Source organism: Marinobacter sp. SS5-14b (assembly GCF_030541005.1).
In the GTDB taxonomy this organism is placed as follows: Bacteria; Pseudomonadota; Gammaproteobacteria; order Pseudomonadales; family Oleiphilaceae; genus Marinobacter.
Genome location: NZ_JASSVM010000005.1, coordinates 1 through 230,686, shown reverse-complemented (window position 1 = coordinate 230,686; position 230,686 = coordinate 1). Strand labels below are relative to the sequence as shown.

General features: G+C 57.0%; 209 protein-coding genes, 3 tRNA genes and 1 pseudogene (1 of these 213 cut by a window edge). 124 read left to right on the top strand and 89 right to left on the bottom strand.

Annotated features, from left to right (window positions below):
• Window positions 1–88 carry the 3' end of an ABC1 kinase family protein gene (locus tag QPL95_RS13245; RefSeq protein ID WP_368389753.1) on the top strand. 1,319 nt of this gene lie to the left of the window's left edge, so only the last 88 of its 1,407 coding nucleotides appear in the window; its start codon lies off the left edge, out of view; the stop codon is at window positions 86–88.
• Here QPL95_RS13245 and QPL95_RS13240 read toward each other — a convergent pair.
• Complete coding sequence (locus QPL95_RS13240; RefSeq protein ID WP_303291459.1) at window positions 85–510, bottom strand: YqaA family protein; 426 nt, start codon at window positions 508–510, stop codon at window positions 85–87. The two genes, QPL95_RS13245 and QPL95_RS13240, sit on opposite strands and share 4 nt — an antisense overlap.
• A 58-nt stretch (window positions 511–568) precedes the next feature.
• Between QPL95_RS13240 and QPL95_RS13235 the strand changes: the two genes are divergently transcribed.
• The 3 genes from QPL95_RS13235 (at window position 569) to QPL95_RS13225 (ending at window position 3,097) form a co-directional block, all read left to right on the top strand.
• Window positions 569–1,120: a hypothetical protein gene (locus tag QPL95_RS13235; RefSeq protein WP_303291458.1), complete on the top strand. Its 552-nt coding sequence runs from the start codon at window positions 569–571 to the stop codon at window positions 1,118–1,120.
• Window positions 1,121–1,141: 21 nt separating this feature from the next.
• Window positions 1,142–2,695 carry a methyl-accepting chemotaxis protein gene (locus tag QPL95_RS13230; RefSeq protein WP_303291457.1) on the top strand — a complete coding sequence of 518 codons (1,554 nt, stop codon included), beginning with the start codon at window positions 1,142–1,144 and terminating at the stop codon, window positions 2,693–2,695.
• Window positions 2,696–2,842: 147 nt separating this feature from the next.
• Complete coding sequence (locus tag QPL95_RS13225; protein WP_303291456.1) at window positions 2,843–3,097, top strand: GrxA family glutaredoxin; 255 nt, start codon at window positions 2,843–2,845, stop codon at window positions 3,095–3,097.
• 72 nt (window positions 3,098–3,169) lie between these two features.
• Here the strand turns inward: QPL95_RS13225 and QPL95_RS13220 are convergent, their stop codons facing one another.
• The gene (locus QPL95_RS13220) at window positions 3,170–4,432 is read right to left on the bottom strand and encodes a 6-phosphofructokinase (protein ID WP_303291455.1); all 1,263 of its coding nucleotides are present in this window, start codon (window positions 4,430–4,432) and stop codon (window positions 3,170–3,172) included.
• A 144-nt stretch (window positions 4,433–4,576) separates the two neighbouring features.
• Between QPL95_RS13220 and mpl the strand changes: the two genes are divergently transcribed.
• The 8 genes and pseudogenes from mpl to QPL95_RS13185 all read left to right on the top strand — a co-directional run bounded on the left by mpl (window position 4,577) and on the right by QPL95_RS13185 (window position 12,942).
• Window positions 4,577–5,971 carry a UDP-N-acetylmuramate:L-alanyl-gamma-D-glutamyl-meso-diaminopimelate ligase gene (gene mpl / locus QPL95_RS13215; RefSeq protein WP_303291454.1) on the top strand — a complete coding sequence of 465 codons (1,395 nt, stop codon included), beginning with the start codon at window positions 4,577–4,579 and terminating at the stop codon, window positions 5,969–5,971.
• Window positions 5,964–6,587, top strand: coding sequence for a flavin prenyltransferase UbiX (locus QPL95_RS13210; RefSeq protein WP_303291453.1), 624 nt, complete (start codon window positions 5,964–5,966; stop codon window positions 6,585–6,587). The genes mpl and QPL95_RS13210 overlap by 8 nt, the downstream gene beginning before the upstream one ends.
• 123 nt (window positions 6,588–6,710) lie before the next feature.
• Window positions 6,711–7,850 (top strand): acyl-CoA dehydrogenase family protein, encoded by a 1,140-nt coding sequence (locus QPL95_RS13205; protein ID WP_303291452.1) that lies wholly within the window; start codon window positions 6,711–6,713, stop codon window positions 7,848–7,850.
• 145 nt (window positions 7,851–7,995) lie between these two features.
• On the top strand, window positions 7,996–9,906 hold the full coding sequence (locus QPL95_RS13200; RefSeq protein WP_303291451.1) for a hypothetical protein: 1,911 nt from the start codon (window positions 7,996–7,998) through the stop codon (window positions 9,904–9,906).
• A gap of 393 nt (window positions 9,907–10,299) precedes the next feature.
• A pseudogene (locus QPL95_RS18550) lies at window positions 10,300–10,452 on the top strand (DUF6538 domain-containing protein); the annotation flags it as partial.
• Window positions 10,453–10,461: 9 nt separating this feature from the next.
• Window positions 10,462–12,093: a site-specific integrase gene (locus tag QPL95_RS13195; protein WP_303291450.1), complete on the top strand. Its 1,632-nt coding sequence runs from the start codon at window positions 10,462–10,464 to the stop codon at window positions 12,091–12,093.
• 98 nt (window positions 12,094–12,191) lie between these two features.
• Window positions 12,192–12,680 carry a hypothetical protein gene (locus QPL95_RS13190; RefSeq protein WP_303291449.1) on the top strand — a complete coding sequence of 163 codons (489 nt, stop codon included), beginning with the start codon at window positions 12,192–12,194 and terminating at the stop codon, window positions 12,678–12,680.
• Between the two features lie 34 nt (window positions 12,681–12,714).
• Entirely contained in the window at window positions 12,715–12,942 is a 228-nt protein-coding gene (locus QPL95_RS13185; protein WP_303291448.1) for a hypothetical protein, read from the top strand.
• 507 nt (window positions 12,943–13,449) lie between these two features.
• Here QPL95_RS13185 and QPL95_RS13180 read toward each other — a convergent pair.
• Entirely contained in the window at window positions 13,450–13,737 is a 288-nt protein-coding gene (locus QPL95_RS13180; protein WP_303291447.1) for a hypothetical protein, read from the bottom strand.
• Window positions 13,738–13,913: 176 nt separating this feature from the next.
• Here QPL95_RS13180 and QPL95_RS13175 point away from each other — a divergent pair, with 176 nt between their 5' ends.
• From QPL95_RS13175 to QPL95_RS13165, 3 genes are all read left to right on the top strand, one after another.
• A complete protein-coding gene (locus tag QPL95_RS13175; RefSeq protein ID WP_303291446.1) occupies window positions 13,914–14,459 on the top strand; it encodes a recombinase family protein in 546 nt (181 codons plus the stop codon).
• A 252-nt stretch (window positions 14,460–14,711) separates the two neighbouring features.
• The gene (locus QPL95_RS13170) at window positions 14,712–15,389 is read left to right on the top strand and encodes an AAA family ATPase (RefSeq protein ID WP_303291445.1); all 678 of its coding nucleotides are present in this window, start codon (window positions 14,712–14,714) and stop codon (window positions 15,387–15,389) included.
• 11 nt (window positions 15,390–15,400) lie between these two features.
• Entirely contained in the window at window positions 15,401–15,625 is a 225-nt protein-coding gene (locus QPL95_RS13165; protein WP_303291444.1) for a hypothetical protein, read from the top strand.
• A 55-nt stretch (window positions 15,626–15,680) separates the two neighbouring features.
• Here QPL95_RS13165 and QPL95_RS13160 read toward each other — a convergent pair whose 3' ends face one another.
• The 6 genes from QPL95_RS13160 to QPL95_RS13135 all read right to left on the bottom strand — a co-directional run bounded on the left by QPL95_RS13160 (window position 15,681) and on the right by QPL95_RS13135 (window position 23,484).
• Window positions 15,681–16,394 (bottom strand): M48 family metallopeptidase, encoded by a 714-nt coding sequence (locus tag QPL95_RS13160; RefSeq protein WP_303291443.1) that lies wholly within the window; start codon window positions 16,392–16,394, stop codon window positions 15,681–15,683.
• A complete protein-coding gene (locus tag QPL95_RS13155; RefSeq protein ID WP_303291442.1) occupies window positions 16,391–16,921 on the bottom strand; it encodes a hypothetical protein in 531 nt (176 codons plus the stop codon). The genes QPL95_RS13160 and QPL95_RS13155 overlap by 4 nt, the downstream gene beginning before the upstream one ends.
• Window positions 16,921–20,055 carry a type I restriction endonuclease subunit R gene (locus QPL95_RS13150; protein WP_303291441.1) on the bottom strand — a complete coding sequence of 1,045 codons (3,135 nt, stop codon included), beginning with the start codon at window positions 20,053–20,055 and terminating at the stop codon, window positions 16,921–16,923. Before QPL95_RS13150 ends, QPL95_RS13155 begins: the two co-directional genes overlap by 1 nt.
• A gap of 18 nt (window positions 20,056–20,073) precedes the next feature.
• A complete protein-coding gene (locus tag QPL95_RS13145) occupies window positions 20,074–21,333 on the bottom strand; it encodes a restriction endonuclease subunit S (protein WP_144777977.1) in 1,260 nt (419 codons plus the stop codon).
• Window positions 21,326–23,068 carry a type I restriction-modification system subunit M gene (locus QPL95_RS13140; protein WP_303291440.1) on the bottom strand — a complete coding sequence of 581 codons (1,743 nt, stop codon included), beginning with the start codon at window positions 23,066–23,068 and terminating at the stop codon, window positions 21,326–21,328. Before QPL95_RS13140 ends, QPL95_RS13145 begins: the two co-directional genes overlap by 8 nt.
• Before the next feature lie 329 nt (window positions 23,069–23,397).
• Window positions 23,398–23,484: transfer RNA gene (locus tag QPL95_RS13135), tRNA-Leu, on the bottom strand.
• A 253-nt stretch (window positions 23,485–23,737) separates the two neighbouring features.
• Here QPL95_RS13135 and rnr point away from each other — a divergent pair.
• The 8 genes from rnr to alr all read left to right on the top strand — a co-directional run bounded on the left by rnr (window position 23,738) and on the right by alr (window position 31,845).
• On the top strand, window positions 23,738–26,179 hold the full coding sequence (gene rnr, locus QPL95_RS13130) for a ribonuclease R (protein ID WP_303291439.1): 2,442 nt from the start codon (window positions 23,738–23,740) through the stop codon (window positions 26,177–26,179).
• 26 nt (window positions 26,180–26,205) lie between these two features.
• Window positions 26,206–26,943, top strand: coding sequence for a 23S rRNA (guanosine(2251)-2'-O)-methyltransferase RlmB (gene rlmB / locus QPL95_RS13125; RefSeq protein ID WP_303291438.1), 738 nt, complete (start codon window positions 26,206–26,208; stop codon window positions 26,941–26,943).
• A 242-nt stretch (window positions 26,944–27,185) separates the two neighbouring features.
• Complete coding sequence (gene rpsF, locus QPL95_RS13120; RefSeq protein WP_303291437.1) at window positions 27,186–27,602, top strand: 30S ribosomal protein S6; 417 nt, start codon at window positions 27,186–27,188, stop codon at window positions 27,600–27,602.
• A gap of 24 nt (window positions 27,603–27,626) precedes the next feature.
• Window positions 27,627–27,857, top strand: coding sequence for a 30S ribosomal protein S18 (gene rpsR / locus QPL95_RS13115; RefSeq protein ID WP_008937282.1), 231 nt, complete (start codon window positions 27,627–27,629; stop codon window positions 27,855–27,857).
• Between the two features lie 25 nt (window positions 27,858–27,882).
• Entirely contained in the window at window positions 27,883–28,749 is an 867-nt protein-coding gene (locus tag QPL95_RS13110; RefSeq protein ID WP_303291436.1) for a hypothetical protein, read from the top strand.
• Window positions 28,750–28,769: 20 nt separating this feature from the next.
• Window positions 28,770–29,216, top strand: coding sequence for a 50S ribosomal protein L9 (gene rplI, locus QPL95_RS13105; RefSeq protein ID WP_303291435.1), 447 nt, complete (start codon window positions 28,770–28,772; stop codon window positions 29,214–29,216).
• 149 nt (window positions 29,217–29,365) lie between these two features.
• Window positions 29,366–30,772, top strand: coding sequence for a replicative DNA helicase (dnaB, locus tag QPL95_RS13100; protein ID WP_303291434.1), 1,407 nt, complete (start codon window positions 29,366–29,368; stop codon window positions 30,770–30,772).
• Window positions 30,772–31,845: an alanine racemase gene (gene alr, locus QPL95_RS13095; protein ID WP_303291433.1), complete on the top strand. Its 1,074-nt coding sequence runs from the start codon at window positions 30,772–30,774 to the stop codon at window positions 31,843–31,845. The genes dnaB and alr overlap by 1 nt, the downstream gene beginning before the upstream one ends.
• Here alr and QPL95_RS13090 read toward each other — a convergent pair.
• A complete protein-coding gene (locus tag QPL95_RS13090; protein ID WP_303291432.1) occupies window positions 31,814–32,176 on the bottom strand; it encodes a hypothetical protein in 363 nt (120 codons plus the stop codon). The genes alr and QPL95_RS13090 overlap by 32 nt on opposite strands.
• A gap of 190 nt (window positions 32,177–32,366) precedes the next feature.
• Here QPL95_RS13090 and QPL95_RS13085 point away from each other — a divergent pair, with 190 nt between their 5' ends.
• Window positions 32,367–33,248, top strand: a complete 882-nt coding sequence (locus tag QPL95_RS13085) for a sugar nucleotide-binding protein (RefSeq protein ID WP_303291431.1) — start codon at window positions 32,367–32,369, stop codon at window positions 33,246–33,248.
• 24 nt (window positions 33,249–33,272) lie between these two features.
• On the opposite strand, the gene fnr is transcribed toward QPL95_RS13085, so the two are convergent.
• Window positions 33,273–34,022 carry a fumarate/nitrate reduction transcriptional regulator Fnr gene (gene fnr / locus QPL95_RS13080; protein WP_303291430.1) on the bottom strand — a complete coding sequence of 250 codons (750 nt, stop codon included), beginning with the start codon at window positions 34,020–34,022 and terminating at the stop codon, window positions 33,273–33,275.
• A gap of 191 nt (window positions 34,023–34,213) precedes the next feature.
• Window positions 34,214–35,149 (bottom strand): ribosome biogenesis GTPase YlqF, encoded by a 936-nt coding sequence (ylqF, locus tag QPL95_RS13075; RefSeq protein WP_303291429.1) that lies wholly within the window; start codon window positions 35,147–35,149, stop codon window positions 34,214–34,216.
• 238 nt (window positions 35,150–35,387) lie between these two features.
• Here ylqF and QPL95_RS13070 point away from each other — a divergent pair, with 238 nt between their 5' ends.
• Both QPL95_RS13070 and QPL95_RS13065 read left to right on the top strand, forming a co-directional pair.
• A complete protein-coding gene (locus tag QPL95_RS13070) occupies window positions 35,388–35,822 on the top strand; it encodes a Spy/CpxP family protein refolding chaperone (protein WP_303291428.1) in 435 nt (144 codons plus the stop codon).
• A gap of 257 nt (window positions 35,823–36,079) precedes the next feature.
• Window positions 36,080–38,131: a BCCT family transporter gene (locus QPL95_RS13065; protein WP_303291427.1), complete on the top strand. Its 2,052-nt coding sequence runs from the start codon at window positions 36,080–36,082 to the stop codon at window positions 38,129–38,131.
• A gap of 50 nt (window positions 38,132–38,181) precedes the next feature.
• On the opposite strand, the gene QPL95_RS13060 is transcribed toward QPL95_RS13065, so the two are convergent.
• The 15 genes from QPL95_RS13060 to QPL95_RS12990 form a co-directional block, all read right to left on the bottom strand.
• Window positions 38,182–40,659: an RND family transporter gene (locus tag QPL95_RS13060; protein ID WP_303291426.1), complete on the bottom strand. Its 2,478-nt coding sequence runs from the start codon at window positions 40,657–40,659 to the stop codon at window positions 38,182–38,184.
• Between the two features lie 88 nt (window positions 40,660–40,747).
• Window positions 40,748–41,791: a lipoyl synthase gene (gene lipA / locus QPL95_RS13055; RefSeq protein ID WP_303291425.1), complete on the bottom strand. Its 1,044-nt coding sequence runs from the start codon at window positions 41,789–41,791 to the stop codon at window positions 40,748–40,750.
• 131 nt (window positions 41,792–41,922) lie between these two features.
• On the bottom strand, window positions 41,923–43,200 hold the full coding sequence (locus tag QPL95_RS13050; RefSeq protein ID WP_303291424.1) for an O-acetylhomoserine aminocarboxypropyltransferase/cysteine synthase family protein: 1,278 nt from the start codon (window positions 43,198–43,200) through the stop codon (window positions 41,923–41,925).
• Between the two features lie 117 nt (window positions 43,201–43,317).
• On the bottom strand, window positions 43,318–44,529 hold the full coding sequence (locus QPL95_RS13045) for a serine hydrolase (protein ID WP_303291423.1): 1,212 nt from the start codon (window positions 44,527–44,529) through the stop codon (window positions 43,318–43,320).
• A 25-nt stretch (window positions 44,530–44,554) separates the two neighbouring features.
• Window positions 44,555–44,998, bottom strand: coding sequence for a PACE efflux transporter (locus tag QPL95_RS13040; RefSeq protein WP_022987823.1), 444 nt, complete (start codon window positions 44,996–44,998; stop codon window positions 44,555–44,557).
• A 110-nt stretch (window positions 44,999–45,108) separates the two neighbouring features.
• Window positions 45,109–45,185: transfer RNA gene (locus QPL95_RS13035), tRNA-Met, on the bottom strand.
• Between the two features lie 88 nt (window positions 45,186–45,273).
• Window positions 45,274–46,635, bottom strand: coding sequence for a hypothetical protein (locus QPL95_RS13030; RefSeq protein ID WP_303291422.1), 1,362 nt, complete (start codon window positions 46,633–46,635; stop codon window positions 45,274–45,276).
• 77 nt (window positions 46,636–46,712) lie between these two features.
• On the bottom strand, window positions 46,713–47,804 hold the full coding sequence (ychF, locus tag QPL95_RS13025) for a redox-regulated ATPase YchF (RefSeq protein ID WP_303291421.1): 1,092 nt from the start codon (window positions 47,802–47,804) through the stop codon (window positions 46,713–46,715).
• 82 nt (window positions 47,805–47,886) lie between these two features.
• Window positions 47,887–48,477, bottom strand: a complete 591-nt coding sequence (gene pth, locus QPL95_RS13020) for an aminoacyl-tRNA hydrolase (protein ID WP_303291420.1) — start codon at window positions 48,475–48,477, stop codon at window positions 47,887–47,889.
• Between the two features lie 33 nt (window positions 48,478–48,510).
• Window positions 48,511–49,149 (bottom strand): 50S ribosomal protein L25/general stress protein Ctc, encoded by a 639-nt coding sequence (locus tag QPL95_RS13015; RefSeq protein WP_303291419.1) that lies wholly within the window; start codon window positions 49,147–49,149, stop codon window positions 48,511–48,513.
• Between the two features lie 190 nt (window positions 49,150–49,339).
• The gene (locus tag QPL95_RS13010; RefSeq protein WP_303291418.1) at window positions 49,340–50,290 is read right to left on the bottom strand and encodes a ribose-phosphate diphosphokinase; all 951 of its coding nucleotides are present in this window, start codon (window positions 50,288–50,290) and stop codon (window positions 49,340–49,342) included.
• A 52-nt stretch (window positions 50,291–50,342) separates the two neighbouring features.
• Window positions 50,343–50,417: transfer RNA gene (locus tag QPL95_RS13005), tRNA-Gln, on the bottom strand.
• A 19-nt stretch (window positions 50,418–50,436) separates the two neighbouring features.
• Window positions 50,437–51,300, bottom strand: coding sequence for a 4-(cytidine 5'-diphospho)-2-C-methyl-D-erythritol kinase (gene ispE, locus QPL95_RS13000; RefSeq protein WP_303291417.1), 864 nt, complete (start codon window positions 51,298–51,300; stop codon window positions 50,437–50,439).
• A gap of 4 nt (window positions 51,301–51,304) precedes the next feature.
• Complete coding sequence (lolB, locus tag QPL95_RS12995) at window positions 51,305–51,931, bottom strand: lipoprotein insertase outer membrane protein LolB (protein WP_303291416.1); 627 nt, start codon at window positions 51,929–51,931, stop codon at window positions 51,305–51,307.
• Entirely contained in the window at window positions 51,928–53,682 is a 1,755-nt protein-coding gene (locus QPL95_RS12990; protein WP_303291415.1) for a tetratricopeptide repeat protein, read from the bottom strand. The genes lolB and QPL95_RS12990 overlap by 4 nt, the downstream gene beginning before the upstream one ends.
• 233 nt (window positions 53,683–53,915) lie before the next feature.
• On the opposite strand from QPL95_RS12990, the gene hemA reads away from it, so the two are divergent.
• The 4 genes from hemA to QPL95_RS12970 are packed head-to-tail and all read left to right on the top strand — an operon-like array spanning window position 53,916 to window position 57,892.
• On the top strand, window positions 53,916–55,205 hold the full coding sequence (hemA, locus tag QPL95_RS12985; protein ID WP_303291414.1) for a glutamyl-tRNA reductase: 1,290 nt from the start codon (window positions 53,916–53,918) through the stop codon (window positions 55,203–55,205).
• Window positions 55,202–56,290, top strand: coding sequence for a peptide chain release factor 1 (gene prfA / locus QPL95_RS12980; protein WP_303291413.1), 1,089 nt, complete (start codon window positions 55,202–55,204; stop codon window positions 56,288–56,290). The genes hemA and prfA overlap by 4 nt, the downstream gene beginning before the upstream one ends.
• Window positions 56,280–57,134, top strand: coding sequence for a peptide chain release factor N(5)-glutamine methyltransferase (gene prmC, locus QPL95_RS12975; protein ID WP_303291412.1), 855 nt, complete (start codon window positions 56,280–56,282; stop codon window positions 57,132–57,134). The genes prfA and prmC overlap by 11 nt, the downstream gene beginning before the upstream one ends.
• 11 nt (window positions 57,135–57,145) lie before the next feature.
• Window positions 57,146–57,892 carry a molybdopterin-synthase adenylyltransferase MoeB gene (locus QPL95_RS12970; protein WP_303291411.1) on the top strand — a complete coding sequence of 249 codons (747 nt, stop codon included), beginning with the start codon at window positions 57,146–57,148 and terminating at the stop codon, window positions 57,890–57,892.
• A gap of 142 nt (window positions 57,893–58,034) precedes the next feature.
• Here QPL95_RS12970 and phrB read toward each other — a convergent pair whose 3' ends face one another.
• A complete protein-coding gene (phrB, locus tag QPL95_RS12965) occupies window positions 58,035–59,426 on the bottom strand; it encodes a deoxyribodipyrimidine photo-lyase (protein WP_303291410.1) in 1,392 nt (463 codons plus the stop codon).
• Window positions 59,427–59,564: 138 nt separating this feature from the next.
• Here phrB and QPL95_RS12960 point away from each other — a divergent pair, with 138 nt between their 5' ends.
• The 10 genes from QPL95_RS12960 to QPL95_RS12915 all read left to right on the top strand — a co-directional run bounded on the left by QPL95_RS12960 (window position 59,565) and on the right by QPL95_RS12915 (window position 70,918).
• Window positions 59,565–60,377, top strand: coding sequence for a hypothetical protein (locus QPL95_RS12960; protein WP_303291409.1), 813 nt, complete (start codon window positions 59,565–59,567; stop codon window positions 60,375–60,377).
• 23 nt (window positions 60,378–60,400) lie between these two features.
• Window positions 60,401–61,288 (top strand): mechanosensitive ion channel family protein, encoded by an 888-nt coding sequence (locus QPL95_RS12955; RefSeq protein ID WP_303291408.1) that lies wholly within the window; start codon window positions 60,401–60,403, stop codon window positions 61,286–61,288.
• On the top strand, window positions 61,269–61,760 hold the full coding sequence (locus QPL95_RS12950; protein WP_303291407.1) for an ATP-dependent zinc protease: 492 nt from the start codon (window positions 61,269–61,271) through the stop codon (window positions 61,758–61,760). The genes QPL95_RS12955 and QPL95_RS12950 overlap by 20 nt, the downstream gene beginning before the upstream one ends.
• A gap of 2 nt (window positions 61,761–61,762) precedes the next feature.
• Window positions 61,763–62,668 carry a 30S ribosomal protein S6--L-glutamate ligase gene (rimK, locus tag QPL95_RS12945; protein ID WP_303291406.1) on the top strand — a complete coding sequence of 302 codons (906 nt, stop codon included), beginning with the start codon at window positions 61,763–61,765 and terminating at the stop codon, window positions 62,666–62,668.
• Window positions 62,669–62,673: 5 nt separating this feature from the next.
• Window positions 62,674–63,741 (top strand): succinylglutamate desuccinylase/aspartoacylase family protein, encoded by a 1,068-nt coding sequence (locus tag QPL95_RS12940; protein WP_303291405.1) that lies wholly within the window; start codon window positions 62,674–62,676, stop codon window positions 63,739–63,741.
• A gap of 14 nt (window positions 63,742–63,755) precedes the next feature.
• Entirely contained in the window at window positions 63,756–64,181 is a 426-nt protein-coding gene (locus tag QPL95_RS12935) for a secondary thiamine-phosphate synthase enzyme YjbQ (RefSeq protein WP_303291404.1), read from the top strand.
• 226 nt (window positions 64,182–64,407) lie between these two features.
• A complete protein-coding gene (locus QPL95_RS12930) occupies window positions 64,408–65,382 on the top strand; it encodes a TAXI family TRAP transporter solute-binding subunit (protein WP_303291403.1) in 975 nt (324 codons plus the stop codon).
• 82 nt (window positions 65,383–65,464) lie between these two features.
• Window positions 65,465–67,660: a TRAP transporter fused permease subunit gene (locus QPL95_RS12925; protein WP_303291402.1), complete on the top strand. Its 2,196-nt coding sequence runs from the start codon at window positions 65,465–65,467 to the stop codon at window positions 67,658–67,660.
• Window positions 67,661–67,754: 94 nt separating this feature from the next.
• Window positions 67,755–69,569: an ATP-binding protein gene (locus tag QPL95_RS12920; RefSeq protein ID WP_303291401.1), complete on the top strand. Its 1,815-nt coding sequence runs from the start codon at window positions 67,755–67,757 to the stop codon at window positions 69,567–69,569.
• On the top strand, window positions 69,566–70,918 hold the full coding sequence (locus QPL95_RS12915; protein ID WP_303291400.1) for a sigma-54 dependent transcriptional regulator: 1,353 nt from the start codon (window positions 69,566–69,568) through the stop codon (window positions 70,916–70,918). The genes QPL95_RS12920 and QPL95_RS12915 overlap by 4 nt, the downstream gene beginning before the upstream one ends.
• Here QPL95_RS12915 and QPL95_RS12910 read toward each other — a convergent pair.
• The 5 genes from QPL95_RS12910 to QPL95_RS12890 form a co-directional block, all read right to left on the bottom strand.
• The gene (locus tag QPL95_RS12910) at window positions 70,908–71,855 is read right to left on the bottom strand and encodes a biotin-dependent carboxyltransferase family protein (RefSeq protein ID WP_303291399.1); all 948 of its coding nucleotides are present in this window, start codon (window positions 71,853–71,855) and stop codon (window positions 70,908–70,910) included. The genes QPL95_RS12915 and QPL95_RS12910 overlap by 11 nt on opposite strands.
• Entirely contained in the window at window positions 71,852–72,559 is a 708-nt protein-coding gene (pxpB, locus tag QPL95_RS12905) for a 5-oxoprolinase subunit PxpB (RefSeq protein WP_303291398.1), read from the bottom strand. The genes QPL95_RS12910 and pxpB overlap by 4 nt, the downstream gene beginning before the upstream one ends.
• Window positions 72,559–73,296 (bottom strand): 5-oxoprolinase subunit PxpA, encoded by a 738-nt coding sequence (locus QPL95_RS12900; RefSeq protein ID WP_303291397.1) that lies wholly within the window; start codon window positions 73,294–73,296, stop codon window positions 72,559–72,561. Before QPL95_RS12900 ends, pxpB begins: the two co-directional genes overlap by 1 nt.
• 64 nt (window positions 73,297–73,360) lie before the next feature.
• Complete coding sequence (locus QPL95_RS12895) at window positions 73,361–75,019, bottom strand: acetolactate synthase large subunit (RefSeq protein WP_303291396.1); 1,659 nt, start codon at window positions 75,017–75,019, stop codon at window positions 73,361–73,363.
• 51 nt (window positions 75,020–75,070) lie between these two features.
• Window positions 75,071–76,684 carry an FAD-dependent oxidoreductase gene (locus QPL95_RS12890; protein ID WP_303291395.1) on the bottom strand — a complete coding sequence of 538 codons (1,614 nt, stop codon included), beginning with the start codon at window positions 76,682–76,684 and terminating at the stop codon, window positions 75,071–75,073.
• Window positions 76,685–76,774: 90 nt separating this feature from the next.
• On the opposite strand from QPL95_RS12890, the gene QPL95_RS12885 reads away from it, so the two are divergent.
• Window positions 76,775–77,782, top strand: coding sequence for an AraC family transcriptional regulator (locus QPL95_RS12885; RefSeq protein WP_303291394.1), 1,008 nt, complete (start codon window positions 76,775–76,777; stop codon window positions 77,780–77,782).
• 35 nt (window positions 77,783–77,817) lie between these two features.
• On the opposite strand, the gene QPL95_RS12880 is transcribed toward QPL95_RS12885, so the two are convergent.
• The 3 genes from QPL95_RS12880 to QPL95_RS12870 form a co-directional block, all read right to left on the bottom strand.
• Window positions 77,818–79,203 carry a PhoH family protein gene (locus QPL95_RS12880; protein WP_303291393.1) on the bottom strand — a complete coding sequence of 462 codons (1,386 nt, stop codon included), beginning with the start codon at window positions 79,201–79,203 and terminating at the stop codon, window positions 77,818–77,820.
• Window positions 79,204–79,227: 24 nt separating this feature from the next.
• Complete coding sequence (locus QPL95_RS12875) at window positions 79,228–79,719, bottom strand: HPP family protein (RefSeq protein WP_303291392.1); 492 nt, start codon at window positions 79,717–79,719, stop codon at window positions 79,228–79,230.
• 82 nt (window positions 79,720–79,801) lie between these two features.
• Window positions 79,802–80,539: an START domain-containing protein gene (locus tag QPL95_RS12870; protein WP_303291391.1), complete on the bottom strand. Its 738-nt coding sequence runs from the start codon at window positions 80,537–80,539 to the stop codon at window positions 79,802–79,804.
• A 137-nt stretch (window positions 80,540–80,676) separates the two neighbouring features.
• Here QPL95_RS12870 and QPL95_RS12865 point away from each other — a divergent pair, with 137 nt between their 5' ends.
• Complete coding sequence (locus tag QPL95_RS12865) at window positions 80,677–81,684, top strand: DUF2804 domain-containing protein (protein WP_303291390.1); 1,008 nt, start codon at window positions 80,677–80,679, stop codon at window positions 81,682–81,684.
• A 14-nt stretch (window positions 81,685–81,698) separates the two neighbouring features.
• Here the strand turns inward: QPL95_RS12865 and minE are convergent, their stop codons facing one another.
• The 5 genes from minE to QPL95_RS12840 form a co-directional block, all read right to left on the bottom strand.
• Window positions 81,699–81,953 carry a cell division topological specificity factor MinE gene (gene minE, locus QPL95_RS12860; protein WP_303291389.1) on the bottom strand — a complete coding sequence of 85 codons (255 nt, stop codon included), beginning with the start codon at window positions 81,951–81,953 and terminating at the stop codon, window positions 81,699–81,701.
• A gap of 3 nt (window positions 81,954–81,956) precedes the next feature.
• Window positions 81,957–82,769 carry a septum site-determining protein MinD gene (gene minD / locus QPL95_RS12855; protein WP_303291388.1) on the bottom strand — a complete coding sequence of 271 codons (813 nt, stop codon included), beginning with the start codon at window positions 82,767–82,769 and terminating at the stop codon, window positions 81,957–81,959.
• Window positions 82,770–82,833: 64 nt separating this feature from the next.
• Window positions 82,834–83,607, bottom strand: a complete 774-nt coding sequence (gene minC / locus QPL95_RS12850; RefSeq protein WP_303291387.1) for a septum site-determining protein MinC — start codon at window positions 83,605–83,607, stop codon at window positions 82,834–82,836.
• Window positions 83,608–83,630: 23 nt separating this feature from the next.
• The gene (locus QPL95_RS12845; protein ID WP_303291386.1) at window positions 83,631–83,993 is read right to left on the bottom strand and encodes a HopJ type III effector protein; all 363 of its coding nucleotides are present in this window, start codon (window positions 83,991–83,993) and stop codon (window positions 83,631–83,633) included.
• The gene (locus QPL95_RS12840) at window positions 83,990–84,271 is read right to left on the bottom strand and encodes a DUF1244 domain-containing protein (protein ID WP_303291385.1); all 282 of its coding nucleotides are present in this window, start codon (window positions 84,269–84,271) and stop codon (window positions 83,990–83,992) included. Before QPL95_RS12840 ends, QPL95_RS12845 begins: the two co-directional genes overlap by 4 nt.
• 115 nt (window positions 84,272–84,386) lie before the next feature.
• Here QPL95_RS12840 and dinB point away from each other — a divergent pair, with 115 nt between their 5' ends.
• The gene (dinB, locus tag QPL95_RS12835; protein ID WP_303291384.1) at window positions 84,387–85,451 is read left to right on the top strand and encodes a DNA polymerase IV; all 1,065 of its coding nucleotides are present in this window, start codon (window positions 84,387–84,389) and stop codon (window positions 85,449–85,451) included.
• Here the strand turns inward: dinB and QPL95_RS12830 are convergent, their stop codons facing one another.
• On the bottom strand, window positions 85,452–86,009 hold the full coding sequence (locus QPL95_RS12830) for a phosphatase PAP2 family protein (protein ID WP_303291383.1): 558 nt from the start codon (window positions 86,007–86,009) through the stop codon (window positions 85,452–85,454). It lies immediately after the preceding gene.
• Window positions 85,975–87,222: a glycosyltransferase family 1 protein gene (locus tag QPL95_RS12825; RefSeq protein WP_303291382.1), complete on the bottom strand. Its 1,248-nt coding sequence runs from the start codon at window positions 87,220–87,222 to the stop codon at window positions 85,975–85,977. Before QPL95_RS12825 ends, QPL95_RS12830 begins: the two co-directional genes overlap by 35 nt.
• Window positions 87,223–87,321: 99 nt before the next feature.
• On the opposite strand from QPL95_RS12825, the gene QPL95_RS12820 reads away from it, so the two are divergent.
• The 4 genes from QPL95_RS12820 to QPL95_RS12805 all read left to right on the top strand — a co-directional run bounded on the left by QPL95_RS12820 (window position 87,322) and on the right by QPL95_RS12805 (window position 91,750).
• Window positions 87,322–88,359 (top strand): NADP(H)-dependent aldo-keto reductase, encoded by a 1,038-nt coding sequence (locus QPL95_RS12820; protein ID WP_303291381.1) that lies wholly within the window; start codon window positions 87,322–87,324, stop codon window positions 88,357–88,359.
• A gap of 216 nt (window positions 88,360–88,575) precedes the next feature.
• Complete coding sequence (locus tag QPL95_RS12815) at window positions 88,576–88,929, top strand: hypothetical protein (protein WP_303291380.1); 354 nt, start codon at window positions 88,576–88,578, stop codon at window positions 88,927–88,929.
• 131 nt (window positions 88,930–89,060) lie between these two features.
• Window positions 89,061–91,274, top strand: a complete 2,214-nt coding sequence (locus QPL95_RS12810) for an acetyl-CoA hydrolase/transferase C-terminal domain-containing protein (protein ID WP_303291379.1) — start codon at window positions 89,061–89,063, stop codon at window positions 91,272–91,274.
• The gene (locus QPL95_RS12805) at window positions 91,274–91,750 is read left to right on the top strand and encodes a peptidylprolyl isomerase (RefSeq protein WP_303291378.1); all 477 of its coding nucleotides are present in this window, start codon (window positions 91,274–91,276) and stop codon (window positions 91,748–91,750) included. The genes QPL95_RS12810 and QPL95_RS12805 overlap by 1 nt, the downstream gene beginning before the upstream one ends.
• On the opposite strand, the gene QPL95_RS12800 is transcribed toward QPL95_RS12805, so the two are convergent.
• Both QPL95_RS12800 and QPL95_RS12795 read right to left on the bottom strand, forming a co-directional pair.
• Window positions 91,710–92,528, bottom strand: coding sequence for a 1-acyl-sn-glycerol-3-phosphate acyltransferase (locus tag QPL95_RS12800; RefSeq protein ID WP_303291377.1), 819 nt, complete (start codon window positions 92,526–92,528; stop codon window positions 91,710–91,712). The genes QPL95_RS12805 and QPL95_RS12800 overlap by 41 nt on opposite strands.
• 14 nt (window positions 92,529–92,542) lie before the next feature.
• Window positions 92,543–93,304 (bottom strand): GNAT family N-acetyltransferase, encoded by a 762-nt coding sequence (locus tag QPL95_RS12795; RefSeq protein WP_303291376.1) that lies wholly within the window; start codon window positions 93,302–93,304, stop codon window positions 92,543–92,545.
• A 243-nt stretch (window positions 93,305–93,547) separates the two neighbouring features.
• Between QPL95_RS12795 and QPL95_RS12790 the strand changes: the two genes are divergently transcribed.
• The 3 genes from QPL95_RS12790 to glpK all read left to right on the top strand — a co-directional run bounded on the left by QPL95_RS12790 (window position 93,548) and on the right by glpK (window position 97,652).
• The gene (locus QPL95_RS12790) at window positions 93,548–94,282 is read left to right on the top strand and encodes a response regulator (RefSeq protein ID WP_303291375.1); all 735 of its coding nucleotides are present in this window, start codon (window positions 93,548–93,550) and stop codon (window positions 94,280–94,282) included.
• A 57-nt stretch (window positions 94,283–94,339) separates the two neighbouring features.
• Entirely contained in the window at window positions 94,340–95,911 is a 1,572-nt protein-coding gene (locus QPL95_RS12785) for an ATP-binding protein (RefSeq protein ID WP_303291374.1), read from the top strand.
• Window positions 95,912–96,170: 259 nt separating this feature from the next.
• Window positions 96,171–97,652 (top strand): glycerol kinase GlpK, encoded by a 1,482-nt coding sequence (gene glpK, locus QPL95_RS12780; protein ID WP_303291373.1) that lies wholly within the window; start codon window positions 96,171–96,173, stop codon window positions 97,650–97,652.
• A gap of 13 nt (window positions 97,653–97,665) precedes the next feature.
• Here the strand turns inward: glpK and QPL95_RS12775 are convergent, their stop codons facing one another.
• Together QPL95_RS12775 and argF are read right to left on the bottom strand one after the other, a co-directional pair.
• Window positions 97,666–98,739, bottom strand: a complete 1,074-nt coding sequence (locus tag QPL95_RS12775) for an ABC transporter ATP-binding protein (protein ID WP_303291372.1) — start codon at window positions 98,737–98,739, stop codon at window positions 97,666–97,668.
• A 3-nt stretch (window positions 98,740–98,742) separates the two neighbouring features.
• Window positions 98,743–99,657, bottom strand: a complete 915-nt coding sequence (gene argF, locus QPL95_RS12770) for an ornithine carbamoyltransferase (protein WP_303291371.1) — start codon at window positions 99,655–99,657, stop codon at window positions 98,743–98,745.
• A 223-nt stretch (window positions 99,658–99,880) separates the two neighbouring features.
• On the opposite strand from argF, the gene grxD reads away from it, so the two are divergent.
• Entirely contained in the window at window positions 99,881–100,207 is a 327-nt protein-coding gene (gene grxD / locus QPL95_RS12765) for a Grx4 family monothiol glutaredoxin (RefSeq protein WP_303291370.1), read from the top strand.
• A gap of 8 nt (window positions 100,208–100,215) precedes the next feature.
• On the opposite strand, the gene QPL95_RS12760 is transcribed toward grxD, so the two are convergent.
• The 4 genes from QPL95_RS12760 to ccsA form a co-directional block, all read right to left on the bottom strand.
• On the bottom strand, window positions 100,216–100,986 hold the full coding sequence (locus QPL95_RS12760; RefSeq protein ID WP_303291369.1) for a TonB family protein: 771 nt from the start codon (window positions 100,984–100,986) through the stop codon (window positions 100,216–100,218).
• Window positions 100,987–100,991: 5 nt separating this feature from the next.
• Window positions 100,992–103,208 (bottom strand): DUF1631 domain-containing protein, encoded by a 2,217-nt coding sequence (locus tag QPL95_RS12755; protein WP_303291368.1) that lies wholly within the window; start codon window positions 103,206–103,208, stop codon window positions 100,992–100,994.
• Between the two features lie 160 nt (window positions 103,209–103,368).
• Window positions 103,369–104,667, bottom strand: a complete 1,299-nt coding sequence (locus tag QPL95_RS12750; protein WP_303291367.1) for an HlyC/CorC family transporter — start codon at window positions 104,665–104,667, stop codon at window positions 103,369–103,371.
• 80 nt (window positions 104,668–104,747) lie between these two features.
• Complete coding sequence (ccsA, locus tag QPL95_RS12745) at window positions 104,748–105,554, bottom strand: inner membrane protein YpjD (protein WP_303291366.1); 807 nt, start codon at window positions 105,552–105,554, stop codon at window positions 104,748–104,750.
• Window positions 105,555–105,714: 160 nt separating this feature from the next.
• Here ccsA and ffh point away from each other — a divergent pair, with 160 nt between their 5' ends.
• From ffh to ung, 13 genes are all read left to right on the top strand, one after another.
• The gene (gene ffh / locus QPL95_RS12740; RefSeq protein ID WP_303291365.1) at window positions 105,715–107,106 is read left to right on the top strand and encodes a signal recognition particle protein; all 1,392 of its coding nucleotides are present in this window, start codon (window positions 105,715–105,717) and stop codon (window positions 107,104–107,106) included.
• A gap of 164 nt (window positions 107,107–107,270) precedes the next feature.
• Window positions 107,271–107,510: a 30S ribosomal protein S16 gene (gene rpsP / locus QPL95_RS12735; protein WP_303291364.1), complete on the top strand. Its 240-nt coding sequence runs from the start codon at window positions 107,271–107,273 to the stop codon at window positions 107,508–107,510.
• Between the two features lie 29 nt (window positions 107,511–107,539).
• The gene (gene rimM / locus QPL95_RS12730; protein ID WP_303291363.1) at window positions 107,540–108,070 is read left to right on the top strand and encodes a ribosome maturation factor RimM; all 531 of its coding nucleotides are present in this window, start codon (window positions 107,540–107,542) and stop codon (window positions 108,068–108,070) included.
• 3 nt (window positions 108,071–108,073) lie between these two features.
• Complete coding sequence (gene trmD, locus QPL95_RS12725; protein WP_303291362.1) at window positions 108,074–108,832, top strand: tRNA (guanosine(37)-N1)-methyltransferase TrmD; 759 nt, start codon at window positions 108,074–108,076, stop codon at window positions 108,830–108,832.
• Window positions 108,833–108,857: 25 nt separating this feature from the next.
• Window positions 108,858–109,214, top strand: a complete 357-nt coding sequence (gene rplS, locus QPL95_RS12720) for a 50S ribosomal protein L19 (RefSeq protein ID WP_303291361.1) — start codon at window positions 108,858–108,860, stop codon at window positions 109,212–109,214.
• Window positions 109,215–109,312: 98 nt separating this feature from the next.
• Window positions 109,313–110,218, top strand: a complete 906-nt coding sequence (gene xerD, locus QPL95_RS12715; protein ID WP_303291360.1) for a site-specific tyrosine recombinase XerD — start codon at window positions 109,313–109,315, stop codon at window positions 110,216–110,218.
• A 135-nt stretch (window positions 110,219–110,353) separates the two neighbouring features.
• Window positions 110,354–111,088 carry a DsbC family protein gene (locus QPL95_RS12710; protein WP_303291359.1) on the top strand — a complete coding sequence of 245 codons (735 nt, stop codon included), beginning with the start codon at window positions 110,354–110,356 and terminating at the stop codon, window positions 111,086–111,088.
• A gap of 143 nt (window positions 111,089–111,231) precedes the next feature.
• Complete coding sequence (locus QPL95_RS12705; RefSeq protein WP_303291358.1) at window positions 111,232–112,533, top strand: homoserine dehydrogenase; 1,302 nt, start codon at window positions 111,232–111,234, stop codon at window positions 112,531–112,533.
• Window positions 112,534–112,544: 11 nt separating this feature from the next.
• Entirely contained in the window at window positions 112,545–113,945 is a 1,401-nt protein-coding gene (gene thrC, locus QPL95_RS12700) for a threonine synthase (RefSeq protein WP_303291357.1), read from the top strand.
• Between the two features lie 6 nt (window positions 113,946–113,951).
• Entirely contained in the window at window positions 113,952–115,685 is a 1,734-nt protein-coding gene (gene recJ / locus QPL95_RS12695; protein WP_303291356.1) for a single-stranded-DNA-specific exonuclease RecJ, read from the top strand.
• Window positions 115,686–115,771: 86 nt separating this feature from the next.
• A protein-coding gene (gene prfB / locus QPL95_RS12690; RefSeq protein WP_303291355.1) for a peptide chain release factor 2 occupies window positions 115,772–116,867 on the top strand; the annotation gives its coding sequence in 2 pieces (ribosomal slippage) (window positions 115,772–115,843 and window positions 115,845–116,867; 1,095 coding nt in all).
• A gap of 50 nt (window positions 116,868–116,917) precedes the next feature.
• Entirely contained in the window at window positions 116,918–118,453 is a 1,536-nt protein-coding gene (gene lysS / locus QPL95_RS12685) for a lysine--tRNA ligase (protein WP_303291354.1), read from the top strand.
• Window positions 118,454–118,457: 4 nt separating this feature from the next.
• On the top strand, window positions 118,458–119,198 hold the full coding sequence (ung, locus tag QPL95_RS12680; protein ID WP_303291353.1) for a uracil-DNA glycosylase: 741 nt from the start codon (window positions 118,458–118,460) through the stop codon (window positions 119,196–119,198).
• 255 nt (window positions 119,199–119,453) lie between these two features.
• On the opposite strand, the gene QPL95_RS12675 is transcribed toward ung, so the two are convergent.
• The 4 genes from QPL95_RS12675 to nadB form a co-directional block, all read right to left on the bottom strand.
• Window positions 119,454–120,287 carry an HDOD domain-containing protein gene (locus QPL95_RS12675; protein ID WP_303291352.1) on the bottom strand — a complete coding sequence of 278 codons (834 nt, stop codon included), beginning with the start codon at window positions 120,285–120,287 and terminating at the stop codon, window positions 119,454–119,456.
• A 101-nt stretch (window positions 120,288–120,388) separates the two neighbouring features.
• Complete coding sequence (locus QPL95_RS12670; protein ID WP_303291351.1) at window positions 120,389–121,372, bottom strand: folate-binding protein YgfZ; 984 nt, start codon at window positions 121,370–121,372, stop codon at window positions 120,389–120,391.
• 473 nt (window positions 121,373–121,845) lie between these two features.
• Window positions 121,846–122,118: a succinate dehydrogenase assembly factor 2 gene (locus tag QPL95_RS12665; protein WP_303291350.1), complete on the bottom strand. Its 273-nt coding sequence runs from the start codon at window positions 122,116–122,118 to the stop codon at window positions 121,846–121,848.
• 39 nt (window positions 122,119–122,157) lie between these two features.
• Window positions 122,158–123,765 (bottom strand): L-aspartate oxidase, encoded by a 1,608-nt coding sequence (nadB, locus tag QPL95_RS12660; RefSeq protein WP_303291349.1) that lies wholly within the window; start codon window positions 123,763–123,765, stop codon window positions 122,158–122,160.
• A gap of 138 nt (window positions 123,766–123,903) precedes the next feature.
• On the opposite strand from nadB, the gene rpoE reads away from it, so the two are divergent.
• The 13 genes from rpoE (at window position 123,904) to pdxJ (ending at window position 137,297) form a co-directional block, all read left to right on the top strand.
• Entirely contained in the window at window positions 123,904–124,590 is a 687-nt protein-coding gene (gene rpoE, locus QPL95_RS12655; protein WP_303291348.1) for an RNA polymerase sigma factor RpoE, read from the top strand.
• Between the two features lie 15 nt (window positions 124,591–124,605).
• Entirely contained in the window at window positions 124,606–125,169 is a 564-nt protein-coding gene (locus tag QPL95_RS12650; RefSeq protein WP_303291347.1) for a sigma-E factor negative regulatory protein, read from the top strand.
• 17 nt (window positions 125,170–125,186) lie between these two features.
• Window positions 125,187–126,239, top strand: a complete 1,053-nt coding sequence (locus tag QPL95_RS12645; RefSeq protein WP_303291346.1) for a MucB/RseB C-terminal domain-containing protein — start codon at window positions 125,187–125,189, stop codon at window positions 126,237–126,239.
• Window positions 126,229–126,678, top strand: coding sequence for a SoxR reducing system RseC family protein (locus QPL95_RS12640; RefSeq protein ID WP_303291345.1), 450 nt, complete (start codon window positions 126,229–126,231; stop codon window positions 126,676–126,678). The genes QPL95_RS12645 and QPL95_RS12640 overlap by 11 nt, the downstream gene beginning before the upstream one ends.
• A gap of 141 nt (window positions 126,679–126,819) precedes the next feature.
• Window positions 126,820–128,238 (top strand): DegQ family serine endoprotease, encoded by a 1,419-nt coding sequence (locus QPL95_RS12635; protein ID WP_303291530.1) that lies wholly within the window; start codon window positions 126,820–126,822, stop codon window positions 128,236–128,238.
• Between the two features lie 118 nt (window positions 128,239–128,356).
• The gene (locus QPL95_RS12630; protein WP_303291344.1) at window positions 128,357–131,083 is read left to right on the top strand and encodes an EAL domain-containing protein; all 2,727 of its coding nucleotides are present in this window, start codon (window positions 128,357–128,359) and stop codon (window positions 131,081–131,083) included.
• Between the two features lie 103 nt (window positions 131,084–131,186).
• Window positions 131,187–132,989, top strand: coding sequence for a translation elongation factor 4 (gene lepA / locus QPL95_RS12625; RefSeq protein WP_303291343.1), 1,803 nt, complete (start codon window positions 131,187–131,189; stop codon window positions 132,987–132,989).
• 15 nt (window positions 132,990–133,004) lie between these two features.
• The gene (lepB, locus tag QPL95_RS12620) at window positions 133,005–133,802 is read left to right on the top strand and encodes a signal peptidase I (RefSeq protein ID WP_303291342.1); all 798 of its coding nucleotides are present in this window, start codon (window positions 133,005–133,007) and stop codon (window positions 133,800–133,802) included.
• 26 nt (window positions 133,803–133,828) lie between these two features.
• Window positions 133,829–134,215, top strand: a complete 387-nt coding sequence (locus QPL95_RS12615) for a DUF4845 domain-containing protein (protein WP_303291341.1) — start codon at window positions 133,829–133,831, stop codon at window positions 134,213–134,215.
• The gene (gene rnc, locus QPL95_RS12610) at window positions 134,212–134,901 is read left to right on the top strand and encodes a ribonuclease III (RefSeq protein WP_303291340.1); all 690 of its coding nucleotides are present in this window, start codon (window positions 134,212–134,214) and stop codon (window positions 134,899–134,901) included. The genes QPL95_RS12615 and rnc overlap by 4 nt, the downstream gene beginning before the upstream one ends.
• On the top strand, window positions 134,901–135,818 hold the full coding sequence (gene era / locus QPL95_RS12605; protein WP_303291339.1) for a GTPase Era: 918 nt from the start codon (window positions 134,901–134,903) through the stop codon (window positions 135,816–135,818). The genes rnc and era overlap by 1 nt, the downstream gene beginning before the upstream one ends.
• 7 nt (window positions 135,819–135,825) lie before the next feature.
• On the top strand, window positions 135,826–136,566 hold the full coding sequence (gene recO / locus QPL95_RS12600; RefSeq protein WP_303291338.1) for a DNA repair protein RecO: 741 nt from the start codon (window positions 135,826–135,828) through the stop codon (window positions 136,564–136,566).
• Window positions 136,563–137,297, top strand: a complete 735-nt coding sequence (pdxJ, locus tag QPL95_RS12595) for a pyridoxine 5'-phosphate synthase (RefSeq protein ID WP_303291337.1) — start codon at window positions 136,563–136,565, stop codon at window positions 137,295–137,297. Before recO ends, pdxJ begins: the two co-directional genes overlap by 4 nt.
• A 6-nt stretch (window positions 137,298–137,303) precedes the next feature.
• On the opposite strand, the gene QPL95_RS12590 is transcribed toward pdxJ, so the two are convergent.
• Window positions 137,304–140,174 (bottom strand): ATP-binding protein, encoded by a 2,871-nt coding sequence (locus QPL95_RS12590; RefSeq protein ID WP_303291336.1) that lies wholly within the window; start codon window positions 140,172–140,174, stop codon window positions 137,304–137,306.
• A gap of 219 nt (window positions 140,175–140,393) precedes the next feature.
• On the opposite strand from QPL95_RS12590, the gene cysM reads away from it, so the two are divergent.
• The 10 genes from cysM (at window position 140,394) to QPL95_RS12540 (ending at window position 152,918) form a co-directional block, all read left to right on the top strand.
• Window positions 140,394–141,287: a cysteine synthase CysM gene (gene cysM / locus QPL95_RS12585; protein ID WP_303291335.1), complete on the top strand. Its 894-nt coding sequence runs from the start codon at window positions 140,394–140,396 to the stop codon at window positions 141,285–141,287.
• A 27-nt stretch (window positions 141,288–141,314) separates the two neighbouring features.
• Entirely contained in the window at window positions 141,315–142,664 is a 1,350-nt protein-coding gene (gene rlmD, locus QPL95_RS12580) for a 23S rRNA (uracil(1939)-C(5))-methyltransferase RlmD (protein ID WP_303291334.1), read from the top strand.
• A 77-nt stretch (window positions 142,665–142,741) separates the two neighbouring features.
• Window positions 142,742–144,979, top strand: a complete 2,238-nt coding sequence (gene relA / locus QPL95_RS12575) for a GTP diphosphokinase (protein ID WP_303291333.1) — start codon at window positions 142,742–142,744, stop codon at window positions 144,977–144,979.
• On the top strand, window positions 144,976–145,815 hold the full coding sequence (mazG, locus tag QPL95_RS12570; protein ID WP_303291332.1) for a nucleoside triphosphate pyrophosphohydrolase: 840 nt from the start codon (window positions 144,976–144,978) through the stop codon (window positions 145,813–145,815). The genes relA and mazG overlap by 4 nt, the downstream gene beginning before the upstream one ends.
• A 118-nt stretch (window positions 145,816–145,933) precedes the next feature.
• Window positions 145,934–148,579 carry a phosphoenolpyruvate carboxylase gene (gene ppc, locus QPL95_RS12565; RefSeq protein WP_303291331.1) on the top strand — a complete coding sequence of 882 codons (2,646 nt, stop codon included), beginning with the start codon at window positions 145,934–145,936 and terminating at the stop codon, window positions 148,577–148,579.
• A 73-nt stretch (window positions 148,580–148,652) separates the two neighbouring features.
• Window positions 148,653–150,023 (top strand): HDOD domain-containing protein, encoded by a 1,371-nt coding sequence (locus tag QPL95_RS12560; RefSeq protein WP_303291330.1) that lies wholly within the window; start codon window positions 148,653–148,655, stop codon window positions 150,021–150,023.
• A gap of 220 nt (window positions 150,024–150,243) precedes the next feature.
• Window positions 150,244–150,897, top strand: a complete 654-nt coding sequence (adk, locus tag QPL95_RS12555) for an adenylate kinase (protein WP_303291329.1) — start codon at window positions 150,244–150,246, stop codon at window positions 150,895–150,897.
• A 34-nt stretch (window positions 150,898–150,931) separates the two neighbouring features.
• The gene (gene tsaB / locus QPL95_RS12550; RefSeq protein WP_303291328.1) at window positions 150,932–151,639 is read left to right on the top strand and encodes a tRNA (adenosine(37)-N6)-threonylcarbamoyltransferase complex dimerization subunit type 1 TsaB; all 708 of its coding nucleotides are present in this window, start codon (window positions 150,932–150,934) and stop codon (window positions 151,637–151,639) included.
• Between the two features lie 83 nt (window positions 151,640–151,722).
• Window positions 151,723–152,094, top strand: coding sequence for a UDP pyrophosphate phosphatase (locus QPL95_RS12545; protein ID WP_303291327.1), 372 nt, complete (start codon window positions 151,723–151,725; stop codon window positions 152,092–152,094).
• The gene (locus QPL95_RS12540; RefSeq protein ID WP_303291326.1) at window positions 152,094–152,918 is read left to right on the top strand and encodes a class I SAM-dependent methyltransferase; all 825 of its coding nucleotides are present in this window, start codon (window positions 152,094–152,096) and stop codon (window positions 152,916–152,918) included. Before QPL95_RS12545 ends, QPL95_RS12540 begins: the two co-directional genes overlap by 1 nt.
• 26 nt (window positions 152,919–152,944) lie before the next feature.
• On the opposite strand, the gene plsB is transcribed toward QPL95_RS12540, so the two are convergent.
• Complete coding sequence (plsB, locus tag QPL95_RS12535; protein WP_303291325.1) at window positions 152,945–155,416, bottom strand: glycerol-3-phosphate 1-O-acyltransferase PlsB; 2,472 nt, start codon at window positions 155,414–155,416, stop codon at window positions 152,945–152,947.
• A gap of 141 nt (window positions 155,417–155,557) precedes the next feature.
• Between plsB and nudC the strand changes: the two genes are divergently transcribed.
• Together nudC and murI are read left to right on the top strand one after the other, a co-directional pair.
• Window positions 155,558–156,385, top strand: coding sequence for an NAD(+) diphosphatase (gene nudC / locus QPL95_RS12530; protein WP_303291324.1), 828 nt, complete (start codon window positions 155,558–155,560; stop codon window positions 156,383–156,385).
• Between the two features lie 2 nt (window positions 156,386–156,387).
• Complete coding sequence (murI, locus tag QPL95_RS12525; protein ID WP_303291323.1) at window positions 156,388–157,218, top strand: glutamate racemase; 831 nt, start codon at window positions 156,388–156,390, stop codon at window positions 157,216–157,218.
• Here murI and QPL95_RS12520 read toward each other — a convergent pair.
• The 4 genes from QPL95_RS12520 to QPL95_RS12505 form a co-directional block, all read right to left on the bottom strand.
• Window positions 157,210–158,217, bottom strand: coding sequence for a DUF2156 domain-containing protein (locus QPL95_RS12520; RefSeq protein ID WP_303291322.1), 1,008 nt, complete (start codon window positions 158,215–158,217; stop codon window positions 157,210–157,212). The genes murI and QPL95_RS12520 overlap by 9 nt on opposite strands.
• A 46-nt stretch (window positions 158,218–158,263) precedes the next feature.
• Window positions 158,264–158,917, bottom strand: coding sequence for a class I SAM-dependent methyltransferase (locus tag QPL95_RS12515; RefSeq protein ID WP_303291321.1), 654 nt, complete (start codon window positions 158,915–158,917; stop codon window positions 158,264–158,266).
• Between the two features lie 227 nt (window positions 158,918–159,144).
• Window positions 159,145–161,322, bottom strand: a complete 2,178-nt coding sequence (locus QPL95_RS12510) for a bifunctional diguanylate cyclase/phosphodiesterase (RefSeq protein WP_303291320.1) — start codon at window positions 161,320–161,322, stop codon at window positions 159,145–159,147.
• Between the two features lie 27 nt (window positions 161,323–161,349).
• Entirely contained in the window at window positions 161,350–163,320 is a 1,971-nt protein-coding gene (locus QPL95_RS12505) for an HDOD domain-containing protein (RefSeq protein WP_303291319.1), read from the bottom strand.
• Between the two features lie 248 nt (window positions 163,321–163,568).
• Between QPL95_RS12505 and QPL95_RS12500 the strand changes: the two genes are divergently transcribed.
• The 5 genes from QPL95_RS12500 to QPL95_RS12480 all read left to right on the top strand — a co-directional run bounded on the left by QPL95_RS12500 (window position 163,569) and on the right by QPL95_RS12480 (window position 171,148).
• Entirely contained in the window at window positions 163,569–164,897 is a 1,329-nt protein-coding gene (locus QPL95_RS12500) for an AAA family ATPase (protein WP_303291318.1), read from the top strand.
• A 275-nt stretch (window positions 164,898–165,172) separates the two neighbouring features.
• Window positions 165,173–166,714: a fatty acyl-CoA reductase gene (locus QPL95_RS12495; protein ID WP_303291317.1), complete on the top strand. Its 1,542-nt coding sequence runs from the start codon at window positions 165,173–165,175 to the stop codon at window positions 166,712–166,714.
• 333 nt (window positions 166,715–167,047) lie between these two features.
• Window positions 167,048–168,997 (top strand): acetate--CoA ligase, encoded by a 1,950-nt coding sequence (acs, locus tag QPL95_RS12490; RefSeq protein WP_303291316.1) that lies wholly within the window; start codon window positions 167,048–167,050, stop codon window positions 168,995–168,997.
• A 42-nt stretch (window positions 168,998–169,039) separates the two neighbouring features.
• Window positions 169,040–169,705: a response regulator transcription factor gene (locus QPL95_RS12485; RefSeq protein ID WP_303291315.1), complete on the top strand. Its 666-nt coding sequence runs from the start codon at window positions 169,040–169,042 to the stop codon at window positions 169,703–169,705.
• 357 nt (window positions 169,706–170,062) lie between these two features.
• Window positions 170,063–171,148, top strand: a complete 1,086-nt coding sequence (locus QPL95_RS12480) for an acyl-CoA desaturase (protein ID WP_303291314.1) — start codon at window positions 170,063–170,065, stop codon at window positions 171,146–171,148.
• Window positions 171,149–171,341: 193 nt separating this feature from the next.
• On the opposite strand, the gene QPL95_RS12475 is transcribed toward QPL95_RS12480, so the two are convergent.
• Entirely contained in the window at window positions 171,342–172,319 is a 978-nt protein-coding gene (locus tag QPL95_RS12475) for a D-2-hydroxyacid dehydrogenase (protein WP_303291313.1), read from the bottom strand.
• 154 nt (window positions 172,320–172,473) lie between these two features.
• On the opposite strand from QPL95_RS12475, the gene QPL95_RS12470 reads away from it, so the two are divergent.
• The gene (locus tag QPL95_RS12470) at window positions 172,474–173,700 is read left to right on the top strand and encodes a pyridoxal phosphate-dependent aminotransferase (protein ID WP_303291312.1); all 1,227 of its coding nucleotides are present in this window, start codon (window positions 172,474–172,476) and stop codon (window positions 173,698–173,700) included.
• A gap of 78 nt (window positions 173,701–173,778) precedes the next feature.
• Window positions 173,779–174,339: a DUF1439 domain-containing protein gene (locus QPL95_RS12465; protein ID WP_303291529.1), complete on the top strand. Its 561-nt coding sequence runs from the start codon at window positions 173,779–173,781 to the stop codon at window positions 174,337–174,339.
• 3 nt (window positions 174,340–174,342) lie between these two features.
• Here QPL95_RS12465 and QPL95_RS12460 read toward each other — a convergent pair whose 3' ends face one another.
• Both QPL95_RS12460 and QPL95_RS12455 read right to left on the bottom strand, forming a co-directional pair.
• The gene (locus QPL95_RS12460) at window positions 174,343–175,602 is read right to left on the bottom strand and encodes an aspartate aminotransferase family protein (RefSeq protein WP_303291311.1); all 1,260 of its coding nucleotides are present in this window, start codon (window positions 175,600–175,602) and stop codon (window positions 174,343–174,345) included.
• A gap of 44 nt (window positions 175,603–175,646) precedes the next feature.
• Entirely contained in the window at window positions 175,647–176,801 is a 1,155-nt protein-coding gene (locus tag QPL95_RS12455; protein ID WP_303291310.1) for an isocitrate/isopropylmalate dehydrogenase family protein, read from the bottom strand.
• Between the two features lie 195 nt (window positions 176,802–176,996).
• On the opposite strand from QPL95_RS12455, the gene QPL95_RS12450 reads away from it, so the two are divergent.
• Window positions 176,997–177,761: an EAL domain-containing protein gene (locus QPL95_RS12450; protein WP_303291309.1), complete on the top strand. Its 765-nt coding sequence runs from the start codon at window positions 176,997–176,999 to the stop codon at window positions 177,759–177,761.
• Window positions 177,762–177,784: 23 nt separating this feature from the next.
• Window positions 177,785–178,141 carry a hypothetical protein gene (locus QPL95_RS12445; RefSeq protein ID WP_303291308.1) on the top strand — a complete coding sequence of 119 codons (357 nt, stop codon included), beginning with the start codon at window positions 177,785–177,787 and terminating at the stop codon, window positions 178,139–178,141.
• Here the strand turns inward: QPL95_RS12445 and QPL95_RS12440 are convergent.
• Window positions 178,107–179,036 carry a LysR family transcriptional regulator gene (locus QPL95_RS12440; protein WP_303291307.1) on the bottom strand — a complete coding sequence of 310 codons (930 nt, stop codon included), beginning with the start codon at window positions 179,034–179,036 and terminating at the stop codon, window positions 178,107–178,109. The two genes, QPL95_RS12445 and QPL95_RS12440, sit on opposite strands and share 35 nt — an antisense overlap.
• Window positions 179,037–179,182: 146 nt before the next feature.
• Between QPL95_RS12440 and QPL95_RS12435 the strand changes: the two genes are divergently transcribed.
• The 5 genes from QPL95_RS12435 (at window position 179,183) to QPL95_RS12415 (ending at window position 184,172) form a co-directional block, all read left to right on the top strand.
• The gene (locus QPL95_RS12435) at window positions 179,183–180,394 is read left to right on the top strand and encodes an acyl-CoA dehydrogenase family protein (protein WP_303291306.1); all 1,212 of its coding nucleotides are present in this window, start codon (window positions 179,183–179,185) and stop codon (window positions 180,392–180,394) included.
• Between the two features lie 386 nt (window positions 180,395–180,780).
• Complete coding sequence (locus QPL95_RS12430; protein ID WP_303291305.1) at window positions 180,781–181,596, top strand: SDR family oxidoreductase; 816 nt, start codon at window positions 180,781–180,783, stop codon at window positions 181,594–181,596.
• 37 nt (window positions 181,597–181,633) lie between these two features.
• The gene (locus tag QPL95_RS12425; RefSeq protein WP_303291304.1) at window positions 181,634–182,698 is read left to right on the top strand and encodes a phosphotransferase family protein; all 1,065 of its coding nucleotides are present in this window, start codon (window positions 181,634–181,636) and stop codon (window positions 182,696–182,698) included.
• Complete coding sequence (locus tag QPL95_RS12420) at window positions 182,698–183,387, top strand: histidine phosphatase family protein (RefSeq protein ID WP_303291303.1); 690 nt, start codon at window positions 182,698–182,700, stop codon at window positions 183,385–183,387. The genes QPL95_RS12425 and QPL95_RS12420 overlap by 1 nt, the downstream gene beginning before the upstream one ends.
• 14 nt (window positions 183,388–183,401) lie before the next feature.
• Window positions 183,402–184,172, top strand: a complete 771-nt coding sequence (locus tag QPL95_RS12415) for an SDR family oxidoreductase (RefSeq protein ID WP_303291302.1) — start codon at window positions 183,402–183,404, stop codon at window positions 184,170–184,172.
• A 78-nt stretch (window positions 184,173–184,250) separates the two neighbouring features.
• Here the strand turns inward: QPL95_RS12415 and QPL95_RS12410 are convergent, their stop codons facing one another.
• Window positions 184,251–185,111 carry a DUF6279 family lipoprotein gene (locus QPL95_RS12410; RefSeq protein WP_303291301.1) on the bottom strand — a complete coding sequence of 287 codons (861 nt, stop codon included), beginning with the start codon at window positions 185,109–185,111 and terminating at the stop codon, window positions 184,251–184,253.
• A 60-nt stretch (window positions 185,112–185,171) separates the two neighbouring features.
• Here QPL95_RS12410 and QPL95_RS12405 point away from each other — a divergent pair, with 60 nt between their 5' ends.
• Both QPL95_RS12405 and QPL95_RS12400 read left to right on the top strand, forming a co-directional pair.
• Window positions 185,172–185,540 (top strand): DUF2798 domain-containing protein, encoded by a 369-nt coding sequence (locus tag QPL95_RS12405; protein WP_303291300.1) that lies wholly within the window; start codon window positions 185,172–185,174, stop codon window positions 185,538–185,540.
• A 176-nt stretch (window positions 185,541–185,716) separates the two neighbouring features.
• A complete protein-coding gene (locus QPL95_RS12400) occupies window positions 185,717–187,033 on the top strand; it encodes a DUF4397 domain-containing protein (protein WP_303291299.1) in 1,317 nt (438 codons plus the stop codon).
• A 52-nt stretch (window positions 187,034–187,085) separates the two neighbouring features.
• Here the strand turns inward: QPL95_RS12400 and dacB are convergent, their stop codons facing one another.
• Window positions 187,086–188,630, bottom strand: a complete 1,545-nt coding sequence (dacB, locus tag QPL95_RS12395; RefSeq protein ID WP_303291528.1) for a D-alanyl-D-alanine carboxypeptidase/D-alanyl-D-alanine-endopeptidase — start codon at window positions 188,628–188,630, stop codon at window positions 187,086–187,088.
• A gap of 276 nt (window positions 188,631–188,906) precedes the next feature.
• Between dacB and QPL95_RS12390 the strand changes: the two genes are divergently transcribed.
• Both QPL95_RS12390 and QPL95_RS12385 read left to right on the top strand, forming a co-directional pair.
• Window positions 188,907–189,677, top strand: coding sequence for a glutathione S-transferase N-terminal domain-containing protein (locus QPL95_RS12390; RefSeq protein ID WP_303291298.1), 771 nt, complete (start codon window positions 188,907–188,909; stop codon window positions 189,675–189,677).
• A gap of 92 nt (window positions 189,678–189,769) precedes the next feature.
• Window positions 189,770–190,183 (top strand): GFA family protein, encoded by a 414-nt coding sequence (locus QPL95_RS12385; RefSeq protein WP_303291297.1) that lies wholly within the window; start codon window positions 189,770–189,772, stop codon window positions 190,181–190,183.
• A gap of 4 nt (window positions 190,184–190,187) precedes the next feature.
• Here QPL95_RS12385 and QPL95_RS12380 read toward each other — a convergent pair whose 3' ends face one another.
• Entirely contained in the window at window positions 190,188–191,309 is a 1,122-nt protein-coding gene (locus QPL95_RS12380; RefSeq protein ID WP_303291296.1) for a PQQ-dependent sugar dehydrogenase, read from the bottom strand.
• Window positions 191,310–191,506: 197 nt separating this feature from the next.
• Between QPL95_RS12380 and QPL95_RS12375 the strand changes: the two genes are divergently transcribed.
• A complete protein-coding gene (locus QPL95_RS12375) occupies window positions 191,507–193,687 on the top strand; it encodes a TonB-dependent siderophore receptor (RefSeq protein ID WP_303291295.1) in 2,181 nt (726 codons plus the stop codon).
• 42 nt (window positions 193,688–193,729) lie between these two features.
• Here QPL95_RS12375 and QPL95_RS12370 read toward each other — a convergent pair whose 3' ends face one another.
• The 6 genes from QPL95_RS12370 to QPL95_RS12345 form a co-directional block, all read right to left on the bottom strand.
• A complete protein-coding gene (locus tag QPL95_RS12370) occupies window positions 193,730–194,491 on the bottom strand; it encodes a (2Fe-2S)-binding protein (protein ID WP_303291294.1) in 762 nt (253 codons plus the stop codon).
• A complete protein-coding gene (gene fhuB / locus QPL95_RS12365) occupies window positions 194,478–196,508 on the bottom strand; it encodes a Fe(3+)-hydroxamate ABC transporter permease FhuB (RefSeq protein WP_303291293.1) in 2,031 nt (676 codons plus the stop codon). The genes QPL95_RS12370 and fhuB overlap by 14 nt, the downstream gene beginning before the upstream one ends.
• Window positions 196,498–197,424: an iron-siderophore ABC transporter substrate-binding protein gene (locus QPL95_RS12360; RefSeq protein ID WP_303291292.1), complete on the bottom strand. Its 927-nt coding sequence runs from the start codon at window positions 197,422–197,424 to the stop codon at window positions 196,498–196,500. The genes fhuB and QPL95_RS12360 overlap by 11 nt, the downstream gene beginning before the upstream one ends.
• The gene (locus QPL95_RS12355) at window positions 197,414–198,187 is read right to left on the bottom strand and encodes an ABC transporter ATP-binding protein (protein ID WP_303291291.1); all 774 of its coding nucleotides are present in this window, start codon (window positions 198,185–198,187) and stop codon (window positions 197,414–197,416) included. The genes QPL95_RS12360 and QPL95_RS12355 overlap by 11 nt, the downstream gene beginning before the upstream one ends.
• An 83-nt stretch (window positions 198,188–198,270) precedes the next feature.
• Window positions 198,271–200,058, bottom strand: coding sequence for an ABC transporter ATP-binding protein (locus tag QPL95_RS12350; RefSeq protein WP_303291290.1), 1,788 nt, complete (start codon window positions 200,056–200,058; stop codon window positions 198,271–198,273).
• 84 nt (window positions 200,059–200,142) lie between these two features.
• The gene (locus QPL95_RS12345) at window positions 200,143–200,595 is read right to left on the bottom strand and encodes a YaiI/YqxD family protein (protein ID WP_303291289.1); all 453 of its coding nucleotides are present in this window, start codon (window positions 200,593–200,595) and stop codon (window positions 200,143–200,145) included.
• Window positions 200,596–200,873: 278 nt separating this feature from the next.
• Here QPL95_RS12345 and QPL95_RS12340 point away from each other — a divergent pair, with 278 nt between their 5' ends.
• Window positions 200,874–201,440 carry a histidine phosphatase family protein gene (locus QPL95_RS12340; RefSeq protein ID WP_303291288.1) on the top strand — a complete coding sequence of 189 codons (567 nt, stop codon included), beginning with the start codon at window positions 200,874–200,876 and terminating at the stop codon, window positions 201,438–201,440.
• A gap of 40 nt (window positions 201,441–201,480) precedes the next feature.
• Window positions 201,481–201,819, top strand: a complete 339-nt coding sequence (locus QPL95_RS12335) for a zinc ribbon domain-containing protein YjdM (protein WP_303291287.1) — start codon at window positions 201,481–201,483, stop codon at window positions 201,817–201,819.
• A 98-nt stretch (window positions 201,820–201,917) separates the two neighbouring features.
• Here QPL95_RS12335 and QPL95_RS12330 read toward each other — a convergent pair whose 3' ends face one another.
• The gene (locus tag QPL95_RS12330; RefSeq protein ID WP_303291285.1) at window positions 201,918–202,637 is read right to left on the bottom strand and encodes a tellurite resistance TerB family protein; all 720 of its coding nucleotides are present in this window, start codon (window positions 202,635–202,637) and stop codon (window positions 201,918–201,920) included.
• A gap of 301 nt (window positions 202,638–202,938) precedes the next feature.
• On the opposite strand from QPL95_RS12330, the gene pdhA reads away from it, so the two are divergent.
• The 4 genes from pdhA to QPL95_RS12310 all read left to right on the top strand — a co-directional run bounded on the left by pdhA (window position 202,939) and on the right by QPL95_RS12310 (window position 206,781).
• On the top strand, window positions 202,939–204,018 hold the full coding sequence (pdhA, locus tag QPL95_RS12325; protein WP_303291284.1) for a pyruvate dehydrogenase (acetyl-transferring) E1 component subunit alpha: 1,080 nt from the start codon (window positions 202,939–202,941) through the stop codon (window positions 204,016–204,018).
• Window positions 204,015–205,019, top strand: a complete 1,005-nt coding sequence (locus tag QPL95_RS12320) for an alpha-ketoacid dehydrogenase subunit beta (protein WP_303291283.1) — start codon at window positions 204,015–204,017, stop codon at window positions 205,017–205,019. Before pdhA ends, QPL95_RS12320 begins: the two co-directional genes overlap by 4 nt.
• A gap of 10 nt (window positions 205,020–205,029) precedes the next feature.
• Window positions 205,030–206,154, top strand: a complete 1,125-nt coding sequence (locus QPL95_RS12315) for a dihydrolipoamide acetyltransferase family protein (RefSeq protein WP_303291281.1) — start codon at window positions 205,030–205,032, stop codon at window positions 206,152–206,154.
• An 81-nt stretch (window positions 206,155–206,235) separates the two neighbouring features.
• On the top strand, window positions 206,236–206,781 hold the full coding sequence (locus QPL95_RS12310) for a copper chaperone PCu(A)C (RefSeq protein WP_303291280.1): 546 nt from the start codon (window positions 206,236–206,238) through the stop codon (window positions 206,779–206,781).
• A 28-nt stretch (window positions 206,782–206,809) separates the two neighbouring features.
• Here QPL95_RS12310 and QPL95_RS12305 read toward each other — a convergent pair whose 3' ends face one another.
• The gene (locus QPL95_RS12305) at window positions 206,810–207,553 is read right to left on the bottom strand and encodes a class I SAM-dependent methyltransferase (protein ID WP_303291279.1); all 744 of its coding nucleotides are present in this window, start codon (window positions 207,551–207,553) and stop codon (window positions 206,810–206,812) included.
• Between the two features lie 213 nt (window positions 207,554–207,766).
• Between QPL95_RS12305 and QPL95_RS12300 the strand changes: the two genes are divergently transcribed.
• Entirely contained in the window at window positions 207,767–208,345 is a 579-nt protein-coding gene (locus tag QPL95_RS12300) for an NAD(P)H-dependent oxidoreductase (RefSeq protein WP_303291277.1), read from the top strand.
• A 40-nt stretch (window positions 208,346–208,385) separates the two neighbouring features.
• Here the strand turns inward: QPL95_RS12300 and QPL95_RS12295 are convergent, their stop codons facing one another.
• On the bottom strand, window positions 208,386–208,664 hold the full coding sequence (locus QPL95_RS12295; RefSeq protein ID WP_303291276.1) for a SelT/SelW/SelH family protein: 279 nt from the start codon (window positions 208,662–208,664) through the stop codon (window positions 208,386–208,388).
• Between the two features lie 83 nt (window positions 208,665–208,747).
• On the opposite strand from QPL95_RS12295, the gene QPL95_RS12290 reads away from it, so the two are divergent.
• Window positions 208,748–209,632 (top strand): diacylglycerol kinase family protein, encoded by an 885-nt coding sequence (locus tag QPL95_RS12290; protein ID WP_303291275.1) that lies wholly within the window; start codon window positions 208,748–208,750, stop codon window positions 209,630–209,632.
• Between the two features lie 8 nt (window positions 209,633–209,640).
• Here the strand turns inward: QPL95_RS12290 and QPL95_RS12285 are convergent, their stop codons facing one another.
• The gene (locus QPL95_RS12285; protein ID WP_303291274.1) at window positions 209,641–210,654 is read right to left on the bottom strand and encodes a sensor domain-containing diguanylate cyclase; all 1,014 of its coding nucleotides are present in this window, start codon (window positions 210,652–210,654) and stop codon (window positions 209,641–209,643) included.
• Window positions 210,655–210,711: 57 nt separating this feature from the next.
• Window positions 210,712–212,898, bottom strand: coding sequence for an OsmC domain/YcaO domain-containing protein (locus QPL95_RS12280; RefSeq protein WP_303291273.1), 2,187 nt, complete (start codon window positions 212,896–212,898; stop codon window positions 210,712–210,714).
• A gap of 24 nt (window positions 212,899–212,922) precedes the next feature.
• Here QPL95_RS12280 and QPL95_RS12275 point away from each other — a divergent pair, with 24 nt between their 5' ends.
• A complete protein-coding gene (locus QPL95_RS12275) occupies window positions 212,923–213,150 on the top strand; it encodes a hypothetical protein (RefSeq protein ID WP_303291271.1) in 228 nt (75 codons plus the stop codon).
• Here the strand turns inward: QPL95_RS12275 and QPL95_RS12270 are convergent.
• Entirely contained in the window at window positions 213,147–213,980 is an 834-nt protein-coding gene (locus tag QPL95_RS12270) for a zinc-dependent peptidase (protein WP_303291269.1), read from the bottom strand. The genes QPL95_RS12275 and QPL95_RS12270 overlap by 4 nt on opposite strands.
• Window positions 213,981–214,099: 119 nt before the next feature.
• Window positions 214,100–215,071: a ribonuclease Z gene (locus tag QPL95_RS12265; RefSeq protein WP_303291268.1), complete on the bottom strand. Its 972-nt coding sequence runs from the start codon at window positions 215,069–215,071 to the stop codon at window positions 214,100–214,102.
• A gap of 71 nt (window positions 215,072–215,142) precedes the next feature.
• On the opposite strand from QPL95_RS12265, the gene QPL95_RS12260 reads away from it, so the two are divergent.
• From QPL95_RS12260 to QPL95_RS12240, 5 genes are all read left to right on the top strand, one after another.
• Window positions 215,143–215,514: a YidH family protein gene (locus QPL95_RS12260; RefSeq protein ID WP_213464399.1), complete on the top strand. Its 372-nt coding sequence runs from the start codon at window positions 215,143–215,145 to the stop codon at window positions 215,512–215,514.
• A gap of 40 nt (window positions 215,515–215,554) precedes the next feature.
• Window positions 215,555–216,409 (top strand): crotonase/enoyl-CoA hydratase family protein, encoded by an 855-nt coding sequence (locus QPL95_RS12255; protein WP_303291267.1) that lies wholly within the window; start codon window positions 215,555–215,557, stop codon window positions 216,407–216,409.
• 3 nt (window positions 216,410–216,412) lie between these two features.
• Window positions 216,413–216,997, top strand: a complete 585-nt coding sequence (locus QPL95_RS12250; RefSeq protein WP_303291266.1) for a CPBP family intramembrane glutamic endopeptidase — start codon at window positions 216,413–216,415, stop codon at window positions 216,995–216,997.
• A 41-nt stretch (window positions 216,998–217,038) separates the two neighbouring features.
• Entirely contained in the window at window positions 217,039–217,644 is a 606-nt protein-coding gene (locus tag QPL95_RS12245) for a LysE/ArgO family amino acid transporter (RefSeq protein WP_303291265.1), read from the top strand.
• A 250-nt stretch (window positions 217,645–217,894) separates the two neighbouring features.
• Complete coding sequence (locus QPL95_RS12240) at window positions 217,895–220,168, top strand: bifunctional diguanylate cyclase/phosphodiesterase (RefSeq protein WP_303291264.1); 2,274 nt, start codon at window positions 217,895–217,897, stop codon at window positions 220,166–220,168.
• On the opposite strand, the gene QPL95_RS12235 is transcribed toward QPL95_RS12240, so the two are convergent.
• The 4 genes from QPL95_RS12235 to QPL95_RS12220 all read right to left on the bottom strand — a co-directional run bounded on the left by QPL95_RS12235 (window position 220,102) and on the right by QPL95_RS12220 (window position 225,495).
• Entirely contained in the window at window positions 220,102–221,184 is a 1,083-nt protein-coding gene (locus QPL95_RS12235) for an alpha/beta hydrolase (protein ID WP_303291263.1), read from the bottom strand. The genes QPL95_RS12240 and QPL95_RS12235 overlap by 67 nt on opposite strands.
• A 283-nt stretch (window positions 221,185–221,467) precedes the next feature.
• A complete protein-coding gene (locus QPL95_RS12230) occupies window positions 221,468–222,310 on the bottom strand; it encodes a DUF6160 family protein (RefSeq protein ID WP_303291262.1) in 843 nt (280 codons plus the stop codon).
• A gap of 94 nt (window positions 222,311–222,404) precedes the next feature.
• The gene (locus QPL95_RS12225; protein ID WP_303291261.1) at window positions 222,405–224,225 is read right to left on the bottom strand and encodes a choice-of-anchor D domain-containing protein; all 1,821 of its coding nucleotides are present in this window, start codon (window positions 224,223–224,225) and stop codon (window positions 222,405–222,407) included.
• Between the two features lie 247 nt (window positions 224,226–224,472).
• A complete protein-coding gene (locus QPL95_RS12220) occupies window positions 224,473–225,495 on the bottom strand; it encodes an AraC family transcriptional regulator (RefSeq protein WP_303291260.1) in 1,023 nt (340 codons plus the stop codon).
• A gap of 190 nt (window positions 225,496–225,685) precedes the next feature.
• Between QPL95_RS12220 and QPL95_RS12215 the strand changes: the two genes are divergently transcribed.
• Window positions 225,686–226,414, top strand: coding sequence for a class I SAM-dependent methyltransferase (locus tag QPL95_RS12215; protein WP_303291259.1), 729 nt, complete (start codon window positions 225,686–225,688; stop codon window positions 226,412–226,414).
• Between the two features lie 21 nt (window positions 226,415–226,435).
• Here the strand turns inward: QPL95_RS12215 and QPL95_RS12210 are convergent, their stop codons facing one another.
• From QPL95_RS12210 to QPL95_RS12195, 4 genes are all read right to left on the bottom strand, one after another.
• Window positions 226,436–227,881: a phospholipase D family protein gene (locus QPL95_RS12210; protein WP_303291258.1), complete on the bottom strand. Its 1,446-nt coding sequence runs from the start codon at window positions 227,879–227,881 to the stop codon at window positions 226,436–226,438.
• 40 nt (window positions 227,882–227,921) lie between these two features.
• The gene (locus tag QPL95_RS12205) at window positions 227,922–228,668 is read right to left on the bottom strand and encodes a glutamine amidotransferase (protein WP_303291257.1); all 747 of its coding nucleotides are present in this window, start codon (window positions 228,666–228,668) and stop codon (window positions 227,922–227,924) included.
• A 36-nt stretch (window positions 228,669–228,704) separates the two neighbouring features.
• Window positions 228,705–229,430 carry a YebC/PmpR family DNA-binding transcriptional regulator gene (locus QPL95_RS12200; protein ID WP_303291256.1) on the bottom strand — a complete coding sequence of 242 codons (726 nt, stop codon included), beginning with the start codon at window positions 229,428–229,430 and terminating at the stop codon, window positions 228,705–228,707.
• A 68-nt stretch (window positions 229,431–229,498) separates the two neighbouring features.
• Window positions 229,499–229,927: an SRPBCC family protein gene (locus tag QPL95_RS12195; RefSeq protein ID WP_303291255.1), complete on the bottom strand. Its 429-nt coding sequence runs from the start codon at window positions 229,925–229,927 to the stop codon at window positions 229,499–229,501.
• A 170-nt stretch (window positions 229,928–230,097) separates the two neighbouring features.
• Between QPL95_RS12195 and vgrG the strand changes: the two genes are divergently transcribed.
• Window positions 230,098–230,686, top strand: a 589-nt coding sequence (gene vgrG / locus QPL95_RS12190; RefSeq protein ID WP_303291254.1) for a type VI secretion system tip protein VgrG, incomplete at its 3' end; no start/stop codon positions are given.

Here is a 230,686-nt window from a genome sequence, read left to right as displayed (position 1 = left end):
GGTTTATACGCTTATTGCGGTTTTACAGGCTGAATTTAATGGTGAAGATCTGCTCAAGCGCTATCTCTATGGTCGTGAGGGACACTAGCCCGCGGCCTGCTGCACTACCCAGATAACGAAAGCGTAGCGAAGGCCCTTGCCGATCCCGACCAGAATGATGAAGTTGAGCCAGGGCACCCGCATGATGCCGCCGACCAGGGTGAGAGCATCACCGCCCAGAGGCAGCCAGCCGAGCAACAGCGACCACTGGCCATACCGATTGAACCGGTTGCGTGCCTTGTGCAGTTGCAGTTCGCTGATCGGAAACCAGCGCTTGTGCTTAAAGCGATCCACCTGCCGGCCGATAACCCCATTAACAACTGACCCCAACGTGTTGCCCAGCGTCGCCCAGAACCACAGCCAGTAGGGTGGCAGTCCCTGGCCGACCAGGGTGCCCAGCAGTATTTCTGAATAGGCGGGCAGCAATGTGGCAGCCGCGAATGCGGTCAGAAACAGGGTCAGATACGCCAAGGGCGCCTCCATGCTCTACTATGTCTGTTAGGGCTCATTCAAAAATGTTTCGCTGTTTATGAAACACCTTTCACTTCGCTTCAAACTCTACGGGCTGGTTATCACACTTCTGTTATTCATGGGCGTCAGCATCGTGATGACGGCTCAATTATCCCTGGGTTCCATGGAACAGCGGCTGTCCAATGAAACCCGTGCCACGGTGCAGGGTATAGTGATGGACCAGCTAACTGCAACCGCCGGGCAATACGGCGAATTGGTGACAGGGCAGTTTGAAACCGCCTATCAAACGCCCGAAGTGGTTCGCAGCCTGATCACACGCAATATTGAAGCGGACAGTTCCGGGCGCATCAGCCGGCGCGATCTCCAGGAAACCATCGGTACTATTTTGGCCGAACAGGAGCATCTCAGCTCCATCTATGCGCAGTTTGAGCCGGATGGCTACGACGGGCAAGACATCTATTTCACGGGCGGTGTCGAAGAGCACAGCAGTAATGATGGCACGCTTGAAATCTATTACTTCCGTGGCCCGGAAGGTGACGTTCAGTTTAGCCGCACTGAAGACCCTTCAACCAAATACCTGCAAAATCGCAATGAGTTCGGTATCCGGTAAGCTGAGTGGTATCTGTGTTCGATGGACACCCTCAAGCCCTGCCTGATGGAGCCTTATGAGTACGAAATTCAGGAAGGTTATTCCGAGCTGATGACCAGCCTCGTTGTCCCGGTTCTGAATAGCGGTGAGTTTGTGGGTGTCGTCGGGGTCGATATCAACCTGTCGACGCTTCAGGCGACCATCGCGGAGGTGAGCCAGGCCCTGTTCAACGGTGAATCCAGAGTGTCGTTGCTCAGTGAAGGCGGCCTGCTCGCGGCGTCCAGCCATTATCAGCAACATCTTGGCCGGCCGCTTCGGGAGGCGTTGCCAGAGCTGGCCTCTGAGTTTGCGACCTTGCACCAGCAAGGTGGCAGCTACGATGACGGTAAAACCCTCGCCGTCGCCTATCCGGTCAAAGTGGCGTTGCCCGGCAGTGAATGGTCATTGCTGATTGAGTTGCCCCGCGAGGTAGCGCTGGCCAGCGTAGGCGAGATTACCGGCTTGTTGTCATCAGAGGTGGCTGGGACCGCCGCTAGGCAAACCATGGTTGGTGTGGTGGTGGTGCTGATTGCGATTGCCATATTGGTCCTGCTGGTGCGTTCGGTAACCCGGCCGCTGGATGAGATTCGGGTGCGGATGCGTAACCTGGCCAGCGCTGAGGGCGACCTTACGCGTGAACTGGATATTGATACCCATGCTGAATTGATTGATCTGGCGGGTGGTTTCAATGCCTTCCTGGCCCGATTGCGGGAAATGATCAACGATCTGAAAGAGGTGAATGGCCAGGTTCGTGGGCAGGCGGCGGACGTGGGCGCTATCGCCAGAGATACCGACGACCGGACCAGCCGGCAACATCAGGATATCGACAGCGTGGTCACCGCGATGAACGAAATGTCTGCCGCCGCCGGTGAGGTGGCAGGGTTTGCCGGTGAGGCCGCCGAGAACGCCCGCGCTGCAAGGGATGGCATTCGGTTTACCAAAGACACACTGGGTGTGGCGCTGCAGGGGGTGGACGCTCTGGCCGGAGACATGGACCAGGCCAGTTCTGCAATCGGCCATGTGGCGCAGCGCAGTGAGGAAATAAACCGGATTATTGAGGTCATCAGAGGCATTGCCGAGCAGACCAACCTGCTTGCTCTGAACGCTGCGATTGAAGCGGCGCGAGCCGGTGAGCAAGGCCGCGGTTTTGCCGTGGTGGCGGATGAGGTCAGAACACTGGCGTCTAAAACCCGCGAGTCTACCGATGAAATCAGTGACATGATTGAGCGACTGAAAGGCGATGTTTCTGGAGCGGTCACAGTCATCCAGAGTGGTGTGGATCGTGCCACTACGGCGGTGGACGGCACCCGCGAGGCTGATCACTCCCTGGCAACCGTTGTCGACCGGATCGGTACCATCGTTGAGCACGTGACTCAGGTAGCGACCGCAGCTGAGGAGCAGAGCTCCGTGAGCGAGGAGATTAACCGCAACCTGACCCAGATTGGCGATGCCGCTACGGATCTGCGGGAACTGGGTCAGCGGGTTCGCCATAGCGGTGAGGCCCTTGATGGGCAGGTGCAGGTTCTGGATCGGGAGCTGGGCCGGCTGAAAACCTGATGTCCATGCTCGGGCCCGTATCGGCACTTACTATGACCGTTATGGTAAGCCTCAATTTTCAATTGCTGGCGAGCGTGTCATGATTCGTTTCGGTTTATGATTTTCACATTCACAGCAGGGCTGTGCCCGAAGCGTCAGGAGGTTGTTATGGAACAGGTCACGATTTATGGCCGTACAAGCTGTGGTTTTTGTATGGCTGCGAGAGACCTGTGTGAGTCCAGAAACATCCCGTACACCTGGATTGACATGATTGAACAGGGGCTTGGCAAGCAGGATGTTGCTGACCGTATTGGCCGCCCGGTGCATACGGTTCCCCAGATTCTGGTGGGTTCCGAGTACGTCGGTGGGTACGACGATTTCTCTGCCTATGTGCGCCGGAGTGAGGCGGCACTGGCTCGCTGAGCGAGTGACGTTCAGATCCAAACAAAAAAGCCCGGCTGTGTGAGCAGCCGGGCTTTTTAATGGCGGAACCGATTACAGCGTAAACTCTGCTTTCAGTTTTTTCTCAACCAGCTGGTTTTTCAACTTGGCGACCCGGGGCAGGCCGTTGTCAAAGGGCGGGAAGTTTTCGCCTTCGATCAGTGGCTGCAGGTAGTCCCGGCAGTCCTGGGTAATGCCAAAGCCGTCATCCGTAATGTAGTGGATCGGCATTTTCTTTTCCTGGTTGGCCACTTCGCTCAGGTTGGCTTCCCCAATGGACCAGCGGTAGGGTTTGGCCTGCTCCCTCACGATGGTGGGCATCAGCGCCTGCTTGCCAGCCAGTGCCATCTCTACCGCCGCTTTACCGACGGTGTAGGCCTGCTCAACGTCTGTGGCAGATGCGATATGACGGGCTGAGCGCTGAAGATAGTCGGCAACAGCCCAGTGGTATTTGTGGCCCAGAGCCTGCTTCACCATGTTGGCCAGCGCGGGTGCTACCCCACCAAGTTGGGTGTGGCCGAAGGCGTCTTTAGCCCCGGCATCGGCGACAAAGCGGCCGTCTTCATACTGGGCGCCCTCGGAAGCCACTACCACGCAGTAACCGTAGTCTCTGACGCACTGATCGGTGCGCTCAAGGAATTTTTCGCGGTTGAACGGTACTTCCGGGAACAGAATAATGTGCGGCGGCTCGCCGGCAGCCTGGCTCGCTAACCCGCCGGAAGCCGCAATCCAGCCCGCGTGACGACCCATCACCTCGAGAATGAATACCTTGGTGGACGTTTCGCACATGGATTTGATGTCCAGGCCGGCTTCCAGCGTCGAGGTGGCAATGTACTTGGCCACAGAGCCAAAGCCCGGACAGCAGTCGGTGAACGGCAGGTCGTTGTCGACCGTTTTTGGTACGCCGATGCACGTGATCGGGTAACCCATCTTGTCGGCCAACTGGGAAACCTTGTAGGCAGTATCCTGGGAGTCGCCGCCGCCGTTATAGAAGAAGTAACCGATGTCGTGGGCCCGGAAGACTTCGATCAGCCGTTCGTATTCGCGCTGGTTCTCGGAAAAGTTCTTCAGCTTGTAGCGGCAGGAACCGAAAGCGCCGCCGGGCGTGTGGATTAACGCCTGAATGGCGTCATCAGACTCCAGGCTGGTGTCGATCAGCTCCTCTTTCAAAGCGCCGATGATGCCGTTGCGACCGGCATAGACTTTGCCGATCTGGTCCGGGTGCTTGCGTGCGGTCTGAATAACGCCGCAGGCGCTGGCATTGATCACGGCGGTTACCCCGCCAGACTGGGCATAAAATGCGTTCTTGATAGCCATCTCGGGCTAAGGCCTCCTGCTGGTTCAATGTTGGCGCAGATGATACGCCAATCACGGCGGTTTTTCATGAGCATATATAGGCTCTTGACCCCGCTGAAAGTATGGTAGAGGCTTGGCAGGTTTCAAACCGGAGGCAATACCTTAATGCACATACATATTCTGGGAATTTGTGGCACCTTCATGGGCAGCCTGGCGGTGATTGCCCGGGAGCTCGGCCACACCGTGACCGGCTCTGACCAGGGTGTTTATCCGCCCATGAGCACACAGCTTGAAGCCCAGGGTATAGCGCTGATGGAAGGCTACCGTCCGGAAAATCTGGAGCCGAAACCCGATCTGGTGCTGATTGGCAATGCCATGTCCCGAGGGAATGTCGAGGTCGAAACGGTTCTCAATCGGGGAATTGATTATATGTCTGGCCCTGAGTGGCTGGCCCGGGAAGTGTTACGCCACCGTTGGGTCATGGCGGTGGCCGGCACCCACGGTAAAACCACCACTACGGCGATGTTGCTTTGGATATTGGACCAGGCTGGTTTTAATGCCGGCTATCTGGTGGGCGGCGTGCCGCAGGACTTCCCGGTATCGGCTCGGCTCGGCAGCAGCGACTTTTTTGTGATCGAAGCCGACGAGTACGACAGCGCCTTCTTCGATAAACGCTCAAAGTTTATCCATTACCGCCCGAACACGCTGATTCTTAACAACCTGGAATACGACCACGCCGATATTTTCGAGAATGTCGAAGCCATCGAACGTCAATTTCACCATCTGGTGCGTACCGTCCCGTCCCAGGGGCTGATTATCCGGCCCGCGCTCGACCGTCATCTCGATAACGCGCTTGAAATGGGTTGCTGGAGCCCGGTCCAGGACACCGCCATTGGCAGTGAGATTGCCCGCACAGTGGACTGGCGGGCAGAGCTGATGTCCGAAGACGGCAGCCGGTTTATGGTGATTCACCATGAACAGCCCGTGGCCATGCTCAAGTGGAATCTCACTGGCATGCACAATGTTCGCAACGCGTTGTCGGCTATTGCCGCCGCCCGCCATGTGGGCGTGACGCCGGACCACGCCGTGGCAGCGCTCTGCCGGTTCTCAGGCGTTAAACGGCGCATGGAGCTGGTCGGCCAGGTGGGAGGCGTTACCGTTTACGACGATTTTGCCCACCACCCAACCGCCATTGCCTCGACTCTGGAAGGCCTGCGCAACCGGGTAGGGGAGGAGCCGATACTGGCCATTATCGAGCCACGCTCCAACACCATGAAACAGGGAGTGCATCAACAGACCCTGATTCCCAGCGCAGCTGCGGCAGACCGGGTGCTGTGGGGCAATCTCAGTGCGATGGACTGGCTGCCGGACCTGGTCAATAGCTGGCGGGCAGAGCACGGGGAACTGGACCATCACGCTGTGGAGGATTCTGTGGACGCCCTGATTGCGCGGGCCGTGGCGCAGCTGCCGGAAACCTGCCACATTGTGATTATGAGTAACGGCGGTTTTGGGGGTATACACCGCAAGCTGGTGGCTGAACTGGAGAAAATGCGTGGCTGAATCATCACCGGTTATCAATCTTGCGATCACTGGGGCGTCTGGAGCCCAGTATGCGTTGCGCCTGTTGCAGTGCCTGGTTGCCAATAATTGCCGGGTCAACGTAATGGTCAGCCGGGCAGCACAGGTGGTGATTGCCACCGAAACCGAGTTCCGGCTGCCGGGGTCGCCGCCGGCCATGGCCGAAGCCTTCTCCGGGTATGCTGGTGCGAAGGCCGGTCAGGTTCAGGTATTTGGCCGGGAAGACTGGTTTTCACCGCCGGCGTCCGGCTCAGGCGAAAAAGCGCCGTTGGTGATCTGCCCGTGCAGCACTGGCACCCTGTCGGCGCTGGCCACCGGAGCCAGCAACAACCTGATTGAACGGGCGGGCGATGTGGCGCTGAAAGAGCGACGCAAGTTGATTCTGGTGTTGCGTGAAACCCCCTATTCGGAAGTGCATCTGGAGAACATGCTCAAGCTGACCCGCATGGGCGCGGTGATCATGCCGGCAAGTCCCGGGTTTTATCACAAGCCAGACTCAGTAGACGATCTGGTGGACTTCATGGTGGCCAGGATTCTGGACCATCTGGGCCTGCCGCAAACTCTGGTACCCCGCTGGGGAGAGAAAGCAGAGGGCTGAGCCTGCCCATGGGGCGATGGTTTTGGCCAAAGCGATTGATGGTTTTCACCATTGAGCGAAAACAAGCCCCGCCACAGACTTGCTGAACACAACGACAAACCAATCCGTTTACCGAGGTTCAGCATGATTCCACGTACCCTTTTCGACGCCGATCTTGAAGGCTTTCGCGATTCCGTTCGCAAGTTTCTGGAGCAGGAAGCCGCGCCTTATCACGAGCAATGGGAAAAAGATGGTCAGGTCAGCCGCGAACTCTGGCAAAAGGCGGGCGAGCTGGGCTTCCTCTGCCCGATGCTGCCTGAAGAGTACGGTGGTGTCGGTGCCGATTTCCGTTACTCTGCAGTGATTATGGAAGAAATTTCCCGGGCCGGTCTGTCCGGCATTGGCTGGGGGCTGCACTCTGATATTGTGGCGCCGTACATCCTGAATTACGGCTCGGAAGAACAAAAGCAGAAGTACCTGCCGAAAATGGCCTCCGGTGAAATGATCACCGCCATCGCCATGACCGAGCCGGGTGCCGGTTCTGACCTGCAGGGCGTGAAAACCACCGCCATTCGCCAGGGTGACCATTACATTCTGAATGGCTCCAAAACCTTTATCACCAACGGCCAACTGGCGGACCTGGTGATCGTTGTCGCCAAGACCGATCCCAAAGAAGGCGCCAAGGGCACCAGTCTGCTGCTGGTAGAAACTGCCTGGGATGGCTTCGAGAAGGGTCAGAACCTGAACAAGGTGGGCATGAAGGCCCAGGATACTTCTGAGCTTTTCTTCCAGGATGTCAAAGTTCCGGCAGACAACCTGTTGGGCAGCATGGAAGGGCAGGGCTTCTTCCAGTTGATGCAGGAGTTGCCGGCGGAGCGACTGCAGGTGGCTCTCACCGCTGTCGCGGCGGCGGAAGCGGCTTGGCAGTGGACTCTGGACTACGTGAAAGAGCGCAAAGCCTTCGGTAAACCGGTCATCGCGTTCCAGAACACGCGTTTCAAAATGGCAGAAATGAAAGCTGAAATTACCGCGGCCCGGGTGTTCACAGACCGTTGCCTGGAGTTGCATCTGGACAAAAAGCTGGATATCCCCACCGCCGCCATGCTGAAGCAGCACACCACGGATTTACAGTGCAAAGTCATGGATGAGTGTGTACAGCTGCACGGCGGCTACGGCTATATGTGGGAGTACCCCATTGCCCGCGCCTGGGCAGACTCCCGCGTGCAGCGCATTTACGCCGGCACTAACGAAATCATGAAGGAAATCGTGGCCCGATCGTTCTGATCAGGCGATAAACAGCCGGCTCCCGTGCATTTTGGGGTCGGTTGTTTACCAAACTTTACAATTTGCCAAGCCGGTCAAGGTCTCCGGCTCCGGTATTCCCTACAGTAGCGGCACAACCTTCTAACAAGGATAAATGGTTGCCGCGATGAAACGCCTGATCCCTCTTTCCGTACCCCTGTTAACGCTTGCGATCGCCGGTTGTGGCGAAGAATCGGACCAGTTGCCGATTGATGGCCGTGATTTTGACGGCGTCAGTTACAGCGAGCCAGCCCCCTATCAGGGACGTGTTATTGATGGCTACCTGCGCAACGCCCGGGTATGGCTGGATCTCGATGACGACGGCAAGTACACCCCCGGCCCGCTGGACCTGACGCTTGCCAATGGCAACACTCACCGGCTGGAAAATGGCGAACCGACAACGCTGACTCAGGCGGGTGGCAAGTTCGCGCTGGATATCTCCGAATTGCAAGTGGCCGAAGAGGTGGGCGCCGATCTGGACCCCAGGGCCTATCCGCTCTATGCGCTTGCAATGCCCGGTAAAACGCTGGAAGAAACCCGCAGCGGCGAGGTGCCAGTGGCGAGGGCCTACCTGATGTCGGCTAGCCCGGGGACAACGAACGTGACGCCGCTGACCACCCTGGCAAGATTCCGTTCTGAAGTTGCGAGGCTGAACAGTCTTGATCCTGACCAGGTGGTCCCGGAAGACTACGCCGATCTGAATGGTCTCAACCTGTTGCAGGACTACGTGCTGGCCGGCAACGACAAGGCCCACGCCTACGCTCGTGCGATGGCACGCTTTATGGCGAGCCAGATTCCTGAAGACTACAACGCCCAGCTATCCGCGCCCGGCAGTGACGGTACCGAACGCTTCCTGTCCAGAGATGCTGTGCAGCTGCTTGGCTACTCTCTGGTTCAGAACGCCCCGACGGTTACCGGGTTGGTTGATGCGAAAGCTTCGGGTGGGGATTACCGCAACGTTGATACCGATTCGCTGGAGCTGCCGGTGGTGTCGGTTGAGCTGGATAATCCGGTTCTGCTGACGCGTCAGCAAGTGTTGGCGCACTCTGACCGCTATGACAGCTTGCCCGCAAACAACCTGGAAGTGTCAGCAGAGCTCACCTTTGATTACACAGAAGACGGACAGTTGCTGTCTGTGTCGAGCCAGGGCTGTATGGAGCCTTCCTTAAAAGAAGTGGCACGCCTTGTCCAGGTAAGCGGCTATATGGCGGAGCTGAAAACCCAGTGGCTTCCCGGGGCGTCTCTGTCCGGACTGAGCAAGATCCGATACGAAGAAGGCGGTACTCACGAAAGGATCGTATTCGACTGGAAAAACAAAACGGCCTATTTTGATACCGTGACCCTTTGCCATCAGGCCACCCGCGGTGTTGCACCGGAAAGCTCAGAACTGGATGGTACGGCGGAAATTACCTGGCAGTGGACGGATAAGAATGCCGTTGTTGAGCGGGTTTCAGGCCTCGCTGACAGGACCATCACCCTGTTACCGGAAAACGCCCCGGCTGCGGTGCTGGCCGGAAGCGCGGTGAACGGCTATCGCATTGAAACCAATGGTATGGCTGATGTTGAACTGACTTTCGGGGCATCAGGGGCGGAGTGTGAGCCGGTTGGAACGGACCGTGACCCGCTGGATCTTCCCGGTCAGTATGTCACCCGTCTGTTCGATCTCACGCTTGTGGGTGTGGCTAGTGTGCCCGGCGCCTATGAGTACGATGTTCGGGAATACGAGGGGCTGGCGGTCGAGCGGCTGCTGAAATATCCCTTTCTGGATCCGGCCACCGCAAGCCTTGAACGGGTAGATTCCCCGGCCGGGGAATTCCAGTGGCAGCTGTATTACCCGCGCCTGGACACTGGCGGATTGACCTCCGCCACCGTCAACCATGTTCAGCAGGCGTACCTCCAGGACCGAAACAGCCCGGCAGCATGTGGCGGTTCATTCCAGGAAGCTCCGCGCAATTCATTTGCGCAAGTGAACTATGACTACAAGACGCTCTCGCAGTATCTGGTTGAAGGTTTGTCCTCAGCAGTACCGGCGGACTGACCATAGGGCGGCAAGCCAGTGTGTTTGTCGCCGGCTTTTCTAATAGCCACGGAAAATAACCAGACGATGTTCTGGTAGCTAATTCAGTCGATCAATAGAGAATTTTGATGTTTCGTGCCATTTCCTGGGGAAGGAAATGGTGCCGAGGAGAGGACTTGAACCTCCACGGGGTTGCCCCCACTAGCACCTGAAGCTAGCGTGTACTGAAATTTGGTCACCTTGGTTATAGATTGATTGAATCGTTGTAATAAGCTGATAGAAAACGATTTTTTAGCCCGCTCCCAATCGATCTCTAATCAAAAAAAAGACCATTTACGGTGCTCAGAAGGTCCATAATCAATACGTATGAGTGACTCACAGGTAACACAGGTGTGTTAAAAAAGTGAGTTAAACATGCCGTCCGCGCCATCTTTTATAACCAAACGAAATGACGTTTACTACTTCCAACTGAAGGTCCCAAGTGCAGTAGAATCTTCCCCCAGATTGATTAGGCGAAGCCTGCGCACCAAATGCCGCAGGCAAGCATTGGCTTTGGCAAGGAAGTGGTGGCTTCAGTTGTTTGAGAATGATTTCCAGTGGGAAGACGAAGCAAAGGAACAGGACCGGCGCTTGTCTCGCGGTAAGGCGCTGTATGAGCGTTTGCAGGACCATGAACGTCAAACCCAGTACCACAACGGGGAAACCGATCCTTTAGCCATTGAAGACTTCATGGCGAGTCTCAACGCCAAAGAAGCGGAAGACCTTCAAGCCTATTCAAATTACATCAATGGGCAGAGTCAGAATTCATCTGATTCCGCCAGTGATTCGGATGCTCCTGGTCGTGAGGTTCCGAAACAAAGGAACGATGCGGTAACAGAGACCCTTCTGACAGCCATTCAGGAAACCCGCCAGCAAAGCGCGCTTGCCGCCCGTGGCATTGAAGAACACGGCAAGCCTTTGAGTGAGCTGGTAGATACCTACATCCGGGACAAAGCCAGAAAGTCCAATCCAGTCAAAACCGCCATGGACAAAGGGTTGTTTGATATGGAGACGGAGCTTCAGCGTTTGATTATGTTCGTTGGTGATCTGCCCAACCAGGAACTGACCAAAAGAGTCCTGAAGGAACGTTACATCGACCGGCGCTCAGGTCTGCCAAACATGCTGCACCGCAACGTCAAATACATGGATGGAAAGCAGCCCAAGATTGATCGTCTAACCGGGCAGGTGGCGCTGGATCAGAACGGTAAGCCGAAAGAAGCGCCCATCTACAAACCGATGGATGAAATCCTTGAGATCGCCAGCAGTTCAGCCGGAACCAAGTTACAGACCGCACGCACCATCAACAACGAATTCACCACTATTGCCACTTTCTTGCGGGCAATGGAACGGAATGGGCTGATAGCAAACGGGCTGGCGGATTACCTGATCAGCTGCAAGTTGGAAGTGGATGGTGATACCACCGTCGTTCCATTCAGCAAAGAAGACCTGAAGCTTCTGTTCAACAATGAAACCTACCGCAAAGGTTCGTTGTTTGATAAGCCCCACAGGCACTGGTTGCCGCTGATTTCCCTTTACCATGGCAATCGCTTAGGGGAAATGGCAATGCTGTTTGTGGATGATCTGAAGCCCATTTCCGTGGACGTAGAAGGGGAGTCGCGGACCATCTGGGTGTTTGTCATCCAGCGGAATGATGATCGTAAGCAGGGCAGGAAAAACAGGCAGTCTGCGCGGATTGTGCCTGTGCATGAGTCGCTAATCGATCTGGGTTTGCTTGAATACCGGCAACAGCTGATCGATTCAGGGGAACAGCAGTTATTCCCGGCAGAGAAACCCAGCAGTGGAAACAACTGGGGCAATAATACGTCTGCCTGGTTCAATAACAGCTTTGATGGAAATACCAACCACGGGCAAGGGTATGTCGAGTGGTGTGGTGTCCGAAAGCACGTCACGATTGATGGTGTGACGAAGCGAAAGATCTTCCACAGTCTCCGCAAAACTTGGAGCACTCAGGCGAAGCGACAGAATATGGACCCGGATATGCGCCGTGAAATCACCGGGCACGGGGAAGGGCGCAGTCTGGATGTTCATGCAAAGACCTATGAAGATTCCTACGAACTGTGGGACCAAAAGCAGGCGCTGGATCAGATTCACTTCGACCTGGACCTGTCCTTGATTCGGGTATGGGGCAAAAACGACCCGGACAGCTGAGAAAGTATCGCTTCTTTTTACTATACTGTTCTGCTGTCCATTAATGGGCGTCGTCAGCCACGGATGTGGTTGGGCATTGCGACAAAAGGAACCCCACCATGCAGTTAGACTACGAGAAGATTCTCAAAGACAACGGTTTCGATGCTGTCCCTGAAGCCGAAGAAACCACCCTCGCGTTCTTCCACGAAATCAACAACACCCTGTTTGATCCGGATTCCCCGTTTGATCAGGAACAGTCGTCCATTGATGATTTTCCGGACATGCTGGATCACATGCTTTACTGCTCACTCCCGCTGAAGCCCGGTAAGTCAGTTGCAGAAGGTGTCAGTTACCTGATCAGCAAATGGTATAGCGACCTCGCCTATACAAACCCGAAATATGAAAGCATTCAGCGCACCAGTAACACGCTCGGAACGGAAGTCCACATCTTTACGATTTCCGAAGCCACCGCATGTTCGTTCCTGTTCTCGATCAGTGACGAAGCCGCAGAGAAAGCAACCCAGGACTACATGGATGCTTATAGCGCCGTTGATGACATTGATGAATTGAGACGGAAGGTCGCTGCCCGTAAAGCACAGAAGGGGTAACACCCACGCTTGAACACGAAAAGAAGTTGCTGATATGACCTATTTTCTTGGTTTCTGTTTTGTTGTCATCTGGTTGAATCTGGGGATTTTGTCGTACAAGGCAACCCATGGTTCGGTATTGCCCTTGGAGACATTGCCACTGCCTTTCAGGCTGGTGGCTCTCCTGTTCGCCCCCATCGGGTTACTGGTCTATGAACGCCATCTGTTCTTTGACAAGGCGAAGCCCGATACCCTTTCCTCAAGTGAGGATTCGTTGCCGTAGGCAACCCCGGCTTTGCCGGTTTCTTATTGTTATATTGTTCCCCCTTCGGGGAGTGGGCTTCGCCCACATCTTCTTTATAATACTAATATTGTTACTGTTATGCGGTTACGTTTCCTGAAGACACACTTATCCCGTCAGGGCATAAATGTGTCTTTGGGGCGTTATGCGTCTAACGTACCTTCCACACAGTCAACAAGATAACCTATACAGGGAGGCGGGGTTGGTCTGTCGCCTTTACATCTGCTCATCTTTCCACTCAGTTACCAACTACGGCATTCATGGAAAACCAGCGGGAGCAATTGAGAGCCTGTTGACCGACTAACCTCAATCGCCTGTGGGTGCTTTTTCTCAGAGCCACGATCCGAGTGATGCTTTTGTTTTTATTGGTCTATCACCTTCGACCAATTTCATACTGTAAGGTGGTGTCCGTCCGGGCGGTCCGCATGGTATTTGCGTATCCTTCGGGACACATCAACCACGCCACAATGTAGGTGGCGATAACATTATTTATACGTGCAAAATTCCCTGATCGATATTTTCACCGATTTTTTCAAATTTTTTTGCTTGCTCGACATACGGTCGGTTTTTTCCTGCCTGCTTGTTTCCGATCTCTGAAATGGCATCAATTGTGTAACGTGCTCCAAAAGCCTGGACAGCTGCTTCGATGATCGCGGTTTCCGTGCTCTGGTAGTAGGCGCTGAGGGTGTTCAGCCAATGCTGGGTGTAGTTGGATATCCGAACCTCTTTGCGTGTGCGCTTGTACTTAGCCAGTCGTCGTTTCTTCATGGTGTTCATCTTGTTCTCCTGATTGTCCGGCGGATTGCCGGTACAGATATGTAGACACCCTGAATTCGCACCCCGCCGCCACGGCTCCCCGTGTCTTGAAAAGTAAACATTTTGAGACTCTCGCTTTCTGTGTCTCAAAATATGTCTTATAATAAAGTTATCGGATTGTCTAAGGAGATTTAAGAATGTCGATGGTTGGATACGCCCGTGTTTCGTCCACAGGACAGTCTCTGGAAGTGCAGCGCGCCAAGCTCAGTCACTGCGACAAGGTGTTTGAAGAAAAGCGGTCCGGGACAACTGCCAACCGTCCGGAGCTGCAAGCCTGCCTGAACTATCTGCGTGACGGGGATACCCTGGTCATCACCAAGCTGGACCGTCTTGCCCGTTCAACGTTCCACCTGACTCAGATTGCAGAAAACCTGAAGGAGCAGGGGATTGAATTGGTGGTTCTGGATCAGAACATCGATACCAGCACCCCCACCGGTAAACTGCTGTTCAATATGCTTGGAGCGATTGCCGAATTCGAAAATGAGATTCGGAAGGAACGCCAGCTGGATGGGATCGCCAAAGCGCAGGAACGCGGAGTCAAATTTGGTGCGAAGCCCAAGCTGTCCTCAAGCCAGATCGTTGAAATGCGAGAGAAGCGCGCCAGCGGGGTTCTGATCAAGGACTTGATGTGGGAGTACTGTCTCAGCAAAGCCAGTGTATACCGGTTGCTGAAGGACGAATAACTGCGGGTTTTCGACAGCTGAGCAAAAATTATTTTTCAGGTTCTGTCCTTTTATGCAGGACCTGAAATGGTATTGGATTCAAAAGTTTGCAGGGCTTCAGAAAGTTGAATCTTGTCAACTTTCTTTTTAATAACAGTTAGTTGCGAATATTTTTGTTGACCGGTGCGCCGGTGCTGGGTAATCTTCCTTCCCGTAGACACGCTGGTGTCTGCGCAAAACTAAAACAATAAAAATAATAAAAGGTATAGAGCAATGGCTAAACGCAATTCTCAGCGCAAGTCCGTACTTTGGGTGGAAAAGTATCGCCCGCTAACCCTTTCTGAATGTCTTCTCCCCACCACATACCGGGAAACCTTTGAAGGCTTCATCACCCGTGGTGAAATGCCAAACCTGCTGCTATCCGGACCAACGGGTATCGGCAAAACGTCAATCGTTCAGGCACTGGCAAATGATATGCAGCGCGATACGATCACCATCAACTCAACCACTGAAAGCAACCTCGATACGATCCGGGACCGGGTGATCAAGTTCGCATCGACCCGTGGTTTTGGTGGTGAAAAGGCGGTGATCTTCGATGAAGCGGATTTCCTCAACAAAGTTCACTCACAGCCTGCCTTGTCGCGCTGCATCGAGCAGTTCATCAATTGCCGGTATTTGCTGACCTGCAATGAGCCGAACAAGATTATCCCCCGGCTGAAATCCCGGTTGATGGAGTTTGACCTCAACTTCACCAACGATGAAAACCTTGAACTGGTAGAAACCTATAAGGATCGTGCTTGCGATATTCTGGACCGTGAGCAGATCACCCATCAGCGGGGTGACGTTGAAGAAATCGTGGAGTATTACTTCCCTGATTTCCGCAAAACGCTCAACGAGCTTCACCGGTCCAGCGTTACCGGCATTCTGCTGCCACTGCGCAAAGCGGCATAAGGGGGCTGGTCATGACTAACGAATTGAAGCGTTTCCAGATCAAGGCATCGCCCAAAGTGCTTGGCGTGTTTGATGCGCTATGCGAAGCAGCCCACGTTGACCGTGATTCCGGCTTCGCCTGTTTGCTGCTGGATTTCCTTGAAGGGTGTCCTGGTATTCAGGGGGAGTTGGAGCAAGATGACTACCGGGAATGGGTCGTCAAAAGTCGGCAATTTGTGATGGACCACTGTTTCTAGGCTAGCGACTACGTTGGGTGACCTGCTGACATTGCGGGTCACCCGCTGTTACTGATCAGCTAAAAATCAGTTTCCCCGCATTCTCCCGCAACCACTCCCGACACCGCTGATACTCCGGCATCACCCGCGCCATTTCACCCCAGAACTCCGGGGAATGATCATGCCGGATCAGGTGACAAAGCTCATGCAAAACCACGTAATCAACCATGCGATTCGGTGCCATCATAATCTGCCAGTTGAATTCCAGCTTACCCTTGGCAGTGCAGCTGCCCCAGCGGGATTTGAAGGTGCGGATGCCAACTCCGGCAGGCTCAACGCCAACCATAGGCGCGAAGCGGCTTACCTTCTCTGTTAGCTTCTGTTCAGCCTGTCGTTTGTACCAGCGTACAAGGGCATTGCGAACCATGTGGGGCTGCTCGGTGCCGTTGGGTACGGTAACCACCAAACGCCCGCTCAACAGCTTCACAGGCGCGAAGTTGCCTGTTTCTACCTTCAGCCGGTAGTTGCGCCCCAGATAGCTGAAGGCTTCGCCAGACACATACCGTTTGCCGCTGGCAGGTGTCATTTCCCGGTGCAGGGTGATCTTTTCTTTAATCCATCGGCGTTTGGCTGCCAGTAGCTGGTCGATCTTTTCGGCAGGGGTGTTCACGGGCACCACGACAGACACCGCGCCATCCTCCACGCGAATATCCGCAGACTTCCGCCGATTGGTGCGGATGACTTCTGCTATAAAGCCTTGCTGGTCGCGATACTCCGTCGGTGGCTTCACCTATACTCCCGTTGTATTAAAGGTCGCAAGGTCTTTAAAGATTCCGTGGCAATACTGCCGATTTCCTCTATGGTCTCGTTTGAGTGCGCCTCTACTTCAAGAGGATTATCTTGATCTATGTAATCCCAGGACTCTTTCGCCGCATCGAGGGCTTCCTGGGTCAGACAAAGGAACTGTTCTAGTGCGCTGCTTTGTTCAATGGTCAGGCTAAGTGATAGCCCAGCTCCGCGCTTGTGAAGTGACCGCATTCGGTCAAATATGATCTGTTCCGTTTCGGCACCTGCCAATCCTGCCATGGAGAAACTCTCGCCGAATTCGCTGTTCAGGTGGTTTTGTGAAACGAAAGCAATTTCAGAAAGGGTGTCGAATATAAATTCTTGCGCCTCAATTCGTTTGTTCCATCTCCACTCGGCATGCTTTGCCTTTAGCGGAAAAATTCGAATCGATAGCCACGCACCAAAACCGGCAGCGAGTAGTGTGCTTCCTACTCGAACCGCTTCCACTCCCCAGCGGATTTCATCTGCCATCAGTCGAATTTCCTTTTCGCCAGTTCCATGAACCGATCCTGCACTACGTTAACCAGGGCTTTTTCGCCAAACGAACAATCCAGAACCGCCCGTTTGATTTCTTTCTTCATCCGCTTTACTTCGTCCGGCTTGCTGAAGAAGTCCACGATCTGGGTGGCTTCATCGAACATGCCAACAAGGTCCTGGCTGGTTGCTTTGATTTCGTCGTGTACGGCTTCGCTGATGGCATCTTCACCGGCATGGCTGGTCACTTCTGCCATCAGGATGTTGTAGAACGCGAACTCGGTTTCACTCAGCCCCAGATCATCCGCAGCCTGTTTGTGTTCAGACTCCATGCTATCGACCATCTGAAGCAGCAGTTCCAGCTGCTGGTCCCACTTGCCCGCCGTCTTTTCGATAATGTCGCGCAGGCGAAGGCTCAGGGATTTGTAGTATTCCGGGTCTTCATCCAGATTCACCGTAATGTGGTGTTTGATGGCGCTTTCGATTTCGGACGCGCGGGATTCGGGGGATTTGATCTGCTCCACCGTTTCCTTGAAGTTCGCTGCCATCAGGTCCACGGGCGGAATCTTCGGGTCTACCCCGGTGCTGATGATGTGTTCATCCACCAGTTGGCGGACCTTCGCCCCTGCATCGCTGATGTTCAGTCCGGGGTCACGGTAGCGATTACGGGCAGCATTCTGCACCTTGCCCCACAGCTTAAGGTCCGGGATGAATGGCTTGGCGGCAGTATCCGGCAGAATCACATCCATCTGCTTGGCGAACTTCTTGAAAGCCAGTTCGAACTGCTGACGGGTGTCTTCATCCTTCAGGTGAAGCACATAGTCATCTACATCCGTGCCTTTAACACCGGCAAAGATGGCAGCCACACGGGTGTGAGCCGCTTTCAGGCGCGGTATTTCGTCCTTCAGCGTGTGGTAGGTGCCTTCCACGTCTTCACTGCTGAACTGGCTCAGAGCGTCGGTCAGGTAATCCGACAGCCCATAGTAATCCACCACGTAACCGCAGGCTTTCCCTTTGTAGGTCCGGTTTACCCGCGCGATTGCCTGCATCAAGGTATGATCCTTCAGACTCCGGTCGATATACATCACCTGTGCAATGGGTGCATCGAAGCCAGTCAGCAGCATATCCTTCACGATCAGGAAGCTGGTGGGATCTTCCTTTTCTTTATCCGTACCCAGTGGCTTGGTGAAGTTCTTGATCACCTGCTTCTGGTGGGCGCTGTCGGTGTATTGGCTCAGGTATGCCGGGTCGTTGTGAGTGCCGGAAATGATCACTTCGGAAGGGGGCGCTTCCAGGTCGTCCAGGGTCTTTTTGAATACCGTGGCAGCATGGCGGCTACCCACCACAATCATAGCTTTGAAGCCGTTGGGCTGTATCTTTTCCCGGTAATGCTTCAGCAGGTCGATACACACCCAGCGAATACGGGCAGGGGCTTCCCGTACCGCGCGTTCCACACCGTATTTCTTTTTGATTTCCCGCTTTTCTTCGTCGCTTTTGTCTTTGAAATATTCTTCAAACAGCGCGTCCAGGGAATCACCCACTACATCGCTCTGAACCTGGCGACCTTCGTAGATAATACGCACCGTGGCACCGTCTTCCACCGCTTCGTTGATCTTGTACTTGTCGATGTAGCCGCCGAAGGCGTTGTCCATTTTCTGGGATTTCAGCAGGGGAGTGCCGGTAAAACCGATCTTCGGGGCGTTGGGCAGGGCGGTGTTGATGGTCATAGCCAACCCGCCAAACTGGGTCCGGTGGGCTTCGTCCGCCAGCACGATAATCTTGTCGCTGGGGTTTAGGTCCGTGAAATCGCCTTCCTGTTCCGCTTCCTGAAACTTCTGCACCATCGCAGTCACAATATCGGAAGAATCTTTGGACAGCAGTTCCTTCAGGTCCGCTACGGAGCCAGCGTTGTAGATGGTCTCATTCTGGGCATCCCGGAAGGTTTTCGAGAGTTGCCCGTCCAGTTGGGTTCGGTCAGTCACGAACACCAGCTTGTACTGCTTCAGCTCCGGATCACGGCGCATCTTCACCGCCAGCATGACCATGGTCAGGGACTTTCCGGACCCTTGGGTATGCCAGACTACCCCGGACTTTTCCTTGCGTGTAGTGCCGTTCTTAAGGCGTTCTATGACCTTGTTCACTGCCCGGTACTGCTGATACCGCGCTACCTTTTTAATCAGGCGACCATCCACCGGTTCAAACAGGGTGAAGTTCTGCATCAGGTCCAGGAAGCTGGCGGGGTTGAACATACCGGCAAGTAATCGCTGTTGCGGGGTGACTTCGCCTGAACTGGTTCCAGCGCCTGAAGCGATCTGTTTCGCGGCAACCAGATACTCCGGTGAGGGAACGTCACCAGTCTTGTGACTGGATGCTTTCGAGCCGGTGGAGATGAAGGCAGGCTGTTGCACCATCGCCCGAATATCGGCATCGGTGAACGGGTACGCGTCCTTCCAATCCCCGTAATGCTGGGCGCTGGAACTGATGGTGCCTACCTTCGCCTGATCCCGGCAGGTGGACACCATCAGTTGGTTGTACCAGAACAGCTTCTGGGCACCTTCATCGTCTTCCGGGGTGCGCAGGTTGGCGTACCGGCGCAACTGGTTAATGCCTTCGGCTACCGCGTCGGCAACATACGGCGATTTGCACTCAATCACCGCCAGCGGCAAGCCGTTCACGAAGCAGACAATATCCGGGATGATGTTCTGATTGATGCCTTCAACCTTGAACTGGTTGGTGCACAGGAATTCGTTGTTCTCAGGATTGTCGAAGTCGATGACCTTGACGGTCTGCCCCTTGCGACCGGCACCCAGGTCCTGTTCAACGGACAGGTAGTTCACCAGCAGGTCGTAAATGGACTGGTTGTATTCCATCAAACCCGCATGATTGGGGTGGGTGAATTCGCGAATGACTTTGCGCAGATTCTCGTCACTGATCCACGGGTTCAGCCGGACCACGGCAGCTTCCAGGCGCTTGGACAGCACCACGTCTCGGTAGTAGCCCCTTTCACCAACCGGTGCGCCATCAACAGGCAATACCGGCGCAAGGTCTGCACCGGGCACGTAGGTCCAGCCAAGGCGGGTTAGTTGATCAATGGCGGGCAGTTCGACTTTTTCGACTTCATCCTGAAACATAACGGGGCGGGTGCCGTATCAGGCAACCGCTGACTCCTTTTGATCGACTTTGACTCGGACCTTGCCGGTTAACAGGTCTTGCATGAGGGCTTTTTTGAGCTGCCTTAAGTCAGCTAATTTTCTTGTAGTTATATCAATTTTGGCGGAAATAGCCCCAATAGCCGCAACAATTTGGTCTTGCTCGACTTTTGGTGGGACTGAGATCAGCAGGCTAGCCATATCTTTCCAGTAGATAGCGGCAACACTTGTTGTTCCGGACACCAACTGCGCTAACGATTGAAGACTCGTTGGCAGATTCAGAAAGTAGCCTACGAAAAACGAATTCATCGAATTGTAAAAACGAAGTCGAAGTAAGTTATTGTCATAGGTAACTGAATTTGACATTCCGACATAGTTCGCACTTTTTCCAACCAACTCGGGGGTGTTCCGTGTATTGAACAATAAGTCACCATGTTGAAGTAGCAATGGTTCGATTTCTGAAGAATATGAAACCCACTCTTGCTTTGAGTAGACGACCTCGCCATTTAAAAGGTTGCCCATTTTCAGAAGTAAAACGTTCTGGTCCCCTTGCCCCCTCAGGGTGGTCCCAAGTACTTTTGATTGCACGATTTCGCTGAGTGGCACCACAGCCCAGCTTTCGGGTATCCGCCCCACCGGCGAATCCTTAAACTCCGTATGCCCGATCCCTTTGGTCAACAACTCCTGCATCATGCCGGTTTTCAAGTCTTTCAGCTTGTCGATCTGCGCGCGTGTTTTTTCGATCACGTCATCGACGGATGAAAGGATGGTTGCGATTTTTTGTTGTTCGGGGAGTGGGGGAATTAAAGTTGGTATATCCTCCATCTGTGCTTGGTTTACAGATGGTACGGCACCCCCTTGAACGATTTCTCTGAGATCAACTTCCTGAAGCACGTAATATAGGAAATTATTGTCGTCGCTGTTGGGTATTGCAGCCATCATGTTGTTATCAATAGCTGTTTCGCGAGTAAGTATGCGACGTCGATTTAATAAAAGTGCAGCGCCTACTTTTGCGAATACGACCGAAGATGCGGGGAATAACTTTATCTTAGCCTCAATCTTCGTTGCCTGATCAATCCAATGATTTGCGTTGGTGATGAAACGATGATTGCCATCAATATTCATATCACTGACTTTGATAAAGGGATACTCGCCTCTTCGTCTTCCTTGGTATTTTTCTTTGAATGCACTTCCGCCAGAAAATTTGCAGAGTTCTCGAAGGCTCGCTGCTTCCCAGTCGTTTGGAACTGTATTACTCATATCCCAGCTCCTTCAGATACGCCTTCATCGCATGCTCAGCTTCCGCCACCTGTGCATCCAGTTCGCTCAATGACACGCTGTACTTGTCCCACCAACGTTCCAGCTGGGTGATTACCTTGGCGTCGGTATCGCCCACGACTTTACGAATGGCGTCTTTGGTATCGATCTCCGGTTTGAAGTCGTAGTACTCTCCATGCGCTGAAGGCTCTCCATCCCGCTTTACGAACACCGTGGACACGTCGAAGTCTTCCAGAATTTCTTCCCGGATGTACTCGCTTTCCACTTCCCGCACTGGGATGCCACCGTGCAGGATGGCGCGCACGTCGAAGATTTCCGGGGGTGGGCTGGTGTCGGCGTAGCGGCGGATGTTCAGGTTGTAATCGTTTTCGGCGATTTCAGCCAGCGTGACGACTTTTGAATAGCGTTTGATTTCGGCATAGTCGTCGAAGGTCCGGACGATCTTTTCAATGTCCTGCTGGCGGAGCTTGTTCTGGTTCTTGCCTTCTTCGTATTCCAGTTCGCTGTTGATGAACAGCACCTTGCCTCTACGCTCTGCCGGTTTGTTCTTGTTGATGATCAACAGGCAGGCGGGAATGCCGGTGCCGTAGAACAGGGCTGCGGGCAAGCCAACCACGGCTTCCAGCAGGTCATCGTTCAGAATGCCCTGGCGAATGGCTTTTTCGCTGGCACCACGGAACAGAACGCCGTGGGGCATGACCACGCCCATCATGCCTTCAGAATTAAGACTGGCGACCATGTGCTGAACGAATGCCAGGTCCCCGGCATCCTTGGGTGGTGTGCCATAGGGGAAGCGACCATAAGAATCGCTGTCGGCTTCTTCCTTGCCCCACTTCTTCAGGCTAAAGGGCGGGTTGGCGATTACCCGATCAAAGGTCATCAGTTCGCCGCCTTGGGTATGCTGCGGATCGCCGAGAGTGTCACCCTTGCGAATGTCCGCGCTGTAGACCCCATGGAGGAACATGTTCATCTTGCAGATTGCCCAGGTGTTCAGGTTCATCTCCTGACCGAACAGGGACAGGTTGGACGGGTTTTCACCGTGGGTCGCCAGATAGTTGCGGGTCTGCACCAACATGCCGCCAGAACCGGCAGTGGGGTCGTATATACGCATTCCGGCATGGGGTTTAAGCAGGGCAACCAACAGCTGTACCACTTCAGACGGGGTGTAGAACTCACCGCCTTTCTTGCCGGCGCTGTCCGCGAACATCTTGATCAGGTACTCGTAGGCGGTGCCCAGCAGGTCCGGGCGCTCGAAGTCTTCGTTGCGTAGACGGTAGCGGCTGAAGTGGCTGAGCAGGTCGCGCAGCTTTTTGTCGGACAGCTTGTTCTTGATGTTGAAGTCGATGGAAACCAGCACCCCTTCCAGAACGGGGTTGTATTCTTCGATGGCTTCTGTGGCAGTGTTCAGTTCAGAGCCAATGTCGTGCTTCAGGTCTTTGATTGCACCCCAGCGGGCAACGGGCGGTATATAGAAAGTCTTGTCGTATTCGTCTTCATCGTCCGCCAGTTCGCGGGCTTGTTCTTCGGTCTTGCCCTTGTCCATGTAGTACCGGACAACGCCTTCCTGTGCTTCTTCAAAGGCATCCGACAGGCGCTTCAGGAACATCATCCCGAAGATGTAGTCCTTGTATTCGGATGCATCCATATTGCCGCGCAGGATGTCGGCGGCTTCCCACAGGAAGGATTCAAGTTGCTGAAGGGTGATGTTGTGGCTCATTCAATGGGTTCCATCTACTGCAATGAGCATGGGGCGTGTGGTGCCCATGCGGGTCAAAATGCCTTTGAGTGTAGCGGCGGGGGCGTACACGGGCAATGCTGCAAGAGAGTAGGGTATTGAATGAAGGCGACAAACAGCGTCGTTAGGTCAATAAAGGAAGAAATAGAAAGTGCGTAAACGGCAGCCCAAGGTGGCTGAACAATCAGGGCAGTGTAGGGGAAATAGCAATGGTTTAATCAGGTGTGTTAAAGTCGGGCTTTTCGAACCCAAACACCTGTATATCTGAAGTCTGTAAGGTATTGATTCTTGCCATTTCCTGGGGGAGGAAATGGTGCCGAGGAGAGGACTTGAACCTCCACGGGGTTGCCCCCACTAGCACCTGAAGCTAGCGTGTCTACCAATTTCACCACCTCGGCAGGTGATTTGCAGTCGCGCTGTTAGTTTATTGAAAAACTAGCGTTTCTGCCAGTGGTCGGGGTTGCCCCTCAACCGATGGCGCGTACTTTAATGATTCGGTTCGGGCCTGTCAAACGTTTTTTTTGAAAAAGTTTTCGCTGTATTTGTGCCTATAAATTGCTCCCTAATTATGCAGGTTTATGGTTGCAACGTTATACTCTGCCATTAACGAATTGTGCCGCGCTGACTGCGGCTTGAATAACAAGGATCCGAATGGTTTCCAGAAAGAAAGAAGGACGGGACCCTCACGCCGATCGTGAAGCCCAGAAGTACGACAACCCCATCCAGAGCCGGGAATTTATTCTTCAGCACCTGAAAGACCGCGGTGCGCCGGCTACTCACGAGACGCTGTGCCAGGAAATGGGGCAGGACACGCCCGAAGGCATTGAGGCCTTGCGTCGTCGTCTGATCGCTATGTGCCGCGACGGCCAGTTGATCTGCAATCGTCGCGATGCGTTCCTGCCCATCGAAGAGGCGGCCCTGGTAACGGGCAAGGTGGTGGGGCATCGGGATGGCTTTGGTTTTCTGATTCCCGATGATGGCGGCACAGATCTGTTTCTCAGTGCCCGCCAGATGCGTCAGGTATTCCACGGTGACCGGGTAGCTGCCCGGGTGGATCAGGTGGATGACCGGGGGCGCCGGGAAGGTAAGATTGTGGAAGTGCTCGAGCACCGTACCGAGCAGATCGTGGGGCGTTTCTTCAAAGAGAGTGGCATTGCGTTTGTGGTGCCGGAGAATGCTCGTATTAATCACGAGATTCTGGTGCCGGACGAGCACGCCGGGAAAGCAGTTCACGGGCAGTACGTGGTCACCGAGATTTTGCGCCAACCGACCGTGCGCACCCAGCCAACCGGTCGGGTGATTGAAATACTTGGTGAGCACATGGCTCCCGGCATGGAGATCGATGTCGCTATTCGTGCCTATGATATTCCGCACAGCTGGTCGACAGCGGTAGGCGAGCAAACTGCAGCCATTGCGGCAGAGGTGGAAGAGAAGGACAAGGCGAATCGGGTGGATATCCGCAATATGCGGTTGGTCACCATTGATGACGAGACAGCCCGGGATTTCGACGACGCGATCTACTGCGAGCCACGTCCGCGTGGTGGGTATCGGCTGGTGGTTGCCATTGCCGACGTATCTCATTATGTGCGCCCCGGCTCGCCGCTGGACGAAGAGGCTATTCAGCGTGGGAACTCGGTGTACTTCCCGGACCATGTTGTGCCGATGCTGCCGGAGAAGCTTTCCAACGGATTGTGCTCCCTGAACCCGGGTGTCGACCGGTTGTGCATGGTGGCGGACATGACCATCAGTGCCGCCGGTAACATCAGTGGTTACACCTTTTACCAGGCGGTCATGCGCAGTCATGCACGGCTGACCTATAACAAGGTCAGTGCCATGCTGGAGCACCCGGACAGTGAGCAGGGCTACAAGCTGAGCGCTCACTATGCCGATTTGCTGCCGCACCTGCACAATCTCTATGAGCTGTACAAGTTGTTGCGCCGTGCCCGCACTGAGCGTGGAGCCATTGACTTCGAGACGACCGAGACCAAAGTGGTCTTCGATGCGAATCGAAAGATTGAAGAAATCGTGCCGGTACATCGCAACGATGCCCACAAGATTGTGGAAGAGTGCATGTTGTGCGCCAACGTGGCTACGGCGCGCTTCCTCAAAAAACACAAGGTGCCTGCGCTTTACCGGGTGCACAACGGCCCCTCTGAAGAGCGTCTGGGTAATCTCAGACTGTTCCTGAGTGAGCTGGGGCTGCAGCTGGGTGGTGGGGATGCACCGACCTCTGGTGATTACCAGCAGTTGCTGTCGGAAGTCGCCGACAGACCAGATGCCAATGTTATCCAGATGGTGATGCTGCGGTCACTGAGCCAGGCGGTGTACAGCCCGGAAGAAAGCGGTCACTTTGGTCTTGGCTTTGCCAGCTATGCCCACTTTACCTCTCCTATCCGTCGCTATCCGGACCTGATTGTGCATCGGGCGATCAAATCCCGCATTCACAACCCGGAAGTGCAAAAGGATGTGGTGTCGCCCAAGGTGGCGGATTCCGAGCTGGCGGTTTACCCCTACGATTACGCCAAAATGGAGCAGCTCGGCGAGCATTGTTCGATGACGGAGCGGCGCGCCGATGATGCGACCCGTGACGTCATGGCCTGGCTCAAGTGTGAATTTCTGGGTGATCACGTTGGCGAAGAGTACGACGGTGTGATTGCTGCCGTGGTGCCTTTCGGTTTCTTCGTGGAGCTTCAGGATATTTACATTGAGGGGCTGGTGCATGTGTCGACCCTCAGTGGCGACTACTTCCACCACGACTCTGCCAAGCATCGCATGATTGGAGAGCGCACCGCGGTGAGTTTCCGGTTAGGGGATGAGGTGCGGGTTCGCGTGGTGCGGGTGGGTCTGGAGGATCGCAAGATTGATCTGGAGCTGATCAGTACCCCGAAAAAACGCACAGCGGACCGGGATGCGCTGGATTTATCCAAGCGGGAGTCCCGCAATAAGGGCGATCGCGCGGGTAAAGGCGGTAAGCGTGGCAAGCCCGGCAGCGCCAAGGAAAAGCTGGCGGCGGAAGCGGCTCGAGAGGCGTCCAGAAAAGGTGGTAAGGGCAAGCCGGAAGCGGCAGGTAAAAAGCGCAAAAGCCGAAAGTGAATCAGCTGCACAGGAAATAATCGTTCGTGTCTCAGGAATATGTATTTGGCTGGCATGCCGTGGATGCCGTATTGAAGCGGGAGCCGGAGCGGCTACAGCAGGTATGGATTCAGACCGGCCGCCAGGATAAGCGAGTAAAGTCAGTTACCGATGCGCTGGATGGTTTGGGTGTGCGCTGGAAGGTGGTACACCGCCGGGAGTTGGACGAGCGCGTTGGTGGGGTTCACCAGGGTGTTGTCGCCGAAGTGTCCGAGAGTCGGGAGTGGTCCGAAGCGGATCTGCTGGCACAGCTGGCCGCAAGCGGCAAACCACCGTTCCTGCTGGTGCTCGACGGCGTAACCGATCCCCATAACCTGGGTGCCTGTATGCGCACGGCCGATGCGGTTGGTGTGCAGGCGGTGATTGTGCCCAAAGACAAATCCGCAACATTGACGCCGGTAGCACGCAAGGTGGCTTGTGGAGCGGCGGAAACGGTGCCGTTTGTTCGGGTGACTAATCTGGCTCGTTTTCTGCGCGAGCTGAAGGGTCTGGGTGTCTGGCTGATCGGCACGGCCGGCGAGTCCGATGCCAGTCTTTATCAGGCGGACTTCAAAGGTCCGGTTGCGCTGGTGATGGGGGCCGAGGGTAAGGGTATGCGCCGGCTCACCCGTGAACATTGCGATCAGCTGATCAATATCCCTATGCTCGGCCATGTCGACAGCCTGAATGTCTCGGTGGCGACGGGCGTTTGCCTGTACGAAGCGCTGCGTCAGCGAATCGGTTAAGCCTTGCACAACAACACCCTTGCGCATAGAATACGTCACCCCTTTTAGAAGGGGTGGTTTTTTATTGCCTGCGTTCAGGGCAATGAAGCCTCGCTCTAGAACAGGTGTTTTCCAATAACGTCTTGTTGATAAAGCGAAAAGAAGCCGGCAGCCTGGCTGTCACCTCCTTGCTTTCATGCTTGGGAGCGCGCCCGAAAGGGGCAGGCCCAAGACGAAAGCTGTTTAACCCGTAGGGAGAACTCATGCGTCACTACGAAATCGTATTTATGGTACATCCGGATCAGAGCGAGCAGGTGCCCGCGATGATCGAGCGTTATACCAGCGTCATCACTGAAGATGGCGGCAAGGTACATCGCCTGGAAGATTGGGGCCGTCGTCATCTGGCATACCCGATCAACAAGATTCACAAGGCTCACTACGTGCTGATGAACGCTGAATGTTCACAGGCTGCGATGGACGAGCTGACTCATAACTTCCGGTTCAACGATGCCATCATCCGCGAACTGATTCTGCGTCGCGACGAGGCTGTTACTGAACTGTCTCCGATGAAAGCGGCTGAGTCCCGTGAGGACCGTCGTTCCGGCGGAGATGATCGTCCACGCCGTTCAGCTGAATCTGACGAAGGTCAGGGCGCTGATTCCCAGGACGAAGAAGAGTAATTTACCGGAGTTAGGAGTTAAGTTATGGCTCGTTTTTTCAGACGTCGCAAGTTCTGCCGCTTCACGGCAGAAGGTGTTAAAGAGATCGATTACAAGGATCTGGACACCCTGAAAGGCTACATCACTGAAACCGGCAAAATCGTGCCCAGCCGTATTACCGGCACCAAAGCACGTTATCAGCGTCAGCTGGCTACCGCTATCAAGCGCGCCCGCTACCTGGCACTGCTGCCGTATACGGACAGTCACGACCACTAAGCACAGATAGACAGGACCCGGGACCATGCGTGCACTGGCACAGTATGTAATGCGCGGTCCCATGCAGGCCGGCGGGGTTGCAGTCATAACAACTGCGGTTCCCTTGTTGTTCTGGATTGGCGCAGCAGTTATTGCCCTGGTCATTATGCGACTGGGGATTCGGCAGGGGCTGACTATTGGCCTCTGGGCAGTTTTGCCAGCGTTGGGTTGGGCCACTTACGGCCAGAACCCGACCGCCCTGATTGTGCTGTTGCAAACGATGCTGATGGCATCGGTCGTCAGAGCATCGCTGTCCTGGGAAAACGCGCTGTTGTCCGGCGCCTTTCTGACGATACTGAGTGGGCTGATGTTGCCCGTGATGTATCCGGCACTCTTGAATGAACTTGTTCAGATAGGTGTCGAGTTTTACGAACAATACAACGCCGAAGTGGTTCAGTCTCTGGGCGGCGACCTTGAGCGGATCATCCGGAGCGCCATGAGCGCGAGTATGGCGGGTACCTCTTTCGCTACGGCGATTGGTATGGCCATGCTGGCCAGGGGCTGGCAAGCGGGGTTGGATAACCCGGGTGGGTTCCGCACGGAATTCCATGCTATCCGGTTGTCTCCCGCCATCGCGGTTATATGCGCGGTGACCATGGTGTCAGGCCCGATGTTGGGGCTTAACCCGGTGCTGCTGGCCTGGGCTGCAGCAACGCCACTTTTCGTGGCGGCTCTGGCTCTGGTTCATGGTGTTGTGGCTCGTAAACAGTGGGGCAGGCAGTCGCTGATCGCGTTTTACGTTGTACTGGGTCTGTTTGGTCTGAATCTGATGATGCTGTTGTTGGTTCTGGCTTTTGTGGATAGCTGGCTGGATATCCGGGGGCGTATTGCGCCCGATGGGCCGGCCGAATAAAGCACGAAGAGGTTAACGAGATGGAAGTTATTCTGCTCGAGAAAGTAGCAAACCTTGGCTCTCTGGGCGACAAGGTAAAGGTTAAGGCCGGTTACGGTCGTAATTTCCTGCTGCCATATGGCAAGGCTGTTCCTGCCACGGCTGCAAACGTACAGGCGTTTGAAGAGCGTCGCGCTGAACTGGAAAAGGCTGCTGCTGACAAGCTGGCCGCTGCCCAGTCCCGTGCCGAGGCTCTGGAAGGTGCTTCCTTCACCATCACCTCCAAGGCTGGTGAAGAAGGCAAGCTGTTCGGCTCTATTGGTGTGCGCGATATTGCAGACGTTGTTTCTGCTGGCGGCACCGAAGTCGAGAAAAGCGAAGTTCGTCTGCCGGAAGGCCCGCTGCGGGTTACCGGTGAGTACGACATCGAGCTGCAGCTGCACACCGACGTTGAAGTTACCATCAAACTGGCGGTTGTGGCCGAGTAATCGGTTGCCAGTAACAGGTAAGTTCATCGGGTACTGAGACCCCAGGTTTCAGCACTCTGAGACGGGCCCGAGCCGGAAACGGTTTCGGGCCCGTTGCTTTCTGGTATTCTTGTCTCTCTGTTTCCTCATTTAATACTTGTCTGGTGTTTATGGCTAATCCCACTCTGAAACCCGCCTCCATTGATCCGGAAACCAGCCGCATTAAGATTCCGCCCCACTCTGTGGAAGCGGAGCAGGCGGTATTGGGCGGGTTGATGCTGGATAACCGGCGCTTTGATGATGTTGCCGAGATTATCTCGGCGGCGGATTTCTATCGTCAGGACCACAAGCTTATTTTTGGCGCCGTCGAGCGCCTGGCGAGTGAGAGTGAACCCCTGGACGTTGTGACCCTGGCTGAGTTTCTTGAGCGGGCGGGCGACATTGAAGATGCCGGTGGCTTGTCTTACCTGGCGGAGCTGGCTGAGAAAACCCCCGGTGCCTCGAACATCAAGGCGTATGCGGAAATCGTCAAAGAGCGATCCATTCTACGCCAGCTGTTGATTGTTTCAGGTGAGATTTCAGACTCGGCGTTTAACCCCCAGGGCCGGAAAAGCGCTGAAATACTGGACGAAGCAGAGCGCAGCGTTTTCCAGATCGCCGAATCCCGCAATAAAGAGGGCTCAGGCCCGAAGGCCATCAACCCGATTCTTGCCACCGCGCTGAGCCGTATCGAAGAGTTGTTTGAATCCGGCGAACAGACCACCGGCCTGACCACCGGGTTCCGGGATCTGGACGACCAGACCTCGGGTATGCAACCGGCGGATCTGATCATCGTGGCCGGGCGGCCCTCCATGGGTAAAACCACCTTCGCCATGAACATCGTTGAGAACGCCCTGATCAGCACCAGCACCCCGATCCTGGTGTTCAGTATGGAAATGCCCGCCGATGCGCTGGCCATGCGTATGCTGTCTTCGCTGGGCCGCATCGATCAAACCAAGGTGCGCAGCGGTAAACTCGACGAGGACGACTGGCCCCGCCTGACGTCTGCGGTCAGCCTGCTTAAAGATAAGCCGTTGTACATTGATGACACCCCGGGCCTGAGTCCCACCGAAATGCGTTCGCGGGCCCGCCGGATTGCGCGGGAAAACGACGGCAAAATTGGCCTGATCATGGTCGACTACCTTCAGCTGATGCGGGTGCCTGGCAACACTGAAGGCCGGACGGCGGAGATTTCAGAAATCTCGCGCTCGCTCAAGGGTATTGCCAAAGAGTTGAGCTGCCCGGTTGTTGCACTCTCGCAGCTTAACCGAAGCCTGGAGCAGCGGCCGAACAAACGCCCGATCAACTCGGATCTCCGGGAATCCGGCGCGATCGAGCAGGATGCCGACGTCATCATGTTCGTTTACCGGGATGAGGTCTATAACGAAGACACTCAGGATAAAGGCATCGCCGAAATCATTATTGGTAAGCAGCGGAATGGCCCTATCGGAACCATTCGCTTGGCGTTTATTGGTAAGTACACCAAATTTGAAGACCTGGCGCACGGGGATTACAGCGATTACGGTGGTGATTATTAATGCCACGTTCCACGGTTGCCAGAATTGATCTTGACGCACTGAAACACAATTTCCGGCTTGCCCAGGCCAAAGCGGGTGACGCCCGGGCGATGGCGGTTGTGAAAGCCGATGGATACGGCCACGGTATCGCAGCCGTAGCGAAAGCATTGGCTGATGACGCCGGCAAGTTTGCAGTGGCTTGTCTGGAAGAGGCTCTTGCACTTCGCGCCGCGGGCATTCGCCAACCGGTGGCTATGTTGCAGGGTGTGCACAGCCAGCGTGACCTCGCTGTATGCAGGCAAAGAGGCTTTGAGCCCGTATTGCATAACGGAGTGCAGCTTGAGTGGCTGGCCGGTGACAGCGCACCTTCATTCTGGTTGAAAGTGAACACCGGCATGAATCGGCTGGGCTTTCGGCCTGACGATCTGCCGGCTGTGATGGCGAAGCTGGAGGCCTCAGGTTGTGGGCATCATGTGCTGGGCTTTGTGACGCATTTTGCTTGTGCGGACGATCCCGCCAGTGCGATGACTCATGATCAAACCGCTGTTTTTGAGCGTGCTACTGCGCCCTGGCCTGATCTGATGCGCAGTGTCGGTAACTCCGCCGCTCACTTTCTACCCGACCAGCCACTTTACGACTGGAGCAGACCCGGCATTATGCTTTATGGTGCCTCGCCAATGATTGCTGCCACCGGGCCAGAACTGGGACTGAAGCCCGTCATGACACTGGAGGCACCGCTGATCGCGACGCGTGTGGTGGGGCCGGGGGAATCCATTGGTTATGGGGCAACCTGGGTGGCCGACACCGAGACCCGAATGGGCATGGTGGCGATCGGCTATGGCGATGGTTATCCGCGTCACGCCGGAACGGGCACACCCGCTGCGGTCAGGGGTACTCGCATCAGTCTGCTTGGCCGGGTTTCCATGGACATGCTGGCGGTTAACCTTACCGGCGCTCCTGAGGCTCAGGAAGGCGATATGGTAGAGCTGTGGGGCGGCACAGTGAGCGTGGATGAGGTTGCTGCCTGTGCCGGGACGATTGGCTATGAGCTGCTGACGGGCGTTACTGCCCGGGTGCCTCGGGCTCATGAATGATTTCCTCAATGAAGTCTAGGATAGCCGCCAGGCTGCGGTCATCCAGCTTCTTCAGTACCTTGTGAACAACCATTTTACTGCCTTTAAGCATGCTGCTGATGCCTACCTTGGCCATGCCCATCATCATGTTGCCGGCGTTGAGGCGGCGCAGGGGCTCCAGGAAGAAGAAATCCAGGCCCTGTTCGGTGAGTTCCACGATAAGTTCGTAGAGCTTGTCGATGGCCTCTTTGTCGGCTTTACCGCGCCCTTTGAGTTCCGTTACGGTGTACAACGCTCGTGTGCGAAGCTCGTCAGGGATGGGGGCAACGATATGGCTCTGTTGTTTCAGCATGAAAGGTCCTGTTGTTGTATGCTCAGCGTAAACGCGTGATGGTGTTCAAGCTTCGCCAGTGGCGTATCGCTCATCATCGAGTTGCGAAATCAAGTTGCGAGATAGTGCAGCATAACGCTACTCGGGGCCATTGGCCTGAGTGTTTGCTGACATCCGTCATATCAGTGAAATCCGGAGGCCTCGAACCCCTGTGCATGTACTAGTTGTTCACGATTACGGCCCGCTGGGCAGAGTGCTCCTGGATCGGTTGCGGGCCACTCACCTCAGGGTCAGTCCGTTGCTGGTGAGCGATCCTGCCAACGCCGACCTCCATGCGCTGGCAAGCTGGATACCCGATGACACAGACCTCATCGTTAATGCGCTATGGCTGGCCGATCCTGAAAAAGCTGAGGACAATCGCGAAGCGACCCACGAGGCGGCTTTTTCTCTGCCTCTGGCGCTGGCCGGGCACGCCCTCGAGCGCAATATGGCGCTGCTGCAGCTATCGTCGTGCTACGTTTTTGATGGCAGAAAACAGGGTGCGTACATAGCCTCTAATCCTGGGCAGCCCCTCAACGAGCTGGGTCGTTGGCAATGGGAGTGTGAGCAGGCGCTTCGTAGCCAGTTACCGCGCCACATAATTCTGCGTACCGGCTGGAGCCTGGCAAGGTTTGCCAAAAAGGTGTACGAAAACAGCTCCAGTTCTGACGCATTGCCACTTCCTGGGCGGTGTCATGGCCAGCCGGTAGCCGTAAAAGATCTTGCGAGAGTCATGTCGGCGATCATACTGCAGCTCGACTGCGGCGCGGAGGCCTGGGGTACCTATCAATACGCTGGTGCGGAAGAGATTACACTGTATGAGCTTGGGCTTTCCATCGCCGGCATGCCGGGCATTCCGGAAGGAATCAAGGTGGTCGATGAGGTGCCCGAGTGGGGGCATCTTGAGCCCGTGAACAATACGATGGTGTGCACCAAGATTCGCAATACGTTTGGAATAAAGCAGTTGCCTTGGCGGGCCTGGCTGACGGAAGAAGTCGCTATGATAAAGGACGCCGGAATGGCGGGGGTTGAGGGCGAGCCGGCTGAAACCTAGACCGGCCCACCTCTGCAGAGAAGGTTACTGGCGGCCTTGTTTGGCGAAATCCCGGGTGACCATTTGCAGGGCTTCAACGTCCAGTAGCTCTACTTCGCGGCCTCTGGCGCGAATGATGCCCTGGTTCTGAAAACGGGTAAACACACGGCTGACGGTTTCAACGGCCAGGCCAAGAAAATTGGCAATGTCGTTGCGAGGCATCGGCAGGCTGAAGTTAGTGGCCGACATCCTGCGCCGGCGGAAGCGGCTGGACAGTGACAGTAACAGTGCCGCAATGCGTTCTTCCGCTGTGTTTTTGCTCAACAGCATAGCCAGCTGATGGCTGTTCTGAATCTCCTGGCTCATCAGGTGGTACATATGATGCTGAAGCTCAGGCAGTTTGCCGGTAAGCTCTTCCAGCTTGTCCACCGGGAACTCACAAAGGCTGGTTCTTTCCAGCGCTTTGGCGGTGCAGGCGTAGGTTTCACCGCTCATGCTGTCGAGGCCCACCAGTTCGCCGGGCATAAAGAACCCGGTGACCTGCTCATCACCACCCTCAGTGATAATCGATGTTTTGATTGAGCCGCTTTTTACTGCAAAGCAGGACTTGAACGGCGTACTTTGATCGAAAATGTGCTCACCCCGATTATAGATCTTGCCCTGCTGAACGATATCTTCAAGGCGTTCGAGATCGTTCTCCTCAACTGCCAGAGGCAGGCAGAGATTGCTCAGACTGCACTGATGACAGGAGGCTTTGAGTGGCGACATTTGGTGGAGAGGTATTGCCTGAGCCATAACTGATGAACCGTCCGGATTGAGCTGTGGCGAACCGCACCGTATTGCGGGCGGAGCGAGCGTGTTCTGCTGAAACCTCATAGTCATAGACAGCTCTGTCGGAGCGAAAGCTGTCTTACTCGTTGATCGCGGTCAAGTATATCAAAAAAATATAGTCGTATACCCTAAGTTCAGGCTACAGGTATTTGTGCCTAACTTCTCGATTTGCGGTGCTGCTGTTTGCGCTGTTGATCCTTGAGCGCTTTTGCCGCGGCTTCGGCCTCTTCCCGTACCCTGGTTTCTTCCAGTTCTTTTTCAATCATGGCAGGGGTTTCAAGTGAAATTCTGCCTATCGTACCGGCTCTGAATTCGTTGATCAGCACCTCCGACACCTTGTGCAGGTCAGGCACGCCGCCGCGGCCAAGAAACCGTCGTTTTTCGGCAATGGCGTCCATCAGTGCCAGACCGTCCCGGGGCCTCTCGGTAAGCCCATATCGGGCCATGGCCAGTGCTGGATAGGTCTCTACAAGGTAGTCAGCCTCAAACATGGCTACTTCTTCAAAATCCAGTACGGCGCTGCGGATTGCGCCGCTGATGGCCAGGCGGTAGCCGCACTGTTCCGGTGACAGCTTGGGCCACAGAAAACCAGGGGTGTCGTAAAGCAGGATATTATCGGGCAGTTTGATCGCCTGCTGGGCCCGGGTAACCGCAGGTTCGTTTCCGGTTTTTGCCGCTGGCCTGCCAGCCAGGGTGTTAATGAGCGTGGATTTTCCGACATTGGGTATGCCCAGAATCATCACGCGCAGGGCACTTTTCTGGCGGTCGTGGCCCGGTGTCATCTCCGCGGCGAGCGTCAGGATATCGAGTGCCTCCTGGCGCTGATTGTGGGTGAGGGTGATGGCCCGCACCCCGCGTTCCTTTTCAATCCAGGCCAGCCACTGTTCGGTGATCGCCGGGTCTGCCAGGTCGCGTTTGTTCAAAACCTTGATCAGCGGCGTGTTGCCGCGCAGTGAGGGCACCAGCGGGTTCTCGCTGCTGAACGGGATTCTGGCGTCTACCACCTCGATGATCAGATCCATCTGCGGCATGACCTTTTTGATCTCCTTTCGGGCCTTGTGCATGTGCCCGGGAAACCAGTTTATAGCCATGATGTCTGCTCCGTATGGTGTGTAGAGCCGCCATTATGCAGTGGAATGACTAAATTTTCACATTGGTCTGAGGCGCTTGTCCCGCGGCGTCGAGCGGGATTGCGAAAAAGCATGTACAAAAAGAAGGGATATCGGGATGAAATTCAGGGGGCGAATGATTTAGGGTGTCAGTCCCTGAATTGCAAATCAATGAGAGCCGGTGGTGAGTGATGGCCGCCGAAGATGAGGAGAATACTGTATGAAGCTCAAAAAAGTTATTGGCACTGCACTGGTTGCCCTGAGTCTTTCCGTTCCCGCCATGGCCCAGCAAGGTCAGCCTGACCAGGTTTCCCGGCTTGCCGAAATGGTTGGCCTCTCTGACAGCCAGCAAAAAGAAATTCGAGGCATTATTGGCGACATGGAAGGTGAGATTGGCGAGCTTCGCCAGAGCGCCCAAACACTCCAGGCAGACCTGCAGGGTGAGATCAAAGCAGACTACAACGAGGATGCAATCCGCGCCAGTGCCGAGAAGCTTGGCGATGTAACCGGTGAAATCGCGGCATTGTCTGCGCTGATGCAAGCCAAGGTTGATGCGGTATTTACTGAAGAGCAGCGCGCCGAGCTGGATCGCCAGATGCAGGAAATGCAGCGTCAGATGCAGCAACAGCGTCAGATGATGCAGCAAGGCCAGTAAAGCCGCCTTGTTGGTTCCCGCCCGCGCCTGCCGATGCCGCAGGTGCGGGTTACGTCCTCTCCGGTTACTTCCTTTGCTATTCCGCTCTTTCCCTGCAATACCTTCTGCACAAAGGCTTTGAAAGGTCTATAAGTTTATTTCACGGTTAGAAGTATTCTGTGTCATCCAAATAATTCATTTGATCCTATACTTTTCGTAATGCTCGAAAGGGCTCGCAAGAAGCTCTGTAAAACTCACTCATAACATGGATGGACTCTATGGCTTCAGACAAGAAAGCTATCCGTTCCACTATCCTCGTACCGGTCTTTATTCCGGCCGTTGTTGTTGCGCTGTTGCTGGTGATCGGAACCATCAGCAATCCTGAGCTGGCAGGGGAAGCGTTCAGCGCGACCCTGGCCTGGATTACCGATACCTTCGGCTGGTTCTACATGCTGTCGGTTGCCATCTTCCTGGTCTTTATTGTCTCTGTGGGTGCATCCAAGTGGGGCAATATCAAACTGGGGCCGGACCACGCGGAAGCCCAGTACTCCTTCCCGGAATGGTTTGCCATGCTGTTCTCGGCCGGCTACGGTATCGCGCTGCTGTTCTTTGGCGTGGCCGAACCCGTGCTGCATTACGCCACGCCGCCTGCCGGCGCTGCTGAAACCGTCGATGCGGCCAAGCAGGCCATGCAGATTGCTTTCTTCCACTGGGGCTTTCATATCTGGGCCATCTACGGCCTGGTAGGCCTGGTGCTGGCGTACTTTGCCTTCCGCCATGGTCTGCCGTTGTCTATCCGCTCCGCGCTCTACCCGTTGATTGGCGAGAAGATCTACGGCCCCATCGGCCACGCAGTGGATATCTTCGCCATTCTGGGCACCATGTTTGGTATTGCCACTACGCTGGGGCTGTCGGTTACCCAGATCAACGCAGGCATCAACTATCTCTGGCCGGAAGTTCCCATCAGTACCACGGTGCAGATTATTGCCATTGCGGTGATTACCGCCGCGGCGACCGTGTCGGTGGTGGCAGGTATGGATAAGGGTGTAAAGCGTCTGTCCATTCTTAATATGGTGCTGGCGGTTTCCCTTATGCTGTTTGTGTTTGTGGTCGGGCCCACCATCCACATCCTGGAAACTTTCCTGCAGAACACCGGCAGCTACCTGAGCGGTATTGTCGAGCGCACCTTCAACCTGCAGGCCTACACCCGCAGTGACTGGATCGGTAACTGGACGCTGTTCATCTTCGGCTGGACCATTGCCTGGGCGCCGTTTGTGGGCATGTTTATCGCCAAGATCAGCCGCGGCCGTACCATCCGCCAGTTTGTGTTCGGTGTGATGCTGGTACCATCGGTGTTCACCTTCCTGTGGTTCTCGATATTCGGCGACACCGCCCTGAACCTGATCATGAATGAAGGCCTGAATACCCTGATCACGGACGTGCAGGATGACCACGCGGTTGCCCTGTTCAAACTGTTCGACGTGCTGCCCTGGTCGTTCTTTATTTCTTTGCTGACGGTGCTGCTGATCATCACCTTCTTTGTCACCTCGTCTGACTCCGGCTCTCTGGTGATTGACTCCCTGGCTTCCGGTGGCGTGATCAACACCCCGGCATGGCAACGGGTGTTCTGGGCCGTGCTGGAAGGTGCGGTTGCAGCGGTGCTGTTGTTGGCAGGCGGGCTGAGCGCCTTGCAGACCATGACCATTGCCAGCGCCCTGCCGTTTGCCATCATCATGCTGATTGCCGCCGTTGGTATGTGGCGGGCGCTGGTGATCGAAGGGCATCGTGAAACCAGCCTGCAGGCGCATATGATGAGCAACCGGCACATGACCGGCTCCCAATGGAAGCATCGCCTGGCGGCGATTGTGGAATTCCCGGGCAAGCACGAAGTGGAAATGTTCATCAAGAACACTGCCATGAATGCCATGCGGGAAGTGGAGCAGGAACTGAAGGCCAAAGGCTGGGATGCAACCGCCGAGTTCGATGTCGAGAACCTGCGTTCGCACCTGCAGGTGCACCGTGAGCACCATGTCGACTTCATCTACGATGTGCGGCTGACCGAGCACCCGATGCCGGGCTTTGTCTACGGCGAGCTCAAGCGTGACCCGGATGAGCCGGAAGCCTATTACCGGGCGGAGGTCTATCTGCGCCGGGGCGGTCGTTCCTACGATGTGTTCGGCTACGATGAGCATGACATCATCAAGGACATTCTCGACCAGTTCGAGAACTACCTGCACTTCCTCAATATCTCGCCGGGCAAGCTGCCATGGGATATGAATGAGCATGATGACATGATCAACACCGACGACCCGGAGCCAGGCAAGGCCTGATCCGGTAACTGCAAAAACCCCGCCCGAGCCATGCTCCGGCGGGGTTTTTATTATGGGGCAGGGAAAGGCTTGAACAGGACAATCAGCCGGGGCAGCAGGGTCAGGGCGCCGAGCAGGGCCATGAACATGGCGAAGCCGGTGAACAGGCCGAAGTAGATCGTGGGAATAAAGTTCGACAGCACCAGGATCGAGAACCCGGAGATGATGGTCAGCGAGGTAAAGAACATGGCCTGGCCGATGCTGCGATGGCAGCGGTGCATGGTGGCCAGGTAGTCACCGTCTTTGGCGAACTCGGTTTTGAACCGGTGGATGTAATGAATGGTGTCATCCACGGCGATGCCAACGGTAATGGCGGCCACGGTAATGGTCATCATATCCAGCGGAATGCCGAGCCAACCCATCAGGCCCAGAACCGAGCCGGCGGCAATCAGGTTGGGTGCCATGCCGATCAGGGCCAGCTTTACCGAGCGGAACAACAGCAGGAACATGGCCAGGATGGCGCCAAACACGACCCCGATGGTTTTGATCTGCGAATCGAACAGGCTTTGCAGCATGTTGTTGTACATCACCGTCATGCCCGAGAGCAGGATACGGTCTTTGTCGTAACCCAGTTCGGTGCTCAGGTGGCTGCGGATTCTGTCCAGCAGCTCCTGCCGGCGCAGTTCCGGTAAGGTTTCCAGTATGCGGATGCTGAACCGGGCCTGGTCGTGCTCTTCGGAAATATAGGGGGTGAGCAGGATGTCCTGTAAGTCCTCTGGCACGGCAGCCGGTACAAAGGCCAGCTGCAGGGCATCCAACGGTTCACCGCCGTTTACCTGTGCCAGCAGGTCCAGCGTTGTGCTGATCGACAGCACCTTGCCGGTTTCCGGCAGGCTGTGCAGGTAGTCGTGTACCGCGCCCAGGTCCCGCATTTTCTGGTAGGTGTACCAGGTGTCCCGGTATTCCTCGTCGCCGCAATCGTCCAGGAACGGATCGCAGTCGCTGGCAAAGGGATCGTCGCCCGGGTTCTCGGGTGCCGGTTCATCGGTAATCACCACATCCAGAGGGGTCGTGCCGCCCAGCCGGTCGTCGATGGTGATCATGCCCTGGTGAATCTCGGTAGAGGATTTGAAGTAATCGATAAAGCTGTTTTCCACCGTCAGCCGGTTCAGGCCAATCACACACAGCACAGCGATGATTGCCGAGCCGACCAGGACGGTGCCGCCGAAATGCTCGGTAAAGCGGGCAAAGGCATCGGTGAAGGGCACCTTGTTTGACGTTACGCGGTTATCCAGCGGTGGTGGCAGCAGGCTGAGCAGGGCGGGGAAGACCAGGAAGGTGATCAGGAACGCCACGGTAAGGCCGAGGGTCATCATCCAGCCGAAGTCGATCACCGGGCGTATGCCGCTGAAGGTGAGTGAGCCGAAGGCCACGATGGTGGTCACCGCCATGTAAAAACAGGGTTTGACCATGGCCATGATGGTGCGGCGCAGGACATCCCGGGGCGCGGCACCTGGTTCGTCGTGCTGGAATTCCCGGTAGCGCACAATCAGGTGGATGGTGAGCGACAGGGTCATGATCAGCAGCAGGGAAATAAAGTTAGAGGAAATCACGGTCACCGGCCACTGGGCCCAACCCAGAAAACCGATCATCAGCCACACGGTAAAGCCACAGCACAACAGTGGCACCAGTACCCATCGCCACTGGCGGAAAATAATCGCGAGGGTCAGTAACAGGAAGGCCAGTACGCCCAGGCCAAAGGTGGACAGATCGCTTTCGATAAAGCGAATCATGTCGGCGACAATCATCGGTACGCCACCCAGGTGGATGCTGGCGTGTTCCCGGTAGTTGTCCAGAATGCTGCGCACCTGCCCAATGGTGGCATCCCGCTCGGCACCCAGCTGTTCGGTGTAGTCGATGAACTGCCGGCCGACCTGTTCCAGTTGCTGCTGGTCTTCGGCACTGGCATTGCCGCTGCTGGCTTTGTCTCGCAGTTCGTTGCGGCGGTTCAGCAGCTCAAAATAGCGCTCCGGTGTCGGCAGGTTCACCTGAATGGCGGTGGTACCGGCGTCTTCGCTGAGCAGCAGGTTCGGGTACATGGGGTTGTCGAGCAGGGCCTGGCGGGCGGTTTGGGGCGCCACATCGTGGTCGTCCAGGGTTTTGATTTCACTGTCGACGGTATCGAGGGTCAGGTCCGGGCTGTGCAGCAGGGGTACGTTAAGAATGCTGTTGGTAGAGCCGACCGCCTCCAGGGCCTGGAGTTCGTCTCTCAGGGCTGCCAGCCGTTGCAGGCCGGTTTCACTGAACAGGTCTTCCCGGGGGGAATAGGTCACCACCAGGAAGTCGTCAGAGGTTGTGAATATCCGGTTTACCTGCCGGTACTCTTCCAGGGAACGGTCGTTTTCCAGGACCAGGGATTCGGCGGAGGCATCCAGCCGGAACTGATCAAAGCGCAAGGCTGCCAGGGCCAGGATGGCGCCGAACAGGATCAGCACAATCCAGGGGTGGGGGAGGATAAAACGGTCGTACAGGGCGCCGAGGCGATTCATGGCTTACTACTCTGCTGAAAAAACGAGTGCAGAGTGTGCCACAAACCCGGGCCGGCTGTGACCTCCGGCCCGGGAATCTGTGAACGGATCAGTCGACGGCTTTCACCGGGATCTGCATGGCGTTGGAGGCGGGCACTTCCGGCACGGCCAGCCCCAGGTTGTTCTTGTCGAACACCCGGTCAGCGCGATAGCTGGAGCGCACCATGGGGCCGGATGGCACTTCCATAAAACCCTTTTCCAGGCCGATTTCACGGTAGCGGTTGAACTCTTCCGGAGTCACATAGCGTTCCACCGGCAGGTGGTTCGGGGTGGGGCGCAGGTACTGGCCGATGGTGAGGATGTCTACGCCGATGGCGCGCAGGTCATCCATGGTTTCCAGGACTTCTTCTTCGGTTTCACCCAGGCCGACCATCAGGCTGGTCTTGGTGAGCACGTCTGGCCGGTGTTTCTTGGCGTGGGCCAGGACGCTCAGGGTTTTCTCGTAACCGGCGCGGGGGTCGCGCACACGGCTGGTCAGGCGTTTGACGGTTTCCACGTTCTGGGCGAATACGTCCAGGCCGGAATCCACCACCTTTTCCACATCGCTCATCACCGCATCAAAGTCCGGAGTCAGGGCTTCAACGGCCACTTCCGGGGTGCGCTGTTTGATGGCAGATACGCAGGCCGCGTAGTGAGCCGCGCCGCCATCGTCCAGGTCATCCCGGTCGACCGAGGTCAGTACGATGTAACGCAGGCCCATCAGCTCAACAGACTTGGCGGTGTTCTCCGGCTCTTCCGGGTCCAGCCAGCCTTTCGGGTTGCCGGTATCCACTGCGCAGAATTTGCAGGCCCGGGTGCACACAGAACCCATCACCATGATGGTGGCCGTGCCGTTGGTCCAGCATTCACCGATGTTGGGGCAGTGGGATTCCTGGCACACGGTGCTCAGGCGGTGTTCCGAGACGTTGCGGCGCACGGCGTCATAGCGCTCGCCACCGGGCATACGCGCCCGCAGCCATTTCGGCTTGCGCTCCAGGGGCTTGTCTTCCGTGTTTGAAGAGGAACGTTTTACGCCGTCCTTGATGGCGGAAAAGCCGTGTTCGTTACGGAATTTGGAACCACTGGTAATGCGGGACTTTGCGCTGTCGCTCATGGGGCCGGAAACTCTCGGGTCAACGTATGGAGAACCTTAAAGAGTAATCCCGCAGCAGGGCAGTTACAAGGCGGGTAGGGGGAATCACGGGGTAACCGGGCACGACATTGGTCGTACCCGGTTGATCAATATCAGGCCTGGGATTTGTCCAGGGCCTGGGTGATGTCGGCGATGATGTCGTCGGCGTCTTCAATACCGATAGACAACCGCACCAGGTCTTCGCTCACACCGGCACTCTTCAGCTCGTCTGCGTTGAGCTGGCGGTGGGTTGTGGTGGCCGGGTGGCAAGCCAGGGACTTGGCATCGCCAATGTTCACCAGGCGCAGGATCAGATCCAGGGCATCGATGAACTTGGCGCCGGCCTCGCGGCCACCTTTGATGCCGAAGCTCAGAATACCCGAGGCCTTGCCGCCACAGATCTTCTCACAGGTTGCCTTATAGGGGCTGTTGGCCAGAGCGGCGTAGTTTACCCACTCAACCGCCGGGTGATCCTGCAGGAACTGGGCGACTCTTTCTGCGTTAGCGCAGTGACGCTCCATCCGAAGAGCCAGGGTTTCCAGCCCCTGCATGATCAGGAACGAGTTAAACGGCGACAGGGCAGAGCCGGTGTTACGCAGCGGCACGACGCGGCAGCGGCCGATAAAGGCAGCTGCGCCCAGGGCTTCGGTGTAAACCACGCCGTGGTAGGAAGGGTCTGGCTGGTTCATCATCGGGAATTTGTCGGCGCTGGCTTTCCAGTCGAACTTGCCGGAGTCGACAACGATACCGGCAACCGTGGTGCCATGACCGCCGATGTACTTGGTCAGGGAGTGCACCACGATGTCCGCGCCATGCTCGAACGGACGGCACAGGAAGGGCGTCGCTACGGTGTTATCGACAATCAGCGGAATGCCGTGCTTGTGGGCAATCTCCGCCCACTTCTGGATATCCACCACGTTGCCCGCCGGGTTGCCGATAGATTCGCAGAACAGGGCGCGGGTCTGGTCGTCGATGGCGTTCTCGACTGCCTCGAAATCATCGTGGCGCACCATCTTGCACTCGATGCCCTGGTTAGGCAGGGAGTGGGCAAACAGGTTGTAGGTGCCGCCATAAAGCTGGCCGGTGCTGACAATGTTGTTACCGACCTTGCAGATGGTCTGCAGGGCGTAGGTAATTGCGGCCATGCCGGATGCTACTGCCAGTGCGCCAACGCCACCTTCCAGCGCGGTCATGCGCTCTTCCAGTACATTGTTGGTCGGGTTCATGATGCGGGTGTAAATGTTGCCCTGAACTTTCAGATCAAACAGATCGGCACCGTGCTGGGTGTCATCAAAGGTGTAGGACGTGGTCTGGTAAATAGGAGTGGTAGCGGCCTTGGTGGTCGGGTCGCTCTTGAAGCCGGCGTGCAGCGCGAGAGTTGCTGGTTTCATCACAACATTCCTTGCGGGTGGATTGTTCATTATTGGTTTGAGAAACCGAGTATGCCACAGGCTATTGCGGTTCGGCACGGTACCAGCAGTTATAGCCTTATAAAGCAGATGGCGGTATCAGTTCAGGGCTCCGTACACCAGTGCCCGGAGGTCCTGGCGGATGGGGTAGGAGGAAGATGGCATCAGCTGGGTCATGAAGATCACCACCATGTCTTCCACAGGATCCACAAAGAAGCTGGTGCTGGCCAGCCCGCCCCAGCCGAATTCGCCTTCGGAGCCGATGGTGGCGGAACTGGCAACATCGGTTTTCACCGAAAAGCCCAGCCCGAACCCGCTGCCGGCATAGGGTGTTTCGCTGAAGCCGCCAATAGAAAGCCCCGGCAGGTCCTTGCCGCCAGGCAGGTGGTTCAGGCGCATGAATTCCAGGGTTTTGCGCCCGATGATGCGTTGGCCCTGATACGCTCCACCCTGGCAGAGGGCCTGGGCGAAGCGGAAATAGTCATCAATGGTGGAGACCAGCCCACCGCCGCCGGACAGGAACTTGGGCTGCTTTAGATAACGGGAGCGCTCCGGATCGTCCTGCAGCTTCATGGTGTCTCCGGGTTGGTACAGATAGCAGGCGGCGAAACGCTCCTGCTGGTCCGGCCGCACCTGAAAGCCGGTGTCGGTCATGCCCAGTGGCTCGAAAATGTGCTCACGGAAATACGCATCCAGTGGCTTGCCGGATAACAGCTCAACCAGGTAACCCAGTACATCGGTGGATACGGAATAGTTCCACGCGGTGCCCGGTGAGAACTCCAGTGGCAGTTCTGCAAGGCGATCCACCAGCTTGTCCAGGGTCAGGATCGAACTGCCATCCAGTTTCAGCTGGCGATAGGCAGCATCGACTTCTGTTCGCTCGGTGAAACCGTAGGTCAGCCCGGAGGTGTGAGTCATCAGGTCCCGGATGGTCATGGTGGTGGTTGCCGGTTCGGTTTCGAAATCCGGGTAGCGGCCACCCTTGTACACCTGAAGGTTTCGCCAGGATGGAATGTACTTGTGTACCGGGTCGTTCAGCAGGAATTTGCCTTGCTCATACAGCTGCATCATGGCGATGGAGGTGATGGGCTTGGTCATGGAGTAGATGCGGAACACGGTATCCCGTTCCATGGGCAGGTTGCGTTCGACATCTCTCAGGCCCTGGGCTTCACACCAGAGAACCTTGCTATGCCGGGCCACCAGCGTGACCGCCCCCGGGATCTTGCCGGGTTGAATGTAGTTCTCGTCGAAGTGGCGGGTAATACGCTTCAGGCGATCCAGGGAAACGCCGGAGGTGATTGATTCCTGCATGGCAGCGGGCAGCCTTTTGTTCGGTTTAACGGATCTGGTTGGCAGATGCCGGGCCGGCATCGTTATCGGGAAACACGGTATCGTAGCACCAGGTAAACACAAAGGCGTAAACCAGGTAAAACACCACAAAGGCGATATCTACGATCAGCGCCTCCAGCAAGCCGATATCAAGCCACCAAGCGATCACTGGCAGGAATGCCAGCATTAGCCCGAACTCGAAACTGATGGCATGCAGGAAGCGCAGCTTGAGGGTTTTCCGGGTAGTGCCGGTGAACCGCTTCAGGCCGTGATCAAACATCAGGTTGAAGATATAGTTCCACAGGGTGGCCATGGTAGCACCGATGGCGGCAAGTACACCGGTTTCCCCAAGATCCAGGCCAAAGACAAAGGCGGCGAGGGGAGTTGATATGAGCAGGCCGATCACTTCAAAGGAAATGGCCTGGCGGATTCGGTCTTTTGTGGTTCGCATGGTGTTGGGAGTAGCGTAGGCGGGCCGTCCCGCGTCCTGTTCCCGGGAAGGGTGGGGTCGTCCCCAGAACTGAAAAAGCCCGGTTCTTTCGAACCGGGCTTTCAGAATACTGGTAGCAAGGGGCGGAGTCGAACCGCCGACCCCAGCATTATGAGTGCTGTGCTCTAACCAACTGAGCTACCTTGCCATTTCGCTTCAGGGCATGCCCCAAACGAGGCGCGTATTTTCGGTATTTGGGCTTGCAGTGTCAAGTCTGTTCGCGAAAAAAATGGCGTTCAGATTCGCCGTATTGCCTGGCGGGCCCTGCACCTGGAGCACACCGAGGCCAAAATATAGGGAAGTGGCCCCAAGGTGAGAGCCGCCAGGATTAGCCAGCCAATCAAAGCAAAGAAATCCTTTTCGTCGAGTTTTTGTCTGAATCGTCGGGTAAACAGATAAACATCATCTCTTGGTGGGTCTTCTGGTCGATATTCGGCCATACCCTTGTCCAATCCGCGAATACAGTGAAGCTCCTTGAGCATATACGAATGAAGTGTTTGCCATATCCCGATGCCTGCCGCCAACGATTGTGTTCCCAGGACGACGCTAGAATCAGGCGTTGTTGAAGTGAATTTCAGTTGGGCAAAATTGACAGGATATTCCAGGCCAACTCCCCTTAGATCTAAGTGGCGGATGGAGATATTCAGCTTATGCCATGGAATCACGATAGTCTTTTCACCGGTCGAGGGGCTGAGATAAACGAGCCTCTGCTCACGATTGAAAACTATAACGGGTTGTCTGTTGAACTGGATGTGGTCGACAGCGATAAATCCGGCAACAAGTAGCGGCCATATTAGCGATATCGCAATCGCAAGTGTTAAGCCGGGGGAGGCTTCTGCAAGGTATGCGGGCCCAACATCCGATACGACGCCGATGTAGATCAATGCAATGATTAGCGATAACACGCCGGCCGTTCCGATGATGAGCATATAGCCATTGGCCAGGCAGGAATCCTTAAACATGATGGCGCGTGTGTTATCCATGTGTCTAATCAGGCGGTCGCTGTTGGAAGGTTGAACCTTCGGGCTTTCAAGTGCGCCGGATGATGTATATGTCGATGATATCTGGGTTTTGGTAATGGAAAGATGACGAGCAAATAATGGCTTCGCTTTCTGTTGCTCGAAAATATCAAAGTGGCCGGGAGCCCTTATCGCAACGGCAATATCGCCGTAAAAGACGAAATGAATTTCGGAGATTTCGTTCCGCTGCAGGTATCGGCGGCCAGGAGAGGGTATCAGGGCCTCAAAGCCATTCAGCGTGTTTTGTACAGTGATGTCAGTGTTGCTCTGGAGCCATGGTTTTTTTTCGATCGCGGGGTTAACGATTCGGTAGACATCCGGTGACAGTTCTTTGGGGTTAAAAGGGTGTTTTCGGCCGATGCTATCCATGGCTTCCAGTTGTATCAGCGTGGATATGACCTCGGTTTCAGCGGTCGACAGCTGCTGGAAGGGAGTGCCGCATTCACGAAAAGAACGGGCAGCGGAACATTGGGATCGTTTGCTGCCCGTCCATCGTTTTCGCAGGAATAGCCATTGGACAAGTTTGAACAGGCTTAGAAAAAAAATGTATAGCTTGACGATCACGATCGCAAGGTGCATTTGTCGTCCCTGACAAGTACGTTGACGTTTTCCGCTCGCCAGTAAAATCGTTTCTGGCGAGGCGTGGCGGTCTTCTTTTAGACGTTAAAGCGGAAGTGGATAACGTCGCCATCCTGAACGATGTATTCCTTGCCTTCGAGGCGCCATTTGCCGGCATCTTTGGCACCGGCTTCACCGTTGTACTGAACAAAGTCGTCGTAGCTGACGATTTCGGCGCGGATAAAGCCGCGTTCAAAGTCGGTGTGAATAACTGCGGCTGCCTGTGGAGCTGTGGCGCCGACCCTCACGGTCCAGGCGCGGACTTCCTTTACACCAGCGGTGAAGTAGGTCTGCAGGTCCAGGAGCTTGTAGCCGGCACGGATCACGCGGTCCAGGCCAGGCTCGTCCATGCCCATCTCGTCCAGGAACATGGACTTTTCTTCGTCTTCCAGCTCGGAAATTTCCGCTTCGAGCTTGTTGCAGATAGGCACCACTACGGCGTTCTCGGCTTCCGCGATTTTGCGCACGGTATCGAGGTGCGGGTTGTTCTCGAAGCCCTCTTCGTTGACGTTGGCGATGTACATGGTGGGCTTGACGGTTAGCAGGCACAGCTCGCGAATCAGAGCCATTTGGTCTTTGTCCAGGCCCATGCTTCGGACCGGCTTGCCCTCGTTCAGCACCGGCAGCAACTTCTCGAACATGTCCAGTTGAGCCTTGGCTTCTTTGTCGCCACCCTTGGCGATGCGCTGTACGCGTTTGATGGCTTTTTCCACGGTGTCCAGGTCGGCCAGAGCCAGCTCGGTATTGATCACTTCAATGTCTGAAGCCGGATCGATCTTGTTGGCGACGTGAATGACATTGCCGTCCTCGAAGCAGCGCACGACATGGGCGATGGCGTCGGTCTGGCGAATGTTGGCCAGGAACTGGTTACCCAGGCCTTCACCTTTGGAAGCGCCCGCTACCAGGCCGGCAATGTCGACGAATTCCATGGTGGTGGGCACAACCCGTTGGGGCTTTACGATCTCTGACAGTTTGGTCAGCCGCGGATCGGGCATGGCAACAACGCCGGCGTTAGGCTCGATGGTGCAAAACGGGAAGTTTTCCGCGCCGATACCGGCCTTGGTCAGTGCGTTGAACAGGGTAGATTTGCCGACGTTGGGAAGGCCGACGATGCCGCAGTTAAATCCCATGGAATGCCTCTGCTGGAACAAAAAATTTGGGCGGATTATACCGGTGTATCGGTACAGGTGCGAGTAAGGGGTTGTGTCGTGCTCAGGCCGTGGGTTTGAAGCTGTGCAGGCGATTCATCGCGGCGGCAAGCTTGCCACTGGCGGCGTCAGGCAGTACCCGCATAATTTCATCAATGACGGCATTGAGTTCTTCGGTTTCCTGTTTGCCGAGCCGGCCCAGCACATATCCCGTTACCTTTCGGCTGTCGCCGGGGTGGCCGATACCGATGCGCAGGCGCTGAAACTCGTTGGTGCCCAGATGGGCAATTGTGTCACGCAGGCCGTTGTGGCCGCCGTGTCCCCCGCCTTTTTTGAGCTTGGCGGTGCCAGGTGGAATGTCGAGCTCGTCGTGGGCAACCAGGATTTGTTCAGGAGAGATTTTGAAGAAGTCCGCCAAGGCCTTGATGGCGAGGCCGCTGCGATTCATAAACGTGCTGGGGTTCAGCAAATGCAGGTCGAGACCCTGCCATTGAATTCTGGCGTAGAGCCCGTGGTACTTCTTTTCGGGGCGGAGCGTCTGGCCCGCAGTGCGGGCCAGAGCTTCGACGAAGAGGGCGCCGGCGTTGTGGCGGGTATTCTCGTAGTCGGCACCGGGGTTACCCAGGCCAACCACCATGACAATATCCTGTGCCATTCGCCAGATCCCTCTCCATCGGGGCGGGAGTGATTACTCCTCGCCGCCTTCTTCGCCTTCAGCGCCTTCGGCATCATCTGCCTTGGCACCGCGTGGCTTGTGGATAGCCACAACAGGCAGGTTGTGATCTTCGCCTTGAAGCAGAGCGGCAACACGAACACCTTTCGGCAGTTGCAGATCGCTCAGGTGAACGACTTGATCCATTTCAACAGCGGTCATATCCACTTCGATGAACTCGGGCAGGTTCTGCGGCAGACAGATCACTTCAACTTCGTTGATCTGGTGGTTGGCAACGCCGCCCTGAAGCTTGATGGCCGGGGCTGTATCTTCATTGATGAAGTGCAGCGGAACGTTAACGTGGATTTCGTGGTCCTTGTCAACGCGCAGGAAGTCAGCGTGGGTCAGCAGCGGCTTGTAAGGGTGACGCTGCAGATCTTTCATGATCACGCTTTCTTTCTTGCCATCCAGGTCGATGGTCAGAATGTGAGAGAAGAAAGCCTCGTTCTCAAGAGCTTTTTTCAGCTCGTTGTGCCAGATGGAGATGGACACGGCTTCTTTGTTTCCGCCATAGATGATGGCCGGGATTTTCCGTTCCTCACGACGCAGGCGGCGGCTCGCACCTCTCCCCTGATCGTCACGAGGAAATGCTTCAATAACAAATTCCTGGGACATGATATGTACCTCAATCGTCATCTGAACTGCCCGCGACCAGGCGTTTGAACAGATGATATTTTTGAATAGCCTCAGAATGTTTTCTTCGGCTGACTAAAAGAGTCGGGAGCCTTGTTGGGCTCCCGACTCAGATACGATTACAGCGTTTTTAACCTGCTGATCTGTCTGTCTATTTCCGGACGCTTCCGGGTCAGACGTTCTCGAACATGGCGCTGATGGATTCTTCATTGCTAACGCGACGAATGGATTCCGCGAGCAGTCCAGCCATGCTGAGGACGCGGATTCTATCACAATTCTTCGCTTTGTCACCCAGCGGAATGGTATCGCAGACGATCAGTTCGTCCAGTTCGGACGCGTTGATGTTGTCGATGGCCGGGCCGGACAGCACCGGGTGGGTGATGTAGGCCACAACCCGCGCTGCGCCGTGCTCTTTCAACGCTTTGGCGGCTTTGCACAATGTGCCGGCGGTATCGATGATGTCGTCAACCAGGATGCAGGTCTTGTCTTTCACATCACCGATGATGTGCATAACCTGCGATACGTTGGCTTTCGGGCGACGCTTGTCGATGATGGCCAGGTCGGCGTCGTCGAGCCTCTTGGCGACGGCGCGGGCACGAACAACGCCGCCAACGTCCGGAGAAACCACAACAAAGTTCTCGAAGCGCTGCTTTACAATGTCTTCAAGCATCACCGGCGTGGCGTAGATGTTGTCTACTGGGATGTCGAAGAAGCCTTGAATCTGATCGGCGTGCAGGTCGAGGGTGAGCACACGGTCCACGCCGATGCTGGAGATCATGTCGGCTACAACCTTGGCGCTGATGGCTACCCGCGTTGAGCGAACGCGGCGATCCTGACGGGCGTATCCATAGTAAGGGATAACGGCGGTGATACGTGTTGCGGAAGCACGGCGAAGTGCGTCGGCCATCACGATCAGTTCCATCAGGTTATCGTTGGTGGGGTAGCATGTGGGCTGGATGATGAACACATCATGGCCCCGGACATTCTCATCGATCTCGACAGTGGTTTCACCGTCGCTGAACCGGCCAACAGTGGCCTGACCCATGGGAATATGAAGTTTCTGGGCAATAGCTTTGGCAAGGTCAGGGTTGGCATTGCCAGCGAAAATCATCAATTTGGACACGATGGAATCCTTCGCGGTATCAGCGTTTGATTCAGAAGAAGCAGGAGAAAGGTGGCTGGGGTGGCAGGATTCGAACCTGCGCATGACGGGATCAAAACCCGTTGCCTTACCACTTGGCGACACCCCAATATCGTGCTCTTTTGGCATCATTTCAGCTCTACTAGCTTTGTGTGAAGCGGTGAAATGTTCACCCCTTTAGCTACGAACCCCGTGATGCCGGAGGGTTTGCTTTCCCAGATAATCCGGGCTGCGGATTCTGTCGGGAAACGTCCAAAAATGCAAGCCCCGGTTCCGGTTAATCTTGCAGGTCCGAATTGTGAAAGCCATCTCAGGCTTTTTTTAACCTCGGGATACAGTTCGCAAACTACATCCTCACAGTCGTTTCGGTACCTCGAGGCGTCTCCCTCAAAAGCGGGGCGTATTTTCATTTTTGGGGTGTCTCTTGTCAACCCTTGTTCTGAAAAAATCTTACCGGTATTGATTTCGCAATCCGGCTTGAGCACCAGAAACCAGTCTTCAGGAGGGTTTGCGGCGGTAAGTATCTCGCCAACGCCTTCGCCAATGGCCGCGTGGCCGCGGACGAATACCGGTACGTCAGCCCCGAGGGCTAATCCTGTACTGGCCAGCTCGTCTTCCGATAAGCCAAGCTGCCAGAGGTGGTTCAGCCCGACCAGGGTGGTGGCAGCGTTGGAGCTTCCGCCACCCAGGCCCCCGCCCATGGGAATCCGTTTTTTCAGGTGGATGGTGACACCGGGAAGGTCTTTGCTGCTTAGGTCGGCCAAGGCTCTTGCGGCGCGAATGATCAGGTTGTCGTCATCCGGTACGCCGGGGATGGAATCTGCAAGGTGTATTCCCCGCTGCCCGGGTGTCAGTGTGAACGTCAGCTCATCGCTGTAATCCAGAAACTGGAACAGTGTCTGGAGCTCGTGGTAGCCGTCCGGGCGCCTGCCGGTGATGTGGAGGAACAGGTTCAGTTTTGCCGGCGAGGGCAGGGTAATGCTGTTTGACATCTGCTCAGCTCCCGCGTTGCCAGCGGCTGATAACGACTCGAACGCGTTTGTCGTCCTTCAGGGCGGTCACCCGGGCGGGCAGCTCAGGGACGTTCTCGACAAAGGCCTGCCAACGGTCGTAGCGTATTTCCCATCCGTTCTGTTTGAGTATGGCGAGCCGGTTCTGCTCGTCGAACAGTAAGCGGAAGTCCCCGTCGGGTGCCGGCAACCCTCTGATCCACCAGGCGAGGTTGTCGATCGGCAGCTGCCAGCCGGTCGCTGCAGCAACCAGGGTTTCGGGGTCTGAGGACTGATAGGTTTCGCCGTCGGCCATAGTCAGTTCGATGAACCCGGGCACGCCCTTGAGTTGTGTGCTGCCCATCCCGAGAAACGACGACGACAGGGCGAGGTCGTACCGCTCACCTTGTTGTTGCCATCGGTTGATGATGGCGGTTCCGCTGTCGGATGGCTGTTTCACGGCCAATTTTCCGGACAGTTGCCAGTCATCAAACCGGGTCAGCGTGGCGGTTCGTTTGGCCCAGTCTGCCGGAGGTTGATCGGTCATGCCTTCGGGCAAGGGTTCCAGTTGAATGGTGGTGCAGCCTGTCAGGGCAAGCAAAAATGCCAGTAGCAGCGGTATCCGACAGGTCATTCATTGCTCCCCTTGTTGTTCAGGCGCTCGACGGTTTCCTGGAGGATTTCATGGTCGGGGTCCGCATCAAGCCCCTCTTCCCAGACAATGCGTGCCTGTTCTTCTTCACCGGATACCCAGAGTGCCTCACCGTAGTGAGCGGCCACTTCGGGGTCAGGGTAGGCTGCCCATGCCCGGGACAGGTAGCCCAGCGCCTCTGATACTTTTCCTTGCCGGAAGAGCACCCACCCCATGCTGTCGAGGATGGCGGGGTTTTCGGGATCAAGTGTCAGGGCTTTTTCAATGTAACCCCGGGCTTCGTCCAGTCGGTCGGTGCGCTCGGTCAGTATGTAGCCCAGCGCGTTAAGGGTTACGGAACTGTCGGGCTGGATGCCGAGGATGGTTCTCAGGTCCTGCTCGGCTTTCTCATGCTGGCCCATGGAGTCCAGCAGCATGGCCCGGGCATAGCGAATTTCGATATTCTCAGGGAACGACTCAAGTGCTGCATCTGCGGCAGACAGCGCTTGCGGCGTCTGGTCCTGGTCGATCAGAAGATTAACTTCCAGCAGCAAGAATTTCTCTGTCTGCTCCGGATTGTTCTCCTTGAGCGATTGCAGGTGGCTGAGGGCTTTGTCCAGCTCGCCTGTCTGGGCTTGTAGTTCGCTGGCCCGCGCCAGGGCGGGGAAGAAGTAGTTGCCTTGTTCCACGCTTTGGTAGTAACCAATCGCCTGAATGATGTTATCGGCCTCTTCTTCAATTCGGCCTAAATAATAGCTGGCTTCATTGGTGTGGTGCCCTTGCTCGATCAACCGGGTAAGTTCGTTTCGGGCCAGTTCGGTCTGTTTGTTCTCCAGTGCAACCAGAGCGTGTGACAGCCTGAGCCCCGGGGTATCCGGATAACGTTTTACCAGCCGGTCGAATTCATCCTGGGCCGCCTGCAGTTCGCCTTCGTTGATCAGCATTCGGCCATAAAGTGTGCCCATCTGCCGGTTGGCGGGGAACCGCCGTGTATTCGCGGTCAGGTAGTTCAGTGCTTCTTTTTTCTGGCCGGTCTGATACAGCAGGTCGCCCTTGAGAATAATGGCAGGCTGGAAGTCAGGCTCTTGCACAAGCAGGTTTTCGAGCCGTGCCAGGGCCTCTTCCGGTGCACCGGTGATCTTCATCAGGAGGGAAATGCTGTACTCCAGATCCGGAGTGCCTGGGTGTCGCTCGGCCAGGCGCTGGTACAACGCCAGCAGCTCCTGCTGCTGTGCCGGCGGAAGCCCTGCCGCCATCGCTGCAAGGCTGTCAAAATCCGCGTCTTCGCCCTGGGTCATGATCTCTTCCATGTGGAAAAGCGCGGTCTCAAGTTGTTGGCGTTTTACTGCCTGAATGGCGGCGACTCGGTGCGCCTGAAGGTTGTCCGGGGATTGCTTCAGCCACAACTCGGCTAACTGTTGCTGGGCGTTGTCTGCGTTGAGGGACTGGGCAATTCGCATGGCCCGTTCGATAACGCCGTTGTCTTTTGATGTTTTTGCGGCCTGGAGATAGTTCACCAGCGTGACATCGTACCGGCCCCGCTGGGCGGCAATTTCTGCGGACAGCAGCTGGTAGAGCACTTCGGGCTCGAAGTCTGCGTACTGAATGTCGGCGGCCACCGCTTCTGAAAGGCTTGTTGGCTCGGCTTCCGGTGTGGCCTGCTCTGACGATCCGGAAAAGCTGGCGCAGCCGGGCAAGGCGGCGATGGTCAATCCCAGCAGGCAGATGGCCAGGTATGGTGCGTTTTTTTGCATGCAGCTTCCTGTGTGCTCTAGGCTGTGTTTCAGAAGAACCGTTCTTTGCCCGGAAATTGAGGCAGATCGGTTTGCGGCCAAAGTCGAGCCACTATAATGGCATAAGCACCTGAACTTGCCCAACATGTCCGCAGTTGCCGAAGGCGGGGTGTTTTCAGGTGGCAGGCGCGGGGTTGCGCCGGTAGAATGAGGGCTTGTTGTCTTCCACTGGATTAAGGTTTTGTGACCGCACAATGGCATTGCTGACACTGGGAATAAATCACCGTACCGCGCCCGTGGAGATCCGCGAGCGGGTAGCGTTCACGCCGGAGCGGATGGCCGAGGCCTTCTCCGAACTGCGTGTGGCGTCGGGTGCCGGGGAAGCGGCCATCCTTTCGACCTGTAACCGTACCGAGCTTTATCTGGCTGGCGATGATGATTGCGCGGCGTCGGTGTTGCGCTGGCTGGCGGGCTTTCATGACCTGGACGTAGCCGATCTGGAAAACGTGCTGTATGTGCACCGGGATTCGGATGCTGTTCGACACATGATGCGCGTGGCTGCCGGCCTGGACTCCATGGTTCTGGGAGAACCACAGATCCTGGGGCAGCTGAAAGATGCCTACGCGCTGGCCCGAGAACATTGCGCCACGGGGTCGTTCCTGTCCCGCTTGTTTGAACACACTTTTTCCGTGGCCAAGCGCGTACGTACCCAGACCGCCATTGGTGAGAACCCGGTTTCTGTCGCCTATGCCTCGGTGAGCATGGCTCATCACATTTTTGCGGATATGTCCCGCAACAAGGCGTTGTTGATTGGTGCCGGCAAAACCATCGAGTTGGTCTCCCGGCACCTGGCTGAGGCGGGTGTTAAACAGTTTCTGGTGGCCAACCGGACGCTGGAGCGGGCCCAGCTGCTGGCGGAAACCCACGGTGGCAAGGGTATTCTGCTGTCGGAAATTCCGGACTACCTGGCGGATGTCGACATCGTTATTTCCTCGACGGCCAGCCCGCTGCCGATTCTGGGCAAGGGGGCTGTCGAGCGCGCCCTGAAGAAGCGCAAGCACCGCCCTTACTTCATGGTCGATATCGCCGTTCCTCGGGATATTGAACCTGAAGTCGGGTCTTTGGCCGACGTTTATCTTTACACCGTGGATGACCTGCGCCAGGTCATTGAAGAGAATATCCGGTCCCGGGAAGGCGCCGCCCGAGAAGCCGAAAACCTGATCGCCAGTGGTGTGCAGGATTTTCTCGACCAGCTGCGGGCTTTGGATGCGGTTTCTACCCTGAAGCTGTTCCGTGAGCGAGCGGAGCTGCTCAGGGATGCGGAAACCGAAAAAGCGCTGAGGGCATTGCGTAATGGTGGCGACCCTGAAACTGCCCTCCGCAGCCTGGCCAGGGGCCTTACCAATAAACTTCTGCACCAACCTTCCATACAGGTGCGTAAAGCCATGGCTGAGGGGCGCACGGAAGTGACCGACTGCCTGCGGGAGCTGTATCAGCTGGACGCCCTGGAAGCTGACGAGCCTACCACCACGGAAAAACTATGAAGCCATCCATTCAGTCCCGCCTTGAACAGCTGGTTGAGCGGTTCGAGGAGGTGAACGCGCTGCTGAGCGATGCCTCTGTTATTGCCAATCAGGATAAATTTCGGGAGTTGTCCCGGGAATTCTCGGAAATCGAGCCCGTGGTGAAGTGTTTTCAGTCGTGGCAGGTGTCCCTGGCCGACATTGGCGAAGCGAAAGAGCTGGCCAAGGACGGTGACGCTGAAATGCGCGCCATGGCCGAGGAAGAACTGGCCAGCGCAGAGGCGCGAAGCGAAGAGCTGGATGCAGAGTTGCAGCGGTTAATGCTGCCTAAAGACCCCAACGATACCAAAAACGTGTTTCTGGAAGTGCGAGCCGGCACCGGGGGTGACGAAGCTGCGATTTTTGCCGGCGACCTGTTCCGGATGTATTCCCGTTACGCCGAAAAGCGCCGCTGGCAGGTAGAAGTGCTGAGTGAAAACGAAGGCGAACACGGTGGCTATAAAGAGATGATTGCCAGGCTGTCTGGCGATGGAGTGTACGGGGCCCTCAAATTCGAATCCGGGGCACACCGGGTACAGCGGGTGCCGGAAACTGAATCCCAGGGCCGCATACACACCTCGGCCTGCACCGTTGCTGTCATCCCGGAAGCCGACGAAGCCGAAGCCGTTGAAATCAACAAGGCCGACTTGCGTGTAGACACCTTCCGCGCGTCCGGTGCCGGTGGTCAGCACGTCAACAAGACCGATTCAGCCATTCGGATTACCCACGTGCCCACAGGCATGGTGGTGGAGTGCCAGGAAGAGCGCTCCCAACACAAAAACCGGGCCAAGGCCATGAGCCTGCTGGCCTCGCGTCTGAAAAATGCCGAGCTGGAACGCCAGCAGAAAAGCATGGCAGAAACCCGCAAGAGTCTGGTGGGCAGTGGCGACCGCTCCGAGCGCATCCGCACCTATAATTTCCCTCAGGGCCGGGTGACCGACCATCGCATCAACCTGACCCTGTACAAGCTGGATGAAGTGATCACCGGCGATCTGGATGCTGTGATTGTGCCGCTGCAACAAGAACACCAGGCCGAATTGTTGGCTGAACTGGCCCATGACCAGTGAGCCCCGACTGATCTGCGAAACCCTTATCACACAGGCCGCGGCCCGGATCGGCGGCGATTCACCCCGGCTGGATGCCGAACTGTTGCTGAGCCACACCACCGGCCTGAACCGCACCAGCTTCCGGGCCTGGCCTGAGCGGGAAGTAGACGCCGGCCAGGCCAAAGTGTTTCTCTCTCTGGTCAACGAAAGAGCCAACGGTAAACCCATCGCCTACTTGCTGGGACAACAGGAATTCTGGTCATTGCCGCTTCGCGTCAGCCCGTCTACCTTGATTCCCCGGCCAGACACTGAGTGCCTGGTTGAAACGGCGTTAACCCTGCAACTGCCCGAACAGGCCCATGTGCTGGATCTCGGCACTGGCACCGGCGCTATCGCTTTGGCTCTGGCCAGCGAAAAGCCTGGCTGGCAGATTATGGCCAGCGATAGAATCAGCGAAGCCGTTGAACTGGCACGCGCCAACAGTGAATCCCTGAACCTGCCGATCACTGTGGTGCAGAGCCACTGGTTTGACCAGCTTCCGGCCGCCACCTTCGACCTGCTGATCTCCAACCCGCCTTACATTCCTGCCAGCGATCACCATCTGAACGAAGGTGACGTGCGTTTCGAGCCATCCTCGGCCCTGGTGGCCGGCGACGACGGCCTGGACGACATTCGCCTGCTGGTCACCGAAGGCCTGAACTGGCTCAACCCAAACGGCTGGATGTTGCTGGAGCACGGCTATGACCAGGGCCCCGCAGTGCGGGATTTGTTTGCCGCTGCCGGCTGGGCCAATATAGACACCCGCAAAGACTACGGCGGCAACGATCGCATGACCCTGGCGCAAAAACCGACACGCGACCAATAGCGAGAACAACCATGCTCAGCGACGACGAACTGCTCCGCTACAGCCGCCAGATTCTGATCCCCCGGTTCGACATCGCCGGCCAGGAAGCCCTCAAAGCTGCCCGCGTACTCGTGGTCGGTGCTGGCGGCCTGGGTTGCCCGGTAGCGCTTTACCTGGGGGCGGCCGGTGTGGGCCACCTGACCCTGGTGGATGACGACCAGATTGAACTGGCCAACCTGCAACGCCAGATCGCGTTTGAACAAAGTTGGTTGGGTGACTCGAAGGCAGAACGCCTGGCGGAGCGGGTTCGGGCTATTAACCCGGAGATTACCGTAAATGCGGTCAATCGCCGTGTAGATGGTGACGATCTCAAGCAGTTGTTTGCCGAATCCACGCTGGTGCTGGACTGTACCGACAACTTCAACACCCGTTTCTCCCTGAACCGGGCTTCAGTAGCTTCAGGTGTTCCATTGGTGTCTGGCGCCGCGATCCGTGGCGAAGGTCAGTTATCCGTTTACGATCCCCGGCAGCCAGACAGCCCCTGTTACCACTGTTTGTATCCCGAGCAGGGTAATGAAGATCTGACCTGTTCCGAAGCCGGTGTTATCGCCCCGTTGGTCGGTATGATTGGCTCGGCTCAGGCTATGGAAGCCATCAAAGTTATCGCCGGTGTTGGTAGGCCACTTGTTGGCCGTTTACTGATCCTGGATGCCTGGCACATGGAATGGCGGGAAATGAAACTGGCGAAAGATCCTGATTGCCCGGTTTGTGCCGGCTAACTCAAAAGATAGATCAGGGTTGGGGGGGGCTTTCCAAAACCCTGTGGAGCCATGGATGGCGGAACGGAGCCTACAGGGACGTATTCACGGCGTGTTTTGGAAAGCCCCCCCCAACCCTGATCGGCAACGAGATTCCAATGTATTAGTCCTTCAAAGCCTGAAACTTTGCGATAGCTTCTTTGCGGGATTCTTTCAGGTCCACGACAGGTCTAGGGTAGCCTTTCGGGATGACGCCACCTTTGGAGGGGTCGTGGATGCGCTTGTTATCCAGCTTGGCCAACTCCGGAACCCACTGCCTGATAAACTCCCCTTTCGGGTCAAAACGCTCACTCTGAGTCTCTGGATTGAACACCCGAAAGTAAGGTGCCGCATCCGTGCCGGTGGAGGCACTCCACTGCCAGCCACCGTTGTTGGATGCCAGAAAGCCATCCACCAGATTCTGCATAAACCACGCTTCGCCCAGTCGCCAGTCAATGAACAGGTTCTTGGTCAGAAACATCGCGGTAATCATCCGCAGGCGGTTGTGCATCCAGCCCGTCGCTTTCAGCTGGCGCATAGCCGCATCCACAATGGGAATGCCGGTGCGGCCTTCCTTCCAGGCTTCAAAATGCTCACCGGGCTCATTCCACACCAAAGCCTCGGTTTCCTCCTTGAACGCCCGGCCCATACTCACCCGAGGGTAGTGGTAAAGGATGTTGATGTAGAAGTCCCGCCAGGCAATTTCATTGATCCAGGTTTCGATGCCCTCACCGGAAGCGCCGGTTTGCCGGGCGGCAATCAGGCACTGGCGGCCAGACAGCACACCGTTGGCCAGGTACGGAGAGAGCTGGCTGGTGCCGTCCACAGCCGGGAAGTCCCGGTTGTCTTTGTAGCCAGCTGCCCGCTCGGCCAAAAACTCATCCAGCTGGTCGTGGGCGGCGGCTTCGCCGATGGCCGCCAGCGGCTCCGGGGCGTCCCGGAAAGGGGCGGGCAGGGTATCGGTCTGCTCCGGCGTCACCGCCGGGCCCATGGCGGAAGGCGCCGGGTAAAGGGTTGGTCGGGTTTCTTCGATCCAGCTGCGCCAGCGGCGCGAAAAGGGAGTGAACACAGAATAGGGCTCATTCTGTTGAGTCAGGATCTGGCCCACCGGAGCGACGGTCTGGTCCCGGTATTTATTCACGGGTATCTCAAGCGCGGACAATCGCTCGTGAAACTGCTTGTCCCGCCTGCGTTCATTAACGCCGTATTCCTCGTTGAAGTGAACCTGTGAAATGTCATGCTGGCGGCAGAATGCCTCAAGGGCGTCGAGGCTGTCGGCAAACCTTTCGGCTTTGATAAACGAGAAAGCGATACCCAGCGAAGCCAGCTGCGTGGCCAGAGCGTTGGCGTGACTCAGCAAAAACTTTACCCGCGCCGCAGACCAATCGTGCTCCTGCCATTGGTCAGGTGTTACCACAAAACAGGCCCGCACCGGCTGGCCACTTTTACACGCGGCAGTCAGGGCCGGGTTGTCGGCCAGGCGGAGGTCGTTTCGAAACCAGACCAGCTGTGTCATAAAGCCATTCACCAGCGTTGTTGAGGAATAAGGGTAATTACATCCCGTAAATCATTGGCTTGTATATTCGCTGCAGGTGCAGGATTGGATTATAGTTAACGAACAAAGCCTGACACGAAAAAGGAGAGTTTTCGAGGCATGACCGATCACCCCGAAAACCCGCAGGATGGTGTCTGGGCTCAGCCCTATCAACTGGCCTCCGGCCAGACTCAGAAGCATCAGCTTGGTCACTCTCGCCTGTGGGTTACGTTGCTGGATATGGAGTGGCAGGTCAGGGTAGAGCCCCTCAACCCGGATTCGGAACCCCAGAACTGGGTTTTGGCAACAGGGCATACGCTTCCATCGTCTGATCTTCCATCCCAGAGGTTTGTTCGGGCAGGCGACAACGGTGTTGTTCGCTACTATCCGGCCATGGCACCTTTGCCCACGGTGATCCGCCCGTTTCAGCCGTTGACCATTCCGGCCGGTGGACGCTGTGTGTTGTATGTCGGCACCACTTTGTGGATGAAAATCTGTGTTGGCGATGCGCAAACGGAGCTTGCCGACATGCCATTGGCTCAACCTTCGATGACCTGGCTGGGCAGAAACACGATGGAGGGCGAGCTTTGTTATGCCTCATCTACTTACGGGCGGCTTGCACTGGAGGCCGTTCCCAAGCGCCCTTGGCGTGCGGTGACGCCGGTAACGATTACCAATCGACGTGAGAGCGCCTTGTTACTGGAGCGTTTTAATCTCCCCACGCCCTTGCTTGCGCTCTATCGGAACGAGAAAGATCAGCTTTGGACCAACGGCGTAACGGTAGAGTGCGAAACCGACATGAGTTCAGCCAGTCTTCGGATAGACCAGGCCGTTCTGCCCGCGGCAGGCAACTGCACGCCCATTGCTCCGGCCCGGGAAAGGCTGGCCAAGGGCCGGCGCCTGGTTCGGGCCGTTGATAATCTGTTTGGCTGACCCCAGGCTCAGGAGCTGCACTGTTGATTGATGCAATACAGGTAACCGCAACCGACCTTATTAACGGCATTGCCTGGGGCCAATGGTTGTCCGCAGGCTTTTTGCTGGTGCTGGGCATCGTGCTGGCCGGTTTTGTGGCCCGGAGCACTGGCCGGGTGCTGGAGAAGCGTACGTCTCGCCACCATCAGGTACTGATTCGCCGGCTGTTTTTTTACCTGGTGTTCCTGCTGTTTGCCATGGCTGCGCTTCGGGAAGCCGGTTTTTCACTGGAGGTGCTGCTGGGTGCGGCAGGCATTCTGACCGTAGCCATCGGATTTGCGTCCCAGACTTCCGCTTCTAACATTATTAGCGGCCTGTTCCTGGTGATTGAAAAGCCCTTCGAGATAGGGGATGTGATCGACGTGGATGCCACCACTGGCGAAGTGGTGGCCATTGACCTGTTGAGCGTAAAGCTGCGCACGCCCGACAACCTGTATGTGCGAATACCCAATGAAACCCTCATTAAAACCCGGGTGATCAACCGCTCGAAATTTCCGATCAGGCGTATTGATCTGGCCATCGGGATCGCCTACGCAGAAGATGTAGAGAAAGTGAGCACCCTGCTGCTGGACCTGGCAGAGCAGAACCCCGAGAGTCTTGAGGAGCCCAAACCCTTCGTGTTGGTCACCGGATTTGGCGCGTCTTCCGTTGATTTGCAGTTCTCGTTCTGGGTACCGAAAGAAAAATTCTTTGATGGGCGGGGCAGTATGATGGTCGCTATCAAGAAAACCCTGGATAAAGAAGGTATTGAAATACCATTCCCCCATACCAGCGTTTATGCCGGTAGCCATTCCGAGCCATTCCGGGTGCAGTTGCTAGGTCCGGAACAACAAAAAGATAAGGATTTTCCGGATGTCGACAAGCACGACTGAAGCAATCAAAACCACACCTCCCACCCCCAATGATCACAAAGTCGGGCTTGGCTGGCGAGAGTGGGTGGGGTTGCCGGATTTGGGTATTGAACGCCTCAAGGCGAAGGTGGACACCGGGGCTCGAACCTCGTGCCTGCACACCTTCCGTACTGAGCCCTATACTGAAAACGGTGAGCGCCGGGTGAAGTTCTGGGTGCACCCGGTGCAGAATGATCTGCAACACGTGGTTGAGTGCGACGCCAAAGTTCTGGATGAGCGTACGGTATCCGATTCCGGTGGCCACAAAGAGTTGCGGTTGGTGATAGAAACCACCCTTACGGTGGGTAACCAGAGCTGGCCGATTGAAATGACATTGACTAACCGGGATTCCATGCGGTTCCGGATGCTATTGGGGCGCACGGCAATGTCGGGCCGCTCCGTTGTTTACCCTGAAGCTTCTTATCTTGCCGGCGAACCGGCACCAAGGACCTGATCATGAAAATTGCGGTACTGTCGCGAAACCGTCACCTTTACTCAACCCGGCGCCTGGTTGAGGAAGGCGTCAACCGTGGTCACGAAGTGAAGGTGATCGACGCCCTCCATTGCTCCATGAACATTACCTCCGCGAACCCGTTGATTCATTATCACGAGGAAGTGCTGGAAGACTTCGACGTGGTGATCCCGCGGATTGGCGCCTCGGTCACCTTTTACGGAACTGCGGTACTGCGCCAGTTCGAGATGATGGGCGTATTCCCGTTAAACGAATCCGTAGCCATCACCCGTTCCCGGGACAAGCTTCGCTCCCTGCAGTTGCTGGCCCGAAAAGGCGTTGGCATGCCGGTAACCGGATTCGCCAACAAACCCGACAACGTGCCAGAGCTGCTGAAAATGGTGGGCGGCGCGCCGGTGGTGATCAAACTGCTGCAGGGCACTCAGGGTATCGGTGTGGTGTTGGCGGAAACCCGTAAAGCCGCTGAAAGCGTGATCGAAGCCTTTATGGGCCTGAAAGCCGATATTCTGGTGCAGGAATTTATCAAGGAAGCCGGTGGCGCTGACATCCGGTGCTTCGTGATTGGCGACAAGGTGATTGCCGCGATGAAGCGCCAGGGCGCCGAAGGCGAATTCCGTTCGAACTTGCACCGGGGCGGCACGGCTTCGCTGGTGCGCATTACGCCGGAAGAGCGGCGTACCGCCATTACTGCTGCCAAAGCCATGGGCCTGAACGTGGCGGGTGTGGATTTGTTGCGCTCCAGCCGCGGCCCGCTGGTGATGGAAGTAAACTCATCTCCTGGCCTTGAAGGCATTGAAAACGCGACCGGAAAAAACGTTGCGGGCATGATCATCAACTGGACCGAGAAAAATTACAGCCCATGGAAAACCAAAACCCGGGGTCGAGGTTGAAGCCGATGGCAAGAGCACCCTTTGAAATTGCCGGTGTGCAGGTAAAGGCCGGCACCCGGGAAACGGTGGAAGTACCGGTGGCTAAGCTCTACACCCATACGCCATTGCACATTCCGGTCGAAGTGGTTCACGGCCGCCGCGATGGCCCGGTGCTGATGGTCTGTGGCGCCATCCACGGCGATGAGATCAACGGTGTAGAAATCATTCGCCGGGTGCTGAAAAACTCGGCGCTTCGATACCTTCGAGGCACGCTTGTCGCGGTACCCATTGTCAATATCTTCGGGTTTGTACAGCGTACCCGCTACCTGCCGGACCGCCGTGATTTGAACCGCTGCTTTCCTGGCTCGGAAAGCGGTTCTCTGGGTGGTCGTATCGCCTATCTGTTACGCACACAGATCATGGAAAACGTCACCCACATCATCGACCTGCACACCGGCGCTGTTCATCGCTTCAACCTGCCGCAGATACGCGCTGAACTGAAAAACCCGGAAACCGAACGCATGGCAGAGGCCTTTGGTGCGCCGATCATCATTAACGCTGGTTTGCGCGAAGGCAGCTTGCGGGCGTATGCCGATTCACTCGACATTCCTGTGATCACCTTTGAAGGTGGTGAAGCCCTGCGCTTTGATGACGTGGTCATTGCCAGCGGCGTGAAGGGCATCATCCGGGTCATGCGTGAGCTGGAAATGGTGCCCGCCAAAAAAGGCCCGAAAGCGCCGAAGAAACGTTCGGAAACCGCCGCCAACTCCCAGTGGGTGCGGGCTGATATGGACGGCATCATGCGCCCGGTGGCCAGCCTTGGCCAGAAAGTGCGTAAAGGCCAGAAGCTGGCCATGGTGGCGGACCCCTTTGGTGAGTCAGAAGTGGCGATTACTTCCCCGTGCTCTGGCATTGTCATCTGCGTGAACAACCTGCCGTTGGTAAACGAAGGTGAGGCGATCTACCACATTGCCCGGTTTGATGAGCTGGGCGAGGCCGAGAAAGCCATGGATTACTTCCGCAGCTCCTACGAGAACGAAATGTCGGAAGATGCCGTGGTGCCCGTGCACCCGTGGGATGAGATTCAAAAGTAATCCGAGGAGCCGCCATGATCTGGCACCAGAACATCATTGAGCTACCGCCGATGCCCCGGGGCTTCAACCTGGTTACCCATGAAATCCTTGCCCAGGCCCCGGAGCTGACCAACTGCGAGGTAGGCTTGCTGAACCTGTTCATCCAGCACACCTCCGCATCACTGGCGATCAACGAGAATGCCGACCCGGACGTGCGCGGTGACCTGGAGCGGCATTTCAACGTGATGGTGCCGGAACACGCCGACTACTATGAGCACACCCTGGAAGGGCCAGACGATACCACCTCCCATATAAAAAGCGTGCTCATAGGCCCGTCGCTCACTATTCCCATCAGCCACGGCCAGCTGGCACTGGGTACCTGGCAGGGGATTTACCTCTGCGAGCACCGGAACCAGGCTGGTGGGCGGAAGATTGTGGCGACCTTGCAGGGGCGTTGGTAACGACTGAAAGCTCAGGCTAGAACCATTTGGGTCATGTTTCACCCAGAGTGCCTGCCCAAATGGGTGGGTTTTCACACATTATTTCGCCTTTCATTCCTGGGTATTTCGTAACTCAATGTTTTAAAATAATTTTTTTGTCCTGGCTCAGACTTTGCTGAAAGGGTTGCCAGGGGTCATCAAAGACCTCAAGCACCCAACCAACAAAATGAATCGGGAGCATTCCTTTATGAAACTTCAAGTCATCGTGGCGGCTGCGCTCGCCACCTCCGTTGTTGCAGGCCCTGTTGTTGCCCAGGATCGTGCAGGCTGGCCGGATAACTTTACCGTTGGTACCGCAAGTCAGGGCGGCACCTATTTCGCTTATGGTTCAGGCTGGGCGAACTTTGTGGCTGAAAACCTGGGCGTGTCTGGCGGTGCCGAGATCACCGGTGGCCCGGTGCAGAACATGGCGCTGGTGCACACGGGTGATCTGAAGTTCGGCCTCACCACGTTGGGTCCTGCCCGTGAATCGATGGACGGTGAAAGTCCTCTGGCTCCGGGCATGAAGATGGACAACGTGTGTGCGATGTTCCCGATGTATGAAACGCCGTTCTCGATTACCGCTCTGTCCAGCTCCGGTATTACCTCCATTTCTGATATTCCGGATGGCGCCACCATTGGCTTCGGTCCTGCAGGTTCCACCTCTGATACCTACTTCCCTCGCATGATGGAAACCCTGGGTGTGAAGTTTGAGCGCCGCAACGGCAGCTGGTCTGATCTGGGTAGCCAGTTGCAGGATGGCCTGATTGATGTGGTGGCCTTTGCGGCCGGCATTCCGATCCCGGCTGTCAGCCAGCTGGAAGTTCAGACCGATGTGAACATTATTGGCATGAATGACGAGGAAGCGAAGAAGATCGTCGAGGCCTTCCCGGTTTCTGAATTTGTCATTCCGGCCACGACCTATCAGTCCCTGGAAGCGCCTTCCCGCGTTGTGTCCATGTGGAACTTTGCGATGGTGAACTGCGACATGCCAGAGAGCTTTGTCTATGAGATCACCAAGCTGACCATGGAGAACAACGAGAAGATGGTGTCGATTCACAAAGCGGCTCGCCATTCCATTCCGGAAAACTATACGAAGAACAATGTGCTGCCGTGGCACCCGGGTTCTGCCCGCTGGTTTAACGAAAATGGCTTCACCATCGAAGCCAGTGCCATCAAGTAATAAGGCATTGGCCCCGGGTGCTTTGGGCATCCGGGGCCTGGTTGACCCCGAATAACCGCCTTATCTTCAGGCAGGACTTATCATGACCAAAGAACACTTTCCCTCAGAGGGTGAACAGCCGTTGGCTGAGAACCTGACGATTAACGAAGATCACATCCTGGCGCACGACGTGGATGAGGAGCCGGTTGAGGCGAATCGCCGATTGTTCACCGGATGGCTGCTCAAGTTTGTGATTATGCTGGCCATCGCCTATTCGGTGTTTCACCTGTACACGCTGAACGTCTCGCCCATGGAAACCTGGTCGTTCCGGATTGTGCACGTTGCCGGGGCACTGGTGCTGGGCTTCATTCTATTTGCGGGTGCCCGATTTGTGTCGGCTGAAGAAGGGACAGCCCGTCATCGCTGGACAACCTGGATTGGTGCTGCGGCACTGGTTCCTGCCTTTTACGCGCTCTACCAGACCTACGCATTCCAGCAGTTGGTTCAGGCTGGAACCCTGCGCATTCCCGTTGAGCTGGAAACCTGGCATTTTGGCTGGCCCTTGCTCGCGGCTTCTGGCATCGGCATTGTCATGAGCTGGTTCCACCAGCGTGACCGTGCCCGTTTCAGCGTGCCCGACCTTGTGTTGATTGTGTGTTCGGTAGCTGTAGCCGCCTATCTGTTGGTGGTTTTCAACACATCCATGCGAATGACCACGGGGACTGCCTTTGCACCGGTGGGTATTTCCTTTGCCGCCGTTGCGGGTTCTGCACTGATTATGGAGCTGACTCGACGGGTAGCGGGGCTGGCTCTGGTGGTTATTGGCCTGGTGTTTCTGGTGTATGTCTTTGCGGGCCCGTATCTGCCTGGGTTCCTCGGCTATCCCGGGCTGTCGGTTCAGCGTTTCTTCAGTCAGGTGTATACCGACGCCGGTATATTGGGGCCGACCACGGCCGTGTCGTCTACCTACATCATTCTGTTCATTATCTTCGCGGCTTTTTTGCAGGCATCCAAGGTGGGTGACTACTTTGTGAACTTTGCCTTTGCCGCAGCCGGGCGCTCGCGGGGCGGCCCCGCCAAAGTGGCGATTTTTGCCTCAGGCTTGATGGGCATGATCAACGGCACCAGTGCCGGTAACGTGGTCTCTACCGGCTCGCTGACCATTCCGCTGATGAAACGGGTGGGCTACAGCAAAGAGTCCGCCGGCGCGGTGGAAGCTGCGGCCTCCACCGGGGGTCAGATCATGCCGCCGATCATGGGCGCGGGCGCGTTCATCATGGCGGAGATCACCGGCATTCCCTATACCGAGATTGCGATTGCCGCGATTATTCCGGCCATTCTGTACTTCGCTTCGGTCTTCTTTATGGTGGATTTCGAAGCGAAGAAGCTTGGCATGCGGGGAATGCGTGCCGATGAGCTGCCCAACCTGCGTCGTCTCGCGAGGCAGGTCTATCTGTTTGCGCCGATCATCATTTTGATCGTGGCACTGTTCCAGGGCTACTCGGTCATCCGGGCCGGTACGCTGGCAACCGTTTCTGCTGCGGTAGTGAGTTGGATTTCGCCCAATAAAATGGGTGTTCGCGAGATTCTGCGGGCTTTTGAAATTGCCGCTTACATGTCGATCCAGATCATCGTGGTGTGCGCCGCTGCCGGCATTATTGTGGGTGTCATCTCACTGACCGGTGTGGGTGCTCGCTTCTCGGTACTGCTATTGGATGTCGCGGCCCACAGCCATCTGCTGGCGCTGGTGTTTGCTATGTTCATATCGATACTTCTGGGTATGGGCATGCCAACCACAGCCGCCTACGCGGTGGCGGCCTCTGTGGTTGCTCCAGGCCTGGTGCAGCTGGGCATCGAGCCGCTGACGGCGCATTTCTTTGTGTTCTATTTTGCAGTGGTGTCGGCCATTACGCCTCCGGTTGCGCTGGCGTCTTACGCCGCAGCGGGCATTTCCGGGGCTAATGCCATGGCAACGTCGGTGGCGTCGTTCCGCATTGGCATTGCGGCCTTTATTGTGCCGTTCATGTTCTTCTACAACGGTGCGTTGTTGATGGAAGCGGGCTGGTTCGAGATTGCCCGGGCCCTGGTGACCGCGACCTTCGGGGTGTACCTGCTGTCTGCTGGCGTGCTGGGCTGGTTTGCCCGCTCGGCGGCACCGGCGTTGGTGCGCCTGTTGCTGATCGCTGCGGCCTTGCTGACTATTGAAGGCGGCGTTTGGACAGACCTCGCCGGCATCGGGCTGGCGGTTGTGGCCATGCTGATCCAGCGTAAACGCGCACCCGGGCTGGCCGCCGCCTGAAATGGCAGCGGTCAGGCAGGGCGGCTGGCGTAAAGGCCAGTTGTCCTGCCCGTTTGCGGGCGCTAGTCTAGAGGCTTTGGCGGAACCCGTGCACATGCTCTACCGGATCAGCGTTGTTGTCGTTCTGATGGTTACCTTGCTGTTGTCCTGGGTGCTTGGGGGTTGGTTTGGTTACCGGCAACTCGAGCAGGACAGCGTGCAGGAAGCCTTCCGCTATCGCCAACTGGTTGCCAACGAACTCAACCGCTATCTCCCGGTTCCGGAGCTGGTGGCCGAGCATCCGTTGCTGGCTGAGGCGCTCAAACACCCGGATGATCCCGTTACCCTGCTCAGGGCTAATGAGCAGATGCAGCGAATGGCGATCATTGTGGGTGGTTCTGATATCTACTTGATGGACCTGTCTGGCCTCACCATTGCGGCCAACAATTTTGGTCAGCCCAATACCTTCGTTGGCAACAACTACGCCTTTCGCCCTTACTTTTCGGATGCCGTGAAGACGGGCGAATCTGTGGTGTATTTTGCGTTGGGGATCATGTCCCTCGAGCGCGGCCTGTATTTCTCTCATCCGGTTCGGGACGAGCGAGGGAAGATCCTGGGGGTGGTTGCGGTCAAGGTTCTGGTTCATGAGCTGGAATCTCAATGGCACCGGCCAGATTTCCGGCGCCAGGCAGACATGGTGGTTATTGATGGTGATGGCATAAGCTTTCTGGCCAGCAATACCGGCTGGCTGTATCGGGACTTTCTGCCAGAAGGCGATGACGGCAAGAGCGCGAGAGTCCAGCAACGCTATCCTGAACGTGACCTGAGGCCTATGGAATTCGGCATTCAGGGCAAACCCTGGGTGCTGTCTGAGCAGTCATCACGTATCCGAATGTATGAACAGGGTGAGGAGCGGGACTACCTGGCCGTCAGCACGGATTTGCCGAGGCTCGATTGGCAACTGATGGTGTTTGCGGAAACCCGCCAAGTAGCCTGGACGCGGGCGGGATTTTTGCTGGGCGGCGGGGCGGTGTTTCTGGCTGGCTTTCTGACCTGGCTGTACCTGCGCGAACGTTATCGCCGTGAGCGCGAACTGGCGCTGCGTGGTGAGCAGTTGGAGCGTAGGGTAGCGCAGCGTACGGCAGATCTGAAGCGGTCGAACGATCAGTTGCTGGGGGAAATTCAGGAACGCGAGCGCACCCAGACCGAGCTCAGGGAAACCCAGCAAGAACTGATTCAGGCGGCCAAGCTGGCGGTGCTCGGGCAAATGTCGGCCGGGCTGAACCATGAGCTTAATCAGCCGCTGACGGCCATCCAGGCCTACGCACGCAACAGCCGGAAATTTCTGGAGCGGGGCGACGCCGATATGGTTGACGCGAATCTGCAGGAGATGGTCATCCTGTGCGACAAGATGGCGGAGTTGATCCGGCAATTCAAAGTGTTTGCCCGGAAATCTGAGGGCCCGCCGTCGGTGGTGGATTTGAGGTTGCCGGTGGATGCAGCACTGAAAATCATCACCGCCCAGAATGCCAGTGAGGGCATCACTATTCGCTGGCAGCGACCGGGTTCTGCCTTGATGTGCCACGGTGACCTGATCCGGGTTGAACAGGTACTGGTGAATCTGCTGGCGAATGCTGTGCAGGCTGTCGAGGGCCAGGAACAGCCTGAAATTGAGATTCTGATGACCGAAGAGGGCGATTATTGGCGTTGTCTCGTGAGAGACAATGGCCACGGTTTGCCGGGAAATACGGAGCGAGTGTTCGAGCCGTTCTTCACAACGCGTTCGGTAAAACAGGGCCTGGGTCTCGGGTTGTCCATTTCCCGGCAGATTGTGGAAGCACTTGGTGGCAGCCTGACCGGCCACAACCGGGCCGATGGCCCCGGTGCCGAGTTCGTTCTGAAACTGAAACAGCGTAGGGCAGAGGAATGACCACACCTTCAGTAATTTTTGTCGATGACGACCCGGATATCCGGCCGGTAATGGAGCAGACCCTGGCGCTGGAGGAGATATCGGTAGCCTGTTTTGCAGATGGTGCATCCGCTTTGAAACAGGTGCGACCGGAGTTTGAAGGCATTGTCCTGTGCGACTACAACATGCCGGGTATGGATGGCCTGGAGTTGCTGCAGAATATCCAGGGCATTGATCAGGACATTCCGGTGATTCTGCTGACCGGGCAGGGCGATATCAGCACGGCGGTGTCTGCCATGCAGCAAGGCGCCTACGACTTCATCGAAAAGCCGTTTGACCATGACGAACTCATAGAGCTTCTGCGCCATGCGCTGGAAAAACGGCATCTGGCCCTGGAAAATCGCCGGCTGAAAGCCCAGCTCCGGCAACTGGCCAAACCCGGACCGCGGATTCTGGGGGACTCCCCCAGCATGCAGAGGGTGATGGCTACCATCGAGCCGATTCTGGATATTTCAGCGAACGTACTGTTGCACGGTGAAACCGGTTCCGGTAAGGACGCTTTAGCCCGCTATATCCACGAAAGCAGCCCCCGCAGCGCCCATAACTTTGTGGCCATCAACTGCGGTGCGGTGCCAGAAAACCTGATTGAAAGTGAATTGTTTGGCCATGAAGCCGGTGCCTTTACCGGCGCGGACAAGCGCCGTATCGGAAAGATCGAGCACGCGCACCGGGGCACGTTGTTCCTGGATGAAGTGGAAAGCATGCCGATGCCGCTGCAGGTGAAGCTGCTGCGGGTGCTTGAGGAACTTCGGGTTGAGCGCCTGGGCAGTAATCAGGCGGTGGATGTAGATGTCCGTATCATCGCAGCGACCAAGGCGGATCTTAAGAAACTCAGCGATGACGGTGAGTTTCGCCCGGACCTCTATTACCGGTTGAACGTGGTGAAGGTGGATATTCCTCCGCTTCGGGACCGCAAGGAGGACATTCCCAACCTGTTCCATCACTTTGCGCTGATCGCGGCCGCCCGATACGACCGGGAAAGTGTTCCTCTGGATGCGCGGCAGGCCGCTCGTCTGATGCAGCATTCCTGGCCTGGTAACGTCAGAGAGCTTCGCAACCTGGCCGAGCGTTATGTGCTGCTGGGGCCAGCGGCGCTGGAAGGCAACGAGAGCTCCGACGGGGGTAATCTGACCAGTCGCCAGACACTGTCTGAGCTCATGGATGGTTTCGAGCGGTCCGCTATCGTCAGTGCGTTGAACACCTGTCAGGGCAGTATCAAAGATACGATGGTGCAGCTCGGGATTGCCCGAAAGACCCTCTACGACAAGATGAAAAAGCACGGATTGGATAAGGCTGAATTCAAAGACTGAGCCCACAGAAAAACTGTAAAAATCGCCGTTCTTCCAGCTGGGCTTCATGCAAAGGCGTCGCTCGAAACCGGAGCCTGCTACCGGGCGGCCGCTGGGCGAGTGCATCCAGGCTTCTGGGCGTGACTGCCCCGAGTTTCGGGTAGCCGCCGATGGTTTGCCGGTCGTTCAGCAGGATGATCGGTTGGCCGTCAGGCGGCACCTGAATGGCGCCGAGGCTGGTGCCTTCCGAGATCAGCGAGGTGCCGTGTACTTCCAGTCCCGGGCCCTTGAGGCGGGCGCCCATTCGATCCGCTTGCGGGGACAGGGTGTAGGGATTGGTAAAAAAAGTGTGCAGAACCCGGGCAGGGAAGCGGTCTATCTGAGCACCGGTCAATACTGCCAGAGTGAGCTCCTCTTTGTAGTCCGGTTGCCAGGATTCGGGTACTTTCCGGTTTTTGATGGGCGGCAGTCCGGTCGGGCACGGCAGGCGGTCGCCTTCTTTCAGCGGGTGGCCATCCCCCCTTACGCCACCGAGCCCCTCGCGCACAAAGTTGGCGCAGCTGCCACCCGGCCCGGTTTCAATCTGGAATCCACCGGCAACGGCCAGATAAGAGCGAATGCCTGTGCTGGGAGCACCGAGGGTAACGGTATCGCCCGCCCTCACGGGCAGTGCTGTCCACAGCGATTGTGGTCTCCCATTGATGAAACAGGGCGCGTGAGCACCGGTGACGGCTATCCAGGTGTTGAGCTCGCAGGTAAATTCGACACGGCCGAAGGTGATTTCCAGGGCCGCTGAAGCATAGCGGTTCCCCACCAGTCGGTTTGCCCAGGCCCACGCGTGGCGATCCATCGCGCCACCACTGGTAAGCCCCATGTGCATCACGCCTCTGCGCCCTGCGTCTTGAAGCAGGCTCAGAAATCCCGGTTTGCTGAAGACGAAGCCGACCTGTTTGCTCATTGGGTGTCTCCGTCGTCAAATTGCCCGCCAAGCTTTAGATATTCCTCCTGGCCTATCGGACGGAATCGAACCCGCTGGCCGGCCTCCAGCAGCGAGGGCTGGTCGCGGTGGGGGTCAAACAGAGTCAGGGGTGTGCGACCAATCAAATTCCAGCCCCCGGGTGATTGCAGCGGGTAGATAGCAGTCTGGGTGTCGGCAATGCCCAGGGTTCCCGCTGGCACTTTCGGCCTTGGCGTGGCTTGCCGGGGTGTGCTCAGTGTCTCGGGCACTTGCCCGAGGTACGCAAATCCGGGTGCGAAGCCGATGGCAAACACGTTGTAGGTTTCACGGCTGTGTTGCTCAATTACCTGTTCTATAGAAAGGCCCACACGGGTGGCAATCGTACTCAGATCGGGGCCGACACTGGGGTGGTAGAACACGGGAATCTCGATGGTGTCGCTGTCGGTACTTTCGGAGGCCGCATCCGGCAGGTCGGCCAGGGTGTCAGCCACTGAGGCCATCAAGCTCGACAGGTCATCGTGCAACAGGTCGTAACGGAGCAGCAGTGTGGTGTAGGAAGGAACCGTATCGATAAGCCGCCCGGCGAGCCTGTATCTGAGTGCCTCTGCGGCTCGATGAATTCGCTCAACCAGTTGAATGTCGATGCGCTCGCCAAAGTGCAGGGTAACGGAATCGACGCCGGTTATTTCATGGCGCCAGAACATCAGCCCCTTGCTCCCAGCGCTTCCCGGATGGCTTTGACGGCTGCGACGGCGTCTGCGTTATCGCCGTGTACGCAAAGTGTGTCTGCTTCAAGGTGCAGCGAGGCGCCGTCGATCGTCTGAATGGGTTTGCCGGCGGACAGGTTTCTGGCCTGTTCAACGATGGTCTGCTGATCATGGTGCACCGCGCCGGGCCGGTTGCGGGCAACGATATAGCCGTTCTGGTCGTAGGCCCGGTCCGCAAAAGCCTCCAGCAGCAACGCTACGCCGTGCTGGTGACAGGCGGCTTTCAAGGGCTGATTGTCGGCGGTGGTCATGGCCATCAACGCCAGTGGTTGGGGTGAGGTCTGAATAGCCACCAGCACGGCCTCCAGAATTGCCTCGCTGCGCATCATGTCGTTGTACAGCGCACCGTGCGGTTTCACGTAGTGGAGAGCGCCACCTTCCGAGGCGGCAATCTGGCTCAAAGCACCGACTTGATACCGGATGAGTGCGCTGATTTCTTCTGTGCTGACCGCAATGGAGCGCCGGCCAAAGCCCTGCAGGTCGGGGTAGGCCGGGTGTGCACCGAGAGTGACACCGTGCGCCAGCGCAAGGCGTACCGTTTTATGCATGGTCATCGGGTCTCCGGCGTGAAAGCCGCAGGCGATGTTCGCCTGGTCTATGTAGGGCATGACCTGTTCGTCCATGCCCATGGTCCAGGCGCCAAAGCTTTCTCCCAGATCACAATTCAATAGCATAAGCGCCTCCGGGTGGTTCTCAATACGAACAAGTTAACGACTGCGAGCTCTGGTGCCTAGCCACTCAGGGTGCAATTTTCTTCTTCAACGCTTTCGTCAAGGGCCTTGGCAGGCTCGGCAGAGTGCGCAGTAGCCAGGGCAGTACCTTACGTTTTACCCCGCTCAAAGATTCCGGCACCACCGCTTCGATCAGGTGGGGGCCGGGCATGCTTTGGGCATACTCCATGGCTTTGAGCAGTTCTTCCGTTGTGTGCACCCTCACGCCATGCACGCCCATGCTCTGGGCAAGTTTAGCGTAGTGGGTGACCGGGCCACTGATGTCCAGTTGTGATTTTGCCTTCTCGCCCGCGTCTTCTGCGCCCACCCGTTCCAGCTCTACGTTCAGGATGGAGTAGGAGGCGTTGTTGAAGATGATGGTCGTGACGTTCAGGTTTTCCCGGGCCATGGTCCACAGGGCCTGAATGGTGTACATGGCGGTGCCGTCGCCGATCAGAGCGTAAACCGGGCGGTCCGGGCAGGCGATGGCTGCTCCGACGGCGTTGGGGAGGCCCTGGCCGATGGCGCCGCCGGTGAGGGTGAGGATGTCGTGCCTTGGTGCGCCGGTGGTCAGGGCGTTCAGCATCAGGCCGGAGGTAATGGATTCGTCCACGATGATGCTGTGTTCCGGCATCAGGTGGCCCAGGGCCTTGCAGACTTTTTCGGCGGTGAGTTTGCCCTGGGGGCGGCCGGGGCGGGCGGATTTTTGCAGTTCCGGTTGAGCGCTGCCGGCACCCAGGGTGTCCGCCAGTTTGAGCAGGCTGGCGGTGGCGTCCTGCTCGGGTGTCGACAGGGTGTGCAGGCTGCAGTGATCCGGCACCAGATAGCTCTGCTTGCCGGGATAGGCGAAGAAGGAAACCGGTGCTTTGGCGTCTACCAGAATAAGGTGGTCATACTCGGAGAGTTGCAGAGTGGCCAGTTCTGCCAGGTAGGCGATGCGCTCGACTGCGGGCAGGCCGGCGCCGCGCTCAATGCGGGTGGGGAAGGTTTCGGCGAACAGCTTAACGCCGTTGTGGGCCGCAATGCGGGCTGCCGCCATCAGGCTCGGTTCCCGCAGGGCATGACCGCCCAGCAGCAGAGCTGTCTTCCGGCCGCTGCGGATGGCGTCAGCAACGGCGGCAACGGCGGTGTCATCAGCGGCTTCCGGCACCGGTTGATCCATCGGTGCACAGGGTACACCGCCTTCCCCCCAGGACACGTCCGCCGGCAAAATCAGGGTGGCAACCTGGCCGGGCAGGCCTTTGGCCGCAGCAATGGCTTCGGCGGCATCGTGGCACAGGTGTTCGGTGCTCTGGGAGGTGCGCACAAAGCCGGGGGAAACGTTGCGGGCAACGGTTTCGATATCGGATTGTAACTGGGCGTCGTATTTGACGTGGTAAGTGGCGTGGTCGCCAACAATGTTCACTACCGGCACCTTGCCTTTGCGCGCGTTATGCAGGTTGGCGAGGCCATTGCCCAGTCCGCAGCCCAGATGCAGCAAGGTGGCGGCGGGCTTGTCCGCCATGCGGGCGTAGCCGTCGGCAGCGCCGGTGGCGACCCCTTCAAACAGCGCCAGTACTGCTCGCATTTTGGGTTCGCTGTCCAGCGCCGCGACAAAGTGCATCTCGCTGGTGCCAGGGTTGGTAAAACAGACCTCGATACCGGCATCCACCAGTGTTTTCATCAGAGCTTGAGCGCCGTTCGGCATGGTGTTTCTCCTGAATGATCTTGTTGTTATGGACCGGGTTGAGTCGGTTCCCTAATCGCCGTTCACAATGGACCTGGCTGCGGCTCGGGCGGTCATGATGCAGCCCGGCAGGAAAGTACCTTCCAGCGAACGCTTGCCATTACTGCCACCCCCACCGAAGCCTGACGCCTCACCTACGCAGTACAGACCACTGATGGGACGGTCGTTTGCATCCAGCACCCGGCTTTGCAGATCGGTTCGAAGCCCGCCCAGGCTTTTGCGGGTGGTCAATTGCATGTGAATGGCAATGAACGGCCCGGCTCCCGGTTTTTGCAGGGGGGCGGGCTTACAGGTGCGCAAGCGGTCCGGGCCCCACTGGCGGGCATGCTGGATCATACGAATCTGGGCGTCGTTCGCCAGGTGGCTGCCTTTCTGAAAGTTACTGTCGAAGGCGTCAGCCGTGGCTTTGAGCGTGTCCGGGTTGATGTCCAGCGAACTGGTCAGAGCATTCATTTTGTTGGCCAGTCCTTCCAGAGTCTCATCCGTAATAAAATAGGGGCTTTCGGATTCCATCTGTTGGACCAGCTGTTTGTTGCCCAGCAGCAAGTCTTTCAGGAACAGCGGAAATTGCTTGTCGCGGATTCTGGCATTGTGCTCGGCGCCGGAGATGGCGAATTCTTTCAGGGCAATGCGCCGGTTTAACAGGTGCCAGGTCCAGGGTTTTTCCTGAGCGGCCACCTGCTGACACAACCAGTGGGTATCAAACCCGGTGACCAGCGGCTCCGGTCCGATGCGTTCGCCACGATGATTCAGCCATAGAGCGGACTTGCAGGGAATGGTCGAGAGCCCGTGGCCATCAAAGTGCGGGAATGGGTGAGGAAAGCCTGCCGCGTAGTTCCACATTTCGCCAGCGTGGGTGATTTGCGCGCTCAGATGGTCTTTTGTCCAGTGGTGCAACTTGCCATCGGCAAACGGGTGCGCGCCGTTGAGCATGTGCGTCGGTTGTGGCCGGTCGGCTGGCCAGTTGGCACGGCATTGTTCATGCCCGCCGTTGATACCGCCCATGGCCAGCACCACCGCAGGCGCGGACAAGCGAACTTCGTCACCGGTGGCTTCGTTGATCGCGACGGCACCACACACCTTGCCGCCGTGATGGTCCAGCGCGGTAATGCGATGACGGTGCAGCAGGGTCAGACGGCCGTCGCTGCCAGCACTGTGCAGAGCTTCGATCATGCGGCGGGTCAGTTCCCGGGAGGTACCCCAGACAATGTGGTAACGGGGTACGCTGTTGCCATCACCCAGGCGGCCGCGTTCCACCCAGTTGACCGCCGGCATGAACTTCAGCCCTTCGTTGCGCAGCCAGTCGTAGACCTCGGTTTTGGAATTTTCCACGTAATAACGTGCCCACTGCATGGGCCAGTGGTCGTTCGGGTCCAACTCGCCGAATCGTTGCCAGTCCCGCAATGCGGTGGTGGGTGAGTCCTGTATTTTCATACGCCGCTGCAGCGGCGTATCAACCAGCGCCATGCCACCGAAAGCCCATAAGGCCAGCCCGCCAAAACGTTCGGGACAGTCCCGGTCAACGAGGGTCACGGACTTTCCGGCGCGCAGTGCTTCCAGTGCTGTGACAATGCCGGCCAGGCCGCCACCGGCGACCAGAACATCGGAGGAAGTCGCTTCGCCCATAGAAATGTTCCTGTTGTTTTTGTCGTGATTGTTGAAGCAGACCATATACCGCTATTATCGGTTCATGATTGACATTAGAGGCCAACATAATTGACGTTAGAAGCCACTGTATCCATGGGTTGGGTTAACACGGTTATTGATGCGGCAGGACGGCTGGGCGTCGATACCGAGACATTGCTGGCGGCGTCGGGCATTCCGGCCGAGGCGTTAGCGTGGGAGCGTTGGCCGATCGACCATATCACCCGGCTGTGGCACGGTGCAGAGCGCTGCACAGGGGATTCCGGTTTTGGCTTGAAAGCCGGGGCCGGGGTGAGGCACGCCAGCCTTGATGTCGTCAGCTTTGCATTGCAATCGGCAGCCACATTGCGTGAAGCCATCATGTTAGTGCAGAAGTATCAGCGTCTGATTTCGGATGGTGGTCGGTTTCAGATGTTGCCGGGGCACCGGGGTACCTGGATTGTTTATCACCCGCGGCAAGGGCGGCTGGTTTTCAGCCCGCATCAGTTGGAAGCGGTACTGGCCGCGGTGATCACCTTTTCCGGCTGGTTGACGGGCGCGGATCTGAAACCCATCAAGGTGCAGTTCAGTCAGGCAAGATTAGGCGCTCAAGCCGGTTACCAGGCAGTTTTTGGCTGCCCGGTGGAGTTTGAACAGGCCTTCAGCGGTCTGCTGGTGGACAATGCCGAGCTGGATAAAGTGCTGCCCCAGGCTGATCCGGGGTTGTCAGAAATGCACGAGCAGTTCAGTGCAGGCCGGCTGGTTGCCCTGGGAATGCAGGGCGCGTCAATGCCGGATTTACGCCAGTGGTTGGTGACCCAGATGAGTCAGAAGCTGCCCCGCCGACGCGATGCTGCCCGGGCGCTCGGTGTCAGTGAGCGTACCCTGGCCCGGCGGCTGCAAGGGGAGGGCTTGACCTTCAATGGCCTGCTGGATGATGTGCGGCGGCAGCTGGCGCTTGAAGAGGTAAGTCTCCAGCGGCAATCGCTGGCGGATATTGCCCAGTCATTGGGTTACGCGGAGGCCAGTACCTTTTACCGGGCCTTCCAGCGATGGACTGGCCTGCCGCCCGTGCGCTGGCGCAAGGAAAACGCAGGGTAACGTCAGTCAGCCCTGCGTTCGTGGTATGCCGCCGATCAGAGGTTGGCTTCTGCAAACTCCGCCAGAACCGAGCGAGGTACGCCCTGGAGGTGGATGTGGCCGCCGTGGCTAAAGCCCTTGAAGCGTTCCGTCATGTAGGTGAGGCCGGAGCTCAGGGGGCTCAGGTAGGGTGTGTCGATCTGCGCCAGGTTGCCCAGGCAGATCACTTTTGAGCCATTGCCTGCCCGTGTGATGATGGTCTTGATCTGGTGCGGCGTCAGGTTTTGTGACTCGTCAATAATGATCAGGCTGTGCTGAAAACTCCGGCCCCGAATGTAGTTCATTGATTTAAAATGCAGCGGCACCTTGCTGAGGATGTAGTCGACGCTGGCGGTCATGTTCTCGTCGTCTTCGTGCAGTGCTTCCAGGTTATCGACAATGGCGCCCAGCCAGGGCTCCATTTTTTCGGCCTCGGTGCCGGGCAGAAACCCGATGTCTTCATCCAGTCCCTGCGTGGAACGGGTCGCAATGATGCGTTTGTACAGCTTGCTGGCGACGGTCATCTCGATGCAGGCGGCCAGCGCCAGGATGGTTTTCCCGGAGCCGGCAGAGCCGGTCAGGTTCACCAGGTGAATGTCCGGATCCAGCAACAGGTGCAGTGCCATGGCCTGGTAGATATCGCGGGGCACCAGACCCCAGACTTCTTCGTTCATCAGGTCGTGCTGGTGCAAGTCCTTGATCACCAGCTGATCCGGGGAGACGTCGACAACCTGGCCGATGAAGCCTCGCTCATCGATCACGAATTCGTTGATGTTGAGCCTGGCCAGTTCGCCCTCCCGCTTGAGCAGGTGCTCAGTGACGCCCTCTCGTTGCACGGTTTCTACTTTGGCGATCTTGTCCCAGAAGGAATCGGAAAATTCCTTGTAACCCTTGGGGAGGAGATCAATGTCGTCCAGCAGCTGGTCGTTGTGGTAGTCCTGTGCTTCAACACCGAAGCCTCGCGCTTTCAGGCGCATGTTGATGTCTTTGCTGACCAGGATGATGTCTCTGGATTTATGTTGTTCCTGCAGCGCAGCCAGCGTGTTGATGATCTTGTTGTCGTTCAGGTGTTCCGGCAGTGAGTGGTTGCCGTTGCGCTCGGTGCTCATGATGATGGAGAGGGCGCCGAGCGGTTCCGCCTTTTTGCCACGCAGAATGGGCACGCCTTTCTCGATGTCCTTTGGGCTGGCATCGCCGAGCAGCTTGTCGATGTTGCGAATGGCCTGGCGGCAATCGGCGGCAACGGATTGTTTGCCGGATTTCAGGCTGTCGAGTTCTTCGAGTACCGTCATCGGGATGATGACATCGTGTTCTTCAAAGTTCAGGAGGGCATTCGGATCGTGGATGAGGACGTTGGTGTCGAGGACGTACATCTTTTTGCGAGCTTGCGGTGCTCTTGGCATAGGTGGCGCTACCTCTTGGATGAATCAGTCGTTTTCGGCACAGCGCTGGGTCAGGCTTTTGTCCGAAATCAGTTTGAGCATATCGTAGGTTGTGACAATTCCGGTGATTTTTGAATCCCGTGTCACAAAAATCCGGTGCAGGTGTTCGCGCATCATGATGTTGGCAATGTCCCGCACAGGGGTGTCTTCGTCTACGGATAGCACCAGGGGTGTCATGATATCCCGCACTTCTACCGGCACTTTGCCCATTTCTTCGAAGATGACCATGCGCAGTCGCCGGGCCTCTTCCTGCTCTTCTGCTGTCAGGGTTGGTTGCTCACCGGCACGGGTTGCGTTCCAGCGAAACTCGGTGATGTCTTTCAGGGTGGCAATGCCGATGATATCGCCGTTGTCATCGGTAACCGGGCTGCCGGTTATTTCATTGTCAGTCAGGAAGCGGGCGAGCCGGTCCATAGTCCAGTGGTGAGGAACAGCTTTGATGGTCGGGGTCATGATCTCATGAGCGAGAACAGTCATTGGCGGGACTCTTCCATTTGCGATGCTTTCGCTAAAGCTTAGCCGTTCCGTGGCCCGCCGTCATCCCTGTTTGGTCAACCGGTTAACGGTTGTCAGGAACAACGGCTTTGATGTTGCCGTCTTCGGCCCATTCGATCCGGTAGCCCTGGTATTTTTCTTCCTGGGCGACGGCTTCCAGTGCCTGCATGGATTTAACCGGGATATCAACAACCAGGTTGTTGACCAGCCATTCCGGCAGGGCGCCATTGGGCTCGGTGTGCTGTACCCACACCATCCGTGTCTGGTTGCCCTTCGGTGTAAAGCGGTACAGGGTATCCGATCGGTCGACCCGAACGCGGCTGCTGAGTTCGGCTCGCATGCCCGGGGTGGCGTTCAAATCCATGACCACTTCGCCGGTCTGTTCATTGCCACGGGTACGGATGCGGAGCACGTAATCCCGGTCGGTCACGGGCCAGGGCATGTCGTTAACGGAGTAGGCGAAACGGTCGTGAAAGTCACCCTGACCAAACGCAAAGGCTTCTGTGCAGTTGTGAACCCATTCCTGGCAGGATTGCGGGTTGATCATCACGGCCATCAGGTTTTCGATCGGAACCTTCAGGTCGGCAACGGCTTTGAATGCCTGGAAGCCGGAACCAGCCTGGTCCATGGTGTATATGCGAATATTGTCGACTTCTTTCTGCAGTGCCCATTGTTCCGCCTCTTCCGGCGGTAATGGACGGTAATCACTGGCGGAAGCCGACAAAGAAACCGACAGGGCGATGAATGCGCCTGCCAAACCGGAGATAATGCCCATAGCGCCTTGGGCCCTGGTGACTGTCATAAGCTACACTTTGATATTGAAGGTGGCGCGAGTCTACCATGTTGATAAGCGGGACTTGGCAGTGGCAATAACGGTTTGTGAACCAGGTAGCTTACTGGCCCCAACTGATCTCTGAATGGCCTGATCTGACGAAGACTATGACAAAACAAAAACTGATAGACCCGAAGGGGCGTATCTCACCGGGGCTGATTTCTGGCCCGGTGGATGTTATCAATTACCGGGATTACGACTTGCGCACGGTAATGGACAAGCCCCGTTCCCGGTTTGCGCGGCACTGGCGCTTCAATCAATTCCAGTTTGTCAGTGCCATGGCACCTGGTTGGGTGTTCGGTATGGCCATCGTGGACTTGAAGCTCGTCAGTTCAGGGTTTTTCTACCTGTTTGATTTTGAAACCGGTCAGATGTTCGAGCAGTCGTTTATGCAGCCTCTGGCCAGGCAAACGAGCATCGAGCCCTATCCGGAAAGTGGCCACGCCCGTTTCAGCAAGGGTGAGGTTTCTCTCTCGATTGAACCGGCCACCGGCGGCCGGAACATTCGGGTCAGTGCTCCAGGCAGGATTCAGGTCGACCTGGAACTGACCGATACCAGCGAGCCTTTGCGGCTAGTGTGCCCGGCCGGTTACAACGGTTGGGTGTTCACCCGGAAATCAGCCGGATTGCCGGTGCAGGGTGAGGTGCGTTGGGGCCAGCAGGTCTGGCGGACGGATGACGACACCCGGGGCTCTGTTGACTGGAGTTGCGGCTTTATGCGCCGGGAAACCGCCTGGAACTGGGCCTGCCTCGCGGGAGTGGCCGGCGACGGAACCTCGGTGGGGCTTAATCTGGCGGCAGGCGTTAATGAAACCGGCCTGACGGAAAACGCGCTCTGGCTGAACGGTCGGTGCATCAAGCTGGGTGCGGCCCGGTTTCAGTTCGATCGCTATCAGCCCGGTACCGATTGGCGGGTAACCACGGAGGATGGCAAGATCGACCTGACGTTTGTGCCGTCAGGGGTGCGCAAGGAGCGGTTGAATGCCTGGATACTGGCGTCGAATTTCCGCCAGTTTGTCGGTACCTTTGAGGGCACGGTTAAGGATGATTCGGGCAAAAAAATCCCCGTAGCGGGGCTGCGGGGATTGATGGAAGACCACTTTGCCCGCTGGTGAGGCGGGTGTTGCCGTTATTTTTCCGGCAGTGTGACGTTCAGCTCCAGGACTGAGCAACTGTCGGTGCGGTCTACTTCCACCTGGACCATGTCGTCACTAATCTGTACGTATTTACGGATAACGGCCAGGAGCTCTTGCTGCAGTTGCGGCAGGTAATCTGGCTGTTCTCGCTGGCCGCGCTCGTGGGCCACGATGATTTGCAGGCGTTCCTTGGCAACGCTGGCGGTGTTGTTTGTTTTACTGCTTCTGAAATAATCCAGGAAACTCATCCCTTAGCCCCCCTTGAACATCCGTGAGAAGAACCCTTTCTTCTGGGCGGTCATGAAACGATGTTCACGCTCCTCTCCCAGAAGCCGCGCAACGGCATCCTCGTAGGCTTGGCCAGCATCGCTTTCTTCTTCAAGAATGACCGGCAGGCCCTGGTTTGAGGCGTTAAGCACCACCTGGCTTTCAGGAATGACGCCCAGCAGCGGAATGGCCAGAATTTCTTCGACGTCGGCCACCGACAGCATTTCGCCGCGCTCCACGCGGTCAGGGTTGTAGCGGGTCAGCAGGAGGTGCTCCTTGACCGGATCCTGGCCCATTTCAGCCCGGCGTGATTTGCTTTGGATGATACCCAGAATGCGGTCGGAGTCCCGCACGGAAGATACTTCCGGGTTGGTGACCACAACCGCTTCGTCGGCATAGTACATGGCCATCAGTGCGCCGTGTTCGATGCCTGCGGGGGAGTCACACACGATGTAATCGAAGGTCTCGGACAGTTCGTTGATGATTTTCTCAACGCCTTCCTTGGTCAGTGCTTCTTTTTCGCGGGTTTGGGAGGCCGGCAGGATGTACAGCGTGGGAACCCGTTTGTCTTTGATCAGAGCCTGGTTCAGCGTGGCTTCGCCCTGAATGACGTTGACGAAGTCGTACACGACCCGGCGTTCGCAGTTCATGATCAGATCAAGGTTGCGGAGGCCCACATCGAAATCGATCACGACGGTTTTGTGGCCCCGTTTGGCAAGGCCGGTGCTGATTGAGGCGCTGGTGGTGGTTTTGCCAACGCCGCCTTTTCCTGAGGTAACGACAATGATTCTAGCCAAGGTTCAATTCCTGTTTCGCGGTGGATTCGTCATATCTTCAATGTTGTTGTTGGCTGTCACAACATCAGGCCTTGTCCAGTGGCGACACCACCAGCACATCATCCCTGAGCTGGATCTGCACAGCGCTTTTCCAGCCGTTGTCCTGAAGATCTTCGGGGATTTTATAGTGTCCGGCAATGGACACAAGCTCTGCTTCCAGTGACTGGCAGAAAATCCGGGCCGATTCGGCGCCGTGAATGCCGGCCAGTGCCCGCCCGCGCAGTGCGCCGTACACATGAATGTTGCCCGCCGCCAGCACCTCGGCGCCAGCCTGAACCGGGGCCAGAATGATCAGGTCACCTTCCGGGGCATAAACCTGCTGCCCGGAACGTACCGGCTGAGTAATAATCCTGGCCGGTGTGGGCTCGGCCGGGGGTGCTGCTGCGGCAGCCTGGGTTTCGGCGGCAGGTTCAGCAGCGTTGGGTATCTCTTCAGCCGGTTCGGGTGCGGACGGTTTTTCACGCACCGCCCCGCCTGGCATCAAGGCCAGTGAGGCGCCCCTTGCCAGTCGGCGCTGATCGTCGTTGGCGGCGCGCACGCCGATAACGTGAATGTTGTGACGACGACAGGTGCCGATGATTTTGAAGAAGTCGAGCTCGCTGTCCAGACCTTCGTATTTATCCAGGCTGATGACCAGCGGAATGTCCTTGAAGAACCCCGGCGCCTGGCTGATCTTGTCCCGCAGGTTCGCTTCGAATTCATCGTTGTCGAAGTAGTAGAGCTCCAGTGCCGTGAGCGAAATATTGGCGCTTTTCAGCTGGAAACTCTGTTTTACCCCGGGGTTGGCGATATCGCTCATGAATGTTCGTTGTCCCTGGTGGGTTACTGGGTGGATTCGGATCGGACGCGCAGCGGCTGGCCGTCGAAACGAATGCCAGACCAGCCGGTGCTGATGAACTGGCGGATATTACCATGGCTGCTACCGGCCGGGTCGCCCAGAACCTGCTGATAGTGCTGGGCAAACAGGTTCAGTGTGTCCGCTTCGTTCAGGTTGCAATACTGGCCCAGGCCAAAAACCCGGCAGGAGCCGGCGTTTTCGCCCTCGGAATTGTGAAGCGGGCCGTTATCAAACCCGGTAGGCTGGTACTCAAAGTGCTGGTCAATCAGCGCCAGGGTATCGTCAAAATCGGCGTGGCCAGCCTGCAGGGAGGCAAGGTGAATCCGGACCGCTTCGGTGATCGTCATTTTTTATGATCCTGCTTGGGGCCAACCTGGTATTTTTCTTTCCACTGCTCGTAAGGCATGCCGTAGATCTCTTCACGGGCATCCGGGTCAGACAGCTCAAAGCCTCGTTCTTCTGCTTCTGCCCGGTACCACTTGGACAGGCAGTTGCGGCAGAAGCCGGCCAGGTTCATCAGGTCAATGTTCTGCACGTCGGTGTTCTTGCGCAGGTGGTCCACCAACCGTCTGAAGGCGGCGGCTTCGATTTCTGTACGGTCAGTCTCGGGAATGGGGTTGGTCATGGTGCCTCGCAGTTCGATACCGGGTTTGATTTTCGAGTTCCTGACATTCTCAGCATGTTACCGTAAGATACAAGGCTGTATAAATGTACAGATTGTTAACCTGAGCCCGCTGATTATGCCCCAGCGCAAAATTATCCATGTAGATTGCGACTGTTTTTATGCCGCCGTTGAGATGCGTGACGACCCGTCCCTGCGAACTGTGCCGTTGGCGGTGGGTGGTGCCGGGGGGCGTGGTGTGGTGACGACCTGTAATTACCAGGCCCGGGCATTTGGCGTGCGTTCGGCTATGCCGGGCAGCGAGGCCCGACGGCTGTGCCCGGGTCTGGTGACAGTGCCGCCTGATATGGGTAAGTACCGGGCGGTGTCGCAGCAGGTGATGGCGATTCTGCGTGAGATGACGGACCTGGTAGAGCCACTGTCTCTCGACGAAGCTTTTCTGGATGTGTCAGACGTCACGGAGTATCAGGGCAGTGCCACGCTGATGGCTCGACACCTTCGGGAGCGGGTAAAGCGGGAAACCGGTATTACCATCTCCGCCGGTGTGGCCCCGAACAAATTTCTCGCCAAGATTGCCAGCGATTGGCGCAAGCCGGACGGCCTCTTTGTCATTACGCCGGACCAAGTGCCTGCGTTTGTCGAAGCGCTGCCGGTGGAAAAGCTATTTGGTGTTGGCCAGGTGACGGCCGCTAAACTGCACTCGATGGGGGTCAAAACCTGTGGTGATATGCGGTTGTTGGGGGCAGACACCTTAATTGAAAGGTTCGGCAAGCAGGGCTACCGATTATTTGAAATGGCCGCAGGCCGGGATGAGCGACCAGTGATTGTCTCGCGAGTTGCCAAGTCGGTCAGCGTGGAACGAACCTTCTCTCAGGATTTGCCTGACAAAGCCGCCTGTGAAACCGTGATGCCGGCCCTGGTGGCAGACCTTCATCTCCGGCTGGCCCGGAAAGGCCGGCACAAGCCCATCCACAAACTGTTTGTCAAAATTCGCTACAGCGATTTTTCCACCCATACGCTGGAGCGGGTGAGAGAGTCAGTGGCCGAACCTGAGGTTGCTGATTACCAGCCCCTGCTGGATGAACTGGTTACCCGCGCCGCTCGCCCCGTGCGCTTGCTGGGGGTGGGGGTGCGATTTCGTAACGATGAGGCTCCGGTTACCCAGCTGCGGTTGTTCGACTGATTAAGGCAGCAGATCCGCAAACAGTTGCACCGATGTCCAGCCCATGATCGCGCCGATGACGGCCCCGGCAGCGACATCGCTCGGGTAGTGAAGGCCCAGAACCACCCGAGAGGCGGCGACTGACAGGGTGAAGGGCAGCACATACCAGGCGGCCGCAGGCATGGCAACGAACAACATTGTCTGGAAACAGGCCGCGTGCAAGGTGTGGCCGGAAGGAAAGCTGTAGCGATCCAACGGTGGGATGCCGCAGTTGATGGCCGGGAAGGAAATAAAGGGGCGCTCTCGTATCAGTTTGTGCTTCAGACACTTATAGGTGAGGGTGCAGGTCAGGCCGGTGAATGCCATGAGTACTGCCAGACTCGGTCCCCGTTCTGGAGCCAGCAGGGGTATAGCAAGGATCAGCGCGTACCAGAACCAGCCATCGCCCAGGCGACTGACGACCCGGAAATAGTCCTTGATCGGGCGAAATCGTACCGCACGGTTGATGGACTGGCACAGAGCGTATTCGCGCTGGTCTGCGAGCTTAAAGAATCTGGATGCTTTGCTTGTTGACGGCATGATATCGCGCCTGTGCGGGTGGATTGAGTACCAATTGTTCAAACTGTTCAATCTGGCTGTTCCAGCTGAGATCGAGCGCGTCGAGCCTGGCCTGGGCCCGCAGCCTGTTCAGCAGTGAGGGCTGGTCGGCCAGTCTCAGAGCGTTATTGATAAAAGCCTCGTCTTCACAGAGCGCGGCTTTCAGCCCGTTATCGTCGTGCCGTATATGCTCGGCGGCGGCCGCGTCGTCAAAGGCAACAACGCCCAGGCCGCTGGCCATGGCCTCCAGTACCACATTGCCAAAGGTGTCGGTTTTGCTTGGAAACAGAAACAGGTCGCCAGAAGCATAATGGCGAGCCAGGCTCTCTCCTCGCTGGGTTCCGCAGAACACATAATCGGGGTGCCGCTCTTCCAGTGGCTGTCGCAAGGGGCCGTCGCCAACCAAAATGAAACGGGCATGGGGGTGCAGGCCACGGATGCGCTCAAAGCAGGCCGCCGCCATTCGGAGATTCTTCTCTGAAGCCAGCCGGCCCACATACAGTACCGCCCGGTCATTGTCTGTCAGGCCCCAGCTTTGCCTCAGTGATGGGTCCCGTTTGTGGGGGGCGAATCGTTGGCAATCCACACCCCGGCTCCATAAGCCTGTATTGGTAATGCCCATCTTGCGTGTGACGGCCTGCGTTTGACGGGTGGGCACCAGGGTTATGGCAGTGCGGTTGTGAAACCAGCGGCCATAGGCGCACAGGATGCGCTCGAGAGCGCCCAGGCCATAATAGCGGGAGTAGCTGTGAAAATTGGTGTGAAAGCCGGAGGATACCGGTATTCCAAGGCGCTTTGCCGCGGTGACCGCGGCCACCCCGAGTGGCCCCTGGGTCGCCACGTAGATGCTGTCCGGGCGCCTGGATTGCCATAATTTCCGAAGGGTGGCCGGGCGGGCAACCCCGAGCCGGAGATCGGTGTACCCGGGCAACGGCAGGCCGCTGACGATCAGCTCTCGGGAAAACAGACTGTTGCCGGAGCTTTCAAGCAGTCCGGTCTTTTCATGCGCCTGCCTGGGGCGCACAACGGTAACCTGATGCCCGCGTTGAATAAGGCCCTGGCAAAGGTGGCGAATGGTATTGGCAACGCCATTGATTTCTGGCGGAAAGGTTTCCGATACAATGGTAATGTGTTGCTTGCGCCGGTCAGTCGATTTGAGCTCGGTCACGGTATTTTCCGCAGGTTTCTTGGTCATGCCTCTACTATGGAAACCGGCCATGACAGAAATGCGACAGCTCCGTGACATTCCGTTTACCCCTGCTTAATCATCTCTTATTGCGATCAAGGAGATTCCATGCGAATGCGAAAACTTGGACATACCGACATTGACGTCAGCCTGATTTGCCTCGGTACCATGACCTGGGGCGAGCAAAACAGTGAGCAGGATGCTTTTGAGCAACTCGACTACGCGGTTGATGCCGGCATCAACTTTATTGATGCCGCTGAAATGTATCCGGTGCCGCCAAGAGCGGAAACCCAGGGGCGTACAGAAAGCTACCTGGGCAACTGGTTAGCTCGACGCGGGCGCCGGGATGATCTGGTTATTGCCTCCAAAGTGGCGGGGCCGGGTAATGGTCTGAGCTATCTTCGGGGTGGCCCCAGGCTGACCCGCGAGCATATCCTGGAAGCCTGCGAAAGCAGTCTCGAGCGTTTGCAAACGGACTACATTGATCTGTATCAGGTGCACTGGCCGGATCGCAGCACCAACTTTTTTGGGCAATTGGGGTATCAACGGAACCCGAGTGAGTCGATGACGCCCATTGAAGAAACCCTGGGTGCGCTGAATGAATTGGTGACAGAAGGAAAGGTGCGGCACGTAGGGCTTTCCAATGAGACCCCCTGGGGCACCATGGAGTATCTGCGGCTGTCACGGGAAAACAACTGGCCGCGCGTGGTCTCCATTCAGAACCCTTACAACCTCCTGAACCGGTCGTTTGAAGCCGGCCTGGCGGAGTTCGCTCATCGGGAAGGCACCGGTTTGTTGGCCTATTCCCCGCTGGCTTTTGGTATGCTGACCGGCAAGTACCTGGGCGGGAAATGGCCGGAGAAAGCCAGGCTGACCCTTTATGAGCGTTTTAGTCGCTACACCGGAGACCGTGCGGCGGATGCCACCCGGGCCTATGCCGAGTTGGCTCATCAGCATGGGTTGTCGCCCGCTCAGATGGCGCTGGCCTGGGTGAATAGCCGAGAGTTTGTGACCAGTAATATTGTCGGTGCGACCAGTATGGATCAGCTGAAAGAGAACATCGGTTCGGCGGACATCACGCTGAGTGCGGACATCGTTTCGGCCATCGAGGCCATCCACGACGAGTTTACTTATCCGTGCCCTTAAAAATGATATATATTCAAGGGGTTGTAGTTTGCTGGCGGCCAGGTCGTTACAAAGTGAAAAATAAAGCGATCATTAATTGACAAAAAAGTGGGCGTTCGAAGTCGAACGGTTGGCGCTATTGTGTGCAATGTCACACTATTCTCAAGTAGAATCGTTAGACTTTGGTCTTGAGAGATACTGAGTCCAACCAAAGTTTTCGAGGCGTCGTTTTTTGTCATGATCATCCGCATCTTCCTTCTTCTGCTGGCTTTGAATTGCGTCGCGTTTGTCGTGCGCGCCGAAGCCGCTGAGCCAGTTCTGTCAGAGCCTATGCTCTCTGACAGAATGCTGGCGGAGCGCGATGAGTCACTGTCAGTCGAAGACGTCTACGAATTGCAGGAATGGATGTCGGGTGATGTTCGGGAAACCGATGACGACATGGTCGCGGCCATCGGCTCACGATTGCTGAGTCTGAGTTTCAGCCGCTCTGCCGATTCTGGCAAACAGTATGCCTCGGATCCCGCTCAGCCCGACCACGGTATTGCCCTGTTGAATGAAGGCGCCTGCCTGAACCTTCGCTGGAAGTTCTGAGCTTCAAGCGATCGGTTTTTCATACACGATCTGTTTCCCGCTGTTAAAACACATGACCTGGCGCATTGTCAGCCACCTGTCGTCATGTGATCATCTGACCTGTTGATTTTCTCAAGCAATGAGGAACGGTGATGGCAGGGCAGGACGGAATCTATTTTGACGATGCAAGCGCATGTGTAGACAAGGTTATCCAGCGGGTAGGCAAGCAAATCACGCTGGGCCTGCCGTTGGGGCTGGGAAAGCCGGTTCGGTTTGTGAATGCGCTGTACCAGCGTGCCAAGGACGATCCGGAGATCAAACTGCACATTGTCACCGCGCTGTCTTTGCTTGCACCCAAGGGCAGTTCGTCGCTTGAAAAACGTTTTATGGAACCCTTCGCTAACCGGCTCTATGGCAACATTCCAGAGCTGACCTATGCCCGTGATGTCAGTAATAACAAGTTGCCGGCAAATGTTACGGTTTCCGAGTTTTTCTTCAAAGCGGGCAGCTACCTCCGAAATCAGAGTCAGCAGCGTAACTACGTGTGCACCAACTACACCCATGCCGTGCGGGATCTCATGGCTCAAGGGGTAAATGTGGTTGGTCAGTTGATGTCGCCGGGAGATGTGCATGGCAAGCCCGGCCAGATGAGCTTCAGCTGCAACCCGGACCTTTCCCTCGATATCCTGCCAGTGTTGCGTCAGCGCGAGGCAGAGGGCACGCCGGTGGCGATGGTGGCGGAGCAGAACCGGGAGTTGCCCTGGTTTGGCCATCACGCCGTCGTGGACGACAGCCAGTTTGACATCATTTTGTCGCACCCCTCTTCGGACTACCCTCTGTTTTCTGCGCCGCAAATGGCGGTCAGCCCAGCGGATCACATGATCGGGTTTTACGCCAGTTGCCTGCTAAAGGATGGTGGAACCCTGCAGGTTGGCATCGGCTCTCTGGGTGCGGCACTGGTGCACAGCGCCATTGTCAGGCACAAGAACAATGCCGCCTGGAAATCAATTTATGACTTCGCGCAGGTAGCGGAGCAGTTTCCGGTGGTTTGCGAGTACGGTGGTACCGAACCATTTGAGAAAGGCTTGTACGGCTGCAGTGAAATGATGGTGGATGGCTTTCTGTACCTGCTTCAGGAGGGCATTCTCAAGCGTGAGGTGTTCGAACACGCGGGCCTGCAGACCTTGATCAACGATGGCAAAATCACCGGAAAGCCGTCGTTACAAACGCTGGATGTGCTGCTGAGCGAGGAGCTGATCGATTCGCCGTTGCGGGCCAGGGATGTCCGTTGGCTGGTGCAACACGGTATTCTCGGGAGCCATGTTCAATTCAAGGGTGGACGGCTGCGCCTCAGCGAAGAGAAGTCTGTTGAAGCGGATCTGGGCAATGCGGAAACCCGCGAAGCACTTCAGGCGATGGGGCTGGGTGCCAGCCTGGAGGGCGGTATTGCCATGCACGGCGGGTTCTACGTTGGGCCTGAACGCTTCTATCAGGCACTGCGGGATCTGCCTCAAGCGCAGCGTGACAAAATTTGCATGACCAGCGTCAACTTCATTAACCATCTGTATGATCACCGGTTCGGGGACCAGAAGATGAAGGTTGCCCAGCGAATTCACGGCCGATTTATCAACTCCGCCATGATGTACACGTTGAACGGTGCAGCGGTGTCTGACGGGTTGGACGATGGCCGGGTAGTGAGCGGCGTTGGTGGCCAGTATAACTTTGTCGCCATGGCGCATGAGTTGCCAGGGGGGCGCTCCATTCTTGCCTTGCGGGCAACACGAAGCTCGGGTGGCAAAGCGCTTTCCAATATTGTTTTCAACTATGCCCACTGTACGATTCCCAGACATCTTCGGGACATTGTGATCACCGAGTACGGCATTGCAGATCTCAGGGGCCAGCCGGATGAGGAGGTTTTCCTCAGACTTATCCGCATTGCGGATTCCCGTTTCCAGGATGACTTGCTCAAGCAGGCCCAGAAAGCGGGCAAGGTGAGCGCGGATTTCCGCCTTCCGGCACACTGGAAAAACAATACGCCTGAACAGATCCGTAAGAGCCTGGCTGCGGCCGGGGAGGGCGACTGGTTCCCGGCGTTTCCGTTTGGCCGGGATTTCACGGATGAAGAACTTAAATTGGGGAAAGCCCTTAAGTCGCTTAAGGCCGCAACGTCTACTCCCCGTGGTAAACTTGCCACACTTTGGCAGGCCTTGAGGGCTGATGACGAAGATGGGCAATACCATGGCTTGCTGGAGCGCATGAACCTGGTCCGCCCATCAGGCATCCGGGAAAAGCTTGACCGGAAACTGGTGATTCATGGCCTGCAGCAACTTGAACCCCTCAAAGACACAGGAAACCCGAAAAGCTGATGCAATCAGATACGCCGCAAACACATCCGGAAGTCTATACCGTTCACTACGTTCTGAAGAATCGGATCGGGGAGCTGGTAGACACCTCTGAGGGCAGTGAGCCGCTGCATTTTCTGTATGGCACGCCCGATATTATCGAGGGCATTCAAATGGCCGTGAAAGGCCGTGTGGCGGGCGACTGTCTGGAGGTGACCGTGCCCCCTGAAATGGCTTACGGAGAATATCGGGAAGACCTGGTTCGCACGGTTCCCCGGTCGCTGTTTGAGGGAGTTGATAATCTGGCCGTTGGCATGAAGTTCCAGACCAACTCCGGAGACGAGGCCCAGATCGTCCAGGTGGCGAGCATTGATGGCAATCTGGTTAAGGTAGATGCCAATCATCCACTGGCTGGCTTTACCCTGTATTTTGATCTGGAAATCGTTGGGCGCCGTGACGCTACGGAAGACGAGATAGCTCAGGGCCGTCCACTGTTCTGACCGGGCACTGGGCGTCGGGATCAAACTCTCCGGCATGAATGCGCCGGAGGCCTTCGCTGATGGTGAGGTGAAGCCGGTTCGTCAGCTCGGTCATCGATTCTGTCCTATCGGTGTCAATCGCCGGGTGGAAAAGCACCTCAATGTGCAGGGGTGGTTGTTTCAGTAGCTTCACCAGGTGATGGTGGAAACCGTCATCACCAACAAACGGTGCCAGGGCATCCGGTCTGTTCTGACGGCGGTAGCCAATGGTGACGGGTTGAATCGGTACGCCAGCATCGCGGGCTGAGCTCAGCATCAAGCCGTGCATGGGCAGTACCGCAACCCCGTCACTGGTGGTTCCCTCGGGAAAGATCATTACCGACTCCCCGGCTTTCAGCAGCTGACACATGTCAGCCTTGATGCGCCGGGCCTGCCCGCCGCCGCGCTTGATGAAAAGTGTGCCTGCCTGCCGGGCCAGCCAGCCAATCACGGGCCAGTGCCCGACCTCTGATTTAGACAAAAACCGAAGTGGCGTTACGCTTCCCAACACGGGGATGTCCGACCAGCTGATGTGGTTGGCGGCATAGAGCGCATGGCCGTCAGGGCGAGGGCCACTTATTTGAATGTGCCAGCCCAGGCATTGGCAGGCTCGCCGGAAACACAAGGTTGCCCATGGATTTCGGTCAATCGGCGTGCCGCGAAGGCGGTCTGCAATGCTCAAGCCGACTGCCAGCAGACAGGTGCCTGCCAGAAACAGCGAAAAAAGTGCCAGTCGAAAGCTCAGTCGTACCCATCCCATTCCGGTCCCCCCGGTTATGCCGGCTGGCGAAGAAAGTGCCGGCTGTAACGCCCGGCCAGGCGACTCACTTCCAGTAAAACCAGTACGTCTGCGCATCGGAATTCGGGATCCCAGCAGGGTTCACCACAGACCTTGGCGCCCAGCCGCATGTAAGCGCGTATGAGTGCCGGAATGTCTTCCACTTTGTCCTGTTCGGGGTGGGCCAGGTGGGGCAGAGGGCGAAGCGGTGTTACCCGGTACTCCGGAGCGCACAGGTAGTCTCGCTGCAGGTGGCGGGCAATGCGCCAGGCTTTTGTGCCCCCGTCTGCCATGCTGATGCTGGCGCAACCAATCAAAAAACTGACATTTCGGTGGGTGAGGTATTCCGCTACCGCCGCCCACAACAGCGTGATGGTGCCGCCATTGCGGTAGTCCGGGTGCACACAGGTGCGGCCGAGTTCTGCGACAGTGCCGGGTAGCTGATCGAGGGCCGAGAGGTTGAACTCCCCGCTGGAATAGAAGCCGCCCACGGCGCCATGATCATCCTGATGCAGGATGCGGGTGGTTGCGACCAGCTCCCCAGTGTCTGCGTCGGTGACGGTCAGGTGCTCGCACACGTCGTCATAACCGTCGGCATCAATGCCGGGTGTGGTGGCGCCCAAATCACTGCCGTATTCTTCAGAGAACACCTGGTAGCGCAGGCGCTGGGCGGCTTTGACCTTCTCTGGGCAGCGGGTAAGCTCCGTTTTCAGGTTGCGCCCCCGGCGGGGTTGCAGGCTGGCTGTTTGTGCATTCATGGCATAGCCTCTTTATTGCTGTTTCAGGTCAAGGCTATGAAGTGCTTGTGACAGCGCGGTGACTGCCCGGTGACGTGTCTGTTACAGCACACGGGATTGTTGGAAAAACCGGATCTGTGTCACAGGGTGTAACGCTTGTGCTGTTACATGTATATTTCTGAATAGCATGTATAATTGCTGTAACTGAACGTTGCCTGTATTGTTGGGTACACAACCCCAAACCCGAACTATAAAAAATCAGAGATGGACGGCGTGGAACAGACAAACGAGAGTTGGCGAATCCTGATCGTAGAGGATGATGAGCGGCTGGCGGATCTTACCCGCGAGTATCTGGAGAGCAACGGTCTTACCGTGTCCCTGGAAACTCACGGTGGTGCCGCAGTTGAACGGATACGCAATGAGCAGCCGGATCTTGTTGTCCTGGATCTCATGCTGCCAGGTGAGGACGGGTTGTCGATATGTCGGCGGGTTCGCCCTCATTATACCGGCCCGATCATCATGCTGACGGCCAGAACGGATGACCTTGACCAGGTTCTCGGGCTGGAAATGGGCGCCGATGATTACATTGGCAAACCCGTGCAGCCCAGGGTTCTGCTGGCGAGAATTCGCGCGATGCTGCGCCGCGTGGAGACTGTCCCGGTTGCAAGCGAAGGCGGCAACGGCGAAGAGCCTGCCCGGCTGCAGTTCAATGATCTGATTGTTGATCGCGCCATGCGTGAAGCCTGGCTGAGCGACGACAGCATTGACCTGACCAGTGCTGAGTTTGACTTGCTCTGGTTATTGGCCAGTAACGCGGGTCGTGTGCTCAGCCGGGAAGAAATCTTCACGGCGCTTCGGGGCATCGAGTACGACGGGCAGGATCGTTCCATTGATGTGCGTGTGTCCCGGATTCGTCCAAAAATTGGTGACGATCCGATTCATCCAAGGCGTATCAAAACGGTCCGCAGCAAGGGCTATCTTTTCGTCAAAGAAGCCTGACCCTACTCCAGGCGCGGTATCCAGCCAGATGCCGCGCCGGTCACCGGGGTTACACCCATGTCCCTGAAGTTTTTCCTTAAAGCCTACGTTCGCATTGCTGGTATCGCCGCTTTGGTGATGTTGGTGTGTGTGCTGCTGTACAGTGGAATCAACACGGTTCGTGAACAGTTCTGGCACGAGCGCGCCGCCCAACCGCTGATGGAGTGGCTGGCAGCGGTCCCCGACCCTGCTCGCCAATACCACTGGATGCCCCCCTTGTTCGGTCTCAAGACCGGATCCTCTGATGATTTTCAGCTCTCTGCCGTGACTGCAGAGCGCTTGGGGTATGGCCAGGTTGTGGCTGAGCCCTCTGGGGAGGGGTATCTGTTTTACGTGGCAACGGCAGGCGGGGATGTGCTCAGGTTGAGGCTGGAGCAACCCTACCGCGACCTGTCCAGGGCGCTGGCACTGATTGTACGTTGGCATCTTGACGGTGTGGCACTAGCGCAACGCCCCGATGTTTCAGCTCAGCTATCGAAAGCCCTGCATGTGGCAATCAGTCCGGTGCAGAGCCTGGCGGAGCTGCCGGAACAGGCGGTACTTGATCGCTTGAGCGAGTCCAATCTGGCGCTGCTCCGTGTGAACAGTAACCGGCTTTCCGGGCTGATAAGGCTGTCCGAGGGTGATCTGCTGACGGTGAAAATGCCTGCTCCTTTCAATCCCTGGGGCTGGCCTGTCATCGTATTATTGCTGGTAGTGGTGGGTAGCGTGCTGGCGCTGGCTCTCTATCTTGCTTTGCGTTTTGTCGATGGTCATTTGCGAAAGGTAGAGTCGGTCGCGATCCGAATCGCCCGGGGTGAAATGGGCGCGCGGGTCGAATCAGAAGACGGCACCCTGGTATCACGCCTGGCGTCTGCCTTTAATGGAATGGCGGAACATATTCAGCGCTTGGTGCAGGTTCAGCGCGAGATGATTCATGCTGTGTCCCACGAGCTGAGAACGCCCGTGGCGCGGATTCGGTTCGGTGTTCAGATGATTGAGTCGGCCAGCTCTCCGGAAGCGCTGCAAAAACAGATGTCCGGCATTGATGGAGACATTCAGGAGCTTGATGAGCTGATTGATGAAATTCTCACCTACGCCCGCTTGGAGCAGGGTGGTCCGGTGTTCAGCCTGCGCGAGGACTCAGTAACGGACATCGTTAGACAAGTGGTCGCGGAGCAACGCATTATCCGGGAGGGTATAGACATCGACTGCCGGATTGATGAGGCGTCCGAGCGGTGGTCTCTGGCAGACGTTGAGCCCCGCTACATTCACCGGGCAGTGCAAAATCTGGTTGGCAATGCGGCGCGATATGCGGCAGGTCGTGTGCGGGTGAGCTGCCATCTGGATGAGGACAATTGCCGCATCGATGTTGAAGATGACGGGCCAGGTATTCCGGAGTCTGACTGGGAAAAGGTCTTCACCGCTTTCGCCCGGCTGGACGACAGCCGGACCCGGACCTCCGGTGGTTACGGCCTGGGGTTGTCCATTGTTCGGCGTATTCTGTACTGGCATGGTGGGCAAGCCTTTGTGGGCCGCAGTGAGGGGCTCGGTGGTGCAAGGTTCAGTCTTGTGTGGCCAAGGCGAAAGCCGCCCGAGGTGGTTTTGTGAACCAGCTCTCGCGCCCTCACCAGATGTAACAAAGTTCTACAGAACCTCTACTGAACGAATTCGGCGGCTGGTGAATAATTAGCAGCGTAAGGGATGACTTTTGAGGTTGTAGTTCTTACGAACTTTCCTTGTTTCATTCGTCATTTGAGGGCTGGTTTTTCCAGCCCTTTTTTTTCGCCTGCTTGTTCTGAATCCGCGCCGGTTCACGCCACAATTTCTCCGTGCTGTTAGAATCTCCTGAAAACAACAGGAGAGCGCAATGTCCCGCTATTTGCTTGCCATCGATCAAGGTACAACCAGTTCCAGAGCTATCATTTTTGATGACAAGGGGGTTCAGGTTTCTTCTGCTCAGCAAGAGTTTCATCAATATTTCCCGAAAGATGGCTGGGTTGAGCATGACGCGCTGGAAATTTGGGACAGCGCTATCGCAGTTTGCCGGCGAGCCCTGAAGGATTCCGGGCTCGCTGCGCAGGACCTTGCCGGCATCGGGATTACCAATCAGCGTGAAACAACCGTTATCTGGGACAGAGAGACCGGCCAGCCTATCCATCACGCCGTTGTTTGGCAGGACCGGCGCACAGCATCCCTGTGCACAAAACTCAAACAGGACGGCTACGAAACCATGGTGGTGGACCGCACCGGTCTGTTGATTGATCCTTATTTTTCCGCCACCAAAATTGCCTGGCTGCTGGACAACGTAGACGGTGCCAGGCAGCGCGCGGAGCAGGGTGAGCTGGCCTTTGGCACTGTGGACAGCTGGTTATTGTGGAATCTGACCAAAGGACGCTCTCATTGCACCGATGCCACCAACGCTTCCCGCACCGCACTGTTCAATATCCATACCCAGCGCTGGGATGACGAACTGCTGTCACTGTTCCGGGTTCCCGGGGCGCTGTTGCCGGAAGTTCTTGATTGTGCAGCGGATTACGGTGAAGCGGATGCCGAGTGGCTGGGAGCGGCCGTACCGGTAGCGGGAATTGCAGGTGATCAGCACGCAGCCCTGATTGGGCAGGCGTGCTTTGAACCGGGCATGGCCAAGAGTACCTATGGCACCGGCTGTTTTCTCATGCTGAATACCGGAGACAAAGCGCTCAGATCGGAAAACCGGCTGCTGACGACCATGGCCTACCGGCTTAATGGTAAGCCTTGCTATGCCATCGAAGGCAGCATCTTTGTCGCAGGAGCGGCGATGCAGTGGCTGCGCGACGGGCTGAAACTTATTGCTCACGCCAGTGAGTCTGCGGGCCACGCTGAAACCGTCGGTGTTGATAACCCGGTGTATCTGGTTCCGGCATTCACCGGCCTGGGTGCGCCCCATTGGGACCCGAACGCCAGAGGTGCCATCCTTGGCCTGACCCGTGATACCGGAATCGCTGAAATCGTAACGGCGGGCCTGCAGTCCGTGTGTTATCAGACCAAAGATCTGGTCCGCGCCATTCGCAATGACGGTGCGCTGCTGGAATCTTTACGAGTGGATGGCGGCATGGTGGTCAACGACTGGGTGATGCAGTTCTTGTCAGACATTCTCAATGTCCCGGTCGATCGGCCCAGCGTTACCGAAACAACGGCTCTGGGCGCGGCTTACCTGGCGGGTTTGCAAACCGGGGTTTTCGGAAGCCTCGAGCAGATTTCCGGAATGTGGGAGTGCGAGCGTCAGTTTCGGCCTGCCATGAGGCCGGCGCTGCGTGAGTCTCTTTATGCGGGCTGGTTGGATGCCGTAGAGCGGGTGTGTAATAACTGATGGCAGCGCCGGCTTAGCCGGCGCGCTCGAAGGCGATCAGGTGGTCCGCCTCTACCCGCACAGGCACTTGTTCTCCCAGGTGGAAGTCCAGGTGGCTGCGGAACAGGGCTTCGAATTCGGTGTCTTCTGAACAGCGAAAGCGATAAAGCGTGGAGGTGCCCGCAAAGGTCTTCTCTACCACCCTGGGTTGCAGGTCGGAGTTTTCATCGTGAACGATGTCGTCAGGCCGGATCAGAACATCCACCAGCGTTCCGGGCTTCCAGTTATAGGCCCGGTTGCCGTGAATTACTCCAAGCTCTGATTCGATCGTGTCTGGCCCTAGCACCTTGCCCGGGATAAATCCGCCCTGGCCAACAAAGCTGGCGACAAACCGGTTTGCAGGCTCGTGGTAGAGATTATAGGGCACATCCCACTGCTGTATGCTGCCATCACGCAATACCGCCACCTGATCACACATGGCAAACGCTTCCTGTTGGTCATGGGTGACCAGGATGGCGCTGATGCCGAGGGTTTTCAGTATCTCCCGGACATCCAGGCTCAGGCGCCGACGCAGGTCGGTGTCCAGGTTGGAGAAGGGTTCATCCAGCAGGATCAGTGTGGGTTCCGGGGCCAGTGCCCGTGCCAGTGCAACCCGCTGTTGCTGGCCGCCGGACAGCTCGTGGGGGTAGTTGTCCGCGAGATCCTGCAGGTGTACCAGATTGAGTAATTCCGCCACTTTTTGGCGGCGTTCGTTCTTGTTCAGCGATTTCAGCCCAAAACCAACGTTGTCGGCAATGCTCAGATGCGGAAACAGAGCGTAGTCCTGAAACACCATGCCAATTTTACGTTTTTCTGGTGGCACCGAGCGGCCCGGCAGGCTGATGGCCTGGGACTGCAGCTGGATCTCGCCCTGATTAATGGGCAGAAATCCGGCCAGGGCCCTGAGAACGGTACTTTTGCCACAGCCGCTCGGGCCCAGGAGGCAGCCAATGTCGCCATGACTGAGAGCAAAGCTTACGTCTTTGACGACAGATTCGCCGCCATAACCGACTGACAGGTTGTTGACTTCGAGCAGCCAGTCGGCAGAGGGCACCATTGATTCGGGCATGGATCAGTCCAGGCGGTTAAGAATGAGAAATTCGAGCAGGGCCTTTTGGGCGTGCAGGCGGTTTTCGGCTTCATGCCAGACTACCGAACTGGAGTGCTCCATCATGTCGGCAGAGATTTCCTCGCCCCGGTGGGCCGGCAGGCAGTGCATGAACAGGGCATCTTTTTCTGCCAGTGACATCAGAGCCGGGTTGATCTGATAGCTGCTGAATGCCTTTTCCCGGGCTTTCTGTTCGTCTTCCTGGCCCATTGAGGCCCACACATCGGTTACCAGCAATTGAGCACCCCGTGCGGCTTCTTCCGGGGCCCGTACCACGGTTACCCGGTCACGGTGCGCGTCCAGGATTGCCTGGTCTGGCTCATAGCCTTCAGGGCAGGCAACGTTCAGGTGAAAATCAAATTTTTCAGCTGCGTTAATGTAGGAGTGACACATGTTGTTGCCGTCACCAATCCACGCAACCGTTGCGCCACGGATGCTGCCACGGTGTTCCCGGTAAGTTTGCATGTCAGCAATCAGCTGGCACGGGTGGTATTCGTCCGTCAGGGCATTGATGACCGGCTTACTGGAAGCTGCGGCGAATTTTTCCACGGTATCATGGGCAAAGGTGCGGATCATGACTGCATCAACCATGCTGGAAATGACAATCGCCGAATCTTCTATCGGCTCACCGCGCCCGAGTTGAGTGTCCCGCGGGGAGAGAAACAGAGCCGCACCGCCCAGTTGGGTCATCCCTGCCTCAAAGGAGACTCTGGTGCGGGTGGATGACTTTTCGAAAATCATCGCCAATACACGGTTTTTCAGGGAGTCCCGGACTTTTCCTTCACGCCATTCCTTGCGGAGCCGTGAGGCATGATCGAGCAAGAGCTCCAGCTCGCTGGTGGTCATGTCGTTCAGTGTCAGAAAATGTCTTACTGCCATGAAAGGCCTCTGCTTCAAGGAAACTGCGGTAAGGTTTGTGTCTGAAAAGGGCATCAAGTCTAGCCCTTCATTATCGTTAAGACAATCTCACGGAGCCGGTGGTTGTTCTGGGTCAAAGCCATGGCTTGGTGCGGAATCTTTCAGCCGTGTACAATGGGTAGAATCTGCCGCAAGACGGCATCCCGGATTTCAACCCCCAGATCTCAACCAGAGGTATGTGTTCATGGATATCAATGAAACCATCAAGAGCCAGCTCGAAGAGAACCCGGTCATTCTGTATATGAAGGGCACGCCCCAGGCTCCGCAGTGCGGTTTCTCTGCTCGCACGGTTCAGGCACTCATGGCATGCGGCGAGCGATTCGCATTCGTGAACATTCTGGACAACCAGGAGCTGCGCGAGGCCCTGAAGGTTCACTCAAGCTGGCCGACCTACCCACAGCTTTACATCGGCGGCGAGCTGGTCGGTGGCTGCGACATCGTCCTCGAAATGTCTGAGAGCGGTGAGCTTGCCAAAGCGGTCAAGGAAGCTGTGAAACAGGCTGAAGCCTGAATCCGTCGTTATTGCCGCTTTGGAGTGAACACCAGTTTCACTTCGAAGCGGTCTGATTTCTCTCCTTCCGGCCTCGGGTAGGGGCTGGCCGCCAGTGCGGCTCGATAGGCTGCCTGGTCAATCCTGTCTATACCTGTCGATTCCTGTATACGTGCTCTGGTGAGTGCGCCGTTGTCCAGGATTCTCAACTCCAGTGTCATGACCACGGTTTCCCGCAATTCTGACATGGCGGGAACGCGGAGCTGCTCCAGTGTCTCTGCCAGATGCACGGCAAGTTTAATAAGGTAGGGATCCTGCTCGGCGGGAGATTCGGTAATTCGCTGAATCTGTTCCGCTACCTTTTCATCGAGAGACGGCGACGGTGCGGACTGGGTGGACCGGCTTGAAGCCGCGGCGGCCGGGCTGGGTGCAGCCTCTGGTCGCTGTTGAGGTTCCTCGGCTGGCCGCTGCCTGGGCTGCTCGTTACGCTCTGGAGAATTGGGCCGTGCCGTTGCCTGAGGCGCAGTGGTAACAACCTGAGGGGGCCAGGGCTCAACGTTAAATTCCGGATTTCGCGCTTCGGGCCGGCTTTTAGTCGCCGGTGCGCTGTCGGCTGCGGGCAGGGCCGACGGGCTGCTCAGCTTGAAGACGAGGCGCTGGCTCAGTTCACGGGCTTCCTGCAATGGAGAAGGAAGCCCGGCCAGCAAAAATATGTGCACCATGAACGCCAGTGACAGTGCCAGGGTAATTCGGTACGGCACCGGGATTGACGGGGCATGATGGCCGCCACGCTCCGCCACAGGTTTCAGGCTGTCTTGGTGCGCAGGCTGCCCACAACGGCATTCAGTGCCCGGTCAATCAGGGCTCCCTGCTCCAGCATGGTGAGGCGGCCCCTGCGCATTTCATGTGCCAGCTCTACCCGGGTTTTTTCAATCACTTTCAGGCCCATGCGATTCACAAAGACAAAGCAGTCGGCCTCATCGATGACGGCAGACAGCTTGCACCGGAAGCTTGCTCCGTTCACCAGCCTGAATTCCACCCAGTTGCCGATTTCGAGACGATCAATTTTGGTAACGAATTCCGCAATGGCGGCGTCTTCCAGTTCCTGTTGCCGTTCAACAGCTGTCTTGTGCAGTGTGGGCGGCTCTTCTTCTTTGTCCAGTTCGGAGTCCTTTCGGGCTTCGATGGCGGCGTTGGTGCGGAAAGCCTCGGCCAGTTCGTGCTTCAGCTGCCCCATCATGTGGTCCAGCCTGGTGGCGTTGTAGGAGACTTCTTCCAGCCCTGCCCGCAGTGTTTTCAGCATTCCCGGTACGACTCGTACCCACTGATCGCGTTCCTCATCCTCTTCGTGGGGGTGAAGGCACCAGATCAGGTCGTCTACCACTTTGGCAGTCTCGTGCCAGCGGTGCTCTGAGTCGTCCCTGAGGTAGGCCAGGAACATGACCCGGCTCCAGCCATTGATCAGGATGTCATGAACCGGATCCGGCAACCTGTATCGGGCTACTTTTTCCCGGAGCAGGCGGTCGACCGCTTCCTGGGCTTTCTGGGATTTGATCCGGCCCCTTTCAGATTCGCGGGTTCTTTGCTCAACCAACGTAGATTTCCGGTTCTCCCGCTCGAGAAATTGTTCAAACTCTTGGTTTAATGTTTCAAACAAACCGATATCACCGTCAAATTCGTTGAGAATACGCTGTACGACGTTGTGAATCTGCCCGTAGAGCTTGTCTCGGGTTTTTTCGTCGCTGTTGCTCCAGCCGATGCCGGCCCGTGCCAGTGAGTTCAGTAGCTTGCGTGCAGGGTGGTTTGACTTGCTGAAGAAGTTCTTGTCCTTGATGACCACCTTGAGGATGGGGATCTGGAGGCGGCTGATCAGCACCTGAACCGGGGCTGACAGGTTGTAATCATCGAGGATGAACTCGAACAGCATGGACACGAGGTTGATGAGGTCTTCGTCAACCTCGTTCAGCGCCGGCTGGCGGCCATCCTGTGTTTCTGTTTGTGACAGCAGTTGCTGAACCACCTGGCGAAGATCAATGGTCACCGGTTCGCCAGTACTCAGGTCATCAACATTCTGCCAGCTGTTCTGGCCGGGGATGGAGTTGAGCATGTCTGCCAGCTCGCGACCGCCGATCACGCGAAGGGAGGGGTCGGAGCTTCGTGGAGCAACGCCTGCGCTATTTCGCTGCACCGCTAACATCTGGCGTATTTGTTCAAACAGGGCGCTGTCCTCGGCTAATGCATCACCGCCTGCTGAGCCCTGGAGTTCCCCTTCCGGCGAGACACTTCTGGCCGTTTTTACATCTTCGGCACCTTGGGATGGATTGCTCTTGCCCTGATAGCGGAAGTTCGGGATGACGCCGGCCTGAATCAGTATCCGATTGGCTTCATCCAGCAGCATACCGAGGTTTGAAACCACGTACCTGTCGAACTGCTTCAGTAGAATCAGTCGTTCGCGAATCTGGATGTCGAGAGCCTGGATGGCCTCTGTAAAGGCGCTGCACAGGTGTTCAGGTGCCATCGGGTTGACCGGGTTGTCTTCGGTGGTGCCCGGGTAGACCTTGGTAAATCGAGTCTGCAGCTGAAGCAATGAGCCTTGAAAGTGGGCTTTGGCCTTGCTTGTCATGGCGTTCAGGGCGACCTGCTCTTCCAGGTCATCGTTGCCCAGCAAGGTCAGGCTGTCAGCGCTTGCTTGCTGTTGTGGTTCTTCGCTGTGAAGTTGTCCGGCATGAGGCGGGTTGGCAAAAAACTGGGATACGGCGTTCTGAAAGTGACGCTCCACACCCTTGCGCTTGATGCGAATCTCTCGCATGGCTTCAAAATATCGGTTCTGCTCGTTGTTGCTTCTGGCGTTATTGGCCAATTCGAAAAGGGAATCGTCGACGGCATCAAATGCGCCTTGCAGCAAATCTCCCAGCCCCGCGACGACGGTATCACGAATACGGGCAACCTCTGCGGGCACGGGGCGATTGCTGGCCGCCTCTCTGTGCTCGCGGAGGTAATGTATGCCGGACTGCTTGTTCATGGCCAACTCCTGTTTACGCCTCAACCGGATACATGACCGAGCCTTTTGGTGCTTTATCTGTTTTCGTTAAATTTAGCGCATTTTTTGCGCAATTAACATGAACAAACGTAAAGCTGCGATATCGGTCAAAGTTCCATGTGATGGTCGCGGCGTTTCCGGCTCAGTCTTTTGATACCGGCGACCGCGCCTTGCCGCGCTTTTTGCGCCGCTTTGGGTGCACGATGGCCGCTTTAACCACGTTGTCTTTAATCTGTAAAACTTCGATCCGGTGGCCTTCCACTTTCAGGCACACGTTGGTATCCGGAATATTCTCCAGGGTTTCTGTGATGAGGCCGTTCAGTGTTTTTGGGCCGTCCGTAGACAGGTTCCAGTCAAGGGTTTTGTTGATGGTTCTGACAGCTGTGCTGCCATCGATGATAAAAGTGCCGTCATCCTGAGGAATGATATCCGGAGAGGTCGCAGCATAGTCTGTGGTGAACTCGCCAACAATCTCTTCGAGTATGTCTTCGAGTGTCGCCAGGCCCAATACATCGCCGTATTCGTCCACCACAATGCCGAACCGGCGCTTTCCTTTCTGGAAATTGAGCAGTTGGGTGTTCAGGGCCGTGCTTTCGGGAATGAAATAGGGCTCCTGGCAAAGCTGCAGGACCATGGCTTTGCTGATGTCCTCCTCCTGAAGCAGCTTGGCAGCGCTCCTCAGATGAAGGATGCCCTGGATGTTGTTGATGTCTCCCTTGAACACGGGAAGGCGCGTGTGCTGACTGTTTCTTAATTGCCGGATGATGGTGTCGGTTTCGTCGTCGAGGTCGATACCGGCCACTTCATTGCGTGGCACCATGATGTCATTTACGGTCACTTTTTCCAGATCCAGAATGCTGACCAGCATGTCTTTGTGTCTGGCGGGAATCAGCGCCCCGGCTTCGTTGACCACCGTTCTGAGCTCTTCCCGGCTCAGGTGATCTTCACCGGCCTGGGCGGAAGAGACGCCAAGCAAGCGGAGGATGCCGGTCGTAAAGAGGTTAACCGCCCACACCAGGGGGTATAGGATCTTCAGGAGTGGCCCCAGTACATGACTGGCCGGAAAGGCGATTTTTTCCGGAAACAGCGCGGCCAGCGTCTTGGGTGTCACCTCGGCAAAGATCAGGATGACAATGGTCAGCAGGATGGTTGCAATGGCAATGCCGGCATCACCCCACACACGTATGGCGATGACGGTGGCAATAGAAGAGGCAAAAATATTGACGAAGTTGTTGCCGATCAGAATGACGCCGATCAGCTGGTCCGTTCTGTTGAGCAGGCCCTGGGCACGCCGGGCACCTTTGTGGCCGGTATTGGCCATATGCTTCAGTCGATACCGGTTAAGAGACATCATCCCGGTTTCGGAGCTAGAGAAAAAAGCGGAAAGGATGATCAAGCCGACAAGGAGAATGAACAGCGCCGTAAGCGATGTCTCGTTCAAAAGATGAGCCCTTCTGTAGATGACAAGGTGCGAAAATAGGGTGTGACCGTGTGGGGTGTCAAGAGGCCTTGACCGCTAAGTCAGAGGCCTTTGTGAAATAGAAACTCCAGCACGAATTTGCTGCCGTAAAAGGCGATCATTAACAGGGCGCATCCCGCGAGCGTCCAGCGGCTGGCGGTCAGGCCGCGCCAGCCCTTGGTGTACCTGCCAATCAGCAAGCCAGCGAACACCAGGAGCGAAAGCAGGGAAAAGAGGGTTTTGTGGGCAAGATCCTGGGCGAACAGGTCTTCAATAAACACTGCGCCGGTCACAATGGCCAGTACCAGTAACACTACGCCGGCCCAGACCATTTCAAACAACAGGGACTCCATGGTTTGCAGTGGCGGCAGGTTGCGAACCAGCAGGCTGTTGTAGTTGTTCTTAAGCTGCCGGTTCTGCAGGTACAGCAGTACCGCTTGAATGGCGGCCAGCGTAAACAGGCTGTAGGCGGTGACGGACAGTGCAATGTGGGAAAGCATTCCATAGCTTTGCTCTGATACCAGTCGGGATTCCGAGTGGGTAATCAGTGCCATCACAATGGTTGCGGCTGCAATGGGGTAGGCACCCAGGAACAGGCCGCCTACCGGTTTGGTGAGGTTGAGGCCCAGCAACAGGAAGACAATCAGCCAGGAAATGAGTACCGAGCTTTTGAAAAAGCTGAGGTCAAAGCCGCCGTCGAGGTGAACGGTTTGTGCGATCAGCAGGCCGTGGCCGGTGAGTGCAAGCACGCCGATCAGGGTAGTAATGGCCAGGCTGGTTTCGACCTTACCCCTGAAATGCAGTGCCTGCAGGGCAGTTCCAACGCTGTACAGGAAAAGTGCGGTAACCGCGAGGATCAGCGTTCCCATGACGTCCTTTATATAGTGGCCTGATGGTTAAAGCGGGCTCGGAGTTGTTCTGAGGCTCCCAAGTCTGGGTATAATGTCGCGATTATGCAACAGGAATCAAGCGGCCTGCGGTGGCTTCTTGATTTGTGTGAACAATTTCTCCGGGGTACGGAAGAGCAACATGTTTGAGAATCTCCAGGACCGGCTATCCGGTAGCTTGCGCAAGATCTCTGGTCAGGCGCGCCTCACCGACGACAACATCAAAGATACCTTGCGCGAAGTGCGCATGGCGCTGCTTGAAGCCGATGTGGCGTTGCCGGTGGTCAAAGACTTTGTTGAAGGTGTACGGCAGCGTGCTATCGGTCAGGAAGTTCAGCGAAGCCTGACGCCGGGCCAGGTATTCGTAAAAGTTGTTCAGCAGGAGCTTGAGCGGGTGATGGGTGAGGGTAACGAGACCCTGAACCTGTCCACCCGGCCGCCGGCCGTGATTATGATGGCCGGTCTGCAGGGTGCGGGTAAAACCACCACTGTGGCCAAGCTGTCCCGCTTCCTGAAAGAACGACACAAGAAGTCGGTGATGGTGGTGAGTGCGGATATCTACCGCCCGGCTGCGATCAAACAGCTTGAGACGCTGGCGACTGAAGTGGGCGTGGAGTTTTTCCCCAGCAGCGCGGATCAGGACCCTGTCGATATTGCTAACGGTGCCATTGAAGCGGCGCGCCGCAAGCATATGGATGTGGTGATCCTGGATACCGCTGGCCGTCTGCATGTAGATGAACAGATGATGGGCGAGATCGGCCGGCTGCATAAAGCGGTGAATCCGGTTGAAACTCTGTTCGTGGTTGATTCCATGACCGGTCAGGATGCGGCGAATACCGCCAAGGCGTTCAATGACGCGCTGCCGCTGACCGGTGTGGTGCTGACCAAGACCGATGGTGATGCTCGTGGTGGTGCTGCGCTCTCGGTTCGCCATATTACCGGCAAGCCCATCAAGTTCCTGGGTATTGGTGAAAAGACCGATGCTCTGGAACCGTTCCACCCTGATCGGGTCGCCTCCCGTATTCTGGGAATGGGTGATGTGCTTTCCCTGATCGAAGAGGCGGAGCGCAAGCTGGACCGCCAGAAGGCGGAGAAGCTCACCAAAAAGATCAAGAAGGGCAAGGGCTTTGACCTGGAAGACTTTCGGGATCAGCTCCAGCAAATGAAGAGCATGGGTGGAATCGGTGGCCTGCTCGACAAACTGCCGGGTATGGGCCAAATGGCGCAGGTGGCGCAGGCTCAGGTGAATGACAAGTCGGTGGGCCAGATGGAAGCCATCATTTGCTCCATGACACCGAAAGAGCGCCGCTATCCGGATGTGATCAATAATTCCCGTAAACGCCGTATTGCAGCTGGCTCCGGTACCCAGATCCAGGATGTGAATCGTCTGCTCAAACAGCACAAGCAGATGTCGAAAATGATGAAAAAATTTGGCAAGAAAGGCGGAATGGCCAACATGATGCGCGGTCTTGGTGGTATGATGCCGCCCGGCGGCGGTAGTGGTGGCGGAATGCCCCCGTTCGGCCGTATGTAAAAAGCCTTACATATAAAATAGGGAAACCGAGCGTTTCCCTGTTTTCATTGGCGCTTTTTTCGCATAGAATAGCGCCCCTTTCGAGTATGGGTCTTCTCGTCGGCTGTTCTCAGTCTGGCGGGAATCGTACAAAGTTCGTACAACAGAACAGGATATTGGTCGAAATGGTAACAATCCGTTTGGCTCGTGGCGGCTCTAAGAAGCGCCCGTTCTACCATCTGACAGTCACTGACAGCCGTAACTCCCGTGACGGCCGTTTCATTGAGCGTGTTGGTTTCTTTAACCCGGTTGCCCGTGGCCAGGAAGAGCGTCTGCGTGTAAACCGTGAGCGCGTTGAATTCTGGGTGGGCCAAGGTGCTCAGACCAGCGATCGCGTTGCCCAGCTGCTCAAGACTGCTGAGTAATTGCACTTTAATACCGGGGTTTGACGGGCATGACACAGAATTCTTCGCAGGAAACTGTGATCGGCCGGGTCACCTCGGTGTTTGGGGTCAAGGGTTGGCTTAAAGTCTTCTCTGATACAGACCCCAGAGAAGGGATACTCAATTATCGTGACTGGACACTGGTCCTGGACGGTAAGCGTATCCCGGTAAAGCTTGAAGAGGGTCGCCGCCAGGGGCAGGGGATCGTCGTCAGGCTTAAAGGACTTGATGATCGTGAACTGGCTCGCACATACAGCGGTGCAGAAATCCGGGTCCCGACAGAAAAGTTGCCAGAGCTGCCCGCAGGGGAGTACTACTGGTACCAGCTGGAAGGACTTGATGTGTTTACGATTGAGGATGAGTACCTGGGTAAGGTGCATCATCTGCTGGAAACGGGTGCCAACGATGTATTGGTGGTGCACGCAACGCCGGGTTCCATAGACCAGCGCGAGCGTCTTATCCCTTATCTGCCTGATCAGGTAGTGATGAGTGTGGATCTGAACGCTACGCGCATGGTGGTCGACTGGGATCCGGAGTACTGACGAGTGTGGATTGGCGCAGTCAGTCTGTTTCCGGACATGTTTTCTGCGGTGACGGATTACGGAATTACCGGTAGAGCCGTTCGTGAAGGTTTGTTGACGTTCACGAGCTGGAACCCCCGGGACTTTACGCATGACCGTCATCGTACTGTTGATGACCGGCCCTATGGTGGTGGCCCGGGAATGCTGATGAAAATTCAGCCTCTCAGGGATGCTATTCACCAGGCTCGGGCATCGGCACCCGGCAAGGCCTGTGTGGTCTATCTTTCTCCTCAGGGTGAAAGGCTGGATCAGTCGGTGGTGGAATCTCTGGCCGCCGAGCAACAGCTGATTCTCGTTGCCGGTCGTTATGAGGGCGTTGATGAACGCCTGATATCGGCGGAAGTCGACCGGGAAGTGTCTCTGGGTGATTTTGTGCTCTCAGGTGGCGAACTGGCGGCGATGGCTGTGATTGATGCGGTGACACGCCTCATCCCCGGAGCGCTGGGTCATGCGCAGTCGGCAGAGCAGGATTCCTTTGCTGATGGTTTGCTGGATTGTCCGCACTACACCCGGCCCGAGGTCTACGAAGGTCAGGCGGTGCCGGAAGTTCTTTTGGGCGGTCACCATGAACAGATCCGGCGTTGGCGATTGAAAGAATCGTTGAGGCGAACCCGGGAGCGACGCCCCGACCTGCTGGAAATGCGGGTGCTTACGGAAGAAGAGCGTCAGCTTCTGGAAGAAATTTTGAACGAACCGGGTGCCTCTGAATCATCAGGGCATTGAAAGATTGGGTATCAGGAGCATTACGATGAGCGGCAAGAACAACATCATCAATCAGATTGAAACAGAACAGATGACCAAGGAAATTCCTGCGTTCGCGCCAGGTGATACCGTGGTTGTTCAGGTTCGCGTAACTGAAGGTAACCGTGAGCGTCTGCAGGCGTTCGAAGGCGTTGTTATCGGCAAACGCAACCGTGGCATGAACTCTTCTTTCACCGTGCGTAAGATTTCTTACGGCGTGGGCGTTGAGCGTACCTTCCAGTCCTTCTCCAAGCTGATCGACAGCGTGAGCGTGAAGCGTCGTGGTGATGTGCGTCAGGCCAAGCTTTACTACCTGCGCGACCTGTCTGGTAAGGCAGCTCGTATCAAGGAAAAGCTCGGCTGATTCCGATTCGTTCGGAGCAGTGCCAAAAAAAGCAGCCTCAAGGGGCTGCTTTTTTTGTGGTTTAATATTGGCAAATCCGTAATCGAAGAAGGTGGCCCTTGCTCAGATCCGAGGATGAGCAGCTGATTGCCCGCTTTGCTGACGCCATCTGGCTTGAAGATGGTCTTGGCGAGAAAACCCGTATGGCCTATGCCAGTGACCTGTCCCGTTTGTCCGGGTGGCTGGAGCAGCAGCCGGCTTCGCCCACACTGAGGTTGGCTCGCCGAACGGATCTTCTGGCCTGGATGTCCGGGGGGCTTGCGGAGGGTCTAAAAGCCAGTACGGCAGCCAGGCGACTTTCCGGGGTGCGGCGCTTTTATCGCTTTTTGTTGCGGGAGGGATCCATTGCCGAGGATCCGACCCTGAAGATTGACGGGCCGCGGTTGCCCAGGCGCCTGCCGGATACGCTGACCGAGCAGGATGTAGAGCAGCTTTTGGCCGAGCCGGATCCGGAGGTGCCGCTGGAGCTGCGGGACCGGGCTATGCTGGAGATTCTCTACGGTTGTGGCTTGCGGGTTACCGAGCTCACGAGCCTTGGGGTTGATCAGGTCAATTTACGGCAGGGCGTTGTGAGAATCAGCGGCAAAGGCGACAAAGAGCGTTTGGTGCCGCTGGGGGAGGAGGCGGTGGACTGGCTGCTTCGATATATGAAAGATGCCAGGGGGGAGTTGCTGAAGGGCAAAGCCAGTGATGCGCTTTTCCCGGGCAACCGCGCCAGTGCCATGACCCGCCAGACCTTCTGGCATCGGATAAAGCTCTATGCCGCACGATCGGGTATCCGGAAGCACCTTTCGCCGCACACCTTGCGACACGCCTTCGCGACCCATTTGCTGAACCATGGTGCAGACCTGCGCGTCGTGCAGATGCTTCTTGGTCACTCAGACCTCTCAACCACCCAGATCTATACCCATGTGGCCCGGCAGCGGCTGCAGGAGCTTCACCAGGCGCACCATCCCAGAGGGTGATCTGTTATGGTGGCTAGGTGAACTTTTGCTTTCTGCCCCTGTCGCACCCTTGTGCGCCGAAGGTTGGTTTTGGTTTTCTGGCCAAGTGGGTACTGACGCAACGATCTATTAACGAAAAAAGGTAAGTGTAAGCTCATGAAACTGAAAATTTTGGCCGCAGTAGCTGGCCTGATGGTAATGCTCGCCAACCCGTCAGTTGTGAGTGCCGGAGAGACCGAAGACAACATTGCCAAACGTTTGGGGGATGCAGTTCCGGGCTTGAAGGTGGTTTCAGTACGTGAGTCTGAAGCGGCGGGCCTTTATGAGGTGCAAAGCAGCAGTGGTGAAACCTTGTACACTACTGAAGACGGCGTGTACTTGCTGACCGGTGACCTGCTGAAAATTACCGGAAACGGCATTGCCAATGTGACAGAAGAGGCGCGTGCCGGTGTACGGAAACAAAAAATGGCGGACTTCGGCGATGAGGGGCTTATTTCCTATCCTGCCAAAGGCGAACAAAAAGCAGTGATTGATGTGTTTACCGACATCGATTGCCCCTACTGCAGGAAATTGCATGACGAAGTTCCTGAGCTCAACAGTTACGGCATTACGGTGAATTACTATGCCTTCCCCCGCTCTGGTCCGGGTACTCCGTCTTTCCGGAAGTATGAGTCGGTGTGGTGCTCTGATAATCAGCAGGGCGCCATGGACGCTGCCAAGGCAGGTAGGTCGGTCGATCAGAAGTCTTGCGAAAATCCTGTTGAAGCGCAGTATCGGCTTGGCGGGCAAGTTGGCGTAACGGGTACGCCGGCTATTGTGCTGGAAGATGGCAACATGGTTCGTGGCTATGTACCTGCCCGCAACCTGGCGGAAGGCCTGGGTCTGCTTTGATCATCCCCGGCGCTGGTTCCCGGCTCCGGTTTCTACCGTTTGAACTGTGACCGATTCAGGGCTTATTCAGGGAGCCCCGAATCGGTATACTATGCCCCCTATTGCAATCCATCAGCACCCCCATCGGGATCAGAGGTGAGAGTTTGAAAGACGTTAATGTCGGAATTTGCGGACTGGGAACCGTCGGCGGCGGTACGTTCAATGTACTGACTCGCAACGCGGCGATTATTGCAGGCCGTGTTGGCTGCAACATCCGGATTGCCCGGGTAGCCAGCCGAAATAGCCGGGACGACCTTGATCTGGGGGATGTTCCGTTCAGTACCGACATTTTTGACGTGGTGAATGATCCTGCCATAGATATCGTTGTTGAGCTGATTGGTGGGTACGAAGCCGCCAAAGAGTTGGTGCTGGCGGCGATTTCTAACGGTAAGCACGTTGTGACGGCCAACAAAGCCCTGATTGCGGTGCACGGTAACGAGATTTTTGAGGCTGCGGAGAAAGCCGGCGTTGTGGTTGCCTATGAGGCTGGTGTAGCCGGTGGCATTCCGGTGATCAAGGCCGTACGTGAGGGTCTGGCGGCTAATCGTATCGACACCATCGCTGGCATCATCAACGGCACTGGCAACTTCATTCTTACCGAAATGCGTGCTGGCCGGCAGTTTGATGACGTATTGAAGGAAGCCCAGGCGCTGGGTTACGCCGAGGCCGACCCCACCTTTGATGTTGAAGGTATTGATGCTGCCCACAAGCTGACCATTCTGGCGTCATCTGGCATTGGCGTGCCTCTGCAATTTGAAAAGGCCTACACCGAAGGGATCTCCGCCCTGACGCCCAGCGATATCGCTCACGCAGAGTTGCTGGGTTACCGGATCAAACATCTGGGTATTGCCCGACGCCGTGATGACGGGATTGAGCTTCGTGTTCACCCGACGCTGGTTCCGAAGAGCCACCTGATTGCCCAGGTTGATGGCGTATTGAATGCCGTCATGGTCGATGGCGACGCTGTTGGCCAGACCATGTACTACGGCCCGGGAGCGGGTGCCGAAGCGACGGCCTCCGCTGTGATTGCAGATGTTGTGGATGTGGCGCGAGCGGTATCCAGTGGCAGCAAGCAGCGGGTTCCTTATCTGGGCTTCAGCCCCGAGGCTATGGAAAACCTGAATGTACTGCCCATGGAAGACGTCCAGTCTGCTTACTACCTGAGGATTCAGGCTTTCGATCATCCGGGCGTGCTGGCCAAGGTTGCTTCGATCCTGAGTGAGCATGGCATCAACATCGAATCGATCATGCAGAAAGAATCCGAATTCATGGATGGCCGCATTCCGGTCATCATCCTGACCCACACGGTACAGGAGCGCCAGATGAACCTGGCCATCGAGGAAATGGAATCCCTGGCCGATGTCGACGGCAAGGTTGTCCGCATCCGCGCAGAAAACTTTAACTGACAGGTACGCACGTGAGATACATCAGCACACGGGGCGAAGCACCCGCACTGGGCTTTGAAGACGTTCTATTGACTGGTCTGGCCACCGATGGCGGCCTGTATGTGCCGGAGTCCCTTCCGCATTTCAGTCTCGAAGAAATTCGCAGCTGGCGCGGGTTGCCCTACGCGGAGCTGGCTTACAAAGTCATGTATCCGTTTGTTGAAGACGCAATCCCCGCGGATGAATTCCGCAAGATGCTGGAAGAAACCTACAGCGTGTTCACCCACCAGGCTGTTGCGCCACTGGTGCAGCTCGACAGCAACGAGTGGGTGATGGAATTGTTCCGTGGTCCGACTCTGGCGTTCAAGGACTTTGCTCTGCAGCTGCTGGGTCGCCTGCTCGACTATGTGTTGGAGAAACGTAATCAGCACGTGGTGATCATGGGCGCGACGTCCGGTGATACCGGCTCGGCGGCGATCGAAGGCTGCCGCCGTTGCAAGCATGTGGATATCTTCATTCTGCACCCTTATCAGCGGGTGTCTGAAGTACAGCGCCGCCAGATGACCACGGTGCAGGGTGATAACATCCACAACATCGCAGTCAAAGGTAACTTCGACGATTGCCAGCGCATGGTCAAGGAAAGCTTCGGCGACCAGTCCTTCCTGGGTGGCAAGACTCAGTTGGCGGCAGTGAATTCCATCAACTGGGCGCGGATCATGGCCCAGATTGTTTACTACTTTCAGGCATCGCTCTCACTGGGTGGTCCGGACCGCAGCATGGCGTTTTCGGTGCCCACCGGTAACTTTGGCGATATCTTTGCCGGTTACCTCGCCAAGAAGATGGGGCTGCCGATCAGCCAGCTGGTGATCGCCACCAACCGCAACGACATCCTGCATCGCTTCATGAGCGGCAACAAGTACGAGCAGCACCAGCTGGAGCATACCTTGTCGCCGAGCATGGATATCATGGTGTCCAGCAACTTCGAACGCCTGTTGTTTGACCTGCACGGCCGTGATGGCGCAGCGGTGAAAGACCTGCTGGAGCGTGCCGCCAAGGGCCCGGTCAGCATCGAAGATTATCGCTGGAAGCACGCCCGCAAGTTGTTTGACAGTGATGCGGTGGACGACAAAGCCACCTGCGAGACCATCCGGGAAATCTTCGAGCAGAACGAATACCTGCTGGATCCGCACACCGCCATCGGTGTTCGTGCTGCCCGTAATTGCCGTCGCGACAACGCGGTGCCGATGATTACTCTGGGTACAGCACATCCGGCTAAATTCCCGGATGCCATCGTCGAATCCGGTCTCACCGTCAAGCCCGAGCTGCCGGCCCACATGGCGGATCTGTTCGAGCGGGAAGAGCGGTATACGGTGCTGGAGAATAATCTCGCGGACGTGCAAGGTTTCCTGGCCAAGCACTGGAAAAATGCCTGACCTGGCATGACACCAAAAAAGATCCTGCGTCGCCCCCAGCCCGCCGATGCGCCTGGCTGGGGGCAAAACCTCCCGCCCATTCTCCGTCGGCTTTATGCCGCCCGGGGTGTTCACTCTGACGAACAGCTCCAGTACACACTGAAACACCTCGCGTCGCCCATGCAATTGCGGGGTATCGACCGGGCAGTTGAGTTGCTGGCTGAGGCTGTGGTGCAGAAGCACCGGGTGATGGTGTTGGGAGACTTCGATGCTGACGGTGCGACCAGTACCGCCGTTGCCATGCTTGGGCTATCCATGCTCGGCGTGTCGTCAGTGGATTTCCGTGTGCCCAGCCGGTTCTCCGACGGTTACGGCCTGACCCCGGGTATTATTCATCGGCTGCAAGACGAGGGCGACTTGCCCGATTTGCTGGTGACCGTCGATAACGGCATTTCCGCACTGGAAGGTGTGAGAGTGGCTCGGGAGCTTGGTATCAAAGTGGTCATCACCGACCACCACCTGGCCGGTGATCAGTTGCCGGACGCCGATGCGATCGTAAACCCCAACCAGCCTGGCTGTCCGTTTCTGAGCAAGAACGCTGCGGGTGTGGGGGTCATGTTCTACGTGCTGACCGCTTTGCGAAAGCATCTACGCGACAACAATCTGTTGCCAGACCCCGAGCCCAACCTGGGCACCCTGCTGGACCTGGTGGCTCTGGGCACTGTGGCGGACGTGGTGCCGCTGGACCACAACAACCGAATATTTGTAGAGCAGGGCATACGCCGCATCCGCAAAGGTGAGGCCCGCCCTGGGATCCTGGCGCTGCTGGAAGTGGCAGGTCGTGACTACACCCAGATCAGCTCCACCGATCTGGGCTTTGTGGTGGGCCCCCGCTTGAACGCTGCCGGGCGCCTGGACGACATGAGCATCGGCATCGCCTGCCTGCTCGCCGATGGTCGTGACGAAGCGTTGCGTCTGGCTCGGGAACTGGACAACTTCAATCGTGAACGTCGAACGATCGAAAAGGATATGAAGCACCAGGCTCAGGAATTGCTGGCGTCCATGTCCCTGGACATCGAGGGGCTGCCTTGGGGATTGGCGCTTTTTGATCAGGATTGGCACCAGGGTGTCATCGGCATACTGGCCGCCAGAATTCGCGAACAGACCCATCGCCCGACCATCGCGTTTGCACCGGACGATGACGGACTGCACCTCAAAGGGTCGGCCCGCTCCATCCCCGGCCTGCACATCCGTGATGCCCTGGCGGTGGTGGATGCCAAACACCCTGAATTAATGAAAAAATACGGCGGCCACGCCATGGCGGCCGGCATGACCATTGCCCGGGATGATCTGGAGAATTTCAGCAACGCCTTTGATCAGGCCGTCCGGGATACCCTGAAAGCGGAAGATCTGGAAGCCGCGATCACCACCGACGGGCCTCTTGCCCCGGAAGAGCTGAATCTCGATACCGCTTATCAGCTCAAGCGCGGCGGCCCCTGGGGCCAGCACTTTCCCGAGCCGGTGTTTGATGGTGAATTCCGGGTGGTCAGTCAGCGAGTTGTGGGCGAAAACCATTTGAAGCTGGTGCTGCAGCCGGTGGAGGGGGGCGGCATTATTGATGGCATCGCGTTCAATACCGGGCCGGAAGTGCCGGACTATACCCGGACTGGCGCACGGCTGGTTTACAAGCCGGATGCCAATACCTTTCGTGGGCGGACCAATTTGCAGCTTCTCGTGGACTATCTGGAGCCTTTGGGCTGATTCCTCCTGCTGATTTAACGCACGAATTCCGGTAGAATCCGCCCTCTGTTTTTATCGCATCATTTTCCAAAGCGAGACCCGATTTCATGGAAGTTAATCCTATAGTGGTGAAGATCAAAGAGCTTCGCGAGCGCACTGAAGCGCTGAGGGGGTATCTTTGACTACGATCAGCGTAGTGAGCGTCTGGTCGAAGTAGAGCGTGAACTTGAAATGCCCAAAGTGTGGGACGACCCTGAGCGGGCCCAGGCATTGGGTAAAGAGCGGTCGGATCTTGAACTGATCGTCAAAACCATCGACAACCTGACCAGCGGTCTCAGCGATGCCGAGAGCCTGCTCGAAATGGCGGTGGAAGAGGACGATGAAGGCACCGTTGAGGAAATTCAGGCCGACCTCGAAAGCCTGGATGGCGAGCTGGAAAAGCTCGAATTTCGTCGCATGTTCTCGGGTGAAATGGACGCCAACAATGCGTACCTCGACATCCAGGCCGGTTCTGGTGGCACTGAAGCCCAGGACTGGGCCAACATGTTGCTGCGCATGTACCTGCGCTGGGCTGAGCGCCGCGGCTTCAAAGCCGAAATCGTCGAGCTGCAGGAAGGTGAAGTGGCGGGCATCAAAAGTGCCACTATTCACGTCCAGGGTGACTATGCCTATGGCTGGTTACGCACCGAAACCGGCGTACACCGCCTGGTGCGTAAATCGCCATTCGATTCCGGTAACCGTCGCCACACCTCGTTCTCTTCGGTGTTCATATCGCCGGAAGTGGACGACAGCTTTGAAGTGGAAATCAATCCGGCCGACCTGCGGGTTGATGTATACCGGGCTTCCGGTGCCGGTGGTCAGCACGTTAACCGGACCGAATCCGCGGTACGACTGACCCACAACCCCACCGGGATTGTCGTGGCCTGTCAGGCTGGTCGAAGCCAGCATCAGAACAAAGACCAGGCCATGAAGCAGCTCAAGGCCAAGCTCTTCGAGCATGAAATGCAGAAGCGTAATGCCGAGAAGCAGTTGCAGGAAGATGCCAAGTCTGACATCGGCTGGGGCAGCCAGATCCGTTCCTACGTTCTGGATGACAGCCGCATCAAGGATTTGCGTACCAAGGTGGAAACCAGCAACACCCAGTCGGTGCTTGATGGCGACATCGACAAGTTTATTGAAGCCAGTCTGAAGATGGCGCTGTAACCAGCGCCATACCAACCGATCCGGACATCCCCGACTTCTAGTGAGCCAACATGACTGAACATACCCAGAACGCCGCACAGCCCGAGGACAACAAGCTGATTGCCGAGCGCCGCGCCAAACTGGCGAGCCTGCGCGAACAAGGCAATCCGTTCCCGAACGACTTCCGCCGTGATGCCACCGCTGCCGAGCTGCAGGAAAAATACGGTGATAACTCCAAGGAAGAACTCGAGGCGATGGGCATCGAAGTGGCCATTGCCGGCCGCATGATGCTCGACCGCAAGGCGTTCAAAGTGGTTCAGGACATGACTGGCCGCATCCAGATCTACGCCCCCAAAGAGGTCCAGAAAGACACCAAGCACTGGGATCTGGGCGATATCGTGGGCGTGCGCGGCATCCTGTGCAAGTCCGGCAAGGGCGATTTGTATGTGTCCATGGATGAGTACACGCTGCTCACCAAGTCACTGCGCCCGCTGCCTGAAAAGCACAAAGGACTGACCGACACCGAAGCGCGCTACCGCCACCGGTATGTTGACCTGATGGTGAACGAAGACAGCCGCCGGGTGTTCCATGCCCGCTCAAAGATCATCAACGTGATGCGCCAGTACTTCACCGATCGTGACTTCATGGAGGTGGAAACCCCCATGCTGCAGGTCATCCCCGGTGGTGCCACGGCACGCCCGTTTGTCACCCATCACAACGCCCTGGGCATCGACATGTACCTGCGAATTGCGCCGGAGTTGTTCCTCAAGCGGCTGGTGGTCGGTGGCTTCGAGCGGGTGTTCGAGATCAACCGTAACTTCCGTAATGAAGGCCTCTCTACCCGGCACAACCCCGAGTTCACCATGGTCGAGTTCTATCAGGCCTACGCCGATTACAACGACCTGATGGACCTGACCGAAGACATGCTGCGTACCATCGCACAGAAAGTACTGGGTACGACCACAGTCACCAATACCCGGGTGTTGAAAGACGGCACCGACGAAATCATCGAATACGATTTCGGCAAACCGTTCGAGCGCCTGACCGTGGTGGATGCCATTTTGCGCTACAACCCGGACATCACCCGCGAGCAACTGGCAGATGATGCCAAAGCCCGCGAAGTGGCGAAAAATCTGGGCATCCATGTCAAAGACATCTGGGGCCTGGGCAAGGTACAAATTGAGATCTTTGAGGCCACTGCCGAGCATCGTCTGATGCAGCCGACCTTTATTACCGAATACCCGAAAGAGATCTCCCCGCTGGCCCGCTGTAAAGACAGCGATCCGTTTGTCACCGAGCGCTTCGAGTTCTTCGTCGGTGGCCGCGAAATCGCCAACGGTTTCTCCGAGCTTAACGATGCCGAAGATCAGGCCGAACGCTTCCAGGCCCAGGTCGCCGAAAAAGACGCTGGCGACGACGAAGCCATGTTCTACGACGAAGACTACGTGATGGCCCTGGAATACGGCCTGCCGCCGACCGCCGGTGAAGGCATCGGTATCGACCGCCTGGCCATGCTGTTGACGGATTCGCAATCGATCCGCGACGTTATCCTGTTCCCGGCCATGCGTCCGGAACACAAGGCGGAACAAAAGCCGGAAAGCGAGTAGGCCCATGCACCCCGCCGAGGCACTGGCTCAGCAACTGAAGCCCGGCCGCGGCTGGGATCAATGGCTGGTGGACGAGTTCCACCAGCCATACATGCGGCAACTGGCAGAATTCCTGGCCGCCGAAGAAAAGGCGGGCAAAGTGTTGTTCCCGGAGCAGAAACACTGCTTCAACGCCCTGAACAGCACCCCACTGGACCAGGTCAAAGTAGTGATTCTGGGCCAGGACCCTTACCACGGCCCCGGTCAGGCCCATGGCCTTTGCTTCTCCGTCCGCCCCGGCGTGCCAACACCTCCCTCCCTGGTCAACATCTTCAAAGAGATCCAGCAAGACCTCGGTATAGCTGCTCCTGATCACGGCTGTTTACAGCCTTGGGCCGAGCAGGGCGTATTACTCCTCAACGCGGTTCTCACCGTCGAACAGGGCAACGCCGGTGCGCACCAGAACAAGGGGTGGGAGGTCTTCACTGACAAAGTGATCGAAACCGTTAACCGGGAGCGGGATGGCGTGGTGTTTCTGCTCTGGGGCAGCTACGCCAGGAAAAAGGGCCGACACATCGACCGTAACCGCCATCTGGTTCTGGAAGGCCCGCATCCGTCACCGCTCAGCGCCTACCGGGGATTTTTCGGTTGCCAGCACTTTTCAAAAGCCAACGACTGGCTTCAAAAGCAGAGCAAGCCTGCTGTTGACTGGGCTTTGCCAAGCAAGGCGGAGTTGATAGAGAAATACCACAAAGAACGAGGCTAAACGCAATTGTAGCCATCGGGGCTGGGGCAGGCACCCAAAACCGTGCGGAGCCAGGGATGGCGGAGCCGAGCACGACCGCCATGGATGGTGGGAGTGCAGATTTTGCAGGAGCAAAAATCTGCCAGGGATGTATTCACAGCGTGTTTTGGGTGCCTGCCCCAGATCCGAGGGCGTGCGGGTCAGCTCGGTATATTTTGGGAGCCGGACCGACCGCCGAGACGGCAGGTCCCGCTCCAAACCCTGAGTAAACTCCAGTTACTGAAGCAACGCCATAGCCGCTTCCATCTGAGCGTTGAGATCCTCTTCCTCGGCCATATTGGTTTCAGGATCCAGTCCCAGGCGACTAAACGCCGAAATGGTCGAGAAATCCATCTCATTCCAGGGATGGTCGGTTCCCGCCACCAATTGCAGATTGGCGATCATCACCAGATCAGCATAATCCGGAGCAGGCACTTCGCGCTGGAAGTTGGCATATTCAAGCGGAACATCTTGCAGTTCTTTCGGGAAATCCCATTTTTTCAGAATTAAACTACCAATGCGCGGGTGCAGTTGCTCTATCACGTTGTCGAGCATGATGCTGCTGATCTGGATGTCCTGGTCTTCAACGTAGCGCAGGATGGGCAGCACGCCGATCAGGTGGACAAGGCCGGCCAGTGTGGCCTGGTCGGGTTTGAGTTTTGTGTAGTGCTGGGCCAGAACGTGGCAGATGCCGGCCACTTCGGTACTGGTCTGCCAGGTTGCACGCAGGCGCTTGTCGACCATATCCGAGGTGGCCTGGAACATCTGTTCCATGGCCAGCCCCATGGCCAGGTTGCTGGTATACGCCATGCCCAGCCGGCTAACCGCCATGTTCAGGTTCTCGATAGCACGGCTGCCCCGAAACAAAGGGCTGTTGCAGACCCGTATGATGCGAGCAGACAGTGCAGTGTCGTTGCTGATGACCCGCACCAGGTCTGCAATCGCAGAATCCTCGGACTCGGCTATGTCACGTACCTGAAGGGCCACCTCGGGCAGTGTCGGCAGCACCAGTTTGTCGTTTTCAATGGCGCTGGTCAGGTCAGACTTTATGGTTTCAACAATATTGGTCATGGTCAGTAACGTTCCACTTGTCTCGTTGCCCTCGGACAGGGGGCTGTATAAACCGGTATGTGCTTTATATATAGCAAAATTTCCCGGTCTTTCCTGTCAACTTATGTATCCGCTTGCGTTTTCTGCTCCCGCTCAGGCACCGGATAGGGCAGGTGCTCAAGCCGGATCATGGCATCTTCGGAGCCGTCGAGTGATAGCGAATCCATCTCTGCATCGTGGCGTATGACCGCCAGCATCTCGCCCTGGCGGTCCTGCGTCAGCACGGCGTTTACGATTTCACCCACCTTGTTGCCCCTGTCCAGCAACCTTGTGCCTTCCGTCGGAGCGTCATCCAGGTTGCTGAACGATAACCGGAACAGGCTTTTTTTAAGCTGACCCAGAAAGTGCATCCGGGCAATCACTTCCTGGCCGGTGTAGCAGCCCTTCTTGAAGTGTACTCCCTGCAAATGCTGCAGGTTCAGCATTTGCGGTACATAGGTGTCCTGGGTTGCGGGTGTCAGCCAGGGCACACCGGCCGAGATACTGGATGCGAGCCAGCTATTCAGAGACATCTCGGGCAATCCGGACGGTATGTTCGGCTCTTCGGATGGCTGCCACCACTCGTAGCGTGGTATGCCTTCGCCTGTGTCTTCCACGCGGATCAGGTGGCTGGTATGGGTCTGCAGAACCTGCCCGGGCCGCGCAAGGGCCTTTGCGCCCTGACCGGCAACGGCTATGGCGGCAGCCTCGCCGACCAGGCCGAATATTCTGGCAGAGGGCAGGGCCTCCATTGTGGTGCCTCTGAACAGCATGAGGTACTTCCTGAAATGGCTGAGGGTGGTTTCGGCCTGAGGGGAATCCAGGTCCATCAGAAGGTCATTGCCGTCCCTTACCAGGCGTGTCAGGCAATAGGCTCGACCCTTGGGCGAGCACGCCGCGGCACGCAATGACTGATCGCGGGTAACTTCGTCAACATGCTGAGTGAACTGGCCCTGCACGAACTTGTCAGTGCCCGGGCCGCTGATACGAATCATCACTCGATTGTTCAGTGCCACCAGGCCTGTGGGCTGAGCACTTGAAACTGGCTGCTTGTCCTCTTTGCTCACGATGGTCTCCAGATGAGTACGATGGCGTTCAGTACGGATTGGCAGAATGCCCTGTTCGCAGCTGCATTCTAAGCCGCCTGAAATCAGGTTCGGTGGCATTGCCTCTGAACGGGCCGGCGTTGCCGGTCATCAGGGTGATCATGCTACCTGATACAGGTTTTTTGGGTCTGAGTTTCAGGATCACAAGCGTGGGGCTCAGGTAACTGGAGCCGCAAACGGTCACGGGGATTTCGTCGCCATTGGTGAGGCTGCATGTGAGTCCGTTACCGTCACTTTGTAATGACACAATTGCGTTGGGGGTTTGCAGCAGGCCGTAACGCCGAAAAGAATGCCAACCCATACCGCATGCCGGAATCAGGCCGGCCAGGAGCAGAGGGGATGATTCCAGGGCTGCAGCAACGGAAAACGCGGCCAAAGCAAACCACGGAACGGTGGCCAGCAGTCCGGCAGAACCTGAGGGTGACAGGTTCAGGTTAATCCGGCTGGACACGGTTCAGAATTATTTCGACCATACGGTGAAGATCCGGATCATCAGGCTGACTGCGCTGCATGAACCACTCAAACATATCGGCATCTTCGCAACTCAGCAGCTTTCGATAGCGAGCCTGATCTTCCGGATCGAGATCCCGGTAGGCCTCTTCCAGAAAGGGGATTAGCAGCACGTCCAGCTCAAGCATGCCCCTGCGGCTGTGCCACCATAAACGGTGGAATTCAGTGTGTTCTTTTGATTCATGGGTGTCGGACATAGTGAGTTCCGTCTTGAGAAGCGTTGTGAAGTCCCCGGTTCAGGGAGACAGCGTTCGATAGGTTGTCGGTACCAGTACGGTATCGCGGGCTTCGTTCTGCAGCCCCGGGTAATCCAGGGTGTAGTGCAGGCCTCGGCTTTCTTTGCGCTGCAGAGCCGAACATATGATCAGGTCTGATATGGTCACCAGGTTGCGCAACTCGATCAGGTCATTGGTGACCCGGTAGTTGCTGTAGAACTCGCTGATTTCTCCGGATAACAGGTCGACGCGATGTTTGGCCCGTTGCAGCCTCTTGGTGGTGCGAACGATACCGACATAGTCCCACATGAAGTGACGCAGCTCATCCCAGTTGTGGGAAATGATGACATCTTCGTCGGAGTCCCGCACCTGGCTTTCGTCCCAGCCCGGGGCTGATGGTGCCGGCGGAATATCGGCTTCCCGTCGGGCAATGTCCTGGGCGGCGGCTCGGCCGTACACCAGGCATTCCAGCAAAGAGTTGCTGGCCATCCGGTTGGCCCCGTGTAGCCCGGTAAAGGCGGCCTCGCCGACTACGTACAGCTGGTTTATGTCGGTTCTTGCGCGTTCATCACTGATAACGCCCCCACAAGTGTAGTGGGCGGCAGGCACAACGGGTATCGGACTTTTGGTAATGTCGATGCCAAAGCTGAGGCATTTTTCATAAATGGTCGGGAAATGATGTTTTATGAAGTCGGCCGGTTTGTGACTGATGTCCAGTAACAGGTGGTCAGCACCCAGTCGCTTCATTTCGTGGTCGATTGCCCGGGCGACTATGTCTCTGGGGGCAAGCTCTGCTCGATCGTCAAACCGATCCATGAATCGACTACCATCCGGCAGCCTGAGCACGCCACCTTCGCCGCGGACGGCCTCGGTGATCAGAAAGGATTTGGCGTGGGGGTGGTACAGACAGGTGGGATGGAACTGATTGAATTCCATATTGGCCACCCGGCAGCCTGCACGCCAGGCCATGGCAATGCCATCACCGGAGGCGCCATCCGGATTGGTTGTGTAACGATAGGCTTTGGATGCGCCGCCGGTAGCCACCACGGTAAATCTCGCGCGGAACAGCTCAACGTGGTTGTCTTCCAGGTTGAGAACGTAGGCGCCGATGCAGCGGTTTCCGGGTAGTGAGAGCTTGCGATTGGTGATCAGATCCACCGCGACCCGGCCGGATTTGAGTTCAATGTTGGGCCTGGCTGCCGCCTGGCTTGCCAGTGTCGTGGAAACCGCCTGACCGGTGGCGTCGGCTGCGTGAATAATGCGGCGATGACTGTGGCCACCCTCTCGGGTCAGGTGGTATTGGTCGTTGTCTTCTTGCCGGGTAAAGTCCACACCGGACTCAATCAGCCAATCAATGGCTTCTTTTCCATGCTCAACCGTGAAGCGCACCGCATCTTCATGGCAGAGCCCGCCGCCTGCGTTCAGTGTGTCCTGAATATGGTTCTCGACGGAATCGGTAGCATCGAGAACCGCCGCTATCCCGCCCTGAGCCCAGAGCGTTGCCCCGGAGCTTATGTCGGCTTTGCTGACCACGCAGACCCGCAGGTGTTCCGGCAGGTTCAGGGCAACGGTCAGTCCGGCAGCGCCGCTGCCAATAATGAGAACATCGTATTCGTAGGATTGTGGCATTGAGTCGTTATCGCGGGCCATAATGTGGACGTGTATTGAACTAAACTTTACGCTTGCTGTCTATTTGGCCTGATGGATATGCCACCAGCCGGTTGCTGTCTGCAACCTGGGTTCTATTGTGAGCGCCGGAAAAGCCGAATGACACAAGCCAGCCTTTTAAAAGCCACCGCGGTGGCAAACAGAACAGGACACTCCGTTGCGTCGTCCATGACTCCTGATAATGACTGGAAACCGGGTGAGCAGACCGAAAGCCAGACGGATCTGCAGTTGGTGCGCAAGGTTCGCAATGGTGACCGTGCGGCCTTTGACTTGTTGGTGGTGAAATACCAGTCGCGGGTGGCGTCTATTATCAGCCGCTATGTATACGACAGTCAGGAAGTGATGGACCTGGCACAGGAAACCTTCATCAAGGCCTTCCGGGCGATCGACCGTTTTCGGGGCGACTCCGCATTTTACACCTGGCTTTACCGGATTGCTGTCAATACGGCCAAAAACTATCTCGAAGCCCGCGGTCGCAGGCCGCAGGGTTCGGCCGACTCTGCCGAGGCAGAGAATTACGATGATGGCAGCCGGTTACGGGACCTGGCCTCGCCTGAGCGACTTCTGCAAAAGGAACAACTGCAGAAAGCATTGTCTGAAGCTATATCCCGGTTACCAGAGGAACTCCGTTCGGCGTTTCTACTCAGAGAGTATGACGGGCTTAGCTACGAGGACATTGCCGGGATTCTGGAATGCCCCATCGGGACCGTGCGCTCCAGGATTTTCAGGGCCCGGGATGCGGTGGACCGCCATATAGGCCCATTGCTTAATCATTCAGTGACGTAAATGAGGTTGCATCCGATGGATGAGCGTCTCAGAGAAACACTTTCAGCAATGATGGATGACGAAGCCGATGAGCTTTCAGTACGTCGTCTGTTGTCGCACGAAAACCAGGCCGACGTCAGAGACCAGTGGCAGCGATGGCAGCAGGTACGTGACCTGATGCATGAGAATCACGGCCCTTCGTACGGTGTGGATCTGGCCGGTGCGGTGCGAGAGGCCCTTGACGGCCAGGAACGTCCGGCTCCGGTCGCGGAGCGGGCCAGAACGGTGGCTGTGTCCTACTGGCGATGGCCGGTTGCGGCGATGGTTGTAATGGCTCTGGTGGTGGGATTTGGTGCCGGGGCAGGCTGGGATGCTCAGCCGGATGAGATGACGGATGTTCTGGCCTCCGCCGGGATAGACAGCCGTAATCCCGCCTTGCTGCCGTCGGCTGTGGAAGAGGTGGCGTTGCAACGGCTTGATGAACAACAGCTGCGCCAGATGCGGCAATATTTGCTTGAGCACGCACAACATAACAGCGTGGGTGCGGGTCGCGGATCAGTGGGTTATGCCCGCCTGGTCAGTGCCAGTGGCGGTTATTGATCCTGGGGTGTCTGTTCATGAAGTTTCCGGTTAAAGACAGGTTGGCAATGGTTCGCGGATTGACGTTGCTCGCCTTGGCGTACTTGTTGAGTGTACCGGGGGCGTATGCCCAGGCTCCGGGGGAGGTTGGTAATGCCCCCCAGACCGAGCAGGCCATGGCCTGGCTGGAGCGCCTGGGGCCGGCGCTGAACATGACATCCTATCAAGGGGTGTTCGTATATGCCCGGGGCGATCAGGTGCATTCCATGCGTATTGCCCACCGGTTCCGGGATGGCCGGGTTGAAGAACGTCTGGTTATGCAGGACGGTGGCAGCGGCGAGATTGTCAGAAGAGGTATGAACGTAGTCTGCGTGTTACCGGACCAGGGGCGCATTCGGCTGGATGAGGTGATTCCCTCAGGCCCTTTTGCCGAAGCATTCACCAGTCAGCTCATGCCGTTTGGCCAATGGTACCTTCCCGAGCTGGTGGGTGAGGACCGGGTAGCAGGTTACGACGTAGTGACCGTTGCGTTGACCCCGAAAGATGAGCATCGATACAGCCATCGGCTCTGGCTCGAAAAGAGCACGGGCCTGCTGGTAAAGAGTCATGTCAGGGATGTCGACGGTGCGGTGTTGGAGCATTTTCAGTTCACCAGCCTTGAAATTACAGATGACATTCCCGACGCCGAATTTGAGATTCAAACCCGAGGCCGGGAAATTACCCGCAGCCTGGATATTGAAGCTGCTCGCCAGTCTCCCGTCGGGCGTATGAGTGGCTGGACTTTGAACTGGCAGCCAGAGGGGTTCGTGCCAGCTGCGGTGCCGCGTTCTGGCAAGGGCAAAGCGGTTGCTTTTTCCGATGGTCTGGCGGCATTTTCGGTTTTTGTGGAGCCTGTAACCGGGCTGAAAATGCCCACCGGTGCCTCGCGTATTGGTGCCACGACGGTGTATATGCGGGAGCTGTCCGTGGCTGATCGTCCGTTTCTGATCGCCGTGGTTGGAGAAATTCCACCTGGAACCGCCAGAAAAGTGGCTGATGCCGTCAGTATTGACGACGAAATGGCCCGCGGGTGGTCCGCCCGTGATCACTGAAACCGGAAAAGTCGTGGCGCTCAATGGCGAGCATGCGTGGGTTCAGACGATACGAGTCAGTGCCTGCGAGAGCTGCTCGGCACGGTCCGGCTGTGGTCAGCGGGCGTTGGCTGCCGTTTCCGGGGGGCGGGCGAATCAGATTCTGGTTGAAAATACGGCCGGCGCCCGGGTGGGTGACGAGGTCGTGATTGGCGTTGACGAACAGTCCCTGCTCTCGGCCTCTCTGGCGGTTTACGGGGTGCCGTTAGTGTTGATGGTGTTGATGAGCATTGCTGGCCATCGCTGGTTTGGCGGAACCGATCTTGTCGCTATTCTTGGAGCTCTTGTCGGGCTCGGGACCGGGTTCTGGCTGGTTCGCCGCTGGCAGTCACGGTCCGGGGAAAAGTTTCAGCCACGGATGATTCGGATCAACCGAATCGCTGCGGTTCCATGTTTGTGATCTATACGAGTTTTTAAGTTGAAAATCAGTTGGTCGGCCCCAGATATAAGCGTCTGACCAACGGCCAAAAGGGGGTTCAACATGCCAAGAAAAAACACAGAGATCGCCCGTTTTCCCGAGACCTTCCGCCCGGGAGTGGTGATGGGCGTTCTGCTGATGCTTGCTGTTATGGTGTCGGTATTCTGGAGCCAGGGCCTGGCGGCACGCGGGTTGCCGGACTTTACCGAGCTGGTGGAAGAAAACTCCAGCGCGGTGGTCAATATCAGTACTACCAGTGAGCCGACGAACCAGGGTTCGGGGTTTCACGGCCTGCCTTTTGATGAGCGCCAGCTCGAACAGTTGCCCCCCTTTCTCCAGGATTTTTTTCGCGGTCCCCAGTCTCCCTTTGGCGGAGCGCCCCGGGCTCAACAGCCCACCCGTTCCATGGGGTCCGGATTCATTGTCTCGAAAGACGGTTACGTGCTGACCAACAATCATGTGGTTGAAGGTGCGGATGAAGTGGTGGTTCGGCTGAACGATCGCCGGGAGTTTGCGGCTGTGATCGTGGGAACCGACCCTCGCTCTGACATGGCAGTGCTCAAAATAGAAAATGCCGATGATCTCCCGGTGGTGAAAGTTGGCAGCTCGAAAGATCTGAAGGTCGGCGAGTGGGTGTTCGCGATTGGCTCACCTTTCGGGTTCGACTATACCGTTACCGCGGGCATTGTCAGTGCGCTTGGGCGGTCTCTGCCTTCTGAAAACTATGTACCTTTCATTCAGACTGATGTGGCTATCAACCCGGGCAATTCCGGCGGGCCCTTGTTCAACCTGGACGGTGAGGTGGTTGGCATCAACTCCCAGATCTACACTCGGTCCGGCGGCTTCATGGGCGTGTCATTTGCTATTCCGGTGGACGATGCCATGAGCGTGTTTCGCCAGCTTCGTGACAAGGGTACCGTGGCCCGCGGCTGGTTGGGGGTGCTGATTCAGGAGGTCAATCGCGACCTGGCGGAAACCTTTGGCCTTAAGCGACCGCGAGGCGCATTGATTGCCGAAGTCATGGATGGCTCGCCGGCGCTGGCTGGCGGACTTCAGTCCGGCGATATTGTGCTTGAGTACAACGGCGAAGAGGTCCAGCTGTCCTCCGACTTGCCACCGATGGTGGGCCGAACCCCGGTGGGTGAGTCGGCCAGATTGACGGTGCTGCGTGAGGGCAAAGAGATTGCTCTGGATGTGGAAATCGGCGCCTTGCCGGAAGACTCAGGCGCCGGGGCAAAACCGGCCACCGGCGGCCGTAATGACAGTGCGGCTGATGCTCTCGGTCTGGCGGTTGAACCGCTAGCGCCAGACGTCGCCCGGTCTGCCGGTGTTGAAAGCGGTGTTCTGGTGTCGAATGTCAGCCCTGGCCCGGCGCTTGATGCGGGCATCCGGAACCGCGACATCATCACCGAAATTAACCGCCAGAGAGTGAGCTCGGTCGATGAGTTCCGTGACGTGGTCAAAGGCTTGCCAGAGAACCGGGCCGTCTCGGTGCGCATTGTGCGCCAGGGTCGGGCTATCTATCTGGTGATGAAGCCGTGACCTGATCCTGCCAGATAGAGTGTTCAGGCTCCCGGAGTGTGCCACGACATGCCCGGGAGCTTTTGCTATACTCGCCCGAATTGATAAAAAACATGGGTCATGGACCGGACCATAAGTGATGATAGCCAATAAGGAATTGCCCACCCGTCAGCTGCTCGAGCTGCGCAACGCCTGGATTGCCTGGCTGGTTTTCCTGGTATCCGTTGTGGTAACGATCCTGCTTTGGCAGGTTTCTATTCGGCTGGTAGAAGACCGTACCGAAGCCAAATTCCGCGCTCAGTCCCTTCAGCTAAAAACGTCGATTGAAGAGCGGTTGCTCAACTATGAACAGGTGCTCGCCGGAAGTGCAGGCCTGTTCGCTGTTTCCGGTGAGGTCAGCCGGTCAGAATGGCGGGAGTACGTTGATAAGGTTGATATAAACCGCTATTACCCGGGCATTGAGGGTATTGGTTACGTTCAGCGCATCGGCGTCCGGCAGATGGCCGATCACATTGCCTCGGTTCGTGCCGAGGGGGTTTATAACTACCTGGTAAAACCGCTGGGCACCGGGCCTTATTACTACCCGATGGTGTATCTTGAGCCTGGCACAAACCGGAATCGCAGGGCTCTGGGCTACGACGCATTCAGTGATCCGATTCACCGGGTGGCCATGGAGCAGGCGCGGGACGATGCCACCCCCACGGTCACTGGAAAAGTAGTACTGGTGCAGGAATCGGTCGCTGAAGATCAGGCCGGCTTCCTGATGTATTATCCGGTCTATCAAGGTGGTGAAATCCCTGAAATTCGCGCAGAAAGGCGAATGATGCTGGCGGGTTATGTTTTTAGTGCCTTCCGGATGAACAACCTGATTGACGGTATTGTCGGACTGATTTCCCCGTTCCTGGATGTCCGTATCTATGACAGCGCGACCGTATCCCGTAACACTCTGATGTACGGTTCAAACCTCGGATCGCTGGATAACGAATTCAGCTTCGAGATGAGCCAGACTATTTCTCATGGTGGTCGCAACTGGCTGCTGCAAACCCGCTCGACTCCCGCGTTTGATTTTCTGGCAGCGGATCCCAGGCCTCCGATTGTGCTGGGCTCCGGTCTGGCTATCAGTGTACTGCTGTGCCTGTTTGTTTTGTCGCTTGTGCGCTCCCGGCTGATAGCTCAGGTCAGTGCAGGCCGTTACCGGGCCATTACCGAGGGCGCTGCGAACGTTACCCTGGTGATGGATCGCCTTGGTGATCCTCTATACGCCAGCCCATCCAGCAGGGATATTCTGGGGTTTGATCCGGAGAAAGTGCACGATCTTAAGTTTAACAGCCTGGTGCACGAGGATGACTGGCCCCAGTTGAAGCGTGGCTTTAAGGAGGCCATGGCTTCGCCCGGCAAACAGATGCCGGTGGTTCGGGCGCGGATCAGTGATGCCGATGGCCAGTGGCGCGACATGGAAGGTACGTTCACCTCTATGTTAAAGGTGCCGGGTGTGGATGGTGTCGTGATCAGTCTACGAGATCTGACTCAGCTCAAGGCTGCACAGTCCGAATTGCACCGCCTGGCCTTCTACGATCCGCTGACCGGCCTGGCGAACCGCCAGCTTTTCCGGGACCGCTTGAGTCATGTTGTGCGCCGTTGCCGCCGAAGTGGTGAGCCCGCTGCCCTGATGTTTCTTGATCTCGACGGATTCAAGCGGATTAACGATACCCTGGGTCACGATGCCGGCGATGAATTGCTGCGCCAGGTTGCCCAGTGGCTTGAGGGCTGCGTGCGGGAGGAAGATTCCGTTGCGCGGTTGGGCGGTGACGAGTTTGTTGTGTTGCTGTCCCGAATCAGTGGAACCGATGCGGTGAGCAAGGTGGCGGATTCCATTCTGCGCAGGTTGTGTCAGAGAATCAGGCTGAATGACCATGACGTGGGTATTACCGTCAGTATTGGTATCACGATGATTCCGCACGACAGCGAAGATGTGGGTGCTCTGATGAAGTATGCGGATCTGGCGATGTACCGTGCCAAAGAGCTGGGCCGCAATACCTACCAGTTTTTCACTCCAGCCATGAATATCCAGGCTGCCAGGCGGCTGTTGCAGCAGGAGGAACTGGCGGCAGCACTGGAAGGTGACCGTTTTGTGCTGCACTACCAACCCAAAATTGACCTGGTCAGTCAGAAAGTGATTGGTGTTGAGGCGTTCCTGCGCTGGCACCATCCGGAAAAAGGCCTGGTTTCTGCTCAGCAGTTCATTAATCTGGCCGACGAAACGGGTTTGATTATCCGGCTCGGCGAACAGGCGCTGCGGCAAGCCTGCATTCAGGTGCAGGCATTGGAGCGGGCCGGGTTTGAGTCCCTGAAAATGGCGGTTAACTTCTCGGTGCGCCAGCTAACGGATTCCGGTTTTCTTGACCTGATCCGGCGGGTGATCACGGAAACCGGTGTTTCACCGGACCGGCTCGAGCTGGAAATGCCCGCCGAGCTGCTCAACGAAGATCCCCGTATGCTCAGGGAGTTACTGGTCTCCCTGAATGACCTCGGGGTTTGCCTGATACTGGACGATTTCGGAACCGGTTCATGCTCGCTGGTGGCGCTACAGCAACTTCCGCTGGACGTGATCAAAATCGATCATCGGTTTATTCGCGATATCCCCTACAACGTCAGTGCGACCGATGTCGCTTCTGCGGTGATTGCGTTGGCGCACAAGCTGCACCTGACCGTGGTGGCCGAAGGGGTGGAAACCCTGCAGCAGCTTACCTTCCTGAAATCCGCCGGCTGCGCCCAGTGTCAGGGTAATTTGTTCAGCTATCCGCTGGACGAAGATGCCCTGATTGGATTCCTGATTCGCCAGTACGAGAAGCCGCTTATTTCCTGATCATGGCAATGGCGGCCGGTAACCGGTAAAATCACGCCGTTCCCGGACCCGGTAGCGGCCATTCCGGGCTCAATCCTACGTCTTATATGAGTAATCATTGTCTGTGACTGACCTGAGCCGAATCCGTAACTTTTCCATCATTGCCCACATTGACCACGGTAAATCCACTCTGGCGGATCGTTTTATCCAGATCTGCGGAGGCTTGACCGAGCGTGAAATGGCCGAGCAGGTGCTCGATTCCATGGATCTGGAACGGGAACGGGGCATTACCATCAAGGCCCAGAGCGTAACGCTCAACTACAAGGCCAAGGATGGTGAAACCTACAAATTGAATTTTATCGACACCCCGGGCCACGTGGACTTTTCTTACGAAGTGTCCCGCTCCCTGTACGCCTGTGAAGGTGCTCTGCTGGTAGTGGACGCGGGACAGGGTGTTGAAGCCCAGTCGGTAGCCAACTGCTACACAGCGCTGGAGCAGGGCCTGGAAGTGGTGCCGGTTCTGAACAAAATGGATCTGCCTCAGGCCGAACCCGAGCGTGTGGCGGCTGAAATTGAAGACATCATCGGTATTGAAGCCCAGGATGCCGTGCGTTGCAGTGCCAAGAGCGGCCTGGGCGTTGAAGATGTGCTTGAAGATCTGATCAAGAAAATTCCGCCACCCAAGGGCGACCGCAGCGCGCCTCTGCAGGCGCTGATTATCGATTCCTGGTTCGATAATTACCTGGGTGTTGTCTCTCTGGTACGAGTCACCGAGGGGGTTCTGCGCAAAGGCGACAAGATTGTTATCAAGTCGACCAAGAAGGCCTGGAACGCTGACAAGGTGGGTATTTTCAACCCGAAACCTACGGATACCAACATCCTGGAGGCGGGTGATGTCGGGTTTGTGGTTGCCGGTATCAAAGATATTCACGGCGCTCCGGTGGGCGACACCATTGTGCACCAGAAATACGCCGACGAAACGCCGATGCTGCCCGGCTTCAAGAAAGTACAGCCGCAGGTATACGCGGGACTGTTCCCCGTCAGTGCAGACGATTACGACGACTTCCGGGATGCGCTTGAAAAGCTGACCCTGAACGACGCTTCGCTGTTTTTCGAACCTGAAAACTCCGACGCGCTCGGGTTTGGTTTCCGTTGTGGTTTCCTGGGCATGTTGCACATGGAAATCATCCAGGAGCGCCTGGAGCGGGAATACGACATTGACCTCATTACGACCGCTCCGACGGTAATCTATGAAGTGCTCACCAAACAAGGTGAGACCCTGTCGGTGGACAACCCCTCAAGGCTGCCGGATATTGGCTCTATTGAAGAAATGCGTGAGCCGATTGTCGAAGCCAACATCCTGGTACCCCAGGAGCACCTGGGCAACGTGATTGCCCTGTGTGAAGAGAAACGTGGGGTTCAGAAAAACATGCACTTCATGGCCTCTCAGGTGCAGCTCACCTACGAGTTGCCGATGGCGGAAGTGGTGATGGACTTCTTCGACCGGATTAAATCTGCCAGCCGTGGTTTTGCGTCTCTGGATTACCACTTTGTCCGGTTCCAGCTCGCCAATCTGGTGCGGCTGGATGTGTTGATCAACGCAGAACGCGTTGATGCGCTGGCGCTGATTGTTCATAAAGACCAGGCCCACCGTAAGGGGCGTCAGCTGATCGAGAAGATGAAAGAGCTGATACCGAGGCAGATGTTTGATATTGCGATTCAGGCCGCGATCGGCACCCAGGTGGTTTCTCGGGTTACGGTAAAAGCGTTGCGGAAAAACGTAACAGCCAAGTGTTACGGTGGCGACGTCAGCCGAAAGAAGAAGCTGCTTCAGAAGCAGAAGGAAGGTAAAAAACGCATGAAGCAGCTGGGTAATGTCGAGGTGCCTCAGGAAGCGTTTCTTGCTGTATTGAAAGTGGATAACTAAAACAAAGGCTCCCGGATGGATATTGATTTTCCGCTGGTACTTGTAGTTCTGACATTTGTGACAGGCGTAATCTGGCTTGCCGACAAGCTGTTATTGAAAAAGCGCCGTTTGGCCAGTGCGGGTCATCAAGCTCCTGCCGAGGGTGTGGATTCAGAAGAGCAGATCGAGCCGAAGGAACCCTGGCTGATCGAGATGAGCCGCTCGTTCTTCCCGGTTCTGGCTATTGTGCTGGTGTTGCGATCGTTTCTGGTGGAGCCGTTCCAGATACCTTCGGGGTCTATGCTGCCAACCCTGGAAGTGGGTGATTTTATTCTGGTTAACAAATACGCCTATGGCCTCAGGCTGCCGGTCGCCGGCACCAAGATTGTCGATATTGGAGACCCGGAACGGGGCGATGTGATGGTGTTCCGTTATCCGGAAGATGGCACCACCAACTACATCAAGCGAGTGATCGGTTTACCGGGTGACAGCATCCGGTATCGCAATAAACAACTTTTTATCAATGATGAGCCTGTGCCCAGGGATTTTGTGGCACGGCTTCCTCCTATGGAGCGGTGGCGCGAAGAAATGGGCGACGTCGTTCATGATATCTACCTCACTATGGGCCGCGTTAGCGGTGCCGGTGAGGGCGAGTGGAAGGTTCCCGAGGGCCATTATTTTGTGATGGGCGATAACCGGGACAGCAGTAACGACAGCCGATTCTGGGGAACGGTGCCAGATAGCATGGTGGTTGGAAAAGCCTTTGGTATCTGGATGCACTGGAAATCGCTGACAAGTCTGCCATCTTTTGATCGAGTGGGTGGCATTGAATGATCCCGACGGTTTCGGAGCGAACTGACATGATGAACCATTTTACCCCGGGCTTTAAACATCAACAGGGCAGCGCCCTGACCATGATGATTGTGGCTCTGTTTTTTGGCGGGCTGTTGACCCTGGCGCTTAAGCTTGGCCCGGCCTACCTGGACGACTTCACCATTCAGGAAGCGCTTGAGAATCTTGAGAATACCGAAGGCTTGTCCAAGATGGGCCCGGCCCAGGTGCGCGGTGTGATCAATAAGCAGCTAAGCGTGAACAACGTGCGTGGTTTTGATGCCAAAAACATCACCGTCGAGAAAGATGGCGACTCGGTGCTGCTCAACGTTGATTACGAAGTTCGAAACAACCTGTTTGGCAATGTGGACACCGTTGTCCATTTCCAGCATGAGTATGAGTTCAAGGGCCAGTGAGTTCACAACCAGATCTTGATCAGCTTCAGCGCCGTATTGGCTACCAGTTCAGAGACCCTGAACGGTTAATGTTGGCGCTTACCCACCGAAGTTTTGGTAACCAGAATAATGAACGTCTGGAATTTCTCGGTGACTCCATCGTTAACATGGTGATCGCCGAATACCTTTACCTGCATTTTGAAACCGCCCGCGAAGGCCAGCTCAGCAGGCTCCGGGCCCGTATGGTCAAGGGTGTCACCCTGGCGGAAATTGGTCGTGAATTTCAGTTGGGCCAATACCTCCGGCTGGGTTCCGGTGAGCTCAAAAGCGGCGGGTTTCGCCGCGAATCCATTCTGGCCGATGCTGTTGAATCGATCATTGGCGCGATCTATCTGGACAGTGATTTTCATACCTGTCGCGAGCAGGTATTGCGCTGGTTTACTGAGCGTCTGGCGAAGCTGGACATTCAGGACACCCAGAAAGACCCGAAAACCCGGCTTCAGGAATACCTGCAATCCCGGCAGTTCCCGCTGCCGAGGTATGAGGTGATATCGGTGGACGGAGAAGCCCACAACCAGACCTTCCACGTGTCTTGCGCCCTGCCGTCACTGGATCGAAAAACCACAGGCACCGGCAGCAGCCGTCGAATTGCTGAGCAGCAGGCTGCCCGCAGTGCTCTTAAACAACTGGGCGTGGAGAACTCCTGATGAACGATATTACCACCCCGGATAACCCGGAAAGCCGCTGTGGCTTTGTGGCCATTGTGGGCCGGCCCAACGTGGGCAAATCCACCTTGCTGAACCACATACTGGGCCAGAAACTGAGCATTACGTCTCGCAAGCCCCAGACAACGCGTCATCAGGTTCTCGGAATCAAAACCGTCGGGCCGGTACAGGCCGTGTATGTCGACACCCCGGGCATGCACGAAGACGAGCCCCGGGCAATTAATCGCTATATGAACAAGGCGGCTGCCTCTGCGCTTATTGGTGTGGATGTTGTGATCTTTGTTGTCGATCAATTGGCGTGGACCAGTGCCGACGAGATGGTGCTTGAAAAACTCCAGAGGGTGAACTGCCCGGTTATCCTGGCGGTCAACAAAGTCGACAAGCTGGAAAAACGTGAGCTGATGCTGCCTCACCTGGAAGCGCTGGCGAAAAAACGCGAATTTGCTGAAATCATTCCGTTATCAGCGCTCAAGGAAACCAACCTTGACCCTCTGCAGGAAGCGGTTGGCCGGTTTCTTCCCCAAAGCGTGCATTTCTACCCGGATGACCAGATCACCGACCGAAGTGAGCGGTTTATGGCATCAGAAATGGTGCGCGAAAAGATCACCCGTCAGTTGGGTGCGGAGTTACCCTATTCGGTGGCGGTCGAGATTGAGGAATTCAAACACCAGGGCAAAACCCTGCATATTTCCGCCCTGATCCTGGTTGAGCGTGAAGGCCAGAAGAAAATCATCATTGGTGACAAGGGTGAGCGCATGCGCCGGATTGGCCAGGAAGCCCGGGTCGATATGGAGCGGATGTTCGGTACCAAGGTCATGCTTCGGCTCTGGGTCAAGGTGAAGCGTGGTTGGGCTGACAGTGACCGGGCCCTTAAAAGCCTTGGCATGAGCGATTTCTGAGGCGGCCATGAGGGAGGCGGTGCAGCAAGAGCCCGCTTATGTGATCCATCGCCGCCCCTGGCGGGAAACGGCGTTGTTGGTTGAGTTGTTCACCCTGAACCATGGCCGCATGAGCCTGGTCGCCCGGGGCGGTAACAGCGCCAAAAGCGCGCTAAAGGCCCAGTTGCAGCCGTTCCAGCCCCTTTTGGTCGACTGGACTGGCCGCAGCGATCTGAAAACGCTGGTCCAGGTGGAGGTGCGTTCGGCACCTCGTCTGGGCCAGACCCGAGCGCTTTATAGTGGTTTGTACATCAACGAACTCCTGCAGCGTATTCTGCCCGCGGCAGACCCTCATCCAACCGTCTTTGCCAACTACATCGAATGCCTACGGGCACTGGCCGAGATGGCACCGAAAGGGGATGTGGAGCCGACGCTGCGCAAGTTCGAACGGGCTTTTACCACCTCGCTGGGCTACGGCTTCGCCTGGGATCAGGCGACCGACACAGGGCGCCCGGTCGAAGCGGGCTATCGCTACGGCTATGATCCTCTGCAGGGTATTGTGTCGGCTCAGTGTGTCGGTGTCCGGCTGCAGCAATTGCAGGGTGAATCCCTGCTGGCGTTGGCGGCCGATGACCTCAGTGATGATGCCGCCAGAAAAACAGCAAAACGGGTAATGCGTGTGCTGGTGGACTTTCTTTTGCAAGGTAAGCCGCTGCATAGCCGCAACCTTTTCAGTCATTCCGTTTCGTCATCAGGGAGAACCCCATGAACCCCAGAGTGTTGCTTGGTGTGAATATTGATCATGTCGCAACCTTGCGTCAGGCTCGAGGCACCCGCTATCCGGATCCTGTGCAAGCGGCACTGGTTGCGGAAGAGGCCGGTGCGGACGGTATTACCATCCATCCCAGGGAAGATCGCCGGCACATTCAGGACCGGGACGTTCTGCTGCTCAAAGAGGTTCTGCAAACCAAAATGAATCTTGAAATGGCCGTCACCGATGCCATGCTGGCTTTCGCTGAACAGGTCAGGCCCGCCTGTGTTTGCCTGGTGCCGGAGAAGCGGGAAGAGCTCACTACTGAAGGCGGTCTGGATGTGGACGGACAGGAAGAGCGCGTTGCTCGGGCATGCGAGCGGTTGGCGCGAATCGGGGCGGAGGTGTCATTGTTTATTGATCCGGATCCTGTCCAGATTGATGCTGCCGTGCGCTGTGGTGCACCCGTGATAGAATTGCACACCGGTGAGTATGCCGAAGCCACGACACCTGAGCAGGCCGATGCGTCATTCAGAATTCTGGCCGACGCTGTCTCCTACGCCCGTAAAAAGGGGCTGATTGTGAACGCGGGCCACGGCCTGCACTATCACAATACGGAACGCGTAGCGGCCATTCCCGGCATCAACGAGCTCAATATCGGCCATGCAATTGTTGCCCGGGCGGTTTTCACCGGCTTGAAAGACGCGGTGAAAGACATGCGGGCCATTCTGGACCGCGCCCGCGCCTGAGCGCGGTCAGGTTGTTTCCGGCTGGCGCTGTTGCTCCCTGAACAGTTGCTGCCAGTCGGTCTGTTCGCTCCAGATCTGCAGTCGTTCCATGGCAGACACCAGTTGGTCTTTCAGGATGGGCCGGTCGGCCGCTTCACACTTCAGAGCTGTTTCAAACCGGTTGGCGGCCGTGCGCAGTTCGGGCACGCCGCAATAACGGGTGGCACCATGCAGCTTGTGAACGCACTCCAGCAGCTCTTCCAGGTGGTCTCCGTCCCAGAGCTCCTGAACCCGGGGCGTGTCGATCTGCAGCTGCTCGAGCAGCATGCTGAACAGCTCTTCTGCCAGGTCAGCTTTACCGGCGGCGAGTTGAATGCTTTCATCCACGCTGACACAGTCTTGCTGCATGCGCCGGTTCGACGGCCTCAGGCTCCTGCGGGTATCTCTGACCTCGGAAACTGTGAATCCGCTCCGCAGGTTGCGGCAATCGTAGCCGGTGTATTCCCGGATCAGCTCAGTCAGCTGTTTGCTGCTGATGGGCTTGGGCATATAGCCGTCAAAACCTTGCTGTGTGAGTCGTTCCTGTTCATCTGCCAGGGCATGGGCGGTCAGGGCAATAATCGGGGTGTAGTGAGATTCGGCGTCAAGGCCCCGAATTCTCGCGGTGGTCTCCACGCCATCCATTCCAGGCATCTGCAGATCCATAAAGACCAGATCGAATGGCTTCTGGCGTGCTTTGGTGAGTGCCTCAAAGCCGCTGGATGCGCCTTCTGCGTCAATTCTGCAGTCCTGCAGGAGGGTCATCACGAGCTTGAGGTTTGCCTCATTGTCGTCGACGGCGAGAATCCGGGGGGCGTTTACCTGATTGCGCTCCCGGGAGGGCAGTGCGGCTTCCTGGCTGCTCCGGCTGCAGGTGTGGATGCCGTGGATCAGTAACAACAGTTCGTCGTAGAGCGCATCCCGACAAACGGGCTTGGTCAGGTGGCCGCTGGACAGCCCCGAAAGCGGCGTGTCGAGGGTTTCCAGGGTGGGTGTCAGCAGCAGGGTGCGACAGTCACGCTCCACTTCTAGGCTCCGCAGCAGATTACAGTACTGACTGGAATTCAGCAGGTGGCGGGTAATTCCGATCAGGGCTGCGGAGTAGCCTTCCTGATTGCGTTGGGCTTCTTCTACCTGCTCCTGCAGTGCGCCGGGGGACGCTACGCGGTCAACCGTAACACCCCAGTCCCGCAGGAGGTGTTCGACCGCCAACCCGGTTGTTTTCTGTTGTTCCAGATAAATAATCCGTTCGCCGCGCAAGGCATCTTTCGGTATCGAGCTTTCGCCGGTCGGGGACAGCTCGGGGGTGAGGGTGAACCAGAAGGTGGAGCCTTTGCCCAGCTCACTTTCCAGGCCGATTTTGCCGCCCATTTCTTCCACCAGACGTTTCGAAATAGCCAGCCCGAGCCCGGTACCGCCGTACTGCCGTGCGGTAGAGGCATCCGCCTGACTGAACGCGTTGAACAGGGATTGCTGCTGGGCCCGGGATAAGCCAACCCCGGAGTCGGTAATGCTCAGGCGCAGGGTTACCCGATTATTTTCGTGGTCTTCGTCTTCGAGGCTGGCGCGTAATACAACCTCGCCGGTCTGGGTGAACTTGATGGCGTTGTTAACCAGGTTGGTGATGACCTGCTTTACGCGCAATGGGTCACCCATAATGTTATCCGGTACATCGTTATAAACCAGTGGTACCAGGTCCAGGTTCTTGGCGTGGGCGGCTGGCGCCAGCATGACCATGACTTCTTCGACAATGTCCCGCAGAGGGAAGGGCACCCGGTCGAGAATCAATTTGCCGGCTTCAATTTTCGAGAAGTCCAGAATGTCGTTGATGATGGTCAGCAGAATTTCCGACGATTTCCGGATGGTGCTCAGGTGGTCCCTTTGTTGTCGTGGCAGAGGCGTTTTCAGCAACAGCTCGGTGAACCCGATAATGCCGTTGAGCGGGGTGCGGATTTCGTGGGACATGTTGGCCAGGAACTCGGACTTGATTCGGCTGGCTTCCAGGGCTTCCTTGCGGGCGAAATCAAGTTCTATGTTCTGGATTTCGATGGTCTCGAGAGTCTCCCGCAGATCTTCGGTGGCCTGGTCGATATTTTGCTGCATCTCGGCCTGGGCTTTGCTGAGTTCGGAGGCCATGTCATTCAGACCGGATTCAAGCTGTTCGAACTCAGGCCCGGCGCGGGTGTAAACCCGGGTGTCGAGCTTGCCTTCCTTGAGCAGTGCAACTGCCTCGTTCAACTGGAAGACCGGATTGGTGAAGGCGCGGCTGAGCCGGAGTGCAATCATCATGCTGAGTAATACGCCGCCGATGATCAGCAGCAGGGAAATCAGCAAAGCTTTGTAGGTCTCTTTCTCTGTCCGGATATGGGACATCTCAACCGCGACCCAGCCGAGAGGCTCGCGCATCTGTGCGGCATTTTGACGGGCGTCCGGGTCGAGCATGGTTTCGATCATCAAATCTTGCAGGTGCACAGGGGTGATGAACCGGGTGCTGCTGTTGATGGTCAGTCGCAGGGCCTGATCGGGATCCAGGGAGTCCACGGGAATGGTGTCGGTGCTGCCCGGGCCGGTGTGCAAAAGCCTCTTGCCATCACTGGTGAAAAAAGTAATTGAGCGCACATCCTGTTCTTCAAGCAGTGCGTTGGACAGGCTGCTGAGCAGGCTGCGGTTGGCGGTGAACAGGCCGTATTCAGAGCCGGCCGCAAGCTGGCGTGACAGGGACTCGCCGCGGTCTTTAAGCAGGCTTTCTATGTTGTTGACCCAGCTGTAGGTAAAGAACAGCCCCAGCAACAGAGTGGTGACAAGGGTGGGAAGCAGAGTTACCACCAAGACTTTTTTGCGAATGCCCCAGCGCTGCATATCGTGTTCCTGTTTTTCTCATGAGCTCCGCCGGTGGCACCGGCAAAGACACTTCCATGTCAGCATAGATGATTCGGGAAGATGTGACTGTGGCAATCTTCCCACGAGTTGGTCGCCCGTTTATAGCCGCAGGTCATGGATATAGCGACAAGCTGTATTGGGACAAAGCGGCCATAACGCGTATGATTCGAACCCGAAAGTGTATCACAGGGTTTCAATATGATTTTCCCCACTATTGAAGATTATGTCGGCCACACCCCTCTGGTCCGTTTGCAGCGGCTACCGGGTGACACCTCCAATGTGATTCTGGCCAAACTGGAGGGCAATAATCCGGCCGGGTCGGTGAAGGACCGACCCGCCGTCAGTATGATTCAGGAGGCTGAGCGCCGTGGCGAAATCAAGCCCGGTGATACCCTGATCGAGGCGACATCCGGCAACACCGGTATCGCGCTTGCGATGGCAGCGGCCATCAAGGGCTACCGGATGGTGTTGATCATGCCGGATAACCTGAGTGAAGAGCGTCGCGCATCCATGCGCGCCTACGGCGCCGAAGTGGTTAACGTGACCCGTGAGCAGGGTATGGAAGGCGCCCGTGACCTGGCCATCCGGATGGAGAGTGAAGGTAAGGGCAAGGTGCTGGACCAGTTCAGCAATCCCGATAACCCGCTGGCCCATTACCTTACCACCGGCCCGGAAATCTGGGAGCAGACCCAGGGTCGCGTTACCCACTTTGTCAGCTCCATGGGGACCACCGGCACGATTATGGGTGTGTCCCGGTATTTGAAAGAACGTAACCCTGACGTTCAGATTATCGGCCTGCAGCCAGAAGACGGCGCAGCTATCCCTGGTATCCGGCGCTGGCCGGAAGCCTACCTGCCCAAAATCTACGATGCGACCCGGGTAGATAAGGTGCTGGACATTGGTCAGCAGGAAGCTGAAGACACCATGCGGGCCCTTGCTTCGAGAGAAGGCATCTTTTGTGGCGTGTCATCCGGTGGCTCGATTGCGGCCGCCCTGAAGCTTTCCCGCGAGGTTGAAAACGCAGTGATCGTGGCCATTATTTGTGACCGAGGCGACCGTTACCTTTCTACCGGCGTATTCCCCGGCGCCTGAACCGGAACTGACAAGAGATGATTGATTATGAGTAGACGCCGCCGCAAGGTTTTGCCGCAAGAGCCCGTACGTTGTGAAATCGAAACCCTGGGCCATGATGGCCGGGGCATTGCCCGGGCCGAGGGTAAAGTCCAGTTTGTCGACGGAGCTCTGCCCGGCGAAACCGTGATGGCAAAGGTGGTGGGCAGCCGCAGCAAATTTGATGAGCTGCGCACCCTTGAGGTGCTGGAAGCGGCCCCCGATCGCCAGCAGCCACCTTGCCAGTTTGCCGATCTGTGCGGCGGCTGCAGCCTGCAGCATATGAGTGCCGATGCCCAGATCCGGTTCAAGGAAGACACTCTGCGGGAGAATTTTGCCCACTTTGGGGGCATTGAACCCGAACAGTGGGTTGAGCCCATGCGCTCACCGGATACCCTCGGCTACCGACGCAAGGCCCGCCTGGGTGTGCGTTATGTGAAAGCCCGGGAATCCGTGCTGGTGGGCTTTCGTGAGAAACGCAACAGCTTCCTCACCGACATCGATGAGTGTGTGGTACTGGATCCGCGCATTGGCCAGCGGATTCAGCCCTTGCGGACGCTGCTGCACAGTCTGGCAGCCTTTGATCGTATTGCTCAGGTAGAAGTGGCCTGCGGTGATGACGTCGCCGCCATGGTGTTCCGCAACATGGATGAGCTGGTGCCGGAAGACCGGGAAAAGCTGGTTGCTTTCGGGCAGGCCCATGATTTGCATATCTATCTTCAGCCGAAAGGCCCGGACACGGTACACCGCATCTGGCCGGAATCCACTGGCCGGGATGACGAACGCCTGCACTATCGTATGGATGAGTTCGATCTGACCATGCAGTTTCACCCCATGGACTTTACCCAGGTGAATGCGGGCATCAACCGCACCATGGTACATCGTGCGGTGGAATGGCTGGATGTCCAGCCCGGTGAGCGGGTGCTGGATCTGTTTTGTGGTCTTGGTAACTTTACCCTGCCACTGGCCCGTAAGGGCGGCCAGGTGGTGGGTGTGGAAGGTGATGACGCCATGGTGGTGCGAGGCCGTGAGAATGCCCGGCTGAACGGCCTGGATAATGTCGAGTTTTTTGGCGCCGACCTGCACGGAGATTTCACCGGTCAGAGCTGGGCGAAGGAAGGCTTCGACAAGATTCTGATTGATCCGCCCCGGTCCGGTGCCGAGGATATCTGTAAGTACCTGACGGCTTTTGGAGCCGATCGAATTGTTTATGTGTCCTGCAATCCGGCCACTCTGGCCCGGGATGCGGGAGTCATGGTCCGCAACGGATATCGACTGGTCCGTGCGGGGGTGATGGACATGTTCCCCCACACCACCCATGTTGAATCCATCGCCCTGTTCGAGCGTGACAAGCGCTGACAGGTTCGGAAAACCCGGCTTTTCTGCAGCCAGGAGGGGTGCAGAGAAACCGGGAAAGCATCAGGTAAGTCTTTGCTATGGTTAAAGTTAGGGAAGATTACGGGGTAACCGGCGACGGTGAAGTGGATCTTGACCGCTGGGTGCACCACATTGCGGAACAGACGCATCTTGAGAACCCTGAGCAACTGCGCAAGGCCTGTGAAAAGGCGGCGCTGATTGCGCTGGAAGCGTTTCGTGCCGATCGCCTGTGGACGCCCGGTTCCAGCAGTTTTCGCACGGGGCTGGAAATGGCCCAGGTGCTGGCGGAACTGCACCTGGACCAGTCCAGCCTGGTGGCGGCGGTACTTTACCGTGCAGTGCGTGAAGAGCGGGTATCGCTTGAGGAGATCCGCAAGGAGTTCGGTGATGAAGTTGCCGGGCTGATCAACGGCGTGCAGCAGATGGCGGCGATTTCCTCTATCCATCATCCGCTCAAGGGCAATGTGTTGGGTCAGAGTGAAGGCCAGCTGGACAATGTCCGCAAGATGCTGGTCACGATGGTTGACGATGTCCGGGTGGCGTTGATCAAACTGGCCGAACGTACCTGCGCCATCCGGGCTGTTAAGGATGCCCCGGAAGAAAAACGCATGCGGGTGGCCCGGGAGGTGTTCGATATCTACGCCCCGCTGGCCCATCGGTTGGGTATTGGTCATGTCAAATGGGAGCTGGAGGACTTGTCCTTCCGCTATCTGCACGCAACGGCCTACAAAAAAATTGCCAAACTGCTGGATGAAAAGCGTCTGGATCGGGAAGGTTATATTCGCAGGGTGATCGACACGCTGCAGACCGAGCTGAAGGCTTTTGGCATTAAGGCTGAACTCAGTGGTCGCGCCAAACACATCTACAGCATCTGGCGAAAAATGCGCCGTAAAGGCATTGAGTTTTCCCAGGTGTACGATGTGCGTGCCGTGCGAATTCTGGTGCCGGAAGTGCGTGATTGTTACGCCGCACTGGGCATTGTGCACACGCTCTGGCGCCACATCCCTAACGAATTTGACGACTACATTGCCAACCCCAAGGAGAACGGCTATCAGTCACTGCATACCGCCGTGATCGGGGCTGAAGGCAAAGTGATGGAAGTTCAGATCCGTACCCACGCCATGCACGAAGAAGCCGAGCTGGGCGTGTGTGCCCACTGGCTTTACAAAGGCACGGACAAGAACAACAAATCCAGCGGCTACGACGCCAAGATAAACTGGCTGCGGCAGGTGCTGGAGTGGCAGGAAGAGCTGGGGGATTTGTCTGGCCTGGCGGATCACCTTAAGTCGGATGTTACCCCGGACCGGGTTTACGTTTTCACCCCGGAAGGCCATGTAGTGGACCTGCCTCAGGGCGCTACTCCGGTCGATTTTGCCTATCGGGTGCACACGGAAATCGGTCATGCCTGCCGTGGAGCGCGTGTTAACAGCCGGATAGTGCCATTGACCTACCCGCTGAAAACCGGCGACCAGATATTTATCCTGACCTCCAATAACCCGGCCCCCAGCCGGGACTGGCTCAACCCGAGCCTGGGTTATATTCAGACCTCCCGTGCCAGGGCCAAGGTAACCAACTGGTTCAAACAGCAGGACCGCGGCCGCAACATCACGGATGGCCGGGCCATTCTGGAAGATGAATTCAAGCGGCTCTCAATTTACGACGTGAGCCTCAGTGAGCTGGCAAAGAAAGTTAACTACCATTCGCCGGACGATATGTTCGCGGCTGTTGGCGCCGGTGATTTGCGGCCGACCCACGTTGCCAATGTGGCTCAGCAAATGCTTGAGCCCAAATCCGAGCAACTGGATTTAAAACTCAGCCCGTCCCGGAAAAATGGCTACGATACCGAATCCGACATTCAGATACGCGGTGTAGGCAAGCTGAAAACCCAGGTGGCCAAATGCTGCAAACCGTTGCCCGGCGATCCTATTGGCGGATACATTACGGTGGGTCGGGGTGTGACTGTGCACCGGCAAGACTGCCTGACGTTTCTGAACCTTCGGGAATTCGAACCCCACCGAATTATTGAAGTGAACTGGGGTGGCCAACCGGCCTCGGTTTATCCGGTGGATATTGAAATTGAAGCTTATGATCGCTCTGGTCTATTGCGGGACATTACACAGGTTCTGTCGGCGTCCAAAAGTGATGTCATGGCGCTCCATACCCAGACCAACAAGGATGAGAATACCGCCACCATGCGGGTGACGGTCGAAATCTCCAGCCTGGAACAGTTGGCCCGCCTGCTGGCGCAGATCCGTAACCTTCCGAACATCATCGACGTAAGGCGAAAGCGCGGATGAGCTATTCGATAGAAGACCTGAAAACGCTGATGGCTCGCCTGCGGGAGCCGGAAACCGGCTGCCCGTGGGATACCCGCCAGACGTTCAGCAGCATCGTGCCTCATACCATCGAGGAAGCCTACGAAGTGGCCGACGCCATCGAGCAGCAGGATTACCCTCACTTGAAGGATGAATTGGGTGATCTGCTGTTTCAGGTGATTTTCTATGGTCAGATCGGAAAAGAAGACGGTCATTTCGATTTTGACGGCATTGTTGATCATCTGGTGCGCAAGCTGATCCGCCGGCACCCCCATGTGTTCCCCGAGGGTACGCTGGAAAGCCGGATAGACCCGGGTAACCGGCCGGATGAAGCCTGGATCAAGGAAAGCTGGGAGCGCATCAAGGCCGAAGAGCGTGCCGACAAACCCGCACCTGATGCGTCGGCCAGCCGCCTGGATGGCATTGCTCGCACTTTGCCAGGCATCGCCCGTGCTGAAAAGCTGCAGCGTCGCGCTGCCAGGCATGGTTTTGACTGGCCGGATATTGCCCCGGTGTTCAACAAGCTGCACGAGGAAATCGACGAGCTCAAAGAAGCCTGGCAGAACGCGGAAGCCGGAACCGGTGCGCGTGATGCCGTAGAGGACGAGTTGGGCGACCTGATGTTCGTCTGCGTGAACCTTGCGCGGTTCATGAAGGTGAACCCCGAGCAGGCTCTGAAGCGAACCAATCACAAGTTTGAGACCCGTTTTCGTGCGATTGAGCGGGTTTTGGCCTCGGAAGGGCGCGACATGGACAACGAAAGTCTCGACGCTCTCGATGCCATCTGGCAGCAGGTCAAGGGCGTGGAAAAGGACTGACCATAAGGCCTGATGGACTTTCCCGGTGGATCCTTAGTATCGTAAGTATTGACTGTACAGAGATTGTAGAGACGATCGTAAGTTCAGACTGTTTAAGTCCACCCACAAGGAGCTTTCCGTGACCGAACTGCACCCTGATCTGCGAGAAAATGTGCGCCTGCTGGGGGAGTTGCTGGGTCAGAGTATTCAGCGTTTTCCCGGCCAGGACTGCTACGAACGGATTGAGGAGCTTCGGGCTGCCGCGAAGGCAGACCGCCGGCAGGAAAGCGGCTCCGGCCAGCGTCTGGTGACCCTGCTTGGCCAGCTGAGCGACGATGAGCTGCTGCCAGTCACCCGCGCATTCAACCAGTTTCTCAATCTCGCCAATCTGGCCGAGCAGTATCACGGCATCCGGCGCAAGCAGGGACATCCATCGGATCTGATGGTGGAGTCACTGGGTGAAGTGTTTGACCGCCTGAAAGCCGGAGGTATCGATCCGGATGAACTTCATCGCAAGGTCGCTGACCTGAGAATCGAATTTGTGCTGACGGCACACCCCACAGAAGTTGCCCGGCGCACCCTGATACTGAAATACGATGAAATTTCCGACTGCCTCGAGAAACTGGATCACGATGATCTGATGCCAGCAGAGCGTGACGAAATCATAGGGCGATTATCGCAGCTGGTTACCGAAGCCTGGCATACCGATGAAATTCGCCACGATCGGCCGACCGCTGTGGATGAAGCCAAATGGGGCTTTGCCGTCATCGAAAACAGCTTGTGGGAGGCGTTGCCACGGTTTCTGCGCAGCCTGGATACGTCGCTTCAGGATGCGTCCGGAAAAGGACTGCCCTTGCAGGCGTCGCCGATTCGAATTGCCTCCTGGATGGGGGGTGACCGGGACGGCAACCCTAACGTGACTCACGATGTCACCCGCGAGGTGTTCTTGCTGGGGCGCTGGATGGCAGCTGACCTGTATTTGCGTGACATCAAGGCGTTGCGGGCTGAACTGTCCATGTGGCAGGCCAGCGATGAGCTGAAATCGCAAACCGGTGAGTCCAGAGAGCCCTACCGCCAGGTGCTGGCAGCCCTTCGGGATCGTCTCATTAAAACCCGTGACTGGGCGGAGGCCAGCGTCAGGGGAGAGCCGGCGGACGCCACCGGGATACTGTTCGAAAATGAAGATCTGACCGCCCCTCTGGAGCTGTGTTATCGCTCGCTGGTCGATTCTGGTCTCGAGCACATAGCCAACGGCCCACTGCTGGACACCATTCGCAGAGCGCATACGTTCGGGCTGCCGCTGATCCGTCTGGACATCCGCCAGGAGGCGGCCCGGCACGCGGAAGCCGTTGCTGAAATAGTGGCGTTTGTCGGTCTCGGTGATTACCTGTCCTGGTCAGAACCGGAGCGCCAGGCATTTTTGCTGCGAGAGCTTCAGGGCCGCCGGCCGTTGGTGCCGCGAAACTGGGAACCCTCCGATCAGGTCAGAGAGGTGCTTGCAACCTGCGAGGTTGTGGCCCAACAAACGCCACAAGCGTTGGGTTCCTATGTGATTTCCATGGCCAGCAAGCCCTCGGATGTGTTGAGCGTTATTCTGTTGTTGCGTGAAGCGGGAATGAAGTTCCCGATGCGGGTCGTGCCGTTGTTCGAAACCCTAAGTGACCTTCAGGGCGCGCCGGCCAGCATGGCTGCACTGTACGAAGTGGACTGGTACCGGGACTACTGCCAGGGCCGCCAGGAAGTGATGATTGGTTATTCCGACTCCTCCAAAGATGCGGGTCAGCTGATGGCCGCCTGGGCCCAGTATCAGGCTCAGGAAAAGCTGACGGAGGTTGCCAACCGGTATGGCGTGCATCTGACGCTGTTTCACGGTCGAGGCGGGACGGTTGGCCGCGGTGGCGGTCCGGCAAACCGGGCAATCCTGTCTCAGCCGCCCGGATCGGTAAATGGCAGCTTCCGGATCACTGAGCAAGGAGAGATGATCCGCTTCAAATTTGGCCTGCCTCGATTGGCGGTGCAGAGCCTGACGCTTTATACCACGGCGGTTATTGAAGCCACACTGGCCCCGCCGCCGGTGCCCGAGGACAGCTGGCGTGAGGTGATGGACTGGCTTACGGAAAGATCGCTCAAGGCTTACCGCGAAGTGGTTCGGGAAAACCCGGATTTTGTCCCCTATTTCCGCCAGGTAACCCCCGAAACCGCGCTGGGCAAGCTGGCGCTCGGCAGCAGGCCAGCGCGGCGTAAGGCCTCTGGTGGGGTTGAAAGCCTGCGGGCCATCCCCTGGATTTTCGCCTGGACCCAGATGCGCCTGATGCTACCAAGCTGGTTGGGCAGTGATGTTGCACTCGAAGAAGCGGCTCGCCACAATCGTTTGCCGGAGTTGCGCGCAATGATGCAGGGCTGGCCCTTCTTCAGGACCTACATCGATATGCTGGAGATGGTGTTGGCCAAAGCGGATTTGCGCATTGCCAGCTACTATGAACAAACGCTGGTTCAGGATGAAAGGCTCAGCGCGCTTGGGAAAGACCTGCGTGAGCGGCTGGCGGGCTGTATTCGCCGGGTGCTTGAGCTTAAAGAGCAGCAGGATTTGCTCGAAGGCGAGCCTGTGTTTGCGCATTCCATGAAGGTCCGGAATCCCTACACTGACCCTCTGCATTATCTGCAGGCCGAGCTGCTCAGGCGTGATCGAGAAGGTGAAGGTAAAGGGCAGGTGCCGGAAATGGTCGAGCGCGCGCTCAAGGTGACCATGGCGGGCATTTCAGCCGGCATGCGTAACACCGGTTGATGTTCCGGGTCAGGTGGGTTCTGGTGTGCTCAGGCGCGTTTTATGGGTTTATGGTGTAAAGGAGTGACCACTTTTGGCACTGGCAGAGAGACTGGCGCGTTTTCTGAGCCGTAAAGGCATTGGCTATCAGCAGATCGAAACCGGGGTCGCCAGTAATCTGGATGCAGCGGTCCTCGCGTCGAGCCTGCCTCAGCACGACTTTGTTCGGGCAACTATGCTGATCGATATCACCGGCGTGGTGATGGCAGTACACCGCTTTGACAGTACCCTGGATATGGATGCGGTTCACCAGTTTACCGGCCGTCGCCTGCAGCCTCTGACCGCTCGCCAGACGGCCCGGCTGTTCAGTGATTGTGCCCCGGGTTTTGTACCGCCTGTTGGCGGTGCCTGGGATATCCCGGTTCTGGTCGATGAAGACGTTGCAGCGGCAGAGCAGGTGATTTTCACCGCAGGCACCGATCATTGTCTGCTTCAGATGGACGGGCGTGCATTCAGGTTGGCACTGGCCGGGGCCCGTGAAGGCCGCCTGGTGATCAATGGTCAGGGGGCGGGCGACCGGGATGCGCTGACCCTGGATGAGGTGGCGGACAAACTGCAAAAGCTTTACCGCCTGCCGCCGATGCCAGCCCTGGCCCTGAGAATTCTGCGGTTGACCGGAAACCCGGAGGCGTCAGCCAAAGAGCTGGCGGAGCTGATCGAGTTCGATCCGAGCATGACGGCACAAATCATGCGCTACGCCCGTTCAGCCCTGTTCAATTACCCTGGCCAGATCAACTCGGTGCAGGAAGCCGTCACCCGGGTGCTCGGGTTTGACCGGGTTGCCCACATTGCCCTCGGTATTGCGTCTGTTCGGGCCTTTGATGTTCCCCGTGGCGGTATCCTGGGTATGGATAATTTCTGGCGGCACTCACTCTACTGTGCCTTCCTTTGCCAGAGCCTGGCGGCCCGCTCTGGTCACGATAAAGGCCTGGCCTATCTTTGCGGCTTGCTGCATAACTTCGGGTTGCTGCTCGTGGGACACCTGTTTCCTTCAGAATTTGACGAGTTGAATGCGCTCCGGGAAATGAATCCCGAGGCGAGTATGCACTCGCTGGAGCATGAGGTGTTTGGTCACAGTGAGCGCCAGGACATTCTGGCGGTCGGGCACGGGGCTATCGGCGGCATTCTTCACCGCTTGTGGCAGTTGCCTGAGCCCGTGATCAAGGCTGCCGGTATGCACCAGCATATCGGCTACCGGGGGGAGCATGAAGCATACGTTGTGATGGTTCAGCTGGCGAATGCTGTACTGAAAGAGCAGGGAATTGGGGATGAATTTAACCCGGACGATATTCCCTCGCTGACGGCCGCTCTGGGTATGGACGCCTCCGCTCTGGAAGCCGTTCAGCAGGACGTTGAGAAAGTGGCGTCTGATCTGGACGTGCTGGCATCGTCTCTGGCCTCCTGAAATACATCGTTTTTTCTCACTCGATTTTGCCCGCACATACACAAATCAGCCCATGATACAGAGGTCGACTTTCTCTGCAGGGGCTGAGTTCGTATAATGCTGCCTCGATTCAGGCAGGGGCCCTCGGAAAGCGCCCCGGTTTGTGAGAGGTTGTCGCAAAGGCACCGGTTTTTGCCGCAACTTTTCAAACGATAATATAAGACAACGGGAGCACAACGTTATGAGAATCATCATGCTAGGCGCGCCAGGCGCAGGTAAGGGCACGCAAGCCCAGTTTATTACCGGTCGCTACGAAATCCCTCAGATATCCACCGGTGACATGCTGCGTGCTGCGGTCAAAGCGGAATCTGCGCTGGGCAAGCAAGTAAAAGAAGTCATGGCGTCTGGCGGTCTGGTGTCTGACGACATCATCATTGCCCTGATCGAAGAGCGTATTCAGCAGCCTGACTGCAAGAACGGTTTTCTGCTGGATGGTTTTCCACGCACCATTCCCCAGGCGGAAGCACTGAAGAATCAAGGCATAGCGATTGATTACGTGGTTGAAATCGCGGTGGAAGACGAAGAAATTGTCAGTCGCCTGTCTGGTCGTCGTGTACACGAAGGCAGTGGCCGTATTTACCACGTGAAATACGATCCGCCGAAAGTTGAAGGCAAGGATGACGAAACCGGTGAGCCACTGGTTCAGCGTGAGGACGACCAGGAAGACACGGTCCGCAAGCGCCTGAATATCTACCACGATCAGACCGCACCGTTGATCGGCTTCTATCAGGACTGGGCAACCAAAGCCCCGGCTGACGCGCCGAAATATGTGCGCGTTGAAGGTGTTGGCAGTCTGGACAACATCCGCGACCAGATTCTGTCCCAGCTCAAGTAACTGAAAACCGGAGTAGCCCGGGAGGCCCCGTTCTGTGAAGCTTTTAGCACTGGATACCTCTTCCGAAGGCTGCTCCGCCGCTCTGTGGCAGGATGGTCAGACTACTGAGCGTTTTGAATTGGCCCCTCGGGGCCACACCCGCCTTTTGATGCCGATGGTCCGCGAACTGCTTGCGGAGCAAGGGCTGACCCCTTCCGATCTTGATGCTCTGGGCTTTGCCCGGGGGCCGGGCTCGTTCACCGGCCTGCGTATTGCAACCGGTGTTATCCAGGGCCTGGCCTGGGGACTGAATTTGCCCGTTGTACCGGTATCGTCGCTTGCGGCGGTGGCCCTCAGTGTTATCGAGGATCACCGGTTGGCGGATGGCGCGGGTGTTGCGGTTGCATTCGATGCCCGTATGGGTGAGGTATATTGGGCCACGTTCCAGTGTCGCCAGGGTCTGCCGGTGCTTCTGGGAGAGGAGCGTGTATGCCCGCCGGGGTCGGTCAGCCTTCCCGGTCAGGATGAGGGCGTGACAAGCTGGTTTGGTGCCGGGCCTGGCTGGAAATTCAGAGCAGACATGCCGGCTACCGTCGCAGCTTCTGTTGAGTCTTTCGATGATACCCTGGTGCCCAGGGCCGCGCAGGTTGCGCGTTTGGCGGAATTCGGTTTTCGTCACGGCGAGGCGGTCACCGCGGAGAAAGCGCAGCCAATCTATGTCCGGGACGAAGTAACCTGGAAGAAACTTCCGGGCCGGGAGTAGTCCGGATAGCCCCCGCTTTCCATACGCCGCAGATTCTTCCATAATGCCTCAACCTGTTTAGTCAAACCTTGTGGTCGTGCTTTATGATCGGTGGCATTAATCCGGCAAACTCTTCATTCATTCCGGCAGGCAATAACAGCCCGGCCAGGGATCGGTCTGATGTTGCCCGGGCTCCAGCAAGTTCACCGCAAGCTCCCGGCCCCGAGGCCGTTCGCCGTGATCTGGGGGCGCCCCAACAGCCCCGTGATGATGCCCCGGTTCCTCAACCGGACGCAGCAGAAGGCCGTCGAATAGAGGCCCGGCGTGCGGCAGAGGATGCCCGCCTTGAGCGTTTTCGTGCGGACGAATTGCCCCTCCCGGCCAGCCGTGCGCTGTCGGCGTTTGCCGGTGTGGCGGCTGCCGGCCAGGAGTTCGAGAATGGCTCGGTCATTACTGGCATTGATATCATTGTCTGATGTCTGACACCCCCCTATCGAACACTCCCCCCGTTGAACAAACCGTTGCTGTAGCCTGTGATCCGCTGGGCGATAGTTTCGCGGCCAGAAACCTTGCGGACGAGCTGGGTTTGGCCTGGCTGGGAACAGTGCAGCCCAAATACGTTAAGGACTATCCAGTCCTGCTCTACATGGACGAGCAGGGCCTGGCGCTGCAGTTGACGGGCAAAGGCGCCCCGGGGCCGGTCAGGGCCGAGTTTGTAACGGGAAAGATGGGTTATCGGCGGGAGCACGGCGGTGGTACCGGCCAGCTCATCGCCCGGGCCGTTGGGTTGCAGAAAACCCGGGCCGAGTTGCATGTGGTCGATGCCACCGCGGGGCTGGGCCAGGATGCGTTTGTTCTGGCGGGCCTCGGCTGCCGGCTGACGGTGTTTGAGCGCAACCCGGTGATTCATGCCTTGCTGGCTGATGGCCTGGCCAGGGCTGTATTGAATACGGAATGCGCTCCGGTGGCGCATCGGATCACACTGCTTCCCGGCAACTCCGTGGATTGGCTGAGGCAGGCGGGGCCTGATGCGGCCGATGTCATCTATCTTGACCCGATGTTTCCCCATCGAGACAAATCGGCCCTGGTGAAAAAGGAAATGCAGGTGTTCCGGCAGGTTGTTGGCGATGATGACAATTCAGCGCAACTGTTGGAGGCGGCGCTGGCGTGCGCCCGATACCGGGTGGTGGTCAAGCGCCCGCGTAAAGCGCCTTCGGTGAGCGGGCCGAAGCCGGCTACGCAGGTTGAGGGCAAGAGCAGCCGCTACGACATCTACCCGATCAAGGCGTTGCCGGCCTGAGCTTCAAGCCGGCAACGTTTTGCGGGTCATGCGTCGAGCATGGTGACCTGCTGAATGGCTTGTCGTTTCTCAACGCTCAGCACCAGTCTGGCGTCTTCAGCCACGTCATCCAGGCCCTCGCCGTAGCAGAGTAGCCCATTCTCGTCGGTGGTCAGCACACCGTTTTTCTGCATGTTGGCAATGAAGTTCCGGAACAGAGTTTTGTCGAAGAATTCCGGAGCGTTCAGGCCAAACAGTATCGACATGCGTTCTGCCAGCAGGGTGCTCTGTTCTTCCAGTTCTGTGGCGGTGAGTTTGCCCGAGCCGTATTTCCTGAGAATACCCAGGGCGATGTGATAGCGCTCGAGCGTTTGAATGATGAAGCGCGACAGAATGCGCGCTCGCAGCATGGACTCGGTTCCCTCTTCTGGCCGGCCAAGCCGGTTGTCATCGAGCTCTGTCAGAAGCCCCTGCTCAACCAGAACATCAATCCACTGGTTGATAATGGCCTCTACCTCGTCGTGAGTGTAACGCAGGAAAAGTTCAGACTGCAGATAGGGGTAGGCCACGCCCGCCAGAAATGTGATTTTGTCTCTGCGCAAGCTGGCTTTGTTTTCGAACAGGCTGACCACCAGTGCCGGCAAAGCGAACAGGTGCTGGATGTTATTGCGGTAGTAAGTCATCAGGATGGCATTGGAGCCTTCCAGAGAAATGATGTCGCCCAGCTTTTGCGGTTGGCGGTTCACCAGCCCCATGTTCTCGCAGTAGGCAATCCAGTCTTTCCCGGTTCCTTCAGGTAGGGTAATGGTGTCAGCGTAGGGGAAGGCACGAAGCATGGCTGCGAACTTGTCCATCAGTCGAATCAGCTGGCCTTCATCCATTGCCATGCGTTCGGTGCCCAGCAATACGGTGGCCGTCATACCAATCGGGTTAACCGCCACAGAGGCGTTGATGTTGCTGGCAACCCTCCGGGAGAGCTCTTCAACGGCGTCACTGAGCCAGGCTGGCCTGAATTCTGCGTCGTAGGCCTCGATCCGCCAGGTGTCATGAACGTCGTCCAGCACCTTCGCCAGCGGAATGGGCTCGCCAAAGTTGACGGCCACTCGGCCAAATGAGTTGGTGAGTTTACGCACCGTTTTAGCCAGCCCGAAAATGCTTTCTTTCTGCTTTTTCTTTCCCCGCAGCTCACCCAGATAAGACCGGCCTTCCATCACTTTCTCGTAGCCGATGTAGACCGGAACGAAAACAATGGGCTTGCGATGGTCTCTCAGGAAGCTGCGTACGGTCATGGCGAGCATGCCGGGCCTGGGCTGCAGCATCCTTCCGGTGCGTGAGCGGCCGCCTTCCACAAAGTACTCCACGGAATAACCCCTGGTGAACATCACGTGCATGTATTCATTGAACACGGTCGCATAGAGGGGGTTGTCCTTGAAGCTTCGGCGCATGAAGAAGGCACCGCCCCGGCGCAGGATCGGACCTACCACTGGCATGTTCAGGTTGATGCCGGCGGCAATATGGGGCGGCATAAGGCCGTTTTTATAGAGCACGTAGGACAGCAACAGGTAATCGATGTGGGACCGGTGGCAGGGGACATAGACGACGGCGTTGTCCTGAGCGGCCTCCTTGGCAACCTTGATGTTGTTGATGGCAATGCCGTTGTAGATCCGGTTCCAGAGCCAGGCCAAGACAAGTTCCAGAAACCGGATCGTCACGATGGACATGCTGGCAACAATTTCATCGGCGTATTTGTAGGCCTTGGCCCGCACTTTCTCGGGCGGGATATCATCCTTTGCCGCGGTCTCGCGTATCGCTTCTTTCACTGCCTGGGTGCGCACCAGGCCTTCAACGAGGGTGCGACGGTGGGAGAGGTCTGGCCCCAGAACCGCCTGGCGTACCCGGCGGAAATGGGTGCGCAGAATGCGGGCCAGCTTACGCTTGGCTTTTTCTTCGTTGTGACGGTACTCATCGACTACCTGCTTCAGGGACAGCGGCTGATTGAATTGCACATAAGTGCTGCGACCGTGAACCAGAATGATCAGGAATTTCTGAAGCCTTCCGGCAACAGACCAGGTGTCGGAAAGCAGAAGCTTTACCAGTGATTTTTCTTTGTCTGGTGAACGCCCCCAGAACAGTGACACCGGAACGATCTGCACATCCTGCTCGGGATGTTCCAGGCCAAACTGAACGAGGTCGCGAAACTCTCTTGTGGGCACTGGCTTGTGCCGGCCGCCACGGAACAGCCCGCCAATGCGCCGGTAGAGGAAGAAGAACGAGTGCGAAGGGCTGTTCTTGACCGGCAGGGCCGGGGTGGCGCCGGGAAGTCGGGCGTGGATAACCTCCTGCTCCAGTACCAGGCGACTGGACAGCGAGCTGTACTGCAGTACATAGCACACGGGTTTTTCCGGATCGAGCCCGAGGGCCTCCAGGGTGTTGCCGCTGACATCCGTCCGGACCCATAGAAACAGGATCTTGCGGAAAAGGGACAGGATCAGGCTGCGAATGCCCTGATAAAGTCGCATAAGGTGTTACTCCGGTCCTGAAAACAGGCGCCAAGTTTAACGGGTTGTCACGGGTGCGGAAAGCGGTATACCGATTCTGGCTGACGAATGTGATGTGGTACATTGCGGCAAAGACGAATCGATTTCGGAAAAGGCCCGATTATGGTGGATAACCGCGCTCACTGGCTGCCCGGATGGGCTGAGGATGCTCCCGAGGATGGCGACCTTGTGCTGGCGTTTTCAGGCAGCAACATTCTGAAGCCCGGTGATGGCTGGTTTTTGCGTTGGGGTGGCCCGGAGATGGGGGACAGCCGGCCGGAAGCTCTGGCGTTGGGGACTTGGGACGACCGCCGGCTGTATGTGACCACACTGCCGGATTCCGGCTTGCCGGGTTTGGAAACCGTCACGCTCAGAGACGCCCTGCTGCTCATGCCGGGTTCGCCTGCAGACCTTCTCAGCACCGCGTTTCAGGTGTGGCAGTGGTGGCAGGATCATCGTTACTGCGGCCGTTGCGGAGAGCCTACTCAAGCGCATCCACGGGAACGCGCCCGCTGGTGTGGCCGTTGTAACATCCCTTGGTACCCGAGAATTGCCCCCTGTGTGATTGTGGTCATTCGTCGGGATGAACGTTTTCTGCTGGCCAAATCGTCACGGGTGACCCGTAATTTCTACAGTCTGATTGCGGGCTTTGTTGAGCCAGGTGAAAGTTTGGAGCAGGCGGTTGCCCGTGAAGTGAAAGAGGAAACCGGACTGGAGGTTGGTAATGTTCGTTACCAGGGCTCTCAGTCCTGGCCATTTCCCCACCAGTTGATGGTTGGTTTTTTTGCGGACTACCTGGGTGGTGAGCTTGTTCTGCAGGACGATGAGCTGGCCGATGCGGGCTGGTTCAGCCCGGATGAGCATCCGCCGGTTCCGCCTGACACCACCATCGCCGGCCGCCTGATCAGCGCGATGAAAGCCGATATTGCATCCGGCAGGAGCCCATCCTGACCATGCAAGAGCAGGCTCCGAGGGTTCTGGTTTTTGATTCCGGTGTGGGCGGCCTGAGTGTGGCGGCCTGCATTCATCAGGCTTTGCCCGGCGCAGAGCTGATTTATCTGGCCGATAACGCGGGGTTTCCCTATGGCAACAAGCCAGAGCAGGTGGTTATTGATCGTTGCTGCCAGTTAATCGCGAAGTGCCTGCAACAATCGGCCTGCGATGTCATCGTCATTGCCTGTAATACCGCCAGTACCGTAGTACTGCCGCATCTGCGGGCCATGACAGACATACCGGTGGTTGGCGTGGTGCCTGCGATCAAGCCGGCGGTGGCCTGCTCCCACAATCGACAGATTGGTTTGCTGGCAACGCCAGCCACCGTCAGACGGCCCTATCTGGATGAGTTGATCCGGGAGTTCGCCGTGGATTGCGAGGTTACCCGGGTCGGGCATCCCGGCCTGGTGTGTTGGGCTGAAGCGCTGGTAAGCGGTTCGGAGCCACCGCAGGCCAGGCTGGACGAGGCCATGGCGCCATTGCGCCACTCCGGAGTGGACACGGTAGTGCTCGGTTGCACCCATTATCCGTTATTGCTGCCCTGGCTGCGCAGGAGTCTTCCGAATGTCAGGTTCTGGGTGGAGTCCGGAGAAGCCATAGCCCGGCGGGTGGCATACTGGCTGGAGCAGGCGGGAGCCCTGTCGGCAGCGGAAACGCCACCGGGACAGCCGAAGAAGGTGGTAGCGAGAGCCTGCTTTAGTGGCCCGGCCCCCGAAGGAATTGACGTGTTTATGGCTGAAATGGGGATCCCGGTGGCAGTAGTGGAGGGTAACTGGCCCGGCTCAGAGTAGCCGGGTCAGTTTGAACATAGCGAGAAACTCCAGGGCGGGAATAGCGCGCTTGTGGCAGCAGTAGGTTTTGAAATCATCGCCCCGGAATCGCGACTTGGTAAATTCCAGTCCTTTGAAGTTATACAGGAAGTTTCCTTTTTCATAGATGCCGTGCAGCAGCTTTTTCAGCAGCCGGCTTTCCTGGTGCTCTGTGGCCTTGTCCAGAGACAGAGGGATCAGGCCAAGATCCAGGAAGGGTACACCTTCCTCTTTGAATACCTGCATGGCATGTGCCATCAGGGTGTAAAAAATACCCTGGCGGAAATCGGCATTGGCCCGTGAAATATTGGGAACGTAGCTGACGATCTCATTATTGCGGTAGACGGGGTCGAAGTAGATAAAGCCCACCGCCTTGCCATCCTGGTAAGCATAGAAATGCCGCTCATTTTCCCGATAGTCCATTTCCATCGGACGTATCAGAAAGCGGATTTCGTTGCTCTTGCATTTACGGGTGCGAATCCAGGCTTCCGAAATTTCCCGGGTGTGGTCGTCACTGAACCGCTCCATAACCGTAATGCCGCTCTTCTCGGCCTGGTTCAGTGCGGTGCGCAGAATTTGTTTCTTTTTGCCGGTCAGCGACCACTTGCGCAGATCAATGCGGGACTCGCTGCCGAACTGGGTGCCGAAGAGCCCAAAGCGCAGGTGCAGAAAATCGACAACCGGCTTGGATACCTGGATGTAACAGGCATTCGGAAACTTCTCATGAAAACGCTCGAGAATGACCGGGAAGTGCTCTGGTGCGCTGACCGGATCTGAAAGAACGAAAGTGCCGCCCCATTTGCGCATGTAGGCGATGTAGCCAACACCTGGCACGTCAAAGTATTGCATGCCTGGCTGCAGAGTGGAGAAAGACTGGGAGTGAACCCCGTATTTCTTCAGGTACCCCACGCGCTCACTGAAGGAAAACTGGCCATCGGCAATGTCTCTGATGCCATCGAGTGCGAGAATCTGGTCTGACATGATGAAGCTCCCGGTAACCTGTTGTTATTGTGCTGGTTGTGGGCGTTCAGGCTTGTTTTTGGCCAAGAATGGACCAGTAGCAATCCATGTTGAGCAGTTTGAAATGCTTCTTCTCAGTGACCTGAAGGCCCAGGCGCTGCATGTGTTCCGGGTAGTTGTAGATTTTGTGGAAGGCGTTGTTGGCGAACAGCCAGAAGATGAACACCGCCATGTACCAGTAGAGCTTTTTGAAGGCCCGGGACAGGATGTTGCCCGTGGGGTAGCAGAAATCTCCAACCACGACTTTGGCGTTGGCTTTGCCCAGGCTGATCAGGTGCTCCAGTACTTTTACCATCATGTCTTCATCGAACACATTCAGGAAAAAGTTGGCGACGACCATGTCGTACTGCTCGAACTCATCCATCTTCATGATGTCACTGTGAATGCGACGGATAGTAAGGTGCGGTGCTTCGGCCTGCTGTGCATCGGCGAACTTGCGAAGCATGGTTTCAGACAGATCGACGACAGTGACATCGGCGCCCAGTTCAGCAGCCCGTATGGCATCGCGGCCGTGGCCTACGCCGGCAAACAGGACGCGATCACCGGGCTTGACGGTTTCTACGTCCAGCATGGCAGTTTTGCAGTGGTGAATGTTTTTGCCGCTGTAGAGGTTGCTCAGAAAGTCGTAGGCGGGGCCGATATATTTGTACTTGTCGCGCATGTTGACTGCCTTCTTTTTGGTCTCTGGTTGCCGCCACCTTTGTTGTCGTTTTTACTCGCTGTAACGCGGGCATTGCGATGGCCGACAGGTTATGGACTGAGATTAGAGAAGGGGCTGTCTGAAATATGTGCAGTAGCGCGCATTTCTGGATACACAAAGTAACGTACTGCAACACTTTGCAAACCACATCAACATTTCGATTCCTAGTGTCCGACAATCAATAATCGTTAACCGGCGTTAGCGAAACACAAGTCACTTACGTTCAGCATTTTGCTGATTTCAGCGGCGGGTCTGGCGGGCCCGTAATAGAAACCTTGCACCTGATGGCAGCCGAGGTTTTTCAGGTAGGTCAACTGATCATTGGTTTCCACACCCTCAGCCACAATTTCAAGTTTCAGGCCGTGGGCCATGGCCACAATCGCATTGACAATGCAGGCGCCTTCGTCGCCACTGCGGATGGCTTTTACGAAGGACTGGTCGACTTTGAGTGTGTGTATGGGGAGTCGATGCAGGTAATTGAGCGAGGAGTAGCCGGTGCCGAAGTCGTCAATGGCAATCCGCACTCCGGTGGCGGCCAGATCGCGAAGCTTCTGACTGATCTGCTCCAGGTCGTTCATGATCACATTTTCAGTAATCTCAATTTCCAGATTTTTGCAGGGGAAACGGTGCGCCTTGACGCGCTCCATGAGGGTTTCGACGAACCGGGGGTGCTCCACCTGGCTGGGGGACAGGTTCACCGCCAGGCGCAGCTCAGGGTGGCCGCTGGCAATCCACTGGCCAACGTCGCGGCAGGCCTGATTCATAACCCGGTCACAGAGTTTTCCCATCAGTCCGGTTTCCTCGGCGAGAGGCAGGAAATCACCGGGGTACAGCAGCCCGAGTTCCGGGTGCTTCCAGCGCACAAGGGCCTCAAGGCCAAGCATACGGTTGGTTTGGGAGCAAACCTGAGGTTGGTAAAAGACTCGTAACTCGTCACGCTCAATGGCCAGCCTGAGATCCCGCTCAAGGCTGAGCCGGTTGGCGGTATTGGTGCTCATGGCCTCGGTATAGAACCGGTAGCCATCTTTGCCGCGCGCCTTGACATGGTACATGGCGATATCCGCATTCTGGATCAGCAGGTCCATCGTTTCGCCGGCTTCCGGAAACACAGAAATGCCGATGCTGACACCCACGAACACTTCATGATCCCCTAACTGGAATGGCGCTTTCAGCGCTTGTATCAGTTTGCGGGCAATGTTTCTGACATCTTCATGGCCGTGGATGCTGGGCAGCAACAGGGTGAATTCGTCGCCGCCAAAGCGGGACAGGGTGTCGCCACGGCGCAGGCATTTTTCCAGCCGCTGGGTGACGGCCTGCAACAGGCGGTCGCCCATGGCGTGCCCAAGGGTGTCGTTGACCACCTTGAAGCGGTCAAGATCGAGAAACATGACCGCAAGCTTCTGCTGGCTTCGCCGAGCCTGAGTGATGGCCAGCTCGAGCCTATCCTTGAACAATGCCCGGTTCGGCAGTCGGGTGAGCAAATCATGATAGGCCTGGAAGTTGATAAAGGCTTCCGCCTCCTTGCGCTCCGTCACGTCGCGGGCAATGCCGTAGTATCGGGCTGGCTTGCCGCTGCAGCCGCCCTGGGTCTTGCCGGTCTGGGGCCAGGTTTGCGGGTCCACCGGGAAGGCAGTGACCTCGAAGTGCCGGGTGGCCTTATGACTGCCGCGGGTTTTGAAGCGGACTTCCAATATTCGGGGGTTATCGGCGGAGATGTCCGGGCCCTGCAAGGCATAAGTGCCCCGTGCCACATCCCGGTCATCCAGGATGTGGCGGAAGTGCTGCCCGCAGAGCTCCGCCGGCTGATAGCCCAGCAGACTTTCGACCTTGTTGTTGATAAAGCAGATGTGCCCGGTTTCGTCGAGCATGAAGACGATGTCCGGGGAGCTGTTGACGATATAGCGATGGAGGGCTTCGGACTTTTCCAGCCTGGACTGAACCATCTCATGGGCGCGAATCAGTGATTGCTTGCCAAGTACTCCCTCAACGGTTGCCAGCAGCTCCTCGGGATCAAACGGCTTGCGGATGTAGTCCAGTGCGCCCCGGCGCAGGGCCCGACTAACCGTCCTGAACGACGTCTCCCCGCTGACCACGATGACCGCGCAGTTTGGCTGCAGGCGGCGGGTTTCCGCCATCACCTGAAAGCCGTCAACCTCTGGCATATTGAGATCCAGCAGGGCCAGGTCAAAGCTCTGCTGGTTCAGGTACGTGCAGGCCTGCCGGCCTCCGTGAGCCTCGGTGACTTCGAATCCCCGACTTTGCAGCAGGTCGGCCAGGATTCTAAGCAACCGGGGTTCATCATCCGCGACCAGAATGCTGCGGCGTCGGGCGGAGGTAGAGAGGGCATTGCTCTGATTGGTTGCCATGGTTGTGGGTCCGTGGTTTCGTCGTCATTAGGTGTCGTTGTCGTTATGACTTGCTGCCGGCAGCAGCATCCGGAACGCAGCGCCTTCCGGGCCGGTGTGGCAAGCGATGATGCCCTCCATGTCATCAATCAGTTGTTTGACAATGCTCAGCCCCAGGCCGCTGTGGCCATCTCCTTTGGTGCTTGTGACCGGTTCAAACAGGCGCTGCTGCAGAGGCTCCGGAATACCGGGGCCGGTATCGGAAACCTGCAACTCGACCCAGCATCGCCGGTTCTGGAATAACGGTGCCGTGGTACTCAGAGTTACCGTTCCTGGTCGATTGCCAAAGCTTTCCGCGGCGTTCCTGACCAGGTTCAGGACAATCTGTCGCACCGTTGAGGCGCTCGCCTGGACTCTCGTGTCTGCGGTACAGAGGTTCAGCTCAAGCTCCCTGTCCCCATCGTGGAACAGGCTGTCCTGGAGGATTGTGCCAAGGCCTGTCAGTTCCTCGTTCAGGTTGGTGCCTGTGCCGGTGTTGGCGGATTCCGTGGTCTGTTGGCTGATCTGCAGCAGCAGGTTGCCGGCCCGGTCCAGCTCTTCCTGAATGATGTCCAGCTCATCCTGAACTGCAGTGTCCTGGAGCCGACTGCGGAGCTGGAACAGGTACTGGCCGATAATCGTGAGCGGGTTACTGACTTCGTGTACCTGCCGGCGCAGGCGTTCGCTCACCATTTGCTGTTCTGAACCGATGGCGTCATCCGTTGACTGCGCCAGAACGGCTGCGAGTTCGCGGGCGAACAAACCACCAAGATTGCGTGCGTTTGGCAACGTCTGGTCATCCACACCCATCACGAAAACACTGCCACTGGTGGCAATGGGGATAGCGAGGAGCGATGGGGCGCCTAAAAGGGAACTCAGTTGCTGATCAAGTACCGCAGGCTCGGCCGGATTCATGGTCGTGGTGTTGCCGGTTCTCAGAGCGGTGGTCAGGGCGCTGTCGCCGGTGGCTGGATTGACGGACAACTCCGGCAGCTGCCTGCAGGTGCCGGAGCGAAGTACCAGTTCTTCACCTTGTTGGTTGAAGCAAAGGACGGGCAGGCCAGTGATAAGCGCAAGACTGCTGGCGGCCTCTGACACCAGTGTGCCAATGTTCTCCGGGCCTGACGAAGGCAGTGTCAATGCGGTGCGCACCATGGTGTGTTCCAGCAGCCGGTGATTCAGTTGCCGTGTCGCCTCACGGGCATCGTAGCCCGCATCCAGAGGAATGCCGAGAGAGGCTGCGACGCTGGCGACTTCCTCGCTGATTTTCTTGTTGATCTCCCGGGTCAGGTCCTCCTGCAGCCCGAAGATGGTGCCGGCCGCCCCGACGCCAGCGGCATCCGACAAGGCCAGTCGGGTAGACAGACTGATGATCTTGACCAGGTGGCTGGCATCCCGGAGCTGCCCCGGCAGGGCTTGTTGATAGCGCATGGCATCGGCGGCCATGGTCCCCAGGCCCCAGGAGGACACCAGCCCGGCGGCAATGTCATTCTGCTGATTCAATAACAACTGCTTGCGTTCCGGGCAGGGCGTCTTGATGGCAATAAGCTCGCCAATGTTGTGCACCATGCCCAGCAGAAAGGCTTCGTCCGGTTCCGGGTAGCGGGTCAGTGTGGCCAGTGTTTTTGCAGTCAGTGCGGTTGTCAGGGAATGGCGCCAGAAATCGCGCAGCTGTTGCCACTCGTTGCCACCGAGCTCGAACATTAATTGTCTCAGGGCGGAGGTCAGTAGCAGGGTCTGGAATTTTCGGGTGCCCAACCGCAACAGTGCCTGTTCGACAGAGTGGCTGGGCGGCATGCGGTGATAGAGGGCGGAACTGGTGAGAGAAAGCAGTCGGGCGACGAGGGCGGTGTCGGCAGAGACGATACGGCTTATTTCACGATAGCTCTGCCCGGAATGGCAGGCGTCCAGAGCCCGCAGGATAACCTCCGGAAGGCTCGGCAGCTGCAAGTCTGACGCAATGTCCGTCGCGATAGTCATGGCACGCCCCCTGGTCCCACGTGGTCGCCTGATGGCCCCGCGCAAGCATCCCTGTTCTGTATTGAAATAATATGACAGGGTGTTCATTCTTCTTATTTGGTCACTGAGCTTAGACAATAATCTGTCACTATTAAATACTTACTGATGTTTTTTTAAGCAATTTATTATCCGGTCTGTGATATGTGTACCCTTTTTACAGGTTAAAATGTCGCTTATAGTGACAAGTTTGAGCGTCCAGGCTGTTTTTCATGGAAGTCCCGAAGCAGACACAAAACCATAGTCCGAAGCAGAAATCGCGCCAGACCCGAACCATCGCCATTACCGGCGGCAAAGGCGGTGTCGGCAAGACGACGGTGGCGCTTAACCTGGCCATCGCTCTTTCGGAACAGGGCCAGAAGGTGCTTCTGCTGGATGGCGATACCGATCTGGCCAACGTCAGCATCATGGTGGGCGCTTACCCTCAGCGTACGCTGGCCGATGTGGTGGCGGGCAGGTGCGCTATGCAGGACATCATCATGACAACCTATGGCGGGCTGGACCTGATTCCGGGCGCGTCGGGTGTCCAGGACTGCATGGAATTGTCGGAGCAGGGTGGCCTGGCTGTTCTGAGCGCTTTACACCAACTCGAGCACCGCTACGACACGGTTATCATCGATACTGCGTCCGGGCTGCAGGCTGTCGGTTTGCATATGCTCGCAGCCGCCGAGCTGGCGTGCCTGGTGGTCACTCCGGACCCGGCATCTCTGACCGACGCCTTTTCCCTGATGAAAGTGCTCAAGCGTCGGGGCTATCGCCGTACTCCGGCGGTGATCGTAAACATGGCTCAGGGCTCCAGCCAGGCTCGGTCGGTATTTCAGCGTTTCAATGGCGCCTGCCAGCGCCATCTTCAATGGTCCCTGCATTACCTCGGGGCGCTCTGGCGTGATGAAACTCTGCGCCAGTCGGTACTGGACCAAACGCCTGTAACGGTGCTCCCGGCTTCGGACCCTTCCTGCCGGCAGTTTCATTCGCTGGCAGAAATGTTGAGCGTCCATGTCGGAAGCCTGCCGCCCAGAAAGGCAGGCATTGCTGCCTACTGGTATCGCGTTGCCAAGCGCACTTCGGCGGTGGCAATGGATGGGGGGCAGGCACCCGTTGAAGAAACAACCGCCAGGCAGCATTGCCTGGAACTGATCGTGCAATTCGAGAAAGCCATGGCGTTGGTGCCTGACGATGCCATGCTCAGGTATGAGGCATTTACCCGTCTTTTTGCACTGTTGGGGCGCAGCCCGGATGCGGATACCGTGGAAATTTTGCAGACCAGCCTGGCCGCCATGAACTGGGAGCAGCTGCCGGCACCGGACCGATCCAATATGGCTCGTCATTTAAGGCATCTCGCTGATGAGTTAGCGCCGCGGCCGTCTGGAATAGCAGCCGCCACCGATAGCTGCAGTGGTCTGGATGGCCCGCTGTACGATCGTGTCAGTTTCGGGGAGCAGGAACAGCTCGTCCGCGCCCTTCGGGAAAAGCCGTCGAACGTCTCTCTGGATGATCTGCTGCAGGCACTGGTCGGCCAGGACAAAACCGGATTCTCGTGAGGGGCTTTCACGGGTTTTCGTGCTCGCCCGATGTGCCTTCTTAATTGTCATTTTATTAGCGTTTTGTGTGTCGTAATTTTGCAGTCTGTCACCCTGCTGTCACGTTTGTTGTGTGAGAATTAACCGATATCGTGGTTCGTGGCCCGCAATATGCAGTCACTCTGACAGGCGGTTGTAACAGGGAAGCAGTAACGAGGGGAAAGGGACATAGCCCGCCCGCAAAGTACTGGCCGGTGTCTGATCGGCATTAGTCATTTAAGAGAAGGAGTTCCACCATGGCAACACGGCAGGCTCATCATGCTGACGCTTCATCATCCAGGGTGCTTGGTCAGTTCAGGGGCAAGCGGGTTCTGATTACGGGCACAACCGGATTTCTGGGTAAGGTTGTGCTGGAAAAACTGATGCGGGCGGTGCCCGACATCGGGGGTATCTATCTTCTTATCCGTGGTAATAAAAGGCACCCGGATGCCCGCAGCCGCTTTCTTGATGAAATTGCTACGTCCTCGGTGTTTGACCGCCTGCGCGAGTCCGATCCAGAGGGCTTTGACGCCTTTCTTGATGAGCGTATTCACTGCATAACCGGCGAGGTCACTGAGCCGGCGTTTGGGCTGGATTCCGTGGCTTTCGGCAAGCTGGCCGCTGAACTGGATGCGGTCATCAACTCCGCTGCCAGTGTGAACTTCCGGGAAGAGCTGGATAAAGCGCTGACGATAAACACGCTGTGCCTGAACAATATCGCGGAGCTGGCGCGCAGGAATCCGCAGTTGGCGGTACTGCAAGTCTCTACCTGTTACGTCAATGGGATGAATTCGGGGCAAGTCACGGAATCGGTGATCAAGCCCGCAGGCGAGTCCATTCCCCGTTCGAGTCGCGGGTATTACGAAATTGAAGAACTGGTGCGCTTGCTGGAAGACAAGATCGCGGACGTGCGCTCACGTTACTCCGGAAAGGTTCTGGAAAAGAAGCTGGTCGACCTGGGTATCAGGGAGGCTAATCGTTACGGTTGGAGTGACACCTATACGTTCACCAAGTGGCTTGGCGAGCAATTGTTGATGAAGGCTCTGGATGGCCGTAGCCTGACCATTGTGCGGCCGTCTATCATCGAAAGCGCTCTGGAAGAACCTGCCGCCGGCTGGATTGAAGGGGTCAAGGTTGCAGACGCCATCATCCTGGCTTATGCCCGTGAAAAGGTCACATTGTTCCCGGGTAAACGGTCGGGCGTTATTGACGTTATTCCCGTTGATCTTGTGGCCAATTCAATCATTCTGGCGCTGGCCGAAGCGCTCGCGGAGCCGGGCAAACAGCGCATTTATCAGTGCTGCAGCGGTGGTTCTAATCCGATAACGCTGGGCGAGTTTATTGACCACCTGATGGCGGAGTCCAAAGCCAACTACGCGGCCTACGACCACCTGTTCTACCGGCAGCCGACCAAGCCCTTTGTCGCGGTGAATCGAGCGCTGTTTGATCTGGTGATCAGTGGCGTCCGGTTGCCCTTAAGTATCACCGACCGGGTTTTGAAACTTCTGGGTAACGGCAGTGATCTCAAATGGTTGAGAAACCTGGACACCACTCAGTCGCTGGCGGCAATCTTCGGGTTCTACACGGCGCCGGATTATATTTTCCGGAACGATGAATTGCTTGCGCTGGCCAGTCGCTCGGGTGAGGTGGACAAGGGGCTGTTCCCGGTTGATGCCCGAGCCATTGATTGGGAGGTGTATTTGAGGAAAATTCACCTGGCGGGGCTTAATCGTTACGCCCTGAAAGCCAGGAAGGTGTATCGCCTGAAATCCTTACGGCAGCGCAAACAAGCCGCCTGATCGTTTTTCTGCCCGACCGGCCCGGAGCAACCCCGCTCCGGGCCGCCCTTGCCAGTATTCTCTCTTTTGCTATTCCACGCTGACGAACTATGCTTTTTCTTGAGTGTCCGGATCGGTATTTTTCGGAACGTTTGAGCGTGATCGCCGCTGTTTCCGCCGTTTCTGGCGTGGTTTTACGGTTGTTCAGATATTCCGTTGGACGTTAGTCTAATTCATTGTGCAGTGGCACACATGTTGAACTACGGGTATCCGTCTTACCTGGGCGCGGTCCGCCCGTCCACCCTGAATCTAATAACCGATAACGACAACAGACTCTGAATAAGGGGGAGCACAATGACAGATAAACAGGTATACCCGGTGAGTCCGGAAGTGGCCGAAAGGGCACTGGTTTCCGGAGCACAGTACGAAGACATGTATCGCCAATCCGTAGAGCAACCCGACGTATTCTGGGGCGAGCATGGCAAGCGTATTGACTGGATCAAACCGTTTACCAAGGTTAAGAACAGCACCTACGATTACAATAACCTGTCCATCAAGTGGTTCGAAGATGGCGTATTGAATGCCTCGGCCAACTGCCTGGATCGCCACCTTGAGAAGCGTGGTGACCAGACCGCTATTATCTTCGAGGGTGATGACCCATCCGTGTCTCGCAATGTGACCTACCGCGAGCTATACGAAGAAACCTGTAAATTCGCCAACGTCCTGAAAGATCAGGGTGTGAAGAAGGGCGATGTCGTCACTATCTACATGCCGATGATTGTTGAAACGGCAGTCGCCATGTTGGCCTGCGCCCGCATCGGTGCCATTCATTCGGTTGTGTTTGGGGGCTTCTCTCCGGAAGCACTGGCGGCCCGTATTGCCAATGGTAAGTCCCGCTATGTGGTGACCGCGGATGAAGGTTTGCGCGGTGGCCGTGCGATCCCGCTGAAGAAAAACGTTGATGCGGCCCTGAAGCACGAGGGTGAAGCCAAGGTTGATCGCGTTATCGTGGTCACCCGCACGGGCAATGACCAGGTGCCCTGGAACGATGAGCGCGATGCGCGCTATGAAGATCTGATGAAAAATGCATCGGCCGAGTGTCAGCCGGAGCCCATGGGCGCGGAAGATCCGCTGTTCATGCTGTACACCTCTGGCTCTACCGGTGCACCGAAAGGTGTTCTGCACACCACCGGTGGGTACATGGTGTATGTTTCCATGACCCATCAGTATGTGTTCGATTATCACGATGGTGACGTTTACTGGTGTACGGCCGACTTCGGTTGGGTGACCGGCCACAGTTACATCCTTTACGGCCCGCTGGCCAATGGTGCCGTCACCGTTCTGTTTGAAGGCGTGCCGAACTACCCGGACAGCTCTCGGATGGGGCAGGTGGTTGACAAGCATAAGGTCAACATCCTCTACACCGCTCCTACAGCGATCCGCGCCCTGATGGCGGAAGGCGAATCCTGCATGAACGGCACCACACGCGAGAGCCTGAAGTTGCTGGGTTCCGTGGGCGAGCCGATCAACCCCGAAGCCTGGGAGTGGTACCACCGCGTGATCGGTAACGGCAAGTGCCCGATTGTGGACACCTGGTGGCAAACCGAAACCGGTGGCATCCTGATTTCGCCGCTGCCCGGTGCCGTAGATCTTAAGCCAGGCTCTGCAACCAAGCCGTTCTTTGGTGTGCAGCCGGCTCTGGTGGATAACGAAGGCAATATTCTGGAAGGCAAAACGGAAGGCAACCTGGTTATCCTGGACAGCTGGCCCGGCCAGATGCGCACCATTTACGGTGACCACGAGCGTTTCATCCAGACTTACTTCAGTACCTACAAGGGCATGTACTTCACTGGTGACGGCGCCCGCCGTGATGAAGACGGCTATTACTGGATCACCGGCCGTGTAGACGACGTGCTGAACGTATCCGGCCACCGCCTCGGTACGGCGGAGGTGGAGAGTGCGCTGGTTTCTCATGACAAGGTTGCCGAAGCGGCGGTTGTTGGCTATCCCCATGAGATCAAAGGACAGGGCATCTACGTTTACGTCACCCTGGTGCAAGGCGAAGAGCCTTCTGATGAACTGAAGAAGGAGTTGGTGCAGTGGGTTCGTAAGGAAATTGGCCCGATTGCCTCTCCGGATGTGATTCAGTGGGCACCTGGGCTGCCAAAAACACGATCTGGCAAGATTATGCGTCGGATTTTGCGTAAGATTGCCGCTAATGAGCACGATCAGCTTGGAGATACCTCCACGTTGGCTGATCCGGGCGTAGTGGATGAGCTGATCGACAGCCGGGCGTTCAAGTAACGCTGGCTGAAGACGGCCAATAACCTGTGAGGACTGTGTGGAATGACACAAACAATTATCGTCGCGGATGATCACCCGCTGTTTCGGGCAGCATTGAAACAGGCGGTCAATCAGGCGGTGCCGGATGCCGGAACGGTTGAAGTCGACAGCATCAAGGCACTGCAGGCGGCGGTAGAGGCAAACCCGGACGCTGACCTGATCCTGCTGGATCTCAACATGCCGGGTGCCCACGGCTACTCGGGCCTGGTGTTTATGCGTGGCCAGTACCCGGGTTTGCCCGTGGTGGTTGTGTCCGGCTCGGAAGACTTGCAGGTTATGCGCCGCTCGGTGGATTACGGTGCATCTGGCTTCATTCCCAAAAGCGCGCCGCTGCCGACCATTACCGAGGCCATTCAGGCGGTTCTGGAGGGCGATGTGTGGCTGCCGGAGGGTGTTGCCGACAAGATCGAGCGGATGCAGTCTGAGCCTACGGATTTCTCGGAACGCCTGGCGTCTCTCACGCCGCAGCAGTTCCGGGTGCTGGGTATGCTGGCCGAGGGGCTTCTGAACAAGCAGATCGCTTACGATCTGGATGTGTCGGAAGCCACCATCAAGGCCCACATCACCGCGGTGTTCCGCAAGCTGGGGGTTCGTAACCGGACTCAGGCGGTTATTGCCATTCAGCAGATGGAGTTGGATCCTTCGGAGCAGTCGCTTTCGGGGAGCTGAGATTGGGTTTTTGAATGATGCATTGAGAACGGGCGCCTTCGGGCGCCCGTTTTTTTGGTTTTGAGTTTTGGTGCAAGGGAGTCGGTTGGTGAGCTTTTCTGAAACACGCTGTGAATACCTCCCTGTACGCTCTGCTCCGCCATCCATGGCTCCGCAAGGTTTCAGAAAAGCTCACCAACCGACTCCCCCGAAGTCCTCCAGTTAATTTAGAGTACATACGTAATCTTTCGTCTGTGTGTTGGTTTATAAAAAACTTAATTGGACATTGTTTAGTTGACTTTGTTGGTATAGATTCGGCGCACATATGTACGCTGTAATTCTATTGCTAATATCGGTTCAACAAAATAAAGGTGGAACATGAACGCAGCAGTGAAACCGGAGTCGGCGGAGGCCGTCGTGTTTGGTAAGCCGGATGAGCGGGAGCTCCGCGACCGGATGAAGAAGGAGCTTCCCGCTGATACGTTCAAGGCGCAGACCTGGCGAGTGATCTGGTTTTTGCCGTTACAGGCAATCATCTGGGCCGGGTTGGCGACTATTCTGTTGGCAGGGCTGCCCTGGTACGCCAACCTGGGGTTGGGATTGCTGGTGGGGCATACCATTGGCTGCCAGGCGTTGCTGGCCCATGAGGTATTGCACGGTGCGCTGGGGATGAGCCGGAAGTGGCAGAACTTCTTCGGCTGGCTCGGCTTTGGACCGTATCTGGTGCCTCCCGAGTTCTGGCGTAAGTGGCACAATGTGGTACACCACGCCAACACCAACAGTGGCGATACCGATCCGGACAGCTTTGGTACGCTGCGCCGGTATAAAACCAATCCGGGCCAGAAGAAGTTCACCAAGCTGGCGCCAGGTTCCGGCACCTGGTACAGCTATCTGTTTCTGACCTACTCGTTTACTTTCCACGCGCAGCTGGTGCTTTGGGTGCAGGCCCGTCGCCGGAAGCAGTTCAAAGGTTTCAACCGTAAAGCGGCCATGGCGCAGGTGGTGGTTTGTCTGGCAGCCTGGGTTAGCCTGGCGGTTCTGTCCGGCCCTATGGCCGTGTTTACGGTTCTGGTTCCTTTCATGATGGCCAATGTATTGGGTCAGGCGTACATTCTGACTAACCACTTCCTGCGCCCGCAAACGCCAACGAACAATCCGCTGGATAACTCCATGAGTTTGCGTAGCAATCCGATCCTGGACCGGCTGCACTTCCGGTTCAGCCACCATATTGAGCACCATTTCTTCCCGAAAATGGGTCATAACAAGGCGCCCAGGGTCCGCAGGTGGCTGGAGCAAAACGAGCCGGAGCGGTACATGGCCATGCCTCACGGTACGGCGCTGAAGATGCTGTACACCACGCCCAGGGTCTACAAATCACCCACGGTACTGGTGGATCCCAACGACGAAAGCCGCGTTTTTGATTTGATGCCTTTGCAGACAAAATATTCGGCGGCTAATCGTTGATCCTGGGGCATTATCGGAACGGCATACTCGGAGGAGCGGATGACGGGTGACGCTCTCACAAACCTTGCGGAGCCATGGATGGCGGAGCAGAGCGTACAGGGATGTATTCACAGCGTGTTTGTGAGAGCGTCACCCGTTAGCCGCTCCGGGCTTTCAGCAAATCACGATATGTCCAGAGCGGCAATCTCCCGGGCTAACCAGCGTATCCGAATTCTTTGTTAACAAGGTTAAACAGCTCGCCATCACTGTGCCAGCGGTCAAAATTTTCCAGGAACTGATCTGTTAGCGCCCGTTTCCAGCCGATGAAATCGCCGGCCATGTGCGCCGTCATAATCACATTCTCCCGCTGCCAAAGCGGGTGATCTTCCGGTAGTGGCTCCTCCTCGAACACATCCAGTGCGGCGCCCGTAATCTCGCCGTCATCCAGGGCCTTGATCAACGCGTCGGTATTCACGATTGGCCCGCGCCCGATGTTGATCAACCGTGCGGTTTTCTTCATGGCGGCAAAGGCCTTGCCGTCAAACAGGCCTTCAGTCTGCGGGGTCAAAGGCGCGGCAATCACCACATAGTCAGCATGCCGCAGTTGGTCAAACAGCTGATCGTTACCGTGCACTGCATCAAAATCCGGATCAGTGCCCCTGCGTGTTCTGGCAATGCCGTGCGGGTGGAGGCCAATAGCTTTCACCAGTCTGCCAATCTGCCGGCCGATAGAGCCTGCTCCAACCACCAGAACCTGCTTGCCTTCTGCGCGCTCGGTGTCGCGGTGTTTCCATTTGTGCTTTAACTGCAGCCGGATCGACTGGGGAAAATCCTTGGCGAACATAAGTATGGTGCACAGCACGTATTCGGCAATCGTCCGGTCAAAAATGCCGCGGGCGTTGGTGACCGTGACATCGCTGTTAACAAGGGCCGGAAACATCAGCGCATCCACCCCGGCACTGGTGGCGTGAATCCACCTCAGGCGGTCTGCAACAGGCCAGGCAGCCTCGAGTGCCTCCGTTCGAAAGTCGGTCACCATCATCACATCGGTGCCGGGCAGGGTGTCCCTCAGGGTTTGTTCGTCACAGGCAAAACGCACTTCGGCCCTCGCTTTGACAGCATCGATCCCCGGCGGTGCGGGCTCGTTGGGGGCGGTGAGAACGGTGACAACCGGCTTTCGGGACTCTGTCATTTCAACTCCGGAGGATATCGGCTGGTTAAGGGTGCATCTACACAGTCTGGTAGCCGGTCCGGCTGTGGTCAAATCCGACTGTTTTCTTGTGTGCTCCGTTGTTCATGACTACGCTGCTTGTAAGCCCTTATTTTTACGCCGTAAGGAGGTGCATATGGCAGAATCCCCGAACAAGGACGCAGGCCAGACTACGCCGCGCAAAGTGAAGTATCGTAAGGCTAAGGCCAGCTGGAACCCCGCCATGCAGGCCATTCCTGTGTCCGGGATTCGCCGGCTGGTGAATATGGCCTCCACCATGAAAGATGTGATCCATCTTTCAATCGGGCAGCCCGACCTGCCCACGCCAAAACACATCATTGATGCCTATATAGACGCGCTGAATGCAGGCCAGACCGGTTACACCATGGATGCCGGCCTGCCGGAACTGCTGGTGGCACTGCGGGACTATTACGGTAAACGCTACAACCGCAAGCTGACGAGAGACAACATTCTGGTGACCAGTGGCGCCACCGAGGCTATGTATCTGGCTATTTCGGCCACTTCCGCCCCGGGGCGTCAGTTTATTGTGACCGATCCTTCGTTCCTGCTGTATGCACCCTTGATCCGCATGACCGGTGGCGAGGTGAAGTATGTACCTACCCGCGCGGAGAACAACCATCAGCTGGATCCGGACGAAGTGATTCGGGCCATGGGGTCGCGAACCTTCGCGCTGATTCTCAACAACCCGAACAATCCGACCGGTGCCGTTTACCCGCGTAGCACCGTGGAAACCATCCTGGAAGAATGCGCCTATCGTGGCATTCAGGTGTATGCCGATGAGGTGTATGACCACCTGATTTTTGATGACGACGATTTTGCCAGCGTCCTGAATTGCTCCACCGACCTGGACAACATTATGTGCATCAGCAGCTTCTCCAAAACCTATAGCATGGCGGGGCTGCGTATTGGCTGGGTGATCGCCAGTCAAGCGGCGATCAAATCCCTGCGCCGATACCATATGTTTACCACCTCGGTTGCCAACACGCCGTCCCAGTTTGCCGGGGTTGCGGCGCTGACCGCCGATCAGAAGTGCGTAAACGACATGGTGGATATCTATCGGGAACGCCGGGATAAAGTGGTCGAGTTGATTGACCAGACACCTTATCTGACCGGCTATAAGCCGGGCGGTGCGTTCTTCGCGTTCCCGGACTTGCCGCCCCATGTGGATGGCTCGGATGTGGCGCTGCGAATGCTCAAGGAAACCGGTGTGTGCGTTGTGCCGGGGGATGCCTTCGGCGAAAGCTGCACCAATGCGCTCCGGTTCAGTTTCTCCACCACTTGTGAGCGCATGGATGAGGCCTTTGGCCGGATCATTCCCTGGATGGCAAAGCAGCAGTTCTGATACAGGAGTTTAAGTTGTCAGTCCTCAGGAGATGCCGCAGTATAGTTGCACTTCTGAGGAAACTGACTGGTGATGGAAATGATCAAGCCTGTTCTGCGTTTGATAACGCTTTTTTCAATTGTGATGGCGAGCGGCTGCGCGAGCTTGTCCCCCTATGCCATTTCTGAGGGCGAGATTGAGCGGCATCTGCAGGATGTCGTTGCCCAATACGATCGCAATCAGCTGAAAAGCGGCTCGCCGCTGAGTCTCAGTCTTTCCGATGCGGACATTACCCTGGGCCCGGACGGTCGTGATGTGGCGGTGATTGATCTGAAGGGGCAGGTTGCCTTAAATGCACTGATGGCCAAGCTTCCTGTCGATCTTGCCTTGAAAGTGGAAGGTGCGCCGGTCTATGACAGCCAGGAAAAAGCCATATACATTCGTCGCCTGCAATTGCTGGAAAGCTCCATCGATTCGCCGTTCTTCAAGGGCGACCTGGCACCGGTGACGGATACCGTGATGCGGGTTGTGGCTCAGATGCTGGAAACCATGCCGGTTTACCGGCTGGATGAAGCCGATCCGACCCAGCGCCTGTTCGGCCTTGTGCCGATGGATATTCGCGTTGCGCCGGGCCGCATCGAGTTCGTAATGGCTGAATAGTCCTCAGGCGGTAGCCTTGAGTGCCTCCTCAAAGATACCGGTAGCTTCATCCACCTGTTGCTCATTGATGATCAGCGGTGGCAGCCAACGCACAATTTCCTGGTAGGGGCCGCAACGTAACATCAGCAGGCCCCGTTTCTCGCATTCTTTGAGAATGTTGCCTGCGCGCTCGCCGTCCGGGCAGTCACCACGACGCATTTCAACGCCCACCATCAGGCCCATGCCGCGGATATCGGCCATCTCAGGGTAGTCTTTTTTCAGGGCATCCAGGTTGTCCCTGAGGCGTTTGCCCATGCGGCCGGCATTGTCGACCAGCCCTTCTTCGCGGATGACATCAATAGTGGCGATGGCAGCCGCAGCAGCAACGGCGTTGCCGCCGTAAGTGCCACCCTGAGAGCCTGGCCAGCCCTTGGCCATGGTCTCTTCCGATGCCGCTAATGCAGAAATGGGGAAGCCGCTGGCCAGGCCTTTGGCGATCATGATGGCATCGGGTGTGACGCCGAAATGCTCGTGGGCCCAGAATTTGCCACTTCGACCGAAGCCGGCCTGAACTTCATCGAATACCAGCATGATGCCGTGCTTGTCACAGCGTTCCCGCAGGCCTTGCATGAAGCGGGTATTGGCCGGCACGTAGCCACCTTCGCCCTGCACTGGTTCAATCAGCATGGCGGCGGTTTCCTTGGGGGCGGAGTAGGTCACAAAGATCCGATCCAGCTCCTTCAGGCAGAAGTCGGTGGCTTCCTCGAGGCTCCAGCCATAGTGGAAGGCGTGGGGAAAGGGCGCGACGACCACGCCACCCATCATCGGGCTGACGCCGGCACGCAAGCCAACACTGGATGTAGTCAGTGAAAGCGAACCCATGGTGCGACCGTGAAAGCCACCATGGAAAACGATGATGTTCGGGCGGCCTGTCGCCTGGCGTACCAGCCGGATGGCGCCTTCCGCCACCTCGGTGCCGGCGTTGGAAAAGAAAAACGCATTGAGCGGGTCCGGGGTCAGCTCTCCGAGTTTCTCGGCAAGCTCCAGTAACCGTGGATTCATAACCGTTGTCGCCTGGGCATGAATCATTGTGGCCACCTGTTTTTGGGCAGCTTCAACGACCTTGGGGTGGCAGTGGCCGGTACTGGTTACGCCGATCCCGGAAGTGAAGTCCAGATACCGGCGGCCATCCGGATCAATAATATAGGCGCCTTCGCCTTTGGCGGCGGTGATGCCGGTAGCCTGCTTCAGCAGGGGAGAAAGTTTGCCTTTGTGGTCGGTCATTGACACCTCCCGGAGTGAATTGAAAAAGCTCAGTTTCAGCCTAGTCAGGCGGTTAGCCGTTTACAAATGGCATCGCCGATTTCTCGCGTGCTTCGTTGCTCGTTGCCTTTCTCGGCGAGGTCGGCCGCCACTGCGTCGAATAGCTCCTTTCCGGCCTGCGCCAACATGGGTTCGTTTCTTCCCAGCCAGTCGAGCATGCGCGCGGTGGTAAACAGCATCGCTGTGGGGTCAGCAATACCCTGTCCGGCAATGTCCGGCGCACTGCCGTGGGTGGGCTCGAACATTGACGGTTTGCCGGGGTCCGTGGGGTTGAGATTACAGGACGGGGCTACGCCCATGCCGCCGGAGAGTACCGCCGCCAGATCGGTCAGAATGTCGCCCTGCAAGTTGCTGGCAACCACCACATCAAAAGCCCAGGGGCACTGAACAAACTTCATGCAGGCGGCGTCCACCAGTTCGTGGTGGGTGGCGACATCCGGATATTCCTCGCTGAGCTCTGCGAAGACATCGGTATACATGTCGCCCCAGTGGCGTAACGCATTGCGTTTGGTGATCAGGCACACCTGACTTTCGCAAGAGCGACCATCCAGGGTTGAAAACGTTCGGGTTCGGCCCTGCTGCTTGCGCTCTTCGGCACGTTTCCGGGCCTGGTCGAAGCCATAGCGGATGATCCGCTCGGTGGCCCTCCGAGTGAACACTTCCATCTGGGTGGCGACTTCATCTGGCGTGCCCTGGCGCAGACGGCCACCCTGGCTGACATACTCCCCTTCGCTGTTCTCCCGTATGACCAGCATGTCGATGTCTTTGGCCCGGTCATCCTTGAGGTATTGCCGCGCGCCCGGAAGCAGTCGGGCAGGGCGTTCGCACACCCATTGATCAAAACCTTTGCGCATGTCGAGTAGGGGCGCCAGTGACACGCTGTCGGTCAGCAAATACCGGTTGGTGTCGTGAATCGGTCCCGGATCGCCCAATGCGCCCAGCAGGATCGCATCGTAGTGTCCGAGTTGCTCAAGGGCATCCGCAGGCCAGCTTTCGCCGTGTTCTTCATGCCATGCGTGTGAAGGCCAGGGAAAGCGCGTCCATTCCAGTGCCAGTTCGTGCTTTGCGCGCAGGGTTTCCAGGCAACGAACGGCTTCTGCCACGACTTCGGGACCGATGCCATCACCGGGAGTCACTGCTATGCGGGTGGTCTGGGCCATTCCCTAACCTCCTTGGAGCTATGTGTGTGGTTCTGTTCAACAAAATCAGTGTAGTCACAGGGGCCACAGATGCCAGCGGTGACCGGCTTTATAAATTCACGATGTTTTACCGAACTGCGGTTGATCGCTATAGTGGAACGCAGGTGAATCTTTTAAGCTGCCTCCAAATGAATTTATTGGTATGTCGGAGCTTGTGTGAATAGACCGGAAGTGCTTTTTGACGAGTCGCATTGCGAGCAGTGTGCCTGTGGCAGCGGGCTGGATTTTTCATTCAGCTTTGCCTTTCAGCCCATCGTGGACGCGGAGACTAAAACCGTCTACGCCTACGAGGCGCTGGTCAGAGGCACCAATGGCGAAGGTGCCATGAGTGTGCTGTCGAATGTGAACGAGCATAACCGCTATTCCTTTGACCAGATTTGTCGGGTCAAAGCAGTGAAGCTGGCGGCCCGTCTGGACATGCAGCCAATGCTCAGTATCAATTTTATGCCCAATGCGGTGTACAAGGCTGAGTACTGTATTCGCACCACTCTGGCGGCAGCCAAAACGTACAATTTCGATACCAGAAAAATCATTTTCGAGATGATCGAGAATGAGGACCTCAGCTCCGTCGAGCATCTGGCCGCGATCATTGAAGCTTATCAGTCGATGGGGTTCAGCACGGCCATTGACGACTTTGGTGCCGGGTATTCCCGATACAACATCATGATGTTGAGCCCTCCGGATATTCTGAAGCTGGATATGGCGTTGGTGCGGAACATTCACGAAGAGCCTAACAAGCAGGCGGTCGTTTTGGGCATTATTACCATGATGCGCCACCTGGGTGGGCGGATTGTGGCCGAAGGTGTCGAAACCAAAGAAGAGTATTTCTGGTTGCGCTCCCAGGGCATCACTCTTTACCAGGGTTACCTGTTCGCCAAGCCGGGTTTTGAGTGCCTGCCCGAGCCCGTGTTCCCCGATTGATTACCTGACTACAGGATGTCCAAGTGCTCTACCGGATTGTCACGCTTATTGGCGCGCTCGTGTTTGTGGTTGCCCTGTTTGGCTTGCTGTGGTTCCTCTGCAAAAAGTTCCTTGAGCATCACGGCGTGGAAGATCAGGTTTCAGGCCGGGCGACGGTTCTGGCGACCTGGACGTTTGCCGGCATCGCGGTTGGCCTTGTGTTTGCAGTGGTTGGCGCCTTTGTGCTTGGCCCCTGGGCGTTCTATCGAACCCTGAGGGGCCATGATGTGAACATTTCCGATGGCGCAGCTGTTTGGTGGGGTTTCGGAATCGTGGCGCTGTCCCTGGGCGCTATAGCTGCCGGATTTATGGGCTTTCTGATGTTGGTTGGCGCCTACTGACCCCGGGCAGGCTGCGCAGCAAGTCCCGAAACCACACGAGCGCTGGCTCTCTTTCATACGCTTTGTGCCAGTATAGGTGCACGTCAATTGACGGCATCTCGGCAGGCGTGCTCAACACGTCAATATCGGCGCGTTCGGCAATGATCCGGGCATAGGTTTCCGGCATGGTGAGCAGCAGGTCGGAGCTTTCCACCACCCGGCAGGCGGCGTAGTAATGTTGGCAGCGTAGCCGGATATTGCGCTGCACACCGTGGCGCGACAGCGCAAAATCCTCAATACCCGGCCCCTCGGTACGAGACGAAACCAGAACGTGCTTTGCTTCCAGGTAGGCGGGCATATCCAGCCCTTCGCGTATCAGTGGGTGATCATTGCGTGCCAGTACAACCATTCTGTCCTGCTGAAGCAGTTCATGGCTGGTTTGGTTACTCACCGGCAGCAGCACATCAATCGCAAAATCCAGTTTGCCTGCGGCTAACTGGGTTTCCATCTCTCTCCTTGCAACTCGCTGGCTGACAATTTCCATGTCTGGGTAAGGCGCCAGCTTGTTCATCAGCTGGGGTAAAAAGGTGGATTCCAGAACATCCCGTAAGCCCAGTGCATAGGTTTTGCGCTGACTGGCCGGGTCAAAGGCATGGAACTGATTCACCGCACTCTGCACCTGGGTCAGTCCGGGGCGCATGGACTCCAGAAATCGCCGGGCCAGAGGCGTAGGCACCATCTGATTGCCCTGTCGGGTAAAAAGCGGGTCATCAAAATGATCCCGCAGCCGAGCCAGGGAATGGCTCACGGCCGGCTGGGTCAGGTGCAATGCCTTGGCGGCGCGGGTCAGGCTACCCTCCCGATATATGGTGTCGAACACATGCAGCAGGTTCAGATCCAGGCGATTCAGGGCCATATGAACGTCCGTTATCCCAATAAGTGGAGGTAATGATAAACGATAAGAACAATTCAGTCGCGTAATAGCGCAATGACTCCTAGACTGTTTGGCATCTGATCAAAAGTGCGCCCCGAACGGGGCAGGCAAGCGCGAGGAGCTGCACCATGGATTTCAACATTTCCGAGAAAGGCCAGGACTACCTCAAGCGCGTGAAGCAGTTCATGCGTGACGAGATCTTCCCCATCGAAGAGCAGTATCACAAAGAGCTGGCCTCTTTGGAAAACCGCTGGGTAGTGCTGCCGATCATCAAAGAGCTGAAAGAAAAGGCGAAGGCCCAAGGCCTGTGGAATATGTTCTTCCCGGATGACAAGTACGGCTGTGGCCTGCTTAACTCTGACTACGCCCTGATTGCCGAAGAAACCGGCCGCAGCTTCATCGCCCCGGAAATCTTCAACTGCAACGCGCCAGACACCGGCAACATGGAAGTGCTGATCCACTATGGTTCCGAAGAACAGAAAGCCCAGTGGCTGCCGAAAATCATGAGTGGCGAAGTACGCTCTGCCTTCTGCATGACCGAACCGGCCGTAGCTTCCTCCGACGCCACCAACATGGAAGCCACTGCCACCGTTGAAGGCGATGACGTGGTCCTCAATGGCCGTAAATGGTGGAGCACCGGCATCGGCCATCCAGACTGCAAAGTCGCCATCTTTATGGGCGTTACTGATCCAGACGCGCAGAAACACCGCCGCCATTCCATGGTGCTGGTGCCCCTGGACACCCCGGGCATCACCATCGAACGCATGATGCCGGTATTCGGCGCCTACGATGAGCCCTACGGCCACGGCCAGGTACTGTTCGAAAACGTGCGCCTGCCCAAGAGCGCCATTATCGCCGGCCCCGGCCGCGGCTTCGAAATCGCCCAGGGCCGCCTTGGCCCGGGCCGTGTACACCACTGCATGCGCGCCATCGGTGCTGCCGAACGCACTCTGGAGATCATGATTAAACGCGCCATGACCCGCGAAGCCTTCGGCCGCCCGATCGCCAAGCTGGGTGGCAACCCGGACATCATCGCTAATGCCCGTATGAACATCGAGCAGGCGCGGTTGCTGACTCTGAAATGTGCCTGGGCGCTTGATACCAAGGGCATCATGGGTGCGTTGCAGGAAGTTTCCATGATCAAGGCCGTGGTGCCTGCGATGCTGCAGCAGATTGTCGATGATGCGATTCAGATCCACGGCGGCGCCGGGGTCAGCGATGACGATTTCCCGCTGACGGCATTGTTCGGTTACGCTCGGGTATTAAGGCTGGCCGATGGCCCGGACGAAGTGCATCGGGCTATGGTGGCTCGACTGGAACTTCGGAAGTATAAGTCCTGATTATGGGCTTGGGTGCTTTGGTTCGCCTGGCCTCTTGATTGGGCGTGGGGTGCCGGCGGGGTGGGGCTTCTGAAACACGCCGTGAATACGTCCCTGTAGGCTCCGCTCCGCCATCCATGGCTCCGCAGGGTTTCAGAAGCCCCACCCCGCCGGCACCGTTCTGAACATTGGTGATGGATTGCGAGCAAAGAAATTCTGAACAGCGTACTGAGGTGATCGGGAGCTGATGTCGGGTAGCACTCTCCAAAACCTTGCGGAGCCATGGATGGCGGAGCAGAGCGTACACGGATGTATTCACAGCGTGTTTTGGAGAGTGCTACCCGACAGCAGCTCTTACTCTAATGAAAAAGAACGTGAACTCCCAAACATAACGGAGAGAAACACCGATGACACAGCGAGTATTTATAACCGGCGGGGCCAGTGGTCTGGGCCGGGCTATTGCATTGCGGTACGCCAAAGAAGGCGCGAAAGTCTGCATTGGGGACATTAACCCGGAGCAGGGCGTGGCCGTTGAGGCGGAATTGAACAAGGCTGGCGGTGAAGGCTACTTCGTTGAGTGCGATGTTCGTCGACTGAGTGACTTCGAGAAAGTCCGGGACGACCTGGTCAAGAAGTGGGGTGGGGTAGACGTTGTGGTCAACAACGCCGGCGTTGCCTCCGCTGGATCCATTGAGGACACCACCATTGGTGACTGGGAGTGGATTCTTGATATCAACGTTCTGGGTGTGGTCCGTGGCTGCAAGGCGTTTACGCCGCAGTTCAAGCAGCAAGGCTCCGGCGCCTTCGTTAACGTCGCCTCCATGGCCGGCCTCATGCTGGCGCCCCTGATGGACAGCTACAACGTCTCCAAGGCCGGCGTGATTGCCCTCTCCGAAACCCTCAGCCAGGAGCTGCGGGATTCCGGCATCCACGTCAGCTGCGTTTGCCCCGCGTTTTTCCAGACCAACCTGACCAGCACCATGCGCTCAGACATTCCCGGTATCCAACAGAACGTCAACAAACTGATGAAGCGCTCAAGCATTACCGCCGAAGACGTGGCCGAGGACGTATTCCGGAGCGTAAAGGACAAAGATTTCTGGGTGCTGCCCCACGCCAAAGAGCGCCGTATGTGGATCCTCAAGCGCCATGCGCCCTGGGCGTTTGACTGGTTGATGCACCAGGAAACCAAGCGCTGGATGGGTAAGATGGGCGGCAAGGCCTGAGTATCAGGCCAGCTCATAGAATCACAGGAGAGATTGAATGACACAGATCGACCAGGCCGTAGATATTCGGGAAGGCGAGGAACTGGACATCAACGTTGTTGATCAGTTCATGAAACAGGCCATTCCCGGCCTCGCCGGCCAGCCGACCATCAAACAGTACCCCGGTGGAGCGTCCAACCTGACCTATCAGGTGGATTATGGCGACCAGTCCTACGTGTTGCGTCGGCCGCCGCTGGGCAAGATTGCCAAGTCCGCCCACGACATGCTGCGCGAAGCGCGGGTGATGGAGGCGCTCAAACCGGTCTATCCCTATGTGCCAAACATCATCGCAATTTGCGAAGATCACAGCGTGCTGGGTTGTGATTTCTATGTGATGGAACGGCTCAAGGGCATCATTCTGCGTCAGGATTTCCCAAAAGATTTTGAGCTCAGCGAAGCAGACACCCGCAAACTGTGCCTGAACGTGATCGACAAACTGGTCGATTTGCACACCGTTGATGCCAAGGCCGCTGGCCTGGATAAACTGGGCAAGGGTGCGGGTTATGTGCAGCGCCAGATTGGCGGCTGGAGCGATCGTTTTCGCAAAGCCCGCACCGACGATGTGGGCGATTTTGAGGAAGTGATGGCCTGGTTGAATGACAAGATGCCAGACGACATCGCCCAGGTGGTCATCCACAACGACTTCCGTTTTGACAACGTGGTGCTCAATCCTGATAACCCATTTGAAGTGATCGGCGTGCTGGACTGGGAAATGGCCACCATCGGTGACCCGCTGATGGACCTGGGCAACAGCCTGGCGTACTGGATTGAGGCGGACGACGAAGGCCCGTTCCAGATGCTGCGGCGCCAGCCCACTCACCGTCCAGGCATGCTGACCCGCAAGGAAGTGGTGGCTTATTACATGGAGAAATCCGGCTTCCGCGCGGATAATTTTGATTTCTATGAGATCTACGGCCTGTTCCGGCTGGCGGTCATTGTTCAGCAGATCTACTACCGTTTTTATCATGGTCAGACCAAAGACAAGCGCTTTGCCGCTTTTGGCCATGCTGCCAACTACCTTGAAAAACGTTGCCAACGGCTGATCAGCGAGAGCGCCCTGTAATGGCTACCATTTATCTGGTGCGCCACGGCCAGGCCAGTTTTGGCAAAGAAAACTACGACCAGCTTTCGCCAAGAGGCTGGGAGCAGGGCAAGATTCTGGGCCGCTGGCTGAGCGACAAGGTAACGCCGGGTGCGATTTTTGGCGGCAACCTGCAGCGCCACAGGGAAACCGTTGAGGCCATCACCACCGGTTATGGCTCAACCCTGCCGGATATGCAGGTGCTGGAGGGCCTGAACGAGTTTGATCACGTGCAGGTAGTCGAGCGGTTTCGCCCTGAGTGGGCAGACAAGCAGGTGATGGCCCGGGATCTGGGGAGTTTCCCGAAACCGGCGAAAGCGTTTCAGCAAGCGTTCGAGCAAGCCGTGGCCCGCTGGGTCAGTGGTGAGCACGACCACGACTATGCGGAGTCCTGGCAGGACTTCCGTGCCCGGGTGAATGCCGCCCTGAATCAGTTGGTCGGTATGGCCGACGGCGCGGACATCATCGTCTCTACCTCCGGCGGCCCCGTCGCGGTGATCGCCCAGCAGTTGCTGGAACTGTCTGATCGTAAGGCGCTGGAGATGAACAGCGTTATTGCCAACACCAGCGTGTCTCGCATTCTTTATTCCGGCCCCCGGCGCAGCCTGGCCGTGTTCAATAACTATAGCCACCTTGAGGCGGAAGACCCCGCCCTGGTGACATTCCGATAAGCTGAGGGAACTCCATGAGCAACAAAAATCTGTTTGATCTGACCGGCAAAGTCGCCCTGGTAACCGGTGCCAGCCGCGGTATCGGCGAAAGCATCGCACGCACTCTGGCGGACCATGGCGCGCATGTAATTGTCAGTAGTCGCAAGATCGATGGTTGCGAAGCCGTGGCCAGCAGCATCCGGGCAGATGGCGGCAGCGCCGAGGCCTTTGCCTGTCACATTGGCGAGATGGATCAGATCGAAGCCGCCTGGGAGCATATTGCCAAGACTCATGGCAAACTCGACATCCTGGTTAACAACGCCGCCGCTAACCCGTATTTTGGCCCGGTGGAAGACACCGATCTGGGTGCCTTCAACAAAACGGTTGATGTGAATATTCGCGGTTACTTCTTCATGTGTGCCCGTGGTGCCCAGTTGATGAAGAAAAACGGTGGCGGCTCCATCGTCAACGTGGCGTCAGTTAACGGCGTCAACCCCGGCCACTTCCAGGGCATCTACTCAGTGACCAAGGCGGCGGTGATTTCCATGACCAAATCCTTTGCCATGGAGCTTGGCCAACAGAACGTGCGGGTGAATGCCTTGTTGCCGGGCCTGACCGACACCAAGTTTGCCAGCGCCCTGACCACCAACGAGGCCATCAAAAAGCAGGCTATGGCCCACATTCCGATGAAGCGGGTGGCAGATCCGGACGAGATGGCTGGTACCGTACTTTATCTGGTGTCTAACGCCTCCAGCTACACCACCGGAGCCTGCATTAACGCCGATGGCGGTTACCTGACCATCTAGCCATCGCATACGCAAAAAAGGGCCGGAGTGACGATGTGTCTCTCGGCCCTTTTTGTCTGTTTTTTTTTAGGGACGGAATCAAGAGCAGGTCAGAACCGTAAAATCTCCATTCAGGTCACTGGCTTTGGCTTGCAGGTGTTGCGTGTGCTGTTGATCTCCGGTTTGCAGAAGGTCGTGCATCAGGTCCGCCATAGCGTTTTGGCTCTCCTTCATCATGGCCTGATACTCCGGCCCGCGGGCTCGCTCCGGATTCACAATCAGTTCTTCAAGGAGGTATGGAAAGGCCGGGTCGTTCCGACGGTCCAGGGCCGCGAGAAACGCCTGTTGCCAGTTCTCACGGCTTTCTAGCCAGACCTCGGTCTGGCGGCCGCGATCGGCGGACCATTGTTGAACGCGTGTAAGCTGCTTGTCGTTCAGGCTGCCCAGCCAACGCTCCACTCGCTCTGCTGTGCGTTCCGCTCTGGCCCTTGCCGTTGCTTCGGGAGTGCCAGCGAGCATGTCCTGCTCGAGTTCTTGCTGGCCTTGCTCCATGTTCCGGGCAAGTTCTGCAACCTGCTCATCGCTCAGTGTCTTCAGAAGGTTGACAGCAACCGGCGCGGCTTCTTCAAGCAACGTTGGTACAAACGCCATTAACTGCTGCTGATGGTAGTGAATGGTCTCGACATCCGGGGTGCCGTCGGCGATATCTGCTTCCAGTTCGTCCAGCCATGCGCTGTAGCGGGGAAGCTCTGCTGCGCAGTGCCACTCACGGAGGGCGTTGAGGTCGCGGTTGAGGGTATCTTCCTGATCGCTGGTCAGCGTCACATAATCTTCTACCCACCAGACAATACCCCAATCGGCATAGCGGTAGGCCAGTGTGGTGGAGCTGCAGCCGGCCAGAAACAGCATGATCAGAGCTGAAATGATCACAAGTGTGTGCCGAAACAATCGCTGGTTCACTGGTTAGTCTCCCTGGAACAGTGATGCCTCTCGGTAAAAAGCCGTATGGAAAAACCTTGCATGCTTACTAAACTGGTTCAGGTTAGTACCAGCACGCAGTCCTTCTATACATACTACGCAGTGGCTGGCAATTCAGATTCAGCTCCTTTCAGTCTCGCTCAGGGAACCCGGATGTCAAAATTCACTATTGCCCGTGCTCGTCGTTTTGTCTTCTCGTTGTATATGTCCGGCATTATGTCGCTGATGATGTCCGGCATCATTACGTTGATTAATACCGGCCTGACCGCCGGTTTTTTTACCCGTTGGGGCGGGGCGTTTGCTGTTGCATGGGCGGTGGCTTTCCCGCTTGTGATATTTATTGCTCCGTTCGCAGGCAAAATGGCAGACGCCACGATTGAGCGGTTTTCAGGCCATGACAGCTCCGACTGATGTGGTTGAATTTGGGCGTTCGGCTCACATTTGTACGCTTAACTGTAAAATTCTGTAAATCCATCTTCTGATCCTCTCCGTAAGTTGCTTCGACGCATTATTCATGGACTGAACTAATGCAGGTTTGAACCAGTTAACGCTAAGCAACCTTACTAATGATGCGAGGATAAGAAATAATGAAAACGTTCGTAGCTTTACCGGTTTTGTTAGCTGGCTCAGTGATGTTGGCTGGCTGCTTCGACGGCGATAACGATGCGGCTGAGGTGAACGCCAGCGTGCGAATTCTGCATGCATCGCCCGATGCCCCGGCGGTTGATATTGCGGTTGATGGAGACGTGATTCTGACCGGAGTGGCGTTCCAGCAGGGTACCGGTTACCTCTCGCTTGCGGCAGGTCAGCGAGAAGTTAGTATTCTGGTGGGAGGAACGGAAATACTGAGCGAAGTTTTTGCTCTGGATGCCGGAAGCTCCTACTCGATTATTGCCCAGGGGCCGGCGGCCTCTCTGGCCCTGAAACCACTTGATGAAACAGCGCGCCGTTCGAACGGAACCATCGACGTCACCGTTGTACACGCTTCCCCGGCGGCTGGTGAGGTGGATGTCAGCGTGACCGCGCCCAGCGACACGCTTCCGACCACGCCGACACTGGACAATGTGCCCTTTGGTGCAGATGCCACGCTGGAATCTGTAGTCGGTGGCGACTACCGCGTAAGGGTGACCCCGGGTGCTGGGGGTGACGTCGTCTATGATTCCGGTACTCTGCCGGTTGCTGCGGATGTGACTGCGGTTGCTGTGAACAGCACCAAAGGCGCGTCTCCAGTATCACTTCTGGTGTGGGCGGATTCCGATACACCGATAACGACGGTGCTGGATGACAGTGCGGAAGTCCGGATTGTCCACGCGGTAGACGCAGTTACTGTTGATGTCTATGCCGGTGGAGCCTTGCTGCTTGAGGACTTTGCCTATCAAACAGATACCGGCTACGTGAAAGTGAAATCGGGCGCTCTGGATGTGGCGGTCGCTCCGGCTGATCAAGGTATAGGCAATGCTGTTGCTTCGCTGTCCGGCACCCTCGATCTTGAGCGAGGCGAGTCCTACACCGTGATTGCGGCAGGGGATGTTAATAAGCTGCCTGAAACGCGCTTGATCGTGCTGGTGGATGAACGTGAGTTTAATTCTGATACCGAAGGTAAGGTGCGCCTGGTGCATGCCTCGTCAGCAAGTGCTGCAGATCCCGTTGATATCTATGTAGTAGCGTCGGGTGCTGCGGTCAGCGGTGATCCTGCTTTCGCCGATGTGGTGTTCGGGCAGGATACCGGCTACGTGAGCCTGCCTGCTGCCACTTACGATGCGGTGATTGCGGCTGACGGCACAACTGCACCGGCGGTGCCCAATACCGCGGGCCTGGCGATTGGTGCCGGAGACATCTTTACCGGTATCGCGATTGGAGATGCCAGTGGTCTCGACGCAATAGTGCTTGATGATCGCCGGTAAAGGGTTGTGAACTGAGGTCTAAGACAGCTCCGGCTTCGGCCTGGGCTGTTTTTTATTGTACGGACGAGGTTGCGGGTCCGGACTGTGACAGCGATGTACCCACTGGCGGCTGAAAGTGCAGGGAATGCAGCACCCGGTCCAGCACCGCCCCGCCGTTCCAGGCGGGGTCGTTATTGACCATTCCGATCACTGCCCAGGTGGTGTTGTTGTCATCCCGGGCGAAGCCCGCAATCGAGCGCACGTCTTCCAGATAGCCGGTTTTAATCCGGCCTTCCCCTTCCATGCCGGTATTCCTCAACCGCCGGGCCATGGTTCCGTCCATGGCAATGATGGGCATGGAGGCCATTAAGTCCGATGCATAGCGACTGTTCCATGCGTGCAGCAGAATCTGAGCGCCCTGGCGCGCGGTAATCCGCCCATGGCGGGTAAGCCCTGCGCCGTTATCGATCACCATGCCGGCCGTGTTAATGCCTTTACCTTCGAGCCATTCGTAGATGGCTCGAATACCGGCAACACGGTCGTCCTGCTCTTCTTCATTGCGTAATTCTGCGCCGATGGTCAGCAGCATCTGCCTGGCCATCACATTGCTGCTCCACTTATTGATGTCCCGCACCATGGTCACCAGGTCAGGCGAGGTTGTGCGCATCACAAGGCGGGCCGTTTCGGGTGCCTTGGCGAACCGGTCGCCGCCGCTGACGATGATGCCAAGCTCCGAGAGCACAGAGCGTACGGTTGATGCAGAGTAGCGATCCTGTGGCAGTAGTGATAAGTAACTGGTGGTACGGCAGCCTTGAGGTAATTCGCCGCTGACGCGTACCGTGACCCGTTGGTCGTCGTGAAACACTGGCTGCCAGGTGAACTGCCGGCGGGAAGGGCAGGGGCCTTCGGGAACGGCGGTCACCCGGTTATCAATGGATATTTCGCTCAGATTGGGCGTCGTCCAGGCCTGAGTGCCGCGTTCATCGGCCCGGACCTGGAAATGGAGCAAGTTAAGGTTGGTGAGGTAACCTGAGGGCTCCACCAAAAACGGTGCATAAGGGTTGCTGCCATTGTCTTCGAATACCGGGAACCCGCCGTCCACACGGAAATAACTGCCATCCAGAACCAGGTCACCTTCAATGCGATTGATGCCCATGTCCCGAAGTTCGCGCAAGGTGCTCCAGAGTCGTTCATGGGTCAACTTGGGATCGCCGCCAAACTGCACGTAAAGATTGCCTTTGAGCGTGTCGCCAATCATCTGACCATCAGTCAGGAAGTCGGTGTTCCAGTGATGTGTGGGGCCCAGTAACTCCAGCGCTGCATAGGTGGTGACCAGCTTCATTATGGAGCCCGGGCTCATCAGTTGGTCAGCGTTTACATACTGCTCGATGCCCGGTCCGTTCAAGGGGATCGCGGCTACGCTCAGAGCATCATCCTTGTTCAAAGACTTTGCCGCGTAATCCCGAATTTCGGATGCCCACAGTCTGGATTTCGAAAAGGCGCTCTCTGTGGCCACGCTGTCTTCGGCAAGCGCAGGGTGTACGGCCAGTGAACCGATCATGGCCAAAGCCACAACCCGTTGTTTTTTTGCGGTAAGTAACCGTTGCAGACGAATCATAGCCCGTAAACCCTGCAGCTTCATGCCCTGAACCTGTTATTGGTATCTATCACTACAATAGCTCATCCTTTGAGTTTGTACTATGCAGAAAAGTGATACATGACGTTAAAAAGTGACGTTAGGTGCATTGTTTCTGTTGAGTTTTTGTGACATCCAGTGAGTGCCTTTCAGAATCATGGAGTTACCGTGACTTTGTTGGCTCGGCCCCAGAGCCAATAGCGAATCCGATAAGTGTGGGACAATGCCGGCCACACTCATTAACAGAGGGAATGAATCATGTTCCGAACCCTGAAACACCAGGTCAATGTGCTTGAATCGGTGGCGACATCATCCTTTTCAGCCTGGCGGGGGTGCCTCGTGGTCAAACCCGTCGTTCAACCTGAAAAACCGATCATTCTTTACGATATCGAAGCCTGTCCATATTGCCGCAAGGTTCGTGAAGCGTTGACCGCTTTGCATCTGGACGTGGAAATTCGTCCGTGTCCGAAAGGCGGTCGTTTGTTCCGGGAGCAGGCTGAGACCCAGGGGGGCAAAAAACAGTTCCCGCTACTGAGTGATGAGAATACCGGTCGGCTGATCTATGAGTCGGATGCGATTGTCGAGTACCTTTTCCGTCAGTACGCCAATCGCTCTGTGCCTGGCTATTATCAAGGCACATCCTGGAAGACGGCGCTTGGCGCCGCAGGCTCTGGTGCCAGCGAGTTGCGCGGTATGCGCGCCCAGCCGGCAAAACGCCCGGCGCAGGCGTTGCATTTATGGAGTTTTGAAGGCAGTCCATTTTCGCGTCTGGTGCGTGAGAGGCTGTGTGAATACGAATTGCCCCATACCTTGCACAACCTGGGTAAGGAGCACTGGACGGAAATCGGGCCCGCGGTTCAGCGGATCAAGCCGGGCCCATACCAGCCAAAGCAAGGTGGTAAGCGCGATGCCTTCTTTCAGGAGCACGGGCGGGTTCAGGTGCCTTACCTGGAAGACCCCAACACCGGTGTGAAGCTGTTTGAGTCTGCCCGGATTCTGGCCTATCTAACCAAAGAGTACGCTATGTAAGCCGGTGGTCTTTGCCGGCTCGGGGTGGCATTCCCGCTCCGAGCCGGTATGATCGGCGCCATTAATCCGTCAGCCTGTTTCGGGAGCGTGCGATGTACACTGGCCAATGTTTGTGTGGCGATATCAAGTTTGAATACGACGGCGCTCTGGGGCCGATTTCACTGTGCCACTGCAGTCAGTGCCGCCGGGCTCATGGCAGCGCCTTTTCGGCCAGTGCGCCGGTTCAGAAAATACGTTTTCGTTATCTATCCGGCGAAGAAAAGGTAACCGAGTTTGAGTCCCGCCCCGGTAAGTATCGTGCTTTCTGCGGCCGTTGCGGGAGCCAACTCTACAGTCGGTTGGATGCCATCTCCGGTATTCTGCGCCTGAGGATCGGAGTGATTAATGAACCCCTGGGCACAAAACCGGAACGGCATATTTATGTCGGCTCCAAAGCCGACTGGTTTGATATCACCGACGAACTCCCCCAGTTCGAGAAAACCGAAAGAACCAACGACCCGCACTGAGTACTCACTTCGCCGGAACCATGCGGTAGACCTTGCCCTTTGGTGAATCGGTCAGTAGCCAGAGGGCGCCGTCGGGCCCCATGCGCACATCCCGGATACGCTCGCCCAGATCGGTCAGCAGGTCCTCTTCCTCAGTAACGTTTTCACCGTCAAACGTCAGCCTTACCAGCTTTCGCATCTTGAGCGCACCGACAAACAGATCGCCCTGCCATTCCGGAAACAGGTTTCCTGTGTAAAACGCCATGCCAGAAGGTGCGATAGACGGATCCCAGTAATGCAGTGGATTGGTCACGCCAGCCATGGTGGTTTTACCGGAAATCGGCAAGCCTGAGTAATCGATGCCGTAAGTGACCTTGGGCCAGCCATAGTCGTTGCCGGCCCGGATAATGTTGATCTCATCACCACCCCGGGGACCGTGCTCGTGACTCCAGACTTCTCTGGTTTCCGGGTGCAGGGTCATACCCTGAATATTCCGGTTGCCGTAGGTGAAGAAGGTTTGGTTGAAGCCTGGGCGGCCGACAAAAGGATTGTCTGAAACCGCCTCACCACTCACGGTTATCCGGTGCACGCCCCCCGCGTCGTCACCGGTGTCCTGGGCCCGGTCCATCTCGCCGCGGTCGCCCACGGAAATGTACAGGTGGCCGTCGCTGCCAAAGACCATCCGGCCGGCAAAGTGTCGGGTGGTATTGCCGCGGGGCAGGGCCTCGAAAATTACCTCAACGCCGGTCAGTTCTCCGTCATCGTAAACCGCCCTGGCTACCCGGGTGGTCATGCCGTCGCGGTTGCGGTGGGCGTAGCTGAGAAACAGGGTTTTGTTGGTTTTGAAGTCCGGGTGCAGCAATACGTCCAGCAAGCCGCCTTGGCCAGACACTACCAGTTCGGGCACCCCGGCTACCGGCGCCTTCACCAGTTGACCATCACGGATTACGCGCAGCCTGCCGCCCCGTTCTGTGACCAGCTGCGAACCGTCCGGAAGGAAGGCGAGGCTCCAGGGATGTTCCAGGCCCTGGGCGACGGTTGTAAGAGCAAACGAGTGGTGCTCGGAAACAAAGCGCTCGTTGGCATTGCCTGCCAGTGCGACCGCCATCAAGCCGAGAGTCGCAGCCAGCCGTATTGTGCTGTTCATAAATCCTCCTTTTCCCGGGCAGGCTCGGGGCTGCCCGATTGATCAGAATAGCAGGGGTGTTCAAACGCTGCGCGAGCAGTGTCCATAAAATTCAGAGTTCCTTGCCTTTTGCTGTTTCAAATCACAATCATTCGCATTAAGGTGTGTCGGTGTTGAAAAAATGAAGTTCACAAAGCCATCAAGTACCGGAGCGAATGATGTCCCGAATTCCTGAGCCTGCATTTCGACGAAAAGCCCTGATCACCGCGATGATGTGTGTAACGGCACCTGCCTTGGCCACTGCCCAGACAAACCAGCCCACCACACTGGACGTGCTGGATGTCTCGGCGCAGCGGGGGCAGGTTGCGTCTGAATCCACGGGCAGTTACACCAGCGGAGCCACGACTACGTCGATGAAAATGGAGCTGACGCACCGGGAAACTCCGCAAGCGGTGACGGTGGTCACCCGTGAACAAATGGACGATTTTGCCCAGAACGACATTAACGACGTTCTGGAAGGTACCACCGGTGTGACGGTTGAGTCGGTCGAGACGGACCGCACCTATTACACCTCCCGTGGTTTCGACATCAACAACTTCCAGTACGACGGCGTTGGCATGCCGGCGGTATACGATAACGTTCAGGGTGAGCTGGACACCGCCTTCTTTGATCGCGTGGAGGTGGTTCGGGGCGCTAACGGTTTGATGGCAGGTTCCGGCAGCCCGGCCGCCACCGTCAACTTTATCCGCAAGCGCCCAACCGCAGACACCAATGCCTCGGTTGCGGTGACTGGTGGTTCCTGGGACAAAAAACGGATTGTCGGTGATGTTTCCGGTGCCGTGTCTGAATCCGGTGCGGTGCGCGGCCGTGTGGTGGCCGGTTATGAGGACAAAGGCTCCTACCTGGACCGGTATAACAACGAAAAGCAGATGTTCTACGGGGTGCTGGAAGCAGACCTGACCGATACCACGTTGCTGACTCTTGGCCACGCCATTCAGACGTCTGATACGGACAGCCCGTTGTGGGGTGCGCTGCCTCTGTTCTACTCCGATGGCTCAGCGACAGATTTTGCGCGTTCAACCAGCACGGCTTCCGACTGGTCCTACTGGGACAACACCCAGCACAACAGCTTTGTTGAATTGCGCCAGGAGCTCGCCGGTGGCTGGAGAGCGACAGGCACGGTGTTCCGGCTGGAGAATGAAAGCGAGTCCGAGCTCTTTTACCAATATGGTACGCCTGATCGCCAAACGGGTGAGGGGCTTAAAGCCTATCCGAGCCAATACGACCTGGATGTGGAGCAGTGGGTAGTAGATGCATACGCTACCGGCCCGTTCCAGTTGGCTAATCGTACTCATGAGTTGGTTTTGGGGGCATCCTGGTCTCGCTCGGAGACGGTAGACGAGTCCCGCTATGGCCGGGGTATCGGGAATCCATTGCCACCGCTGAATGAGTGGGATGGGAACTACCCCAAGCCTGCTTTTGATAATGGTGTTGGCGGCTCTGACTGGACCGACCGCGAAACGTCCACCTATGCTGCCGCTCGTTGGTCGCTGACCGATCAACTCACCGCCATTACAGGGCTCCGTCTGACCTGGCTGGATAACAAGGGCGAAAGCTACGGTGCAACCAAGCAAAGCAGCTACGATGCGGTAGAAACGCCGTATGCGGGCCTGATCTACGACATCAACGATGATCATTCGGTCTACGCCAGTTATACCGAGATTTTCACTCCCCAGACTGAGGTGGACATCAATCGCGATCGACTGGATCCGATTGACGGGGTCAACTATGAACTGGGCCTGAAAAGTGAGTTTCAGAACGACCGCGTGAACACCACTATTGCCCTGTTCCAGACTGAGCAGAAGAACGTAGCTGAGGCAGCCGGTACTCTACCGGGGACCGCCAACGATTCCTATTATACCGCTGTGGATGGGTTGACCAGCCGGGGTGTGGAGGCCGAAATAGTGGGTGATCTCACCGACCGAATCCAGCTTTTCGCAGGCTACACCTATGTGGATATTGAGGACAAGGATGGTAAAGGGGCCAAGTCCTTCGTGCCGGAGCATCTAGCCCAGTTGCGGGCTACCTGGAAGGTGCCTGGGGTCGAAGGGTTCAAGCTTGGTGGCAAGGTACGCTGGCAGTCTGAGATCACCCAGGAACAGGGTGTTGCTACCACTGGCCCGAATGCTGGTGAGATCATCGTTACTGAGCAGGATAGCTATGCGGTGCTGGATCTGATGGCAAGCTATGATTTCGCCCGACACTGGAATGCAACCCTGAACGTAAACAACCTTACCGACGAGAAGTACATCGAGAGTCTGAAGAAATTTGGTGCCTCGGCCCAGGGTTTCTACGGTGAGCCGGCCAATGCCAGCCTGACCGTTTCCTGGGTGTATTAACCAGTGTCAGGGCAGCTGGCGGTGCTGGCTGCCCTTATTGTTTCAGCCCAGACGTTCTTTACGATAGATCCCACACGTCCCGCAATAGCCGCCTCCGGGCAATAAATATTTGAGGCAGCACCCTTTGCGCTGAGGGATGGCGCACCGCTGTTGGCTGAATTCCGCCGGAATCCAGTCAATATAGCGGTTGGCTTCGCATTTGAACTGCGCCAGCCAGCTACCGGCCTGTTTACACAACTCCTCCGGATTAACCCGGTTCCACACCACCGAATAGGGCGCCCCCAACGTCAGCCCGACACTGCTCCAGTAGGCCCCCGGGCTGACACCGTAATGCTGTCGGAATACGCCGTACCAGTCCTGCATCTGCCCACTCAGAGACTGTATGAACGCCTCAGGCTCAAGGCGTTCCTGTGAACTGGTCGCATATTGCCAGCGGGACTGGCCCTCTGGCCCAGATGGTTCCCGGCACAGAAAAACACGCTCGGGATTCAGGGCCACACTGCTGCCATCCCGGAACAGCCGGATCACCAGTGGTCCGATAATCTGAAGCGCCAGGCTCTGATGCAGGACAGAAAGCCGCGCCTTGCGAAGTCGCGGGTGATCAGCATCTGGATAGTCCTCGCGGACTTGTTGTTGCAGAAGGCCAGGGTTCGCCAGGAGCTGCGCAAGGGAAAACAACGCGGGTTGTTCGCGGTTGGCGGGTTTCAGAGCGTTGTTCAGTAGCGCATTGCCGTCAAGGCCGTGGCGGGCCAACAGATTGTGGTAATCCGTCAGCCATTGCGTTGCTGCCTCAGCCGCGACCATGACGGCTTAGCCCCCACAAGAAGTACAAGCCGCCGACCAGGGCGGCCAGCAGCCCCGCGGGTAACTGATTGGGATACACCAGAATACGGGCCAGATAGTCAGCCAGCGAGAGCAGGAGCCCGCCGGCCAGGGCCGCGACCAGCATTTGCCGGCCCACGGTTTGCTGGCCCAGTACCCGGGCCAGGTGCGGGGCGATCAATCCGACGAAGCTTAATGGCCCGATGACCACGGTCGACGCTGCGGTAAGCACGGCAGCCAGCACCAATAGCAGAAGCCGTGCCCGCGGTACCCTCAGCCCGAGGGACGAGGCCGATGTTTCGCCCAGCGGCAACAGTGTGAGTGGTCGCAGGGCAAGCAACAGCAAGGCACCGAGGCTGACCACCAGAGCCAGTAAACCGAAGGCTTCGGATTCGGAGATCAGCCAGGTTGAACCGTACATCCAGTTCAGCAGGCGAGAGGCAACGGTGCCTCCAGAAGCCATCACCAGCCTCAGGCCGGCATCCATGAATACGTACAGTGCCAGGCCGCCAAGCAACAGTTGATTGCCGGCGAAGTGGTGCTTGCGGGCCAGAAGCAGTAACAGCCCCAGGGCACCGGCGGCACCCGCCGTGGCCGCCGCCAGTTGGCCAAGCCGGCCGATCTCGAGTCCGGTCAGAACCAGAACCACCATCACTAACGCCGCACCGCCGCTGATGCCCAGCAATTCAGGGCTACCCATGGGGTTCCCTGTCATCCGCTGGATCAGGGTGCCGGCCATGCCCAGTGCCATGCCGGCGAGGATGGCGGCCATTAATCTCGGGCCTCGCCATACCCACGCGTCTGTCCACTGTGCCACGGGCGTCCAGTTCCAGCCCTCAAGGCCCGGAGACCAGCCCATGGAGAGAATGATGGTCAGAGCCAGTATAGAGCACAGGGCTGCGGCGACCATTGCGGGATGTCGCCGGCGGGGCAGAAACCCCGCGGGGCTGCTGTCCTGACCGGGCATATGGTGCGTGTTACGGAAGCCTTGAAGTGCAAGCAGAATGATAGGCCCGCCAATCAATGCCGTGGTGGTGCCGGTAGGCACCAGCGAGCCGCCATCCCAGGTGGTGGCCCACTGCGCGAGGGTATCAGCCAGCAATAGCAGGCCTCCGCCGGCCAGAGTGCTCCAAAGCAACCGTTCAGTCAGGCTCCTGGCACCCAGCAGCCTCGCCAATACCGGTGCAGCCAACCCCACAAAGGCCACTACGCCCACCCGGCTGACCACCACCGAGCTCATGATTACTACCAGAAACAGCGCAACAGCACGAAGCAGTGAGACTTTCGCCCCCAGTGAGTTTGCCGATGCCTGGCCAAGCTGAAGCAGCTGTAGCGGGCGCATCAGGGCCACCATCACAGCAGCAATAACCAGTACCCGGGGGAGCAGATCAAAGAAGGGGGCCCAGTTGTTCTGCACCAGAGATCCCGCGCCCCAGATAAACAGGTTGCCGAGCCATTCACCTTTCAGCAGCAGGAATGCCATGTTGATGGCACCGAGAAAAAAGGTAACCACCAGCCCGGCCAGAATCACGGTGACCGGCGAGAAGCCGAGTCGCCATGTGAGCACTATTACCAGACCGATGGCAAGCAAGCCGCCGGCCACTGCGGCAAGGTCAGGGCTGAAGGCCAGCAAACCTGGCGCAAACAGGGTCGCAAGTGTAACGCCAAACTGGCCCCCGGCCTCCACGCCCAGGGTGGTGGGTGAAGCCAGTGGGTTACCCAGCACCTGCTGGGTAACGGCTCCGGCCAGCCCCAGTGCACAGCCAATCAGTACCGCGATGGAGACCCTTGGTGCCCAGCTGAAGTGGGCCAGAACCGAGGCATACTGATGGCCATCAAAGGTCCAGAACGCAGCGAGAATCTGTGAAAGATGCAGCTGATCGAGCCAGGGCAAGGCGCTGGTGGCCAGTGCGGCCAGCCAGAGTAGAGCGACTGCAACGGGCAGCCTGGCGGGAACTTCCGGGCGATTGGAAGCGCGCAGGGTAGATTCAGCGGACATTGTCGCTGCCCCCTTCCATCAGAGCTTTGGTCAGGGCAACGGCCAGGCGTTTCACCGGGTATACGCCACCGAAAGGCCAGGCAGCAGGAATCCGGTAGATCTCCTCGTCTCGCACTGGTGGCAGGTAGGTCCAGAACGGGCTGTTGGCCAGACTGTCGGCTAGCCCTGGCACCAGGGGTTCTATCACCACGATGCGGCTGTTCCTGGCATCCGCCACAGACTCGAGGCCTATGGCTGAAAATCCCCAATAGTTGCCTGGCTGTTGCCAAGCATTGGTTAACCCAAGGCTATCCAGAGCCGTCTGGAACAGACCGTTGGGGGCATAGATACGTACATGGCGGTCATCCAAAAAGTTAACCAGAGCAACCGGTTTGTCGGTGATGCCGGCTTGTTCCAGTCGCTTCCGCTGTTGGTTCAGGGTCTGTTCGATATCGGCCAGTACCGCCGCTGCGCGATCTTTCCGACCGGTGATTTCGCCCAGCGTTGTCAGCATTTCCCGGGCCTTGTCGTACGGTCGAGCGCCTTTTTTGTACACGCTGATGACGTAGGTGGGCGCAATTCGTTCCAACAGTTCCGCCGCCGGAGCCATTTCGGTGCTGGTGACGATCAGATCGGGTTTCAGCTCTGCAATCGCCTCGAGGCTGGGAGCGACCCGTGTGCCGACATTGGCAACACCCTCAGGCAGTTCCGGCTCCTGAACCCAGGTGGCGTAGCCGGCCTTGTCGGCCACGCCAACGGGGGTGATACCCAGCAATAGCAGGGATTCGGTGGCGGCCCAGTTCAGCGCGACAATGCGTTCAGGGGGGGCGTCGAGGGTTAGCGTGCCGCCTTCGTGTTGCCAGGTCTGGGCCGTTCCCGCAATCGGCAGCAGAAGAAGCAGGGCGCCAAGCATCAGGGCTTTCGGGTTAGTGGACATAGGAAACCCATTGCCCCGGTGCCCGCTCCATCACGCCCATGGGAACGCTGTAAATCGATTCCAGAATCTGACTGTCCATGATCTCTGCCGGCGTGCCATCGGCCACCACCTGGCCCGATTTCAAGGCCACCAACCGGTCGCAGAAGCGGGAGGCCAGATCGACATCGTGCAGTACCACAATCACGGTCAGTTCTCGCTGGCTGGCAAGGCGCTGCACCAGGCGCAGCGTTTCCACCTGGTGTTTCACATCCAGGGCGGAGATGGGTTCATCCAATAGCAGGCAGCGGGTTTGCTGAGCCAGCAACATGGCAATCCAGGCCCGTTGGCGTTCACCACCGGACAGGGTATCGACAGAGCGATGCTGAAACGGTTTGAGGTCAGTATCGGCGATAGCCTGATCAATCAGCGAGTGATCCTCCTCGCTGTATCGGCCAAGCGGGCCTCGCCAGGGATAACGGCCCAGTGCCACCAGCTCCCTTACCGTCAGGCCATCGGTGCCGGGCGGGTGCTGGGGCAGGTAGCCGACAATCCGGGCAAAGGCGCGGGCGCCGAGGCTTTTCGCGGTTTTACCCTCAAGCCTGACTTCACCGGCACAGGCTGGAATCTGCCTGGCCAGTGATTTCAACAACGTGGATTTGCCTGAGCCGTTGTGACCAAGCAGGGCGGTTACCTGGCCTTCGTTAAAGGCCAGGCTAATGTTTTGAAGGATAGCCGTGCTGCTAATGTGGACGGCGAGTTCGCGGACTTCGAAAAACGCGGACATTCAGATTCCCCTGTTTCTTTGGCTGGCAGGATAATCTAAATGCGAATACCTATCAATATTATCTGTGTGGAGGTGTGGCCTACTTACGCCTGCCCGGTTTGCACGCGCCATTGTGCAGCGTAGGCGCCGTTATTGCGTATCAGGCTGTCGTGGTCGCCTTCCTCGACAATCCGGCCATTCTCAACCACGGCGATGGTATCCGCATCCACAATGGTAGACAGCCGGTGGGCAATCATGATCACCGTGCGATTATGGCCAATGCGCTTGAGCGAGCGCTGGATGGCGGCTTCGGTTTCGTTATCCACGGCACTGGTTGCTTCGTCCAGCACCAGTATGGGGGGATTCTTCAGCAGCGCCCGGGCCAGTGACAGTCTTTGACGTTGGCCTCCCGACAAGCGAATGCCCCGCTCACCAACCGGTGTGTCCAGGCCTTCCGGCAGTGCCTCAATGAAGGACCAGGCTTCGGCAGTACGGGCGGCATCAATGATCTCTTCTTCGCTGGCATCCGGTTTGCCATAGGCCAGGTTGTCGCGGATGCTGCCCTCAAACAGGTAGACATCCTGGCTAACCAGGCCAATGGCATCGCGCAGGGACTTCAGGCTCACTTCACGAATGGGCTGGCCGTCAATCCGGATGTCTCCATGGGAGGGGTCGTAGAACCGCAATAACAGCTTGATCAATGTGGACTTGCCGGAGCCGGTCGCCCCTACCAACGCCAGGGTATTGCCTGCAGGAACGTTCAGGGTAATGTCCTGTATGCCTGCGCCGCTGCCGGCGTAACGGAAACTCACCTGGTTGAATGAGACCTTTCCACGTACTGGCTGTTCGAGTGTCTTGCCGGCTTCATCCCGAACGTTTACCGGTTCGGCGAGCAGATCGAGAATCCGCCGGGTACTGGCCATGGCCCGTTCAAACAGGTCGATCACTTCCGCCAGGCCGGTCAGGGGCCAGAGCAGGCGTTGGGTGAGGAACACCAGAACTCCGTAAGCGCCCACGTTCAGGCTGCCTTCCAGTGCCATCATGCCGCCAACCGTGAAGGTAGCCAGGAAACCGGCCAGAATGGCCATGCGAATCACCGGAATAAACGCCGAACTGATGCGAATGGCGCGGCGGTTTGCATCAACATAGGCTTCGCTCGCGTCCTTCAGGCGTTTGGCTTCCCGCTGTTCTGCGGTGAAGCTCTTGATCGTGGCGATGCCACCAAGGTTGTTGGCCAGTCGGCTGGACAGGTCACCCACCTTCTCTCGCACATCGGCGTAGAGAGGGCCGGCCTTACGCTGGAAATAGAAGGCGCCCCAGATAATCAGGGGGATGGGTGTGAATGCCAGCAAGGCGATGAGGGGTGACAGCACAAAGAACACGGCGCCCACCGCCACTACCGTGACACCTACCTGGATCATGGCGTTGGCGCCGCCATCCAGGAATCGCTCTAGCTGGTTCACATCGTCGTTCATGGTGGCCACCAGCTGGCCGGAGCTGGTGGCTTCGAAGAAGCTCATGTCCAGACCCTGGGCGTGTTCGTAGGCGTCTTGCCGGAGGTCGGACTGCAGGCGCTGGGCCAGGTTGCGCCAGAGGATCTGGAACAAGTATTCGAAGATGGACTCGCCGGCCCAGATGAAGAACGTGAGCACCGCCAGGATGGTGATCTGCTCCTGTGCGGTCTCAAAGCCCAGGCCGGCAACGAAGCTTTCCTCCTGGTTCACCACCACATCAATAGCGACACCAATCAAAATCTCCGGAGCAATGTCGAAGAGCTTGTTGATGATCGAACAGGTAGTGGCTGCAATGATCTGCCGGCGATAGCCCCGGGCGTATCGAAGCAGTCGGCCAAGGGCGGCGACGCTGCTGGTGTGAGGGCTGTTTGACGACATAATCCGCTTCCTTCTTGCTGTGGCTGGGCTTGCCAAAGGCAGGAAGGGTAGCGGATTCTCCGTTATTTTAAAATAGAATCATTATCACTTGGGGGTGTTGCGTTGCAGCCAACGGTCGAGTTGATCGGCGAACTCCTTTCGGTCGGCCTGGCCCAAGGGTGCGGGGCCGCCGGTGACTTGACCGGCACTGCGCATTTCTTCCATGAAGTTACGCATGGCCAGGCGCTGGCGGATATTCTCTTTGGTAAAGGCCTGTCCCCGGGGGTTGAACACGTCGGCGCCTTTTTCGATGGCTTCTGCGGCCAGGGGAATGTCCTGAGTGATCACCAGGTCGCCTTTGGTCATCTGGTCCATGATTTCGTTGTCGGCGACATCAAATCCCTGGGGTACCTGGCGGCGGCTGATGTAGGGGCTTGGTGGCAGGGTGATGGCGTGGTTGGCGATGAAGGTGGTCTGGACTTGCCAGCGGGTAGCGGCGCGGCAGAGGATTTCCCGGATGGGTACGGGGCAGGCGTCGGCGTCGACCCAGATTGGCATGTCGGGTTTCCTTCGTTGGATTGGGTTTTGGTGATTTTAACCTTTCATTGGGTGAGCTTGTTAGTTTTGGGTCGCGTATTTATTGATTAGCCGTCAGGTTTGGGTGCCAGTGTCATTGGGGGCCGCTTTCCAAAAACCGCTACGAGCACATCCATGTGCGCTTCTCTCAGGCCATCCGTGGCCATCGAATTTTTTGGAAAGCGGCCCCCAATGACACTGTTCTGACTGCTCGGGTACCGCCGCGGTTTGGTCAAGAATCTGAGAGCTGAGGGAAGACTATGAAGGTTCTGCTGATATGGCTTTTGATCGTTCTTGCATCTTCACCCGCTAACGGAATCGCTTCCGAGGACGAAGCCTGGGCTGCGCTCCGGGAGGGGCGAGCTGTTTTGATGATGCGACATGCTCTGGCCCCCGGTACGGGCGATCCGGCGGGGTTTAATGTGAATGATTGCAGCACGCAGCGTAATTTGAGCGAGACCGGTCGGGAAGAGGCGAGATTGTGGAAGCGCCTGCTGGGGAATCACGGGATAACCGAGGCCCGGGTGTTTTCCAGTCAGTGGTGTCGGTGCATGGACACGGCCCGCGAAATGGATATGGGCGCGGTGACGGCGTGGCCGGTGTTGAATTCTTTTTTTCGGAATCGGGGTGATGGCGATACCCAGACCCGACAGACGATTGCGCTGGTTAACGATTTGGAGCCTGGAGCGCCGGTGGTGCTGGTGTCGCATCAGGTGAACGTGACTGCGTTGACGGGGGTGTTTCCCCGGTCTAACGAAGGGGTGATACTGGCGTTGCCGCTGTCGGAGAGCCCGGAGGTGTTGGCGAGGGTTTCACCGGGGCGGTAGTGTTATAATGCTGCGCTCATTCAATTAACAGGAAATGATAATGTCTCAACTGCCCCCATGCCCCCAGTGCAATTCTGAATACACCTACGAAGACGGCGTTCAGCTGGTTTGTCCCGAATGTGGGCATGAGTGGACCGCTGCTGAGCAGGCGGAGGCTGCGGCCGGCAAGGTGGTTCGGGATTCGAACGGCAACGAGCTTCAGGACGGCGATACCGTTACGGTCATCAAGGATCTGAAGGTGAAGGGTTCGAGTCTGGTGGTTAAGGTCGGCACCAAAGTGAAGAACATCCGGCTGGTAGATGGCGACCATGATATCGATTGCAAAGTGGATGGCGTGGGTGCTATGAAGCTTAAGTCAGAGTTTGTTAAAAAGGCCTGACCGCTTTGATGACCATTGCCGCAACCACCCTGGCTTTGGGGGTTACCTATTGGCTGTTGCGGCAAGGCCAGCAATATGAACGGTGGGATGATTGAGTCTCAGGCCTGGCTGACGGCCCGCACTTGTTGATCAAGCTCTTTGGCCAGGCCGGGGTCGAGGTTCAGGGCCGCGGCCAGTTGGTCCAGCCACGCTCTTTCCATGGCGTTCTGATCATCAATCATCACGGCGCTGACCACGTAGATTTCCCGGCTTGCCTGGGGGGAATCTGCGTTTTTGGCAAGCGCCTGGGCGTCCAGCGGGGCATCAAACTGTTGTTGAATCCAGTTGTGTAATTCGTCGTCTGGCCCCAGTTTTTCGATTTCCTGAGTGAGCAGTGCGCGTTCGTTGGCGTCTACGTGGCCGTCAGCTCGGGCCGCCATGATCATGGCCTGCAGTATCTCAAGGCCACGCTTTTCCTGCTCGGCACCCTGCAGTTGTTCCAGTGGCCGGCCCTGTTGGGCTGGCGCTTGCTGCGGGGCGCCCTGTGCGTTGCTCTGGTAATTCTGGTAGGCCTTCCACGCCAGCGCGCCTACACCTGCAAGAGCGCCATATTTCAGCGCCGTGCCGCCCATCTTCCTGCCGCGTTTGGAACCCAGCATCAAGCCCAGAGCACCGCCGCCCAGCAGACTCTTGACATCAATCCCGCTGCCGCTACTCCCGCCAGAGACCTGATTGCCCAAGCTGCCCACCAGGCTGTTTATATCCATTCCACCGCCGCTTCGGGGTTGGCCACCTTGAGCCTGGCCCATAATCTGATTCAGTACCGACATGACGTTCATTGTTCAGCTCCTTCGAGGGGTGTTGCCCGTGTCTGCTCATTGAGTTTAGCCACAATAAACCATAACCAACATGAATCCGGGATGAACGTATTGTCAGGCGCCTGCCCGTAAAGTTCCTTTGATCATTTCCAAACCATCGTCTAAATATTAAACAGGGTGCCCGTTAGCACCCGGAGAAATCCCGCAGCGTGTAACCCGCGCCAACAACAAGACGAACCACCCCACCGCTGCCGTTGCCGGCCACAAGCAGGCTTTAGAGCAGCCAGGCTTTTATCTTGAAGCCGGGGGACAGGAGGATGGGATGAAAGAGCTCCACGAGTTTCATGTGGATAGCACCCGCTATCTGGATGATCACGGCAAGCCCCTGAGTGAGCTGCCGCCCCAGGCCGGGAACACCGACAGGGTTCTGGCCGCCTATCGCAACATGGTGCTGACCCGCACCTTCGATTCCAAAGCCATTGCCCTGCAACGTACCGGAAAATGCGGTACCTATCCCTCTGTGCTGGGGCACGAAGTGGTGGGCACGGCCATTGGCCAGGGCATGGCGAAGTCCGATGTGTTTGTGCCTTACTACCGGGACCAGGCTGCGCAAATTCTGAGGGGCGTCAGCCTCAGGGAGTTGCTGCTGTACTGGGGCGGCGACGAGCGCGGCAGCGCCTGGCAGAACTGCCCGGAAGACCTGCCAATTTCTGTACCCATTGCCACCCAGTGTTGCCATGCCGTAGGTGTCGCCTCGGCCATGAAAATTCGCGACCAGCAGCGGGCGGTGGTGTGCTGCATTGGCGATGGCGGTACCTCCAAGGGTGACTTTCTGGAAAGTATCAACCTGGCCGGTGCCTGGCACCTGCCAGTGGTGTTTGTGGTGATCAACAACCAGTGGGCCATTTCCACCCCCCGCAGCCTGCAAAGCGGCGCCGAAACCATCGCCCAGAAAGCCATCAGTGCAGGGTTGCCGGGCCACATTGTGGATGGCAACGACTACTTCGCGACGATTGAAGCGCTGGATGCGGCTCTGGGACGGGCCCATGGCGGCAAGGGCGCCACGGTGATTGAAGCGGTCACCTACCGGCTGGGTGACCACACCACCGCGGATGATGCCACCCGCTATCGCACCGCCGAAGACCTCAAGCGAGCCTGGGAAAAGGATGGCATCAAGCGCCTGCAGAACTGGCTTCATGACAGCGGACACTGGAGCCCGGACAAGGAGAAAGCCCTGCAGGCGGACTGCAAGCAAGCCGTAGAACAGGCCGTGGAGGAATACCTGGCCACCGAAGCCGAGCCACCCACCGCTATGCTGGATTATCTGTTTGAAACCCTCCCGGCCGCGCTGCAACCCCAGCGTGATCAGATCGCCAACAAATACCGGGGAGGTGCCGCATGATTACGGCAAAGCGTTCGAATGAAACCCGTGACGTGACCCTGGTGGAAGCGGTCAACATGGCCCTGCACCGGGCCATGGCGGATGATGAAAACGTGGTGGTGCTGGGCGAAGACATTGCCACCAATGGCGGCGTGTTTCGCGCCACGGTGGGTCTGAAAGAAGCCTTCGGATTCAAGCGGGTGATGGACACACCGCTGGCGGAAAACCTGATTGCGGGCACCGCCATCGGCATGGCCACCCAGGGCCTGAAGCCGGTAGCAGAGTTCCAGTTCATGGGCTTTATCTATGCCGGTATGGAGCAGATTGTCAGCCACGCGGCGCGCATGCGTAACCGCACCCGGGGCCGGCTGCATTGCCCGCTGGTGTTCCGGGCGCCGTTCGGCGGTGGTATCCATGCGCCGGAACATCACTCCGAAAGCACCGAAGCCCTGTTTGCCCATATTCCTGGCCTGCGAGTGGTCATCCCCAGTTCGCCACAACGGGCTTATGGCCTGCTGCTGGCGGCCATCCGCAATCCGGACCCGGTGATCTTTCTGGAGCCCAAACGCATCTATCGGGCGGTGACCCAAAGCGTCGAAGACAACGGCGAGGCGCTGCCGCTGGATACCTGCTTCACCCTGCGAGAAGGCGATGACGTGACCCTGATCACCTGGGGTGCCTGCGTGATGGAAACCCTGCAAGCGGCCGACAAACTGGCAGAGCAGGGCGTGAGCTGCGAGGTGATCGATATAGCCACCGTCAGCCTGCTGGACCGGGAAACCCTGCTGTGCTCGGTCGCCAAAACCGGCCGGGCGGTGATTATCCATGAAGCCTGCCGAAATGGCGGAGTGGGTGCGGAGGTGGCCGCTTCCATTGCCGAAGCGGCTTTTCTGGACCTGCAGGCGCCGGTGGTGCGGGTAACCGGCTACGACACTGTGATGCCTTACTACCGGAACGAGCAGTATTACCTGCCCCAGGTGGAAGACATTGTAACTGCCGTTGAACAGGTGATCGCGCTCTAGGAGGCCAACCATGAAAAACTTCAAACTCCCGGATCTGGGCGAAGGCCTGCCGGAAGCTGAAATTGTTGAATGGCATATCAAGGTGGGCGATGCCGTAGAAGCGGACCAGGTACTGGTCAGCGTAGAAACCGCCAAGGCCATTGTGGAAGTGCCGTCGCCGCAGGCCGGCACCATCGCCAAACTCTACGGCGAGCCCGGCGACATCATTCACACTGGCGAACCCCTGCTGGCCTTTGAAGGGGCGGGTGACGACACCGGTACGGTGGTGGGTGAGCTGAAATCCTCCGGCAAAGGGGATGGGCAGGGCGCTCAGAAAGACCAGTTCATCGTCGGCGCTGCTGCCTCCAGCAAGCGGGCCCGCGCCAACCGGGCTACTCCCGGGGTGCGGGCGCTGGCGGAGCGACTGGGTGTCAGCCTGGAAACCATCAAAGGCAGCGGGCCCGGCGGCCTGATCACCTCGGATGATGTGCACAAACAGGCCAGCCACCAGAAACAGCTGGGCGATGCGGAGCCCCTGCGCGGTACCCGCCGCACCATGGCGAAAAACATGGCGTTGTCCCATGCTCAGGTAGTGCCAGTCTCCATTTTTGAGGATGTGGATATCGGCGACTGGAAAAAGGGCAGTGACACCACCATGCGCCTGGTCCAGGCCATCGGGAAAGCCTGCGATGCGGTGCCGGAGCTGAACTGCTGGTTTGATGGCGACAACCTGAGCCGCCAGTTACTGAGCGAGGTGCACGTAGGCACTGCCGTGGATACGCCCGACGGCTTGTTTGTGCCGGTACTGAGAGACATTACCCACCGTAACCTGAAAGACCTGCGCAAAGGGCTGGAGAACCTGCGGGAAGCGGTGGCCACCCGCAAGATTCCGCCGAAGGAGATGCAGGGAGCCACCATCACCCTGTCCAATTTCGGCACCATGACCGGCCAGTATGCCAACCCCATTGTCAGCCCGCCCCAGGTGGCTATCGTGGGCGCCGGGCGTATTCGGGAGAAGGTGGTGCCATATGATGGCGCTGCGACCATTCGTCGCATTCTGCCCCTGTCCCTGACCTTCGACCACCGGGCTGCCACCGGCGGCGAAGCCTCGCGGTTTCTGGGCGCGCTGGTCGATGCGTTGCAGAAAGCAGGCTGAACGGGCGGGCCGGTGGTCGCCGGCCTGCTGTTCCGGGCACTTGCCATCCGGCGCGTTGGCGACAACACTAAGGGCCTTCAAATGCCTGAAACCATCACCGTGCGAGACACCATGAACCGATTCAATAAACTGACCTCCGCGCTGCTGTTGGCCTGTGCCACCCTGGCAACACCGTTACTGGCGGCTGATCATGGTAACCATGCTGGGCACGGCAAGGTCCAGATCGACAACCCCTGGAGCCGGCCAACACCGCCGGGCACGCCCATGGGAGTGGGGTACCTGGCCATCACCAATAACGGCGAGCAGGACATCACCCTGGTTGCGGCACAGAGCCCGAGAGCCGGCCATGTTTCCATCCACGAAACCTCCATGCACGAAGGCGTAATGCGCATGCAGCCGGTGAAGGGTGGCCTGGCCATTCCGGCCGGCGAAACCGTGGAACTGAAACCCCGCAGTTATCACCTGATGCTGGAGCAGTTAGCCCAGCCCCTGGTTGAAGGCGAGAAAATTCCGGTGCAGCTGGACTTTGACGGTGCGGACGACATGGATATTGAGCTGGTGGTTCAGCCGCTGGATGGCACGCCTATGGACCACTCGAAGATGGATCATTCCAAAATGAAACACTGAGGCGGCTCAGATCCTGGTCCGGAGCCGCTCAGCGTTTGATGCAGACAAAAAGGGCGTTTCCGGACTCGCCGTCCCAGGGTGCGATACGCTCGTAATCGTGCTCAAAAATGTGCACCTCAAACAGCGGCTCCAGCAATTTTTCTAACTCGAGAAAACTCAGCGCCACCATGGGGTGTTCATCCTGCCAGGATTGGCTGACCCCCTGCGTGATTTTGTCGATGCTGAGCCGCAGTGACTGCTGCTCACCCTGTCCGCTGTATTGCCAGCCGGAACGGAAAGTAAACTCGCTGTCATCGTGCCGGGCCGTGTGGCTGACAAACAGATTGTTGTTGATCCGGGTTTTGTCCACGGCGTTAAAGCAGAATACACCCTCTTCAGCCAGCGCATCGTGGGCACTGAGGACGCATCCCTTGAGATTTTCGATGCCCGCGCTGTAGTGAATCGAATAGAGAAAGCAGGTGATCAGATCAAGGGGTTGCTCCACCTGAAACGCGCACATATCCCCCAGGCTGAACAGGGCTTCGGGGCAGCGTTTTTCTGCCACATCCAGCATGGGCTGATTGATGTCCAGGCCCTGGCATTGATAACCGTAATCGATGAAGTGGCGAAGGTGGGGGCCGGTTCCACAGGCCAGGTCCAGATGCTGCGTACCACCGTTGCCAAACAGCTGATGCAGGCGCCGAACGCCGTGACTCTGTGCCGGGTAATCGATATCGGCACACATCAGATCGTAGTAGCCCGACAGGTCGGTGTATAAGGCGTTGATAGACAATGGAAAGCCTCTGCAGAGTTTGCTGAATCACCTCTGGCGATCAGCAGCGGTCGGGCGTTTTTGGGGAGCGCTATTTTATAGCAAAGGAGTGGTGGAATCTTTAATGTTGTTGATTTCGGCTCTGTCCTGACAAAATAGCGGTTGCCGGAGAGGGTGGTTTGAGCTCTACTACGCTGAAAAGACAAGGCGTCAGGCTATAGAGACAGGGAACTTATGTCCAAAAAAATCGCGGTTATTCTCGGTCACCCTGATTCAGACAGTTATTGTGGCGACCTTGCCAGTGCCTATGCAAAAGCTGCCGAAGGCTCAGGCCACAGTGTCAAAGTCTTCAGGCTCGGAGACATAGTCTACGATTCAACGCTGCACCATGGATATAACCAAAGGCAGGAGCTTGAACCGGGCTTAAAAGAGATCAAGGACGCGATTACCTGGGCAAACCATCTCGTGTTTGTTTACCCGATTTGGTGGGGGTCTATGCCGTCTTTGCTGAAAGGGATGTTTGATCGCGTCTTTTTACCAGGTTTCGCCTTTAAGTATCGTGAAAACTCTCAGCTCTGGGATAGATTACTGTCCGGCCGAAGTGCACACGTCATTATGACCATGGACACACCGCCTTGGTATTTCCGGTTGGTGTATAGAATGCCTGCACACAATCAGATCAAGAGAACCATCCTCGAGTTTTGCGGAATCAAACCTGTAAAAATTACCGCCATTGGCCCCGTTCGTTATGCTACTCCCGCCAAGCGGGCGAGGTGGTTAAAGAAGGTCGCGCAGCACGCCTTATCGGTGTGACACCATGAAGAACCATCGTGCTTGAATGAACTCAGCCCTTTTACGCGGGTTTATCGGAATGCCCCAGCGAATGATCCGGGGCTATCTCGTCTCGCACAAGCTGTTTCAGCTGCTTGATATCCGGAAAGCCTCCCTGGTCTTTTCGGGACCAGATGCGGGTATCGTTGACATAAACTTCAAAAATCCCGCCGGAGCCGGGCTTAAGCGTGAGCTCGTCAATCATTCCATCGAATGTGGACAATAATTCCTGTGCCATCCAGGTGGATCTCAGCATCCAGTTGCAGCCAGTGCAGTAATGAATAGTGATTCGCGTTGCCATACGGTAATGCTTCCTGCAGGAATAAATCGGACAGTCATGCTATCAAAGTAGGAGGATAGTTTCTTTTTTCTGAGGGAGCGGATATGGCGTACTGGCTTGTCGATAGCCCTGGCTCCGGCGACGGCAGCCGGAATGCAGACTTCTGGCTGGCCCACTTGCAGCAGCAGGGCATTACAGATGTCGAGGTTTGTCATCTGGAAGATCAGAAGCAGTGGCGCAGCAGGGTATCGGAAGGCGATTGTCTGATGGCTGCAGGTGGCGATGGGACGGTAAACGGGGTGGCGGAGCTGTGTTTGAAAATCGGCGCCATTCTGGCCGTGTTGCCGTCCGGCACGGCCAACGATTTTGCCCGAAACCTCGACATTCCGAGTGAGCCCGGGGAGGTGGCCAGGCTGGTGGCAGAAGGCACCGTGCAAAAAGTGGATGTGGCGGTGTCTGGCGAGCGGATCTTTCTGAACGTTGCCCACATCGGGCTGGGTACCTTGCCCTCTCGTCAGGCCAGCTCGCCCACTAAAAAATGGTTTGGGCAGTTCAGCTATGTGGTGACTCTGTTCCAGCAGCTTGGCGCACAGCGCGGGTTCAAGGCGCGTATTCAGACTGATAAATCCGTTCTGGAGGGGCGCTGGTTATCGGTGGCCGTGGCTACTGGCGCCTATTTTGGCGGTGGTCATGAGATTCCCGAAGCATCGGCTAATGATGGTCTGCTGGATGTTATTGCGGTGAGGCCCCGTCCGCTGGCGCAGTTGTTGTTCGCCTACGTGATGGTGAGGTTGAACGGCAAGACGCCACGCCGGACCAGCACCGTGATACAGGTTAAGACCGGGTGGTGCCAGGTAGAAACCAGTCACCCCAAAACGGTCACCGTGGATGGCGACGAGGCGGGTAAAACGCCGTTTAAGGCGACCTGCCAGGCGGGCGCTCTTCGAGTGATTGGCACAGGGGTGATCCAAACCGGTCAGCACGAGTGACAGGAGGTTCAACAATGCCCGACGTTTTCAGCATGGTCTGAATCCCCAGCTGTTCTTAACTGGTTTCGGCCCTTCGCCTTAGCCCGGTAGAGTGCCTTGTCCGCTGCATTAATGAGTGTATCCGGCCTCAATCCGTGTTCGGGCGCAGTGGCAAGCCCAATGGAACAGCTGAGCTCAATGGTTCCGTTGGCGACCACGATCTTCATGGGACTGTTTTGCTGCTGCCATTCGATGATCCTGGACTTAGCATCGGCCTGGTCAAGCCCGGGCATCATGATCAGAAATTCTTCGCCGCCCCAGCGACAGACAACATCCTCTTTTCGCAGGGTGGCAGTGAGTCTCTGGCTGAATTCAACGAGTGCCTGATCGCCCACGGAATGGCCGTATTGGTCATTCAGGTCTTTGAAGTAATCGAGGTCTGCCATCATGAGGGTGAGGGCGAATTGGCCACGCTTTGCCCTGCCAAGCTCGCGATCCAGACACTCCATGAAGTGGCGCCGGTTGTAAAGGTTGGTGAGGGGGTCGCGGATGGATTCTTCCTTGAGCTCATCCCGCAGCCGGTTGTTTTCTTCCAGTTGTTGCTGCAGCTTGGCGTTCGCTTCTTGTAGAGCCTTTTCAGCATTCCTTCGGGCGGTGATATTCCTGGAAATGCCACCAATGTAGGTGGTTTTTCCGTCTTCGCCGGTTAATGGCGACAGGGTGGTTTCGAAGAAGGTTACGGGCGTAGAAAAGCCCTCCGTGTCCTCTTCGTAGCGCGACACTACTCCGGATTTTATGACGCTTGCGTAGTTGTCGGAGATCTTCCTGCACAGCACTGGATCCGGAATCAGTTCATCCAGGTAGCGACCACAGAGCGGACCGTTGCCCTGGCTCATGAAGTTATCCATGGCCAGGTTGCAGTAAACCAGCTTGTAGCGGTCGCCTTCGGCGCGGAGGATGAAAATGTGGTCTGTCATGGTATCCAGCATGCCCTTGAGCAAGAGGATATCCATGGCTTCGATGTTGTTGACCGGTGATGTCACGCAGTGAGGTCCAGTTCCGGGCGCCAGATGGCTTTCCGGTAAATATAGACCAAAAATTCAACTTGCGGCGATCGCCGCCCTGGCTGCATGCAGCTTTTTATAGCTCTCGATCATCTTCAGGTGACGGTCCAAGCCACGGAGATCCATGCCGGTTTCTTCCAGACCGTAGAAGCGGACACTGCCGTTAATAGAGCCGACCACCGCATCCATGACCTCGTCACCAAACATACGGCGGAAGTTGTGGAGGTAGTCTTCCAGTTCCAGCTCGTCATCCAGCGTGGCTTCGAGTGCCGCGTTCATGGCCTGGTAGAACAGGCCACGTTCAACGGTGTTGTCGTTGAACTGCCGGAATGTCTCGACCAGTTCCTGGGCTTCTTCCAACTGGCCGATGGCCAGGTAGATCAGTAGTTTTAGCTCCAGAATGGTGAGCTGGCCCCACACGGTGTTCTCATCAAACTCGATGCCGATCAGGGTGACGATGGTCATGTACACGTCGAGCTCGGCTTCTTCGAGTCGCTCCACCAGATCGGTCAGCTCGTTTTCACTCAAACGGTGCAGGTTGAGGATGTCTTCCCGGAACTCCAGTGCCATGTTGGTGTTGTCCCACACCAGGTCCTCCACCGGGTACACCTCGGAATAGCCCGGCACCAGGATCCGGCACACCGGAGCGCCCAGGTCTTCGAACACCGCCATGTAGCACTCTTTGCCCATGTCTTCGAGAATGCCGAACAGGCTGGCGGCTTCTTCCTGATTGGTGCCGGAGAAATCCCACTCCACAAACTCGTAGTCGGATTTCGCACTGAAAAAACGCCAGGACACCACCCCGCTGGAGTCGATAAAATGCTCAACGTAGTTGTTGGGCTCGGTCACTGCCATGGAGTTGAAGGTTGGGGCGGGCAGGTCGTTCAGGCCCTCAAAGCTGCGGCCCTGCAGCAGCTCGGTCAGGCTGCGTTCCAGCGCGACGTGGAAGCTTGGGTGGGCGCCAAAGGAGGCAAACACACCGCCGGTTTTCGGGTTCATCAGGGTCACGCACATGACCGGGAACTGACCGCCGAGGGAGGCGTCTTTGACCAGCACCGGGAAGCCCTGTTCTTCCAGGGCCTTGATGCCCTCGACGATCTCCGGATACTTGGCCAGCACGCTCTCCGGCACATCCGGCAGGGCGATTTCGTTTTCGATGATCTCTTTCTTCACCGCCCGCTCGAAGATTTCCGACAGGCACTGTACCTGGGCTTCCTGCAGGGTGTTACCGGCGCTCATGCCGTTGCTGAGGTACAGGTTCTCGATCAGGTTTGACGGGAAGTACACGGTTTCGCCGTCGGATTGGCGCACGTATGGGATGCTGCAGATGCCTCGCTCCGGGGTGCCGGAGTTGGTGTCGAACAGGTGGGTACCGAGCAGTTCTCCATCCGGGTTGAAGATCTCCAGACAGTAATCGTCCAGGATGCCCTCGGGCAACTCGCCGTCCGGGCCGGGCTGGAACCATTTCTCGTTCGGGTAATGCACGAACTCGCTGTTGGCGATGTCCTGGCCGAAATACTGATCGTTGTAGAAGAAGTTGCAGTTCAGCCGTTCAATGAACTCACCCAAGGCCGAGCACAGGGCGGCCTCCTTGGTGGCGCCCTTGCCATTGGTAAAGCACATGTGGGCAGCGGTATCGCGCACGTGCAGGGACCACACATGGGGCACGATGTTGCGCCAGGAGGCAATTTCGATTTTCATGCCCAGGTCTGCCAATATGCCGCTCATGTTGGCGATGGTGGTTTCCAGGGGCAGGTCTTTGCCTTCGATGTAAGTATTCGCTTCGCCTTCCGGCTTCACGGTAAGCAGTGCCTGGGCGTCTTCGTCCAGGTTTTCGACCACTTCAATCTGGAAATCCGGGCCGGCTTGCACAGCTTTTTTGACGGTGCAGCGGTCGATCGAGCGCAGAATACCCTGGCGATCCTTGTCGGAGATGTCTTCCGGCAGTTCCACCTGAATCTTGAAGATGTGCTTGTAGCGGTTTTCCGGGTCTACAATGTTGTTTTGCGACAAGCGGATGTTGTCGGTGGGGATGTCCCGGGCGTTGCAGTAAACCTTCACAAAGTAGGCTGCGCACATGGCCGAGGAGGCCAGGAAATAGTCAAAGGGGCCGGGTGCCGAGCCATCGCCCTTGTAGCGGACGGGCTGGTCTGAGATGACGGTGAAATCGTCAAATTTGGCCTCAAGCCTCAGGTTGTCGAGATAATTGACTTTGATTTCCATGGGCAGCTTACCGGATGCAGATATATGAACAGTTTACGCGGAATAGACGAGGTGATCCCCGATGCGCGGGATGGTCTCACAAAAACCGAAAGGACGATACTTTACGTCCTCAGTGAAACCCAGAAGGAGCTGGGTGGCCGCAATGTGCCTACGGTGATGCTCTACGGCCGGGTGCTGGAGCATGTGAACATCAGTGAGCAGGAGTTGCACTTGTATTTGGACCGGCTGGGTGTGAGAGGCGACGGAACCTAAGGTTGATGGCTGCTGAAGTCTCTCGGGTCCAGCCGATAATAGCCGCACAGGGCTTTGTAGACATCCGGCTGGGCTTCGAGCAGGTGTTCCGGTTGCTGGAAGAAGGTTTCCGTGAGTACCGCAAAGAACTCCGCTGGCTCGGTGGCACCATAAGGATCCAGCCACGGTTTGCGGTGACGGTCGAGCCGGTCCTGAAGATGGTCCCAGGCTTTGGTCATGGTTTCCTGCCAGTGGCGGGCCTGCTCCCCGTGCAAAGGCGGCGCGCCATCGGCGGTGCCGTCCAGGTAGTCCAGTTGATGGGCGAATTCGTGGAGGATGACGTTATGCGGGCTGTGTGGATGGGCAATCGCGCTCTCGCACTCACTCCAGGCCAGCACCACCCGACCATGGGAAGATGCTTCCCCAGCCCGAATCTGGTCACTCTGGCTCACCACCAGGCCGTCGCTTTCCGTGCCCTGGGCCCGGTAGACGTCCGGGTAAACCAGAATGCTGCGCACGTCGTCATAGTCTGAGAATGGCCGCTCAAGAACCAGAAGACAGGCATGGCCAGCGATGGTCACGCGTACCTTGTCGTCTACTTCAAAGCCGTCGCAACCGTAGTAGTCTTTCTCGGAAATGAACAACTGTACAAGTCGCTCGAGGCGCTTTTTTTGCTCTGCATTGAGCTGTTTATACGCAGGAACCTGTCGTTTTAGAAAATTGCGCCAGGGCTTGGGGAAGGGTTGCTGAAGTTCCTTCTGGCGGCGCCAGTTTCGGTAATAAAAAAGATAGAACACGGTGCCGGCAATCAGCGCGGCGGCGAAAACGGCAAAAACCACGGGTGCGGACATTGGAGACTTCCCTGCAAATGTCCGGCTAGTCTAACCCAGCGGTTAGCGAACCACGAAAACTGCGATGTCGGCATTGGAAGGTGATGGGTTGTCATGCCGCCGGGAAAAAAGCGGACGGATTAATGGTCATTGAGTTTGCTCAGTTGCAGGTCTTTTTCCAGCCGGTAGGTGTCAAAGTCTTTGGCAAGAAACAGGTGGCCCTTAAAGTGCTGTAACGCTTCCGATGCCAGCAAGTTGATGTGGGGTGTGCCGCCGGGGGCAGACTGATAGCGGGAACTGAAGTGGGTAAGCACGAGGTTGGGCACTGCCGCACTTTGTGCAAATGTGGCCACCTGTTTGGCTGAGCTGTGCTGCGGCCAGGGGCCAACCCGGTCTGCTATGTCCTGGGTGTAGGTGGCCTCATGAATCAATACGTGAATGCCAGCGCAGGCGTCTTTTAACAGTTCGGGAGTGTCGTTGTCACCACCGACAATGATCTTGCGGGCGGTTCTTGGAATGTGGGTGTAGTCGTCGCTTCTGAGCAGGCGGCCGTCGTCCAGCAGGACGTCTTTGCCTTTCTGAAGGTCGCCCCAATCGGGGCCCGGCCCTATGCCATCAGCAACCAGCTTCTCCTGTTTTAACTGGCGTTCCAGGTTCCGCTCGGTAAACACATAAGCCCGGCAGGGCACCCGATGCGAAAGCGCTACGTTGGTAACCGCCATGTGGTCGTCCTGCCAAAGAAAATTCGGTGCCTCCGAATCGATAAAGTTGATCGGGTAGCTGAGGCTGGAGTCGCTGTTTTCTATCACCGCATTGATGAACCGCCGAACCTGAACGGGTGCGATGATATCCAGCGGTTCGGTGCGGCCCAGCATCGATGCGCTGGTCAGCAGGCCCGGCAGGCCGAAGGTATGGTCGCCGTGGATGTGGGTGATGAATATGGCGCGCAGCTGCATCACCGAATACCGGGTGCGCATCAGCTGGTGCTGAGTGCCTTCACCGCAGTCAATCAGGTACCAGGGCTTGGGGCCGGAGCCGCACAGGGCCAGTCCGGTGACGTTACGTGACCGGGTGGGTGTTCCGGCGGATGTACCAAGGAAAGTGAATTCCATCGTGCCTCGTTTCGCGGTAATGTGCGCCCTAATGATACGAAACCTTGTTCTGCGATGATACGGACTCAGCCATGTCTGACCTGAAAGATCCCCGCGTTCTTTTCGCTGCCGAGCGCACATTGCTTGCGTGGAATCGTACCAGTCTTGGGTTGACTGCGTTCGGCTTTCTGGTAGAGCGGGCCGGCCTGTTGCTGGCCGCGTTGACGCCGGAAACCGCCAATGGCATCAATCTGGTGATGATGTACTGGTTGGGGCTGTTGTTCATCCTGCTGGGGGCCGCTACCGCGTTCTACGCCACTCGCCAGTTTGGTGCGGTGCTGAAAACCCTGAGCCCGGAGGAGTTCCCCAATGGTTACAACGCCCGCTGGGGCATGACGATCAATCTGATCGTGGCTTTCCTCAGTCTGGCGCTGGCGGCGGCCTTGATCGTCAGTCAGCACTAATGCGTTACTGGAAAAAACAGAATCTAAAAGGAGTCACACCTTGTCTGAACTAGCCCACTACGAAAGCTTCAAGATCGACGTCAAAGACCATATCGCCCACGTTCAGTTCAGCCGGCCAGAGGCCATGAATACCATGAACAAGGCGTTCTGGCTGGAGTTGCCTCGCTGCATGCAAGATATTGAGGCCAACAGCGATGCCCGGGTGATTGTGATTTCCTCAACCGGCAAGCACTTTTCAGCGGGTATGGATCTGGGCGTGTTCTCAGACTCCAAGGCCGTGCCCATGAGCGGAGATCCGGGCCGGATGGCAGAGAACCTGCGCCGGGTCGTCCTGCAGCTGCAGGACACGCTGAGTTCCCTTGAAAAAGTGCGTTTACCGGTATTGGCGGCGGTCCACGGTGGCTGTATTGGCGGGGCTCTGGATTTGGTGTGTGCGGCCGACAGCCGCTACTGCACGGCCGATGCTTTCTTCACCATCAAGGAAACTGAGCTGGGCATGACCGCCGACGTGGGCACCCTGCAGCGCCTGCCCAAGTTGATGCCTCAGGGCGTGGTGCGCGAACTGGCCTACACGGGGCGTAAATTCGGTGCTGAAGAAGCACAGCGTCTGGGCTTTGTGAATGCTGTCTATGACAGCCAGGATGCGATGCTGGAAGGGGTTATGGCCATTGCTGGGCAGATTGCCGCAAACTCGCCGTTGGCGGTGACTGGCTGCAAGGAAATGCTCAACTACAGCCGCGATCACAGCGTCGAAGACAGCTTGAGGTATATGGCCACCTGGCAGGCGGGTATGTTCCGCCCGACGGACATGATGAAAACCTTCCAGGCAAAGGCGCAGAAACAGTCACCTGTTTACGATGACCTGTTCCCGGTCAAGGATCTGTTTACCAGCTGATCCATGCCGGAACGTCGGGATTCTTCGATATCTGCAATCGCTGCCTTGCTGTTTCAGGGCGGCATTGGCGTCGTTGGCCTGGCGGTTATGTGGCTGTTCGATATTCCGCTTTTGTCGGGCAACCTCGGGCCCATTGAAACCGTGCTGGTTGGGTTGGCCGGGGCTGTGGCTACGTATCTTGTTTTGTTGTTGCTGACCCGAAGCACCTGGCTGTTTCCGGATGATCTCAGCAGCCAGATGCAGGCCCTTTATAACTTCGCAGCCAGCTTCCGATGGCCGGTGCTGGTCGGCTTGTCGATATTGGCCGGCGTGGGCGAGGAGCTGCTGTTCCGGGGCGCGATACAGGGCTGGTTACTGCAATACACCGGGCCATGGACAGCGGTGCTGGCCGCTTCGGTGTTGTTTGGCCTGGTGCACTATGTGTCGTTTACCTATTTTCTGGTCGCCACCGGTCTTGGCCTGGTGCTCGGCACGGCCTATCAGCTCAGCGGCAGCCTTGAACTGGTCATGGTGTGGCATGCGGTCTATGACATGCTGGCACTGTATTGCTTGCTGCTTTATCCCCAGTGGTTCGGTGTAAACCGATAAGCCGTTAACCCCCTAATCCCCTTATTCTTTGGATATATAACGTGTTAGAGAGTTATCTGACCGGTTTGGTCATGTGCGGCGGCATTATAGTCGCTATCGGTGCTCAGAATGCCTACGTACTGAGCCAGGCGATCCGCCGGGAGCATCATTGGTGGTCTGCCGGCATCTGTATGACCTCGGATATCCTGCTGTTCACCCTGGGCATGTTTGGGGTGTCGGCGGCGTTAATGGCGATGCCTCAGGCGCTTGAGGTGTTGCGTTGGTTTGGTGTTGTCTTTCTGGGCTGGCTGGCGATTCAGGCGTTCGTTCGGGCCGGGCGTGGCAGGGCTGCGCTTCGGGCTGGAGCGGAAACCCGCAGGAGTCTGAAAGGGGTGGTGCTGACCACACTGGCGGTCACCCTGCTCAATCCTCAGGTGTATCTGGATACCTTGTTGCTGATTCCGGCAGTGGGTGCCCAGCAGTCGAGTGCCCCAAGCTTCGTGGCAGGTGCCAGCAGTGCCTCTGTTATCTGGTTTGGTGCTCTGGCGTGGCTGGGTTCTTCACTGGCCCCTGTGCTGTCCCGGCCTAACGCCTGGCGGGTGATTGACGGCGTTATCGGCTTGATGATGCTCGCCATCGCACTGCAACTGGCGTTCGCTGGCCTGTAATATTCAAACGATTGTACGAACACTGCCGTTCGCCAGTGGCGAAAAATGCTTGCCGAAATGGGCTGTCGATAGTGTGGATGATAGCTGCGAGATTGTGGCACGGGTTCACAAAACGCTTTACGTCTGCAAGAAGCAAAAACCAGCCGCGTAAGTTGGTAGATGGCAGAGTTCGCGATGCCGATTTTTATGCCTATACTCATGTCAGTACTATAAAAAGTGCTTCAACAATAATTACTCTGACGGAGTCACTTTGACCATTTTCAAGCGTAATCTTTGGACGCTGTTCTGGCTTGTTGTCGCGATTGGTGTGCTGGTCCTGTCTTTCATCCTGACGAGCATGTGGCAGGCCACTCTGCGTGCCGAGGAGTCTCATCATCAGGCCAGGGTTGAACTGATCAGTCAGTCGGTGACGAATGTGTTACGCACCCAGGAGCTGATTCTGGAGGTGGCTGCCGCAGAGCTTGTTCGCCAGGATCTTATTGATACCACCCCGGAGGTGCTGCCATTTCTGGACAGCATCATGGAGGCCAGTCCCGCCCTGGCAGGTTTCGGGATGGCGTTGCCCAATGGTCAGTTAGTCAAAGTAACTTCCACTGTGGATGTCAGTCTGATGCCTAACCTGCTGGAGCAGGAAGCATCCCGGGAGGGGTTCCAGCGAGCCCTGGATTCTGACCGGTTGATTGTTGGCCGCACCTATTATCTTCCAGCGGTCGGAGCCTGGATCATTCCTGCCCGAAAGGCGGTCAGGAATGAGCGTGGTGAGGTGATTGCGGTAATGTCTGCGGGTATTCGCGCAGACGGTGAAAAGGGTGTGTTCGGGAATAACCTGCACACCGGCCCTGATGACTCGGTGATGATTTTTCGTGAGCATGACGGTTACTTGCAGTTTATGTCCAGTGAAGGCGTGACTCCGGACATGTATGCCAATGCTCATAGAACTCCGGAGGAGAGAGCCGTCGACAGGCTGAGTCTGACCGAAGCCAACGGTGTGACTATCGACGAACTGAAAGCCCGGGATGTACCCAGTATTTACTACAACCAGCGGGAAGGCGCTAACTATATTGGCGGTGCCTGGTACTCACCGGACTATGAGTTGTGGATCATTTCGGAATCGAACATTCGGACTGTGTGGCGTGCTTTTCTTGAGCGCGGTCTGATTTTGTTGATGGTCTTTCTGGCTCTGCTTTTACTGTTATTTTATCTGGTTCGCCAGATCGAACGGGCAGAGCACAAGCGTCGGGCGGCTTTGATGTATCAATCACGGCATGATGACTTGACCTCACTGCTCAACCGGGTGGGTCTGATCGATCAGATTCAGCAGCTTGTAAATCGTGATGAAGGCTTCGGCGTGGTGCTGCTGGACATTGATAACTTTCGCGGCATCAATGACCGCTTTGGGCAGGAGCACGGGGATAAGGTGCTGAATGAATTTGCCCGATGTTTGCGTAAGCTCGCCAGTGACCAGTTTGGCGCATCGAGATTGGGCGGTGATGAGTTTGCTGTGATCAGCCGCATCCGGGAGCCAGAAAATTTACTGGCCTTTTGTAACGATCTACTCCAGAGACTGGCCCGCGAAATGGCGTCTGGCCCGCTTAGAATGCAGCTGGGTGCCAGCGTCGGCGCTGCAGTGTTTCCCGCGCATGGAGACTCTTTCAACAGTATCATTCGCAGTGCTCATCTGGCGCTGTATCAGGCCAAGAGAACCCGCAATGATGTCTGCCTTTATCAGACTAATTACGAGGCGGGTTATTTGCGGCGGGTTCACATTGAGCAGCGCCTTCGAGGTGCCATGAGTGAGATGCACCTGTACATGGCGTATCAACCCCAGGTGGATGTCAGGGGGCGCGTGGTTGGTGTTGAAGCACTGGCGCGCTGGGATGATGAAGAGTTAGGTTATGTGCCGCCAAATGAATTTGTGGAGGTGGCAGAGTCTTCTGGCCTGATGGTTGAGTTAGGCAACTATGTGCTGGACAGAAGTCTGGCCGATTTCCGTAAGATTCTCGACGAGGTCAGAGAGCCCCTGGAGTTATCGGTCAATATATCCGCTATGCAATTTATGCAACTCGGGTTTGCAGAGCGGGTATTGTCGGCGCTGAAACAGTATGGTGTACACCCTCATTATCTGACCCTGGAAATCACCGAAACGGTGTTTATGTCAGGGTTTGAGCAGGTTGTTCCGACCCTGGAGCAACTTCGTGCTGCCGGTATCAGCTTGTCGATGGATGATTTTGGCACCGGGTACTCGTCGCTGAGCCTGTTGCGAAAACTGCCGATCGATGAGCTCAAGATCGATAAGAGCTTTGTCGATAACATTATTGACGATGAACCTGCCCGGAACATGGTTGAGAGTATCATCGCCATCGGCAAGAACCACCGTATGCGCCTGGTGGCGGAAGGCGTAGAAGACAAGGCCCAGTTCGCAACGCTTGTTGGGATGGGCTGCGGGCGTTTTCAGGGCTATTTCTTCAGCCGCCCGGTGCTGCCGGAAGAAGTCGGTGCGCTGACCCGTGCCAGAAACTCCTGAATATCTTCGAAGGCCTGTTCGGCCTCTGGCAGCAATGGCGAGAAGATGTGCCACACGTGAACCATATTCTGCCAGGTGTGAACTTCTACAGGTGACCCCTCTGACCGGGCTTTTGCGGCGTAGCGTGTGGCGTTGTGCAGCAGCATCTCTGTGGTGCTGGCATGAATCAGCGTAGGCGGCAGATCATTCAGGTTTCCGCGCAGCGGAGAGGCCGCCGGATTGGTAGGCGAAATCCGGAACGCGGCGAGGGTACCCCACCACAACACCGGCAACGGAATCTTGGACAGACCGCCGAAGACCGGGCCAAGCAATGCGTCTGTCCGGATGTTCTCCCGGTTGCTGGGCGCGGTCAGGGTAAGGTCGGTAGACGGCGACAAGGCAACGGCGGCATCCGCCTGGCGCACGCCGTTGTCGCGAATCCAGGCGAGCAGGGATAGCGTATGACTGCCGCCTGCAGAATCGCCCGCAACCACCATGAACTCCGCTTTCTCCTCACCTTCCGGGCCGTGGTTCAGTAGCCAGGTGTAGGCCTGGCGACAGTCGCGGATGCCGTCCATGAAGCGGTGTTCCGGCATTAATCGGTAGTCGAGCGCAAACACGGCGGCATTGGCCAGGTGAGAGAACTTGTCGGTAATGGCCCGGTGACTGCGTGGGCTGCCCGCCGCCCAGGCACCACCATGAATGTACAGCACCCGGCGGCGGGTATCGGCACCCGGTGCAATCACCCATTCGCCCCGAGGCTGGTCGCTATGGCGGATGTCGGATGTGACGTCAACGCCTTCGCCAAGGCTGTCCAGATGATTCCTGAGGGCAATCAGCCGGGCTTTGCCTTTGAGGCCCCTGGAGGCGCGCCCCATGTCTTTTATGCGGGCCATTACCTCATCGTGGGCGGGGTTCGGGGCTACCTCACGGACTGCCCAGTCACCGCCGTCAAAACGGGAAAGATCGTGCACCCGGAACAGCAAAAAGGTGGCGGCAACGATGAGCGCAACAACAGCAAGTAGAATCCAGAGCATGGGGTTTCCTTTTGGGGCCCGGTGAAGGGGAGCGATGCCGAAGCTATATTCCCACGGCAAAGCATACAGAGGAAAGTGCCCTTGCGAATAGCCTATTGGCCGCCAATCTGTTCTGGGACAGGCGTACGGTTTATCACGCGGCTCATGGTCAACTCCAGCTTGGCTGGTTAGGTGGCAAGGATGCTGCGGAACTGGACCAGCTTCTGTGAGCTGCTGCCGGGCTAAGTGATCAGGATTAAGTTGAGCGGAAATGAAAGCCCGGCAGATGCCGGGCTTTCAGGTTTTAGTGACCGTAGATACGCATGGTGGTGTCCTGCACCACCAGGTTATCCATCATCACAGAGCCGATATTGGCTCCACCTACCAGTACTTCGCCGATCGACAAATCGGCTGCGAAGGTGTTCAGGTCGATCGCCAGAGCGTCGCCGGAGCCACCCAGACGGGTCCCTTTGTAAACGTCCATGTCGATGGTGGCACCGAGTGTCAGAACGCCTGGATTGGCAGTCGCGCCGTTAAGACCAGCGCCCATGTAGTTGGCACCGGTCAATTTGAGGTCACGGATACCCAAGGCGAGGAAGTCGACGTCGACGTCGAGATCAGAGATGCCAACCTGTGTGTTCAGGTTGAGCTTGTCGGTTGCAGTATCAACGGTAATACCCACTTTGGTGAACGCGCCCACCATGTTGAAGTTGCTCGCAAGCAACGTGGAGTCGGTGGCACCCTGCAGTGACCATTCGCCAGTGCTGACGCCAAAGTCTATCGGCGCTGCGGTGAGCGGGAAGATGTTAATGATGGCATCGCCATCAGCCGCCACGTCGATATCGATCTTGATGTTGTCGATCAGATCACTGGTCTGGCCGAACAGAGCGTCGCGGAAATCAGTGATTTCTTCGAACAGATCGGTACGGTTAGCACCACCGATTTTGATGTCCTTGATGGAGAATGAGCCTTCATCAGTGTAGAGGAACTCGTCAATCGACAGTTTGGTTTCCAGTTCAATAGTCACACCGGCCTGACCGGTGATGTTACCCATGTGAACGTCGTCAATGGGCTTGAGGTCTGCCTGGGCGGCAAAAGGGAGCCCGGCAATGGCTAGCACTAACGCGGATTTTTTCAGGCTGTTCATATCGTTATTCCTTTTTTGGTTTTATTTTCGTACTTATTGGTCACAGCCGGTTGATACCGGCTGTGACCTGTTTTCCGGCCAGGCCGGAATTTCTTTAGAGCTGAGGGGTCAGCTGCAGATCAATGGTGTTGCCTGGGCCAGACATGAACTGGTTAAGCAGGCTGGTCAGGAGACCACAGTTTTCCAGTGGTGGCAGGTCGTAGACACCGCTTACTGCACCGCCAGTTGCCGGCGAGAAGTTAGTGCCTTCTGCAGACGTCAGCTGGATGTTAACCGGCTCGCTGGTGCGGCACTCGTCGCCACCACCAATACGCAGGGGCAGCCAGCCCAGCTTGATAGCAACCTTGGGCACTTTCACGTACAGCGGGGAGTTAGCTGTCAGCTTGCCATCGATCAGGGAACCCGTAGTGATACCGGCCTGCTCGAATTCAACGTTGGCAGAAGCATTGAGCTTGCTGAACAGCACTTTGACCGAGAAGTTGCCAGAGGTGGGCAGAACCTGGGTGTCGGCTTCGAAGGTTCCGGAAGCCAGGTCAAGCACGGTCGCAATTGAACCGGTCAGCGGCAGGGTGCCGCCAGTGCCCGCGATCAGCGTGGAGCCTTCCAGGCCGAGCAGGAGGTCAAGTTTGCCGCCAGGTGTATCTTCGATGGCTTCAGCAGTAACCGGAACACTGATTTCTGCATTCTCGCCATCGCTGGAACGCACAACCAGAGCGGCGTTGCTTACACCAGCTGCAGCAGCCGTGAAGTTCACATCAACCGAACAGCTTGCGCCGGCCGCAACCGTGGTGCAGTTGTTGGTCTGAGTGAAGTCAGAGGCATTGGCGCCTTCAAGGGCGATGCTGTCAATTTGCAGAGCAGCGTTGCCGGTATTGCCAATGGTTACCTGAGCAGACTTGCTGGTGCCCACAAGAACGCGGCCCAGGTTAACGGAGTCAGGTGTTACCTCGATGATCGGCATTGGAGCCAGAGTTCCGCGACCAGACAGAGCCGCATCGATGCTTGGTCTGTCAGCGTCAGTCGACTCGATGGTCAGAGTCGCCACGCGAGCGCCGTCGGTGCTGGGTGCAAAGGTCACATCCACGCTACAGGAGGCATCGGGTGCCAAACCAGCGCTACAGTCGTTGGTCTGAGTAAACACCTGAGCATCATCACCGCTGATGGAGATGTTGTTGATGCCGAGTGCTGCGCTACCCGTGTTGATGATAGTGAGGGACTTCTGGGCAGTCAGACCAGCCTGAACAGAGCCAAAGGCAAGTTCTTCTCCATCTACATCAATGCGAGGTGTTTCAACAGGTACGTCAGCAACCGTAAGGGTTTGCAGCAGATTGTCCTGGTCTGGCAACTGCACACAGTCGGTGGAGATCTCACCGATAGGTGCTGGTGCAATGGCGCCGTTGGCCGTACGGGCAATCAGCTCCAGAGACAGAGAGCCAACACGGATTTCGGCCTGGCCAATGTCGTCCTCGGTAAAGAGGACTTCAGGAGCAATACCGGAGGCCGGTACGTTGAACTCGCCGGTGGTGGCAGGGATCGGGGTGGCCGGGATGTCCAGCGTAACGACCTGCTCCAGGCTACGGTTTGGCGTGATGACGTTGTTGATGCTGGTGGCAACGCCTTCAACAGTCTCTGAGCCAACCAGCTTGAGGCCGGTACGGGCGTTGTCGTTAACGATGGTGATCGCCGTCACTTCAAATTGCGGGGTAGGGTCACCTACGGTTGCAACGTTCGGGATGTCTGCACTGATCTGTGCACGGATAGGCTGGGTGCCGATCAGCGGAAACGGACATTCAAAAGCCAGTTCGGTTGAGACTTGTTCAGCAGCTGCGTTAGACGCGCCGCCCGCCATCAGTGCCGCAGCCGCTACGGCGGCGCCGAGCTTGCTGACACTGGTGTTGAGGTTCCTGAGTTTCATGAGTTCGTCCTCTGTCTTGCGTTCTTTGTTGTAGTTAGGGCTGCAGACATCACCGATAAGGACAGCTTGATCGGACTTGCGTAAATCCCTTTGCCATGGGCATTGAGCACATGATTGCATGGGTATTAGACGGGGAGAGGGTGCCGCCGGTCATTGCTGGTGGCGGCACCATTTTTGTCTAAAGCGGAAGTGAAGGGGGGTAATTGTTCAAACCGTGAACGGCATCAAACTGAAAGTTGATGCGTGTTCACTTTTTGTTGCGGGCTTGGCGGCGAATGTCACCGGGAGTGCTGCCGGTCCATGAGCGATAGGCTTTGGTAAATCCGGCCTGGTCGCTGAAGCCCAGCTTTTCCGAAATGGACTCCAGGGGCACGTTGGTGTCTTTGAGGTAGAGTGTGGCAAAGTTCTCCCGGATTTCGTTTCGCAGCTCCCGGAACGAGGTGCCCGCGCTGGCCAGATGCTGGCGGAGCGTTCTGGGGCTGATGTCCAGCCGGCGGGCAATATTTTCCGTGGTGCACGGGCGGCCGGGTTGGCTCATGATCAGTTCGCGTACCTGCATCACCGTTTCGTCAGCTTCCAGGGTTTTCTGTTTTCGGGTATGGCGAGTTCTGGCGACCAGGAATTCCAGGCTGGCGTCGTCTTTGCGCAAAGGCATGCCTTTTAAGGGCATGGTTACCTGGCTCACGCTGGCGTCGAACACGAACTCGCAGTCCGGGGCCAGTAATTGCCAGTCCTCCTGGCGAGTGCTGGTGGAAAAGTCGAACTGAAAGGTAAAGTGACCACACACCTGGCAGGACAAGCGGTAGATGCTGCCCATGTAAATCTTGGTTAGACAGGGACGCAGGTCGCCTACGTTCCAGGTATCGATCAGCTTGATTCGGAAAGTAGTACCGCTTGATTCCAGCTCCATGTCCATGAGCGGCAGGCCCACGCGCAGGTACTGCACGATCATGCTGACCAGTCGCCTTGGGTTTTCCTGCCCGAGCATTGCGAACCCCAGTAACCCGTGGCTGGGTAAATCAAGCTGCTTTCCGAACTCGAAAGCCGCTCGCTCGTCTGTCATCAGCCAGTCCGCCTGGCGCAGGAGGCCCAGCACCTGCGTCATAGACAGGCTGGCGTCCGGGTTGTTCAGCATTTCGTCGGTGATGCCGGTTTTGGTAAGAATGGTATGGCGCTTTACGCCACGGTTCTCCATGAACCGGACAAAGCGTCGCGCATACCGTGCCGAGATAATCGGCACTTCCAGTGCAAGGGGTGTCAACATTTCCATGTAAGTGTCTCTGTGGCCGGCGGTTATCCGGGAGTTCGTCATCAGAAGCGCAGTTGTTATTATGTCAGCCCAGCCAGGCTGTTATGGGCATCAGTATAGGCATCTGTTCCTCAGGGCTTTGTGGCAACGGGTCACAAACTGGTCGCATGGCCGGATATGACAATAAAACTTTGAGCGGGATGGAGCGTACATGCATTCGCATGCAACAGGTTGTAGTGCTGACAAAGAAGCGCGATGGTGCCCGGTGTGCGAAACCGCTTCGCTGTCACCTTTCCTGGCAGTGGAGGGCAAAACCTATCATCGGTGCGCTTCGTGCGAAGCAACCGTGATGGCGCCAGAATGCTATTTGTCGCAAGAGGAAGAGCGCGCGGTGTATCAGCTCCATGACAATCAGCCGGACGATGCAGGCTATCGCCGGTTTTTGTCGAAGCTGGTGGATCCGCTGCTGGGGCAACTGCCGGCTGGTGCCACAGGGTTGGATTTCGGCTGTGGCCCGGGGCCGGCCCTTGCACAAATGCTCGAACAGGCGGGGTTTCCGATGGCTGTCTATGATCCTTTTTTTGCCCCGGATACCTCGGCGTTGGAGCGTCAGTATGATTTCATCACCTGTACCGAAGTCGTCGAGCACCTGCACCGGCCCGCGGACGTATTCAGACAATTGAACGGCTTGCTCAAACCCGATGGCTGGCTGGCGATCATGACTTGTTTTCAGACCGACGACGACCGATTCGCGAACTGGCATTACCGAAGAGATCCCACCCATGTAGTGTTCTACCGGGAGCAGACGTTTGCCTGGCTGGCGGAGCGTTTCGGCTGGCAACTGAAGGTTCCGCGCAAAGATGTGGTGATTTGTCGTAAAGGCCAAGCTGTTCCGGCCGTCGGCAGAAGCAGCCCGAAAAGATCTGCAAATTTGAGGTGACCCTGATTACCAGTCGGATCCTCAGAAAGTGGAAAGCCCCGTGGCTTCCATAATCCGGTACTGCCAATACCTGAGCCGTGAGCTGTCCGCCCATTCAGAATAGGGCAGGCTGAGGGCAGGGCTGGTTTCAGGGCCGCTCTCCCAATGCCGGTTGAAGTAATCAGTGGCTTTTTGTGCTGTCGGGTGCTCTGAAGGCACTGCCACCCAAACGTTGGATTCAAGATTCAGGTCGTCCAGATTACGGCGGGTGAAATTTGCCGAGCCGAGCAGTAGCTCTTGTTGTCCGTCAGCCCGTGTGTAGCTAATCAGCTTGCTGTGGCATTGCTCTCCATGGGTGTTGCACCAACGAATGGCAACGCCTGCCCGGTTGAGTTCGTTGGCAACCGGCCGGTTGGGGATGCCGTTCTTTTCGTGGCCGAAGGCGTCTTTGTTTGCGTCCAGCAGCATGCGGATGGTCACGCCCCGCTGCTGCGCCGCGATCAGTGCCTTGATGACAGGGCGATGCGATAAATAGAACATGGCGATGTCCAGTGATTCGCCAGCTTCGCTTCGCCCGATCATGTCCAGAACCTGATCCCGGATGGCTGACTCCGTCAGTAACCTTACCTTCCCGGTGGGGCTCGTTGACGGGGGGGTGCTGGCTTCTACCCTGTCGATCCATCGTGTGAAGATTTCTGTATCTGCACCGGACAGGTCTGCCACGGCCTGCTCGCTTCGGATCACATCTGCGACCGCGGGGCCGCTGAAGCTCAGGCCGATGTTGCTGTGCCGACTGCTGCCATCGTGGGGGTTGGCCGAGGTGATCAGGGCGCGGAATCGGGTGCCTTCATCGGCAACCAGCAGCTTGCGATGGTTGGCCTTGAAGTTTGGCAGCGCCAGGTAGCTACGGAGGGTGGTTTGCTCGTTTCCGAGAGCATTGGGTAGCCAGCCTCCGTCCGGGTTGTTGCCCAACCATTGACAGCAGAGTCGCCACAATGCAGACCAGGCTGGATTACTATCACGAAGCGGCTCCAGATTGGTGATGATCAGTTCAATGCCGGCACCTTCCAGTGCTTCGAATGTGCGCGACCGGGTGCCACCATAGAAGGTATTGAGCGGGTCTGAAATGACCACGATATCGATGTTGGGGGCGGCTTTCTTTTTCGCAATGAGCGCCTGGGTGAGTTGGGATGCCAGGGGGCGGAGGTCAGCATTCTCGGGGCCGGTGCTGTTGTAAAGAAACATATCGATCAGGATGAATTGCTGGGCCTGATCGATCAGACGCAGCACCTCATCAAAGATCTCATGGTCGAGAGACGAGCTGCCATTCGGGAAGTGGGTGGTGGTGTCGGTAAGCAGTTTTGGTGCGATCAAGGGGGCCGGAGCACCTTGGTAGCGAATGCCAGCAGGTAAAGGCTTGTATGAGTGCCATAGCCCCAGGGCGATGAGGGTCAGGAGCAGGGCAGAGGCTACTAACTTCATTGTCATGGGCGTTTCGTTCCATCGAAGTGTTTGGGTTGCTGCCGGCTTAGCGGCGCTGCTTTTGAAGAATCCAGTCAGAGAATCGTTCAAGAAGCCTGGACGCTTCCGGTGCCGGCCGAACCGAGTTCATCAAGCCGCTGGCATCCAGACCTTCCTGCGCCAGATCCGGATACTGCACCTCCAGGTAGGCTTTCATGATCTGATCGGTGAATTCGGGATGAAACTGAACGCCCCAGGCATTTTCCCCAATGCGAAACGCTTGATGGGGCTCGAACGCCGACTCGCCCAGTAGCACGGCGCCCGGAGGAAGTTCCAGTACCGATTGCTTGTGGGTCAGTTGAGCAGGAAACTCCCGGGGGAAAAGGCTGAACAGCGGGTCTGATTTTGCCGTTTCGAACAGTTTGATGCTGTGGGTGCCGGTTTCACGGCCTCTGGGATGGTAACCCACTTTGCCGCCCAGAGCGTGAGCCAGAAGCTGGTGGCCATAGCAGACGCCCAGAACGGGAACGCCGGCTTCAACCGCCTGCTTCAGCCATGTCGCCGCTTGTTCACTCCAGGGGGCGAGGTCGCTCACCATTGCGGGTGAACCGGTAATGACAATGCCTTGCCAGTCCCCCGGCTCGCCCGGAGGAGGTGCCTGGGTGACATCGGCGATGGTCAGGTTCAGCTGGCTGGACAGGCCCCTCACAAACCACGCATCAAAGTCGCCGAAGTGATCCTTGATCTGTGGGTAGGTTGTTCCGGTTTTCAGAATAACCACGCGAGGATTTATTACCTCATCTGAACCAGCCATGCTGCACTCCGTTCGATTCCGGACCTTCGGCGCAGATTACTCCTGCGGCAACTCTGCGTTGTGGAACACGTTCTGAACATCGTCCAGCTCGTTCAGCATGTCCATGAACTTTTCAAACAGGGGAATGTCGTCGCCTTCCACGGTGGTCGTGGTTTTTGGCAGGAACTGGATCTCATCCACCTCAAATTCGATACCTGAGAAGGCATCTTCCAGCGCTTGCCTGGCTTTGGCGTATTCGGTGTTGGGGGTGAAGACGGTGATTTTGCCTTCTTCATTTTCGATGTCGGTGACATCGACATCCGCTTCCATCAGCGCTTCAAGAACGGCTTCTTCGTCCTGGCCGGAGAAGACAAAAATAGCGCAGTGGTCGAACATGTGAGCCACTACACCAGGGGTGCCAATCTTGCACTTGGTTTTGGTGAACGCCAGGCGTACGTCGCCAAAGGTACGGTTCGGGTTGTCGGTCAGGCAATCAACAATGACCATGCAATTGCCGGGGCCATAACCTTCATAGCGTGCAGTGGAGTAATCCTCGCCTGCGCCGCCCTTGGCTTTCTCTATGGCCTTTTCAATAACATGGCTGGGCACCTGGTCTTTCTTGGCGCGTTCAATCAGCCCGCGTAGGGACAGGTTGGCCTGGGGATCGATGCCGCCGGACTTGGCAGACATATAGATTTCCCGGCCGTACTTGCTGTAGACCTTGGTTTTCGCCGCAGCCGTTTTGGCCATGGATTCTTTGCGGTTCTGGTAGGCTCTGCCCATCTTTGGTGCCTCTCGTTTTCTGTAAAGAGCGAGATTTTACTGAACCTGAGAGAATTACGACAGCTTTGTTATGCCAGTTTTGGCACTTGCCGAATTCCGCGGCGCAGTCCGTGCTCTAGCGCAGAACTGACCACTTTGCCTGAAAACGGAACAATATCGTCGAAAGTGATGGTGTATTGCACCCGCGTTTGGCCTTCTTGCGTGTCACTGAAACGAATGCGGCCCAAGTGGTTTTTGATAGGGCTGAGACTGGTGATGGCATATTCGATGAGGGAATCCGGCTCAAAACCCAGTACTGTTTCTTCCAGACTCAGCGGGCCAATGCCGATTTTACGGACCGAGCCGACGCCATTCGGGTCTGCCTGATCACTGTCTTTGATGCGTTTCACAGGGGCGCCAATCATCTTGCCAAAGCGGTGGTGATCGGCAAACAGGGCAAAAACCCTGGTGCGGGGAACATCAAACGTTTCATTGATTTCGATAGTATAGGAAGCCATGGTGTCACTCTTGTTCTTGCGGATTGCCCCAAGGGTAACGGTTCACAGTGTTCAACAAAAGTCGTAAACGTGTGGGCGTGCAAGGTTGGCCTTGATATCCACACTGGTTATAATCCCGTGCGCTCAGGATGAGTTAGCTTCAAATCATATAAACTTCAGGGATCGAAGACATGCCCCAGGCAAGCGGATTGCAGTTCACCGCCCGTGTAGGCGAATTCCCCACCGATCACTTTGTTGTTGTCAGTTTCGTGCTCACCGAAGGCTTGTCTTCGCTGTCTCACGGCCGCCTGAAACTGGCCAGCACCGATCCGGACGTGCAGGCAGCCGACATTCTGGAGCAACCGGTGGACCTGGTGGTGTGGCAGGACGGCCAGCCCCAGCGCCGCTTTACCGGTGTCGTGAACGAGTTTGCCCGAGGCAACACCGGCCACCGCCGCACCCACTTTGAACTGGTGATCCAGCCTCCCGTGTGGCGCCTGGGCCTGATGCACAGCAGCCGTATCTTCCAGACCCAGAGCACCGACGCCATCGTGCGCACCCTGCTGGAAGAGCGGGGCATCATCGACACAGTGTTTGACCTTAAGCGCAGCCCGGAAGAACGGGAGTACTGCGTACAGCACCGGGAAACCGACCTCAACTTCGTTGAACGCCTGGCCGCCGAAGAAGGCTGGCACTACCGCTACCAGCACGGCAGCGTGGACGGCGAAGAACAGCCGGCCCTGATTATCGCTGACCACCACGGCGACGCCCCCAAACTGG

Coding starts and splice junctions, on each gene's coding strand:
- QPL95_RS13235 (WP_303291458.1), top strand. CDS start 569: ATGAAACACCTTTCACTTCGCTTCAAACTCTACGGGCTGGTTATCACA.
- QPL95_RS13230 (WP_303291457.1), top strand. CDS start 1,142: ATGGACACCCTCAAGCCCTGCCTGATGGAGCCTTATGAGTACGAAATT.
- QPL95_RS13225 (WP_303291456.1), top strand. CDS start 2,843: ATGGAACAGGTCACGATTTATGGCCGTACAAGCTGTGGTTTTTGTATG.
- QPL95_RS13220 (WP_303291455.1), bottom strand. CDS start 4,432: ATGGCTATCAAGAACGCATTTTATGCCCAGTCTGGCGGGGTAACCGCC.
- mpl (WP_303291454.1), top strand. CDS start 4,577: ATGCACATACATATTCTGGGAATTTGTGGCACCTTCATGGGCAGCCTG.
- QPL95_RS13205 (WP_303291452.1), top strand. CDS start 6,711: ATGATTCCACGTACCCTTTTCGACGCCGATCTTGAAGGCTTTCGCGAT.
- QPL95_RS13200 (WP_303291451.1), top strand. CDS start 7,996: ATGAAACGCCTGATCCCTCTTTCCGTACCCCTGTTAACGCTTGCGATC.
- QPL95_RS13190 (WP_303291449.1), top strand. CDS start 12,192: ATGCAGTTAGACTACGAGAAGATTCTCAAAGACAACGGTTTCGATGCT.
- QPL95_RS13185 (WP_303291448.1), top strand. CDS start 12,715: ATGACCTATTTTCTTGGTTTCTGTTTTGTTGTCATCTGGTTGAATCTG.
- QPL95_RS13180 (WP_303291447.1), bottom strand. CDS start 13,737: ATGAACACCATGAAGAAACGACGACTGGCTAAGTACAAGCGCACACGC.
- QPL95_RS13175 (WP_303291446.1), top strand. CDS start 13,914: ATGTCGATGGTTGGATACGCCCGTGTTTCGTCCACAGGACAGTCTCTG.
- QPL95_RS13170 (WP_303291445.1), top strand. CDS start 14,712: ATGGCTAAACGCAATTCTCAGCGCAAGTCCGTACTTTGGGTGGAAAAG.
- QPL95_RS13165 (WP_303291444.1), top strand. CDS start 15,401: ATGACTAACGAATTGAAGCGTTTCCAGATCAAGGCATCGCCCAAAGTG.
- QPL95_RS13155 (WP_303291442.1), bottom strand. CDS start 16,921: ATGGCAGATGAAATCCGCTGGGGAGTGGAAGCGGTTCGAGTAGGAAGC.
- QPL95_RS13150 (WP_303291441.1), bottom strand. CDS start 20,055: ATGTTTCAGGATGAAGTCGAAAAAGTCGAACTGCCCGCCATTGATCAA.
- QPL95_RS13145 (WP_144777977.1), bottom strand. CDS start 21,333: ATGAGTAATACAGTTCCAAACGACTGGGAAGCAGCGAGCCTTCGAGAA.
- QPL95_RS13140 (WP_303291440.1), bottom strand. CDS start 23,068: ATGAGCCACAACATCACCCTTCAGCAACTTGAATCCTTCCTGTGGGAA.
- rnr (WP_303291439.1), top strand. CDS start 23,738: ATGGTTTCCAGAAAGAAAGAAGGACGGGACCCTCACGCCGATCGTGAA.
- rpsF (WP_303291437.1), top strand. CDS start 27,186: ATGCGTCACTACGAAATCGTATTTATGGTACATCCGGATCAGAGCGAG.
- rpsR (WP_008937282.1), top strand. CDS start 27,627: ATGGCTCGTTTTTTCAGACGTCGCAAGTTCTGCCGCTTCACGGCAGAA.
- QPL95_RS13110 (WP_303291436.1), top strand. CDS start 27,883: ATGCGTGCACTGGCACAGTATGTAATGCGCGGTCCCATGCAGGCCGGC.
- rplI (WP_303291435.1), top strand. CDS start 28,770: ATGGAAGTTATTCTGCTCGAGAAAGTAGCAAACCTTGGCTCTCTGGGC.
- dnaB (WP_303291434.1), top strand. CDS start 29,366: ATGGCTAATCCCACTCTGAAACCCGCCTCCATTGATCCGGAAACCAGC.
- alr (WP_303291433.1), top strand. CDS start 30,772: ATGCCACGTTCCACGGTTGCCAGAATTGATCTTGACGCACTGAAACAC.
- QPL95_RS13090 (WP_303291432.1), bottom strand. CDS start 32,176: ATGCTGAAACAACAGAGCCATATCGTTGCCCCCATCCCTGACGAGCTT.
- fnr (WP_303291430.1), bottom strand. CDS start 34,022: ATGGCTCAGGCAATACCTCTCCACCAAATGTCGCCACTCAAAGCCTCC.
- ylqF (WP_303291429.1), bottom strand. CDS start 35,149: ATGGCTATAAACTGGTTTCCCGGGCACATGCACAAGGCCCGAAAGGAG.
- QPL95_RS13070 (WP_303291428.1), top strand. CDS start 35,388: ATGAAGCTCAAAAAAGTTATTGGCACTGCACTGGTTGCCCTGAGTCTT.
- QPL95_RS13065 (WP_303291427.1), top strand. CDS start 36,080: ATGGCTTCAGACAAGAAAGCTATCCGTTCCACTATCCTCGTACCGGTC.
- QPL95_RS13060 (WP_303291426.1), bottom strand. CDS start 40,659: ATGAATCGCCTCGGCGCCCTGTACGACCGTTTTATCCTCCCCCACCCC.
- lipA (WP_303291425.1), bottom strand. CDS start 41,791: ATGAGCGACAGCGCAAAGTCCCGCATTACCAGTGGTTCCAAATTCCGT.
- QPL95_RS13050 (WP_303291424.1), bottom strand. CDS start 43,200: ATGAAACCAGCAACTCTCGCGCTGCACGCCGGCTTCAAGAGCGACCCG.
- QPL95_RS13045 (WP_303291423.1), bottom strand. CDS start 44,529: ATGCAGGAATCAATCACCTCCGGCGTTTCCCTGGATCGCCTGAAGCGT.
- QPL95_RS13040 (WP_022987823.1), bottom strand. CDS start 44,998: ATGCGAACCACAAAAGACCGAATCCGCCAGGCCATTTCCTTTGAAGTG.
- QPL95_RS13030 (WP_303291422.1), bottom strand. CDS start 46,635: ATGCACCTTGCGATCGTGATCGTCAAGCTATACATTTTTTTTCTAAGC.
- ychF (WP_303291421.1), bottom strand. CDS start 47,804: ATGGGATTTAACTGCGGCATCGTCGGCCTTCCCAACGTCGGCAAATCT.
- pth (WP_303291420.1), bottom strand. CDS start 48,477: ATGGCACAGGATATTGTCATGGTGGTTGGCCTGGGTAACCCCGGTGCC.
- QPL95_RS13015 (WP_303291419.1), bottom strand. CDS start 49,149: ATGTCCCAGGAATTTGTTATTGAAGCATTTCCTCGTGACGATCAGGGG.
- ispE (WP_303291417.1), bottom strand. CDS start 51,300: ATGTCAAACAGCATTACCCTGCCCTCGCCGGCAAAACTGAACCTGTTC.
- lolB (WP_303291416.1), bottom strand. CDS start 51,931: ATGACCTGTCGGATACCGCTGCTACTGGCATTTTTGCTTGCCCTGACA.
- QPL95_RS12990 (WP_303291415.1), bottom strand. CDS start 53,682: ATGCAAAAAAACGCACCATACCTGGCCATCTGCCTGCTGGGATTGACC.
- hemA (WP_303291414.1), top strand. CDS start 53,916: ATGGCATTGCTGACACTGGGAATAAATCACCGTACCGCGCCCGTGGAG.
- prfA (WP_303291413.1), top strand. CDS start 55,202: ATGAAGCCATCCATTCAGTCCCGCCTTGAACAGCTGGTTGAGCGGTTC.
- prmC (WP_303291412.1), top strand. CDS start 56,280: ATGACCAGTGAGCCCCGACTGATCTGCGAAACCCTTATCACACAGGCC.
- QPL95_RS12970 (WP_303291411.1), top strand. CDS start 57,146: ATGCTCAGCGACGACGAACTGCTCCGCTACAGCCGCCAGATTCTGATC.
- phrB (WP_303291410.1), bottom strand. CDS start 59,426: ATGACACAGCTGGTCTGGTTTCGAAACGACCTCCGCCTGGCCGACAAC.
- QPL95_RS12960 (WP_303291409.1), top strand. CDS start 59,565: ATGACCGATCACCCCGAAAACCCGCAGGATGGTGTCTGGGCTCAGCCC.
- QPL95_RS12950 (WP_303291407.1), top strand. CDS start 61,269: ATGTCGACAAGCACGACTGAAGCAATCAAAACCACACCTCCCACCCCC.
- rimK (WP_303291406.1), top strand. CDS start 61,763: ATGAAAATTGCGGTACTGTCGCGAAACCGTCACCTTTACTCAACCCGG.
- QPL95_RS12940 (WP_303291405.1), top strand. CDS start 62,674: ATGGCAAGAGCACCCTTTGAAATTGCCGGTGTGCAGGTAAAGGCCGGC.
- QPL95_RS12935 (WP_303291404.1), top strand. CDS start 63,756: ATGATCTGGCACCAGAACATCATTGAGCTACCGCCGATGCCCCGGGGC.
- QPL95_RS12930 (WP_303291403.1), top strand. CDS start 64,408: ATGAAACTTCAAGTCATCGTGGCGGCTGCGCTCGCCACCTCCGTTGTT.
- QPL95_RS12925 (WP_303291402.1), top strand. CDS start 65,465: ATGACCAAAGAACACTTTCCCTCAGAGGGTGAACAGCCGTTGGCTGAG.
- QPL95_RS12920 (WP_303291401.1), top strand. CDS start 67,755: ATGCTCTACCGGATCAGCGTTGTTGTCGTTCTGATGGTTACCTTGCTG.
- QPL95_RS12915 (WP_303291400.1), top strand. CDS start 69,566: ATGACCACACCTTCAGTAATTTTTGTCGATGACGACCCGGATATCCGG.
- QPL95_RS12910 (WP_303291399.1), bottom strand. CDS start 71,855: ATGAGCAAACAGGTCGGCTTCGTCTTCAGCAAACCGGGATTTCTGAGC.
- pxpB (WP_303291398.1), bottom strand. CDS start 72,559: ATGTTCTGGCGCCATGAAATAACCGGCGTCGATTCCGTTACCCTGCAC.
- QPL95_RS12900 (WP_303291397.1), bottom strand. CDS start 73,296: ATGCTATTGAATTGTGATCTGGGAGAAAGCTTTGGCGCCTGGACCATG.
- QPL95_RS12895 (WP_303291396.1), bottom strand. CDS start 75,019: ATGCCGAACGGCGCTCAAGCTCTGATGAAAACACTGGTGGATGCCGGT.
- QPL95_RS12890 (WP_303291395.1), bottom strand. CDS start 76,684: ATGGGCGAAGCGACTTCCTCCGATGTTCTGGTCGCCGGTGGCGGCCTG.
- QPL95_RS12880 (WP_303291393.1), bottom strand. CDS start 79,203: ATGCCAAGAGCACCGCAAGCTCGCAAAAAGATGTACGTCCTCGACACC.
- QPL95_RS12875 (WP_303291392.1), bottom strand. CDS start 79,719: ATGACTGTTCTCGCTCATGAGATCATGACCCCGACCATCAAAGCTGTT.
- QPL95_RS12870 (WP_303291391.1), bottom strand. CDS start 80,539: ATGACAGTCACCAGGGCCCAAGGCGCTATGGGCATTATCTCCGGTTTG.
- QPL95_RS12865 (WP_303291390.1), top strand. CDS start 80,677: ATGACAAAACAAAAACTGATAGACCCGAAGGGGCGTATCTCACCGGGG.
- minE (WP_303291389.1), bottom strand. CDS start 81,953: ATGAGTTTCCTGGATTATTTCAGAAGCAGTAAAACAAACAACACCGCC.
- minC (WP_303291387.1), bottom strand. CDS start 83,607: ATGAGCGATATCGCCAACCCCGGGGTAAAACAGAGTTTCCAGCTGAAA.
- QPL95_RS12845 (WP_303291386.1), bottom strand. CDS start 83,993: ATGACGATCACCGAAGCGGTCCGGATTCACCTTGCCTCCCTGCAGGCT.
- QPL95_RS12840 (WP_303291385.1), bottom strand. CDS start 84,271: ATGACCAACCCCATTCCCGAGACTGACCGTACAGAAATCGAAGCCGCC.
- dinB (WP_303291384.1), top strand. CDS start 84,387: ATGCCCCAGCGCAAAATTATCCATGTAGATTGCGACTGTTTTTATGCC.
- QPL95_RS12830 (WP_303291383.1), bottom strand. CDS start 86,009: ATGCCGTCAACAAGCAAAGCATCCAGATTCTTTAAGCTCGCAGACCAG.
- QPL95_RS12825 (WP_303291382.1), bottom strand. CDS start 87,222: ATGACCAAGAAACCTGCGGAAAATACCGTGACCGAGCTCAAATCGACT.
- QPL95_RS12820 (WP_303291381.1), top strand. CDS start 87,322: ATGCGAATGCGAAAACTTGGACATACCGACATTGACGTCAGCCTGATT.
- QPL95_RS12815 (WP_303291380.1), top strand. CDS start 88,576: ATGATCATCCGCATCTTCCTTCTTCTGCTGGCTTTGAATTGCGTCGCG.
- QPL95_RS12810 (WP_303291379.1), top strand. CDS start 89,061: ATGGCAGGGCAGGACGGAATCTATTTTGACGATGCAAGCGCATGTGTA.
- QPL95_RS12805 (WP_303291378.1), top strand. CDS start 91,274: ATGCAATCAGATACGCCGCAAACACATCCGGAAGTCTATACCGTTCAC.
- QPL95_RS12800 (WP_303291377.1), bottom strand. CDS start 92,528: ATGGGATGGGTACGACTGAGCTTTCGACTGGCACTTTTTTCGCTGTTT.
- QPL95_RS12795 (WP_303291376.1), bottom strand. CDS start 93,304: ATGAATGCACAAACAGCCAGCCTGCAACCCCGCCGGGGGCGCAACCTG.
- QPL95_RS12790 (WP_303291375.1), top strand. CDS start 93,548: ATGGACGGCGTGGAACAGACAAACGAGAGTTGGCGAATCCTGATCGTA.
- QPL95_RS12785 (WP_303291374.1), top strand. CDS start 94,340: ATGTCCCTGAAGTTTTTCCTTAAAGCCTACGTTCGCATTGCTGGTATC.
- glpK (WP_303291373.1), top strand. CDS start 96,171: ATGTCCCGCTATTTGCTTGCCATCGATCAAGGTACAACCAGTTCCAGA.
- QPL95_RS12775 (WP_303291372.1), bottom strand. CDS start 98,739: ATGCCCGAATCAATGGTGCCCTCTGCCGACTGGCTGCTCGAAGTCAAC.
- argF (WP_303291371.1), bottom strand. CDS start 99,657: ATGGCAGTAAGACATTTTCTGACACTGAACGACATGACCACCAGCGAG.
- grxD (WP_303291370.1), top strand. CDS start 99,881: ATGGATATCAATGAAACCATCAAGAGCCAGCTCGAAGAGAACCCGGTC.
- QPL95_RS12755 (WP_303291368.1), bottom strand. CDS start 103,208: ATGAACAAGCAGTCCGGCATACATTACCTCCGCGAGCACAGAGAGGCG.
- ccsA (WP_303291366.1), bottom strand. CDS start 105,554: ATGGGAACGCTGATCCTCGCGGTTACCGCACTTTTCCTGTACAGCGTT.
- ffh (WP_303291365.1), top strand. CDS start 105,715: ATGTTTGAGAATCTCCAGGACCGGCTATCCGGTAGCTTGCGCAAGATC.
- rpsP (WP_303291364.1), top strand. CDS start 107,271: ATGGTAACAATCCGTTTGGCTCGTGGCGGCTCTAAGAAGCGCCCGTTC.
- rimM (WP_303291363.1), top strand. CDS start 107,540: ATGACACAGAATTCTTCGCAGGAAACTGTGATCGGCCGGGTCACCTCG.
- rplS (WP_303291361.1), top strand. CDS start 108,858: ATGAGCGGCAAGAACAACATCATCAATCAGATTGAAACAGAACAGATG.
- QPL95_RS12710 (WP_303291359.1), top strand. CDS start 110,354: ATGAAACTGAAAATTTTGGCCGCAGTAGCTGGCCTGATGGTAATGCTC.
- recJ (WP_303291356.1), top strand. CDS start 113,952: ATGACACCAAAAAAGATCCTGCGTCGCCCCCAGCCCGCCGATGCGCCT.
- lysS (WP_303291354.1), top strand. CDS start 116,918: ATGACTGAACATACCCAGAACGCCGCACAGCCCGAGGACAACAAGCTG.
- ung (WP_303291353.1), top strand. CDS start 118,458: ATGCACCCCGCCGAGGCACTGGCTCAGCAACTGAAGCCCGGCCGCGGC.
- QPL95_RS12675 (WP_303291352.1), bottom strand. CDS start 120,287: ATGACCAATATTGTTGAAACCATAAAGTCTGACCTGACCAGCGCCATT.
- QPL95_RS12665 (WP_303291350.1), bottom strand. CDS start 122,118: ATGTCCGACACCCATGAATCAAAAGAACACACTGAATTCCACCGTTTA.
- nadB (WP_303291349.1), bottom strand. CDS start 123,765: ATGCCACAATCCTACGAATACGATGTTCTCATTATTGGCAGCGGCGCT.
- rpoE (WP_303291348.1), top strand. CDS start 123,904: ATGACACAAGCCAGCCTTTTAAAAGCCACCGCGGTGGCAAACAGAACA.
- QPL95_RS12650 (WP_303291347.1), top strand. CDS start 124,606: ATGGATGAGCGTCTCAGAGAAACACTTTCAGCAATGATGGATGACGAA.
- QPL95_RS12645 (WP_303291346.1), top strand. CDS start 125,187: ATGAAGTTTCCGGTTAAAGACAGGTTGGCAATGGTTCGCGGATTGACG.
- QPL95_RS12635 (WP_303291530.1), top strand. CDS start 126,820: ATGGGCGTTCTGCTGATGCTTGCTGTTATGGTGTCGGTATTCTGGAGC.
- QPL95_RS12630 (WP_303291344.1), top strand. CDS start 128,357: ATGATAGCCAATAAGGAATTGCCCACCCGTCAGCTGCTCGAGCTGCGC.
- lepB (WP_303291342.1), top strand. CDS start 133,005: ATGGATATTGATTTTCCGCTGGTACTTGTAGTTCTGACATTTGTGACA.
- QPL95_RS12615 (WP_303291341.1), top strand. CDS start 133,829: ATGATGAACCATTTTACCCCGGGCTTTAAACATCAACAGGGCAGCGCC.
- era (WP_303291339.1), top strand. CDS start 134,901: ATGAACGATATTACCACCCCGGATAACCCGGAAAGCCGCTGTGGCTTT.
- recO (WP_303291338.1), top strand. CDS start 135,826: ATGAGGGAGGCGGTGCAGCAAGAGCCCGCTTATGTGATCCATCGCCGC.
- pdxJ (WP_303291337.1), top strand. CDS start 136,563: ATGAACCCCAGAGTGTTGCTTGGTGTGAATATTGATCATGTCGCAACC.
- QPL95_RS12590 (WP_303291336.1), bottom strand. CDS start 140,174: ATGCAGCGCTGGGGCATTCGCAAAAAAGTCTTGGTGGTAACTCTGCTT.
- cysM (WP_303291335.1), top strand. CDS start 140,394: ATGATTTTCCCCACTATTGAAGATTATGTCGGCCACACCCCTCTGGTC.
- rlmD (WP_303291334.1), top strand. CDS start 141,315: ATGAGTAGACGCCGCCGCAAGGTTTTGCCGCAAGAGCCCGTACGTTGT.
- relA (WP_303291333.1), top strand. CDS start 142,742: ATGGTTAAAGTTAGGGAAGATTACGGGGTAACCGGCGACGGTGAAGTG.
- mazG (WP_303291332.1), top strand. CDS start 144,976: ATGAGCTATTCGATAGAAGACCTGAAAACGCTGATGGCTCGCCTGCGG.
- adk (WP_303291329.1), top strand. CDS start 150,244: ATGAGAATCATCATGCTAGGCGCGCCAGGCGCAGGTAAGGGCACGCAA.
- QPL95_RS12545 (WP_303291327.1), top strand. CDS start 151,723: ATGATCGGTGGCATTAATCCGGCAAACTCTTCATTCATTCCGGCAGGC.
- QPL95_RS12540 (WP_303291326.1), top strand. CDS start 152,094: ATGTCTGACACCCCCCTATCGAACACTCCCCCCGTTGAACAAACCGTT.
- plsB (WP_303291325.1), bottom strand. CDS start 155,416: ATGCGACTTTATCAGGGCATTCGCAGCCTGATCCTGTCCCTTTTCCGC.
- nudC (WP_303291324.1), top strand. CDS start 155,558: ATGGTGGATAACCGCGCTCACTGGCTGCCCGGATGGGCTGAGGATGCT.
- murI (WP_303291323.1), top strand. CDS start 156,388: ATGCAAGAGCAGGCTCCGAGGGTTCTGGTTTTTGATTCCGGTGTGGGC.
- QPL95_RS12520 (WP_303291322.1), bottom strand. CDS start 158,217: ATGTCAGACCAGATTCTCGCACTCGATGGCATCAGAGACATTGCCGAT.
- QPL95_RS12515 (WP_303291321.1), bottom strand. CDS start 158,917: ATGCGCGACAAGTACAAATATATCGGCCCCGCCTACGACTTTCTGAGC.
- QPL95_RS12510 (WP_303291320.1), bottom strand. CDS start 161,322: ATGGCAACCAATCAGAGCAATGCCCTCTCTACCTCCGCCCGACGCCGC.
- QPL95_RS12505 (WP_303291319.1), bottom strand. CDS start 163,320: ATGACTATCGCGACGGACATTGCGTCAGACTTGCAGCTGCCGAGCCTT.
- QPL95_RS12500 (WP_303291318.1), top strand. CDS start 163,569: ATGGAAGTCCCGAAGCAGACACAAAACCATAGTCCGAAGCAGAAATCG.
- QPL95_RS12495 (WP_303291317.1), top strand. CDS start 165,173: ATGGCAACACGGCAGGCTCATCATGCTGACGCTTCATCATCCAGGGTG.
- acs (WP_303291316.1), top strand. CDS start 167,048: ATGACAGATAAACAGGTATACCCGGTGAGTCCGGAAGTGGCCGAAAGG.
- QPL95_RS12485 (WP_303291315.1), top strand. CDS start 169,040: ATGACACAAACAATTATCGTCGCGGATGATCACCCGCTGTTTCGGGCA.
- QPL95_RS12480 (WP_303291314.1), top strand. CDS start 170,063: ATGAACGCAGCAGTGAAACCGGAGTCGGCGGAGGCCGTCGTGTTTGGT.
- QPL95_RS12475 (WP_303291313.1), bottom strand. CDS start 172,319: ATGACAGAGTCCCGAAAGCCGGTTGTCACCGTTCTCACCGCCCCCAAC.
- QPL95_RS12470 (WP_303291312.1), top strand. CDS start 172,474: ATGGCAGAATCCCCGAACAAGGACGCAGGCCAGACTACGCCGCGCAAA.
- QPL95_RS12465 (WP_303291529.1), top strand. CDS start 173,779: ATGATCAAGCCTGTTCTGCGTTTGATAACGCTTTTTTCAATTGTGATG.
- QPL95_RS12460 (WP_303291311.1), bottom strand. CDS start 175,602: ATGACCGACCACAAAGGCAAACTTTCTCCCCTGCTGAAGCAGGCTACC.
- QPL95_RS12455 (WP_303291310.1), bottom strand. CDS start 176,801: ATGGCCCAGACCACCCGCATAGCAGTGACTCCCGGTGATGGCATCGGT.
- QPL95_RS12440 (WP_303291307.1), bottom strand. CDS start 179,036: ATGGCCCTGAATCGCCTGGATCTGAACCTGCTGCATGTGTTCGACACC.
- QPL95_RS12435 (WP_303291306.1), top strand. CDS start 179,183: ATGGATTTCAACATTTCCGAGAAAGGCCAGGACTACCTCAAGCGCGTG.
- QPL95_RS12430 (WP_303291305.1), top strand. CDS start 180,781: ATGACACAGCGAGTATTTATAACCGGCGGGGCCAGTGGTCTGGGCCGG.
- QPL95_RS12425 (WP_303291304.1), top strand. CDS start 181,634: ATGACACAGATCGACCAGGCCGTAGATATTCGGGAAGGCGAGGAACTG.
- QPL95_RS12420 (WP_303291303.1), top strand. CDS start 182,698: ATGGCTACCATTTATCTGGTGCGCCACGGCCAGGCCAGTTTTGGCAAA.
- QPL95_RS12415 (WP_303291302.1), top strand. CDS start 183,402: ATGAGCAACAAAAATCTGTTTGATCTGACCGGCAAAGTCGCCCTGGTA.
- QPL95_RS12405 (WP_303291300.1), top strand. CDS start 185,172: ATGCTTACTAAACTGGTTCAGGTTAGTACCAGCACGCAGTCCTTCTAT.
- QPL95_RS12400 (WP_303291299.1), top strand. CDS start 185,717: ATGAAAACGTTCGTAGCTTTACCGGTTTTGTTAGCTGGCTCAGTGATG.
- dacB (WP_303291528.1), bottom strand. CDS start 188,630: ATGATTCGTCTGCAACGGTTACTTACCGCAAAAAAACAACGGGTTGTG.
- QPL95_RS12390 (WP_303291298.1), top strand. CDS start 188,907: ATGTTCCGAACCCTGAAACACCAGGTCAATGTGCTTGAATCGGTGGCG.
- QPL95_RS12385 (WP_303291297.1), top strand. CDS start 189,770: ATGTACACTGGCCAATGTTTGTGTGGCGATATCAAGTTTGAATACGAC.
- QPL95_RS12380 (WP_303291296.1), bottom strand. CDS start 191,309: ATGAACAGCACAATACGGCTGGCTGCGACTCTCGGCTTGATGGCGGTC.
- QPL95_RS12375 (WP_303291295.1), top strand. CDS start 191,507: ATGTCCCGAATTCCTGAGCCTGCATTTCGACGAAAAGCCCTGATCACC.
- QPL95_RS12370 (WP_303291294.1), bottom strand. CDS start 194,491: ATGGTCGCGGCTGAGGCAGCAACGCAATGGCTGACGGATTACCACAAT.
- fhuB (WP_303291293.1), bottom strand. CDS start 196,508: ATGTCCGCTGAATCTACCCTGCGCGCTTCCAATCGCCCGGAAGTTCCC.
- QPL95_RS12360 (WP_303291292.1), bottom strand. CDS start 197,424: ATGTCCACTAACCCGAAAGCCCTGATGCTTGGCGCCCTGCTTCTTCTG.
- QPL95_RS12355 (WP_303291291.1), bottom strand. CDS start 198,187: ATGTCCGCGTTTTTCGAAGTCCGCGAACTCGCCGTCCACATTAGCAGC.
- QPL95_RS12350 (WP_303291290.1), bottom strand. CDS start 200,058: ATGTCGTCAAACAGCCCTCACACCAGCAGCGTCGCCGCCCTTGGCCGA.
- QPL95_RS12345 (WP_303291289.1), bottom strand. CDS start 200,595: ATGCCAATCTGGGTCGACGCCGACGCCTGCCCCGTACCCATCCGGGAA.
- QPL95_RS12340 (WP_303291288.1), top strand. CDS start 200,874: ATGAAGGTTCTGCTGATATGGCTTTTGATCGTTCTTGCATCTTCACCC.
- QPL95_RS12335 (WP_303291287.1), top strand. CDS start 201,481: ATGTCTCAACTGCCCCCATGCCCCCAGTGCAATTCTGAATACACCTAC.
- QPL95_RS12330 (WP_303291285.1), bottom strand. CDS start 202,637: ATGAACGTCATGTCGGTACTGAATCAGATTATGGGCCAGGCTCAAGGT.
- pdhA (WP_303291284.1), top strand. CDS start 202,939: ATGAAAGAGCTCCACGAGTTTCATGTGGATAGCACCCGCTATCTGGAT.
- QPL95_RS12320 (WP_303291283.1), top strand. CDS start 204,015: ATGATTACGGCAAAGCGTTCGAATGAAACCCGTGACGTGACCCTGGTG.
- QPL95_RS12315 (WP_303291281.1), top strand. CDS start 205,030: ATGAAAAACTTCAAACTCCCGGATCTGGGCGAAGGCCTGCCGGAAGCT.
- QPL95_RS12310 (WP_303291280.1), top strand. CDS start 206,236: ATGCCTGAAACCATCACCGTGCGAGACACCATGAACCGATTCAATAAA.
- QPL95_RS12300 (WP_303291277.1), top strand. CDS start 207,767: ATGTCCAAAAAAATCGCGGTTATTCTCGGTCACCCTGATTCAGACAGT.
- QPL95_RS12295 (WP_303291276.1), bottom strand. CDS start 208,664: ATGGCAACGCGAATCACTATTCATTACTGCACTGGCTGCAACTGGATG.
- QPL95_RS12290 (WP_303291275.1), top strand. CDS start 208,748: ATGGCGTACTGGCTTGTCGATAGCCCTGGCTCCGGCGACGGCAGCCGG.
- QPL95_RS12280 (WP_303291273.1), bottom strand. CDS start 212,898: ATGGAAATCAAAGTCAATTATCTCGACAACCTGAGGCTTGAGGCCAAA.
- QPL95_RS12275 (WP_303291271.1), top strand. CDS start 212,923: ATGAACAGTTTACGCGGAATAGACGAGGTGATCCCCGATGCGCGGGAT.
- QPL95_RS12270 (WP_303291269.1), bottom strand. CDS start 213,980: ATGTCCGCACCCGTGGTTTTTGCCGTTTTCGCCGCCGCGCTGATTGCC.
- QPL95_RS12265 (WP_303291268.1), bottom strand. CDS start 215,071: ATGGAATTCACTTTCCTTGGTACATCCGCCGGAACACCCACCCGGTCA.
- QPL95_RS12260 (WP_213464399.1), top strand. CDS start 215,143: ATGTCTGACCTGAAAGATCCCCGCGTTCTTTTCGCTGCCGAGCGCACA.
- QPL95_RS12250 (WP_303291266.1), top strand. CDS start 216,413: ATGCCGGAACGTCGGGATTCTTCGATATCTGCAATCGCTGCCTTGCTG.
- QPL95_RS12235 (WP_303291263.1), bottom strand. CDS start 221,184: ATGCTCTGGATTCTACTTGCTGTTGTTGCGCTCATCGTTGCCGCCACC.
- QPL95_RS12230 (WP_303291262.1), bottom strand. CDS start 222,310: ATGAACAGCCTGAAAAAATCCGCGTTAGTGCTAGCCATTGCCGGGCTC.
- QPL95_RS12225 (WP_303291261.1), bottom strand. CDS start 224,225: ATGAAACTCAGGAACCTCAACACCAGTGTCAGCAAGCTCGGCGCCGCC.
- QPL95_RS12220 (WP_303291260.1), bottom strand. CDS start 225,495: ATGGAAATGTTGACACCCCTTGCACTGGAAGTGCCGATTATCTCGGCA.
- QPL95_RS12215 (WP_303291259.1), top strand. CDS start 225,686: ATGCATTCGCATGCAACAGGTTGTAGTGCTGACAAAGAAGCGCGATGG.
- QPL95_RS12210 (WP_303291258.1), bottom strand. CDS start 227,881: ATGACAATGAAGTTAGTAGCCTCTGCCCTGCTCCTGACCCTCATCGCC.
- QPL95_RS12205 (WP_303291257.1), bottom strand. CDS start 228,668: ATGGCTGGTTCAGATGAGGTAATAAATCCTCGCGTGGTTATTCTGAAA.
- QPL95_RS12200 (WP_303291256.1), bottom strand. CDS start 229,430: ATGGGCAGAGCCTACCAGAACCGCAAAGAATCCATGGCCAAAACGGCT.
- QPL95_RS12195 (WP_303291255.1), bottom strand. CDS start 229,927: ATGGCTTCCTATACTATCGAAATCAATGAAACGTTTGATGTTCCCCGC.